Genomic DNA, 225,560 nt, shown 5'->3' with positions numbered 1-225,560 from the left:
TCGTGGTGGCGGTCGGCGATGACGTACACGGGGATGTCGGCCTTCGCGTAGCTGTCGACCTTGACGCCGATGTCGTCCGACCAGTTCGACGAGGTGACCTCGACGACCAGCCGGAAGACGTCCGGCGGGTAGCAGTTCTTCTGGACCTTGTGATCCCGGAAATCCGCCTCGACGAGGGCGAAATCAGGGATGGCGTAGTCGTCGGAGCCGGTCGGCAGCCAGAGGCCGATGCCCTGGACGTACCTCAGGCCCGCCTTTCTGGCGCCGGCGTCGTAGAACTTCTCGATGAGCCAGCTCAGCGAGAGCGCGTGCGACCCGTCCGCGGGTGGTGTCACGGTGAGCCTCCCCTGGAGAATCTCCACTCGGTGCCCGGGAAGCTCCCTGGAGAGCCGATCGGCGGCCTCCGCGATCGTGGTCTCGTGCTGTATCACGGCCATAGCTTCCTCCTTTTCGTGACTCACGCTTTCGGAGCGTAGCCGTGCCCGCCGACATTCCGTGCGCATTCACCCATACGGGCCCGGAGGGTGTGCGGAGCCAACTCCGGCTCGAGGTAAGAGGGTTGACGCTGGGAGTTGGTCTAGACCAAGGTGTGCGGCATGTGGAGATCTCGCGTGCTTGTCGCCGCGCTCGCTTCGTTGTCGCTCGCCCTCGGGGCGGCCGGGTCCGCTCAGGCCGGGGTGGGGCTGCCGCCCGTCGTGTCGCACGTGCCGACACAGGAGAAGGTCGTGTTCATCACGATCGACGACGGGTGGGGGCACGACCCCGAGGCCGCCCGGATCCTGTTGGAGAAGCGGGTGCCGGTGTCGATGTTCCTGCTGCCCGGGGCGACCTCGTACGACACCTCGTACTTCACCGATCTCGTCGAACAGGGCCGGGCGACGGTGGAGAACCACACCGTCAACCACCCCGACCTGACCACCCTCGACGCCGCCGGGAAGGACGCCGAGGTGTGCGGGGCCGGGGAGCAGCTGGGGGCGGTGTTCGGGAAGACGCCGAAGCTGCTGCGGCCGCCGTACGGGGCGGTCGACGACGACGTGCGGCTCGCGGCGAAGGCGTGCGGGGTGAAGGCGCTGGTGACGTGGACGTACGACTTCACCACCTGGGGCCAGACGCCGCCGACCCCGCAGCTGAAGTCGGGGGACATCGTGCTGCTGCACTTCACGCCGACGCTGGCGGCGGACCTCCAGCGGGCCCTGGACGCGGCGAAGGCCGCCGGGTTGAAGCCGGCGGCCCTCATGCCGTACCTGAGGACGGCGGGGATGGTCTAGGGCTCGAGGGGCTCGAGGGGCTCGAGGGGCCTAGAGCTCGCGGTGGACCTTCGTGTTCGAGGCCTGGGCGCGGGGGCGGACCACCAGGAGGTCGATGTTGACGTGGCTGGGGCGGGTCACCGCCCAGGTGATGGTGTCGGCCACGTCGTCGGCGGAGAGGGGTTCGGCGACGCCCTCGTAGACCTTCTCCGCCCTGGCCGCGTCGCCGCGGAAGCGGGTCGTGGCGAACTCGTCGGTCTTGACCATGCCGGGGGCGATCTCGATGACGCGGACGGGCTGGCCGACGATCTCCAGGCGGAGGGTCTCGGCGAGGACGCGGGCGCCGTTCTTGGCGGCGACGTAGCCGGCGCCGCCCTCGTAGGTGGAGTGGCCGGCGGTGGAGGAGAGCACGACCACGGTGCCGTCGCCGCTGGCGGTGAGGGCGGGCAGGAGCGCCTGGGTGACGTGGAGGGTGCCGATGACGTTGACCTCGTACATCGTGCGCCAGTCGGCCGGGTCGCCGGTGGCGACGGGTTCGGCGCCGATGGCGCCGCCGGCGTTGTTGACCAGGACGTCGCACCGGTCGAGGGAGGCCGCGAAGGCGTCGACGGCGGTGCGGTCGGTGACGTCGAGGGCGTACGCGGTCGCGTCGTAGCCGGCCTCGGTCAGGTCGGCGGCGAGGGTCTCGATGCGGTCCTTGCGGCGGGCGGTGAGGACGACGTGGTAGCCGGCCGCCGCCAGCTGGCGGGCGGTGGCCGCGCCGATTCCGCTGCTCGCGCCGGTGACTACGGCGGTTCGGGTGGCCGGGCGCGTGCTCATGGGCGGGGCTCCTCGTGCGTTCGCGGTGTGTTCGTTCGTTCGTACGGGCGATTGCTCGCCAGCATAGGCATACGCACGGTCAGCGGCGCGGCGCGTACATGATCAAGGCCATGCCGGTGAGGCAGACGAGGGCGCCGAGGACGTCCCAGCGGTCGGGCCGGTAGCCGTCGGCGGCCATCCCCCACAGGAGGGATCCGGCGACGAAGACTCCGCCGTAGGCCGCCAGGACGCGGGCGAAATCGCCTTGCGGCTGGAGGGTGGCGACGAATCCGTAGAGGCCGAGGGCGATGACCCCGGCGCCGATCCAGGCCCAGCCCTTGTGCTCGCGCACGCCCTGCCAGACCAGCCAGGCGCCGCCGATCTCCAGGAGGGCGGCGAGGGCGAAGAGGGCGGCGGAGCGGGCGACGGACATGGCTCGAAGCCTACGCACGCGAATGGGGGTGGGCGCGCCCTCGTTCGTGTGATGGTCCGACCGGTGGTGGGGTGGGGTGGCTAGCCTCCGCGCGAGACGCGAGGAGGTGGTGGCGGTGCGCCGTGGTGCCGTACGGAGTGTGGTGGTGGCGGGGTCGCTGGTGCTGGGCGGGCTGGCGCAGGGCGCCGGAGCGGCGGTGGCGGCGGCCGGGCCGGAGGCGGATGTGGGGTACCACGGCCGGGTGGCCCTGGGGCGGGGGCTGTTGAGGGTGTGGATGGTCCCGGAGAACGAGGGGCCGTCGGCGCTGGCGAACGCGACCGTACGGGTGCGGCTGTCGGCGGACCTCGCGGACCGGCAGGAGCTGGCCGGGGGGTGCGCGCGGGCGGGGCTGCGGGAGGTGGTGTGCGAGACGGGTGCGATGCCGCTGCACGGGCGGGGCCGGCACATCGGGCTGGCGCTGGCGCTGAAGGAGGCGCCGACGGAGGTGGTGGTGCGGATCGACACGTGGTGGAACGGCGGCGCGACCGACCGCAACCTCACCAACAACGAGCACGTGGTGCTGGCGTTGGACACCGGGGACGCTTACGCCTTCTGAGGGTCCCCGGGGTCTGGATCCTTGCCGTGAGGGTCCTTGCCGTGCGGGAGGAGCCAGGTGGCCACGGCCGCGGCGGTCTCGGCGTCGGTGGCGCGGGGGGCGCTCCAGGCGACGTAGCCGTCGGGCCGTACGAGGACACGGGCCGTACGGGGCCGCGTGGCCCAGTGGTGGTGGGTGAGCGGGGCTCCGGGCGGGGTGGCGGCGCCGGGAGGGGTGATGAGGACGAAGCCGCCGGTGCGCAGGGCCGCGTAGAGGCGCTGTCCGCCGGCGAGGGGGACGTCGGGGGCGCGCCGTCCGGCGGGGGTGGGGCGGCGGGTGCCGGGCGGGGGCGGGTAGGAGATCCCGATGCCGGAGATCATGCCGAGGGCGCGGTCCTGGGCGGGGCCGACGCGGGCGATGAACGCGGCGCCGAGGGTGCGGGCGGTGCGGCGGGCGGGGCTGTCGGCCATGACGGCGCGGACGAGGGCGCCGCTGGCGCGCAGGACGAAGCGGCCGACGGGGTGGCGTTCGCGGTGGTAGCTGTCGAGGAGGGTCTCGGGGTCGGGGGCCTGGCCGTGGAGGACGGCGGCGAGTTTCCAGGAGAGGTTCGCGGCGTCCTGGAGGCCGGTGTTCATGCCGAGGCCGCCGGCGGGGGAGTGGACGTGGGCGGCGTCGCCGGCGAGGAAGACGCGGCCGACGCGGTAGCGGGGGACCTGGCGCTCGTCGCTGTGGAAGCGGGACATCCAGCGGGGGTCGTGCATGCCGTGGTCGGTGCCGAGGGCGGTGCGGGCGAGGGCGCGGAGTTCTTCGAGGTCGACGGGGTCGGTGTCGGCGGTGCGGGCGTCGCGGTGCCAGGCGATGGCGCGGTACCAGCCGTCGCCGAAGGGGACGAGGAAGGCGAAGGCGTCGGCGGTGCCGTTGACGGCGAGGAGGTCCTCGGGCGGGTCGGTGAGGCGGACGTCGGCGAGGACCATCGAGCGGACGACGGCCTGGCCGGGGAAGGGGAGGCCGAGGGAGCGGCGGACGGTGGAGCGGACGCCGTCGGCGCCGACGACGTGGCGGGCGTGGAGGCGGCGGGTGGTGGCTCCGCTCGCGGCGTCGGTGCCGGTGTCGGTGCCGGTGCCTGCGTCGGCGTCGGTGCGGCGGTCGGCGTCGTCGGTGCGGCGAAGGTCGAGGGTGACGAGGTCGTGGTCCTGGTGGAGGCCCGTGACCTGCCAGTCGTATTGGATGTCCGCCCCTGTGGACAGCGCGCGGCGCTCCAGCAGTTTCTCTGTCTCATATTGGGGGGTGATGAGGACGAAGGGGTAGCGGGAGCGCAGGCGTTGGAGGGTGAGGGGCATGCCGTTGAAGGGGCGCAGCCGGTCGATCCGGCTGCCGGTGGAGACGAGTTCGTCGGCGAGTCCGCGCGCGTCGAGGAGTTCGAGCGTGCGGGCGTGCACGGCGAAGGCGCGGGTGAGGTTGGCGGCGGTGCGGGGGCGCCGTTCGACGAGGGTGACGGAGAGTCCGGCGGCGGCGAGATCGCCTGCGAGCAGGAGTCCGGTGGGTCCCGCGCCGACGACCACGACGTCGACGATGTCGGCGAGGTCGATACCGGCGGCGTCCGGGGTGTGCGCGCTGTCCTCGGCGGCAGTCATGTCCGGAGAGTCTGCCAGCCGAGGACCTCCCGGGGGATGTGTCAGGCGGCCGGGCCGTCGCCGAATTCGGCCAGTGCTTCGGTGACGATCCGTTCCAGGCGGGCGTGGTGGGCGCCGCGCCAGTAGACGCGCTCGCAGTCGGCGCACTGCGCGAAGACGTCGTACGAGCGCTGCGTGCCGTGTTCCAGGCGGTCGCCCACGCTGTCCTTGTCGGCCGCGTGGAGGGGGCCGTTGCAGGCGGTGCAGCGGGTCCAGGGTGCGAGGGCGGGCGCGAAGCGGCCGAGGACGTCGCGGAGTTGTTCGTCGGGGTTGTCGCTGTAGACGTACGCGCCGGCGAAGATCTCGCGGCGCCGCAGCAGGCCGCGGTCGCGGGAGAGCAGTACGCGGCGTTCGGCGGCGGAGCGGGTGGCGAGGGCGGGGTCGCCGATGTCCTCGTTCTCGTAGGCGGCGTCGACGCCGAGGAGGCGCAGGCGGCGGGCGAGGGTGCCGAGGTGGACGTCGAGGAGGAAGCGCAGCGGGGCGTCGGTGATCCGCTGGGGGCGGTCGACGGCGAACACCTCGACGGATTCTCCGGCCCGGGGCACGTAGGAGGCGGGTACCTCGTGGCCGTCGACGAGCAGTCGGCCGACCTCGGTGAGCGGCACGCCGGCCGATTCGACGACGTGGCCGATGCTGGAGGCGCCGTCGGTGCTGGTCGGTACGCGTTCCGCGCGCCGGCTGGGCGGGGCGAAGAGGCGCAGTTCGGGGGCGAGGGTGAGCTGAATGCCGGGACCGTTCACGGCCCCAGCATGCCATTGGACACCCGGGCGGTGCGGTGGATTTACGGGGTCGCGGCGGCTTCGTCGTAGGCGTCGCGGTGGGCGTTGACCTCGTCGAAGTGGTTCTCGGCCCAGCGCTTGACGGAGGAGAGGAGGCATCCGAGGCTGCCGCCGAGTTCGGTGAGCCGGTAGTCGACGCGTACGGGGACGGTGGGGGTGATGGTGCGGGTGACGAGGCCGTCGCGTTCGAGGGAGCGGAGGGTCTGGGTGAGCATCTTCTGGCTGACGCCGGGGATCTTGCGGCCGAGGTCGCTGTAGCGCATGGAGCCGGTCTCGGACTGGCCGAGGGCGCTGAGGATCAGGCCGACCCACTTGTCGCTGATGCGGGCGAGGAGCTGGCTGGTGGGGCAGGCCTTGACGAAGGCGTCGTAGGCGGCGCGGGTCTCGTCACGGCGGGCGGCGGCGGTGCGGGTGGCCATGGTTGCCCACTTCCGGGTCGGGTACGCACTCCGGAGTGCGTACTTACGAAAAGAGAGTACCTCTCCCTAGGTTAGTGCTCATCGGGAACACCGGACGAGCCGGACCGAACGAACGGGGAGAGACCATGAGCGAGCAGACGAAGACCATGCGGGCAGCTGTCGTGAACGCCTTCGGCGGCCCGGAGCGGGTGGAGATCGCCGAGGTGGCGGTGCCGGTTCCGGCGGCCGGGCAGGTCCGCGTCCGGGTCCGCGCGGCCGGGGTGAACCCGGTCGACGGGGCCGTCCGCGTCGGTGTGTTCGGCGGGGCCGGGCAGCGGATCGGCCTCGGCTGGGACGTGGCGGGCGAGATCGACGAGGTCGGCCCGGAGGTGGAGGGCTGGACGGCCGGCCGGCGCGTGATCGGCCTGCACTACGGCCCGGTGAAGCCGCTCGGCACGCACGCGGAGTACGTGGTCCTCGACGCCTCGGCGGTGGCCGCCGCCCCCGAGGCCGTGGACGACACGGCCGCGGCCGGGCTCCCGCTGAGCGGTCTGACCGCCGCCCGCGCCGTGGACCTGCTGGGGCTGGCGCCCGGGTCGTCGGTGCTGGTCACCGGCGCGGCGGGAGTGGTCGGCGGCCTCGCCGTCCAGCTGGCCGTGCGGGCCGGGCTGGTCGTGACGGCCCTGGCGGGCGCGCAGGACGAGGAGTTCGTACGGTCGCTGGGCGCGGCGGAGTTCGTGGCGCGCGGCGGGGTTCCGGCGGCGCCGGTCGACGGGGTGCTGGACGCGGCGGTGCTGGGGGAGGCCGCGCTGTCCTTCGTCCGTGACGGCGGGGTCTACGTGGGCCTGCGGCCGCACGGTGCGCCGACTGCGGAGCGGGGGATCCGGGTGGAGGAGCAGGAGGTCGCCGCCGACGGGGCGCACCTGGGGCGGCTGGTGGCGCTGGTCGACGCCGGGGCGCTGACGCTGCGGGTGGCGGACACCCTCGAACTTGCCGACGCCGCCAAGGCGCACGCGCTGCTCGCCGCCCCGGGCACGCGAGGCCGCCTGATCCTCACGATCGCCTGACGTCCCTGACGTCCCTGACCGCCCGGTCGGCGTTGGCGGTTCGGTGGCCCCGGTGGCCCCGGTGGCCCTGGTGGCCCCGGTGGGCGGCTGGGGCCGGCCGGTTGGGGGCGTGGGCGGCGTGGTCGGTGGGGGCCTGCGGCGCTGGTCCCCGACCCGCCCTTCCAGCGTTCCCCGGGGCTCCGCCCCGGACCCCGCGCCTCAAACGCCGGCGGGGCTTGGTCAGTCAGGGGTGGAGGGGGAGGTGCCAGTTGTTGCTGGGGTGGGTGGTGCCTCGGTAGGTGAAGGCCACCTCGCCTCGGCAGGTGAAGCCCGCGCGGTGGCAGACGGCGTTGGAGGCCGGGTGGTCGGTGCCGGGGAAGGCGTGCAGGGAGCGGCGCGTGCCGTGGGTGCGGGCGTGGCGGACGAGTTCCGCCACGGCGGCCACCGCCAGGCCGCGGCCCTGGAACTCGGGGAGCACGCCCCAGCCGGTCTCGTAGACCGCTTCGCCCTCCCAGTCGCGTTCCCAGAAGCCGACCGATCCGACGGACTCGCCGGAGGGGGCTGCGACCACACGGAACATCCGGCCGGCCGCCGGCTCCCGGGCGCTCAGGGCCTCGTACCGCCGCTGCCGGTCGGCGAGCTGCTCCGGGGTCTCCGGGCCGCCGAGGAAACGGGTCATCGCCGGTTCGTTCTTCCGCTCCAGCAGCCAGAAGTCTTCGGCGGACCAGGGTTCCAGTCGTACACGAGGTTCCATGTTCATGCCCTCACTCTGCCCGCTGGGGGCCAAGGGCGGAAAGGGGTGAACTAGGGGCGTGCGGGGCGCGTGGGCGGATGACGGGGGGAGGGGCGGGGTAGCGGGACGTCCAGAGCGAATGAAAGGGACTTTCATGGACACCGGCACCATCAGCGCCAAGCGTCACATCTTCACCATGCTGGACGTGGACGGCGACGGGGTGATCTCCCGTCTCGAGTACCTGACCCGCCCCGAGCGTGCGGCCCAAGCGCTCGGCCGCCGTGGCGACGACCCGCTCGTCGCTGCCGCCCGTACGGCCCACCAGCGGGTCTTCGCCTCGATGGACGCGAACGGCGACGGCGAGGTGACCTTCGAGGAGTACGCGGTGTGGGCGGGCGGCGAGGCCTTCGACGCGGTCTGCCGACGGGCGCTGGGCTCGCTGTTCGACCTCGCCGACGCCGACGCGGACGGGGCGCTGGACCGGGAGGAGTTCACGCGGCTCCGCGCGGCGCTGGGGAACCCGGCCGACCGGGCCGGCTCGGCGTTCGAGGCGCTGGACGCCGACGGCGCCGGGTACGTCGGCCGGGACGCTTACCTGGACTCGATCCGTACCTATGTCACCGAGGGTGCGTCGCCCATGGCCGACGCGCTGCACACGCCCGCGGCGCCCGCGCCCGCGCGGCGGCCGTGACGGCCGGGGCCGTCACGGCCAGACGAGGCAGTAGGGCTGGTGGCCGGCCTCGTGGAGGCGGTGGGAGAAGTCCTGCCACTCGTGCAGGAGCTGGTAGACGTTGAACGCGTCGCGCGGCCCGCCGCGGTCGGGGACCGTGGACCAGATGAAGGCGGCCGCGCCGACGGATTCCTCGCCCACCCCGCGCAGCGGGTCGACCACCGTCATCGGGAGCTTGACCACCGCGTAGTCGGGGTGCAGGACGACCAGCTCCAGCGGGGGCACCTTGTGCAGGGGTATGCCCTCGATGCCGGTCAGGACCATCGCGGCCACCGTCTCCGGCTTGATCTTGGTGAACAGGCCGCCCATGCCGAGCTCGTCGCCGCCCAGCTCCTCCGGGCGCATGGTCTGCGGCACGCGCGCGGCCGTCGCCCCGTCGGGGGCGCCGAAGTACTTGTACGTCACTCCCATTCCGCGGCCCTTGGGGAGGCCGGTCTCGGCGTCGGACGCGTCGACGGGTCCCGGTACGGGATCGGCGGCTTCGGCGGCCCGGCGGCGGTGCTTGCCGCGGCGGGCTCGGGCATCACGGGCGCGCTGCGGGTCCAGCCCGTCCGTACCCTCGCCCGGTCCACCACCGCGTTGCATATCTCCACCCGACACGTTTTGCCTGCCCCGGCCCCGCGGCCCCCGCCACGCAGCCTGATCATCATGGCAGTGACCTCCCCCGCGGCGGCGCGGTGAAACGCCCGTCCGCAAGTCTGTCGCGGCCTCTGAGACCATGGCTGGTGTGAGCTACCCGTACCCGTATGAAGCCCCAGTTTCGCAGACGCTCTTCGAGCGCGCGTCCCTCGTGACCCCCGGCGGCGTGAACTCCCCCGTGCGCGCCTTCCGTGCCGTGGGCGGTACGCCCCGGTTCATGGTGTCCGGTACCGGTCCGTATCTGACCGATGCCGACGGGCGCGAGTACGTCGACCTCGTCTGCTCGTGGGGGCCGATGATCCTCGGCCACTCCCACCCCGCCGTGATCGAGGCCGTCCAGGCCGCCGTCGCCCGAGGAACCTCCTTCGGCACGCCCGGTGAGGGCGAGGTCGCGCTCGCCGAGGAGATCGTCGCCCGTATCGAGCCCGTCGAGCAGGTGCGCCTGGTGTCGTCCGGCACCGAGGCGACCATGTCGGCGATCCGGCTGGCGCGCGGTTTCACCGGCCGCGCCAAGGTCGTCAAGTTCGCCGGCTGCTACCACGGTCACGTCGACGCGCTGCTGGCCGCCGCCGGTTCCGGCCTGGCGACCTTCGCGCTGCCCGACACCCCCGGGGTGACGGGCGCGACGGCCGCGGACACGATCGTGCTCCCCTACAACGACCTCGAAGCGGTGCGTGCGGCCTTCGCCTCGCACCCCGGTGAGATCGCCTGCGTCATCACCGAGGCCGCGCCCGGCAACATGGGCGTGGTCACCCCGGCGGAGGGCTTCAACCAGGGCCTCGCCGACCTGTGCCGTGAGAACGGCGCGCTGTACATCTCCGACGAGGTGATGACCGGATTCCGCACCTCGCGGGCCGGCTGGTACGGCGTGGACGGGGTCAAGCCCGACCTGATGACCTTCGGCAAGGTCATGGGCGGCGGCTTCCCGGCGGCGGCGTTCGGCGGCCGCGCGGACGTCATGGGCCACCTGGCCCCGGCGGGCCCGGTCTACCAGGCGGGCACGCTGTCCGGTAACCCGATCGCGACGGCCGCCGGCCTGGCGCAGCTGCGGCTGCTGGACGAGGCGGCGTACGTGAAGGTCGACGCGGTCTCGAAGGAGATCCAGGGCCTGGTGACGGCGGCGCTGAGCAAGGAGGGCGTGGCGCACCGGCTGCAGACCGCGTCCAACATGTTCTCCGTGTTCTTCACCGCGGACGAGGTCAGGAACTACGACGACGCGAAGAAGCAGGAGAGCTTCCGCTTCAACGGGTTCTTCCACTCGATGCTGGCGCAGGGCGTCTACCTGCCGCCGTCGGCCTTCGAGTCGTGGTTCGTGTCCACGGCCCACGACGAGCGCGCGATCGAGCGGATCGCCGCCGCGCTGCCCGCCGCCGCGCGTGCCGCCGCGGAGGCGACGGCATGAGCGACATCACCGTCGTCCACGTGGTGCGGCACGGGGAGGTCCACAACCCGGAGGGTGTCCTGTACGGGCGCCGGGCGGGCTACCACCTCTCCGAGCTGGGCCGGCAGATGGCCGACCGGGTCGCGGAGCACCTCCAGGACCGGGACGTCACGCACGTCGTCGCCTCGCCGCTGGAGCGGGCCCAGGAGACGGCCGCGCCGATCGCGAAGGTGCACGGGCTGGAGCTGGCGACGGACGGCCGGCTGATCGAGGCCGGCAACGTCTTCGAGGGCAAGACCTTCGGCGTCGGCGACGGTGCGCTGCGCAAGCCCGGCAACTGGAAGCACCTGACGAACCCGTTCCGGCCGTCGTGGGGCGAGCCGTACGTGGACCAGGTCGTGCGGATGATGAGCGCGATCGAGGCGGCGCGGGACGCGGCGCGCGGGCACGAGGCGGTCGCGGTCAGCCACCAGCTGCCGATCTGGATCGTGCGGAGCTTCGCGGAGAAGCGGCGGCTGTGGCACGACCCGCGGCGGCGGCAGTGCACGCTGGCCTCGCTGACGTCGTTCACCTACCAGGGCGACGCGCTGGTGTCGGTGGGGTACAGCGAGCCGGCGCGGGACCTCGTTCCCGTGCATCTCCTCGCGGGGGCGAAGCCGGTGAAGGGGAAGTCCAAGGCGTTCGGGGCGTAGTCCCCGGGCGGGGGTGTTCCGGGGGATCCGCCCCCGGACCCCCGCGCCTCAATCGCCGGCGGGGCTGGATTCCGCGTCGTGTCGGCCCCTCAATCCATGGAATGTCCGTTTATATGACATTTCATGAGTCATGTGCGTGACTTCAGTCGAAGGGGAGCGCTCGGCCTCGGACTCGCCGCCGCGGTCGGGGTCGCCGGGTGTGCGGTCGGGGGCGGGAAGCCCGGGCCGACGGTCAGTGGGGGTGGGGGCGGGCCCGATGCTCCCGAAGTCGTCAAGGCGATCGGGGACGGGTCCACCGCCGATACCGGGCCGCAGCCGCACCAGCCGCCCCGCCCCGTGCCCCTCCAGCCCGGCGAGACCCCGCCGCAGTTCGTCGTCTTCAGCTGGGACGGCGCCGGGGAGGTCGGCAACGGTCTCTTCCCGCGCTTCCTCAAGCTCGCCAAGGACCACGGCGCGGCCATGACCTTCTTCCTCTCCGGGCTCTACCTGCTGCCCGAGTCGAAGAAGGACCTCTACAAACCGCCGAACAACCCCGTCGGCGCCTCCGACATCGGCTACCTCAAGGACGAGAACGTCCGGGCCACCCTCACCCACGTCCGCCAGGCCTGGCTCGACGGGCACGAGATCGGCACCCACTTCAACGGCCACTTCTGCTCCGGCTCCGGCTCCGTCGCCCGCTGGACCCCCGAGGACTGGCGCAGCGAGATCGACCAGGCCGTGTCGTTCGTCACCAACTGGCGCACCCACACCGGCTTCGCCGACCTCGAACCGCTCCCCTTCGACTACCGCAAGGAGCTGACCGGGGCCCGCACCCCCTGCCTCCTCGGCCAGGACAGCCTGCTGACGGCCGCCCGCGCGCTCGGCTGGCGCTACGACTCCAGCTCCCCCGGGGGCCTGCAGCAGTGGCCGCTGAAGAAGGGCGGGATCTGGGACCTGCCGCTGCAGTCGCTGCCGTTCCCCGGGCACTCCTTCGAGGTGCTGTCCATGGACTACAACATCCTCGCCAACCAGTCCAAGAACACCACCAGGGGCGTGCCCGCCCACTACCCGGCGTGGCGCGCCCAGGCCACCGCCACCTACCTCGGCGGCTTCCGCCGCGCCTACGAGACCAACCGCGCGCCCCTCTTCGTCGGCAACCACTTCGAGGAGTGGAACGGCGGCATCTACATGGACGCCGTCGAGGAGGCACTCAAGGGCATGGCGGACAAAAAGGACGTACGGCTCGTGTCCTTCCGGCAGTTCGCCGACTGGCTGGACGTCCAGGAGCCCCGGCTCATGGACCGGCTGCGCGCCCTCGCCCCGGGCCAGGCGCCGGTCGGTGGCTGGCGCAGCTACCTGTCCAGCATCTGAGCATCATCTGACCAGCGGCCTTGTCGCCCCGTCGGGGGGTGCGGAAGATCCGCAAATCGCTCATGCGAAACTTTTCACATGAGCCTTAGCCGCGCGCGTGCCCGCCGAAGTAGCCGCCGCTCGACCAGCAGCCGCGCCGTCCTGCTGACCGCGGTGACCCTCACCGGCGCCCTGACCCTTTCGGCGTGCGGGGATTCGGGCAGCGGCGGCAAGCCTTCCGGCTCGGCCGGCGGCAACTACGTGACGGGCCCCAGCGGCATCTCCACCGTCGCCAAGGCCGACCGCGTCGACGCGCCCAAGCTGGACGGCGAGACCGTCGACGGCAAGACCCTCGACACCACCACCCTCAAGGGCAAGGTCGTCGTCCTCAACGTGTGGGGCTCCTGGTGCCCGCCGTGCCGCGCCGAGGCCCCGTACTTCGCGAAGGTCTCCAAGGACCTGGCCGACGGCGGCAAGGACGTCGCCTTCGTCGGGCTCAACACCCGCGACAACAGCAAGCAGAACGCCGCCGCCTTCGAGGAGAACTTCGGGATCACCTACCCGAGCCTCTACGACCCCGACGGCAAGCTGATGCTCCGCTTCCCCAAGGGGACGCTCAACGCGCAGTCCATCCCCTCCACGATCGTCCTCGACAAGGAGGGCAAGATCGCCGCCCGCACCCTGGTCGCGGTCAACGAGGAGCAGCTGCGTTCGATGATCGACCCGCTCCTCACGGAGCAGTGACCTCGTGAGCGCCCTCGTGGTCGAGCACCTCCTCGCCGCCGAAGCCACCGGCGTGAACGGCACCGTCCTGAGCGGGGGACTGCTGCTGGCCCTGCCGATCGCGCTGCTCGCTGGCCTGGTCTCTTTCTTCTCCCCCTGCGTGCTGCCGCTGGTCCCCGGCTACCTGTCGTACGTGACCGGCATCAGCGGGGCCGACCTCGCCGAGGCCCGGCGCGGCCGGATGGCGGCGGGCGCGGGCCTGTTCATCCTCGGCTTCACCGCCGTCTTCGTCTCGACGGGCGCGCTGTTCGGCCAGTTCGGCGACGTCTTCCAGGGTGAGAACAAGGACGTCATCACGCGGGTCATGGGCGGCCTGGTGATCCTGCTCGGCCTGTTCTTCATGGGGCTGATCCCGGGCCTGACGATGCGGGAGTTCCGCTTCCACAAGAAGCCGACGGCGGGCCTGCTCGGCGCGCCCGTGCTCGGCGTGCTCTTCGGCATCGGCTGGACGCCCTGCATGGGGCCGACCCTCGCCGCCGTGAACACCCTTGCCATCTCCCTCGACGACGCCACCGCCGCGCGCGGCGCCCTGCTGATGGTCGTCTACTGCCTGGGACTGGGCCTGCCCTTCATCCTCGCCGCGGTCGCCTTCCGCAAGGCGCTCGGTGCTTTCGGCTGGGTGAAGAAGCACTATGCGTGGGTGATGAGGATCGGCGGCGGCATGCTGATCCTGACCGGCCTGCTGCTCGTCACAGGAATGTGGGACAGCATCGTCGGCGACATGCGGAGCTGGACCAGCGGTTTCACGGTGGGGATCTGAGGACTACACGCACATGAGTACGACCGACAAGGCGTCCACCGAGGCGCCGCACGAGCCCGACCCCACCGACGCCACCGATTCCACCGACCCCACCGACGCGGCGGCCGGCGCGCAGCTGTCCACGGCGCCCGTCGAGGACAGCCCCTCGGCCCCCGTCGGGATCGGCGTGCTCGGCTGGGCCCGTTGGTTCTGGCGGCAGCTCACCTCGATGCGGGTGGCGCTGATCCTGCTCTTCCTGCTCTCCCTCGGGTCCATCCCCGGATCGCTCGTCCCGCAGACGCAGGTCGACGCGATGAAGGTCGCGGAGTGGAAGAAGACCCACGAGTTCTGGGTCCCGGTCGCCGAGAAGCTCCAGCTCTTCGACGTCTACAGCTCGGTGTGGTTCTCCGCGATCTACATCCTGCTGTTCGTGTCGCTGATCGGCTGCATCGTGCCCCGCACCTGGCAGTTCGTCGGGCAGCTCACCGGCCGGCCGCCGGGCGCGCCCCGCCGCCTGGACCGGCTGCCGGCCTACACGACCTGGCGTACGGAGAAGTCCCCGGAGGAGGTCCTCGCCTCGGCGAAGGGCGTCCTGGGCGGGCGCCGCTTCCGGACCGAGTCGCGCGCCGACGCCGTCGCCGCCGAGAAGGGCTATCTGCGCGAGGCCGGGAACCTGGCCTTCCACATCGCCCTGATCGTGATGCTCGTGGCCTTCGCCGCCGGGCAGCTCTTCAAGTCCGAGGGCGGCAAGCTCGTCCTGCGCGGCAAGGGCTTCTCCAACACGCTCACCCAGTACGACGACTTCAAGTCCGGCAGCCTCTTCTCCTCCGACGACCTGCCGCCCTTCTCGTTCACCCTGGACAAGTTCGACGCGACGTACGAGAAGACGGGCCCGCAGAAGGGCACCCCGCGCGACTTCAAGGCGTACGTCACCTTCAGCGAGGGCGCCCACGGGGAGCCGCGCAAGGCCGAGATCGAGGTCAACAAGCCGCTGGAGGTCGACGGCTCGAAGATCTTCCTGCTGGGCCACGGCTACGCGCCGGTCATCTCGGTGACCGACCCCACCGGCAAGGTGATCTACAAGGACGCCGTGCCGATGCTGCCCTTCGACGCGAACCTCAGCTCCTCGGGCGCCGTGAAGGTCCCGGACGGCTACCGCAACAAGGGCGGCGACAAGGAGCAGCTCGGCTTCAACGCCATGTTCGTGCCGACCTTCGCGGGCGAGGGCAAGGGCACGATGCTGTCGCAGTTCCCGGCCCTGGACTTCCCCGTCCTCGCGCTCAGCGCCTACCACGGCAGCCTCGGCGTGGACGCGGGTCTGCCGCAGAACGTGTACCAGCTGAACACCTCCAAGATGCAGGAGTTCAAGAACCCCGAGGGTCAGCTCTTCAAGCAGCGGCTGCTGCCCGGCGAGACGATGACCCTGCCCGACGGCGCCGGCACGGTGAAGTTCGAGGGCATCGAGCGCTGGGCCACCTTCTCGGTCACCCAGCAGCCCGCGAACGGTCTCGCCCTCGCGGGCGCGATCGCCGCCATCGGCGGTCTGGCCGCGTCCCTGTTCATCCAGCGCCGCCGGATCTGGGTCCGCGCGGTGACCGGGGCGGACGGGGTGACCGTCGTCGAGATGGCGGGCCTGGGCCGCAGCGAGTCCGCGAAGCTGCCGGAGGAGCTGTCGGCGCTCGCCGGAGCCCTGTACGAGCGGGCGCCCGCCGCGCCCGCAGCCGTAGAAGCAGAAGCAGACGCAGAAGATTCCGCAGAAGCAGAAGAAGGAGAGCGCGCATGACGCTGCTCGCAGCCGCTGCCAACGAGAGCCTGGCTGAGCTCAGCAACAAGCTGGTCTACGCGTCGATGGCGGTCTACACGCTCGCCTTCCTCGCGCACATCACCGAGTGGGTCTTCGGCAGCCGGAGCAAGGTGGGCCGTACGGCCGCCGCGCTGACGGCCGAGCGGGCCGGGGCTTCCGCGCCCGCCGTGCAGGTGCGGACGAAGGGCGGCGGCACCGCCGTCCTCGACAAGCCGAAGGTCGTCACCCGTTCCGCCTCCGGCACCCGCGACGTCCCCGACGGTCCGGGCGCGGCCGGCGGCACCGAGCAGGGCGACCTCTACGGGCGGATCGCGGTCTCGCTGACCGTCCTCGCCTTCTTCATCGAGGCGGCCGGTGTCGTCTCCCGCGCGATGTCCGTGCAGCGGGCCCCCTGGGGCAACATGTACGAGTTCTCGGTGACCTTCTCCACGGTCGCCGTCGGCGCGTACCTGCTGCTGCTCGTGCTGAAGAAGAGCGTCCGCTGGCTCGGCCTGATCCTGGTCACGACCGTCCTGCTGGACCTCGGCATCGCCACCACCTGGCTGTACACCGACAGCGACCAGCTGGTCCCGGCCCTGCACTCGTACTGGCTGTGGATCCACGTCTCCACCGCCATCTTCTGCGGCGCCGTCTTCTACATCGGCGCGGCCGGCGCGGTGCTCTACCTCTTCCGCGACGGCTACGAGAGCCACTTGGAGCAGGGCCGCACGCCGGGCCGTTTCCGTACCTCGGTGATGGAGCGGCTGCCCTCGGCGGCCTCGCTCGACAAGTTCTCGTACCGGATCAACGCGGCCGTCTTCCCGCTGTGGACCTTCACCATCGTCGCGGGCGCGATCTGGGCGGGCGACGCCTGGGGCCGCTACTGGGGCTGGGACCCCAAGGAGGTCTGGTCCTTCGTGACGTGGGTGGCGTACGCCTGCTACCTGCACGCCCGGGCCACCGCCGGCTGGAAGGGCCGCAAGGCCGCCTACCTGGCGCTCTTCGCCTTCGCCTGCTGGATCTGGAACTACTACGGCGTGAACATCCTGCTCAGCGGCAAGCACTCCTACGCGGGCGTCTGACCCGGGGGAGTGGGACGCTGGTGGTATGTCTCCTGTGAGCCATGCCACCAGCACCCCGCACGGCCCCGGCCGCTGGGACATCCGCTTCGAGGTGCACCTGCCCCAGGGCTACGCCGGCCTGTGGCCCGTCCTGACCACGCCGGAGGGGCTGCGCGGCTGGCTGGCCGAGGCCGAGGTGCTCGAACGCCGGCTCGGCGGGGCCGTCACCCTGCGCTGGCCGGACACCGCCGCCGTGGTGTCGGGGCAGGTCACGGCCTGGGACGTCGAGCGGGTCGTCGAGTACACGGTCACCGACCACGGGCGGATCCGCTTCCACCTGGAGGCGGTGGGCACCGACTCGACGGTGATCCGCTTCCTGAACGAGCGGGGCGGCTCCGAGGAGGAGCGCCTCGACTGCCTGGCCGGCTGGCACGAGCACTTCGAGCGGCTGGAAGCCGCACTGGCCGGGCATCCGTCCGACTGGGCGGCCTGGGACGGCGCCCGCCGGGCGCAGCTGCGCGCCTCCTACGCGTCCTTCTCCAGGACGTAGGACCCGCGCCGCCCGGGGCCGGAGCCGGTGCCGTTGGCGAGGAAGAAGTACAGCTCCAGGGTCTTGCGGGCGTCGCGGCGCAGCTCGAAGGTCCACGTGTAGCGGCCGGGGGCCTTCGTGACGGTGCCCGCGCGGGAGGCGGTGCCGGTGGCGGCGGGCAGGTCGAGGCGCAGGTGCTGGCCCCGTCCCAGGCCCTGGCCGGGGCCGTCGGTGAGCCGCCACCTGGCCGGGCCGGACAGCCGCCAGCCGGCGGCGTAGTCGCGCTCCTGGCCGTCGAGGAGGGTGACGGAGGCGCTGCCGTCGGCGCGGAAGACGACCTCGGTGCCGTCGACGCAGCGCCAGGTGCCGATGATCTCGGTGATGTCGGCGTCGTGGACGGCGGGGACGGGGCCCGCCTCGTAGTGGTGCGGCTTGCCGCCGGCCATGGCGAGGAGCGCGGCGACGAGTACCCCGTAGGCGAGCAGGTTGCGCAGGACCGTGTCGACGATCCGCGGGCCGCCGGGCGCGGGGGCCGGTGGCCGTGACCGCGGGAGGGGCCGTAGCAGTGGCATGGGGCCATTCTGACAGCGGTCTTGAACGCGTTCAATCACCTTTCAGGTCACATCGCCGAGCAGGCGGCGTCACCATACGGGGCGCAGCGGCGGAAGGCCTCCGTCCCCGCTCATCGTGCGGACCAGGTGCGTGAGTTCGCCGCGCAGGGCGGCGAGGTCGGTGTGTGCGGACAGCTCCGCCTCCAGGGCGTGCAGGGTCCGGCCCGCGACGGCGAGGTGGGCGTGGGCCGCCCCGGTCAGTACGACCAGCTTGCGCCGTCCGCCGCCGGGGTGCGGCTCGCGGCGGACGTAGCCGCGCTTCTCCAGGTCGTCGACGATCTGCCCGGCGGCCTGCTTCGTCACCCCGAGCCGCTCGGCGAGCTCGGTGGCGGTGGCGCCGGGGCCCTTGAGGGCCTGGAAGGCCATGCCGTGGACGGGGCGCAGGTCGCCGTGGCCGGCCTCGGCGAGGCGGTGGGTGAACTCGCCGAGCATCAGCTGGAAGCCGATCCCGAGCAGGAAGATCAGCTCGATGTCGGTGTCGCCGGTGTCGCCGGTGCCGCCGGTGCCGTCGGTGTCGTCGTGGGAGGAAGTCACGTGAACATGGTGACACGGGCGGGTCAAGCTGCTTTACTCATGCGAGTAAAGCAGCTTGACTTACCTGTCCCGCGAGGAAGAGGACCACCCGCCGTGCACGTGATCAGCGTTTCCCCCGACAGCGTCACCGCCACCCCCAACGCCACCATGACCGGCCACGCCGCCCCCAGCCGGGGCAGCTCCGAACTCAGCACCTGGCACGTCGACATGGCTGCCGGGATCACCGGCCCCGAGCACTCCGTCAGCCGTGAGCAGGTCTGGCTGCTCACCGCCGGCTCCCTGGAGGTCACCTGCGACGGCCGCACCGAGAAGGTCGCCGCCGGCCAGACGCTGGTGCTGCCGCCGGACGTGCTCCGGCAGATCCACGCCACCGAGCGCTTCGAGGCGTACGTCGCCATGCGCGCGGACGGGGTGGCCTCGGTGCCCGGCACCGAGGGCACCCGCGTCCTGCCCTGGGCCCAGTGACCCGGGACGCCCGGGCCGCCGCCCGGGCCGCCGGGCCCCGTGGCTCAGGCCCGGGCCGGCTCCGGCGCGGACCCCGCCGCCTCCGCCCCGGCGGGCCCCGCCGGGGCGGGACGAGCTGCCCGGCCCCGGCGCAGCCCCGGCAGGGCGACGGCCGCCGCCGCCAGCACCGCGGCGAACGGCACCAGCAGCGCGGTGCGATAGCCCTCCAGCGGCGCCGCCGACGCCGAGGCCACCCCCGTCACGGCGGCCAGCCCGAGCGCCGCGCCGAACTGGAAGGAGGTGTACAGCAGCCCGCCCGCGAGCCCCTGCTCCGACTCCCCGACCCCCTCGGTGGCGACGATGGTCAGCGGCCCGTACACCAGGGCGAAGGCCAGCCCCAGCAGGACCAGCCCCGGCAGCATCACCAGGTAGCTCCAGTCCGCGCCGAGCGGCAGGAACAGCCCGTACGCCAGGGCCGCCAGCAGCAGCCCGGCGACGATCAGCCGGCCGTTGCCGTACCGGGCCACCAGCTTCGGCACCACCGTCGGCGACAGCACGGCGTCGATCCCGATGACCAGCATCGCGAAGCTGGTCTGCAGCGTGGACCAGCCGCGCACCTCCTGGAGGTAGAGCACCACCAGGAACTGGAAGCCGAAGAACGCCCCCGAGAACAGCAGCGCGGCGGCATTGGCCCGCAGCAGCGCACCGCTCCGCAGGATCCCGAGCCGCACCAGCGGCTCCGGCGCCCGCCGCTCGACGGCCGCGAACAGCCCCAGCAGCACCAGCCCGCCCAGCACGGTCCCCGCGGTCCATCCGGCGCCCGCGTGCGCGGCCCGCTCCACGCCGAACACCAGCAGCACCACCGCCGAGGTGACGAGGACACCGCCCGGCAGGTCCAGGCGCCCCGCGGCCGGGGGCCGCACCTGCTTCGGCACCAGCGCCAGCGCACCGGCCAGGATCAGCGCGGCCAGCGCCACCGGGGCGAAGAACACCCACCGCCAGTCGGCCGCGGCCAGCAGCCCGCCCGCCACCAGCCCGACGGAGAAGCCCCCGGCCGCGGTGCCGGAGTACACGAGCAGCGCCCTGTCCCGCTCGGGCCCCTCCGCGAAGCCGGTGGTGATGACGGAGAGCCCGGCCGGGGTCATGAACGCCGCCGCGACCCCCGTCACGAAGCGGGCCGCGATCAGCATCCAGCCCTCGGTGGCGAGACCGCCGAGGCCGGAGAACAGCAGGAAGACGGTCAGCCAGCCGACGAACATCCGGCGCCGCCCGAACAGGTCGGCGGCCCGGCCGCCCAGCAGCATGAAACCGCCGTACCCGAGCACGTAGGCGCTCATCACCCACTGGAGCTCACCCGTCGCGAGCCCGAGGTCGGCCCGGATGGCGGGCAGGGCCACGTTGAGCATCGCGACGTCGATGCCCTCCAGGAAGATGGCCCCGCACAGCACGAGCAGCACACCCCACCGGCGGCGCCCGCTGATGGTCTCTTCGGTCATGACAGTGCCTCGCAGAAGCAGAAGGGGAAGGGTCGTTGCCGGCTCCACCACCCTCGCCCGTGCCCGGAACGGGAACAACGCCGAAGAACGCGACGTTCGTTAAGCCGTGCTTACCGATCGCGACGAACTGGACTGCTTCCTGATCCTGGCCGGGGAACTGCACTTCGGCCGCACCGCCGAGCGGATGCTGCTCTCGCGCGCCCGCGTCAGCCAGCTGATCCAGCGCCTGGAGCGGCGCGTCGGCGCCCCGCTGTTCCTGCGCACCAGCCGCAGCGTCGCCCTCACCGCGCTCGGCCGGCAGCTGCGCGAGGACCTCGAACCCCACCACCGGGCCATCACCGCCGCCCTGGAGCGGGCCGCGGCCACCGCCCGCGCCGCGGGCCCGATGTCGGGGGTGCTGCACGTCGGGTTCACCACCCCGCCGTCGGGCGAGCTCGCCCTCAAGGCCGCCGAGGCCCTGCGCACCACGCACCCCGGGCTGGCCGTCGAGGTGTGCGAGGTGCCGCTGCACGACCCGTACGGACAGCTGCGCAGCGGTGACTTCGACGTGCAGTTCGCGGAGTTCCCCGTCCGCGAGGCCGACCTCGGCGAGGGCCCGGCCCTGCTGACGGAGGCCCGGGTCCTGGCGGTCGCCGCAGGGCACCCCCTCGCGGGGCGCGCGGCCGTGTCCCTGGAGGACCTGGCCGGGGTCCCGCTGCTGGCGGTGGCCGGGGACCAGCCCCCGTACCGCCGCGAGCACCAGAGCCCGGCCAGCACCCCGTCCGGGCGGCCGATCCCGCGCGGTCCCGAGGTGACGAACATGCAGGAGGCCCTCGTCCTCGTCGCCGCGGGCCAGGGCGCCCTGCTGACCTCGGCGCACACCCCGGCCTACCACTCCCGCCCCGGCGTCGCCTACGTCCCCTTCACCGACGCCGCCCCGGTCGGCTACGGCCTGGTCTGGCGCGCCACCGACCACACGGGCCCCGTCCGCGCCTTCGCCCGCGCGGCCCTGGAGGCGGCGGGGGGCCGCGAACACCCGTAGGGCACCCTTGGATTTCATGACCACTGAAGAGGAGCCGTCCGGGAGACCGGACGGCCGGGTGCGCTGGAAGCAGACCGTGCTGCCGATCGGCCTCGGCGGCATCGCGATGCTGATCGGTGTCTTCCTGCTGCTGGTGCCCGTACGCAGCGCCGACGCGGCCGCCAGGGCGTTCGCCGCGGCGCAGCCCTGCGCCCCGGGCCTGACACCGAGGCAGCAGGCGCAGTGTCTGAGCTCGGTCCCGGCGACCGTGGAGCGGGTCCGGACGACCGGGAGGCGGGCGCAGGTCACGCACATCGACGCCGCGCGCGGGGACGGAACGAAGCAGCACCTCGACATGCAGTGGACCGGGATCGAGCAGCTGGTCGCGCAGGGCGAACAGGTGCGGCTGGTCAGCTGGCGCGGCGAGGTCCGGAGCATCGCCCACGGCGCCCGCTTCTCACGCAGCACCTTCACCGACCGGAACCCGTACACCGCCTACGCGGTGCCGTTCGCCTGGGGGGCCGGGCTGCTGCTCGGCGGGCCGGTGATGGTGTGGATCGGCTGCTGGCAGAGGTGGCTGTCCGGCCGCTACCGACGGGCTGCCCCCTGGCAGTTCATGGTGCCCGCCGTCGCAGGGGCCCTGGTGGCCGTCCATGTGCCGGTCACGGCCGTGGCACTGAACCTCCGCATCGAGGAGGCCCTGCGGTGGAGCGGGATCGGGGCCGCGCTCATCGTCCTCGTCGCAGGCGCCGTCAGCCTGTACAAGGCCCTGCGGGGTGAACCGGACACGATCGAGGTGGCTCCGCGCCGGGACGATAAGCAGCGCGTCTTCGGTGCCCTGCTGCTCGGTGACCGCAGCGGCCCCGGCGGCACGCACGCCCACAGCCGCCTCGTGGTGGGCCCCGGCGTCCTCGCCTTCACCGACGACCCGGCGGGGGCCTTCCGCCGGAAGCCGCTGCCGGCCGCTCTGGTCCTGGAGCGGGTCCGGCCCCTGTTCGCGTCGGACCCCGACCAGACGGCGGCGAGCGAACTCGGCATCGGCTGCCTGGTGGCCCAGTGCCGGGACGGGGAGCGTGAGCTGCTCATCGCCGTCCGGCGCAAGGACATGCCGTGGCTGGTCGGCGCGCTGGCTCCGGCGGAGCCCGTCGACGCCGTCTAGTGCTGTGGGAGCGGGGCTACTCCTTGTCCTTCTCCCCGTCCTTCTTGTCCTCCTGCTCGTCGCGCAGGGACTTCAGGAACTCCGGGTTGTCGTCGGGCGCCACCCACTGCGTCCGGCGGCTCCGGCCGCCGCCCCCGCCGTAACCGCCGCCGGCCGCCGTCCGCTGCTTGCCCGCGAAGAGCCAGACCACCGGGCCGACGATCGTGAAGAGCAGGATGATGAACACCCAGACCGCCTTGGGGAGGTGCTTGACCTCTTCCTCCGGGGTGTTCAGGCAGTCGATGAAGGCGTAGATGGTCAGCGCGATGATCAGCAGGAACGGCAGATAGCGCAGCACGGTGTGGGACCGACTCCCGGGCAGTGGCGGCGGGCCCACGCGGGGCCCGGTGACATCTCCAGGGTAGTTGGTGACGGATACTTGGCCCCATGGCTTACGACGATCTCCGCTCGCTGCTCCGGGCTCTGGAGCGGGAGGGCGACCTCAAGCGCATCAAGGCCGAAGTCGACCCGTACCTGGAGGTCGGGGAGATCGTCGACAGAGTGAACAAGGCGGGCGGCCCGGCCCTGCTGTTCGAGAACGTCCGGGGCTCGGCGATGCCGCTGGCCATGAACGTCTTCGGGACCGACCGGCGCCTGCTGAAGGCCCTGGGCCTCAAGTCGTACGCCGAGATCAGCGAGAAGATCGGCGGGCTGCTCAAGCCCGAGCTGCCGCAGGGCTTCATCGGGGTCCGCGAGGCCTTCGGGAAGCTCGGCTCGATGGTGCACGTCCCGCCGAAGAAGGTGAAGGGCGAGTCCGCGCCCGTCCAGGAGGTCGTCCTCACCGGGGACGACGTCGACCTGGACCAGCTGCCGGCGCTCTTCACCTGGCCCAAGGACGGCGGCGACTTCTTCAACCTGGGCCTCACCCACACCAAGCACCCCGAGACGGGCGTGCGCAACCTGGGCCTCTACCGCCTCCAGCGCCACGACAAGCGCACCATCGGCATGCACTGGCAGATCCACAAGGACAGCCGCAACCACTACGCGGTCGCCGCCGCGCGCGGCGAGCGGCTGCCGGTCGCCATCGCCTTCGGCTGCCCGCCCGCCGTGACCTACGCCTCCACCGCGCCGCTGCCGGGCGACATCGACGAGTACCTCTTCGCCGGGTTCGTCGCGGGCAAGCGCATCGAGATGGTCGACTGCAAGACGGTCCCGCTCCAGGTCCCGGCCAACGCCGAGGTCGTCATCGAAGGCTGGCTGGAGCCCGGCGAGATGCTCCCCGAGGGCCCCTTCGGCGACCACACCGGCTTCTACACCCCGCAGGAACCCTTCCCCGCGCTGAAGATCGACTGCGTGACGATGCGCAAGCGCCCGCTGCTCCAGTCGATCGTCGTCGGCCGGCCGCCGACCGAGGACGGCCCGCTGGGCCGCGCGACGGAACGCTTCTTCCTGCCCCTGCTCAAGATCATCGTCCCGGACATCGTGGACTACCACCTGCCGGAGTCGGGCGGCTTCCACAACTGCGCGATCGTCTCGATCGACAAGAAGTACCCCAAGCACGCGCAGAAGGTCATGCACGCCATCTGGGGCGCCCACATGATGTCGCTGACCAAGCTGATCATCGTGGTGGACAAGGACTGCGACGTCCACGACCTGCACGAGGTGTCCTGGCGGGCGCTGGGCAACACCGACTACTCCCGCGACCTCACCGTCGTCGAGGGACCGGTCGACCATCTGGACCACGCCTCGTACCAGCAGTTCTGGGGCGGCAAGGCCGGCATCGACGCCACGAAGAAACTGCCGGAGGAGGGCTACACGCGCGACGGGGGCTGGCCCGACATGGTGGAGTCCGACCCCGCGACGGCGGCCCTCGTGGACCGCCGCTGGAAGGAGTACGGACTGTGAGCCCCATCGCCGTGGGCGGCCCCGCCCTCTTCATCGGCAGCGACACCCCCTGCGTCGCTCTCGTACGCCCGACGATCGACCCGGCCCAGCCGGAGGTGAAGGAGGCCGCCGAGCGCGCCGGGGTCACCCCCGAGGAGTTCGCCGGACCGTCCGACCTGTGGCAGCTGATCGCCGACCGCACGGACGGCGAGGGCCGCGAGATCGCCCTCAACGACCTGACCGACGCCGAGGCCGGCGCCTTCGCCGAGCGGCTGCTCGCCGCGACCGCCGACCCGGACGCCGAGTTCTCGCTGGTGCTGACGGTGTCCGCGCACGACGTGCTGCGCCTGGACGGCCGCCCCGCGGGCGAGGGCTTCGCCTTCCTGGCCTCCGTCGTCCCCCCGCCGTCCGAGGGCACGCCCGCCCTCGAGGTGGAGATCGGGCCGCAGGCCCTCACGGACCTGCGCGCCGAGCTCGAACAGTTCCGGAGGTCCCTCGGATGACATCGGCCGCCGAGGGAGTCCTCGGGTCCGGGCCCGCGCCGCAGGCCGGCGGCAGGGTGAAGGCGTTCCTGCGGCTCGTGATGATCGAGCACTCGGTCTTCGCTCTGCCCTTCGCCTACATCGCCGCGCTCACCGCCATGTTCCAGCTCGACCGGCGCATGCACTGGGGCGAGCTGCTGCTCGTCACCGTCTGCATGGTCGGCCTGCGGACCTTCGCGATGGCCGCGAACCGGATCATCGACCGGGAGATCGACTCCCGCAACCCCCGCACCGCCGGGCGCGAGCTCGTCACCGGCGCGGTGTCGGTGCGCTCCGCCTGGACCGGGGCCGGGATCGCGCTCGTGGTCTTCCTCGGCTCGGCCGCCCTGCTGAACCCGCTGTGCCTGATGCTGGCGCCGATCGCCGTCGTCCCGATGGTGGTCTACCCGTACGGCAAGCGGTTCACGGACTTCCCGCACGCCATCCTGGGCCTCGCCCAGGCGATGGGCCCGGTCGGGGCCTGGCTGGCGATCACCGGTGAGTGGTCCTGGGACGCGGTGATCCTGGGCCTCGCGGTGGGCGTGTGGATCGGCGGCTTCGACCTGATCTTCGGCTGCCAGGACGTGGCGGCCGACCGCGCGGAGGGCGTCCGCTCGGTCCCGGCCCGCTTCGGCATCCCCGCCGCCCTGTGGGGGGCGCGCGGCGCGCACGTCGTGACGACGGCCCTGCTGGCCTGGTACGCCGTCGCGACGGACGCGGGGATCTTCTTCTGGGCGGGCCTGCTGATCGTGGTCTGCGCCTTCCTCTACGAGCACAGCATCGTGACCCCGCACGACCTGTCCCGCCTGAACCGCGCGTTCTTCACGGTCAACGGCGTGATCGGCATCTGCCTCTTCCTCGCCACCCTCATGGACCTGTTCGTACGGGGGTTCAGCCTGTAACCCGGCGGGACGGGAGCGGGACGGACATGCCTCCGGCGCCCGGCTGCAGGCTCTTAGAGACGGGCATCGGCAAGCTGACGCTCGACACCCGCACCCTGCCCGTGGACCCCTCCGCCGCCAGCTGACCGGAGGGCCGGTCCGCGGTCGGGAGGGCCCTGTCCCAGCCCCTGGGACGGGCGGTCCCCTCACCGAGTGCCTCCGTGCCGTGGCCGGATAGTCTCGGAGGTATGACTGAGCGCAAGCGCACCCCGTGGGTGGTCGGGGTTTCCGGGGCGTCCGGGACGCCGTACGCGGCTTCGGTGATCCGGGGTCTGCTGGCGGCGGGCGAGAGCGTGGACCTGGTGGTCAGTCGGGCCTCGCGGCTCACTCTGCTGGACGAGACCGGGATCGCCTTCCGCGACGCGCACTGGCGGGCCGATCTGACGGAGTGGCTGGGCCGGGGCGCCGACGGCAAGCCGGGGACCTTCGAGGTGCCCGGGCTGGACGACGTGCGGTACTGGGGCGCGGGGGACCTGGCGGCCGGGCCGAGTTCGGGCTCGTACGCGGTGAAGGGGATGCTGATCGTCCCGGCGTCCACGGCGTGCGTGGCCGGGGTGGCGCTCGGACTGTCGAAGGACCTGCTCCAGCGCGTCGCGAGCGTGACGCTCAAGGAGCGGCGCCGGCTGGTGGTCGCGGTGCGGGAGACCCCGCTGAACGGGCAGACGCTCAAGCATCTGGTGGCGCTGGACGAGGCGGGCGCCGTGGTGCTGCCCGCCTCTCCGGCGTTCTACGCGGGTGCGACGCACATCCAGGACCTCGTGGACTTCGTCGCGGGGCGGGTGCTCGACGCGGCAGGGGTGCCGCACGGGCTGTACCGCCGTTGGGAGGGGGAGCTTGGCAGCGCCCGCCCCCGTGGCTGAGCCGGGGCCCGGGCCTAGCGCTTCTTGCCGATGCGCGGCTTGCGGGTCTTGTCGACGCGGTGGGCGGCGGCGGGCTGGTCGGTGCGGGATCGGTTGGCCAGCTCCTGGAGCTGTCGCATGTGCGCGTAGGCCATCTCGATCGTGTACACGGTGAACCACTCCTGAAGATCGTCATTGATCTGTTGAAAGATTCACAGGGTGTTGACCCTGTGTGCCTTAGATTCTATACCTAGACTTGCAGGAACGCCGAATAATGGAAGGCTCCACGTAATGGACACGGTGGACAGGCAGCTCATCCAGGCACTTCGTGAGAACGGTCGTGCCTCGTACGCGGAGCTGGGCCGTCTCGTGGGCCTCTCCGGCCCCAGCGTCACCGACCGCATCAACCGCCTGGAGACGGCGGGTGTGATCACCGGCTACCGCGCGACCGTGGACTCGGCCTCGCTCGGCATGGGCGTCACGGCGCTGATCGGCATCTCCCTCTCCGACGCCGCGGACCACGAGGACGTGGCGCGCAGGCTGCGCGACCTCACCGAGATCGAGGACTGCTGGTTCATCGCGGGCGACGACTCCTACATGCTCAAGGTCCGCGCCGGCGACGTGGACGGCCTGGAGCGGATCATCCGCAAGCTGTCCAGCACCAAGGGCGTCTCCCGGACCCGCACCACGATCGTGCTCTCCACCAAGTGGGAGAACCGGGTCGGGGCGCTGCCCGAAGAGGGCTGAGAGTACGGTTGGGTGGCGGTTGCACACTGCACGCAGGTCGGGACACAGAGGCGACAGAGGAGAATCCGGCATGGACGCTGGGCTCAAGCGTGAGCTGGAGGAGAAGGTCCGCTCCGGCGAGCGGCTGACCCGGGAGGACGGCATCGCCCTCTACGAGTCGGACGACCTGGCGTGGCTGGGCGGCCTCGCCCACGAGGTGCGCACGCGCAAGAACGGCGACGTCGTCCACTTCAACGTCAACCGTCACCTCAACATGACCAACGTGTGCACCGCCTCCTGTGCGTACTGCTCCTTCCAGCGCAAGCCGGGCGAGAAGGACGCGTACACGATGCGCATCGAGGAAGCCGTCCGCCTGGCCAAGGCCATGGAGAACGAGAACCTCACCGAGCTGCACATCGTCAACGGCCTGCACCCCACCCTGCCGTGGCGGTACTACCCGCGCTCGCTCTCCGCCCTGAAGGAGGCGCTGCCGAGCGTCTCGCTGAAGGCGTTCACCGCCACCGAGATCCACCACTTCGAGACGATCTCCGGTCTCTCGGCGTCCGAGATCCTGGACGAGCTGATCGAGGCCGGCCTCGAGTCGCTCACCGGCGGCGGCGCGGAGATCTTCGACTGGGAGGTCCGCCAGCACATCGTCGACCACCGCACCCACTGGGAAGACTGGTCGCGCATCCACCGTCTGGCGCACGAGAAGGGTCTCAAGACCCCGGCGACGATGCTCTACGGGCACATCGAGGAGCCGCGCCACCGCGTGGACCACGTGCTGCGGCTGCGCGAGCTCCAGGACGAGACCGGCGGTTTCCAGGTCTTCATCCCGCTGCGCTACCAGCACGACTTCGTGGACATGAAGGACGGCAAGGTCCGCAACAAGCTCCAGGCGCGGACGACGATGGCCACCGGCGCCGAGGCGCTGAAGACCTTCGCGGTCTCGCGCCTCCTGTTCGACAACGTGCCGCACGTCAAGGTCTTCTGGGTGATGCACGGCGTGCAGACCGCCCAGCTCGCGCTGCAGCACGGCGCGGACGACATGGACGGCTCGGTGGTCGAGTACAAGATCACGCACGACGCCGACAACTACGGCACCCCGAACAAGCTGGGCCGCGAGGACCTGCTCGAGCTGATCCGCGAGGCGGGCTTCCGCCCGGTCGAGCGCAACACGCGCTACGAGATCATCCGCGAGTACCCCGGCCCGGACGCGGACCTGCGCGAGACCCCGCAGGCGATGCGCCTCTGACGCGCCGCGGCATCTGACGTACGCACGCCCCGGTCCGCAGCGCGGACCGGGGCGTTCTCGTGCTGGCGCCACCGGGCAGGTAATAGATACTCTTCGGCTATGACCCTTACTTTCGTGATGGACCCGAAGGTCGGCCCGGCCCTGTACGAGGAGATCCTCGACCTGTGGACGGAGGTCACCAACGCCGGCGGCGCCGTGGGCTTCGTCCCGCCGGTCGTCCCGGACGACATCCGCCCGCAGCTCCTCACACAGGTCGGCATGGTCTCCGACGGCCGGATGCGGCTCCTCATGGGCCGCGACGAGGAGGGCGCCCTCGCCGCCGTCTCCTTCCTCGGGCTCAACCAGCACCGCCTGATGACCCACTGGATCTGGCTGTACACCGTGATGGTCCACCCCCGCCACCAGGGCCGCGGCTACGGCCGCGAGCTGCTGGCCGCCTCCGCCGAACACGCGCGCACGATCGGCGGCGTCGAGGCGATCCGGCTCTCCTGCCGGGGCGGCATGGGCCTGGAGGACTTCTACGCCTCCTGCGGCTACAAGGAGGTCGGCCGGGTCCCCGACGGCGTCCGCGTGGCCCCCGGCGACGACCGCGACGACATCACGATGCTGCTGCCGCTGCACTGACCCCGCTGGGCCGCCGCCGGGGTCCGGCGTGCTTCACTGGAGGGGCACGTGCCGCCGTAGACGACGAGAGAGAAGGGGTCACCGTGTCCCTCAAGCCGAGCGCGACGATCCGCTACACCGCGATGCGCCTGGGCATCTTCGTCGGATGCCTGGTCCTCGTCGCCGGGCTCGTCCGGCTGCGCTGGGTGCCCGCCGGGATCGGTGACGCCAACGGCGCCTGGGTCGTGCTGCTGGCGCTCGTGCTGTCCGCCCCGCTGTCCTTCATCCTGCTGCGCAAGCAGCGCGACCAGATGTCCGAGCAGATCTCCGGACGCGTCGCGGGTGCGAAGCAGAAGCTCGCCGCGAACCGCTCCCAGGAGGACGCGGCCGACGACTCCGCCCGCGTGGCCTGACCACCGCCTGGTTAGCTTCCTCACACACCGAACCGCCCCGGCGCCGGGAATACCCCCGGTCACGCTGGGGCTTCGGCGTTTTCGGAGGCAGGTCGCCGGGGTCGCGCATGCTTCTGGATCAAAGAATGCCTTTGAGATTCTCAAAGGAGAAGTGTTAGCGTGTTCAACATGTTGACCACAGTTGCGCACCCGATGACCGCGAGCCTCCCGCTCGTGGAGCGCCTGCACGTCGACCTCTGCCGCCGCGTGTCCGCGGCCTGTTGCTGTTGCGCCTGATCACCTCACCGCGTTGAGCTGAACCGAAACAGCAGCGGTCCCCGGCCGGCCCGGCCCCTTTCCGGCTGCTGCCGCACCGCACCTTTGCAGAACGCCCTTTGCAGAAACCTTCCGCCGTACACCCGTGCGTCACCCCCGGAGAGTGTCCGTGTCCGCGACCCCCCAGGCCCAGGCCCCCGCCAAGGCCTCCCTCAAGTTCCCGTTCTGGGCCCAGATCGTCACCGGTCTCGTGCTCGGCGTCCTGTTCGGCTGGCTCGCCCGCAGCCAGGACATCAGCTGGCTCAAGACCACCCTCGAACAGGTCGGCGACATCTTCATCCAGCTCCTCAAGCTGGCCGTCGCCCCGCTCGTGTTCTTCGCGATCCTGGTGTCCATCACCAACCTCCGGAAGGTGAACAACGCCGCCCGGCTGGCCTCGCGCACGCTGCTCTGGTTCATGATCACCTCGCTGATCGCGGTCGGCATCGGCCTCGCCCTCGGCCTGCTCACCGACCCGGGCTCCGGCACCGGCCTCACCCCGGCCGACGGCAAGGAGCCCAAGCGGCACGGCTCCTGGATCGACTTCCTGACCGGCATCGTGCCGAAGGACATCATCACGCCGTTCACCGAGCTGAACGTGCTCCAGATCGTCTTCCTCGCCGCCGTCGCGGGCATCGCCGCCCTCCAGCTCGGCAGCAAGGCCCAGCCCGTCCTGAACCTCGCCGAATCCGTCCTGGAGCTCCTCCAGAAGGCCCTGTGGTGGGTCATCCGCCTCGCCCCGATCGGCACCGTCGGCCTCATCGGCACCGCCATCGCCAGCTACGGCTGGGACCTCATCGGCAAGTACGCCACCTTCACCGCCGACATCTACATCGGCTGCGCCCTGGTGATGTTCGGCGTGTACCCGCTGCTGCTCGCCACCGTCGCCAAGGTCAACCCCGTCCAGTTCTTCAAGGGCGCCTGGCCCGCGATCCAGCTGGCCTTCGTCTCCCGCTCCTCCGTCGGCACCATGCCGGTCACCCAGAAGGTCACCGAGCGCCTCGGCGTCCCGAAGGAGTACGCCTCCTTCGCCGTCCCGTTCGGCGCCACGACCAAGATGGACGGCTGCGCCGCGATCTACCCGGCCCTCGCCGCGATCTTCATCGCGAACATCTTCGACGTGCAGCTGGGCATCAAGGAGTACCTGCTCATCGCGTTCGTCTCGGTGGTCGGCTCCGCCGCCACGGCCGGTCTGACCGGCGCGACCGTCATGCTGACCCTGACCCTCTCCACGCTGGGCCTGCCGCTGGCCGGCGTCGGCCTGCTGATGGCGATCGACCCGATCCTGGACATGATGCGCACCGCCACCAACGTGGCCGGCCAGGCCGTCGTCCCGGTCATCGTCGCCGCCCGGGAAGGGATCCTGGACAAGGAGGCCTACGCCACCGCCTCGTCCTCCCCGCTGGACGACCTGGCCGCCGCCGACCGCACCCCGGTCGCCGTCGCCGCCTGACGCCCGTCTCCGCACTCCGCAGCCCCCGCCCCCGTCCGGGCGGGGGCTGCGGTGCGTCCCGGGCCGTCGCGGTTCAGGCCGTCTGCGCGCGGACGTACGCGATGGCCGCGAGGAGGAAGGGGCCCGCGTACCACCAGCGGCCCATGGTGCGATGGAAGACGGGCACGGCGGTGAGCAACAGCCCTACGAGGCACAGGCCGATGCTCATCCCGGCCGTGAGCCGGATGGTGTCGCGCTCCGGGTCGTAGGGGGAGGGCGGCCCGTCCGGGGTCATGGCGAGGGCGATGTAGCAGAGGTACGCGGCGGGCAGGTAGAGCAGGACGAGCGGCACCCCGAGCACCCACCGCAGACAGCCCCGGTCCTGGGGCAGGTCGATGTCCTCGCGCAGATGCCTCGTCATGCCGTGTTCGTCCTCACCTCGGTGTGCCGCAGGTCAGGACGCCTTCCACAAGCGGACGGTTCCGTCGCCGCTCGCGCTGGCCAGGAGCGTGCCGTCGGGGCTGAACGCCACCGACCACACGGGGCTGGTGTGTCCGGTGAGGCGGGTGGTGCCGAAGCCGCCGGAGGTGTTGCGCAGCAGCACGGTGTTGTCCCAGCAGCCGACCGCGAGCAGCTTCCCGTCGGGCCTGAAGGCGACCGAGGCGACGTTGGCCTCCAGCGCGGTGATGGCGCCCGTGACGGTTCCCGTCGCCAGGTCGCACAGGCTGACCTGGCCGCCGCCGGGCCCGCCCTGGGCGCTGGTGTCGGCGCCCCCGGCCGCGTAGTGGGTACCGGTACCGACGCCCATGCCGGTGCCGAGGCTGCCGCCGGCGAGGGTCTTGCCGTCGGGGGCGAAGGCCACCGAGGTGACGTCGCCGGGCAGGCGCATCACGATGTGCTTGCTGGCGGGGGAGCGGGTGGCGATGTCCCAGACGCGGACGGTCCGGTCGCTGCCCCCGCTGACGAGGGTCCCGCCGTCGCGGCTGAACGCCATCGACGACACCCCGCTGGGGTGCCCGTCCAGGCTGGCCGAGTAGACGTGGGAGGCGGCGTTCCACAGGACGATGCCCTTGCCCTCCCCGGCGGTGGCGAGGGTGGCGCCGTCGGGGCTGAAGGCCACTGACCGGATCTGCCCCCCGCGCTCCGTGAGGGTCTTGGTGATCGAGCCCTTCGGGACGTCCCAGAGCAGGACGGGCGCGTTCGGGCCGCAGCTCGCGAGTGTCTTCCCGTCCCTGCGGAACGCTATCGCCCGGATGGGGTCCTCGGCCGTGAGGGCGGCGGTGGGGGTTCCGTCGGCGACGTTCCAGAGGCGGATCGTGCGGTCTCCGCCGGCGCTGGCGAGGGTCTTGCCGTCGGGGCTGAAGGCGACGGACTCCACCGAGGCGGTGTGCCCCTTCAGGACGGACAGCAGTCGGAACGGCGGGCGTTCCCCGCCCCCGCCGCTGAACCGCTGGACGGCGTACGCGCCCCCGGACGCGGCGGCCACGACGCCGAGCCCGCCGAGCAGGACCGTACGACGGCTCGGGCCGGGGCGGCGTACGGGGGTGGGTACGGCCGTCAGCGTCGCGGGCTGCACGGGCGGCGGGGGCGCGGGCGCCGGGGCCGGGGCGAGCAGCGCACGGAGGCGATCGGCGGTGGCCGGGGCGTCGGGGCGGGCGGCGGGGTCCTTGGCCAGCAGCGAAGCCACCAGCTCCGCGAGGGCGGGCGGTACGCCGTCCAGCACCGGGGGAGTCTCGTCCAGGTGCCGCCGCATCAGCACCCACACCGCCTGCTCGGCACCGGGGAACGGCGGCTCCCCCGTCAGCAGGGCGAACAGCACGCACCCCAGGGCGTACAGGTCGCACCGCGCGTCGACGTGTTCGCCGCGCCACTGCTCGGGCGCCATGTAGGACGGGGTCCCGAACACCCTGCCCGTGACGGTCAGTCCGCCGGTGGAGTCGGCGGTGCGGGCTATGCCGAAGTCGCAGATCTTCAGGCGGCCGCCGTCGGTGAGGAGGAAGAGGTTCGCGGGCTTGAGGTCCCGGTGCACCACCTTCTGCGCGTGCGCGGCCGTCAGCGCCTCCGCCGCCTGGAGGGCGAGCCCGAGCGCGGTGCCCTGCGGGAGGCCGTGCGGGGAGCGGGCGAGGAGATGCGCGAGGTCTTCGCCCTCCAGCAGCTCCATGACGATGAACAGCCGGTTGTCGTGCTGCCCGATGTCGTGGACGACGGTGATCCCGGGGTGCTGGAGCCGTGCGCCGATCGCCGCCTCACGGCGGAACCGGCGCAGCAGCTCCTCCGACGCGTCGAACTCCAGCAGCACCTTCACGGCCACGGCCCGGCCGAGCTCGACGTCGAACCCCCGCCAGACCTCGCCGATCCCGCCCTGCCCGAGCCGCACGTCGAGCCGGTACCGCCCTGCGAGCTGCTCCCCCGCCTGCATCCGTCCGCCCCCTGCTGCACGTCAACGCCTGCTTGCGCAGGGGTCATTGTGCAGCAAGGAACCCCGTCCAGGCGTGGGGGGCGAAGGTGAGGTGGGGGAGGGCGGTGTCCTTGGAGTCCCGGACGTGGACCGTGGCGGGAGTGTTCGCCACCTCGACGCAGTCGTTTCCGTCGCTGCTGTCGCTGTAGCTGCTCTTGAACCAGGAGTGGGCCACTTCGACGCAGTCGTTGATGTCGCCGCTGTCGCTGTAGCTGCTCTTGAACCACTCCAGTTCGGAGTTCTGGATCATGTCTCTCCCAGCACTTGCTCGATGAATGCTACGGACTCCCGGGGCGTGAGCGCCTGGGACCGGATCATGGCATGGCAATGCTCCAGTATCCGGAGTCGCCTGGGATCGGAGACGGGTCGACCGTTGAACGCCCCCTCGGAGCGCCCGACAGCCGATCCGTCCGCGAACTTCAGGACTTGGATCAACCCGCCCATCCCGGCGTGCTCTTCGAGATCGGTAGGCATGACCTGGATCGTGACGTGTCGCAACTCGGCGACCTCAAGCAAGCGTTCGAGCTGGCCACGCATCACCATTGTCCCCCCGATGCGGCGTCGAAGAGTTACCTCTTCCTGGACGAAGCAGAGGGCGGGTGCGGGCTCGCGGTCGAAGATCGACTGGCGGGACATCCGGCCGGCCAGTCCACGTTCGACCTCCGCATTTGTCTGCGGCGGCTGCCACATCTGGAACAGAGCCCGTGCGTAGTCGTCCGTCTGCAACAGGCCGTGGATGTTGTGACTGCGGTAGGCGGACAGCTCGACCGCTTTGGACTCCAGCTTCGCCAGGTCGCGGACCTTCTTCGGGTAGCGGACCTGTTCCATGTCCTCCTTCATCGCGGCGATCCTGCCGCCCGCGTGCAGGACCTCGTCCGCCTTGTCCAGGTACTCCGGGCGGGGGATGCGCTTCCCCGCCTCGACCTTGCGGATCAGGGCCTCCCCGTACCCGAGGGTCGTGCCGAAGTCGGCGGCCCGCATGCCCGCCTCCTCGCGCCACGCCTTGAGCTGGCGGCCGAGCGCGGCCAGGACCGCCGCTCCCTGCTCGTCCTCGGGATCGATCTCCCAGCCGGCGTCTTCCGTACCGTCACTGTCCACGCCCATGCGCGCCCACCTCCGACGTACCGAATGTCTCAACACGCCCTGCCCGTACGACTTCCAGGACAGCCGGGACAGCACCAGACAAGCGCGGGACAAACCCCGGACGCGAGGGCGTTGGCACTTCCCACGGTACGCATGACGGTCCACGCTGAGTGACGTGAACAGTCAAATCGGTTACTCCGCTGCCCAGTTCGCCGTCCGGCTGCCCGCCACGCCCCGCGGGGCCCGGCAGGCCCGGTTGCTCGCCGTTGAGCAGGTGCTCGCCTGGGGGTTGTCCGGCGAGGCGCCCGGGCTGATCGTCGGGGAGCTCGCCGCCAATGCCGTCACGCACGGGAGGGTGGCGGGGCGCGGCTTCCAGGTCGGGCTGGGGCTGGACGGGAAGGTGCTCCGGATCGAGGTGGTGGACACCTGCCGGGACCGGGTCCCGTGTCTCCGCGACGCGGATGGGGACGCGGAGGCCGGGCGGGGGCTGGTACTGGTGGACGCGCTCGCCGACCGGTGGGGGGTGGAGACGGGGCCGCCGCCGTGGAAGGTGGTGTGGGCGGAGCTGGACGGGCCCGGTGAACCGCTCGGACCGTGACGTGGTGGGCCGGGACCCGGTCCGCCGCGATATGTACTTCTCTCCAGTACGGGAGCTAAATCCACCCCACCGAACCCCTCCGGCTCCCCGCTCACTCACACGGGTGAACTGTGCCAACTGGGCTGGATTTGGGAGCGGTTGCCGGGCATATGCTCGGCCCACAACAACAGACCTGAGACGGCCCCCGCCGGGACTGGCATCCCGGACGAGGGCCTGACCAACGAGGAAGACAACGACTTCCCAATGGCTTTCAAGAACCCTAGCGTGCGCTCGCGCGCGTCGTCCCGTCTTCGCGGCGGGACAATCCCTTCCGGTGTCGTCCACGTCAACGTGCGGCACGTCGATCACTACGTCGTGGTCGGCAACCACCTCGCCCAGCACCGGACGTTGTCGCTGGTGGCGATCGGGCTCGCGCTGTACATCCAGTCGCTGCCGACCGGCGCCAAGATCGGCATCAAGCGGCTCGCCGAACGGTTCCCCGAGGGGGAGGTCCGCATCGCGGCGGCCCTGCGGGAGTTGGAGGCGGCCGGGTACCTGGAGCGGGTCCGTGTACGGACCGCCGAGGGGCACCTCGTGACGCGGACGGTGTCCTACAACCGGCCGCCCAAGGGTGGCCCCTCGTCGCCGCCCTCTCCGAGGGGCCGCAAGCCCGCCCCGGAGCCGGTCTCGTCCCCGGAACTCCCGCCGCTGTGGCACCCGGACCCCGAGCCCGACCCGGAGCCGGAGCCCGATCCGGACCCGGAGCCCGACCCGGAGCCCGACCCGGAGCCCGACCCGGACCCCGGGCCCGCGCCCGCGCCCGCACTGGAGTCCGTACCGCAGCCGGTGTCCGTGCCCGTGCAGGGCTCGGAGCCCGCGCCTGAGCCCGTGCAGGACCCTCAGCCCGCGGCTGAGTCAGGCCCGGACCATCCAGCCCCGCCGGCGTTTGAGGCGCGGGGGCTGGGGCGGAGCTCCAGGGAACCCGGCTCCGCCGGGCACCGGGCTCCGCCCGGACCCGCGCCTCAAACGCCGGCGGGGCTGGATTTGGCGGGGCCGGATGTGTCGGCGGGGCAGGATGTGCCGGCCAGGCAAGAGGCCTTCGATCTGCTCGCCCGGCTGCGTGGGGACGATCCCCGGCTGCTGCTCTCCGAGCGGGACGTGCACCAGCTCGCGCCCGGGGTGAGCGCCTGGCTGGACCGGGGCGCCGATCCGGACTCGGTACGGCACGTGCTGGCCACCGGGCTGCCCCCGGACATGCGCAGCCCGGCCGCCGTCATCGGCTACCGGCTGCGCGCCGGGATCCCGCCGCACATGCCCGTCGCGGCGCCCGCCCCGCAGAACCGGCGCCCGGATCCGCTCATCAACTGCGACGGCTGCGAACGGGCCTTCCGGTCCCCCGAACCCGGCCGCCGCTGCCGCGACTGCCCGCCCGAAGCGGACGCGGCCTAGGGCCCGTCGTCACACTCCCGTCGTCGCCCGGAGGGCGGCCCCGCGGCGTCTGGTGCGTGCTCTCGGCGTGCCGGGCGGAAGTCCGCGTACTGGACGTACTGGGCTTTCGCCCGGTGCGGCGAGAGCGCGTGCCAGGCGTCGCGGGGCAGACGGGAGTTTGACGACAGGACCTAGGCTCACCGGCATGATCATCTGGTTGAACGGGACCTTCGGCGCGGGCAAGACGACCACCTCGAAGGAGCTCGTCCCGCGGCTTCCACAGGCGAGGATCTTCGACTCCGAGTACGTCGGCTTCATGCTGCGGCACGTCCTGGAGTCCGTACCGGTCAAGGACTTCCAGGAGTGGGACCCTTGGCGGTCCCTGGTCGTGGAGACCGCCTCCCAGGTCCTCGACTACGTCGGCGGCGTGCTCGTCGTCCCCCAGTCGGTGCTGGTCGAGCGGTACTGGGCCGAGATGCGCGCGGGGCTGGAGAAGGCGGGCGTCCCGGTCCGGCACTTCGTTCTGCACGCGGACCGGGACACCCTGGCCCGGCGGATCGAGACGGACACCGTGGAGACCGGCGCCCGGCAGTGGCGCCTGGACCACCTCGACGCCTACGAAGAGGCCCGCCCCTGGCTGAGCCGGGAAGCCGAGGTGATCGACACGACGGGTGTCGCTCCGGCGCAGGTCGCCGAGCTCATCGCCGCCCGCGTGGCCTGAACCCCCCGTCCCACCGCAGCGCGCCCCGCCGGGAACGCGCCTACGCTGGACGGATGAAGGGCATGGTGGCCGTCGCCGTGGTGTGCCTGCTGTCCGGGTCCGCCCTCGCGCCGTCCCCCGTCCGGGCCCCGGGCGGCGGATCCTGCCCGACCGCACCGTCGGACAGCTTCTGGCACGCACCCGTGGACGGGCTCCCCGTGCACCCCGCCTCCGCCCGGTACGTCGCCTCGATCGGTGCCGCCGAGCCCCTGCACCCGGACTTCGGGTCCGGGCTCATCGACGGGAAACCCTTCGGGATCCCCATCACCGTCCCCGCCGCGCAGGTCCCGGAGTCGAAGGTCTCCCTCGACTACGCCGAGGAGAGCGACAAGTCCGGATACCGGATCCCGCAGGACGCGAAGATCGAGAACGGCCCTGCGAGCAGCGAGGACCGACACGTCGTCGTCTGGGACAAGGCCCTGTGCCGGTCCTACGAGCTCTGGAACGCGAAGCCGCAGGGCGGCAACGCCTGGCACGCGGGCGGCGGCGCGGTCTTCGACCTGCGGAGCAACCGGCTGCGGCCCGACGGATGGACCTCGGCCGATGCCGCCGGCCTTGCCATCCTCCCCGGTCTGGTGCGCTACGACGAGGCGGCGGCCGGGCGGATCGACCACGCGATCCGCATGACCGTCCCCCGCTCCGACCAGAGCTACGTCTGGCCCGCCCGGCACCAGGCGGGCGCCGCCGCCGACCCGTCCCTGCCGCCCATGGGGCTGCGGCTGCGGCTCAAGGGCTCGGTGGACACCTCGCGGCTCGCCCCGCAGGCCAAGGCCGTCGCCGAGGCGCTCAAGACGTACGGCGCGATCGTCGCGGACAACGGCTCGGCCTGGTACCTCACCGGCGAGGAGAACCCCGGCTGGGACAACGCCCAGCTCGACGCCCTCAAGGGCTTCAAGGGGTCGGACTTCGAGGCGGTCGACGCGTCCGGACTCATGCAGTCGCCGGACTCGGGGGCCGTCGCCCCGAAGTGACCCCCGCCCAGGCGGCCGAGCGAGACACCGGAGCGGCCCGGAGCCTCGGCCGGATCGAGATCCGACGGTGCTCCGGGCCGCGCTGGTCTACCTGAAGGGACTACGTCACGAACGGCGCAGGGCCGGCGGGACGCTGTTCGGCGCGGTGGCCAGGTTCATGTCGCCCTTGAACTTCCCGCGGATGGCGGTGACCGGGGTGGGCGTCGACTGCTGGACCCAGCCTTCGCTCCAGACGAACGTGTTGCCCGTGGTGGTGCCGTGCGTCTGCCACACGGTCCCGTCCGTCGTCACCACCTTGACGTACGCGTTGTTGTTCTGGGCCTCGATCGCGATGCCGCAGACCCCGCTCGGGTAGTCGGGGTTCACGGGGTCGCTGGTGCCCGGACCCGCGACGGTGTTGGTGAGGTCCTGCCAGACGATGGTCCCGCCCAGCGAGGGCGCCTTGCCCACGAAGGCCCGGCCGTTGACGAGGGCCGCTTGGAAGTCCTCGGTGGCGGAGGGGGCAAAGGTGTCGATGTCGTAGCACGCGCCGTCCGCGCCTGCGGGGCCGGTGGGGCCCTGGGGTCCGGTGACGCCGTCTGTGCCGTTTGTGCCGTCCGTGCCTGCGGGGCCGGTGGGGCCCTGGGGTCCGGTGACGCCGTCTGTGCCGTTTGTGCCGTCCGTGCCTGCGGGGCCGGTGGGGCCCTGGGGTCCGGTCAGGCCGTCTGTGCCGTTCGTGCCGTTCGTGCCGTCCGTGCCGTCCGTGCCTGCGGGGCCGGTGGGGCCCTGGGGTCCGGTTAGGCCGTCTGTGCCGTCCGCGCCGTCTGCGCCTGCGGGGCCGGTGGGGCCCTGGGGTCCGGTTAGGCCGTCTGTGCCGTCCGCGCCGTCTGCGCCTGCGGGGCCGGTGGGGCCCTGGGGTCCGGTTAGGCCGTCTGTGCCGTCCGCGCCGTCTGCGCCGGCGGGGCCGGTGGGGCCCTGGGGTCCGGTTAGGCCGTCTGTGCCGTCCGCGCCGTCTGCGCCGGCGGGGCCGGTCGGACCCTGGGTGCCCGTGTCACCCTTCGGGCCGGTCGGGCCGGTCGGTCCGGCCGGGCCCGTGGGACCCGTAACGTCGGACGGCGGGCAGAAGTCGCCCTTGTCGCCGTGCGGGGGCCCGTCGGGGCCGTCGTGCCCGTCGCCGCCGCCCGCCTTCGGGTGCCTCTCCAGCATTCCGTGGTGCAGCGGCTCCTCGTACTCGTCGTGCTCTTCCCACGGCGGCCCGTCCTGTGGCTCGCAGTCGTCATGACCGCCGTCGGTCGGGGTGGCCGGGCGCACGACCGCGACGGTCGGGGTGACCGATGCCACGACCGGGCTGGCCGCGCCTACGAGCACCAGGGAGAGCGAGGCCAAGGCGCCTCCGACCATCCACGACCGGTTGCGGGGGATGGGGCCGAACGGCGATCTGGACCCTTGCTCACGACTCATGCTGCGCTCCTTCGGTACGGAATGCGGCCGGCGCGGGTGGTGCTCCGGCCGCGAGTTCGAAGTTCCTCCGGGAGCTACGGACGGCAGTCCCGGCATCTTGAGCGCTTCGGAGCCGAGATCAACAGATCGGCCTATAAGACCCCTACCAACGGAGGCATCCCCCCGACGGCTCAGCCGAACATGCCGGGCTGGTAGTCGCCGGCGGGCTGCCGGACGAGGACGTTGACCCGGTTGAAGGCGTTGATGAGGGCGATCAGCGACACCAGTGCGCCGAGCTGGTCCTCGTCGTAGTGCTCGGCGGCCCGCGCCCAGGCCTCGTCCGTGACGCCGCCGGCGGCGTCGGCGATGCGGGTGCCCTGCTCCGCCAGTTCCAGCGCGGCGCGCTCGGCCTCGGTGAACACCGTGGCCTCCCGCCAGGCCGCGACCAGGTTGAGGCGCAGCGGGGTCTCCCCGGCGTGCGCCGCGTCCTTGCTGTGCATGTCGGTGCAGAAGCCGCAGCCGTTGATCTGGCTGGCGCGGAGCTTCACCAGCTCCTGCGTCGCGGCGGGCAGCGTCGAGTCCCCGATGATCTTCCCCGCCGAGATGAAGTGACGCAGGGCCTTGGTGGCGACCGCGTTGTCGAAGAGGTTCAGGCGAGCGTCCATGACGTGCACTCCTTGGGTGGTTCCTGTGGTGCGTACACCCGTGTGACACCCGGGCGGGGCCGGATGTGACACGGGTGCGATGTGATCCAGGTCACAAGGAGTGGGAGGGGTGGGCTGAGTAGGCGTACTCAGGTGGGCGTGACCGGCCGTTCCGATACTGGCTGTCGGACGAACGGGGGGTGCTGTGCGAGGACGTCGGTCACGGCTCGAAGTGTGGATTCCGGGCGGCTACCTGGCCGTGGTGGTGGGGCTGCTGGTGTGGGTGGACGTGCTGGTCAGGACGGGGGACGCCGGGTTCGCGGGCGTCTGGCCGATCCTGGCCTCCGCGCCGGTCAGCCTGCTGGCGGCGGGGCTCTTCCTGCCCGGGCCCGGGAAGGCGCTCGAAGAGCCGGAGACCGAGCCCCCGTACACCGGACCGGAGCCGCCGCCCGTCGGCCCGGGCCCGGACGGGGCGGTCCCGCTGCCGGTGGGGCCGCCGCCGTCCCCGGGCGAGTGGAGCGCGGGCGCGGACCTGCCGCCCGTCGGGGAGCAGGCCGACCTGTGGCTGGGGTTCGGCTTCTACGGTGCGGTCCTGGCCGGGGCCCTGGTCAACGCCGCGCTGCTGTGGCTGCTGGTCCGCGGCGTGGTGAGCCTGCGCAGTCGTTAGCTCACGGGTGCATGCGCGCACCCTTGAGGATCTTGTCGACCGCGTTGCGGGGGCCGTGCACCGCCAGGCCCACCAGGTCGAGGTGGTCCCGGCCGACCGCGCGGACCGCCGCCCGGTTGTCGCGGTCGTTGCCCGTCGCGAAGAGGTCCGAGGTGAACACGGCGATCGGCAGCGCACGGGACAGGGCGCGCCCGTGGGCCGTGCTCAGGGTCTCCTTCGCCGCCTCGAAGACCAGCACCGGCTGGCGGAACATCGGCAGGTAGGCGGTGCCGTCGCCGTCCTCGTACGGCTCGCCGATCACCTCGGGCACGGCCGTGCCGAGGCCGCTGACCAGGAACGCGGTCACGTTCAGCCGCTGCCAGGGCTCCAGGTCCTCCCGGAGCAGGACGGCGATCTTGGTGTCGAGGCGGACCGGGGTGTTCTCGTGCGTGTTCGCGTTCTCGTGCTCGGATGTCATGGGTCGAGACTGCCGGGCGGGCCGGCGGGTGGTCTTGTGCGTTCCTTGCATGACGGCGGCCCGGCAGCAGCCCTCGGCCTGGCGCCCGGCGGTCGCGGGTGTCGTGGAGGTCTTCCACGCCCACTTCACCGAGCACGCCTACCCCATGCACGTCCACGACACCTGGACCCTGCTGATCGTCGACGACGGCGCCGTCCGCTACGACCTGGAGCGCCACGAGCGGGCCACCCCCGGCGACACCGTGACCCTGCTCCCGCCGCACGTCCCGCACAACGGCTCGCCCGCCACCGCCGGAGGCTTCCGCAAGCGGGTGCTCCACCTCGACACGACCCTCCTCGACGAGAGCCTCATCGGCGCGGCGGTGGACGGCCCGGACCTCGCCGACCCGCTCGTGCGCAGGCGCGTAGGGCAGCTGCACACCGCCCTCGCGCGGCCGGGCGACGAGTTCGAGGCGGAGAGCCGGCTCGCGCTCATCGGCGAACGGCTGCGCGCCCACCTGCACCCCCGGCCCGCCGCCCAAAGCCCGCCCGGCCACGCGGTCGCCCGGAGCCTGCGTGCCCCCGGGCCGCTTCCTCAGGCCGCCGGACCTCAGGCCGCCGGACCGAGATCGCCCTCGATGACGGTCCGCACGATCGGGGGCCGGTCCCACAGGGCGAGGATCTCGTTGGCGAGGTCCACCACCGGCAGGGGGTCGGCGTCGTGGCGGACCTCGATGGACGCGGCCAGCAGACCGCGCGGGACGGCCCCGGCGTCGAGGAGGACGCGCCAGTCCTGCGGGGCGAGTTCCAGGAACTCCAGGCGGGTCAGCCCGGAGATCTCCGACACGTCGGCGAGCGTGCCGGGGTAGGCGCTGAGCGTCCGCAGGAACGGCAGTTCCGTCAGGGCCTCGAGGCGCAGCGGCGGGCCGTCCCACACGCCGACGGACAGGACCTCCAGCCCGGGGTGGGCCGCTTCCTCGATGCTGCGCAGGCTGGACGAGTTGACCCAGGCGGCGGCCGGGCGCCGTACCCACCCCTGGGAAGGGGGCTCCTCGGACGGCCGGTCCAGCACCATGTCGGTGACGGAGTCGGCGACGAGCCCGGCGCCGACGCTCTCCTCGTGCGAGAGGATGACGACCTGCCCGATGTGACCGAGGGGGCCCGGCGTCAGGTCGACGGCCAGCCGGTCACCGCCGCCGTTGTCCCCGAAGACGAGCCAGCCGGGCGAGCCGACCAGGCCCTGCACGGCGGCGTCGGGCCGCACCTCGACCACGTCCATCGCGGCGAACTGCCAGGGGCATTCGCGGGTCGCGGGCTCGGCGACGTACAGGCCTTCCAGGTCGAACAGTTCGCAGCGGACCGCCTCGGAGTGGCGGCGCGCCGCCTCGTAGTCCCCGGCCCAGTCCGCCCACCGGGCCCGCGTCACCCGGTAGAGCGCCTTGAGTTCCTCGGGCAGGGCGAGCCCGAGGCGGGCCTCGGCGGCGGCGATCTCGGCCTCCGTGGCGCCGATGGCCTCGGGGAGCCGCTCGCGCAGCGTCCGCTCCAGCAGGGCCGGATCCGCCGACGGCGCGGCCGTCACCCCGGGGAAGGCCGGATCGGGGAGGCGGTGCCAGGGCGCGGGGAGCGCGCCCTCGACCAGCAGGAGCGACCCCGGGTGCGGGCCGATCCCGGGGTCCACGGCGGGACCCGGCTCCATCACGTGGAGCGTGGTCCGGCCGGCCGGGTCGATCTCCATCGCGAACGACACGCTGTCGATGTCGTCCTTGATCAGGGCGTTGCGGAGCTGCTCCACGGCGTCGTACTCGGCCCGGTGGTCGTCCACCGTGGCGGCCCGGCCGAGGGGCGGCAGCTGCCGGATCATGGGCACGCTCCAGCCGCCCCGGCCGATGAAACCCGCGATGCGGGCGCCGGGGACGGCGAGGTCTTCCTTGCGGTTCTCCCGCAGGAGTCGCAGGAGGGGCTCCCAGATCGTGAAGTCCCGTATGGAGGGGGCAGGGCGTCGCTGATCATCCATGCGACGACCGTAAGGGAGGCCACCGACAACGGGCCTGCCGGGAGGTGTCCGTCAGGCCGACTTGCGCTCCGCGGCGCTGCGTTCGACGCAGAACTCGTTGCCCTCCGGGTCGGCCATGGTCACCCAGCCGGCGCCGTCCGGCTTGCGGTGGTCGCCGACGACGGTGGCGCCCAGGGCGAGGAGGCGCTCCACTTCCTCGTCGCGGGTGCGGTCCTGGGGCTGGAGGTCCAGGTGGACGCGGTTCTTCACCGTCTTGGTGTCGGGCACCGTGACGAAGAGCAGGTCCGCGCCCTTCGTCGTGAGCAGGGCCTCGGGGTCACCGGGGAAGTCGTCCTCGGCGAGGGTCCCCTCGAGGACGCCCGCCCAGAAGAGGCCGAGGGCGTAGGCGTCGGAACAGTCGATGGTGATGTGCCGTACGAGAGAAGTCATGCGGGGCACTCTCCGCCGCAACGCCGGTCGCTGTCCAACGGGTTAGGGCCGGGGCGTCAGCTCCCGGCCATGCCCGGGCCGGAGCTCGCGGATCGTGCCGGTCGGCGACCGCACCTCGCCGGACCCCACCTCGCCGCCGTCCTCATCCGGTCAGCGAGGTGGTCCGAAGGAAACGGCCTGGCCGGGTGAAGGTAATGGTGCTAGCTTCATTGGCACCATGTTGCTGAGGCTGAACACCGACGACCACCGCCCCCTGCACGAACAGGTGGCCGGAGCGATCCGGCGGGCCATCGCCGAGGGGGAGTGCGCCCCCGGCGACCGGCTGCCCCCGGCCCGTGACCTCGCGCAGGCGCTGGACGTCAACGCGAACACCGTCCTGCGCGGGCTGCGCGCCCTGCGCGACGAAGGACTGCTGGAGTTCCGGCGCGGGCGCGGGGTGACCGTGGCCGACGGGGCCGGGCAGCGCTCCGTCCTGCTGGAGCGGGTGCGCGCACTGGTCGAGGACGGGGCCCGCCTCGGATACAGCCGGGCCGACCTCATAGGGATGATCGGGGAGTTGCCGTGAAGGACCGCAGGATGTGGGGGGCCGCCGGCTGGGCGGCCGGGATCACGGGGTTACTGGTGGCCATGCCGTTCGCCGCGCGCGGGCGGCTGCCCGAACGGCTGGCGACCCACTGGGGCGGGGGCTCCGGGGCGCCGGACGGCTCGATGCCGCTGTGGGCCGCGGCGGTGTTCCCGGCGGCGGTGTGGGCCGCACTGGTCCTGGGCGTGGCCCTCACCCGGCGCTGGTCCGGGCCCGGCGCGGGAGCGGCGCTCGCCTCGGGCGGGGTGCTGCTGGCGGGGGCGCAGGCCGCGGTCGTACGCGCGAACCTGGACCGCGACGACTGGCGGCAGGCCGGCCCGGTGACGGTGTGGGTCGTCGCGGTGGTCGCCGTGGCCGCCCTGGCCGGAGCCGCCGGGGTGCTGCTGGCGCGCCGGGGCGCGGACCCGGCCCCCGCGCCGGTGCCGGGGGCTCCCGGGCTGGAGGTCCCGGGCGGGCAGCGGCTCGTCTGGCTCGCCCGGACGACCAACCCCTGGCTGCAGCTGCTCTCCGCCGTCCTGGGCGTGGCCGCCCTCGGCGGGGTGCTCGCCGGGCTGGGCGGGCTGATCGGGGCGCAGTGGCCGGCGGCCGCGGTCCTCGGCCTCACCTCCCTGGTCGTGCTGGGTTGCTCCTCCGTCCAGGCGCGGGTGTCGGGGAAGGGGCTGGAGGTGGCCTTCGGGCCGCTCGGCCGCCCGGTGCGGCGGTGGGCCGCCGCCGACATCGAGGCGGCCTGGACGGAGGACCGTACGCCGGCCCGCGCGGGCGGCTGGGGCTACCGGATCAACGGGCTCGGCACCACGGTGATGCTGCGCGGCGGCCCCTGCCTGGTGATCCGGGCGAAGGGCCGCGACTTCGCGGTGAGCGTGGACGACGCGGAACGCGGGGCGGCCCTGCTGAACTCGCTTCTGTCAAAAGCGGGTTAGGCGTCAGCGGGCGTACGAGCCGAGGCCGACCAGGCAGTACACGTACTGCCGGGTGACGGTGGAGCCGTAGGTGTACTTGGCGGAGAAGGAGTACTCCGTCCTCGGGTTGTCCTTGCACTTCTCCATGTCGATGGTCCCGGGGAAGGTCTCGATCACCTTGTAGTGGGCGTCGGAGGCCGAGCAGGGCACCTCGTCGATGTTGCTGACGCGCTGGGCCGTCTCTGAGTCCGGGAGCTGCCCGTTGAGGCAGGTGCCCCGGTCGTACGGGCTGGGCTCGACGAAGGTCGGGGCGGCGGCGGGCGCCGAGGTGTCCGGGGTGCGGGCCGGCTGGGTCGGCTTCGAGTAGGTCGGCGGGACGTAGGTGGGCGGCGCGTAGGTGGGCGGCGCGTAGGTGTAGGCCGTCGCGGTGGGCGTCGGGGTGGTGGACTTCGACGCGGAGCCGGTCGTGTCCTCGCTGTCGTCGTTGTCCATCGCGACGAAGGCGATGACCACCGCGGCGAGGATCCCGACGGCCACCAGGCAGCCCAGCGGGCTCGACTTCGAGGGCGTGCCCGGTGCGCCCGGTGCGGGCGACGCGGCCGGCATCGGCGAGGTGGGCGGGGGCGTGGGTCCGGCGGCGCCGCCGGACACCCGTATCCGCAGCAGCACCTCCTCACCGCCGACGCGGGCCCGCACCAGGTCGCCGTCCCGCGCGGGCGGGATCCGCAGGCGCGTCGAGCCCGTCGAGAGGGGCACGGTGATGGTCACACCGGTGGCCGCCTCCTGCGGGGTCAGCGACAAGGAGATTTCCTGCGAGGACACCGGCTGCTCCAAAGGGGTGGGGGTGGAGGCTGGTTGACGAACCTGGTTGACGGACCTTCACGGATTCTGCCCCGCGGGGCCGGGGTGACGCAGCCGTTCCGCCGGACATCCTCCGGGGCGCGTGGGGGGCGCGCAGAGGGCGCACGGGGGTTCGTGGGGGGTTCGCGGGAGGTTCGCGGGGGCCGTGAAGAGCGGGCCGGTGGTGTGGAGGGAGTGGAGAGGGGCCGTGCAGAGGGGTGGTCCCTACGGGTTACCCGTGCGTAGATTACCGGCGGTAACTCCCGAACGACCTAGGAGAACGCGTCGTGGATGCTGCCGAGCACGAGCCGGTCGGACCGAAGCTGGTCGAGCCCCTCAAGACGATCGTCGGCGGAGTGGTCCGCGAAGTGTCCGTACCCGCCCTCGCGGGCCCGCCGACCACCGGATCGCTCGGGGACATCCCCTTCACCAACGCCCGGGAAGCCCCCGCCGAGGCCGTCCTCGCCCGCAAGGAACAGGACGGCACCTGGCGGGACGTGAGCGCCGCCGAGTTCGCCGCCGAAGTGCTCGCCGTCGCCAAGGGGCTGATCGCCGAAGGCCTCCAGGAAGGCGACCGGCTCGCCGTCATGGCCCGGACCACCTACGAATGGACCCTGCTCGACTTCGCAGGATGGGCCGCCGGGCTGGTCACCGTACCGATCTACCCCACCTCCTCCGCGCTCCAGGCCCGCTGGATCATCCAGGACTCCGGGGCCGTGGCCTGCGCCGTCGAGGACACCACGCAGGCCCGCCTGATCAGCGCCGAACGCGCCAACCTGCCCTGGCTGGCACACCTGTGGGAATTCGACACCGGCGCGGTCGCCCGGCTGGTCAAGGCCGGGGAGCACCTGCCCGACGAGGTCGTGCACGCGCGCAGGGCCGCCCGTACGCCCGACGCCATCGCCACGCTCGTCTACACCTCCGGCACCACCGGACAGCCCAAGGGCTGCGCCCTCACCCACGCGAACTTCTTCGCCGAGGTCGACAACGCCGTACAGCTGCTGCACCCCGTCTTCACCTCGGTCAGCACCGAACCGGCCTCCACCCTCCTCTTCCTGCCGCTCTCGCACGTCTTCGGACGGATGGTCGCCGTCGGCTGCCTGCGCGCCCGCGTCAAACTCGGACACGCGCCCAGCATCAGCACCGAGGACCTCCTCGGCGACCTCGCAGGCTTCAGACCGACCTTCCTCCTCGCCATCCCCTACGTCCTGGAGAAGGTCTACAACACCGCCCGCGCCACCGCCGAGAAGATGGGCCGCGCCGCCTCCTTCGACCGGGCCGCCCGCATCGCGCAAGCCTTCGGCGAGACCGTCGAGGGCAAGACCCCCGGCCTCGGACTGCGGGCCGCCCGCGCCCTGTACGACCCGCTCGTCTACCGGCGGATCCGCGCCGCGCTCGGCGGCCACGTCCGCTACATCCTGAGTGGCGGATCCCCCCTCGGACGGCGCCTCGCCGCCTTCTACACCGGCGCCGGCATCGAGGTCTTCGAGGGCTACGGGCTCACCGAGACCACCGCCGCCTCGACCGTCACCCCACCGCTGCGCCCCCGCCTCGGCACCGTCGGCTGGCCGCTGCCCGGCACGGCGGTACGCATCGCCGACGACGGGGAGGTACTGCTGCGCGGGGCACACGTCTTCGCCGGCTACTGGAACGTCGCCGCGCACCCCGGCGGGGACTGGCTGGCCACCGGGGACATCGGCGAACTCGACGCCGACGGCTACCTCACCATCACCGGACGCAAGAAGGACCTCATCATCACCTCCGGCGGCAAGAACGTCGCCCCCGCACCCCTGGAGGACTGGCTGCGCGCACATCCGCTCGTCGGCCAGTGCATGGTGATCGGCGACAACCGGCCCTACATCGCCGCGCTCGTCACCCTGGAACCGGAGGGGCTCGCGCACTGGCGGCAGATGCACAAGAAGCAGGACGTGCCCACGCGGGAACTGGTCACCGACCCGGAACTGCTGGCCGAGCTCCAGCGGGCCGTCGACGAGGCGAACAAGCTGGTCTCGCGGGCCGAGTCCATCCGGCGCTTCGTCGTCCTGCCCGGGGAGTTCACCGAGGCCAAGGGGCACCTGACCCCGTCCCTCAAACTGAAGCGGGGCGCCGTCGCCCGGGACTACGAAACCCAGATCGAGGACCTGTACCGCCGCCCCCGCTGACGCCCGGGCGGCGGCCGGGGCGGCGCCCGTTTATGGTGGGCTGACTGGTCCGGGGGGCCGTTCGAGGAGGGTGCCGTGCACCGGTCCCGCGCCCGACCCCGACCCCGCTCCAGTGCCCGTGCCCGTGCTCTGGCCGGCTGCGCGCTGGTGCTGGCCGTCCTCGGGACCGCCCCCGCGCCGCCCGTACCGGCGCCCGCGCCCCGGGGGTCCCCGGATCCCCTCGCGGCGTTCCACAGCCAGCGCCCGACCTGGGGGGAGTGTCCCGGCAGCCGGGTTCCCGAGGGGATGCGGTGCGCGACCCTGACCGTCCCCCTCGACCACGCCGACCCGGCCAAGGGCACCACCCGCATAGCCCTCTCCCGGATCCCCGCCACCGCCCCCGCCCGGGGGCGCCTCGGGCCCCTGCTGCTGAACTTCGGCGGACCCGGAGCCCCCGGCATCGCCTCCCTCGCCGAAGACCCCGCGACCTTCGCGAAGCTCGGCGAGCGCTACGACCTCGTCGCCTTCGACCCGCGCGGCGTCGGCCTCAGCGACCCCGTCTCCTGCGGCGGCTCCGACCGCCCCGCCGACGTCGGCGGCGCGCGGGACGCCGTCGCCGAGCTGGCGGCCCTGCGCGCCACGGCCGCCCGCTGCACGCGGTACTCCGGGCCCGTGCTCGCGTACATCGGCACCGTCCAGGCCTCCCGGGACATGGACGTCATACGCCGGGTGCTCGGCGCCGACAAGCTCGACTACCTCGGCTTCTCCTACGGGACCCGGCTCGGCGCCGCGTACGCCGCGCAGTTCCCGAAGAGCACCGGCCGGATGGTCCTCGACGGGGTCGACACCCTCACCGAACCCCTCGTCGAGCAGGCCCTCGCCTCGGCGCGCGGACAGCAGCGGGCCCTGGACCACTTCCTCGCCTGGTGCGCCCGCCGGACCGGCTGCGTGTACGGCACGAACACCCGTACCGCCAAGGAGGACGTCGCCGCCCTCGTGGAACGGCTCGACCGGGAGCCCGTCACCGGAGAGGACGGCTCCGCCTTCACCGGGCAGGACGCCGTCGCCGCCGTCGGCGCCGCCCTGTACTCCAAGGACAGCTGGCCCGACCTCGCGGACGCCCTCACACGGCTCGAGGAGCACGACGACCCCGTCGGCCTGATGCAGCTCGGCGGCCCCACCGGCTCCCCGCCCGGCGACGACGGGACCGACTCCGGTATCCCCGCCGACAACGCGGAGGCCGCGCTCACCGCCGTGAACTGCGCGGACGACCCGGACCGCGGCGCCCCCACGGCCTCCCCGGCGCAACTGCTGCGCGAGCTGACGGGCCTGGAGGCGGAGTTCCGGCAGGCCTCGCGGATCTTCGGGCCGCAGCAGCTGGGCACCGTACTGGCCTGCTACGGCCGCCCCGCCGGCAGCGACTTCATCCGCCGCATCGACCACCCCGGCGCCCCGCGCATGCTGCTCGTCGGCACCCGGGGCGACCCGGCGACCCCGTACGAGTGGACGGAGGAGACGGCGGCCCGCCTCGGCTCGGCGGTGGTCCTGGACCACAAGGGCGACGGCCACACCGGCTACGGGACCTCCGCCTGCGTACGGGAGTACGTCGACGGCTTCCTCGTCGACGGACGGCTGCCCCACGGGACACGGTCCTGCCCCGCCGGGGAGTGAACCCCCGCCGACGGGGCGACCAACCGCGTATGGCTAGCAGTTCGGGTGCGGGGCGCGGCCCGCGAAGCGGTCCGCCATCCAGTTCCCGACCTCCAGGGAGTGCGTGATCACCCCGCTGACGTGCTCACCGAGCCAGATCGTGTCGAACTGCACGTCCGCGCCCTTCGCGCACCACTCGGAGCGCAGCTGACGGCCCACCGCGTACGGGATCAGCTCGTCGGCGAGGGCGTGGTACTGGTACACCGGCGCGGCGGGGGCCGTACGGCCCAGCCGGCTCTGGTTCAGCCGGGCCTGCCAGTCCGGCTGCGCGAGCGGGTCGCGTGTCGTCAGGTCGGAGATCCGCTTGAAGGACCCGGCGATCGCGTCGATCGCGACGCAGCTCTCCTTCATCCCGGCGACCAGGGCCTTGCCCGCCGGATTGAGGTAGGAGTCGAGCTTCAGCTCGGGGAAGGCCGCGTCCTGCCCGGCGGCCGCCATGAAGATCAGGCCCGAGCCGTAGGAGCCGTTGTTGAAATCGGCCACCTTCATGAGGTCCGCCGGGACCCCGCCGGTCGCGGTGCCCTTCACCTTCAGCTCCGGCGCGTACGAACCCTGGAGCTCGGCCGCCCAGCTGCTGGCCTGGCCGCCCTGCGAGTACCCCATGATCCCGACCGGGGTGTCCGCCCCGAGCCCGGCCTCGGGCAGACGGGTCGCGGCCCGGGCGGCGTCCAGGACGGCGTGGCCCGCCGAGGGGCCGACCGTGTACGTGTGGACGCCCGGCGTGCCGAGGCCCTCGTAGTCGGTGACCACCACGGCCCAGCCGCGCAGGGTGAACTGCTGGATGAGGTTGGCCTCCATGGCGGTGCCGTACGGGAGGTTGTTGCTCGGCGCGCAGGAGTCGCCCATGCCGACCGTGCCGACGGCGTACGTGATCAGGGGGCGCGGGCCGGTGCGGCCGTCCTGCGGGACGATCACGGTGCCCGAGACCACGTTCGGGGCTCCGTCGGCGGTCGTCGAGCGGTAATGGACCTTCCAGGCCTTGGTGTTCGTGGGCTGCCCCGGCAGCGGGTGGAAGGCGGACGGGGCACTGGAGACGACATCGCCGGGCCGGCCGACGGCGGAGCCCGCCTCGGCGTGGGCGGTAGCGGTGGCGGCGGGGATCCCGGCCGACAGGGCCAGGGCGGCCACGGCGGCGGCGGTGGCTCGTCGATGCCTGGGGTGACGCAGGTGCATGGCGGCTCTCCCAACGGGCGTGTTCCGTGCGGGGGGTTGGTCAGGCGAAGGTAGTGACCGACCAGTCGGAATGTCGCTGACCGGACAGCTCACCTTTCCTGACCCCTCCACCCACCCACCCGCAGGCGCGCCGCGCGGACCCTGCCGGGCCGTGCCGGTCAGGTCGGGGGTGGGGTGCGGAAGGAGTGGCGGTAGGTGGTGGGGGAGACGCCTACCGTGCGGCCGAACTGGCGGCGCAGGGTCGTCGCGGTGCCCATGCCGGTGGCGCGGGCGATCGCCTCGACGCTCTCGTCGGTGGCCTCCAGGAGCTCCTGCGCGCGGCGCACGCGCTGGGTCAGCAGCCACTGGAGCGGTGTCTGCCCGACCGTCGCCCGGAACTGCCGGCCGAGGTGGCGGGGGCTGGTGTTCGCCCGGCGGGCCAGGTCGGTGACCGTCAGCGGCCGGTCCAGGCGCTGCTGGGCCCAGGCGAGGAGATGGGCGAGTCCGTGGTCGCCCGTGGCCTGCACGGGGGTGGACACGAACTGCGCCTGCCCGCCCGGCCGGTGCAGCGGCATCACCAGGCGGCGGGCGACGGCGTTGGCGACGGCCGCGCCGTGGTCCAGGTGGATCAGGTGCAGGCACAGGTCCACGGCGGCGGCCTTGCCCGCGGCCGTGAGCACGCTGCCGTTGTCGGTGTACAGCACGTCCGGGTCGACCTCGGCCCGCGGATGGCGTGCGCTCAGCTCCGCGGCGTGCGCCCAGTGGGTGGTGGCCCGCCGGCCGTCGAGCAGGCCCGCGGCGCCGAGGACGAACGCCCCCGTGCACAGCGAGGCGATCCGCGCCCCCGCCTCGTGGGCCGCGCGTACGGCCTCGACCAGCTCCGGCGGCAGCGGGGCGTCGACGTCGGCGCAGGCCGGGACGATCACGGTGTCGGCCCCGGCCAGGGCCTCCAGCCCGTACTCCGGCTCCACCGTGAACGGCCCGACCTTCACCGGACCGGGCCCGCAGAGGCGTACGTCGTACCAGCCGTCCGTGGCCTCGCGCGGGGGGTTCCCGAAGATCTCGTAGGCCACGCCCAGTTCGAAGTGCAGCAGGTGACCGACGGCGGGCAGGGCGACGATGGGCATGTCCGAAAGTGTACGGGTGATGTCGTTCCGGACCATCGCGCGCGGGGGCGGGCCGGGAGAGAGTGGAGTCAAGACGCAGACGAGAGCACGGCCAGACGGGGGAACGATGAGCGAGCAGACGGCAGTTGTGGTGTACGGGGCGACGGGCCACACGGGCCGCTTCGTGGTGGCCGAGCTGCTCAGGCGCGGCTTCGCCGCCGTCGCCTCGGGCCGTGACGCGGCCCGGCTGGAGGCGCTGGCGGCCGAGTGGCCGACGGTGACCGTACGGCCGGCCGGCGTGGACGACCCGGCGGCCCTGGACCGGGCCCTCGCCGGAGCCGTGGCCGTCATCAACTGCGCGGGACCCTTCGCGGTGACGGGCGGCCCGGTCGTCGAGGCGGCCCTGCGCGCGGGGATCCCGTACCTGGACGTCGCGGCGGAGATCGAGGCGAACGCCGCCGTGTTCGCCGACCACGCGGAGGCCGCCCGCAAGGCGGACGTCCCGGTGGTGCCCGCGATGGCCTTCTTCGGCGGGCTGGGCGACCTGCTGGTCACCGCCGCGCTGGACGGGGCGACGGCGGCGGACTCCGTGGACGTCGCGTACGGCCTGAGCAGCTGGCGCCCCACGGAGGGCACCCGCACCGCGGGCGTGGTCTCCCACGAGCGGCGCGCGGGCCGCCGGGTGCGGTTCGCGGACGGGGCGCTCCAGTACCACGACGACGCGGCGCGCGAGGCGCAGTGGGACTTCCCGGAGCCGCTGGGGCGGCGAGCGGTGGTCGCGGAGTTCACGATGGCCGACGTGGTCACCGTACCCAGCCACCTGGACGTGCCCGCGGTCCGCACCCACATGGCCGTCGAGGCCGCGCGGGACCTGGCCGGGGCGGACACCCCGGCGCCGGAGGCGGTCGACGACCTCGGCCGCTCGGACCAGACCTTCGTCGTCGACGTCGTCGTCAGTGTGGACGGTGTGGAGCGGCGGGCCACGGCGCGGGGGCAGGACATCTACGCCGTCACCGCGCCGCTGGTGGTGGAGGCCGCGCAGCGGGTCCTCTCCGGGCGGACCCGTACGACGGGTGTCGCCTCGGCCGGGGCGATGTTCGACGCGGCGGACTTCCTGCGGGCCCTGTCGCCGTACCTGACGGTCGAGCTCCCGCGCTGAAGGCCGGGGCCGTGTCCTCGGGGTCGGGGGTGGGCCGGGGTCGGGGACGGGGTGGGGTGCCGTCCGGGATGGGCATGATTTATGGCGCCCCCTCCGGAGCCGCCGTCGGGTGACGGGGTACCGCGCGCCAACACATCACGTTTTACATCCCGGACGACACCCCACCCCGTCCCCGCCCCCGGCCCGGCAGCGGCTTACAGGTGGGGCAGGACGAAGTCGTAGCCGGCGACGCTGTGCGCGTTGCCCGCCGGGCAGCGGCCGTTGGTGGGGTAGCCGTAGAAGTAGAGCCCGTAGCACTTGGGGCAGAAACGCCAGTTGCGCTGCGAGTTCGCCGTCTCGGGGATGTCGTGCGGCAGGACGAAGTCGTACCCGGCGGCCGCGTGGGCGTTCCCGGCGGGACAGCGGCCGTTGTCGGGGTATCCCCAGAAGAACATGCCGTAGCACTTCGTGCAGAAGCGCCAGTTGTGCTGGGCGGTGGGCGTCTCGGGGATGTCGTGCGGGATGTTGAAGTTGTAGCCCGCCGAGTCGTGGCCGCCGCCCGCAGGGCAGGCGCCGTCGCTGGGGTAGCCGCGGAAGAACAGGCCGTAGCACTTGGTGCAGAACCGCCAGTCGGCCTGGCTCGCACGCACCGCCGCCTGCGCGGCGGGAGTCGCGGCCGCGGTGGCCAGGCCTGCGGCGGCCGCCAGTCCGAGCGCCCGGGTCAGTACGGCCCGCCGCCCCGGCTCCGGATTCTCGGCCTGCCCTGTCAGGAAGCGCATGTGTTCCCCCTACTCCGCCGGCGGGGAGGCCGACGCACACGAAGATTCGCCACGCCGAGTATTGGGGTCGTCGCTTTACGTGGTCAACGGAGTGCGGGTGCACAGCCGACGACCCTCACGCGCCCCGGCACGCCCCACCCGCCGCCCCACCCGCCCGGCTTCCGGACGCTGCCGGGCCGGGGGCGGGGACGGGGTGGGGTGTCGTCCGGGATGTAAAACGTGATGTGTTGGCGCGCGGTACCCCGTCACCAACGGCAGCTCCGGAGCAGGCGCCATAAATCATGCCTATCCCGGACGGCACCCCACCCCGTCCCCGACCCCGGCCCACCCCCGACCCCGTCCCGGCCCGCCCGGCCCCCCGCTACCCGCCCGACGCGATGCGGTACGCCGCCGGGGTCGTTCCCGTCCAGCGGCGGAACGCGCGGTGGAAGGCGGTGTCCTCCGAGAAGCCCAGGCGGGCGGCCAGTTCCGCGATCGGTTCGCCGCTCTCCGCCAGCCCCGCTATCGCCGCGTCCCGCCGTACGTGGTCCTTCAGCTGCTGGAAGGAGGTCCCCTCCTGCTGGAGCCGGCGCCGCAGCGTCGCGGGGGAGACCGCGAGGCGGCCCGCCACCTCCCCGAGCTCCGGCAGCCGCGGCGACTCGCGCAGCCGCCGGTTCAGGGTGCGGCGTACCTGCTCCGCGACCGTCGTCCCGTACTCGGGGCGCGAGAGCAGGTCGAAGGGGGCGCGGCGGAGCATCGCGTCGAGTGCGGCCTCGTCGCGCACCAGCGGCGCCGTCAGCCAGCGCGCGTCGAACGCGGCGCCCGTCCGGTCGGCGCCGAAGCGCACCGGGCAGGCGAACAGGGTGGCGTACTCGTCCGCGTGCCGCGGCGGCGGATAGGCGAAGGCGGTGTGCGCGAGCGGGATGCGGCGGCCGATCAGCCAGCTGCTGAGCCGGTGCCAGATCGCGAGCACGCACTCCGAGAGGAAACGTTCCTCGTCCCCGTCGAAGGTGTTCCGGACGGTGAACCGGGCCTGCTCCCCTTCGACTTCGAGCGCCAGTTCCGGCCCGCCCGGGAACAGCCCGTAGAACACCGCGGCCCGCTCCACGGCCGCCCCCAGGTCCCGGCACCCGATCGACGCGTGGCACATCATCGCGAAGGTCCCCGGACGGCTGGGCACGCACGACAGCCCGAGGAACTCGTCCCGCGTGGTCCGGTACAGGGCCCGGAAGAGCCGCGCGAACTGCGCGGGCGTGATCCGTGCCCGGTCGTCGCCCAGCAGCAGCGGCGGGATCTGCGCCTCCTGGAGCAGCGGCACCAGGTCGAGGCCGGCGCGCCGCGCCCCCGCCAGGACGGCACGCACGTGGTGCACGGTGACGGTCCGCCGCCCCACGGGACCCACAGCGCTCGTCGCGGCCCTCTGCATGGCTTCGAAGGTAACCCCAACGAGCTCTGGGGTCAGCAGGGCTGACGCCTCCGGTCATGCCGCGCACGCCCCGGCGGTGCCTAGCGTCGGGGGTCACCTATCCCGGGAGGGCAAGAGATGGACGGTCGGCCGAGCACGCTGGCGGAGTTCACCCAGTGGACCGAGGAGAGGTACGGCCCGCAGAGCGCCCTGCGGTTCCGCGCGCCCGGCGGCGGCTGGCAGACCCGGACCTACGCCGAACTCGGCGCGGCCGTCCGCCGGGCCGGCCGGGAGCTGCTGGATCTGGAGGTCGCCGCCGGGGAGCGGGTCGCGGTGCTCGCGGAGACCCGGCCCGAGTGGACGTACACGCACTTCGGGGTGCTGGCGGCGGGCGCCGTCCTCGTCCCGGTGTACCCGACGGCGGGGGAGGAGGAGCTGGCCTGGGTGCTCTCCGACTCCGGCGCGGTGGTGGCCGTCTGCGAGGACGCCGCCCAGGCGGCCCGGGTGGAGGCCCTGCGCCCGAAACTGCCGGCGCTGCGCGCGGTCGTACGGATGGACGCGCGCCCGGCGCCGGCCGTGGCGCCGGACGCCGAACTCGCCGCGCGGGCCGCCTCGGTGACCCCGGCGGCGGACGCCGCGATCGTCTACACCTCCGGCACCACGGGCCTGCCCAAGGGCTGCCGGCTCACCCACGGCAACCTGGGCGCCGTCCAGGACGCCACCCTCCCGCTGATCAGGGGCGGGCCGGGCGACTCCACGTACCTGTACCTGCCGCTGGCGCACCTGCTGGCGCAGCTCATCCAGTTCACGACCCTGCTGGAGGGCGGGGAGCTCTGCTACTTCGGGGGCCGGGTCGAGGACGTGGTGGCCGAGCTGGCGCAGGCCCGGCCCACCCACCTGCCGTCCGTGCCGCGGCTGTTCGAGAAGGTCCACGCGGTGGTGCAGGCCCTGGCCGAAGCGGAGGAGGGCGGGCGGGAGCGGTTCGAGGAGGCCGTACGGCTCGGCGTACTGGCCGCCGACGGACGCCTCCCGGAGCAGGACCGCCCGGCCTGGGAGCGGGCGGAGGCGTCCCTGTACTCCCTGGTCAGGGGCGCCTTCGGGGGCCGGCTGAAGTGGGCGCTGACCGGCGGCGCCCCGATCGCCCCCGCCACCTTGGACTTCCTGCGCGCCTGCGGGATACGCGTCTTCGAGGGCTACGGGATGACCGAGTCCGGCGGGGTGATCAGCCTCAACCACCCGGACGCCGTCCGGTACGGCACGGTGGGCCGCCCGGTCGCCGGCTGCGAGGTCCGCGTCGCGGCCGACGGGGAGGTGCTGGCGCGCGGGCCGATGGTCTTCCCCGGCTACCACGCCGACCCCGCCGCCACGGCCGAGGCCCTCGATCCCGACGGCTGGCTGCACACCGGGGACCTGGGCGAGCTCGACGGCGACGGCTTCCTGCGCATCACCGGCCGCAAGAAGGAGCTGATCATCACCTCCGCCGGGAAGAACATCACCCCGACCGAGGTGGAGTTCGCCGTCCAGGCGGCTTGCCCGCTCGTATCCCGCGTGGTCCTCGTCGGGGACCGCCGCCCGCACCCGGTGGCCCTGATCACCCTGGACGCCGGGGAGCTCGCCGCCTGGGCGGCCCGGGAACCCCTCGACCCGGGCGCCTCCCCGGCCGCCCACCCGGCGGTGCGCGCCCAGGTCGCCGAAGCCGTGGCCGCCGCCAACGCCACCGTCTCCCGCCCGGCCCGGATCCGCGCCTTCCACGTCCTGGACGAGGAGTTCACCGTCGAGGCGGGCACCCTCACCCCGACCCTGAAGCTCCGCAGGGCCGAGGTGGCGCGCCGCTACGCGGCCGAGATCGAGGCCCTGTACGAGCAGGCCTAGGCGAACGCCCGGCGCAGGCGGCCGAGGCCCTCCGCGATCTCGTCCGGGGTGTGGGTGGTGAAGGACAGCCGCAGTGTGCGCCGGTCCGGGTTGCCCGTGTAGAAGGGCGCCCCGGGGACGAAGGCCACCCCGTGGGCGACGGCGGACTTCAGCAGCTCTCCCGCGTCGTACCCCTCGGGGAGCCGGGCCCAGACGAACATGCCGCCCTCGGGGCGGTTCCACTCCGAGCCCGCCGGGAGCGCCCCGCCCAGTCCCGCGAGGAGGGCGTCGCGGCGGGCCCGGTAGGCGTCCTTGACCCGGGCTATGTGGGCGTCGAGGTCGTTGGCGCCGAGGTAGTGGGCGGCGGCCAGCTGGTCCACCGTCGAGGTGTGCAGGTCCGCCGCCTGCTTGGCGACCACCGCCGCGCGGCGCAGGGCGGCGGGGGCGCGCAGCCAGCCCAGGCGCAGGCCGGGGGCCATCACCTTGGAGAAGCTGCCGAGCAGCGCGGTGCGGTCCTCGGCGCCCGGGTGGGCGGCGATCCAGGGCTCGTGGGCGCCTTCGTAGCGGAGGTCCCCGTACGGGTCGTCCTCCACCAGCCACAGCCCGAGGCGGGCCGCGGTGCGGGCCACTTCGGCGCGGCGGGCTCCGGGCAGGGTGCGGCCGGTCGGGTTCTGGAAGGTGGGGATCGTGTACAGCAGCTTGGGCCGCTCCCGGGCGGTGATCTCCGCGAGGGCGTCCGGGAGGATCCCCTCCCCGTCGCAGGGGACGGGTATGACGCGGGCCCCGGCCAGGCCGAAGCACTGGAGGGCGGCCAGGTAGGTGGGGTTCTCCACGAGGACGGTGTCGCCGGGTTCGATCAGGGTCGCGGCGACGAGGGTCAGGCCCTGCTGGGAGCCGGTGGTGACGAGGACGTCCCCGGCGGTGGTGGCCAGGCCGCGGGCGCGGGCCCGGGCGGCGACGGCCTCGCGCAGTTCCGGGGCGCCCTCGGTGGTGGAGTACTGGAGCGCGCGGGCGGAGGAGGCCCCGCTCAGGGCGGCGGCGTAGGCCTCGCGCAGTCCGGCGGTGTCGAAGAGTTCGGGGGCGGGCAGGCCCCCGGCGAAGGAGATCACCCCGGGGCGTTCGGTGAGCGCCAGGATCTCCCGTACGGGCGAGCCGCCCACCGAGACGGCGCGGGCGGCGAAGGCGGGCGGCGCGGTGGCCGGGGCCTCGGTCGTGGCGGCGGTGTCGAGGGGCATGGGGGCTCCTTCAGGTGGCGGGTGCGCGCAGCCTAGCGGGGAAACATGCAGACGGCACCTAACAATCCGCGGACCGAACGGCCGCCCACCCCTCCCCAACTGACGCAGCATCAGATACACCGGTGGCATGACGACAGACGAGGGACGGCCCGACACCCGGGCCGAGGACTACGCCGCGCTCGCGGCCGTCGGCCCCTACGGGGTACGCCCCGGCCACGCCCTGATCACCATGGTGGAACCGCACCCGGGCCACGAGTACGCGTACAACCGCTGGTACGAGGACGACCACTACTACGCCGGCGCCATGGCCATGCCCTGGATGTACGCCGGCCGCCGCTGGGTGGCCACCCGAGACCTCCAGGAGCTGCGCTACCCGGAGAAGTCGGCGGTCGCCCAGCCGGTCGGCGCCGGCTGCTACCTCTCCACGTACTGGGTGACCGAGGGCCGCTACGACGAGCACATGAAGTGGACGGTCGGCATCAACAAGCGGCTGAACCGCGACGCCCGCGTCTACCAGGACCGCACGCACGTCTTCACGGCCTTCCAGGACCACGAGGCGACGGTCTACCGCGACGGGGCCGCCGGCCCCCGGGACTTCCACGCCCTCGACCACCCCTACGCGGGACTCGTCCTCCAGGTCGTCGACGCCGACGGGCCCGGGCGGCGGGCGGAACTGCTGGAGTGGCTGCGCTCCCGCGCCCTGCCGCGGCGGCTCTCCGGCTCACCGGCGGCGATGGTCACGCTCTTCCGGCCGACGCCACTGCCCGGCGACCGGATGACCTACGTCAAGCAGGTCGAGGGGGTCGACACCCGCCTCACGCTGCTGTGGTTCCTGGAGGCCGACCCTCGCACCTGCTGGGACCGCTTCCAGGGGCTGGACGCGGAGGTCGCGGAATCGGGGCTGGGGCGGGTGGAACTGGTGGCGCCGTTCATCCCCACGGTCCCGGGCACCGACCGGTACGTGGCCGAGCTGCGGTAGCCGCCCGGGGCGGCCCGGGCCGGCCCGGGCATGGCCGAGCCCCCTCGGCCAGGACGGCGTGCCGGTCGAGAGGGCTCCACAACGGCTGGGGTGCGTGGGGTGGTGTTCAGACGAGGCGCCCCAGCCGGCCCTCGGTGACCTCGGTGACGAAGGAGGACCAGGAGCCCGGCGCGAAGGTGAGGGACGGGCCGTCCTGCACCTTCGAGTCGCGGACCGCGATGGCCTCCATGACGGGGGACTTGACCTCGACGCAGGCGCCGTTTCCGCCGGAGTAGGAGGACTTGGTCCAGTTTTCCGTGGCGCCCTGACGAATAGCCATGTTTCTCTCCGGTTCAGCGAGTAGTTCCGGTTGCGTGCCAGCCATTTCCCCGGCTGACGTGATCGACGCTACCGGCACCTCCCGATGGGCGAAGGAGGCATTCACTCGACCGAGTGGCATATTCCATTCAGGTCTTATGCGGCCGGGGAGGGACGGTGTACCGTACCGGCCCCCCGCACGACCCACTGGTCACAGGGGGCCACTCCGGCCCCTCCGGTTAACGCTGCGTACGGCTACTTGCCCGCGTAGTGACCGATGATCTCGGAGATGAACTGCCGGGTCTGGTCGACGTTGAGCGCCTGGGCGCGCAGGTGCTCGTACATCACGCTGTATTTCTGAACGTCGTTGGCCTTCTCCAGGTACAAATCGCTCGTGACGCCTTCGATGTAGACGACGGTCGAGTCCGAGGCGTCCGGGAATTCCAGAATGGCGTACTGGCCGTTGACCCCCGGATGCGCGCCCATCGAGAACGGCATCACCTGCACCGTGATGTACGGCTGCTCCGACTGCTCTATCAAGTACTCCAGCTGCCGGATCATCAACTGCGGGTCGCCCACGTGCCGGCGCAGCGCCGCCTCGTCGATCACCGCCCACAGGCGCAGCGGCCCGACCTCGGGATTGTTGTTGTCCGTCTCGGACAGACGTTTCTGCCGGTGCATCCGCACCTGGACGCGCTTCTCCACATCGGCGGGCGCCGTCTCGGGCAGCGCGCCGCGGATCAGGGCCTGCGCGTACTCGGGGGTCTGGAGCAGCCCGGGGACCATCTGGGGCTCGTAGGTGCGCAGGCTGGCGGCGTCCGTCTCCAGGCCGATGTAGACGCTGTACGGGATGTCGCCGAAGGCGTGCCACCAGCCCTGCTGGCGGGAGTCCTTCGCCATCTGCATGAGCGAGTCCACGAGGCGGGGGTCCTCGACCTCGTACACCTCGCACAGGTCGCGGACGTCGCGCTGGCTGATGGACCGGCGGCCGTTCTCCAGGCGGCTGATCTTCGACTGGGACACGAGGAGGCGCTCGGCGACCTGCTCGGCCGTCATGCCCTTGTCCTCACGGAGCTTGCGCAGCTCCATGCCCAGTCGGCGGCGTCGGACGGTGGGATTGACATTGGACGCCACGGGGACGGCACCTCCGCCTTCTTCTGTCGCTGTCTCGCTGCGTGTCTGATGTTCAGCAGACTGCCACCGAAGGGTGCGACGGCGCTGGGGAACGGGAAATGCGGACGCGCGGGGCGGCGGGACCGGCGGACCGGCCCCACCGCCCCGCGCGGCGGCGGGTCCCGAACCGGGTCCTGGGGACGTCCGGTTGCGGCGGTGACGTGCGGTGGATCTGGAACGGCGCCCGCGGGTGGATCAAGGGGTGTCGCGGACCCCGCGTGCGCGTACTGCTCGTGCGTGTACTGCTAGTGCGCGGCCGCCCGGGCCATCGCACCGGTCCGGCGCGGCTGCATCGGTACGCCGGCACTCGCCGTCGCCCGCGCCGCCGGCTGGGCCGGAGCACGGTCGCGGCGGGGCTGTGCGGCCACACCGTTCTGGACGTCCATCACGGCGTGCGCCACGAGTCCGCCCATGGGGTCGTGCCGGATCAGGTCCCGCAGCCGGGACCTGGACGACCGCCCCTCGTTGCCGGGGTACAGGTGCTTGCCGAGTCCGACCGCGTGGGCCAGAGCGGCGAGCGCCGCGGTCCGCGGGTCCGGCGGTACACCGGTGCGGATCGCAGTGTCGAGCCGGGCACGGATCTCCCGGCTGATCGCCGTGTCCGTCGCCTGGTAGCGAGTTGTCGGCAGCACCCCGCACATCTGTCCGGCCACGGCATGGACCATGCCGCAGCGTTCCAGGTGCGCGAGGTAGATCTGACGGAGCCCCAGCCGGGGTCCGCCGATCCAGTGGACCGCCCGAACCGGGCTGCCGCGCCTGCGCAGCAGTTCCAGTGCGGAGTCCAGAGTCGGATCTCCTGTCGGCCGTGGCATCACCACGGCGATACGATCCCCGTCAGGGGCTATCCGTCCTGCCAGAGCCAGCTCCACTAGCTGTGCCCCGGCCAGGCCGAGGTCGAGCGACTGCGGCTGCGCCGTGGTACCCGTGGCCGGGTCCAAGGCGAGCAGCAGGAGCTCCTCCGGAATCGTTCTGCGGCTCTTGCCCATCCATGCCTCCCCGCGTGGATGAGTGACAGGGTGACGCCTCTCACATTCATCTGTCGAGAGCGCCTGGCCGCTTTGTGGGGGAACCATCAGCTATGTCGTTCTCGTCTAGCACGTGGGCGATGCCCCCTAGACGGGACACTGTTAGACGGTTCGGACAGTGACCGGACGGCGATCGAGGAGGAACGGTGGCGGGCGAGTCCCCCGACAAGTCGGTAGATGAAGGAGCGTCGGGGGCGGCGGAGTCCTCCGGCGAACAGGACCCGAGGTTCTCGGTCTTCCAGCCGCTGCGCCGCCGCGATCCGCTGAAGGAGGCGGTGGCCGCGTGGGTGGCCACGGCCGAGCCGGCGGACGAAGCCGAAGCCGGTTCCGCTTCTGGCTCCGCTTCCGCTGCGGAGACCCAGGCGATCAAGGCCGTCACGGCCCCGGAGCCGTCCCCCGGTCGGGTGGAGCCCCCGCCAGTGGTCCGCCAGGGCCCGCCCCCGGCGGACCCCCGCTCGGCCCCCGCGAAGCCGGCCTCCCGGGCGACGCGTCCGGACGACGACTCCCCGTCGACCGACAACACCGAACGGACGGCCGTCTTCCGGGCGCTGAAGCCCCCGACCCCGGATTCCGCTTCTCCGCCCGCCGCCGCCGAGCCCGCCTCCGGCGGCAGCGAGCGCACGGCGGTCTTCCGCGCGGTGAAGCCCGAGACGCCCCCGGCGTCCGCAGGCAAGCCCGGTTCGGATCCGGCGTCCGCCGACAACCCCGACTCCGCTTCGCCGCCGGACGAGTCGGCGTCCGGCACCCCGCGTGCCGCTGCCGAGCCGACCTCCGGCCGTGAGGGCACCGACAAGCCCTCTTCCGCTTCGTCCCCGACGCCCGCCGACAAGCCCGCCTCCACTTCGTCCCGGGCGGACGAGTCGGCCTCCGGTGATCCGCGTGCCGCTGCCAAGCCGGCCTCCGGCCGCGAGGGCGACGCCAAGCCGGCCTCGGGTGGCAGTGAGCGCACGGCGGTCTTCCGCGCCGTGAAGCCCGAGACGCCCCCGGCGTCCGGCACCCCGCGTGCCGCTGCCGAGCCGACCTCCGGCCGCGAGGGCACCGACAAGCCCGCTTCCGCTTCGGCCCCGACGCCCGCCGACAAGCCGGGCACGGGTCCGGCGGCTGACAAGCCTGCCTCCGCTTCGTCGCCGGAGGCGGCCGACAAGCCCGCCTCGGGCCCGGAGGGCGGCGGCAAGCCCGCCCCGGCCGACAGCGAGCGCACGGCGGTCTTCCGCTCGGTGAAGCCCGGTGCGGCCCCGGCGTCCGCCGACAAGCCCGGTTCGGGTCCGGCGGCGGCGGACAAGCCCGCCTCCGGCGACCCGCGTGCCGCCGGCAAGCCCGCCCCCGGCCGCGAGGGCGACGGCAAGCCCGCCTCGGGCGACAGTGAGCGCACGGCCGTGTTCCGCGCGGTGAAGCCGGGCTCGGCTCCCGCTGCCGACAAGCCCGGTTCCGCCCCGGCCGACAAGCCCGCCTCCGGCGATCCGCGTGCCGCTGCCAAGCCGGCCGACAAGGACGCCTCGGGCGACAGCGAGCGCACGGCGGTCTTCCGCGCCGTGAAGCCCGGTGCGGCCCCGGCGTCCGCCGACAAGCCCGGTTCGGGTCCGGCGAAGGCGGACAAGCCCGCCGCCGGCCCGCAGGGTGACCGGCCCGCCCCCGGCCCGCAGGGCAACAAGCCGGCCGACGGCGACAGTGAGAGTACGGCCGTCTTCCGGGCCGTGAAGCCCGGTGCGGCTCCCGCTAAGGCCGGCGCCAGTACCTTCGTGCCGCTGCGCGGTGAGGAGAAGCCGGCCCCGCCGAAGGCCGCGGCCGCGCCCGCGCCCGCGGCCCCGGCTCCGCCCCGCTTCGACTCCAGCGAGCGCACCACGCAGCAGCCGCTGCCGCCGCGCCCGCCGCTGGACATGCTCGCGGACCTCACGAACAACCCGCCCCCGCCGCCGAGCCCCCTGCGCACCACGGTCCGGCGGTTCAAGATCTACGCCCCGGTCGTGCTGCTCCTGGCCGTCGTGCTGGCCGTCGTGCAGCTGGTACGCCCGCTGCCCGCGCCGCAGCTCGTGATGACCGCGAAGTCCTCGTACGCCTTCCCCGGCGGCAAGCCGGAGCTGCCCTGGCCCACCGAGGGGCAGGCCTCCATGGCCGCCGCGGGCCTCGGCACGATCGGCAGTTCCGGCGAGCAGAAGCCGGTGCCGATCGCCAGTGTCACGAAGTCGATGACGGCGTACATCATCATGCGCGACCACCCCTTCAAGAAGGGGGAGAAGGGCAAGATGATCGACATCGACAAGACCGCCGAGACCGAGGGCCAGAAGGACAAGTCGGACAACGAGTCCACCCTCAACACGGTCAAGGAGGGCGACAAGCTCTCGGAGTACGACGCGATCGCCGCCCTCATGATCCCCTCGGCCAACAACATCGCCCGGCTGCTGGCGCGCTGGGACGCCGGTTCCCAGGAGGAGTTCGTCAAGAAGATGAACGCCACCGCCAAGGAACTCGGCATGACGAACACCACCTACACCGACCCCTCCGGCCTGGACGCGACCACGGTCAGCACCGCCGAGGACCAGGTGAAGCTGGGTCTGAAGATCGTCGAGATCCCGGCCCTGGTGGACATCACCCGCATGCCCAGCTGGACCGACCCGTACGGCAAGGCCTGGCCGAACTGGAACCGTCTGGTTCCCATGTACGACTCCCTCGGCATCAAGACCGGTACGACGACCAAGGCCGGCGGAAACCTCCTCTTCGCCGCGCAGAAGAAGGTCGGCGACACCAACCAGCTGATCGTCGGAGCCGTCCTCGGCCAGCACAAGCCGCCGATCATCGACAGCGTCATCGCCGCGAGCAAGTCGCTGCTCATCGCCACCCAGAAGGCCATCGAGGGCGCGACGGTCGTCAAGAAGGGCGCGGTCGTCGGCTACGTCGACGACGGCCTCGGCGGCCGGACGCCGGTCGTCGCCACCGCCGACGTCCAGGCGGTCGGCTGGTCCTCGCTGACGGTCGACCTCAAGCTGGGCGACGGCGGCACCCCGATCCCGTCGGAGGCCAAGGCCGGCACCCCGGTCGGCGTGCTGACGGTCGGCGAGGGCGCCAGTCAGGTGAAGGTGCCCGTGGCGCTGAAGGGCGAGCTGACCACGCCGGGCATCGGCAGCAAGCTGACCCGCATCGGCTGACCGCGCACGCGCCCGGACCGGCGCCCCGGGCAACCCCGGGGCGCCGCGGCGCGTCTAGGGTGCCGGGACGGATGTCGGGGAGAGAGCGTCGGTCGTGACCACAGCTGAGCAGCAGGGCCGGCAGGGCCAGCAGGAGCAGCAGGGCGAGGGGCCCGCCGGAGCCGACGAGGGCATAGGCGGCGCCCGTCCGGCTGCCCGTACCCGTACCCGCGTCCTGGCGGCCGCCCACCGCCACCCGGTGGCCGTCGCCACCGCCGTGGCCGCCCTGCTGCACGTCGTCTGGTTCTTCAGCTTCGCCAACAGCGGCGGGGACCTCGCCGCGCAGGACGCGTGGGCGGAGTTCGTCGGCCGCCACCCCGACACGGCGTACAACCTGGCCTGGTACGGGGGCATGCACCCCGTGTCGTACAGCGTGATCTCCCCGTACGTCATGCACATGATCGGTGTGCGGACCACGATGATGCTCGCCGGGACCGCCTCGGCCGCGCTCCTCGCCCTGATCCTCACCCGCTGCCGCGGCGCCGTCCGGCGCCCCCTGTGGCCCGCCCTGGCCGGGGTCTACGGCCTGCTGTGCAACGCGCTCTCCGGCCGGGTCACCTTCGGGCTCGGCGTCCTGTTCGCCCTCGGCGCCGTCGCCGCCGTCTTCTGCTGGCCGCGCAAGTGGGCCCGGCGCCGCTGGGCCAAGGCCGCCGTCGCCGCGCCGCTGGCCGGGCTGGCCACCGCCGCGAGCCCGGTCGCCGGGCTGTTCCTCGGGGTGATCGCCGCCGCGCTGTTCCTGAGCCGGCGGCGGCCGGGGGCGTACGCGCTGGGGCTGGCCCCGGTGGCCGTCGTCGGGCTCTCCGCCTGGCTGTTCCCCTTCTCGGGGACCCAGCCGATGAAGCTGGGCTCGGCCTGGCTGCCGTTCGTCTTCGGCCTGGCCGTGGTCCTCCTCGCGCCCAAGGGGTGGCGGACGGTCCGGACCGCCTCGGCCGTCTACACCCTCGGCGTGTTCCTGACCTGGGCGATCGACTCCCAGGTCGGCTCGAACGTCACCCGCCTGGTGATGCTCTTCGGCGGCGCCGTGCTCCTCGCGGCACTGCCCCACGCGGTCCCGCGCTCGCGGCACTGGTACGCGGTGCTGCTCGCCTTCGTCGGGCTGACCGCCTGGATCACCACCAACAGCGTCACCGACGTCGTCCGCACCACCCCGCTGGCCGCCTGGAGCCGCGAGCTGGCCCCGCTGGTCGACCAGCTCCAGCGGGCCGGCGCCGACCGGGGCCGCGTCGAGGTGGTCCCGGCCAGCAGTCACCGCGAGTCCTCGGCCTTCCCGGCGTACGTGAACCTCGCGCGCGGCTGGAACCGGCAGGCCGACCTGGAGCGCAACCCGCTCTTCTACGACGACACCCTCACCGCCGACAGCTACCGGGCCTGGCTGGAGCGCTGGGCCGTGCACTACGTGGTGCTGCCCGCCGACAAACCCGACTCGGGCGGGGAGGCGGAGGCGAAGCTCGTGGGCGCGGGGCTCCCGTACCTCGAGCAGGTGTGGGGGGACCAGAACTGGCGGCTGTTCAAGGTGGCCGAGCCGACGGACCTGGTGTCCGGGCCGGCGAGCGTGGTGCGGGCGGGCGCCGACCAGCTCGTCGTCGACGTACGGGAGCGGGGCCGGGTGCTCGTGCGGATCCCGCACTCGCCGTGGCTGGGGCTGGTGGACGGCGCGGGCAAGGCCGTACCGCCCCCGCAGGAGACGTTCGCCTCGAAGGCGCGGGGCGCGGCCGCCGTACCGAAGGAGTACGCGAACACGTCCGGCTGCCTCTTCAAGGCCGCTCCCGACGACACCGGGGACGTGTGGACGGAGCTGCTGGCCCCGGCGCCCGGCCAGTACCGGATCGCGGCGAAGTACCAGCTCCCGCGGGGGACGCCCTGCCCGGAGGAACTGATCCGTGCGGCCGTGGGCGCACCGGAACGGCCTTGATCCAGGATTCTTTACGTTCTGCCCGGGTGCGATGCCCCATATATCTGCATACGATCCCAGTAGTCCGATTGGGTGCTTCCCGAGGGAGTTGACGACGGGATGAGCAAAGAGCAGAAGCAGGACGTCCAGGCAGCGATCGCGAAGGCGGCGGAACACCTCGCCGTACCGCGCACGGGTCACGGCTTCGACGGTCCGATCCGGAGCAAGGTCAAGGGCGGGGCCCACACCAAGGCGGCCCTCAAGCGGGCCGGAACCCCGCAGGGCGACCGGATCGGCGAACGCAGCAGAGGTCTGAGCTGACGGGCGCGCCTGCCCCTCCCCGTCATGACGTACGCAGCCCTCCCGGCGCCGCCGGGAGGGCTTTCGTCATCCCTTCACACCTTCGAGAGGAACCATCCGGACAACCGTTACATTGCCGACGTACGGCCAGAACATGACCCTCGTAGCGTGAGGGCATGCCCCGCACCGCCACCCGCCCCGTCCGCCGCACCCGTCCCGTCCGCCGCGTGCTCACCGCCACCGCCCTCGCGCTCACCGTCACCGGCAGCCTCGCGGCCTGCGGAGGCGGCCCCGGCGGCGCTGCGAAGCTGCCCCCGGACCCCGAGGTCGGCAGCACCGCCGCCGCCTCCCCGGTGGCGCGGACCACCCCGGCGCTGGAGCCCTCGAAGCCGACCGGCATGAAGATCGACGCGGCGGGCGTGGACGCGAAGAAGATGGTCGGCCTCACGGTCGACCCCGCCACCGGCGAACTCGGCGTCCCCGACGCCGACACCGACGCGGACAGCCCGGGCTGGTGGACCGGGGGCGTCACCCCGGGCGAGAAGGGCGTCTCCGTCCTGGTCGCCCACTTCGACACCAGGCACGGCCCGGCCCTCATGAAGGACGTCAAGAAGATCCGGCTCGGCGACCTCGTCGAGGTCTCCCGCGAGGACGGCAGGACGGCAAAGTTCCGGATCCGCGAGATCGAGGACGTCGACAAGAAGGACTTCCCGACCGACAAGGTCTACGGCCCCACCGACCGCCCGGAACTCCGCCTCCTGACCTGCGGTGGCCCCCTGAAGGACGGCCACCGCACCAACAACGTCATCTTCTACGCCGACCTAGTCGCCGCCTGACCCGGCGGCTCAGGCGTCGACGAGGTCCTCCTCCTCACCGAATCCGGATCCGGCGCCGTCGGCGTCGCCGTGGACGACCCGGCGCAGGTTCTCCACGTCGGTCAGCAGCGCCAGCAGCGACTCGCGCAGGCTCTCCAGGTCCTCGGCGCCGATCACCGCGGTGTGGCCCCCGACCTTCTGGTCGAGTTCCCGGAGCTGGTCCAGGGAGTCCCGGGCGGTGGACAGGTCCAGGCGCAGGGCGCGGCGGTGGTCGGCGGCGCGCTGGCTCGCGGGCCGGTTGTCCTCGGCCGGAGCCGGAGCCGGGGCCGGGGCGGGGGCGGGCATCGCGGTGTCCAGCGTCGCCTGGGCGGGTTCCTGCCCGGTCGGCTGCGGCGGGACCACCGTCCCCGTCTGGGTGCTGACGGCCTTGCGCGCCCGCGCCTCGTCGGAGGCCCAGACCACGTCCCACTGGTACAGGGGGACGGGCACGCCGTTGGCGTCCCGGGCGACCTTGTCCTCCTGGTCGAGGTCCGCCCTGTGGTGGACGTACGCGGGGGTCTCGGCCGCGCCCTCCTCCTTCGACTTTCGGATCAACTGCCGGTAGGTGACGGCGTTCTCGGGCAGCTCGTCGGTCCGGAAGCGGTTCGCGGCCAGCGCGAGGAGCCAGAGGCCCTCCTCGTTGCCGGGCCGGGCGAGGTCCTGGACGACCAGGTTCACATCGGCCCGGAAGGGGACGCCGCCCTTCTCGGGGGAGGCCAGCAGCGCGGAGCCGACGTTGCGGGTGAGGAGCTTGTCCGCGATCAGCGCCATCCCGCCGGCGACGGCCAGGGTGCACCGCGCGTTCGTGTCCCCGTCCAGGGCGCGCGGCACGAGCGAGGTGAAGTCATCGGTGGGGACCGGCTCCCACGACTTCATGACGTCCTCGGTCAGCACGCCGCCGTTCTTCCAGGCGTTCCGGGCCTGCGTCGCGACGGCCTTCTTGTAGCTGCGCCACGGCAGGTCCACGAGGGGGCCGAGGAGCTCGGCGAACCCCTTGAGGCCCATCCGCTTGCCACCCTTGATCGCCTTGGCCTGGTCCTTCAGCTGCTCGATCAGCTCGGGCCGGGTCAGGCCGTGGACGAGGTAGACGCCGCGCCACAGGGCGGTGGCGGGGATCTCCTCGTTGCCGAAGGCGCGCGGGAAGTCGGCCGGGCTGATCCGCCCCATGGCCAGCCCGTAGACGGCCTGGAGGCTGTCGGTGTCGACGAGGGAGTTGCCCTGCTGGATCACGCGCTTCAGGGCGCGGGTCGCGACCTCGACGTTCTGCGCGGAGTCGTCCCACTGCTTGAACTCGACGTGCACCGACGCCAGGATCGAGCGCATCGCGTCGTCGAAGACGTCCTCGGGGGCGAGCATGTGGCCCGGGTGGGCCTGCACACCGACGGCGATCTGCGCGGGCACGACGTACGTCTGCGCGATCTGGATCGCCCGCAGCCCGGGCTCCGTACCCTCCGCCTCGCGGGCGAACTCGGCGGCCAGGGAGGCCCGTACGGCTCCCCGCGCGGCTGCCAGCCGCTCGGCGAGGGACCCGCCGGCGCCCTTCGCGGGCACCGACCCGAACAGGGAGTCCCGCGCCAGGTCGGCCGCCTCGGCGGCGTCCGCGGCGGGACCGGCCAGCACCTTCCACGCACTGGCGAGACGGGTGATCCCGTCGCGCACCACCAGCGCGTGGAAGGGCTCGGTGCCGTCCTCGAAGGTGAACTCGACGGGGTGCGCGATGAGGTTGCGGGTGACCTTCCGGGCGAGGATGGAGGTGGCGTAGTTGTTGATCGAGAGCGTGCCGTGGATCGTCTGCCAGACGTGGTCCTTCAGGTGCTGCAGGCTCTTGAAGCGGTACTGGACGACGGCGCAGGGCCGCCCCCCGTCGGTCAGGCCGGAGACCTGCGGGTCGTGGATCTCCATGACCTCCATCCCGGTCCGGGGCTGGATGCCGGGGAACAGCTCGGTCGTCCAGACACGGGTGACCGCCGACCGCAGGGTCGCGCCCTCGACGTTCTCCTCCATCAGCAGCCCGCCCGGCTGCTGATCGGCCGGTCGCAGCTGCACGGCCGTACTCCCGGGCGAGACCACACCGCGCCCGACGGCCCGCAGGGCCTCTTCGGGCAGCGGCATCAGCGGGTTGGCGGCCCCCGCTGCCAGGACCTCGGCGCGGTCCTCGGCGGAGGACGGGCTGGGCAGGCTCTGCTCGACGTTCGAGATGGGGACCTTCTCGGACCCCCACTCGACGGTGACGCTCTGCGGTACGGGATGGGACATGGAACCTCCGTCAGATGGTCGGTAAAGATCAGTTGGCGTGCGGGGTCACAGCAGCTCCGGCCCTTCGGCCTGCGGGAGGAGGGTCGGGAACAGGTCCCACAGGTCCTCGCGCCCGGGCTTGCGGGCCAGGAAGTGGTAGGCCGCGTGGACGACGAAATCGGCCGCCTGGAGCAGCGGCATGTCATGGTCCGGCCGAAGGTTCGGGCCGTCGATGTGACGGACCTTCAGGGCCTGGTGGGGGGCCCACAGCCGCTTCTCCGACCCGTTTCCGTCGAAGTAGACGATCCCTTTCGAACCGTCTTCCTCGTGCCGGGAGTTGATGGTCGGGACGAGCGCCGCGTACAGCGCCTCGCGGGTCGCGCCGGGGCGGTAGTAGGCGACGGGCGTGACCTCGCGCAGCGCGCGCACGACTCTCAGTCCAGCCGGGATCAGCCCCCGGCGTGCTGCGAGCTGGTCGGGGGGAAGGTCCGCGCCGCGGCCCAGCTCGACGGCGTGCAGGGGCTCACCCATCCGCAGGCCCAGGAGGGGGTCGGCGTAACACGCGAGGCAGAACTCCTGCCATCCCTGCTGCGCCGCGTTCCACGCGTGGAACGGGAAGCGGAGGCCGCCGATCACCATGCCCCGCTGTGCGTCCCCCGATTCGTCGAGGACGTAGACGAAGAGCTTTTCGCGGGGCCCGACCAGGTCGGCGGGCACCACGGGGAGCCAGGGCATCCGGGAAGTGGCGATCGCGTGGGCGAAGCTAAGGAATTTACGATCCAGCGGAAAACCGTCCGGGGTGGGAGGTAAGCCTGACTGCGGATCGGAGTTGGTCATCGCCCTGCAACTCTCTGTTACGCCGGGGACCGCTCAAGAGCCTCCGGAGTAACCCGAGCTCTGCTTGGGCACGAAAGTAGCACGCGTCGCAGGCTGACTGTCCGACAATTCCAAAGATGCGAAGGAAGTTGACTCCCCGGCCGCTACAGGTAATGCGTCTTCGCTGCGGGGAAATTGTCTCTAAAATGTGGAATCAGAGGCAGGCCCGCCTTGTCGAGTTGTGCACCGATTGTGGCGAATTTGACTGCCTGCCCCAGTGGGCTGTCCTTCTCGATGACGAAGATGAACTCGTTCTCGGACGTCGGCAGCGTCCTGGGCACGGTGATGAGCCCTTGGGTGTCGAGGGCTGCTGTGATCTTCTCGCAGAGTTCAGGGCTGAGCCGGGCGCGGCCGGGCGCGGCGTACTTCTTGATGAAGCGCATGGAGACGCGCTTGACGCCGTCATCCACCTCGACCGCGTTCGCGATAACAGTGAAATCCATAACTAAGTACATTACTCAGTTAGCTTGATCGTCGCAGCCCTGTACGACGAAGACCCCCAGCCGAGATCGGCTGAGGGTCTTCCGTCCGTGTGCCCCCGGCAGGATTCGAACCTGCGACACCCGCTTTAGGAGAGCGGTGCTCTATCCCCTGAGCTACGAAGGCACGGGCCGCCGGTGAGGGCGGCCCAGTGGACAGGGTAGCGGATCAGGGCGGGCCTTCGCGGCCCGGTTTCGGGGTGCGTACCGGGAGGTCGGTGCGGGCGTGGAACCCCGTCCGGCCCGTCGGGTGCGACGGGGCGCTCACACCCCCATCGGGGTGTGCAGTTCCACGGTGAGCTCCACCTCCACCGGGGAGTCCAGGGGCAGGACCGCCACGCCGACGGCGCTGCGGGCGTGGATGCCCGCGTCGCCGAAGGCGGTGCCCAGCAGTTCGCTCGCGCCGTTCAGCACGCCCGGCTGGCCGGTGAATCCGGGGGCGCTCGCGACGAAGCCGACCACCTTGACCACCCGCTTCACGGCGGACAGGTCCCCGGCGACCGAGGCGACGGCGGCCAGAGCGTTCAGCGCGCACAGCCGTGCCAGTTCGTGGCCCTGCTCCGGTGTGACCTCGGCGCCCACCTTGCCGGTCAGGGGGAGCGCCCCGTCGACCATGGGCAGCTGGCCGGAGGTGTGGACGTAGTGCCCGCTCAGCACCGCGGGCACGTACACGGCGACGGGCGCCGGGGCGGGCGGCAGCTTCAGGCCGGCCTCGGCGAGGCGCTCTTCGGGGGTGACGGGGGTCGCGGTCACGACGGGCTCCTCCGGGGGAAGTGGACCAGTCGTCCGACCATGCCCGGCTCCCGCCCGCAATGCCGCCGAAAGGCCTCCCGCATCCGGGTGAAAGGGGCGCGCGTCCGCGGGGCCGGGTGTCCACCGGCCCCGCGGACGCCGCCCGTGCGCGGCCTCAGGGCCGGGTCACGCGCACCTGGAAGCTGCCGTTGCGCAGCTCGCCGACCACCGAGACGCTGATGCCCGACTTCTCGTCGGTGAAGGTCTCGCCCGGCCGGAACGGCGCGTCCGACAGCTCGGCGTGCACATTGGGCCGCCGCGTACAGCCGCCGCTGGAGCCGGCGCTGTCCGACACCGTGACCGGCCCGCGGCCGGTGTCCACGTCCGAGTCGACCTTGTAGACGAGGACCCCGGGCTTGCAGACGGCCTCGTCGTTCCCGGCCCGGGTGCGGACCTCCACCGCGTACCCGGTGCTCTCCGAGACGGGTACGAAGGCCAGCTTCGTACCGCCCTCCACGGCGAGCGGCGACAGGACGTGGTCGCTGATGCCCGGCTTGGAGGCGCAGCTGATCTGGTTGCCGTCGAGCCAGCCCAGCTTCCACTTGTGCCAGCCGAGGAGGTCGTTGTTGGCGCCCCAGTCCTCGCTCATGATGTCCCAGTGCCCGACGGTGCCGCCCCCGTCGGGGGTGTACAGATCGGGCAGTCCGAAGACGTGCCCGTTCTCGTGCGGCAGCACCCGGTAGCCGGTCTCCCGGTAGGAGCCCGAGCCGTCGTCCTGCCGGCTGAAGACGAAGGACGTGTTGGCGAGCGGCACGCCGTCCGCCATCGGGGCCTCGCCGTTGCCGGAGAAGGTCACCGACAGGACGGTGTCCAGGGCGGAGGGCCCGGCGTTCGGCGTGACCAGGATGTTGATCAGGTCGTACCGGCTGAAGTCCACCTCGGGGTCGGCGGCCTTCGCCATGTGCTCGACGAGCTGGCGGTAGCCGGGGTCGTAGGGGGACCCGCGCTCTATCCCGTACGCCGCGAAGGGCATCGGCATCCGCAGCCAGTTCCTTATCGGGGCCTCGGCCCGGTAGCTGAGCCGCCCGTAGGAGCTGGTGCGGAACCAGTCGGAGGTCTGGGGGAAGAACTCCGCGAGGCGGTCCAGGGCCGTGCCCTCGCCCTTGGCGTCGGGGAAGTCGATCATCAGGTTCAGGGCGCGCACCTCGCCGGTCGAGCGCGAGTACCCGGGCGGGGTCGGCAGTCCCTCGGACATCTGGACGCCCATGGTCCCGGTGATCCGGCAGGGCGCGAGCGCAGATTCGGCGGTGGCGGCCACGGGGCCGGCCGCCGAGTGACCGCGCCCGGATATCCCCGCGCTGGCGGTGGCGGTGACTCCGAGGGCCAGCGCCGTGAGACCGATGTACGCGCTGGTGCGGCAGGGTCTGCGTATCCGGTGGCGGGTCTGCGGCATGGAGATCGCCTTCGGGTCCGCGGCAGCCGGCCGGGTCCGGTCTGCGCTCTGTTCGCTCACCCTCCAACGGCTGCGACACGCCCGCGCGCCGAAAGAGGCCAAACGGGACAAAAACCCCATGTCTTCATGTGACCCAGGTCACGCGCGAGAGTGAAATAACCGGGGACGCAATCCCCGTTTGCATGGGAGTCCCCACGAAGCGGGGACCGACTCCCCGGTTCGGTCCGGTCCGGGTGGTCGTACGAGTCCCAGCCCCAGGGAGGCCCCGCCATGATGAGCACCAGCCGCACGACGGCGGCCGCCCCCGGGGCGGTCGTGGACCTGGCCGGCGGCGCCGGCGCCCCCGGCCGGGTGCCGAAGCCGCGCGCCGACGCCGTCCGCAACCGCGAGCGGATCCTGGTGGCGGCCCGCGAGATGTTCGTGGAGTTCGGCTCGCAGGCCCCGCTCGACGAGATCGCGCGCCGGGCCGGCATCGGCAACGCCACCCTCTACCGGCACTTCCCCGACCGGGCCGCCCTCGTCCACCACGTGGTGCTCTACGTGATGGACCGGGTCACCGTCCACGCCGAGGACTCCCTCGCCGAGGAGCCGGACGCCTTCGCCGCGCTCTGCCGGTTCACCCACGCCGCGGCCGACGAGCGGATCGGTGCCCTGTGTCCGATGCTCTCCGACGGCTTCGACGGGGACCACCCCGAACTCCACGCGGCCCGCGACGCGTTGGAGGCCGCCGTGGACACCCTGCTCACCGCCGGGCAGGGCTCCGGCCTGGTGCGCGCCGACATCGGCGTCGGTGACCTGATGGTGGCCCTGTCCCAGCTGAGCCGCCCCCTGCCGGGGACCGGCTGCCTGGACGCGGACCGCTTCGCCCACCGCCACCTCCAGCTCTTCCTGGACGGGCTGCGGGCGCCCGCACGCTCCGAACTGCCCGGCGCGGCAGCTACGTTGGAAGACCTGCGCCGTAAAACCATGTGACGCCGCAAAGCATCGTTAACTAGCCTTTTCCTCGCGCTTCCGGACTTTCAGTCCCTTCCATCCCTTCCGGTCGTTTTCAGTCATTCCGCACAGTGAGTGGGTACCCCCATGTCAAAAACAGCCGCGACGCCGCCGGCTGCCGCCGACCCCAATCGGTGGAAGGCACTCGTCTTCATAGCCTTGGCACAGCTGATGGTCGTCCTCGACGCGACCATCGTGAACATCGCCCTCCCCTCCGCCCAGACCGATCTCGGCATCTCGGACGGCAACCGCCAGTGGGTCATCACCGCGTACGCGCTGGCCTTCGGCGGACTGCTCCTCTTCGGCGGCCGCATCGCCGACAAGTGGGGCCGTAAGAACGCCTTCGTCACCGGCCTCATCGGCTTCGCCCTGGCCTCCGCGCTGGGCGGCGCCGCCACCGGCGAGGCCATGATGCTGGGCGCCCGCGCCCTCCAGGGCGCCTTCGGAGCCCTGCTCGCCCCGGCCGCGCTCTCCCTGCTCGCCGTCAGCTTCACCGACGCCAAGGAGCGGGCCAAGGCCTTCGGCATCTACGGCGCGATCGCGGGCGGCGGCGGCGCCGTCGGCCTGATCCTCGGCGGCTTCCTCACCGAGTACCTCAACTGGCGCTGGACCTTCTTCGTCAACATCCCCTTCGCCATCGTCGCCGCCGTGGGCGCCTGGATGATCATCCGCGAGCCGGCGGGCAGCCGTAACCGCGCCCCGCTCGACATCCCCGGCGTGGTCCTCTCGACCCTCGGTCTCGTCTCGCTCGTGTACGGCTTCACCCGCGCCGAGTCCGCGGGCTGGTCGGACACCACGACCGTGGCCCTGTTCGTCGCCTCCGTCGTGCTGCTCGCCGCCTTCGTCTACGTCGAGTCCCGCGTGAAGTCCCCGCTGCTGCCCCTGCGCGTCCTGATGGAGCGCAACCGCGGCGGCGTCTACCTCTCCCTCGGTCTGGCCGTCATCTCCATGTTCGGCCTGTTCCTCTTCCTCACCTACTACCTCCAGGTCGTGAAGGGCTTCTCGCCCGTCAAGACCGGCTTCGCCTTCCTGCCGATGATCGCGGGCATGATCACGGGCTCCACCCAGATCGGCGCCCGCCTGATGACCCGCGTCGCACCGCGCCTGCTGATGGGCCCGGGCTTCCTGCTCGCCGCCACCGGCATGCTGCTGCTGACGCAGCTCGAGGTCGGCTCCTCCTACCCGGCGCTGATCCTCCCGGCGCAGCTGCTGCTGGGCCTGGGCATGGGTACGGCGTTCATGCCCGCGATGTCCCTGGCCACGTACGGGGTGAACCCGGCCGACGCCGGCGTGGCCTCGGCCATGGTCAACACCTCGCAGCAGGTCGGCGGCGCGATCGGCACCGCCCTGCTGAACACCATCGCCGCCTCGGCGACGACCGCGTACCTGACCGACCACGCGGCCGAGGCCGCGGCGGGCGGCCCGGCGGCGCAGCTGGTGCAGGCCCGCGCCATGGTCGAGGGCTACTCGTCCGCGATCTGGTGGGCCGTCGGCATCCTCGTGGTCAGCGCGACCCTCGCCTTCACCCTGATCACCACCGGCCGTCCCGGCTCCGGCGGCCCCGTGGCCTCCGGCTCGGGCTCCGAGGACGACGCCGAGCTCAAGGTCCCGGTGATCGCCCACTGACGGGGCCGCCACCGGCAGGGGAATGACTGAGAACCCCGCTTCGTTCAAATTTGAACGAAGCGGGGTTAGTCTTTTCACGGCAGCCCCGAACGGAGCAACGAGGAGCGCCCTGATGACCCCCGCACCCACCCCCGGCCCCACCGGCCCCACCGGCGCCCCCGCCCCGAGCCCCGCCCGCATGCCCGCGCTCTACCTCAGCCACGGCGCCCCGCCGCTCGCCGACGACCCCCACTGGCCGGCCGAGCTCGCCGCCTGGTCCGCCGGGCTGCCCCGGCCGCGCGCGATCCTGATGGTCTCCGCCCACTGGGAGGAGGCCCCGCTCGCCCTCGGCGCCACCGCACCCGTCCCGCTCGTGTACGACTTCTGGGGCTTCCCCGAGCACTACTACCAGGTGCGCTACGGAGCCCCTGGCGCCCCGGAGCTCGCCGCCTCGGTCCGCGCCCTCCTGCGCGCCCCCGGCACCCCGGTCCAGGACATACCGGACCGCGGGCTGGACCACGGCGCCTACGTCCCCCTCGTCGAGATGTACCCGGAGGCCGACATACCGGTGCTCCAGATCTCCATGCCCACCCTGGACCCGGCCCGGCTGATGGACATCGGGCGCAAGCTCGCCCCGCTGCGCGACGAAGGGGTCCTGATCGTCGGCAGCGGCTTCTTCACCCACAACCTGGCCGCGCTGCGCCACCCCGGCCCCGGCGTGCCCGGCTGGTCGGCGGAGTTCGATGCCTGGGGCCGCGAAGCCCTGGCCGGCGCCGACGTCGACGCCCTGCTCGACTTCGAGACCAAGTCCCCGGCGGGCCGCCTCGCCCACCCCCGTACGGAGCACTTCGCCCCGCTCTTCGTCACCCTCGGCGCGGCCGAAGCCGACCTCACCGCCCAGCGCACCCCGGTCGACGGCTTCTGGATGGGCCTCTCGAAGCGCTCCCTGCAGTTCGGCTAGGCCGTCCGGAGGGGCCCGGTGACGTCCTCGCCGATGGCGAACCCCTTGGCGGGGCCGGAGGGGATGACGGCCGCGCTGCCGTAGGGCGTCCGCACCTCGTCGTCGTAGACGCCCTTCTTCGGATCGGGTGAGCTGAGCACCGTGACGGTGCCGCCCGCGTCGTAGTCGTCGACGAGGACGTAGACGGCAATCCCGGCCCGCGCGTACGCGCGCCGCTTGCGGGTACGGTCGCGCGTGATGCTGTCACTGCCGGGGGAGACGACTTCGACGATCAGCTGGACCGCGGAGGCGTCGATCCCGAGGCCGTCCTCGGTGACGTGTTCCTCGGCATCCCTCAGGGCGATGAACACGTCGGGGATCCACACCTTGCGGTGGTGAAGGACGTTCATGTCCTGGTGGGCGGCGAACTCGCTACGAGCGAGCAGGACGACCAACGCGTCCCTCAGCCGGTTCGCGACCCGTCCGTGTGAGTAGCGGCCAGTGGGTGACACCTCGATGAACCCCTCGACGATCTCGGCGCGGTAGCCCTCGGGGAGTTCCATGGCCTTCCATGCCTGCCACAGGACGTCGTCCAGGTCCGACGGGGGGGTCGTGACCTTCGACATCGTGGCCTCCAGCGTCTCGTGGGCGAGAGCGGTCATGGTGCAGCACCTCCTTCAGTGTGGGCGCCGCCGGCCGGGCGGCACAAGCGACCCTCCGATGCTGGAGCAGGTCTGTCCCGTGCCGCCGGAATATGCCGCCGCCTCACCCGGACGGGCGGTGGCCCAGGCGCTTCTCGTACCAGCGGACGTCCCAGTAGCGGCCGAACTTCCAGCCCGCCTCCGTGAACTCCCCGACGCGGCGGAAGCCGAAGCGCTCGTGGAGGCGGACCGAGGCCTCGTTCGGCAGGGCGATGCCGGCGAAGGCCCGGTGGACCGGCTCGTCGGCCAGCGCCGCGAACAGGGACTCGTAGAGGAGCGTGCCCACGCCCCGGCCGACCGCGTGCGGCGCGAGGTAGACGCTGACCTCCACCGACGTCGCGTACGCCGGTTTGGGACGGAACGGGCTACTTGTGGCGTATCCGGCCATTCGATCGCCAGTCCAGGCAACCAGAAGCCGGTACGGCCCGTCTTCAGGGTGGGAGCGCAGCCACGAGCGGCGCTCCACCGGGGTGATAGGCGCCGTGTCGAATGTGACGGCGGTCTCACGGACGTAGTGGTTGTACAGCTCCGTGAGGGACTCCAGATCGGCCTCCACGCCAGGCCTGACCTGCACCTCTTCGCGTTCCTGCGGCACGCCGCCTCCTACGTCGTCGGGGGTGGCGGGGCAGGATACTGCAAGATCTCGAAAAACAGGGAGCGACGTGGGAATTCTGTCCCGATTCCGGTCGTTGTTTCCTTCGGAAGCGGGCACTCGGGAGAGTGTCCGTGGACGCACCGCGAACGACTCACGCATCGCAAGGGAGCACGCATGGCAACCCGCGCCGTCGCCCGTCGTCAGTCCACGAGCCGCGCTGTGGGCGGGGAGATCGCAGACCGCGACCTCGTCGGCATGTACCTGGACGAGATCGCGCGCACCCCGCTGCTCGACGCCGCGCGGGAAGTGGAGCTCTCGCAGATCATCGAGGCGGGCGTGTACGCCCAGCAGATCCTCGACGGAGCCGCCGAGCCCATCGGGAAGACCCCGTCGCGCGAGGAGCTGGAGCTCCTGGCCTCCGAGGGCGAGCGCGCCAAGGAAGTCTTCATCCGCTCCAACCTCCGCCTCGTCGTGGCCGTCGCCCGCCGCTACCCCCGCAGCGGGCTGCCCCTCCTCGACCTGATCCAGGAGGGCAACGCCGGCCTGGTCCGCGCCGTCGAGAAGTTCGACTACGCCAAGGGCTTCAAGTTCTCCACGTACGCCACGTGGTGGATCCGCCAGGCCATCACCCGCTCCATCGCCGACCAGTCCCGCACCATTCGCCTCCCCGTCCACCTGGTCGAGGAGCTCGGCCGGATCCGCCGGGTGCAGCGCGAGTTCAACCGGGAGAACGGCCGCGACCCGGAGCACGCCGAGATCGCCGCCGAGCTCGACTCCACGGAGAAGCGCGTCGGTGACGTGCTGGACTGGGCGCGCGACCCGGTCAGCCTCAACATGGCGGTGGACGACGAGGGCGACACCCAGTTCGGCGACCTGCTGGAGGACACCTCCGCGATCTCCCCCGAGCAGTCCGTGCTCTCGCTGCTGCGCAGCGAGGAGCTGGAGGACCTGCTCGGCAAGCTGGACCAGCGCACGGCGTCCATCATCAAGATGCGGTACGGCATCGAGGACGGCCGTGAGCGGACCCTGACGGAGGTCGGCAAGCAGCACGGCCTGACCCGCGAGCGGATCCGCCAGATCGAGAAGCACGCGCTGCTCGAACTGAAGCGCATGGCCCGCGACACCGGGTTCGACGCCGTGGCCTGACCGGCCCGCGCCGCACCCCCCTGACGAGCCCCGGCACCCACCCCCCCCGGTGCCGGGGCTCCCTCGCGCCCGGCTCCGCCGCTACGCGCCCGGCCCCGCCGGGGCCTGCGCCGCCGCAGTCCCCGCAGTCCCCGCCGCCCCCGACAGCCGCTCCGCCAGCGCCCGCGCGCCGTGCGCCAGGAACTCCGGCCCGTGCACCGTGAACGGCACCCCGACCAGCGCCATCCGCGCCACCAGCCACTGCGGGTCGTCCGTGCTCTCGAAGCGCACCCGGACACCCCCCGGCTCCGCCGCCCCCCGCTCGCGCAGCCACTGCGGCAGCTCCTCCGCGGCCGCGGCGAAGGAGGCGTCGACCGTGTACGTGTGCCCGCCCCGCAGCCCGCGCCGGACGAACTCCGCCGCGTCCATCGGCAGCTCGCGCGGCACGAACCGGGCTCCGGTGGCGAACGGATCGCTCACCCGGTCCACCCGGAAGGTCCGCCAGTCCTCCCGCTCCAGGTCATAGGCCACCAGGTACCACCGGCTCCCGGTGCTCACCAGCCGGTACGGCTCCACCAGCCGCCGGGACTCCGCCCCGTCCCCCGCCCGGTAGGCGAACCTCAGCCGCTCCGGCCCGGCCACCGCCCCCGCCATCGCCGTCAGGGTGCGCGGGTCCACGGTCGCCCCGTCCCCCCGGGTCACCGCGACGGTGGCCGACTGCAGCGCGCCCACCCGGTGCCGCAGCCGGGCAGGCAGCACCTGCTCCAGCTTCGCCAGGGCCCGTACGGAGGCCTCCTCGACCCCCTCGATGGCATGCCCGGCCCCCGCCCGCAGCCCCACCGCGATCGCCACGGCCTCCTCGTCGTCGAGCAGCAGCGGCGGCATGGCGGCCCCCGCGACCAGCCGGTACCCTCCCTCCGCGCCCATCGTGGCCTCCACCGGGTACCCCAGCTCCCGGAGCCGGTCGATGTCCCGCCGGATCGTCCGCGCGCTCACCCGCAGCCGCTCCGCCAGTTCGCTGCCCGGCCACTCGCGCGGGGTCTGGAGCAGGGAAAGCAGGGTGAGCAGCCGGGCCGGGGTGTCGTTCATGGTTCAAGATTGCCAGGGAAATAGGACACCGTTTGACCTACATCCCGTCTAGGTTTCTCTCCATGAGCACCGAGACGTCCCAGACATCGCCCGAAAGAAAGAACGGGCCCGTACAAGAAGAGCGGAACACAGCCGCAGAAGCAGCAACCGCCCCCGCCGACCGCCGCCGCTGGCTGGCGCTCGCCATCGTGATGACCGCGGCCTTCATGGACCTGGTCGACGTCACGATCGTCAACATCGCGATACCCAGCATGCGCCAGGACTTCGGCGCCTCCACCAGCGCGATCCAGTGGATCACCGCCGGCTACGCCCTCGCCTTCGCCGCCGGTCTGATCACCGGCGGGCGTCTCGGTGACATCTACGGCCGCAAGCGCCTCTTCCTCGTCGGCATCGCCGGCTTCACCGCCGCCTCGCTGCTCTGCGGCATCGCCGCGAACCCGTCCATGCTCGTCGCCTCCCGCATCCTCCAGGGCGGCATGGCGGCCATGATGGTCCCGCAGGTCCTCGCGATCATCCACGTCACCTTCCCGCCGCACGAGCGCGGCAAGGTCTTCGGCATGTTCGGCGCGATCGTCGGCCTCGGCGCCGTCTCCGGCCCGATGCTCGGCGCCCTGCTCACCGAGTGGAACCTCTTCGGTCTCGAGTGGCGCCCGATCTTCCTGATCAACCTGCCCGTCGGCATCGCCGGCGTGCTCCTGGGCCGCAAGTTCATCACCGAGTCCAAGGCCCCCAAGGCCCTGCGCCTCGACCTGGTCGGCGTGGTCCTGGCCACCCTCGCCCTGGTCATGCTGATCTTCCCGCTGACCCACGGCCGGGAGAACGACTGGCCGGTGTGGGGCTTCGTCTGCATGATCGCGTCGCCGTTCGTCTTCGCCGCCTTCATCGCCTACGAGCGCCACAAGATCCGCAAGGACGGCTCGCCGCTCGTCGAGCTCTCCCTCTTCAAGGTCAAGAGCTTCGCCGGCGGCATCGCCGTCCAGCTCACCTTCGGCATCGCGACCGGCATCTTCTTCCTGGTCTGGACGCTGTACATGCAGATGGGCCTCGGCTGGAGCGCCCTGCGCGCCGGCACCACCGGCATCCCCTTCTCGATCGCCGTCTCGGCGGCCGCGGGCCTGTCGGTCCAGAAGCTCGTCCCGCGCTTCGGCCGCAAGGTGCTCCAGGCCGGCGCGCTGACCATGGCCGCGGGCCTGCTGCTCTACATCTGGGAGTCCGACCACTACGGCATGACCATCGCCTCCTGGCAGATGGCCGCCCCGCTGATCGTCATGGGCCTGGGCATGGGCCTGATCGTGGCCCCGCTGACGGACACCGTGCTCTCCCAGGTCCCGCGCGAGCACGCCGGTTCCGCCTCCGGCCTGATCAACACCACCGGCCAGATGGGCAACGCCCTGGGCCTCGGCCTGACCTCGGTGGTCTTCTTCGGGACGATCGACGACGACCTGGTCTTCGGACCGCCCTACGTCGAGGCCTTCCGCAGCGCGCTGTGGTGGGTCGTGGCGGTGCTCGTCGTGATCTTCGCGGTGATGTTCATGCTGCCGCGCAAGCAGGTCCCGATGTCCGAGCGCGAGGGTGCCGAGGGCATCACGGACGCCGCTGACGCCGCGGACGCCCCGGAGAAGGTCCCGGCCGGCTAGCCCGACGGTCCTCAGGTTCACGGACATGCCCGCCTCCAATGGCAGGCATGTCCGTTTTCCTTTGTTTTTGTCCGGAATCGGGCGTACGGTAGGGGGAAGCCACGGAAGCGGGCATCGAACGGACGTAAACCCACATGTACGCACCCGAGCGCCAGCAGGAGATCCTCCGCCTCGCCCGGGAGGCCGGCCGGGTCGAGGTCGTCCTCCTCGCCGAGCGCTTCCAGGTCACCGCCGAGACCGTACGCCGCGACCTCACGGCCCTCGACCGCGCCGGGCTGCTCCGCCGGGTCCACGGCGGGGCCGTCCCCGCCGGCCGGCTCGGCTTCGAGCCCGACCTCACCGCCCGCGAGAGCACCGCCGCCGACGAGAAGGACCGCATCGCGGCCGCCGCCCTCGCCGAACTCCCCGCGGGCGGCAGCGTCATCCTCGACGCGGGCAGCACCGTCGCCCGCCTCGCGGCCGGCATCCCCGTCGAGACCGCGCTCACCGTGGTCACCCACGCCCTGCCCGTCGCCGCCCGCCTCGCCGACCACACCGGCATCGACCTCCACCTGGTCGGCGGCCGGGTCCGCCACCGCACCCGCGCCGCCGTCGACGCCTGGGCGCTGCGCGCGTACGCCGAGATCCACGCCGACGTGCTCTTCCTCGCGACCAACGGCTTCACCGCCGAAGGCGGTCTGAGCACCCCCGACCTCGCCGAGGCCGCCGTCAAACGCGCGGCCATCGCCGCCGCCCGCCGGGTGGTGCTGCTGGCCGACTCGGCGAAGGCCGGCCAGGAACGCTTCGCCCGCTTCGGGGCCTTCGCGGACGTGGACCTGCTCATCACCGACACCGGGCTCGCCCCGGCCCACAAGGCGGCGATCGAGGCCGCCGGTACGGAAGTTGCGCTCGTATGATCCTCACCGTCACCCCCAACCCCTCCCTCGACCGGACCTACGAGGTCCCCTCGCTTGACCGCGGCGAGGTGCACCGGGCCACCGCCGACCGGGTCGACCCCGGCGGCAAGGGGGTCAACGTCTCACGGGCCGTCGCCGCCGCAGGCGTCCGCACCACGGCGGTCCTCCCGCTCGGCGGCGCCCCCGGCGCCCTGCTCGCCGAACTCCTGGGCGCCCAGGGCGTGGACGTCACCGCCGTCTCGATCGCCGGGCAGACCCGTACGAACATCTCCCTCGCCGAACCGGACGGCACCCTCACGAAGATCAACGCGGCGGGCCCGGAGCTCTCGCCCGGGGAGGCGGCCCTCCTCCTCGACACCGTCCGCACCTGCGCGGGCCACCCCGCCTGGATAGCCTGCTGCGGCAGCCTGCCGCCCGGCCTGCGGCCCGACTGGTACGCCGCACTCGTCGCCCGCGCCCGCGAGGCCGGCGCCCGCGTCGCCGTGGACACCTCGGGCCCGGCCCTGCTCGCCGCCCTGGCGGCCCGCCCCGACCTGGTCAAGCCGAACGCGTCGGAGCTGGCCGAAGCGGTCGGCCGCCCCCTGGCCACCCTGGGCGACGCCGTCAAGGCCGCCGGGGAACTGCTCGGCCGCGGCGCCGGCGCGGTCCTGGCCTCCCTCGGCCCGCAGGGCCAGCTCCTCGTCACGGACGGGGGCACCTTCCACGGCACGGCCCAGGTCACCACCGTCCGCAGCGACGTCGGCGCGGGCGACGCCTCCCTGGCCGGCTTCCTGACCGCGGGCGGGACCGGCCCGGCGGCCCTGGCCGCCGCGCTGGCCCACGGCGCCGCCGCCGTACAGCTGCCCGGCAGCGCCGTGCCGACCCCCGCGGACCTCCGCCCCGGCCTGGTCCGCGTCACCCAGGACCTGCCGCTGGACCTCCCGCTGTCCACGAGCAGGTCCTGACGGGGTCGGCGGGGCCGGGCGGGGTCAGGCGGCGGTCATCTCACCCGGGCGCGGAGCTCCATGGCCCCCCGCGCGGCCGTCTCGCTGTCGTAGACCTCGCACATGTGACGGCCGTCCGGGGTCGCCGTGTGCTCGACCTCCCACAGGCTGAACTCGCTCCCGTCCCGCAGGACGAAGGCGTGCTCGTACAGGCTGAACCCGGCGTCCCGGCCGTCGGCCAGGCACTGCCGGCCGCCGAACGCCTGGGTGATCTGGTGGGCGTACGCCGACCGCAGCCGGTCCGCCACGCCCTCACCGGGCCGGTCGGCGTTCTCCGCGCGGCGCAGCACCCGGCGGGCGTGGTCGGCGGACTGCTCCACCGTGTACTCGCGGTGGCGCTGCTGCGGCGCCGAGGCCGAGAACAGGGCGCTCAGGGCGGCCAGGTCCTCGTCGGGACCGCCCTCCCCGTCCCCCGCGGCCGGAGCCGGCTCCAGCGCCCCGCCGGTGGGCGGCTCGCCGAACAGCCGGGCCACCGCCAGGCGGAGTTCGCTCTTGCTCGCGAAGACCTCGTAGCGGGTGCTCCGGTCGCCCTTCAGCCGGTAGGCGAGCTCCCACAGGGAGGCCGCCGCGCCGTCGGCGAGCAGGTAGGCGTGCCGGTGGGTCTCCCGCCACACGCCCGCCGAGGGGCTGTGGTGGGTGGTGTACAGCGAAGAGCTGTGGGCGAGCGCCGTACCGATGCGCTCGACCAACCGGTCAGGCAGGTCGAAGGAGTTGAGGGCGCGGCCCAGGAGTCGCTCGAGGTGCGCCTCGGTTGTCTCGTACGGATCGCTCAAGGTGGGTCTCCAGGCCGTCGCAGCTTGTCACTTCGCGGAAGCTCAACGTAGCCCCTGGCTCTGACATCACGTCCGGGGTTCGGTAAAACGTCCGGGAAGTATCAGGGGTTCCCGCCACACCTTCAGGTCAACTTCCCTATGGATAGGCACGATTAGCGCCGTTCTGTGCCCTTGCGCGGGACTATGGGCGGCATGGCAACGAATACAGTGGGCGTCCCCCGTCAACAGGGCCGGCCCCGCACCCGTACCGGGGCCGAACCGGCCTCCAGAGGGCTGGCCTGGCTGCTGGCGGTCACCGGGGCCGCCGGGCTGCTGGCCTCCTGGGTGATCACCCTCGACAAGTTCCTCCTGCTGGAGGACCCGGACTTCAAGCCCGCGTGCAGCCTCAACCCCGTGGTCTCCTGCGGCAGCGTCATGCAGAGCGAGCAGGCGTCCGCCTTCGGCTTCCCCAACCCGATGCTCGGTCTGGCCGGGTACGCGGTCGTCGTCTGCGTGGGCGCGGGCGTGCTCGCCGGCGCCCGCTACCGCGGCTGGTTCTGGCTGGGACTGAACGCCGGGACCCTCTTCGGCACCGGCTTCTGCGGCTGGCTCATGGTCCAGTCGCTCTACGAGATCAACGCCCTGTGCCTGTGGTGCTGCCTGGCCTGGCTGGCGACGCTGCTGATGTTCTGGGCGGTCACGGCGCACAACGTCCGCACCGGGAACCTCCCCGCGCCGGGCCCGCTGCGGACCTTCTTCACCGACTTCGGCTGGGCCCCGCCCCTGCTGCACACCGGGGTGATCGGGATGCTGGTCCTGACCCGCTGGTGGGAGTTCTGGACGAGCTGAGACGCGCGAGGGCCCCGGCAGCTGGAAGCTGCCGGGGCCCTGTCGAGCGCTCCACGGGCACCGAGGCCCTGACCGACCGGGGGGAGCGGAAATCAGCTGCCGACGGAGCCGTTGCCGGAGAGGACGGGGATGTTGTCCAGGATGTGCGAGAGCGGCTCGTCGCCCTTGGCCTGGGTGGAGTTCTCGGTGCACTGCTGGTTCTGCGGGTTCGACAGGACGTTGATGTCCTGGACGCCGACGTTGGCGATCAGGGCCAGCAGAGACTGGGCGTTGACCTTGACCGGGAGGCCGATGCAGGGCTTGTTGAGCGTGCCCTGGACGAGGCCGAGCTGCGGGCTCTGGTCGCCGGCGGTCTTCTGGTTGCCGTAGGCCTGGACGGCACCGTTGCCGTTGACGGTGTTGATCCCGTTGTCGTTGCCGATGGCCATGGCCGGGGTGGCAACAGCCGCGCCCGCGCCGACGGCAACGGCGGAGACCGCGGCGGCGGTCATGATCTTCTTGAGCATCATTGGTCCTTTTGTCGCACGAGTGCCCGCTAGTGGAGCGCCCTGGTCAACTGCCCTTCAGGAGGGTTGGTTCCGCTGCTTCACTCAAACGGCCCGTTCGGGCCGCGCTTTTCCCCAGGGCGGGTGAGACGGCCCCGGACGCGTGCGCGAAGCCCGTACGCAGCCCCAGGGCGCGGCCGGGCCGGTGCCCGTCCGGTTGCGCTCCGTACGAGGTGTTCGCACGGTGGGTAAGGAAGCGGATCGCTCGGGTCCGCTCCTGTGCGACCACCCGAAGGAACTTCCATGCACCGCACGAAGCCGTCCCGCCTCCGCGTCCTCGTCCCGTCGGCCCTCGCGGTCGTCATATTCTCCGGCGCGGCCGCCCCCGCGGGCGCCGCGGACGGTGAGGGCTCCGCCTCCCTCGTACGGAAGGCGGAGGTGGTGCAACAGCAGATCGAAGGGATCGAGAGCCGCGTCGCGGCCGGCCCGATCGACGACCTCCTGAGCAGCCTGACCAAGACGCTGGCGGACCTCCTCAAGTCCGTGACCGGCCTGCTGCCCCCCGGGGTGGCGCTGCCGCCGATCACGCTGCCGACGCTCCCCAAGCTGCCGGACATCCCCGGTCTTCCGGACCTCAAGCTGCCATCGGTGACGATCCCCCAACTCCCCGCCGCCCCGGCCCTGTCGCCGACGGACGGGCTCGTCCCGGCGGTACCGGCCGTCCCCGGCACCCCCACCGTCCCCGACCTCCTGATCCCCGAGATCCCGGAGGTCCCCGTCCCGTGAACGGCGGCGCTCGGCATGGTTACGACTAATGGGCTGAACAGGTCAGATTCTCTGCCCGGCCGTGTCGTTCGGGACGCTGGACCGTTTCGCTCGGTGTGAGCCCCGGGACCGGGGCAGGACATCGAAGAGAAGGTGCACTTCCCATGAACTCTGCTGCCAAGAAGGCCGCCGTGGCCCTGGCCTCCGCTGGTTTCGCCGTCGCCGGTGCCGCCGGTGCCGCCTCCGCCGACTCCGTGGCCGAGGGTGCGGCCGTGGGTTCCCCCGGTGTCCTCTCGGGCAACCTGGTCCAGGTTCCGGTTCACATCCCGGTCAACGTCTGCGGCAACTCCGTCGACGTCATCGGCCTGCTGAACCCCGCCTTCGGCAACATCTGCGTCAACGACTGACGTTCGTCTCAGTCGGCACACATGACTGTGGGCGCCCCGGCCTCGCCGGTGGCGCCCACAGTCATGTCGGGGGACCTTCTCACCGGCCGCCGTTGAGCTGCACACCCCCGAGCAGCGGGGAGGCCTGGGTGGCACCGTTCGCCAGGCCCAGCAGCTCGCCGGGAATGTTGTTGCGGAACTCGTTGACGTGCTGGACGGTGCCGAGGACCTTGTCGACCGACTCGTTCTGCTCGGCAAGGCCGTTGCCCACGGTCTGGGGGAGGGCCTCGCTCACGGGGCCGGTGGCGTTGAGCACCTCGGTCAGCCCGCCGGTCGCGCTCATGGGGGGCATCGAGGCCGGAGCGTCGGCGGCGAAGGCGGGGGCCGCGGCACCGAGGGCGGCGACGGAGCCGACGACGACAGCGGCGACCTTGGAGAGCTTCATTTTCGAAATCCTCTTCTTTTCGTGGGTAGGGGCAACAGCGGCGACCGTCGCGCCGCTTTCGACCTGGCTAACGATTACCGGCCGCTGCGGAAACGCCGGCCGGGCGCACGGCAGCGGCCGGAGAATCCGACAGAGGATTCTCCGGCCGATATTTCTTCTGATTACCGGTATTGCCGCTCAGGCGATGCGGGACCGCCGGTAGAGAATGGCGCCGCCCAGGACCAGGGCCGAGGCGAGGGCCGCCATGGCTCCGGCCTGGCCCGCTCCGGTGGCGGCCAGCTCCGGCGCCGTCACGTGCGCGGGTGCCGGCGCGGGGACGGAGCTCACCGGCGGGGCCACGGCCGGCACGGGTGCCGGTGCGGGAGCCGGGGCCGGGGTCACGGGCGCCGGGGGCAGGTGTACGGGGACGTCACCGGCGGGGGCCGCCGGGGGCTGGTCCGCTGCCGGGCGCTCCACCGGCTGGCTGCCGTGCGGGGGACGCGGCGCGGGGGCCTCCTCCGCGACGGGCGGCGCGGGCGCCGGGGTCACCGGAGCCGGGGCGGGGAGCGGGTGGGGCTGCTCCTCCGGCTGCTGCGGCACCTCCTGGACGGGACCCGGCGCGGGCACCGGGGCCGGGAGGGGCTGGGGCAGCTCCTCGGGCAGCGGCGCGGGAGCGGGCGGCTGCGCCGGCGGGACCTGCGCCTCGGGGGCCGGTGCCTGCGGGATCTGGGGCGCGGGCGCCGGCTGCGGGGCGGGCTGCTCCGCCACGGGCTCGGGCTTCGGCTCCGGCATCGGCTCGGGCATCGGCTGCGGGGCCGGGCCCGGGGCGGGGGGCGCCGGGTGGGGGGCCGGGTGCTCGGCGTGGGGCGCGGGCTGCGGGGGGTGGTCGTCGCATTCCTCCTCGCCCTGCTGCTCCTCGCCCTCGCCGGGGCCGCCGTAGGCGTCCTCCTCCTGCCGGGGCGCCGCGTGCCGGGGGGCGTGGGTGCGGGGCGCCGCGTACCGCGGTTCCTCCTCGTGGCGCTGCTCGGGCAGCGCGTGCCGGCCGCCCTGGCGCTCGTCGAGGTAGCGCTGGAAGGCCTCCGCGTGCTCGGGGCTCAGGTAGCGCTCGTAGTCGTGGTCGACGACGTCGGAGCCGGTGGTGGTGACGCACTTGTTGCCCATCGAGGGGTTGAGCGCCGCGCCCGCGTCCACGGTGTTGCCGCACACGTTCGGCGAGAACGTGATCGGTGCCGAGACGCTGTTGCCGGACAGCACGCCCGGCGAGTGCGAGGCCTCCGCCGTCGCCCCGGGCTGCGCGCAGGCCGCGCCGGCCGCGATCGACAGCAGACTCGACGCGGCAGCCGCCGTGAGCACCCCCTTGCCCAGTACCTGTCGGCTGAGTACCTGTCGCATGGGTCCTTCCCTGTCTACCGGCGCGTGGGCCGGTGCTGGATCGAAGGTGGCCCCGGAGTGCACCGCCGTGCACTCCGAGGCCACCCCGAGGAGGTCTGCCGCCCTTGCGGGCGCAGGTGCTTCGTCAGGCGTTGACGCAGGTGTTGCCGAACGCGGGGTTCAGCAGCGCGATCACGTTGACGGTGTTGCCGCAGACGTTCACCGGGACGTGGACCGGGACCTGGACCAGGTTCCCGGACAGGACGCCGGGGGAGCCCACGGCGTGGCCCACGGCCTCGGAGTCGGCCATGGCGGGGGCGGCGGCACCGGCGGCCATCAGAACGCCGGCGGCCAGCACCACTGCCTTCTTGTACTTCATTTGTTTTCGTTCCTTCCCGCAGAGGTCTATCCGCTGCATCAATGACAACGAGCAGTCCCGCGAAAAGAAACCACGGATTCCAGGGGGGTGTCCGGCAATTCACTCAGATGTCCCCGACGGTCCGTACCGTGAATTCTGGAGAGGATTCCCGGTCCTTTTTCGAATTCAACGGGCCCGGCATGCGGCGAGGCCGCCGCGACCCGAAGGTGCGGCGGCCTCGCGGGCGTGGGGTGCGATCAGCTGCCGGCGGAGACGTTGCCGGAGAGGATCGGGATGTTGCTGAGGATGTGCGAGAGAGCCTCGTCGCCCTTGGCCTGGGTGGAGTTCTCGGTGCACTGCTGGTTCTGCGGGCTGGACAGGACCGGGATGTCCTGGACGCCGATGTTGACGAGCGCCAGCACCGACTGCACGTTGGCCTTGGCGGGCAGGGCGATGCAGGGCTTGTTGAACGAGCCCTGGATCAGCGCCATCTGCGGGCTCATGTTGCCGTAGGTGGCCTGGTTGCCGTAGATCTGCGCCGAGTTGTTGCCGTTGACCGTGTTGATGCCGTTGTCGTTCCCGACGGCCATCGCCTGCGGGGCCATGGTGGCACCGAGGCCAACGACAGATGCGGCAACCGCTGCGCCGGCCGCAAACTTCTTGATCATTATCGTCCCTTTTTTGCAGGATTGCCCGGTACTGAAGCACCCGGATCAACGGCCCGACCCTGGTTCGGGTTGCGTGGATTCACCCGGATGCCGACGTTTCGACGACGCGGTTGACGCTCAGGCGTTCACGCAGGTGTTGCCGAAGGAGGGGTTGAGCAGGGCGATCAGGTTGACGGTGTTGCCGCAGACGTTCACCGGGACGTCGACGGGGACCTGGAGCAGGTTGCCGCTCAGGACGCCGGGGGACTCGCCCGCGAAGCCGTTCGCCGTCGCGCCGTCCCCGCCGTGGGCGGAGGCGAGGCCCGCGCCGCCCATCAGCATCGCGGCGCTCGCGACGGCCAGGGTGGTGCCGCGCACCAGCCTCTTCTTCATCTCCGTCTTTCCTTTCGGGTCGAACAATGGTGCAAGTCATAACGACCCGCCCGCTCCGAGGGTGTGTGTTATCGCCCAAAAGGCCGTACGAGCGAGTCCGACGTGATTTCCAGCCCGATTTCTGACAAAGTGCACTCCTGTTTTGTCCCCTTGATCGAAAATGGAGACAGGGTCATGGGTTCCTCCCGCAGAATCCTCGGCACACTCGGCCTGCTGTCCTGCCTCGCACTTTCCGCGTACGTCCCCCCGGCGGGCGCCGCGGTGCCCGCCGGAACGCGTGAACTGCCCCGCGTCCCGTTCACCCAGCGCTACCAGGCCGTCCAGCACGGCGGGCTGGTCAGGGCCTCGAACGCGGGCATCAGCTGCCGCAAGGAGGAGTCCCCGCAGGCCGAGCCGTGCGCCGAGGTGAAGCGGGGCGCCGCTGGGGTCAACAGCGACTTCGAGATGTTCTACAGCGAGGTCGACAAGGACCCCGACACCTACAACTCCACCCGCGCCGAGCTCAAGGTCCCGCAGGGCGCGAAGGTCTCGTACGCCCGGCTGTACTGGGGCGGGAACCTGCGCGTGGGCGAGCAGAAGCCGCCGGAGGACAACGGCCGGGTGCTGGTGGCCGAGCCCGGCGGCGCGTACCGGGAGGTGCTCGCCGACACGGTGATCGGGCACCGCAGCGACGCGGGCAGCGACGCCTACCAGGCCTCCGCCGACATCACCCCGCAGGTGCGCAAGGGTGGCGCGGGGATGTGGACGGTCGCCCAGCTCAACATCGCCATGGGGCACTCGGAGGTGGGTGCCTGGGGCGGGTGGACCCTCGTCGTCGCCTACGAGCACCCGCAGGAGCCGCTGCGCCGGATCTCGGTGTGGGACGGCTTCGAGTCGCTGGCCGCCGGGGCCGGCGAGGCCGCCGGGGAGACGGTGGAGATCGCCGGTCTGGGGGCCCCGGCCGGGGCCTCGGGGCGGGCCGGGGTGGTCGCGTACGACGGGGACCGCGGGACCCTCGGGGACTCACTCACGGTGACGGCCGACAGTGGCCGCCGGGTCAGTCTCAGCGACGCGGAAAATCCTTTCAACGATGTTATGAATTCCACGATCACGGAATTCGGCAACCCCTCCTCATCGGTACGACAGCCTGAAAATATTAATAATCTCGGATATGACGCGGACGTGTTCGACCTGAGTCCCGCCCTGTCCGGGGGTGCCCACAGCCTGAGCTTCAGGTTCACCGGCGAAAGCCAGGGTCAATTCCTCGGTGTGCTCTTCGTTCAGACAGACGCGCGCCGCTGAACGTAGGAGACCACTCCACGTGCCGACACAGTCCTCACCACCCCCCTCCCCGTCACCACAGGCTCGGCCCCTCACCGTCCTCCACCTCGTCCAGCCCGTCGACGGCGGCGTCGCCCGCGTGGTCACCGACCTCGTACGGGCGCAGACCGCCGCCGGACTGCGCGTCCTCGTCGGCTGCCCGCCCGGCGGACAGCTCGCCGACGGCGCCCGCGCCGCCGGCGCCGAGGTGCACACCTGGCGCGCCGGGCGCTCGCCCGGGCCCGCGCTGCCCGCCGAGGTGATCGGCGCCGCGCGGCTGATCCGCCGCGTGCGCCCCGACCTGCTGCACGCCCACAGCGCCAAGGCCGGGCTGGCCGGGCGGATCGCCGTACGGGGCTCCGTGCCCACGGTGTTCCAGCCGCACGCCTGGTCCTTCGACGCCGTCGGCGGGGCCACCGCCGCCCTCGCGCTGCGCTGGGAGCGGTTCGGCGCCCGCTGGGCCGCCCGGGTGCTCTGCGTCAGCGAGTCCGAACGCCGGGCGGGCGCGACCGAGGGCATCACCGCCCGCTGGTCGGTGATCCGCAACGGCGTCGACCTCGGCCACTTCCGCCCCGCCCACCCCGACCGCGAGCAGGACCGGGACCGGGCGCGCGCCGGGCTCCCGCTGCCCGCCGCCCTTCGGGGCGACGGGCCGCTGGCCGTCTGCGTGGGCCGGCTCTGCCCGCAGAAGGGGCAGGACATCCTGCTGCGTGCCTGGCCGGAGGTGCTGGGTACCGTCCCCGGCGCCCGTCTCGCCCTCGTCGGCGACGGCCCCGACGCCGAGCGGCTGCGCCGCGCGGCGCCCCCCGGGGTGTTCCTCGCGGGGGCGGCCGCCGACATCCGACCGTGGCTTCGGGCCGCCGATCTCGTTGTACTGCCGTCGCGGTGGGAAGGCATGGCGCTCGCCCCGCTCGAAGCCATGGCCTGTGGCCGCGCGGTCCTGGTCTCCGACGTCAGCGGTGCCCGGGAGAGCCTGCCGTCCGGCCAGGGACGGCTCTGCCTGGTGCCGCCGGAGGACCCGACGGCGCTGGCCAAGGCCCTGGGACGGCTGCTCGCCGAACCGCGGCTGCTCGCCGAACTCGGGGAGCAGGCCCAGCAGCACGCCAGGACGGAGTTCGACGTGCGGCGGACCACGGACGCGGTCACCGGCCTGTACCACGAACTGCTGGGCAGGCCCCGGCCCTTGAACCAGGAGCGCATCAGCCGATGACGATGGACAGCGCACCCGCCCGGCACACCGGGCAGGGCGGCACGGGGCCCTCCGGCGGCAGCGCCTACGCACCCGCGCCACCCGCCGCGTCCCGCCGTTCCGGGGCGGCCATCCACCCCCCGCGCGGGCCCAGGGCCGCCGGCCAGGCCCGGCCCGCGGTCCGGCCGCGGCGTGCCCGCCGCCGCGACGGGGTCGCCCCGCTGCTGACCACCGACGCGCTGGCCACCGCCGCCACCGCGGCGGCCCTGCCCGCGCTGGGCCCCGTACCCCAGGCCGCCGCACCCGCGGTGCTCCTGCTCGCGGCCGCCCAGGCCGCCCTGCACGCGCAGGCCGGGCTCTACCGGCCCCGGCTCGCACCCTCCGCGCTGCTCGAACTGCCCGCGCTGGCCGGGCGGGCCGCCGTCCTGTGGTGCGCGGCCGCCGCCGTGCTCGCCGCCGCCGGGCCCGGGCAGGCCCTGCGCTGGAGCCTGCTGCTCGGCGCCGTCTGCCTGCAGGCCGTACTGACCTGTGCGGGACGCGGCGCCGTCCACATGCTGCGCCGCCGCGCCGCCCTGCGCAGGCCCCTGTCCACCCTGGTCGTCGGCCCCGCCGAGGGCGCCGGCGCGGTCTCCGCCGCACTGCACGGACGCCCCGAGTACGGGCTGCGGCCCGTAGGGATCGCCGACACCGGCGCCCCCGCCGACGGGGAGGGCGGCCCGCTGCCGGTGCTCGCCACCCACGAGGACGTCCGCCGCGCCGTCATCCAGAACTCGGTGCGCCACGCCGTGTTCACCCGCCCGCCCGAGGCCGACGAGCGCACCGCCTCGCTGGTCCGGCTCTTCCACGACCACGGCTGCCGGCTCTGGCTCGCCGACCCCGCCGGGACCGCCAAGGTCACCGGCATGCGCGTGGCGCAGCCCGCCGACCAGCTGTGGGGGTACGCCGTACAGCCGCTGCTGCCGCGTCCCGCCCGGCCGGTGGAGCGGTTCGCGAAGCGGGGCATCGACTCCCTGCTCGCCGCGCTCGCGCTGCTCGCCGCCGCCCCCGTGATGGGCGCCTGCGCCCTCGCCGTACGGATCTCCGACGGCCCCGGGGTGATCTTCCGGCAGGAGCGGGTCGGCCTGTACGGGCGGCCCTTCACCCTGCTGAAGTTCCGCACCCTGCGCGCCGACGAGCACGAGTCCGCCACCCGCTGGACCGTCGCCGGGGACCGCCGGATGAGCCCGATCGGCTCCTTCCTGCGCAAGTCCTCGCTGGACGAGCTGCCGCAGCTGTGGAACGTCGTCCGGGGTGACATGAGCCTGGTCGGTCCCCGCCCCGAACGGCCCTTCTTCGTCGCCAAGTTCAGCAGCGTCCACCCCGGCTACGAGGCCCGCCACCGGATGCCCGTCGGGATCACCGGGCTCGCCCAGATCAACGGGCTGCGCGGGGACACCTCCATCGAGGACCGGGCCCGCTTCGACAACCACTACATCGACACCTGGTCGCTGTGGCAGGACCTGTGGATCCTCGCCCGCACCGCGGCCTCCTTCTTCCGCTTCCGGCTGGGAGGGAGCTGAGCATGAGCCTCGCCGTACCCGCCGCCACCGTCCGCCTTCCCGGCCTGCCGGGCATGCTGCGCCGGCACTGGCCGCTGCTGCCGCTCGCCGCGACCGTCCTGTTCCTCCTCGCCCCGCTCCCGGCCGGCGACGCGACCGCCTCCGGGAAGGTCGGCCCCGCCGACGCGGCCTCGCTGCTGCTCGCGCTCGTCTGCGCGGTGCAGGCCCTACGGGGCCGGGTGCGGGCGCTGAGCCCGCTCGGCGTGCTCGTGCTCGGGGCCCCCGGGGTGGGGCTCGCGGTGGCGACGATGACCGCCGGGGACCCGTACGCCGCCCTGCCGGGCTTCGTGCGCTACCTCCAGGTCTTCGTGCTGGTCCCGGCCGCCGTGGTGCTGCTGGTGCGCGACGCGCGGGAGTTCCGGCTCGCCGCCGGGTGCTTCGTGGTGCTCGCGCTGGTGCAGGGCGCGGTCGGGGTCCTCCAGTACGCGACCCACACCGGGGCCTCGTACCAGGGCGAGACCGTCCGCGCCGTGGGCACCTTCGGCCCCGGTGACGTCATGGGCATGGCCACCGTGGTCGCGTACGGGCTGGTCGTCGCGACCGCCGCCGCGCTCGCGCCGGGGCTCGCGCGGCGCACCCGGCGGATCGCCGGGGCCTGCGCGCTGGTGCTGGTGGTGCCGCTGGTGCTGTCCTTCAGCCGGGGTGCCTGGATCGCCACCTTCGGCGCGGCCCTGCTGGTCATGGCCATGGCGGGGATCCGGCGGGCGCTGAAGGTGCTCGTCGCGCTGGCCGCCGTAGGAGTGGTCCTCGTCGGCGGGCTCGGCGTCGGCTCCGAGATGGTCGCCGAACGCCTCACCTCCATCACCCAGGTCTCCAGCGCCCCCGACCAGTCGGTCACCGACCGCTACACCATGTGGGCGGCCGCCGAGTCGATGTGGCGCGAGCGGCCGGCGGTGGGGGTGGGCCTCAAGGGCTTCCCCGCCCACCGCGACGGGCACTCCTCGATCGGCCTGTCCTCCGGCAGCGACACGGCCGGCGCCGGCCAGGCCTTCATCAAGCAGCCGCTGCTGTCCCCGCACAACATGTACCTCCTGATCCTCAGCGAGCAGGGGCTGATCGGACTGACCGCGCTGGCGGGCGGCTGGCTCGCCCTGCTGGTCGCGGGCCTGCGCCGGTACGCGTCCGGCGGGGGCATCCGGGACTGCGGACTGATCGCGACCGGCCTGTTCGTGTGGCAGCTCACCGACTTCCTCTACGCGGACATCGGCGGGCCGTCCACCGTGCTGACCGGAGTGATCATCGGTCTGGCCGCCTGGTGGGCGCTGCCCTCGGGCACCGCGGGTGCCTCCGGCTTCGACGCGGCCGGCCTGCGCGCCGTGCCGGGTACGGACGGCCCGTGACGGACACGACGCCCTGGCGGCGGCCCGCAGCCGCAGCGACCGAGGTCGCCGCGGCTGCGGGCCGTCCGCCGCACCCGGCCGACGGCCGGAGCGCCACCGGCCCCGCCGAAGGCCCGCCGGCCCAGGACCCCGGACCCGCAGCGCCCGGCCGCGCGCCGGTGCTGAACCGCTCCGGCGGGCCGGGCACGGCAGGACTCCGCCGCACCGCGGCCTCCGGCGGGGCCGGTACGGCCGGACCGCGCCGGGCCACGGGCACGCCCGGACCCGACCGGCCGAGCGGCGGCGGCGCGCCCCCGCTCGGGCGGTTCCTCGCCAAGGCCGCCGCCGTCACCGCCGGACTGACCGCCGCCGGGGCGGTGTTCGGACTCGTACGGGACCAGACCATCGCGCACCTCTTCGGAGCCGGGCACGACAGCGACGCCTTCCTGATCGCCTGGACCGTGCCCGAGATGGCCTCGACCCTGCTGATCGAGGACGCCATGGCCCTGCTGATGGTGCCCGCCTTCAGCCACGCCCTGGCCCGGCGGGCCGCCGGCCGCGCCGGACTCACCCGCAAGGAAGCCCGCCTCCAGGACCCCGTACGGCTGCTCGTCGGGGCGACCCTGCCCCGGCTCGCCGTGCTCCTCGCCGCCGTCGCCTCCGTGCTCGTCGTGGCCGCGCCGCTCGTCGTCGCCGTCCTCGCACCCGGCCTGCCCGACCCCGGACTGGCCGTCCAGTGCACCCGGATGACCGCCCTGACCGTGCTCTCCTTCGGCATCGCCGGATACTTCAGCGCCGCCCTGCGCGCCCACCGGTCCTTCCTGCCGCCCGCCGCGATCTACGTCTCCTACAACATCGGGATCATCGGCACCATGGTCGCCCTGCACACCCTGTGGGGCGTGCGGGCCGCCGCCGCCGGGGTCGCCGTCGGCGGGCTGCTGATGGTCCTCGTCCAACTCCCCGCCTTCATCCGCAACGTGGGCTTCGGACCGCCCCGCGCCAAGGGCGCCCCCCGCAGCCAGCGCGACCGCGACCGGCCCACCCTCATCGCCTTCGGACTCATCGCGCCGGTCATCTTCTTCGCCGTCTTCCGCCAGTCCCAGGTCCTCGTCGAACGCTTCCTCGCCGCCTCGCTGCCCCCCGGCGCCATCTCGCACCTGAACTACGCGCAGAAGGTCGCGCAGATGCCGATGGTGCTCTCCCTGATGATCTGCACCGTCACCTTCCCCGTCGTCGCCCAGGCCATGGCCGGCGGCGAACGGGAGAAGGCCCGGCGCCGGGTCGAACAGGACCTCGCGCTCGCCTCCCTCGCCGTCCTCATGGGCAGCGCACTCGTCATCGGCTACGCCCCGCAGATCATCCAGGTCCTCTTCGAACGCGGCGCCTTCACCCACGCCGACACCCGGGCCACCGCCTCCGTCATGCGGGTCTACGGACTCGGCCTCCTCGGCCACTGCCTCGTCGGAGCACTCTCCCGGCCCTTCTTCTCGACCGCCCGGCCCACCTGGTTCCCGGCGCTCGCGATGGGCGCCGGGCTGCTCGTCAACATCGGGGCCGGAGCCCTCGCCGTCGGCTGGTGGGGCACCTACGGGATCGCCGCCGCCAACGCCCTCGCCATCACCACCACCGCCGTCCTGCTGCTCACCGGCCTCGGCTCCCGGATCATCGCCATCCACGTGCGCCGGGTCACCGTCAGCATCGGACGGCTCGCCGTCGCCGCCGTCGCCGCCTGCGGCACCGGCTGGCTCGCCGGGCCGATGATCCCCGACCCGCTGCTCAGCGCGGCACTCGGCTGCCTCCTCGTCCCCGCCATGTTCGGGGCCACCGGCATGGCCATACGGGCACTGGAAGTCACCGCCCTGCCCGCCCAGATCGCCCAGCTCGGCTCGCAGACCGCCGGCCGGATCACCCAGCTCACCCAGAGGTTCCGCAATGTCCGCTGACACCGACACGGCACCCGCCGCCGTGGCGGGCCCCGCCCGCCGGACCGCATCGCCGTGGGTCCTGATGTACCACTCGGTCGCCGAGTTCACCGACCCCGCCGAAGACCCGTACGGGATCACCGTCACCCCGTGCGCCCTCGAGGCGCAGCTGCTGTGGCTGCGCTCCCGCAAGCTGCGCGCCGTGTCCGTCGGCGAGCTCCTGCGGGCCCGCGCCGCCGGGCGCGCCCGCGGACTCGTCGGCCTCACCTTCGACGACGGCTACACCGACTTCCTCACCCGGGCCCTGCCCCTGCTGCGCCGCTACGACTGCACCGCCACCCTCTTCGTCCTGCCCGGCCGGCTCGGCGTGGACAACGTCTGGGACCCGCTCGGCCCGCGCAAGCCCCTCCTCACCGCCGAAGGCATCCGTGAGGTGGCCGCCGCCGGACAGGAGATCGGCTCCCACGGCCTCCTCCACCAGGACCTCACCGCCGCCCCCGACGACGTCCTCCAGCAGGAACTGCGCGGCAGCCGGGAGCTGCTGCGCGAGATCACCGGAACCCTGCCCGAAGGGTTCTGTCACCCCTACGGGTACGTCGACGCCCGCGTCGCCCGGGCCACCCGGGACGCCGGCTACGGCTACGCCTGCGCCATCACCCCCGGCCGCCTCACCGGCCCGCACGCCCTGCCCCGCACCCACGTCAGCCAGGCCGACGGCGCCGGCCGGCTGCGCGTCAAGCAACTCCGCCACCAGCTGCGCGAACTGCGGCGGGTGGTGCTCCCGTGAAGGCCCTGCACATCATCACCGGACTCGGCGTCGGCGGCGCCGAACAGCAACTGCGGCTCCTGCTGCGGCACATGCCGATGCGCTGCGACGTCCTGACGCTGACCAACCCCGGGCCGGTGGCCGAGGGGCTGCGCGCCGACGGGGTCCGGGTCGTGCACCTGGGCATGCGCGGCAACCGGGACCTGGGGGCGCTGCCGAAGCTGGTGCGGTTCATCCGGCGCGGTCAGTACGACCTCGTCCACACCCACCTCTACCGGGCCTGCCTCTACGGGCGCCTCGCCGCCCGGCTCGCGGGCGTCGGGACCACCGTCGCCACCGAACACTCCCTCGGCGACCACGAGATCGAAGGCCGGCCGCTGACCGGCGGGGTCCGCGCCCTGTACCTGGCCAGCGAACGGCTCGGCGCGGCGACCGTCGCCGTCTCCGACACCGTCGCCTCCCGGCTGGAGGCCTGGGGAGTGCCCGCCGCCCGGGTACACGTCGTCCCGAACGGCATCGAGGCCGTCCGCTTCCGCTTCGACGAAGGCGTACGCCGCGCCACGCGGGCCCGGACCGGGCTGCCGGAACGGGCCTTCGTGGTGGGCGGGGTGGGGCGGCTCGTCCCCGGCAAGCGGTTCGACGTACTCGTCCGGGCCGTCGCCGCGCTGCCCGGCGCCCACCTGCTGCTCGCCGGGGACGGGCCCGAACGCGCCGCGCTGCGGCTGCTCGCCGCCGAACTGGGCGCGCAGTCCCGCATCCACCTGCTGGGGGAGCGCGACCCGCTCGGCGACAGCGCCGACGGGCGCACCCCCGGGATCCCCGCGCTGCTCGCCGCCATGGACGTCTTCGTGTCCCCGTCGAAGGAGGAGGCGTTCGGGCTCGCGGTCGTCGAGGCGCTCGCCGCCGGGCTGCCCGTACTCCACGTCACCTGCCCCGCCGTCGACGACCTCCCCGCCGCGCAGGCGCCGGGCGCGCGGCGCATCGGGCCGGACACCGGGGAACTCGTCGCGGCCCTGCGCGGGCAGATGGAGGCGGGGGCGCGGAGGCTGCCGGCGCCGCCCGTGGTCCGGCGGTACGACATCGCGCGGAGTGCGGGGCGGCTGCTGGACGTCTACGCCCTTGCGCTGGCCGCGCCCGTACCGGGGGGCGGGGCCGGGCCCCGCCCGGGCCCCGGGGCCGTGGCCCCGGACCCGGACCTGGACCCGGACCCGGAGCCCGAACCCGGCTCGCGGTCGGACGGCGTGCCCTGCCCCGGCGGGACCGGCCGGGGCTCCGCCCCGGACCCCGCGCCTCAAACTCCCCCAGCTACCGCTGGGAGGTGCCCCCTGGCAGGGCTGGATTCGGCGCCGGCCGGGAACGGCTGATTTCACTCATCCGCACTCCCCGGCCAGGGCATCGGCGGGGGTGGACGAACACCTTCACGCAGGAAGTGAGCACCGCACATGGCCGACACCGCCGACCAGAAGAAGTCCGACCACCGCTCCGGGAGGAAGCGCCGTCTGCTGCCGCCGCCCGCGTGGTGGCCGCTGCCCGTCTGCGCCCTGCTCGGGCTGGCCGCGGGCGGGGCGTACGGGGTGCTCAAGGCGCCCGAGTACGCCGCCACCAGCTACGTGGTCGCCGTCCCCGACGACACCACCGAACCGGCCACCGCCCTCGGCTTCGCCCAGGCCTACGGCCGGATCGCCACCAGCAGCTCCACCCTCGCCTACGCCCAGCCCCGCGCGGGCGTCACCGCGAAGGAGCTGCGCACCCAGGTGCGCGCCGAGACCTCCCCCGACTCCCCGATGATCGCGATCACGGGCACGTCGAGGAGCGCCTCCGAGGCCGCCGACATCGCCAACGCCGTCGCCGACGCCCTCTCCCTGAGCAGCAACCAGGCCGCCAAGAACACCGGTGTGCAGCTGCTGCTGTTCAACCAGGCCGTCGCGCCCACCGACCCCGCCTCCCCGTCCGCCCCGGTCAGCGGCGCCGTCGGGCTCTGCGCGGGCGGGCTGCTCGGCGGGCTGTGGCTGCTCGCCCGGCCCGGCCGCCGCAAGGAGGAGGGCCAGGAGCCTTCCGTCGTAGGGGAGTACGCCTCGCTGCCCGCGCAGGGCGAGCACTCCGAGACCAAGGAGAAGGAGTCCGTTCGATGAACGAGGGCTCCGCCGGGGCCCTGTCGGTGACGCTGTGCCGCGACCCCCGGCAGTTCGCCGCGCTGGAGGGGCCGTGGAACCGGCTCGTCCGCGGCTGTCCCACCGCCACCCCCTTCCAGAGCCACGCCTGGCTGCACTCGTGGTGGCTGTCGTACGGCAAGGAGGGCCGGCTGCGGCTCCTGCTCGTGCGGCGCGGCCAGGAGCTGGTCGGCGCGGCCGCGCTGATGCTCGTACACCGGCCGCTGCCGCGGCTGGTGCCGCTCGGCGGGCCGATCACCGACTACTTCGACGTGCTCGTGGCCGCCGGGCAGGCCGCCCAGGTCGTGCCCGCCCTGGCCCGCGGACTGCACCGGGCCGCCCGGGCCGCGATCGTGGACCTGCGCGAGGTACGGCCCGGGGCGGCTGCCGAAGCCCTGTACGAGGCATGGCCCGGGGCACGCGCCAAGCTGGCCGACTCCACCTGCATGGAGCTGCCCGCACTGCCCTTCGACGAGCTCGTCAAGCGCATGCCGGCCTCCGGCGCGCAGCGGGTCCGGGCCAAGCTGCGCAAGACCGACGCCGTCGGGATCGAGGAGCACGAGGTCACCGAGCAGGAGGTCCCGCAGGGCGTACGGACCCTGCTCCGGCTCCACGAGAAGCAGTGGCGCGGCCGCGGGGTGACCCCCGAACACCTGCGGCCCCGCTTCGCCGAGCACCTGACCCGGGCCACCCGGCGCATGGTGCGGGCGGGGGAGGGCCGGCTGACGGAGTTCCGGCTGGACGGGAAGGTGGTCGCGGCCAACGTCACCCTGCTGTCGGCCGGGCTGAGCGGCGGCTACCTGTACGGGGCCGACCCGGACCTGCGGGGCCGCAAGGTGGACATCGCCACCCTGCTGCTGCGCTACGAGGCCGGCCGGGCCCTCGCGGAGGGCCGTCCGGTGGTGAGCTTCCTGCGCGGCAGCGAGCCGTACAAGAACCACTGGCGGCCCGAGACGGTGGTCAACCAGCGCCTCCTGCTGGCCACGCACGCGCTCGCGCCCCTGCTGCGACTGCACGAGTCGCAGCTCACGGGGCGCGAGCGGGCGGTGGGCGCGCTGCGCGAGGCGCTGCCGGCCGCCAGGGACTGGCGGGCCCGGCTCAACGAACTGCGGGTGCGATGACCCGTCTAGAAGGGCCAGAAGCCGGAGTCCTTGCCCCAGTCGAACTTGAGGCACACCGACTGGTTGCCGACCAGCTTGGCGAGCCACTCGCCGAAGTTGATGGGCACGCACCACTCGGTGCTGTTGGTGGGCTGCTCCGGCCGGGGCGGGGTCGGCTTCGGCACCAGCGGGCTGGGGCTGGGGCGGGCGGGCAGGGGTGCCGGCTCGGGCGGGAGCACGGGCGGGACGGAGACCTCCGGGGCCGGCGCGGAGGCCTCCGGCGTGGGCTCGACGGGCGGGGTGGGCACGGCCGGGTCGGGCACGGAGGGCTCTACGGAGACGTCCGGGGTCGGCGTCGGGACTGCGGGCGGCTCGACCGGCGGGACCGTGGGGGTCTCGGGGCTGGGGAGGGGTGCCGGTACGTCGGGGGTGGGCGCGACGGGTGTCGGGACGTCCGGGGTCGGGATCTGGGGCGTCGGCACGTCCGGGGTCGGGACCACGGGCGGGGTCGGGATCACCGGCGGCGTCGGGATGACCGGCGGGGTCGGGTCGACCGGGCGGGGGGCCTGCGGGGTCAGGGCCTCGCGGAAGACCTTCGCCGACTCCGGGTTCGCCTTGCACTGCCAGACGCCGTGCGGGCAGTAGTCGGTGATGGTGTGGTAGAGCGGCTTGTGCTGCTCGATCCACTTGAGCATGCGCCGTACGTACTCCGGGTTGTCGCCGTTGCGGAACAGCCCCCACTCCGGGTACGAGATCTCCTTGCCGTGTGCTTTCGCGAAGTCGACGTGCTGCTGGAGCCCGTACGGCTGGCTGATCTGTTCGTCGAACGTCCGGCCGGGGGCCTGGTCGTACGAATCCATGCCGATGATGTCGACCACGTCGTCGCCGGGGTAGCAGCGGGTCCAGCCGATCGCGTCCGTCCCCCGGTTGGGGGCGAAATCGAACTTGAACTCCTGACCGGGTACGGAGCGCATCGTGTTGACGATGCGCTTCCAGTAGGCCTTCCAGTTCTCCGGGTCGGGCCCGCAGCGGTGGGTGTAGGTGGTGCCGTTCATCTCCCAGCCGAGCACGATCACCGTGTCCGGCACGCCCAGCGCCACCAGCCGCTGCGCCAGCTTCTTGAAGTGCCGGTCGTAGTAGCCCTCGGCGCCCGCCCGGATCAGCTGGGCCACCTGGTAGTCGGGCACCCGGGCCTCGTTGTGGGCCTGCATGGGCACGTTGAGGACGAACATCCGGTCGTCCTCGGCCTGCCGCCAGGCGGCCCAGGAGGCGAGGAAGTTCACGTTGCCCTCGATGGCGGGCCACACGTCGCCGGGCAGATAGGTGTGCCCGACCCGGATCTCCCGGCCGCCCAGCCAGTTCGACAGGTGCGGGATCCGGGCGACGCCGTTCGGCCCGTAGTCGAGATAGGCGCCCATGGCGGAGTCGGAGCCCTTCGGGGCTTCCTCCTCCGGGGCGGCGAGCGCGGCGCCGGTGGCCAGCAGCCCGGCCGTCACCGCACCGATGCAGGTGCTCGCCAGTCGGCGGCGTGGTCTGGGCATGGCGTCTCCCGAGCTTTCCTGAACCGGTGTGCTTACCAAAGACGTTAGGCATCACATCTGACGAATGGCCTGTCAGGTGGCCGTCGCATAGGCCATTAGCAGGTGCGCATCCATCCCGCTTGGTCCGACTAGGTGAAAGACACCGTTCCCATGCACGCGTTCGACGGCCATGTGCCCGCTGTTCTGCTCAGACTCGACCGGAATCCGTTCCACCACGGAACCCTCGGCGCCGTCAGATCCCTGGGACGCGGGGGTGTGGAGGTCCATGCCGTCGTCGAAGCCGGGGGAGGTCCCGTGGGGCGTTCGCGCTACCTGCGCGCCGTGCATCCCGGCCCGGCCGGGGGGCTGGACCCCGAGGCTCCGGAAGCGCTGCTGGAATGCCTCACCGGGGTGTCCGAGCGGATCGGGCGGCCCGCCGTGCTCGTGGCCATGGACGATCTGAGCGCCATCGCGGTGTCCCGCGTCGCACCGATGCTGACGGACCGTTTCCGGATCCCCCATCAGCCCGACGACCTGCCAGCCCGGGTGGCGGACAAGGCCGAGCTGTCGCGGCTCTGCGCCCGCTGGGGCGTCCCGCATCCGGAGACCGTGATCCCGGCCGGCGGGGCCGAGGCGGCGGAGGCCGCCTGGCGGCTCGGCCTGCCGGTGGTCGCGAAGTGGAGCCGGCCCTGGCTGCTGCCCGCCGGGACGGGACTGCGCAGCACCACCCTGGTCCACACCGCCGCCGAGGCGCGCCGGCTCCACGAACGCTCCGCCGAGGCGGGCAGCCGGCTGCTGCTCCAGCGCTTCCTGCCCGCCGGGCCGGACACCGACTGGTTCTTCCACGGGGCCTTCGCCCGGGGCGGCCGGCCGCTGCTCGCCGGATCGGGCCGCAAGGAGCTGTCCTGGCCGGTGCGCACGGGGCTGACGGCGGTGGGGCGCTGGCTGGCGGACCCGGCGGTGGAGGAGGCGGGGCTGCGGCTCGCCGAACGCCTCGGCTACCAGGGGATCCTGGACCTCGACTTCCGCCGCGACGAGCGCGGCACCTTCCGGCTGGTGGACTTCAACCCGCGCCCGGGAGCGCAGTTCCGGCTGTTCACCGACGACTTCGGGCTGGACGTGGTCCAGGCGATGTACCTGGACCTGACGGGGCAACGGGTCCCGCAGCCCTCGGGCGGCCCGGGCCGGGTCTTCGTCGCCGAGAACTACGCGCTGCTCGCGGCCGTACGGGGGCGCTCGCTCCCGGGGCGCGGGGCGGTACGGCCCCCCGTGCCCCCCGTGCCGCCCGCTGCGTCCCACGAGACGGGCGCCGGGCGGGCCCCGGTGCTCCCGGCGGGGCGGCGCCCGCAGCCCGGTCCCGGGGTCCCGGCCCCCACCGGACCCGGGCCGGTGCGGGTGCCGGTGCCCGTGGAGCGGGGGCGGACGGAGACGGCCTGGTTCGCCTCCGACGACCTCGGGCCCTTCCTCGCGATGCTCGGGGCCTTCCTCGGGCGCGGCCTGGGCAAGGGGGCCCGCGCCCTGCGGGGCACCCCCGAGCAGGGGCGGCGCACGGCCCGCGCGGTGCGGGCCCCCCGCCAGCGCGAGGGCGGGCAGACGGACGCCCCGCCGCAGGGGCCGGGGCTGCCGAAGCCGGCGGGGCCTTCCCGCGCGGCCCCGCCGGAGGCCCCGGCGGAGCCGGACGAACTGGTGGCCCGGTGACCGGACCCGGGATGGCGAGCATCGAACCGGAGGAGGACCCGTGACGCGGCTGGACGATCTCGTGGTGGTCGGCGCGGGCCCGTACGGGCTGTCGATCGCCGCGCACGCGGCGGCGGCCGGGCTCGGGGTGCGGCTGCTGGGGCGGCCCATGGCGTCCTGGCGGGACCACATGCCCGAGGGCATGTACCTGAAGTCGGAGCCCTGGTCCTCCAACCTCTCCGCGCCCGGCGGCCGGTACACCCTCGCCGAGTACTGCGCCGGGCAGGGCGTGGCGGCCGAGCACGGCAACCCGCTGCCGATCGGCACCTTCAGCGCGTACGGGCTCTGGTTCGCCCGGCAGGCCGCCCCCGAGGCGGAGGAGGTGACCGTCACCGAGGTCGCCCCGCACGGCGGGGGCTTCCTCGTGCGCACCGCCGAGGGGCCGCCGCTGCTGGCCCGCACCGTCGCCCTGGCCGTCGGGGTGATGCCCTTCACGCACAGCCCCGAGGTGCTGCGCGAGCTGCCCCCCGGGCACTGGTCGCACAGCACCGGCCACCGGGACCTGGCCCGTTTCGCCGGGACCGAGGTGGCCGTCCTCGGCGCCGGGCAGGCGGCCCTGGAGACCGCCGCGCTGCTCGCCGAGGCGGGGGCCCGGCCGAGTCTGGTGGCCCGGCGGTCCCGGCTGAACTGGAACGCCGTCCCGCAGCCCCTGCGGCGGCCGCCGCTGCGCTCCCTGCGCGACCCGCACAGCGGGCTGGGCACCGGATGGCGGAGCTGGGTGTGGTCGGAGCTGCCCTGGGCGGTGCGGCGGCTGCCCGCGTCGACGCGGGAGCGGATCGCCGCGACGGCCCTGGGGCCGGCCGGGGCGTGGTGGCTGCGGGACCGCTTCGAGCGGCGGGTGCCGGCGCTGCTCGGACACCGGCTGCACCGGGCCACGGCGGTGGGCGGCCGGACCCGGCTCGGGCTGACCACGGCGGCCGGGGAGTCCCTCGTACTGGACACCGCGCACGTCGTCGCGGCGACGGGCTTCGCCCCGGACCTGCGGCGCCTGGAGCTGCTCGACGCCCGGTTGCGGGCCGCGCTGGAGACGGTGGGGGGCGGCGGGAGCCCGGAGCTGAGCCCCGGTTTCGAGTCGTCCTGGCCGGGACTGTTCTTCGCGGGGCTGCTGACGGCTCCCTCATTCGGCCCTTCCATGCGATTCGTGCACGGCGCGGGCTTCACGGCGGGGAGACTGGTGAAGGGGGTCCGCAGGCGCCTCGGCGCCCGGGGTCCCCTGCCGGGCTCCACCGGCGCGGCCCGGTACGACCGGGCCGCCGCCGGGCGACCGAACACGTATCTACGCTGACATCACCCGTGAGAGGGGTCCGCGATGGGCGCGGAGCGAGCACAGGGCGGCCGTGGCTGGGTGCGCATCCCCGCCAGCCGTGCGGAGCAGTCCCCGGCGAGGCCGCCCACGGCCCCGGGGCACGGGGCGGGACCGTTCGCCCCTTTCGGGTCCGGCGATCCGGCCGCGATCTACCTCTCGCTGCTCAAGCGGTGGCGGGAGGCCGGACGCACCCTTCCGGGGCATCCTGACGAGGAGTGGGAGCGGCTGATCTCCCAGCCGTGCTGGCCCGGCCGTTAGGTGGTGTGTCTCGTGGCAGCGGCGGAGCGCGACAGACCCGGGCAGGACGCCGGAGGGCAGGACGGTACCGGGCACAGCGGTATCGGGCACAGCGGTACCGGGTCCGCCGACGGGCCGCACCGGCCCGACCCGGTGACCGGGCCCGGGGAGCGGCTGGCGCTCAACGGCATGGGCAGCTTCGAGTGGGACCTGGACAGCGGGACCCTCAACCTGGACGAGGCCGGGCTGGCCGTCTTCGACCTGGAGGCGGGCTCCTTCGACCGCACCCCGGAGGGCGTCGGGCTGCGGATCCCGTCCGACGACGCGGCCCGGCTGGGCGACACCGTCGCCGGGGTGCTGGAGGGCGGCGGGGAGACGTACGGCTCGTACTTCACGGTGAGCCGGCGCGACGGCCGCGAACAGTGGACGCACACCCAGGGCCGGGTGCTGCGCGATCCCGACGGCCGCCCCCGGCGGATCGTCGGCATCGTCCGGGACGCCACCGCCGAACTCGCCCACGCCACCGTGCTGCGGAAGCTGGAGTCGGCGCGGGCACAGCAGGCCACCATCGTGCAGCGCACCACGGAGGCCCTGTCGCGGGCGGTGACCGTCGACGACGTGACGGCCGCCCTGACGGGCGCGGGCGCGCTGGAGCGGCTCGGCGCCGACGGGCTGGCCCTCGGGCTGGTCGAGAACGGCGCCATCAAGATCATCGCGCTGAGCGGGGAGACCCTGGAGATCCTCAGCGAGCGGAAGTTCACCCGGCTGGACGGGTCGCTGCCGCTGTCCCAGGCGGTGATCACCCGCAAGGCGCGTTTCGCCACCTCGCTCACCGCGCTCGCCGCCGAGTTCCCGCCGCTCGCCGACTACCTCAGCCGGATCCGCTTCGACGCGGCCGCCTACCTGCCGCTGATCGCCCAGGCCAAGGCCATCGGCGGGCTCGTGCTCTTCTACCGGCGGCGCACCGAGTTCAGCCCCGAGGAGCAGAACCTGTGCCTCGGCCTGGCCGGCATCGTCGCCCAGTCCCTCCAGCGGGCCCTGCTCTTCGACCAGGAACGGGAGTTCGCGACCGGGCTGCAGGCCGCCATGCTGCCGCGCCGGATCCCGGAGATCAGCGGCGGGGAGATCGCGGTGCGCTACCACTCCGCCTGGAGCGGGCGGGAGGTCGGCGGCGACTGGTACGACGTGATCGCCCTGCCCCGCGACCGGGTCGGGATCGTCGTCGGCGACGTCCAGGGCCACGACACGCACGCGGCGGCCATCATGGGCCAGCTGCGCATCGCGCTGCGCGCCTACGCGGGCGAGGGCCATCCGCCGTCCACCGTCCTGGCACGGGCCTCGCGCTTCCTCGCCGAACTCGACACCGAACGCTTCGCCACCTGCATGTACGCGCAGGTGGACCTGGAGACCGGAGGCGTACGGGCGGTCCGCGCGGGCCACCTCGGGCCGCTGATCCGGCACACGGACGGGCGTACCGGCTGGCCCAACGTGCGCGGCGGACTGCCGCTCGGCCTGGCGTCGGTGTTCGAGCAGGAGGAGTTCCCCGAGACCCGCCTCGACCTGGTCCCCGGCGAGACCCTCGTGCTGTGCACCGACGGGCTCGTGGAGGAGCCCGGCACCGCCATCACCCAGGGCATGGAGGCCCTGGCCCACGCGGTCAGGAGCGGGCCCCAGGAGGCCGGGGCGCTCGCCGACCACCTCTCCGACCGGCTGTGGGAGCGCTGGGGCTCCGGCGACGACGTGGCCCTGCTGGTGCTGCGGCGGGCCCCCGACCCGGGCACCCACCGGGCCCCGCGCATCCACCAGTACGTCCACCAGGCCGACCCCGAGGGCCTCTCGGAGGCCCGCTACGCCCTGCGGCAGGCCCTGCGCGACTGGGGCATGGCCGAACTCGCCGACGACGTCGAGCTGGCGGCGGGGGAGCTGCTGGTCAACGCCCTGCTGCACACCGACGGCGGGGCGGTGCTGACGATGGAGGTGCTGCCGGAGCCGGTGCGGCGGATCCGGCTGTGGGTCAAGGACCGCTCCAGCGTGTGGCCGCGCCGGCGCACCCCGGGCGAGGCGGCCACCACGGGGCGCGGGCTGCTGCTGGTGGACGCCCTGGCCACGCACTGGGGGGTGGAGTCCCGGGGCGACGGGAAGGCCGTGTGGTGCGAGTTCGACGCGGGGGGCGGGCCGCGCGGCAGGGGGTGAGCGTACGGTCACTCCCGGTTGTGGGGTGCCGGGCGGGGGGTGATGATGCGGCCATGGAACGGACGCTTTTGCCGCGGAGCACGCCGTGCGCCGCCTGAACAGGGGTGCGGTGACGGGCCTGCTGGCGGCGCTGCTGCTGGTGGCCGGGGTGCCGAAGGTGGTCGACTGGACGACGGGCCGCCCGCACGCGGACCCGGGGTGCCAGGCGGTGGCGTTCATGTCGATGACGGGCGTCGCCCCCGAATGCCGCTGAACCCCCGAATGCCACCGAACCTCCGCGGCCGGGCGCGCCGGGGCCGGTAGCGGCGGCTACCGGCCGGCAGGCGCGGCACGGGCTCAGCTCCGCTCGTGGATCTCGATGTCCTGGGTGTCCACGGCGAGGGTGCTGACGCCGCTCGGCATCAGGCCGTGGAGGTGGACCTCCTGGAGCTCCGCGGTGGCGACCGCGTGGCCCGGGTGCAGGCCGGCGCCGAACTGCGGTGCCCGCACGGTCCACTCGTTGTCCGCGCCGTCGCAGACGAGGCTGCCGGTCCCGACGCTGAGGTTGCCCGCGTCCTCCTGCTGGACGGTCACCTTGATCTGCAGCGCCCCGGGGCCCTCGCAGTGGTAGGTCCCGCGCAGGGTGAGCGCGCCGTCCTCGGCGATCTCGGCGTGCTCCTGGACGGAGACGGCCTGGTTGTACACGGTGGCCGCGGCGGGGGCCGTGAACAGGGCGGTCGCGGCCAGCGCGGAGAAGACGGTGAAGGCCGTTCGGCGTGCGGACGTACGCATTTCTTCCTCCAAGTGGGTGTGTACGACGGGATTCCGCCGGAACGCATTGTGGTGGCAGATGGCGGGTACATCACGCAACCGCTCCCCGCGCGACTCGTGTCGGTGTGTGCAATTCCCCGCTCGGGCGCGTGAGACTGGCCGGAATACCTCCCCGCCCCGAAGATCCCCGAAGGGGTTCCGTATGCGTCAGCCCGTTTCCGTCCTCGCCGCCGCGACCCTCCTGCCTTTCCTGCTGCTGGGCGCCACCGCCTGCCAGAGCGCGTCCGAGGGGGCCGCCGTGGCCCCCGCCGCCGTGCCCGCCGTCCCCGTCGACGACGCGGCGCCCGGCGCCGAGGATGAGCCGCCGGCCCCGGCCCCGGGGGCGGCGCCCGCCACCGCGAAGGATGCCCATGTGGGTGACTCCGTACGGGTGCGGGGCCGCCAGGTGGGGCGGCACCTGCAGGCGGTGCTCGCCGCGTACGTGGACCCGGCGGTCAGCGTCGAGCCGAACTACGGGCCGCCCCCCGGGAAGCGCTGGGTGGCCGCCTCGATGTCGTTCGTCAACGTCGGCGGAGCCTCGTACGGGGCGCTCGGGCGCATGTGGGCGTACGACGGCGCGGGCAAGCGCCACCCGGCGGTGCGCACCGGTGAGCTGACGACCGGCAAACCGCTCGTCTTCGATTCCCTCGCCGTCGGTGAGCGGGCCGAGGGATGGGTCGTGTTCGAAATCCCGGAAAACGCGCGCATTACCCGCCTCCAGTACCAGGACGCGAACATGCAGGCGAATTCCGGAGGGGGATTCTGGGCGGTCTAGCCCGCCCGGGTGAAAGGCCGTGAAAGGGCCCCGTCGCGGAGCACTAAGGTGCGGCGCATGACTTCAACGCAAGCCGAAATCGACCGGTCCCAGCTCGGCACCCTTTCCATGCTCGCGTGGATCGGCGACCCCGCCGAGGGCCACGACATCCCGTACCTCCTCGCCTACACCCTCGGCGACGGACCGCAGGGCCGGGAGGCGGGGGAGAAGGCCGCCTGCGGGCTGCTGGAGGAGATCGGCCTGCCCATCAACGTCGTCATGGACAGCAAGCTCGCTCCGGGGAAGTTCGCCGTGGAGATCGTGCTGATGCCCGGCAACCAGGTCACCCTGACCCTGCCCGGGATGAACGCGACCTGCGTCGCCCCGGAGGAGTGGGTGGCCGCGGCGAAGGACGGCGGGCAGGCCTACTTCCTCTTCGCGACGCGCGCCTGGCCCGAGGCCGCCCCCGGCCGGCCGGTGACCGACGAGGTTCTGCGGGCCTTCGCGGGCGACGAGAGCGTGCTCACCAGCAGCGCCCACTGCGTCGTCGAGGTGAAGATCCTCCAGGCGTAGCGGCGCCCCCGGACGCCACCGCCGCCACCGCATCTCCGGCCGCCGGGCTCCCAGCCTGCCCGGTGGCCGGTCGCGTTCCCGGCCGCGGGTCAGGGGCGTTCGAAGGCGAACCGCAGCGAGCGGACCCGGTTGTCGAAGTTGGACCCCGCCAGATCGGGCAGGCCCACCGCGCGCAGGCCCACCGGCCGGGTCAGCAGCTCGTGGAACAGGGCCCGCATCTCCACCCGCGCCAGGTGCGCGCCCAGGCAGAAGTGCGGGCCGCCGCCGCCGAAGCCCAGGTGGGGGTTGGGCGAGCGGGTGATGTCGAAGGCGTCCGGGTCGGGGAAGACCGCCTCGTCGCGGTTGGCGGAGGCGTAGTAGAGCACCACCTTCTCGCCCGGCCGCAGCAGGTGCCCGCCCAGGGTGTGTTCGGCGGTCACCGTGCGGCGGAACTGGATGATCGGCGTCGAGTGCCGGATCATCTCGTCGACCGCGCCGTCGGCGTACTTCTCGAAGTCCGACAGCAGCAGGTCCCGCTGGTCGGGGAAGTCCGTCAGCAGGGTCAGCCCGTGGGTGATGGCGTTGCGGGTGGTCTCCACCCCCGCCACCATCAGCAGGCTGAAGAAGGCCCCGAGCTGGCGGGCGCCGAGCGCCTGGCCGTCCACGTTCGCGCACACCAGCGCCGAGATCAGGTCGTCGGTGGGGTTCCTGCGCCGGTCCCGGCCGATGCCCGCGACCATCCGCTGCATCCGGGCCAGCGCCCGCAGGCCGCGCCCCGGCATCCGCAGCCGGGAGGCGAGGCCGCGCTCCACGCCGATGTTCTCCGAGGCGTGGTTGACGCGGTCGGCGATCTCCGCCCGGTAGTGCTCCGGGATGCCCATCATGTTGCAGATGACCTCCAGCGGCAGCCGGGAGGCCACCGCCGAGACGAACTCCCCGGGCCGCTCGGCCAGTACGTCGTCGACGATCCGGGCCGCGACCGCGTGGATGTCCGCCTCGGCCGCCGCCAGCAGCCGGGGCGTGAACGCCCGCTGCACGATCTTCCGCAGCTGCGCGTGGTCCGGCCCGTCCAGGTTGACCATCGAGTCCCCGAACAGCGCCCGCACCCAGCGGGCCGGCTCCGGCGTCGTCACCCCGGGCGCGCTCGCGAACACCTTGGGCAGCCGGCTCGCCTCCTGCACGTCCGCGTGCCGTACGAGGGCCCAGTGCCCGGCGCCGCCACCGCCCTCGGGGACGAACACCGGGGCGTCCAGGGCGCGCAGGCGGGCGAAGGCGGCCAGCCGGTCGGCGGGGGGCCGCTGCCAGAAACCCGGCTCGGCCAGTTCCCCGCCGGGGCCGGATACGTGTCGCTGGGCCGGGAGTGTCGGGGGTGTCATCGGGGTTGCCTCTTCCTGTCGCCGTGGCGTCCTGCCGCGCTGGAGAACGGTGGGGGCGGGGCGGGGGTGACGGCCTGCGGTCTGCCGGGCCGCACCGCTCAGCCCACGGAGAGGGCCGGCGGGCGGCCGCGTACGGACAGGGTCATGCCGACCACCACCGTCGCCGTCGCCACCAGACCCGCGTACAGCACCGCGTACGGGCCCGCCCAGGTGCAGGCCAGCAGCGCGACGGCGGCCAGCGGCAGTACCAGCTGCTGGGCCAAGCCGCGCTTGAAGTGCCGGGAGTGCAGCAGCCACACCATCAGCAGGAACAGCGCGGACGGGACGGTCACGGCGGCGTTCGCGGCGAGCTGCGAGATGTGCGCCTTGCCGACCGCGTGCTCGACGGCCACCTCGATGCCCGCGCCGATCGCCGCACCCGAGGCGAAGATCAGCAGGTGGCCGTAGCCCCACGGGATCGCCTCGCGGTTGCTGTTCAGGTGCTCGTGCATCGGTACCGCGAAGTAGATCCACCAGGCGGCGAAGACGATCAGCAGCCCGCCCGCGGCCAGCGGCAGCAGCTCGCCCAGCGCCTCGTGCTCGTCGAGCGCCGACTTCACGGCCACCGTGCTCGCCGCGATGGTCTCACCGAGCACGATGATGGTGAACAGGCCGTACCGCTCCACGATGTGGTGCGCGTGCCAGGGCGTCTGGTGGTTCCGCTCGGCCACCACGGGGACCATCAGCTCGGCCACCACCAGTACCAGGAACAGCCAGCGCTTGAGGTCGTCCGGGGCGAACAGCAGCCCCACCCAGCCCGCCTGACAGACCACCAGCCCGGCCGCGTACGTCAGCGCCGCGGTGCGGCCCCCGGGGCTCTCCTCCCCGGCCGCCGCGCGCAGCCACTGGGCGGTGAGCGCCACCCGCATGATCAGGTAGCCGATGACGGCGACCGTCCAGTCGTTCTGGTCGAAGGCCCGGCTGACGCCCGCCGCGTAGACGAGGACGCCGGTGATCTGCACGAGCGTCGCGATCCGGTACGGGACGTCGTCGCAGTCGTAGGCCGAGGCGAACCAGGTGAAGTTCATCCAAGCCCACCACACCCCAAAAAATACGAAAAAGTATCCGATGATGCCGCTTCCCGGATGCCCCTCCGCCAACGCGTGCACCAGACGCTGACCGGCCTGGGCGACGGCCACGACGAAGCAGAGGTCGAAGAACAGCTCCAGCGGGGTCGCCGCCCGGTGGCCCTCGTCACGGCTGCGGGCGGTCATAGGTACGTACGTCATACCGCCCAGCACAGCAGGGCCCCGGCGGCTACGAGGCGAGGCGCGCGGCCCGTGGCGCCCGGGTACCCCGGGCGGACTCCTGCCGCTGGTACCGGTCCAGCACCAGACGGGCGATCCGGGGGTGGTCGGCCAGCGGGTCGGACACCGTCCACGCCCCGCAGCCGGCCAGGACGCGGGTGAAACGGCCCGGGGCCAGCAGGTGCGCCGCCACCGCGACCCGGCGGTACCCCGCCTCCCGGAGGGTAGCCAGCGCCTCGGGGACCGTGGGGCCCGCCGAGGTCAGGAACGCGGGGACCACCGGGACGGGAGGGCCGGGCGAGCGGTCGTACGCGAGCAGGGCGCCCAGGGCCGCCGCGCAGTCCCGCGTACCGGCGTCGCCGCCCGGCCGGGAGGAGCCCGCGCCGGCCACCACCACGGCGTCGGCCCGGGCCCGGGCCCCGCGGCGGCGCTCGGCCTCCCGCAGCCGCTCCTGGACGGCGAGGGCCACCTCCCGCTCCCCGCCCAGGCCCGGCGTCAGCACGCAGCCGGTGCCCTCCAGCACCGCCGGGACGTCCACGCGCAGGTGGTAGCCGTCGCCGAGCAGCAGCGGGACGACCACCGCGCGCGGGTGCTCCCGTACGACCTCGGGGAGGGAGGGGCGCTGCACGTCGAGGTGACCCACGACCGGGCGGATCCCGCTCAGCGCCTCGACGCAGGTGGTCGGTCTTCGACCTGCGCACCGGCGTCTGCCTCGACGACCCCGAGGTCGGACTGCCGCTGGTCGACCTCCCCTGACCGGTCCTCCGGTCCCGGACCGGACGCACTGTGGGCGACGGGACCTTGTCCTGTCGCCCACACGACGTTCGCCCCTGCCGCCGGGCCGCCCGTGAGCAGAGTCTGGATATGTCAGGACTCTTCTCAACGTTCAGGACCACGCCATGAGTTCCACCACGCAGCAGACGCCGGGGGTGCTCGCCGATCCGGCCCAGTACCGCCCGGGCGGCACCATCACGCAGTGGACGCCCGAGGACCCCGCCTTCTGGCGCACCACCGGCAAGAAGGTCGCGACCCGCAACCTGTGGATCGCCGTCCCGGCCCTGCTCGTGGCCTTCGTGGTCTGGCAGGTCTGGAGCATCACCGCGACCAACCTCAAGGACGTCGGCTTCGGCTTCTCCCAGTCGCAGCTGTTCTGGCTGACCGCCGTCCCGGGCATCACCGGCGGAACGGCCCGGATCTTCTACACCTTCCTCGGCCCGATGATCGGGCAGCGCCGCTTCACGGCGCTCTCGACGGTGGTGCTGATCGTCCCGCTGCTGTGGCTCGGTTTCGCGGTGCAGGACCCGGCCACCTCCTACGGCACGATGGTCGCCATCGCCGCGCTCTGCGGCATCGGCGGCGCGAACTTCTCCTCCTCGCTGGCCAACATCGGCTTCTTCTACCCGAAGCAGGAGAAGGGCAACGCGACCGGCATCAACGGGGGCCTGGGCAACCTGGGCGTCTCGGTGGTCCAGCTGCTCACCCCGATCCTGATCACCTCCTCGGTGCTGGCGATCGGCGCGGGCCAGAAGAAGGCGAACGGCTCGGAGATCTACCTCCAGAACGCCGCCTTCGTATGGGTCCCGGTGCTGATCGTGCTCGCCGCGACCGCCTGGTTCGGGCAGAACGACCTCAAGGTCGCCTCCACCCCCTTCAGCCAGCAGAAGATCATCTTCAAGCGCAAGCACAACTGGCTGATGACCTGGCTCTACGTCGGCACCTTCGGGTCCTTCATCGGCTTCGCCGCCGCCCTGCCCCTGCTCATCAAGACCACCTTCCCCGCCTACTCCGTCGCCACCTTCGCCTGGATGGGCCCGGCACTGGGCGCCCTGGCCCGCTGGGCCGGCGGCTGTATCGCCGACAAGCTGGGCGGCGCGCGGGTGACGATCCTGTCCTTCGTGGGCATGGGCGCGGCCCTCGTCGGCGTCATCAACTTCCTCCCGGCCGGCTCCGGCAGCGGCTCCTTCCAGGGGTTCTTCCTCTGCTTCCTGGCGGCGTTCTTCTTCTCGGGCATCGGCAACGGCTCGACCTTCCGCCAGATCCCGGCCATCTTCCGCGGCCAGCACCTGAAGGGCCTCACCGAAGGCACCCCCGCCCATGCGGCCGCCCTCAAGCAGGCCGAGATCGAGTCGGGCGCGGTGACGGGCTTCACCGCCGCCATCGCCGCCTACGGCTTCTTCTTCATCCCGGCGATGTTCGCCAACTTCGCGGTGACCAGCGCCATGTGGGGCTTCGTGGCCTTCTACGCCAGCTGTGTGGCCGTGGCCTGGTGGTTCTACGCCCGCCCCGGCGCCGAGGCCCCGAGCTAGGAGCTCCGGTCCCGGGCACCCCGCGAAGATTCTTGTGAAAGTTTTCACAAGTGCACGACGGACCTTCGGCCCGCAAGAACCTGCAGGTCAACTGGGGTGTCGAGGTACGACCGCCGGAAGCCGGGGGACCTTCGGGCATCGGGTCAGGACCAACGCGGCCGCAAATGATCGATCAAAAGACGTGCAATGGATACAAGCAATGAGGCGACTCGGAAGGTGCCGGCCATGACTGCCACCCCTGCGGAAACCACGAAGAACGGCGAGGCCTGGGCAGGCTTCAAGGGCGGTCTGTGGCGCGACGCCATCGACGTCCGCGACTTCATCCAGCAGAACTACACGCCGTACGAGGGCGACGACTCCTTCCTCGCCGGCCCCACCGAGCGCACCACCGCCGTGTGGAAGGCGATCACGGACAAGTTCCCCGAGGAGCGCGAGAAGGGCGTGTACGACGTCGCGCACGACGTCCCCTCGACCATCACCGCCCACGCCCCCGGCTGGATCGACCGCGACAAGGACCTGATCGTCGGCCTCCAGACGGACACCCCCCTCAAGCGCGCGATCATGCCGTACGGCGGCTGGCGCATGGTCGCCGGAGCCCTGGAGACCTACGGCTACCCGGTCTCCGAGGAGCTGGAGAAGGTCTTCACGCAGTACCGCAAGACCCACAACGCCGGTGTCTTCGACGCCTACACGCCCGAGATCCGCGCCGCCCGCAAGGCCGGCGTCGTCACCGGCCTGCCCGACGCGTACGGTCGCGGCCGCATCATCGGCGACTACCGCCGCGTCGCCCTCTACGGCGTCGACCGCCTCATCGCCTTCAAGAAGCAGGAGAAGGAGGAACTGAACGCCCTCCCGGCCGCCGGCGCGCCCCGCTCGCTGGAGGAGACGATCCGCCTGCGCGAGGAGCTGTCCGAGCAGATCAGGGCGCTCGCCGAACTCAAGGCGATGGCCGCCTCCTACGGCCACGACATCTGCGGCCCCGCCACCACCGGCCGCGAGGCCGTCCAGTGGCTCTACTTCGCCTACCTCGCCGCCGTGAAGGAGCAGAACGGCGCGGCCATGTCACTGGGCCGCACCTCCACCTTCGTCGACGTCTACCTCCAGCGCGACATCGAGGCCGGGATCCTCACCGAGGAGCAGGCCCAGGAACTCGTCGACGACTTCATCATCAAGCTCCGCATCGTCCGCTTCCTGCGCACCCCGGAGTACGACGAGCTGTTCTCCGGCGACCCCACCTGGGTCACCGAGTCGATCGCCGGCATGGGCGAGGACGGCCGGCCGCTGGTCACCCGTACCTCCTTCCGCTACCTCCAGACCCTCTACAACCTCGGCCCGGCCCCCGAGCCGAACATGACGGTCTTCTGGTCGCCCCGGCTGCCGCAGGGCTTCAAGGAGTTCTGCGCCCGCGTCTCGATCGACACCTCCTCGGTGCAGTACGAGTCGGACGAGCTGATGCGCCCGCGCTTCGGCGACGACACCGCCATCGCCTGCTGCGTCTCGGCGATGCCCGTCGGCAAGCAGATGCAGTTCTTCGGCGCCCGCGTGAACCTCGCCAAGACCCTCCTCTACGCGATCAACGGCGGCCGCGACGAGAAGTCCGGCGCCCAGGTCGGCCCGGAGACCGGCGCGCTCACCGCCGAGGTCCTCGACTACGACGAGGTCATGGCCCGGTTCGACGAGCAGATGGAATGGCTCGCCGAGACCTACGTCCACGCCCTGAACGTCATCCACTACATGCACGACCGGTACGCCTACGAGCGGATCGAGATGGCCCTGCACGACCGCGACGTGCGCCGCACCATGGCCTGCGGCATCGCCGGCCTCTCCGTCGCCGCCGACTCCCTCTCCGCCATCAAGTACGCCCGGGTCAGCCCCGTGCGCGACGGGAGCGGCCTCGCCACCGACTACACCGTCGAGGGCGACTACCCGGCCTACGGCAACAACGACGACCGCGTCGACGACATCGCGGTCCGGCTCGTCGAGGAGTTCATGAGGAAGATCCGCAAGCACGAGACGTACCGGGGCGCCGAACACACCCAGTCCGTTCTCACGATCACCTCGAACGTGGTCTACGGCAAGAAGACCGGCAACACCCCCGACGGCCGCCGCGCCGGCGAACCCTTCTCCCCGGGCGCCAACCCGATGAACGGCCGCGACACCCACGGCTACGTCACCTCGGCGCTGTCCGTCGCCAAGCTCCCCTACGAGGACGCCGAGGACGGCATCTCGCTGACCAACACCGTCACCCCCGACGGCCTGGGCCGCACCCCCGAGGAGCGGATCAAGAACCTGGCGGGCGTCCTCGACGGCTACATGGCGGTCGACGGCTTCCACATGAACGTCAACGTCCTGGGCCGGGACACCCTCATGGACGCCATGGAGCACCCGGAGAACTACCCGCAGCTGACCGTCCGCGTCAGCGGCTACGCGGTCAACTTCGTCCGCCTCACCCGCGACCAGCAGCTCGACGTGCTGAACCGCACCTTCCACGGCTCCCTCTGACGAGGACGAGCCCCCCGACCGCGCGGCCCGGGGCCGGGCCCTCACCCCCGGCCCCGGGACCGCGCGCACCATCGGACACCGGATCAGTCTGGAGCACCCGCCATGACCGTCCTCCTCGGTACGAGCATCCCCGTCGGCCCCGCCGCGGCCGTCGCCGTCAGCGCCGGCCGGACCCCCGCCGCCGCCGCCGCGACGCAGCGGCCCAGCGAGGGATCGGTCCACTCCTGGGACCTCTCCACCGGGGTCGACGGCCCCGGCACCCGCTTCGTCACCTTCCTGGCCGGCTGCCCCCTGACCTGCCTGTACTGCCACAACCCCGACACCCTGCGGATGCGGGCCGGCAAACGCACCTCAGCCGACGACGTGATCGCCGAGGCCCGCAAGTACACCCGCTTCATCTCCGCCTCGGGCGGCGGCGCCACCATCTCCGGCGGCGAACCCCTCCTCCAGCCCGTCTTCGCGGGCGAGCTGCTGCACCGGATGAGGAACGACCTCGGCCTGCACACCGCCCTCGACACCTCCGGGTTCCTCGGCGCCCGCGCCACCGACGCACTGCTGCGCGACGTGGACCTGGTGCTCCTCGACATCAAGTCCTGGGACAGGGAGACGTACCGGCGCGTCACCGGGCGGCCGCTGGAGCCCACCCTCGACTTCGCCCGCCGCCTCGCCGACCTCGGCAAGGAGGTCCACCTGCGGTTCGTGCTGGTGCCCGGGCTGACCGGCGCGCGCGAGAACGTCGAGGGCGTCGCCGCCTTCGCCGCCTCCCTCGGCAACGTCTCACGGGTCGACGTGCTGCCCTTCCACAAGCTCGGCGAGAGCAAGTGGGAGGCCCTGGACATGGCGTTCACCCTCCACGACACCCCTTCGCCCACCGCCGCGCAGGTGGCCGCGGCCAAGGCGCTCTTCGCGGCCGAGGGGCTGAACGCCGTCTGACCCGATCCGGCTTCCGGACCGACCCGTTCGGAGTAACCACAAACACCGCATAACGGGCTGAAACGGCATGTGACGCCTAGCGTGGTGCTGTGTCCGAGCCCGTAGAAGTCCTCGCCGCAGACCCGCCCCCGCCACCCCCACCGGGGGCGCCCGGGACCCCGCCGCCGGCCACCCGGTCCGTCACCGCACGGGCCACCCTGGCCGGCGCCGTCGTCTCGCTCCTGCTCGTCGCCGCCATCGTGCTCGGCAGCCGCCTGCTCCGGGACTTCGACTCCGCGCTGCTGCCGTACGCCGTCGCCACCGTCTTCCTGGCCTTCGGCGTGGCCTACCGGTACACGGTCTGGGTCTCCGCGCCCGGCGCCCGCCGCCTCTTCAAGAAGGGCTTCGGCAGCTTCTTCTCCGCCGCCAACTTCAGGAAGGCCCCCGCCGCCCTGCCGCGGATGATCGCCACCTACCTCGGCTTCCAGAAGTTCCTCGGCGCCCGCTCCCGCGCCCGCTGGGCCGCGCACCAGCTGATCTTCTGGGGCTGCCTGCTCGCCGCCGCGATCACCTTCCCGCTCACCTGGGGCTGGTTCACCTTCACCTCCGCCAGCGGCTCGGGCCCCGGCTACGAGATGCGGATCTGGGGCTTCAAGGTCCTCGGCTTCGACTCCCTGAACCTCCTCGGCTGGCTCATGTTCCACGGCCTGGACATCGCGGCCGTCCTCGTCATCCCCGGCGCCTGCTACTTCCTGTGGCGGCGCATGAAGGACCGGGGAGCCATCACCGGCCAGCGGTTCGCCTACGACCTCCTCCCGCTGATCTGCCTCGTCGTGATCTCGGTGACCGGGCTCCTGCTCACCTTCTCCTCGGTCTTCCTGCACGGCGGCGGCTACGAGTTCCTCGCGATCCTGCACATGGTGTCGGTGGTGTTCACCCTCATCTACATCCCGTTCGGGAAGTTCTTCCACATCGTCCAGCGCCCGGCCGCCGTCGGCATGCAGCTGTTCAAGTACACCGCCCGCCAGGACGAGCAGGTCTTCGCCTGCAAGCGCTGCGGGGAGCCCATCGACACCACCCCGTACGTGGAGAACCTGCGCGGCACCATGCGGGACCTGAAGCTCGACTTCAACGCCTTCGTCGAATACTGCCCCCGCTGCAAGCGGGTCCTGCGCGGCACCGCCTACCTGGGCCAAGTCAAGAAGGGCTTCAAGTGACCGCGACGGACCCCGCCAGGACGGCGCCCCTGCCGCTCGACCCGTCCATCGCCCCGCCCGGCACCCGCGACTTCCGCGACGCCGGCGGCATCCCCGCCGACCAGTGGCACGCCGACCAGAACGGCGAGACCCTCGTCCCCACCCACTGCTGCTTCTGCGGAGTGCAGTGCGGGATGTACCTGCGCGTCGACAAGGGCGGCAAGGTCTTCGGCGTGGAGCCCCGCAACCACGACATCAACCGGATGCGGCTGTGCCCCAAGGGCATCAACGCCTACCAGCAGGTCAACCACCCCGACCGGCTGACAAGTCCACTGCTCCGCCGCTCCCGCGACGAGGAGCTGCGCGAGTGCTCCTGGGACGAGGCCCTCGACTTCACCGTCTCCGAGATCCGCCGCATCCAGGCCGCACACGGCAACGACGCCTTCGGGCTCCTCGGCGGAGCCAGCCTCTTCTCCGAGAAGACCTACCTGGTCGGCAAGTTCGCCCGGGTCGCCCTCAAGACCAAGCACGTCGACTACAACGGCCGCCTGTGCATGGTCAGCGCCGCCGGCGCCAACAAACTCGCCTTCGGCATCGACCGGGCCGGCAACCCGTTCTCCGACATCCTCCTCACCGACTGCCTGCTCATCGCCGGGTCCAACGTGGGGGAGTGCTTCCCCGTGATGACCCAGTACCTGTGGGGCGCCCGGGACCGGGGAGCCTCCCTGATCGTCGTCGACCCGCGCGAGACGGCCATCGCCCGCACCGCCGACATCCACGTCGCCCTGCGGCCCGGCACCGACTCCGCCTTCTTCAACGCCGTCCTGCACGTGATCGTCGCCGAAGGACTGACCGACGAGACCTACCTCGCCGCACACACCACCGGCTGGGAAGAGGTCAAGGAGACCGTCGCCGCCTACCCGCCCGCCCGCGCCGCCGAGATCTGCGGGGTCCCCGCCGCCCAGATCGTCCAGGTCGCCCGGGTCTTCGCCGCCGCGGACAAGGCCATGGCCTGGCACGCCCGCGGCATCGAGCACCACTCCCAGGGCGTCGAGAACTGCCTCTCCGTCATCAACCTCTGCACGGCCACCGGCAACATCGGCAGGCCCGGGGCCGGCTACGGCACCATCACCGGCCAGGGCAACGGCCAGGGCGGACGCGAACACGGCCAGAAGTCCGACCTCCTGCCCGGCGGCCGCTCCATCACCAACCCCGAGCACCGCGCCCAGATCTGCCGGATCTGGGGCATCGAGGAGTCCGAACTCCCCGGCGCCGGAACCTCCATGATGGAGATGGTCTGGCAGATGCAGCGCCGGGAGATCCGCGGCCTCATCGGCATCTGCAACAACCCCTTCGTCTCCCTCCCCAACTACGCCGTCGTCAAGAACGGCTACGACACCGCCGAGTTCCACGCACAGTTCGACTTCTTCCTCTCCGAGACCGCCGCCAACGCCCACGTGGTCTTCCCCGTCACCACCTGGGCCGAGGACGAGGGCGTCATGGCCAACGCCGAGGCCCGCGTGGTCAAGCACAACAAGGCCCAGGAGCCCCCCGCCGGGGTGCGCACCGACACCTGGGTGATCTGCGAGCTCGCCCGTCGGCTCGGCGCCGGGCAGCACTTCGACTTCCCCGGCTCCCGCGAGGTGTTCGAAGAACTGCGGATCGCCTCCGCCGGCACGGTCAACGACTACTACGGCATCACCTACGAGCGCCTCGACGAGACCGGCGGCATCGCCTGGCCCTGCCCCTCCACCGAACACCCCGGCACCCCCCGGCTGTTCGAGGACGGCCGGACCTACCACCCCGACGGAAAGATCCACATGCAGGTCGTGGAATGGCATCCGCCCATGGACGCCTACACCGAGGAGTACCCCCTCTCCCTCACCACCGGCCGCACCGTCGCGCACTTCCTCTCCGGCAACCAGACCCGGCGCCTCGGCGCCCTCGTCGAGCAGACCCCGCGCCCCTGGGTGGAGGTCCACCCCTCGCACGGGTTCCGCAGCGGCGACCCCGTCCGGGTCGTGACCCGCCGGGGCAGCGAGGTCTTCCCGGCCCTGGTCACCGAGGCCATCCGCCCCGACACGGTCTTCATCCCCTACCACTGGCCCGTCCCGACGGCCGCGAACGCCCTGACCATCGACGCCCTCGACCCCCGTTCCAAGATCCCCGAGTACAAGGTGTGCGCCGCCCGCATCGAGGCGGCGGAGGCGGTCGACGAGGTCCCCGCACCGCCCACGGCCCCCGGCCACGAGGCCTACCCGCAGACCCAGGTCTCCCGCACCGACCCCCTGCCGCCCACGTCCCCCCAGGGCCGTGGCACGGCGGAGAGGAGCTGACGCCGCCATGATGGGCCGCACGATCTTCATCGACCCGGGCCGCTGCATCGGCTGCCAGGCCTGTGTCTCGGCCTGCCGCGAATGCGACTCGCACCGCGGCAAGTCGATGATCCACCTGGACTACACCGAACCCGGCGTGTCCGTCGCCTCCCTCCCCACCGTCTGCATGCACTGCGAGGACCCCGTCGCGCCCTGCGCCGAGGTCTGCCCCGCCGACGCGATCCTGGTGACCGCCGACGGAGTCGTCCAGCAGGCCGACACCAGCCGCTGCATCGGCTGCGCCAACTGCGTCAACGCCTGCCCCTTCGGAGTCCCGAAGATCGACCTCCAGGCGAAGCTCCAGATGAAGTGCAACCTCTGCTACGACCGCACCTCCTACGGACTGGCCCCCATGTGCGCCACCGTCTGCCCGACCGGAGCCCTCTTCTACGGAACCCTCGAAGAGCTCCGTGCCGAGCGCCCCGGCGTCCAGGTCGCAGACTCCTTCACCTTCGGCGACGTGGTCGTCAGTACCGGCGTGGCGATGGTCGTGCCCGCCGACAAGGTCCAGTGGCCGGTCCCCGGCGGACTGCCCGTCGTCGAGATCAACGGGGTGGACGTCCGATGAGCCTCACCGAACAGCCCGCCCCCGCCCCCGGCCCCGAGGGCGACGCCGCCGCCGAGCAGCTGCGCGACCGGATCAGCGCCGACTCCCTCACCACCCGCCGCGACTACCTGCGCATCGTCGCCACCGTCTCCGGCGGCCTCGCGATCGGCGGGGTCGGCGTCGCCTCCGGCATCCTGCACCGGCACGGCGACAGTGAGACCGCGCCCCGGCCCAAGAAGGTCGCCGACAGCCTGGAACCGGGCGCTTCCGTGGCCTTCCGCTTCCCCGGCGACGAGGACCGGGCCCTCGCCGTACGCCTCGCGGACGGCAGCCTCGTCGGGTACTCCGCCGTCTGCACCCACCTGGCCTGCGCCGTGCTCTGGCGCGAGGACCGGGGCGCGGACGGGGAGCTGTACTGCCCCTGCCACGAGGGCGTCTTCGACGCCCGCACCGGTGAGGTCACCGCGGGCCCCCCGCCGCGCGCCCTCCCGAGGATCTTCCTGACCGAGCAGGCCGACGGCAGCGTCTGGGCCCTCGCCGCCGCCCGGTCGGGGGAGCCGGCCAGGGAAGCCCTGTGCCGGCAGTTCGGCGAGACCCGCCCCGAGGCCACCCAGGGCCTGGGCTGCCCCGGAGCGGACCGCGCCGCCGCGACCGAGAGGAGGCGGACATGAGCGACGCCCGGCTCCCTCCCCGCCCCGAGGACCGCCCCGACCACCGCCCCGAGTACCACCCCGGGAGCGCCGAGCCCCGCCTCAACCGGCCGGTGCGCGAGCGGTATCCGCAGATCCGCGCCACCAGCGGCTACGGAGACCCGCGGATCCGGCACACCGGCCCCGGCCCGGGCGCCGGCACCGAACAGGAACCGGAGCGCTCCTCGAAGCTGAACGCCCGGCTGGTCCTGGCCCTGACCGTCGTCGTCGGACAGCTCTGGGCCCTGACCGTGACCGTCAACGAGTGGATGAAGGGCAACACCGGCACGGCCTGGTGGGGGGCGGGATTCCTGGTCCTGTCCTTCCTCGTCGTGATCGCCCTGTGGCTCCTCGACCCGAAGGACCGATGACCATGTCGATACCCACGTCCACCCCGTCCGCGGTGCGCTCGCACCGGGCGGAGACCTACAAGCCGGGCGCCACCATCGGGGACTGGCGGCCCGAGGACGACGGCTTCTGGCAGATCACCGGCCACCGGGTCGCGCAGCGCAACCTGTGGGTGTCCATCCCCGCGCTGATGCTCGGCTTCGTGGTCTGGCAGGTCTGGTCGGTCACCGTGGTCAAGCTGAACGACGTCGGCTTCGGCTTCTCCAAGTCGCAGCTGTTCTGGCTGACCGCGATCCCCGGCATCACCGGCGGCACCTTCCGGATCCTGTACACCTTCATCGGGCCGATCTTCGGCGAGCGGAAGTTCACCGCCTTCAGCACGATCATCCTGGTCGCCCCCATGCTGTGGCTGGGCTTCGCCCTCCAGGACACCGGCACCCCGTACTGGGAGCTGGCGCTGATCGCCGCCGTCTGCGGGATCGGCGGCGCGAACTTCGCCTCCTCCATGGCCAACATCGGCTTCTTCTTCCCCAAGCGGGAGAAGGGCAGCGCCAACGGCCTCAACGGCGGCCTCGGCAACCTCGGCGTGAGCGTGGTCCAGCTCGTCGCGCCGCTGGTGGTCACCGCCGCCGTACTGGGCGCCCCGGCGGGCGGCCCGCAGCACGACGCGAAGGAGGACACGGACATCTGGCTCCAGAACGGAGCCTTCCTCTGGGTGCCGCTCCTGGTGATCATGGCGCTGCTGGCCTGGTTCCTGATGAACGACCTCAAGGTGGCCTCGGCCCCCTTCAGCCAGCAGAAGATCATCTTCAAGCGCAAGCACAACTGGCTGATGACCTGGCTCTACGTCGGCACCTTCGGGTCCTTCATCGGCTTCGCCGCCGGCCTGCCCCTGCTGATCAAGAACAACTTCGAGGCGCAGGGCTACCAGGCGACCACCTACGCCTGGATCGGGCCGTTCGTCGGCGCGCTCATGCGCTGGGCCGGCGGCTGGCTCTCCGACCGGATGGGCGGCGCCAGGGTGACCATGCTGTCCTTCGTCGGGATGGCGGCGGCCCTGGTGGTCGTGATCTTCGCGCTCCCGTCCGGCGGGGACCAGGGCAGCTTCTGGGCCTTCTTCACCGGCTTCCTGGTGGCCTTCGCCTTCTCCGGGCTGGGCAACGGCTCGACCTTCCGGCAGATCCCGGTGATCTTCCGGGACCAGCACATGCGCGAGGCGCAGGGCCAGGGCCCCGAGGCGCAGGCGGCCGCCCTGAAGCAGTCGGAGATGGAGGCGGGCGCCGTCACCGGCTTCTCCTCCGCCATCGCCGCCTACGGCTTCTTCTTCATCCCCGCGATGTTCGCGGCCATGGCGGTCACCAACGCCCTGTGGCTGTTCATCGGCTTCTACGCCACCTGCCTCGCGGTGTGCTGGTGGTTCTACGCCCGCAAGGGCGCGGAAGCCCCCAGCTGACCAGGACCGGGGCCGGGGCCAGGACCGGGGGCCGCCGTACCCTTGAGGCATGAGCGACGCCCCCGCCCCCGACCCGCAGCAGCCCCCGAAGCCGAGGCCCAAGCCCCGGCTGGTCTTCGACGACCCGCTGGACCAGCAGTCCGCGGACGACACCGACCGCGGCTGGGGCGAGCGGCCGCCCGCCGGCGGAAGCACGGCCGACCTGGCCCGCTTCCTCGACGAGAAGCCCCCGCACCACATCTGAGCCGCCGGGGCGGTCAGAAGGCGTCGCGCGCCCCCGGTGCCCGGCTGCCGTCGGGTGCCCGGTTGCCGTCGATCGGGCCGCGCTGCGCGACCAGGCTGTCCCGGATCTCCTTGAGGACCTCCAGCTCGGTGATCTCCATGGTCTCCTGGACGCCTTCCTTCGCCTTGCGGCGCTGCTCCTGCTTGGCCAGGTACTTGGCCATCGGCAGGACCATCAGGAAGTAGACGACCGCGGCGGTGATCAGGAAGGTCAGCGTGGCGTTGAGCACGGAGCCCCAGAGGATCTCCACGCCCGTCGGCTGACCGTTCGCGCCGACGGTGCAGGGGGCCTTGATGCAGGACTTGTAGGCGTCCAGGTTCTGGGTGCCGATGGCGCCGATCACCGGGCTGATGATGCCCTTCACGACGGAGTTCACGATGTTCGTGAACGCGGCGCCGATGACGACGGCGACCGCGAGGTCGACCACGTTGCCACGCATCAGGAAGGCCTTGAAGCCCGCCAGGACGCTCTCCTTCTTCTTCTCGCTCACCACTGAGCCTTTCTTCGCATCTACGGAACACGGAGCCAACCGTTCCGAAAGCTACGGCAGTCCAGGCCCGGCGTGTCCAATCGACGCCCACCCCAAGGTGACTTGCCCGGCCGTCCGTACGAATCAGCACAGCGTCACCGCCAGTCGCGCGACGGCCCCGGCCCCCACGAGGGCCCTGGCCGTGTCCCGCGGGACGGACAGCACCACCAGCGCGCCGGAATCCGCAACGCCCTTCTCCAGGGGCGGCACTTCGGCGACCCGGGCCCCCGCCGCCACCACCCGGGGCGGCCCCGCGCGCTCCGCCGCGACCACGTCCACCCGGTCCCCGGGCCGCAGCAGCCGCACCGTCGCCGCGTCCGCGATGCGCACCGGGGCCGACACCGTACGCACCACCGGGGGCGGCGGCTCCGGCGCGGGCGGCGGCGCCGCACCCCGCGAGGCCTGAGCCTGCGCCCCGCCCACCGCGAGGGCCGCGGCGGCCACGGCCAGCGCGGCCGACGTCACGCGCCGCCGGCGCCGTACGGCACGCCGCAGCCGGCCCGCGCCCCGGCCCACGCGCAGCGGCGGGAAGAGGGGGACGGGCCGCGCCGGGGGACACGGGGAAGGGGCGGAAGGAGAGGGAGTGAGCGCGGGAGGGGTCCTGGACATGGTGGGCACCGCCGAACTGGTCGCGGATCGGGATCGGGATCCGTGTCCGGACCCGACGCCCGGACACCCCTCACGATCCGCCGTCCCGCCCGATCGCGTCGGAGCCTGTGGACGATCCCCAGCTTGTGGAAAACCCCGTCACCCTCACGTGCCGGGTGCCCTGCCCACGGCAACGCCTACGGCAGCTCGATGCCGAGGTCCCAGCCGTCGTGGGCGTGGGTGCACAGGCAGGCGCGGGACTCCGTCGGCGGGAGCGCCGCCACCGCGTCGAAGAGCACCTCGCGCAGCCGGCCGACGTTCTCGCCGAACACCTTCAGGACCTCCGTGTGGGAGACCCCCTCACCCGTCTCGGCGCCCGCGTCCAGGTCGGTGACCAGGGCCATCGAGGTGTAGCAGAGCCCCAGCTCGCGCGCGAGGACCGCCTCCGGGTGCCCGGTCATGCCGACCACCGACCAGCCCGCCGCCGCGTGCCAGCGGGACTCGGCGCGGGTCGAGAAGCGGGGCCCCTCGATGACGACCATGGTGCCGCCGTCCACGGGCTCCCAGTCCCGCCCCCGGGCCGCCGCGAGCGCGACCGAGCGGCCGACGGGGCAGTACGGGTCGGCGAAGGTGGTGTGCACGACGTTGGGGACGGTGCCGTCCGGCAGCGGCTCCCCGTCGAAGTAGGTCTGCGCCCGGGACTTCGTGCGGTCGACCAGCTGGTCCGGGACCAGCAGCGTGCCCGGTCCGTACTCCGCCCGCAGGCCGCCGACCGCGCACGGGCCCAGCACCTGGCGGACGCCGACGGAGCGCAGCGCCCACAGGTTGGCCCGGTAGTTGATCTTGTGGGGCGGGACGGTGTGGCTGCGCCCGTGCCGCGGCAGGAAGGCCACCTGGCGCCCGGCCAGCTCGCCGACGTAGAGGGAGTCGCTCGGGGGCCCGTACGGGGTCTCGACCTGGATCTCGGAGACGTCCTCCAGGAAGGAGTAGAAGCCCGAGCCGCCGATGACACCGATCTCTGCGTTCACCATGCCGCCACCCTAACCGGGCACGCGCAAGGCCCCGCCGCCCGGGAGGGCGTACGGGGCCTTGCGGAAGACGAACGGGTCCGCGGGGTCAGGCAGCCGAGGTGGAGCTGCTGCCCGTGCTGGACGACGTCGAGGAGGACGAAGCGGCAGGAGCGGCGGTCGACGTCGTGGAAGACGACGAAGACGACGACGAGGTCGACGACGGCTTCGAGGCCGGCGTGCTGCTCGACGAGGAGCCACGGCTGTCGTTCCGGTAGAAACCGGAACCCTTGAAGACGATGCCGACCGCGGAGAACACCTTCTTCAGGCGTCCGTCGCAGCTCGGGCACACGGTCAGTGCGTCATCGGTGAACTTCTGCACGGCCTCAAGGCCCTCACCGCACTCGGTGCACTGGTACTGGTAGGTCGGCACGAATTTCCTCCTGGCACTCTGACTCAATGAGTGCTAACGACGCTCCATGGTGACGTATTCCGGCGGATCAGTCCACCGTCACCGGCGTGCGGTGACCGATCCCACGCTCGTTCACCCGGTTCGGGGCGCTCTTGACAGCGCTGGAGACCGGGGCCGAGACCGGGGCCGAAGCCGGGGCCGAGGAGTTCACGATCCGGCTCGGGGCCTTCGGCGCGAGCTTCGCCCGCAGCGCCAGCAGCGTGGCCAGCGCGAGCGCGGTCGCCACGAGCGGCACGAGGAAGCCGTACGAGGATCCGTGCGCGTCCGTCAGGCGGCCGGCCAGGGTCACGGCGACGGCCTGCCCGAAGGCGACCGCTCCGGTCAGCCAGGTGAAGGCCTCGGTGCGCGAGGCGGCCGGGATCAGCTGCTCGACCATCGTGTAGCCGGTGATCAGCGCGGGGGCGATGCACAGGCCGACGACCAGGCCGAGCGCGCCCAGCAGGATCACCGAGTTCGCGGCCCACAGGACCGAGGCGGCGGCGGTCAGGCCGACGTAGCCCATCAGCAGGCGGCGGCGCGGGCCGATCTTCCAGGCGACGGCGCCCATGGTGATGCCGGCGATCATGTTGCCGGCGGCGAAGATGCCGTAGAGCAGGCCGTTGGCGCCCGGGTTGCCGATCTCGGAGGAGAAGGCGGCGAGCGAGATCTGCATGCCGCCGAAGACGGCGCCGATCCCGAGGAAGGCCACGATCAGGACGCGCAGGCCCGGGAAGGACAGGGCGGAGGCGTGCTTCTCGCCGTCGGCCGGGCGGGCGGCCGGCTGGGGCTCGGTGGCGCGCTGGGCGGCGAAGAACAGGCCGCCGAGCAGGGTCAGGGCCGCTTCGGTGGCCAGACCGGCCGCCGGGTGGATGCCGGTGCACAGCGCGGTGGCGAGCACCGGGCCGACGACGAAGGTGAACTCGTCGGTGACGGACTCGAACGCGGCGGCCGTCGGCAGCAGCGGGGAGCCCTCCAGCTTCGCGGCCCAGCGGGACCGGACCATGGGTCCGACCTGCGGGACGGAGGCGCCGGCCGGGACGGCGGCCAGCGCGAGCGCCCACAGCGGGGCGCCGAGGAGGGCCAGCGCGGTCAGGGCGGAGACCGCGGTGGCGTGCACGAGGACGACCGGTACGAGGACGGCGCTCTGGCCGCGGCGGTCGGTGAACTTGCCCATGACCGGCGCGAACAGGGCCATGGAGACGCCGGTGACGGCGGAGACGATGCCCGCGTCGCCGTAGGAGCCGGTGGCGTGCTGGACGAGCAGCAGGATGCTGATGGTCAGCATGCCGAAGGGCAGACGGGCGGCGAAGCCGGGGAGGACGAAGCCGAGGGCTCCGGGAGTGCGCAGCAGCTGTCCGTAGCCGGGGCGGGTGGTCGTGGCGGACTTGTCGGTCGTGACCGCGGATGTCACGGCCTGGCCTTTCCGCTGCCTGGTAGAGCGTCCCCGTCTGCGGACGATGGGCCGCCTTGTGAGCGACCGCACCCGTACATGTGGGAGCCCCGAGAGCTGTCCTCTTGCGCAGAACCGAGTGATACCTGGGCGCCCACTGCGGGAGGGAGCCACGGCCGCTTTGCGGTCGCGCCAGCTCTGCGTCAGGCAGAGTTGGTTCGATCTGGTGTGCCTTCATCGTACAGGGAGATTCACTACCACGCCCTGTGATTACGCTGACAACTCGTGTCTTCACCTGCGATTAACTGGAACTTCGCATTCCTGCGCCCAGGAAATGGGGGCATTCCCTGCCACACGCCACTGAAATCGGCCGAATTGGAACGCTGCTCTAACGGAAAACGTTCATCCGGGCGCCACCGCGCACCGCCCCCGGACCCCCTCCGCCACCTAGAGTGACGATCCGCCACCCGTCCCCAGCCACCCCGCGAGCTTGCCGCCCCGGGCCACCGCGCGCAGCCGCGCCTCGGCCGCGTCCCGCACCGGGTCCGTGGCCACCACCAGCAGCTCGTCCCCGTGCCGCAGCACCGTCGACGGCGCCGGTACGAAGCTCTTCGCGTCCCGGACCACCAGCGTCACCGACGCCCCCGCGGGCAGCCGCAGCTCGCTCACCTCCACGCCGTGCATCCGCGAGGCGGGCGGTATCGCGAAGGACAGCAGGTGCCCGCGCAGCTTCTCCAGCGGCGCCGACTCGATCCCGAGGTCCGCGGCGGCCTCGTCGGTGTCGCCGAGCTCCAGCTTGCGCGCCAGCCACGGCAGCGTCGGCCCCTGCACCAGCGTGTACACGACGACCAGCACGAAGACGATGTTGAAGACCCGGTCGCTGCCCTCGATCCCGGTCACCATCGGGATGGTCGCCAAGATGATGGGCACCGCGCCGCGCAGCCCGGCCCACGACATCAGGGCCTGCTCCTGCCACGGGATCCGGAAGGGCAGCAGGCTGACGAAGACCTCCAGCGGCCGCGCCACCATGGTCAGCACCAGGCCGATGATCACGGCGGGCCAGAAGTCGTGCACCAGCTCGTGCGGGGTCACCAGCAGGCCCAGCAGCACGAACATGCCGATCTGCGCGATCCAGCCGAGCCCGTCCGCGAACCCCCGCGTCGCCGGCCAGTGCGGAAGCTTCGCGTTGCCCAGCACCATCGCCGCCAGGTACACGGCGAGGAAGCCCGAACCGTGCGCCATCGCGCCGGCCGCGTACGCCGCCACGGCGATCGCCATCACCGCGATCGGGTACAGGCCCGAGGCGGGCAGTGCCACGTGCCTCAGTCCGTACGCCCCCAGGAAGCCCACCGCCAGGCCGATCGCGGCGCCGATGGACAGCTCCAGCGCGATCTTGCCGAGCAGCACGTACCACTCGTCCACCGGTCCGACCGTCGCGAAGGCCACGACCAGGATGACCACCGGGGCGTCGTTGAAGCCCGACTCGGCCTCCAGTACGCCCGTCACCCGCGAGGGGAGCGGGACCTTGCGCAGGACGGAGAAGACGGCCGCCGCGTCGGTCGAGGAGACGACCGCGCCGATCAGCAGCGCCTGGCGCCACTCCAGGCCGACGAGGTAGTGGGCGCCCGCCGCCGTCACGCCCACACTGACCGCGACGCCGACCAGCGACAGCACGATCGCGGCCGGCAGCGCCGGCTTGATCTCTTTCCACTTGGTGCCCAGACCGCCCTCGGCAAGGATCACGACGAGCGCGGCGTAGCCGATGACCTGGGTCAGCTCGGCGTTGTCGAAGACGACGTTGCCTATGCCGTCCTGGCCTATCGCTATGCCTATGCCGAGATAGATGAGCAGGCTGGGGAGGCCGCTGCGTGAAGAGATGCGCACCGCCGCGACGGCGACGAGCAGCACGAGCGAGCAGACCAGCAGGAGCTCATTGAGCGTGTGGACAGTCAGCGGGCGGCCCTTTCCTCGGAGCGCCGCGGTGGATCGTTCCTCGCGGGGCGCGGTGGGTCGGCAAGTACTTCGTTACCTTACCTAATATTTGACGATTTCTTGACGCGCTCCTCACATTGTGAAACGCCCGCAGCCCCCTGTCCTCGGCAGCTGTACCCCTGGCGGATCAACGAGCGCGGTCCTGCGCCTATGGTTGCTCCCAGCACTGCCAGGACCACCCTGCCCCTCTAAGGACAGCGATGCCCGCCAAAGAATCCGGACCTTCCGTCAAGAAGAAGGGACGACGCGCACGCCTGCTCGTGCTCGTCATGGTCCTGGCGCTCTTGGCGGGCCTCGGCTACGGCGCGTACTGGAGCGCGGACACCGTGCGCTCCTCCTTCCCCCAGGCCACCGGCTCCCTCAAGGTCCCCGGCCTGACCGGGACCGTCGACGTCAAGCGCGACGAGCGCGGGATTCCGCAGCTCTACGCCGACAACGACGAGGACCTCTTCCGCGCGCAGGGCTTCGTCCACGCGCAGGACCGGTTCTGGGAGATGGACGTACGCCGCCACATGACCTCCGGCCGCCTGTCGGAGATGTTCGGCTCCGGCCAGGTGGAGACCGACGCCTTCCTGCGCACGCTGGGCTGGCGGCAGGTCGCGCAGGCCGAGTTCGACACCAAGCTCTCACCCGAGACGAAGAAGTACCTCCAGGCCTACGCCGACGGGGTCAACGCGTACCTGAAGGGGAAGTCCGGCAAGGACCTCTCCGTCGAGCACGCCGCGCTCAAGCTGTCCGACGGCTACGCCCCGGAGAAGTGGACGCCGGTGGACTCGGTGGCCTGGCTCAAGGCCATGGCCTGGGACCTGCGCGGAAACATGCAGGACGAGATCGACCGCTCCCTGATGGCGAGCAGCCTCTCGCAGCAGCAGATCGACGAGCTGTACCCGCCGTACCCCTTCGACCGGAACAAGCCGATCGTCGAGGGCGGCACCGTCGCGGGCGGCAAGTACGCCCCCCAGGGCACCCCGGGCACCGGCTCCACGGGTACCGGTACGGGCTCCACCGGTACGGGCACGGGCTCGACGGGAACGGGCACCGGCACCGGCTCGACCGGCACCGGCTCCACGGGAACGGGCACGGGCACCGGCACCGGTAACGGCGCCACCGGCACCGGCACCGGCCTCGCCGGAAACGCCACCGCCCAGGGCGCGGGCGTCGGCCTGCGCACGCAGCTCAGCGCCCTCGCCAAGACCCTGGACGAGATCCCGGCGATCCTCGGCCCCAACGGCAGCGGCATCGGCTCGAACTCCTGGGTCGTCTCCGGCAAGTACACGACGACCGGCAAGCCGCTCCTCGCGAACGACCCGCACCTCTCCCCGCAGCTGCCCTCGGTCTGGTACCAGATGGGCCTGCACTGCCGCGCGGTCTCGGCCCAGTGCCAGTACGACGTCGCCGGTTTCACCTTCTCCGGCATGCCCGGCGTGGTCATCGGCCACAACGCCGACATCGCCTGGGGCATGACGAACCTCGGCGCCGACGTCACCGACCTGTACCTGGAGCAGATCAAGCCCGACGGCTACGTCTACGACAACAAGACGCTCCCCTTCACCACGCGTGAGGAGGAGATCAAGGTCGCCGGCGGCAAGAGCAAGAAGATCACCGTCCGCAGCACCAACAACGGACCGCTGATCTCCGACCGCAGCGACGAGCTGGGCACGGTCGGCACCCGCGCCCCCGTCCCCAGCTCCGCCCCCGACCGCGGCAACGGCTACGCCGTCGCCCTGCGCTGGACCGCCCTGGACCCCGGCAAGTCGATGGACGCGGTGTTCAAGATCGACAAGGCCAAGGACTTCAACAGCTTCCGGGCCGCGGCCGCGGACTTCGAGGTCCCGTCACAGAATCTGATCTACGCCGACAACAAGGGTCAGTACGGCAACATCGGCTACCAGGCCCCGGGCCGCATCCCGATGCGCACCCAGGGCGACGGCCGCATGCCCGCCCCCGGCTGGGACCCGAAGTACGCCTGGAAGGGCGGCAAGGACGGCAACGCGGGCTACATCCCGCAGAACGAGATGCCCTGGGAGCTCAACCCGGCCCGCGGCTACGTCGTCACCGCCAACCAGGCCGTCGCCGAGACCGGCACCGGCGCGGGCAAGTACCCGTACGTCCTGACGACCGACTGGGGCTACGGCGCCCGCAGCCAGCGGATCAACGACCTCATCGAGGCGAAGATCAAGGACAGCGGCAAGATCTCCACCGACGACATGCGCACCATGCAGATGGACAACAGCAGCGAGATCGCCGCGCTGCTGACCCCGATGCTGGCCAAGATCCAGGTCACCGACCCGGACGTGCGCTCGGCGCAGAAGCTCCTCGACGGCTGGAACTACACGCAGGAGTCCGACTCGGCGGCCGCCGCGTACTTCAACGCGGTCTGGCGCAACATCCTCAAGCTGTCCTTCGGCGACAAGATGCCCAAGGAACTGCGGATCGAGGGCGACTGCGTCAACGTCAAGGAGGCCACCGGCCCCAACGACGACCTGGCCGAGGTGGTCCGCGAATGCGGCACCCGCGGCCCGGACTCGGCGCAGCCCGACGGCGGTGACCGCTGGTTCGAGGTGGTCCGCCGGCTGGTCAAGGACGAGAAGTCGGCGTGGTGGAAGTCCCCCGCCCGCAAGCTCGGCGAGAAGGAGACCACCACCCGCGACGAGCTGTTCGCGCGGGCCATGGAGGACGCCCGCTGGGAGCTGACCGCCAAGCTCGGCAAGGACCAGTCGACCTGGAGCTGGGGCCGCCTGCACCAGCTCAGCCTGAAGAACCAGACCATCGGCACCGAGGGCCCCGGCTTCATGCAGTGGCTCCTCAACCGCGGCCCGTGGAACCTGGGCGGCGGCGAGGCCACCGTCAACGCCACCGGCTGGAACGCCTCCAGCGGGTACGGGGTCACCTGGGTCCCGTCGATGCGGATGGTCGTGAACCTCAACGACCTGGACAAGTCCCGCTGGATCAACCTGACCGGCGCCTCGGGCCACGCGTACCACTCCAACTACACGGACCAGACAACCCTGTGGGCCAAGGGCGAGCTGCTGGAGTGGGCCTTCGGCAAGGAGGCCGTCGACAAGGCGACGGTCGAGACCCTGACGCTGAAGCCCTAGCGGCGGGGCTCAGAAACGGACCACCCCCGACGGGGTGGCCACCGCCTGGACGGGGTGGTCGTGCGGTTCCTCCGGGACCCGCGCGACCACCTCTTCGTCGTAGAGGAGCACCACCAGCGCCGGATGCGCCCCGGCGCGCTCCAGCCGGGCCAGCACCCGGTCGTACGAGCCCCCGCCGCGGCCCAGCCGCATCCCGCGCCGGTCCACCGCCAGCCCGGGCAGCAGCACGGCGTCGGCCGCGGTCACGGCGTCGGGGCCGAGCGGGGCGCCGGCGGGCTCCAGCAGCCGCATCTTCCCCGGGTGCGCGGCCTCCCGCAGACTGCCCGGACCTTCATACGCCGCCCAGTCGAGGTCGTTGTCGGGCAGCAGCAGGGGCAGCAGCACCCGCTTCCCGGCCGCCCGCAGCGCGTCGAGCAGCGCGTGGGTGCCCGGCTCGCCGCCGACGGAGACGTACGCCGCCACCGTGCGCGCGCCGGCCAGCTCGGGCAGGGCGAGGGCGGAGCGGGCGAGGGCGTCGGCCGCCGCGCCGCGGGACTCGGGGGACAGGGCGCGGCGGGCGGCGAGGAGTTCACGCCGCAAGGCCGCCTTTTCGGGAGGAACCGGAGGATTACCGGATGAATTCTCCACGACCATCGAGTCACATACCCTTTCCTATTGGTGCATACCTGGACCTATTCACCGGAACCTGGACGGGGGTTCGGCAAGGTCCACTATCGTGCTGTCCATGACTCAGTCGCACCCAGTGATCAAGAAAGCCGTCATCCCGGCCGCGGGCCTCGGCACTCGGTTCCTCCCGGCGACCAAGGCAACCCCCAAGGAAATGCTCCCGGTCGTGGACAAACCGGCCATTCAGTACGTGGTCGAGGAAGCCGTCTCGGCCGGACTGGACGACGTCCTCATGATCACAGGACGTAACAAGCGGCCCCTGGAAGACCACTTCGACCGGAACTACGAACTGGAGTCGGCCCTCATCGCCAAGGGCGACGACGACCGGCTGAAGAAGGTCCAGGAGTCCAGCGACCTCGCCACCATGCACTACGTCCGCCAGGGCGACCCGCGCGGCCTCGGCCACGCCGTGCTCTGCGCCGAACCGCACGTCGGCACCGAGCCCTTCGCCGTCCTCCTCGGCGACGACCTCATCGACCCCCGCGACCCCCTCCTGCGGCGGATGGTCGACATCCACGCGCGCACCGGCGGAACCGTCATCGCGCTCATGGAGGTCGACCCGTCCAGCGTGCACCTCTACGGCTGCGCCGCCGTCGAGCCGACCGAGGACCCGGACGTCGTCCGGGTCACCGGGCTCGTCGAGAAGCCGGACGCCTCCGAGGCGCCCAGCAACTTCGCGGTTATTGGACGCTACGTCCTCAACCCGGCGATCTTCGGCATACTGCGGGAGACCGAGCCGGGCCGCGGCGGGGAGATCCAGCTCACCGACGCCCTGCAGAAGCTGGCCGCCGACGAGAGCGTGGGCGGCCCGGTGCACGGCGTGGTCTTCCGGGGCCGCCGCTACGACACCGGGGACCGCGGGGACTACCTGCGGGCCATCGTCCGACTCGCGTGCGAACGTGAGGACCTGGGCCCGGAGTTCCGCACCTGGCTTCACCGTTACGTCACGGAGGAGATGTAGCACCTTGAGCAGTTCCGCCCCGCAGCATCCTCAGCCGGCAGGCGGCCACCACCGCCTGTGGTCGGTGGACGAGCACCTCGCGGACGTCCTCGCCACCGTCCGGCCGCTGGAGCCCATCGAGCTCCAGCTGCTCGACGCCCAGGGCTGCGTCCTGGTCGAGGACGTCACCGTGCCCGTCGCCCTCCCGCCCTTCGACAACAGCTCCATGGACGGGTACGCGGTCCGCACGGCCGACGTCCAGGGTGCGAGCGAGGAGTTCCCCGCGGTGCTCGCCGTCATCGGCGACGTCGCCGCGGGCAGCGGCGAACTGCCCACCGTCGGCCCCGGCCAGGCCGCCCGCATCATGACCGGCGCCCCCCTGCCGCCCGGCGCGGAGGCCGTCGTACCGGTCGAGTGGACCGACGGCGGCACCGGCGCGGGCGCCGCCTCCGGGATGACCCCCGCCAGCGCCGCACCCGAGGGCGCGGCCGGCGAGGTACGGGTCCACCGGCCCGCCGAGGCCCGGGCGCACGTCCGCTCGCGCGGCAGCGACGTCCAGGCCGGCGACCTGGCCCTGGCCGCCGGTACGGTGCTCGGCCCGCCGCAGATCGCGCTGCTCGCCGCCATCGGCCGCGGCACCGTCCGGGTCCGCCCGCGCCCCCGCGTCGTCGTCCTGTCCACCGGCAGCGAGCTGGTCCAGCCCGGCGAACCGCTGACCGAGGGGACGATCTACGACTCCAACAGCTTCGCCCTGGCCGCCGCCGCCCGCGACGCCGGAGCCATCGCCTACCGCGTCGGCGCCGTCGAGGACGACGCCGACAGCCTGCGCGCCGCCATCGAGGACCAGCTCATCCGCGCCGACCTGCTGGTCACCACCGGCGGCGTCAGCGTCGGCGCGTACGACGTGGTCAAGGAGGCCCTCACCGCCGCCGCCTCCGGCGACGGCGACGCGGAGGGCGGCGGCGTCGACTTCCGCAAGCTCGCCATGCAGCCCGGCAAGCCGCAGGGCTTCGGCACCATCGGCCCCGACCACACCCCCCTGCTGGCCCTGCCCGGCAACCCGGTGTCCTCCTACGTCTCCTTCGAGCTGTTCGTGCGCCCCGCGATCCGCGCGCTCATGGGCCTGCCGCACTCCGAGGTCACCCGCCCGTCCCTGCGCGCCGTGCTCAAGGCCGACAAGGCGCTCGGCTCCCCGGCCGGCCGCCGCCAGTTCCTGCGCGGGAAGTACGACGCCGGGAGCGGCACGGTCAGCCCGGTCGGCGGATCGGGCTCGCACCTGATCGCCGCGCTGGCGCACGCCGACTCCCTGATGGTCGTACCGGAGGACGTCACCTCGGTGGAGCCGGGGACCGAGCTGGAAGTGATCCTGCTCGGCTGAGTACCCGCCGGTGGCGGTAGCGTGTTGCTCCTAAGGCCCCAGGGCTCCAGGGGCCCGGAGCGGGAGCGGCACGACAGACATGAGTACGCAGAACAGGCTGACCCACATCGACGAGGCCGGCGCGGCCCGGATGGTCGACGTCTCCGAGAAGGACGTCACCACCCGCACGGCCCGCGCCAGCGGGCGCGTACTCGTCTCCCCCCGGGTGATCGAGCTGCTGCGCGGCGAGGGCGTGCCGAAGGGCGACGCCCTCGCCACCGCGCGGATCGCCGGGATCATGGGGGCCAAGAAGACCCCCGACCTGATCCCGCTGTGCCACCCGCTCGCCGTGTCCGGGGTGAAGGTGGAGCTGTCGGTCGCCGACGACTGCGTCGAGATCCTCGCCACCGTGAAGACCACCGACCGCACGGGCGTCGAGATGGAGGCCCTGACGGCCGTCGCCGTCGCCGGGCTCACCGTGATCGACATGGTCAAGGCCGTCGACAAGGGCGCGGTCATCACCGACGTCCGGGTGGAGGAGAAGACCGGCGGAAAGTCCGGCGACTGGAGCCGTTCGTGACCCCGCGCGGCGGCGAGGCCCACAGCCACAGCCACCGCGAGGGCCCGGCGGCCCCCGAGGCGCCCCGGCCCGCAGCCCCGGCCCCGCGCGGCCTGGTCGTCACCGCCTCGAACCGCGCCTCGCAGGGCGTGTACGCCGACAAGGGCGGCCCCCTGCTGGCCGAGGCGCTCCAGAAGCTCGGCTTCACCGTGGACGGCCCGCGCGTGGTCCCGGACGGCGACCCCGTCGAGCAGGCCCTGCGCGAGGGCGTCGCCGCCGGGTACGACGTCATCCTGACCACCGGCGGCACCGGCATCTCCCCGACCGACCGGACCCCGGACGCCACCTCCCGCGTCCTGGACTACGAGATCCCCGGCATCCCGCAGGCCATCCGCGCCGAGGGCCTGGCGAAGGTGCCCACCGCGGCCCTGTCGCGGGGCCTGGCCGGCGTGGCCGGACGCACCCTGATCGTGAACCTGCCCGGCTCCACGGGCGGGGTCCGCGACGGCCTCGCCGTGCTGGCCCGGATCCTGCCGCACGCCGTCGACCAGATCCGCGGCGGCGACCACCCCAGACCGGACGCGGCGCCCGGGAGCCCGAGCTGAACGGCCCCTCCTGGCCGGTGGTGCTGGCGGACGGCGATGTCACGCTCCGGCCGATAAAACTGCGGGACCAGCGGGCCTGGCGCGAGGTCAACCGGCGCAACCGCGACTGGCTGCGGCCGTGGGAGGCCACCATCCCGCCGCCCGCGCCCTGGGGGCCGGTGATCCACCGGCCGACGTACCGGCAGATGGTCCGCCATCTGCGGGCCGAGGCGAACGCGGGCCGGATGCTGCCCTTCGTCATCGAGTACCAGGGGCGCCTGGTCGGCCAGCTGACGGTCGCCGGGATCACCTGGGGATCGATGTGCGCCGCCCATGTGGGCTACTGGGTGGACCGGGACGTGGCGGGCCGCGGGGTGATGCCGACCGCGGTCGCGCTCGCCGTGGACCACTGCTTCGCGAAGGTCGGGCTGCACCGGATCGAGGTGTGCATCCGCCCGGAGAACCTGCCCAGCCGCCGGGTGGTGGAGAAGCTCGGGTTCCGCGAGGAGGGGCTGCGTCCGCGCTACCTCCACATCGACGGCGCCTGGCGGGACCACCTGGTCTTCGCGCTCACGGCGGAGGAGGTCCCGGAGGGACTGCTGCGCCGCTGGTACCGGCGGCGCGGGCAGACGGGCCCGCCGCAGGCTCCGCCGTCGCCGAAGAGCCCGGAATCCCCATAATCGTAAATCCGTTCGAATTAATCCGTGGATTCACCCATCACCTGATCCCCTGATCCGAAGAATCACAAAAAAAGTCCGTGATATCAGCCGGATCGTGCGACACACCGGCCCAATTGGCTGATCCTCCCGGCCGCGTCCCTCTACGGTGTGGGGTGTGAGCAGCAGCGGCCTCATCTACGCAGTCATTGTCGGGGCCTGGGCCGCCTACTTGGTGCCCATGTGGCTCCGGAGGCAGGACGAGCTGAACGAAGCGCGTCCGACGGAACGCTTCTCCACCGCCATCCGGCTGCTTTCGGGCCGGGCGGGAATGGAGCGCCGTTACGCCAAGGGGCTCCGTGAGCGCGGTGAGGAACAGGCGGAGTCCCAGCCCCCCGCGGACCCGGACGCGACGACGGAAACGGTGAATTCCGTGGACGCCGACGCCCGGGCCCTCGGCGTGTCTCCGACCAGGGCCGAGCCGCGGGCCGCCGAGGCCGAACGGGTCCGGCGCCAGCAGCGGCTCCAGGTGCTCGCCCGCCGCCGCCGCACCACCGCGCTGCTCTTCCTCGCCTTCAGCGGCGGCGCGATCGTCGCCGCCGTCGGCGGACTCCAGTACCTGTGGGCGCCGGCCGTACCGGCCCTGCTGCTGAGCACGTACATCGTGCACCTGCGGGTCCAGGAGCGGCGCCGCTACGAGTTCACGATGGACCGGCGCCGCGCCGAGGCCGCCGCCCGCAGCCTGCGCGAGAACCGCACCCGCCGCCGGACGTCCGAGGACGCCCCCGCCGCGGGCGCCGAACCGGACCCCGCGCCACCGGTCTCCCCCCAGGAAGCCGGGCGGCGCGCGCTCGTCGAGCAGACCGACCACGCCGAGTGGGTGGACCAGCAGCGCGAACGTGAGCGCGGACCCGCGCGCGGCGACAGCTGGGAGCCCGTCCCCGTCCCGCTGCCGACCTATGTGACGGCCCCCGTCGCCCCGCGCGCCACCGGGCCCGCGGCACCCGACGGCTGGAGCGCGACCCGCTCCAGCACCGCCGAGCCGACCGAGCCCCGCCTGCGCGCCCAGCCGTCGCCGCCGCCCGCGAAGCCCGACCCCAAGCCGCAGACCACCCCCCGCCCCCGGGGCCAGGGCCGGGGCCGCACTCCGCTCTTCGACCAGTACGAGGGCGAGGACCGCCCGCGCGCCGCGAACGAGTGACGCGGGAGGGGTGACCTGCGCGGAACCCGTTTTGGAGCACCGGCGCGGGGATGCTAATGTTTCACACGTCGCAAGGGCCTGTGGCGCAGTCTGGTAGCGCACCTCGTTCGCATCGAGGGGGTCTGGGGTTCAAATCCCCACAGGTCCACAAACGACAGTTCGCGAGTAGCTCTCGGGAACGTCATGAAATCCCGTCCGGTCGAAAGACCGGGCGGGATTTCGGCGTTTCCGGGGTGAAGGGCGTCCGGTGCGCCGGGCGCGGTGGAGCGGTCGGCGGGTGTATGTGGATTGGCCCCGAATAGACGCTATTTGATGGACCGTGAGATTTTTGAGACGACCATCCCTCAAGTGGACAGGGGCCGTTGCGGTGCATCACTATGGGTCGCTCTGCACAGGTCCGAGTGACTGCAGATGCCGGGGGCGGGCACGGGGGCTCGAATCGCTTCTCTTCCAAACTTTCGCATGTGCGGTGCTCTTGAGGCCCTGACACACATGGCCCGTCGCGCACCACCGCGACGCGGACCTGAAGGGAAGCCCGGTGAGTCACCCGACCGATCCGTACGGCGCGCAGCCGCAGCAGCCGCCGCAGAAGCCGCCGCAGACCGCCCCGGATCAGCAAGGCCACGGACAGCAGCCCGGGACGCCTCCGCCGCAGCCGCCGGCGTACGGCGGGCAGCCGGTACCCCCGCAGCAGCCCCCGGCGTACGGCCAGCCCCCGGCCTACGGGCAGCACCCCGGCCAGCCGGGCGTGCCGCCGCAGCAGCCGGGCGTGCCGCAGCAACCGCCGGCCTACGGGCAGCCCCCGGCGTACGGCCAGCCGCCGGCGTACGGGCAGTACCCGGGCCAGCCGGGCGTGCCCCCGGGCCAGCCGGGCGTGCCGCCGCAGCAGCCGCCCGCCTACCCGCCGCAGCAGGCCCCCGCCTACCCTCCGCAGCAGCCGCCCGGGTACCCCGCGCAGCAGCAGCCCGGGGCGTACCCGCCTGCGGCGCCCGGGTTCGCGCCGTCGCAGGCGCCGTACGGTGCGCCGCCCACCGCTCCCCACCAGCAGCCCGACATCCTCGCGCAGGGGCAGGTCGGGCCCGGTCCCGCCCCGGCTCCCGCCTTCCCGCCGCACGGGCAGGCGTACAGCCCGGAGCCGGTCCGGGTCGGACGGCGGGCCGACGCGACCGCCGTGACGACGCTGCTCCTGATGCTGCCGAACTTCCTCGGCAGCCTCCTCGTGATCCTCATGGTGTCGACGCTGCTGCCCAGCGGCCTCAACGCGGTCTTCGTCATCGCCTGGCTGGCGTCCGGAGCGCTCGTCTTCTACCCGCCGGCCGAGCGGATGCTCGCGAAGGTCCTGCTCAAGTGGCGTGAGCCGAACAACGCCGAGCGCGCCGCGATGGGCCCGCTGTGGGCGAGCGTCACCCAGCGCGCCGGGATCCAGAACCCGAAGTACGAACTGTGGGTGGAGGACAGCGAGGAGATCAACGCCGCCGCCGCCGCGGGCCACATGGTCGGGGTGACCCGATGGGCGCTCCGGCTGCCGCCCGAGCAGCTGGAGGCGATCCTCGCCCACGAGCTGGGCCACCACCTCGGCGGCCACGCCTGGGCGGGCCTGCTCGGCCAGTGGTACGCGCTGCCCGGCCGGTTCGTGGCGATGCTCGCGCGCTGGGTGCTCGTCATCGTCGCCGCCGTCTCCGAGGCCGTGCCGCTGCTCGGCTGCGTGGTCGGCCTGGTGTTCGTCTCCTTCGTCCTGGCCGTCGCGTTCACCTTCCCGCCGGTCCTGGTCGTGTTCGTGACGCCGTACCTGCTGGCCTGGGCGGGCCGCGCCGCGGAGCTGCGCGCCGACCGGATCGCGGCACAACTCGGGTACGGGCCCGCGCTGCACGCCGTGTTCACCGGATGGCAGGAGGAGGGCGCCGACGACGGCCTGCGCCAGCAGAAGGCCCTCAAGCGCGCCATGGCCACCCACCCGCCGCTGCACGTGCGCATCCGTGAGCTGGAGAAGTTCGCCGGCGCGATCGGCTGAGCGGCCCACCCCGCACCGTCCCCGCCCGCCCGCTCGCACGCACGTACGCGCACCGCACACCACCAGGAGTCACCCACATGTCCGTCCAACCGTCCGAGGCGAACCCGGAGGCCGCGCCCCTGGTCCGGCTGTTCGATCCGGGCCAGCGGCTGGGCTGGGTCTACCGTGACGCGGAGACCTGCCGCCGTTTCTTCGTCGAACAGCCGCCGGGCCAGGGACTCGTACCCGAGATGCTCCAGAACCGGGCGCGGGCCGAGACGCTGAACGCGGCCGACCGCAAGGGCATGGCGCTGAAGGTCGGCGGCGGGGCCGCCGCGTTCTTCGTGCTGATCGCCCTGCTCACGGGCAGCGTGGCGGGCTGGGCGCTCGCGCTGCTCGCCGCGGCGGGCGCGGCCGTCGTGCACAGCACGTCCGGCGGCTCGGCGACCAGCGCCGTGCAGCAGGTGCAGAAGGCGCAGTTCGACCTGGAGCAGCGCTACCAGCACGAGTCGTCGGCGTGGGCGCAGCGCAAGGCGTACTTCGAGTACACCGAGGACCAGCGCATCCGGGCCATGGACCTGTGGGGCACCCTGCCGATGGACCAGGGCACCCGCCGGCTCGACGTGTTCGGCGGCAGCCAGCGCAGCCGGGAGGGCTTCCTCACCGTCTTCGGCGCGTCCACGCTGCGCGAGCGTCCGCTGATCGTCCTGGACCTCACGCAGGCGCAGATCTGCCGGGAACTGTCCGTCCTCAGCGCGCAGATGGGCGCCCCCGTCGACGTACAGCTGCTGCCCAGCCAGCAGGAGCAGAGCAGCATCTTCGACGGCCTGGCGAAGCAGGAGCTGGTCGACGCGCTCGTCGAGGCGGTGTACGGCGACAGCGGGGAAGCCACGCGGGCCGCGCGCAGCATGGACACCCGCATCCTCGGCCGGCTGTGCGACGCCCTCGGGGAGCGCGTCACCCCGGCCAGGATCGCCGCGGGCCTGCGCGCCCTCCTGGGCGAGTCGACGGACGCCGACACCGGCCCGGACGGTCTGACGCGGGCCGAACGCAACCACATAGCCGACGACCTGCTCACCGACAAGAACAAGGACCAGACCCGCGAGAACCTGATGCGGCTGGAGGCGTTCATCCAGCCGCTCGCGACCCTCGGCACCGCACGGGCGGGCCGCGGCCCCGGCTACCTGACCTGCCTGAGCCTGGACCGTGCGACGGGCAGCGCGAGCACCGAACTGCTCGTCGACCTGGCCATCCTCAGCGTGTCGCGCCGCCTGTCCACGCTCCAGGAGGACGCTCCGGCCGTGGTCGTCGCGCTCGGCGAGCACGAGGTGCAGCGGCGGCACCTGGAGCGGCTCGCGAGCGTCTGCGAGTGGCGGGGCTCCCAGCTGACGATCATGCACGCCCACCTGCGGGAGACCGCGCGCGACATGATCGGCGGCGGCGCCGTCGCCTTCATGCGGCTCGGGAACCACCAGGAGGCGGGCATCGCGGCCGACTTCCTCGGCCGGGGGTACAGCTTCAAGCTGCACTCGCTGACCGACACCAAGGGCGAGAGCGTCAACACGTCGGTGGCGCACACCAAGGGGACGTCCACGTCGGTGGCCCACACGGAGGGCTTCTCCCGCTCGTGGGGGAAGAACTGGGGCACCAGCTCGTCGAGCACCTACTCCGACGGCGGGATCTTCCCCACCAGCTCGACCAGCGGCAGCAGCAGCGGCGGCAGTTACACGGAGACGGAGAACTCCAGCACCACCCGTACGCGCGGGACCAGCGAGTCCACGACGCACACCGAGGGCACGTCCGTCAGCACCAGCGACGGCACCACCACGCAGCGGGTGTACGAGTACGCGCTGGAGCCGACGCAGCTCCAGGGGCTGCAGGAGTTCAGCCTGGTCTTCGTGGAGCGCGCCCCGGACGGCTCCGTCCGGACGCACACGGCGATGTGCAACCCGAACATCGTCAAGCTGGAGCGGGTCGGCAGCGTCCCGCTGGACGACCAGCCGCCCGTCGAGGCGCAGCCGCAGCACACGGGCGTCCCCGCCCAGCCCGCGCCGACGCTCCCGCCGTACGTGCCCGGGCAGCCGGTCGCGCAGCCGCAGCAGCCGGCCGCGGGCCCGTACGCGGGCGCCGGGTACGGTGCGCCGGGCTTCCAGCCGGGCCAGAACCCGCCGCAGCCGGGCCACCAGAACTGGGGCTGGCCGACCGGCCAGACCCCGCCGCCGCCGTCCCAGGGCGGCTGGCCCCAGCAGTGACGGGGCGGCTGTGACGACACCGTGGGGCCGCCGTGCGAACGGCGGCCCCACGGGCGTGTCCGGCCCTGCTCAGCCTGTCTATCCCTGCTCGGCCTCCAGCGCGGCCAGGTCCGCGGCCTGCGCCTCCGCGTCCGCGGGGACGTGCCCGGCCTTCGGGTCGTCCGGCCGGCCGGTCCAGTGCCGCAGGGCCTCCAGCGCGGTGAGCCCCTGCGCCTTCGACTCCCGCAGCCGGTCGGTCCAGGCGAACGCCGCCGCGCGCGAGGCGGTGCCGGCGGCGGGCAGCGCGAGGAAGCCGGCGGCGGACTCGGTGGCCGACGCCCACAGGTGGCCCACGGTCACTCCGCCCCGGACCACCGGGGCGTAGACGACAGCGGTGTCCGTCCGGTAGGCGTAGTCGTCCGGCATGCTCACCGTGGTGAATTGCGGGTCCTCGGACATGGGGCCGCGTCGCATTCCGTCTCCTTCTCCGTGTGGCGCACTCATCAGCGAATGATCTCACCGTAGACGTGGTACCGGTCGTCGTCGTCCTCACCGAAGGTGGCGTCGGTGACGAGGTAGCTCAGGCCGCGGCCGAGGAGCAGTTCCCGTTCCGAGTCGTACTGGGACAGCCCCTCCATATAGATGGCCGGAGTGCCCTCCGGGACCTTCAGGTGGAGCACGACCTCCTTGTCGGGGGCGAAATCGGGATCGGAACCGAGAGCCGTGGACAGGTATCCCTGGTCGGTCTGGACACTGCCCTTGATCTTCTCGATCGGGCAGTTGAAGGAATTCAGCCCGGTCTCCCGCATGACGGTGAGGTCCTCGGGGACGGTCTGGAGCTCGAGCCCCTCGTCGATCCGCTGGATGCTGTCGTCGACCTCAGGGGAACCGGGCTCGTAGCCGCGCAAGTAGCCGTTGATCTCCTTGTAGTCGGGCGACCCCTCCTCGCCGGGTCCCTTCTCCCCGCTGTAGCCGTAGAGGGCGTCCCGCTGCTCGTCGGTCAGCAGGGCCTGTGCCTCGGCCCACTCCGTCCGGCCGTACTCGGCGCCCTCCTCGTTGCTGGAGAACTCCCGGACGGGGGAGGCGGCTTCGGTCTCGTCCGCGGCGTCGTCCGGCTCGGGTTCCTCCTCCTTCTCGAGTGCCTCGGGCTCGGGCTCGGGCTCGGGCTGGTCCGGGGTGTCCTCTTCCCCGGTGGGGAGTTCCGTCGTGTCGTCGAGGGGGTCGGGGTCGTCGGGGGTCTCGGAGTCGGGGTCCTCGTCGGGGCGTTCGGCGGGCTCGGGCTCGTCCGGGAACGCTTCGGTGTCCTCCGCCTCCGCGGCTTCCGCCTCGGCGGACTCGGGTTCCCGGGGCCGGTCCGGGGTGGGTTCGGCGAGGGCTTCGGGCTCGGCGGGGAGGTCGGAGTCGGGGTCCTCGTCCGGGAGTTCCGAGGCGGGCTCGACGGGTTCGGGTTCGTCGGGGAAGGCTTCGGTGTCGTCCGCTTCCAGGGCTTCGGGCTCGGCGGGCTCGGGTTCGTCGGGGAAGGCTTCGGTGTCGTCCGACTCCAGGGCTTCGGGCTCGGCGGGCTCGGGTTCCTCCGGGAAGGCCTCGGTGTCGTCTGACTCCAGGGCTTCCGGTTCGGTGGGTTCCGGTTGTTCGGGTTCGCCGATGGTGTCGGCTTCGGGGAAGTCCGGGGTGGGTGGAGGTTCCGGGAGGTCGGTGGTCTCCGGTGTGTACAGCTCGCTCATTCGGTGTTCCCCCGGTCTTCCGTGTTACGGCTTGCGGATGGTGCGTTCGAAGCAGGACAGGGCCTTCGTGAACCGCTTGCTCCAGTGCTCCGACGGATCCGCGCAGCCGACGATGCGCTCGACCGTGGAAGGCGTGCGGCGGCCGTGGTAGTACTGGCGCGCCTTCGTGCCGGGCAGTGCCGCCCACCGCGGCTCGCCGACCGGACAGGGGTCGCCGCCGTCGAGCTGCGCGGACATCATGCGGGCGACGTGCTCGGACAGGCCGGCCGGGTCCGCCACGACGGTGGGGCGGTCCGCGACCGCCCGGTCGACGGCCTGGGCGACGGCGCACTCCACCAGGTGCCGGTCGCCTTCCCATTGCGGTGCGAGGGAGGCCCGCATCGCGGGGCCGGGGAGCGGGGTGCGCCAGCCCAGCAGGTGGGCCGCGACGGCCATCTCGGCCCACAGGGTGATCCGTGACCCGTCGGCGTCCAGGAGCCGCCCCGCACCGCGCAGGCGCCGCAGGGTGCACGGCGCGTCCGCGCAGGTGGCCGGGCAGGCGTGGCTGCGTGGGCCGACCAGGGGCGCGGCGGAGGCCGTACGGACGGGGCCCGTGTTCTCCCGGGCCGTGCCGTCGGCCATGCGGACGAGCACCGGATGGTCCATCCCGTCGGTGAAGACGGCCGCCTCACCGGGGCTGAGGGTGACGAGGAACTCCGACTGCGCCTCGGTGATGTTCATGGTGGCGCCGACGGCCTCGCGGTCGTCCCGCGCCGGCAGCCGGTGCACGACCTTGGCGGCGGTGTTCTTGATGACGTCCGGGACGAGCTTGGCGGGGATCTGCTCGGCGATCACCAGCCCCTCCCCGTACGCGCGGATCTCGGCGAGCAGCCCGGCGAACATCTCGACGGCGTGCGCACTCGCCCCGCCCTCCTCGCTGCGCCGCAGCAGCCGGTGGGCTTCTTCGAAGACGCTGAGGTGGCGCAGGGGGAAGGAGAGCTTGCCGGTGTGCCGCTGTTCCAGGCGCAGGTACTCGACGAGGCGGATCAGGACCGTGCCCATCAGGAAGGCCTTGTCCTTGTCGTCCCCGACGTCCTCGATCTCGAAGACGACGTTCCGCTTGAGGAGTTCGCCGAAGTCGATCGGGTGCCCGCCCTCGAAGAACCGGCCCGTGGTGCCGAGACGGAGGCTGGAGATGCGGATCCTGATGAAGCCGCGGACGTTGTCGGTGATCTCCTTGCTGTAGCCGATGTCCGCGACGACCTGCTCCGCGGTCTCCTGGAGGTCCTCCAGCGTCGGATAGCGGGGGTTCGTGCCGGGGACGGCGGGCTCGTTCAGGGTGAGGTCCCAGCCCAGGTCCTCGTAGCAGCGCGTCAGGGCGGCGCTGAGGACCTGCGGGAAGGGTTCCTGCGGGTCGAAGGACGCCAGGAACAGCGCCCGCACCATGTCCAGATGGGTCTGCAGGGGGAAGCGCAGGCCGTCCCCGTACGTGGACGGCTCCAGCGGATTGAGACCGGCGGGCAGGGACTCCGGGTCGCCCGGGCGGATGACGACGACCTCCTCGTCGGGCAGCCGGGCCGCCATGAAGCGGTACTCCGCCTTCGCCGGCTCGACCACCAGCCACGGGAGCCCCGAACCCGTCGCCGCCTCCAGCAGGCCGCGTACCGTCTGGGACTTGCCGCCGCCGGTCGCCCCGCACACGAAGGTGTGCCGGTTGAGGCTGGAGCGCGACAGGTTCAGGTCCCCGACCGGCATCCGGTTGCGGTCCAGCACGGCGCCGAGCCGGACGGAGTCGGGGCCGGCGGCCGTCCCGTTCTCCGGGGTCACGTCGAACTCCGGGCGGACGGAGAACCGTACGCCCGGGATCTCCTGGGCCGGCGGCCGGAACAGCGCCGACAGCATCCCGGCACCCGCCACGAACGGATCCGCCGCGGCCCCCTGCTCCCCGGACCCGGCGGTCCCGCCGCCGAGCACCTCCTCCAGGGACCCGCAGCGCTCCGCCCGCGGCGCGAGCGCGTACGGCAGGCCCCGCAGGTCGGCCGACGCGCACAGCAGCGCCCCGACCCGCGCCGCCCGCTCCGGCGTGTCCGAACCGGCCAGCAGCCGCACCCGCCACAGCCCGCTCGACGGCGCCAGCGCCAGCTCCCGGTGCCGCCGCTCCAGACGGGCCGCCTCCAGCGCGTACTCCGGGGAACCCTCCGTCTTCGCCTGCACCCGGCGCCGCCGGTCGGACACCTCCCCGGCGAGCTCCTCGGCCTCCGCCGGCGGGATCGGCTCGGCGACCACCAGCCACGCGAACGCGTCCTGCCACACGCTCAGCAGGGCGTCCTCCAGCGAGGGCCGCAGCGCGGCGGCCTGCTCGCGCGCGTCCTCGTCCACCAGCAGGCCGTCGGTGATCGCCCCGACCGGGATCCAGTACGGCACGGCCGCCATGCCCTGCGCGGCCGCCCCGGCCGCCAGGCGCTGCGCCCGGGCGCCGGCGGGCAGGCTCAGGAGGGTCGCGGCGCCGGGCCCCGTACCGTCCTGCCCGCCGAACAGGGCGGCGCCGCCGACGAGGACCTCGACCGGGCGCTGGGCGCCGACGCGGCGCCAGCCGAGCAGGACGGCGCCGTGAGCCGCCTGGCCGGGCTGGTCCGACCGGCCCGACTGGCCCGCCTGGTACGCGGAGACGAGCGCGGCGAAGCGCTGGTCGCGCAACTCGTCGCCCTCCGGGCCCCGTTCGGTGTCGGGGCGCCGGCTCCGGGGCACCTCCGTCAGCAGACACGACTCGATCCCGTCGAGGATCCCCCACCCCGTCGCCACCATCGCCGCCGCTTCTCCGCTCACCGGTGCCCACCCCCGGCCGCCTCCGTGACGGCGGGCCGGAGCCGCTTACTCGATCACATGATGGCAAGACCCGTAAAGCGGTTCGTGGGCCGGTTCCGCGACAATGGGCGCCATGGCGATCTTGGACGGTGGGACGGCGCAGGCGTGGGAAGCCCTGGGCGGAGCGGGCGAGTTGGCGGAGCGGGTGAGCTACCGGGGGCCGGCCGGGCTGGAAGGGCCGCTTCCGGTACGGGAGCTGGCGCGGGCCACCGTCGGGGCGTGCGCGCTCGCCGCCGCCGAGCTGGCCGCCGTACGGGCCGGGGGGAAGGCCGAGGACGCGGCCCCCGTGGTGGTCGACGAGGGCGCCGTGGCCACGGCGTTCGTCAGCGAACGGCACCTGCGGGTCGGGGGCCGTGAACCGGTGTCCTTCGCGCCGCTCTCGGGATTCTGGCGGGCCGCCGACGGCTGGGTACGCACCCACGCCAACTACCCCCACCACGAGACGGCCCTCGTACGGGCGCTCGGCGTGCCCGGGACGCCGGAGGCCGTCCGGGAGGCCCTCGGGCGGCTGGGCGCGGCCGAGGCGCAGGAACGCGTGTACGCCGAGGGCGGGCTCGCCGTCGCCGTGGCGCCCGGGTACGGGGAGCCGCAGCCGCTGGTGGAGACCGTACGGGGACCCGGGCGCGGCCGGCCGCTCGGCCCGGCGGCGCTGCCCGCCGCCGGGGTACGGGTCCTGGACCTGACCCGCGTCATCGCCGGACCCGTCGCCACGCGGACGCTCGGCGCGCTCGGAGCGGACGTGCTCCGCATCGACACGCCCGGACTGCCGGAGTCCGACGACGCGTACGCCGACACCGGCTTCGGGAAGCGCTCGGCGCTGCTGGACCTCGCCGACGCGGAGGACCGGGCGGTACTGGAGAGGCTCCTCGACGGGGCCGACGTGGTGGTCTCGGGATACCGGCCGGGGGCGCTGGAACGCTTCGGGCTGGGCGCGGAGGAACTGCTCGCACGGTGGCCCGGACTGGTGGTCGCGGAACTGTGCGCGTGGGGGTGGCGCGGGCCGTGGGCGGGGCGGCGGGGGTTCGACTCCCTCGTACAGGCGGGGTACGGGATCGCTGCGGCGTGCGGCTCCCCGGACGGGCGGCCCGGGGTGCTGCCCGCGCAGGCGCTGGACCACGGGACGGGGTACCTGGTGGCGGCGGGGGTGCTGAGGGCGCTCGCGGAGGGGGGTGGGCGGAGCCTGCGGTTCTCCCTGGCCGGGACGGCGTCGTGGCTGGTCCGGGAAGTCCCCGCGGCGGGGGCCGCGGAGCCCGGGTACACGGCGGAGCCGTGGCTGCGGGAGGTCACGTCCTCGGGGTACGGGGCCCTGCGGTACGCGGCCGGGCCGCTGGGCGACTGGGACCGGACCCCGTCCCGCTGGGGCACCGACACCCCGACCTGGCTGCCGACCGCCTGACCCCGCCGCAGCGCTGCCGCTCGGGTGCGGGTGCGTCGCCGGGGGCCGGCCCCCGGACCCCTGCGCCTCAATCGCCGGCGGGGCTGGATGTGGCGGCGTGGTTGTTCGGGTGCGGGTGGGTTGCCGGGGGCCGGCCCCTGGACCCCTGCGCCTCAATCGCCGGCGGGGCTGGATGTGGCGGCGTGGTTGTTCGGGTGCGGGTGCGCTGCCGGGGGCCGGCCCCCGGACCCCCGCGCCTCAATCGCCGGCGGGGCTGGATTTTGGCCGGCGTCGCCGTTCGTGTGCGGGTGGGTTGCCGGGGGCCAGCCCCCGGGCCCCCGCGCCTCAATCGCCGGCGGGGCTGGATCGGGCGGGGTCGCCGTTCGTGTGCAGCTTTGCTGCCCAGGCCCAGGCCCAGGCCCAGGCCCAGGCCCAGGCCCAGGCCCGTGGTCAGGTGGTGTCTGGGGTGCCCGGAGGGCACCTCCAGCCCCGCCGGCGTTTGAGGCGGGAACGGTGGAAGGGCGGGTAGGGGACCCCGCCCCGCGCAGCGGCAACGGTCCGCAGACGACAGACGGGCAGCGGCCACCAGAACCGGTCCCGCCCCGCCACCGACGGCCGGAGGCCGGCGCAGCGGCGCGAAGCCGGTAAGGCCGCTCGCGGCCGAGCCGTGCGAGCGGCGCGTCAAGGAGCGGCAGCGCGCCAGCGCTGAGCGGCGCGAGGGTCGCGTCAAAAAGGAAGCGGCTTGGTCATGCAGCGGCTGGAGTCGTGGAAGCGGTAGTGGCCGAATTTTTCGGACAGGGTGTAGCCCGAGGAGAGGTAGAGGGCGATCGCCTCCGGCTGCTGGTCGCCCGTTTCGAGGACCATCCGGGTGCGACCGGCCGCGCGGGCGTCGGCTTCCAGTTCGGCCAGGATGCGGCGGGCCAGGCCCAGGCCGCGCGCCTCGGGGACGACGTACATGCGCTTCAGTTCGGCGTCGCCGTCCGAGTAGCCCTCGTCGTTGCGGTCCTGGCGGCGCCAGCCGCCGCTGGCGACGGCCGAGCCCGTGGCGTCGTACGCCAGGAGGTAGAGCCCGTGCGGCGGGACGAACATCGCCGGGTCGAGGTAGGTGGCGTCGCCCTCGCCGTCGTAGCGCTGCTGGTACTCGACCTGGACCTGGTCCTCCAGCTTGACCGCGTCCGGATGGTCGTACGGCACGGCGCTGAGGTTTATACCGTGAGACATTTGAATATCGTACGGAACCCTCCCGCTATGGTGCTGGGATGCTGACCGTGACCTCCGTGAACGTGAATGGGATCCGCGCCGCCGCGAAGAAGGGCTTCGTGGAGTGGCTGGCGGGATCCGACGCCGACGTCGTGTGCCTCCAGGAGGTGCGGGCCGAGGAAGTGCAGATTCCGGCGGAGGCCCGGGAGCCCGAGGGCTGGCACACCGTGTTCGCGCCGGCCGCCGCCAAGGGGCGGGCCGGGGTCGCGCTGTACTCGCGCCGGGCGCCCGAGCGGGTGCAGGTCGGCTTCGGGAGTGACGAGTTCGACACGTCCGGGCGGTACGTGGAGATCGATCTGCCCGGTGTGACCGTGGCGAGCCTGTACCTGCCGTCCGGCGAGGCGGGCACCGAGAAGCAGGACGAGAAGTACCGGTTCATGGGGGAGTTCCTCGGCTACCTGAAGGAGCTGAAGGCGCGGGCCGCCGCCGACGGGCGGGAGGTCGTGGTGTGCGGTGACTGGAACATCTGCCACCGGGAAGCCGACCTGAAGAACTGGAAGACCAACCGGAAGAACGCCGGCTTCCTCCCCGAGGAGCGGGAGTGGCTGGGTGACGTGTACGACGGCGCCGGTTACGTGGACGTGGTGCGGGCCCTGCACCCGGACACCGAGGGGCCGTACTCCTGGTGGTCCTACCGGGGCCGGGCCTTCGACAACGACGCCGGCTGGCGCATCGACCTCCAGGTCGCGACCCCGGGGCTGGCCGCGAAGGCCGTCAAGGCGTTCGTGGAGCGGGCCGAGACGCACCCCGAGCGGTGGTCGGACCACGCGCCCGTGACCGTCGCCTACGAGTTCGGGGTCTGAGACGGCTCCTGGGGCCGCTGGTGGAGGCGGTCCATCGCCATGGTGAGCTCCGCCTCGACCACGCTCTTCGCCAACGGCCGCAGCCGTGCGAGGGCGTCCTCGGAGCCGGGCAGGTGGGTGGAGAGAAGCTCGGAGAACAGGGCTGCCAGCGCGTCCGCGTGCTCGCGGACCCGGCGGCCCGTCTCCAGCACCGCCGCGAGCGGTACGCCCTCGCGGACCAGCGCCGAGGAGACCTCCAGCAGGCGGCGGCTGACGTGCACGATCGCGTCGCCGTCGGTGGCTATGTAGCCGAGGTCCAGGGAGGCCGCCAGGTTCTCCGGGGTGACCTCCCCCTCGAAGAAGTCGGCGAGGGCCTCGGGGGTCAGGCGTACGGGGGTCTCCTCGGACCAGCCGATGCCGAGCAGCTCCCCGAGCTGGCCCACGTCGCGGCCGTTCTCGAAGGCGGCGGTCAGTTCGGCGATGCCGCCGAGGGTGTGGCCGCGTTCCAGGAGGGCGGCGATGGTGCGCAGCCGGGCGAGGTGGTGTTCGTCGTACCAGGCGATGCGGCCCTCGCGGCGCGGCGGCGGGAGGAGCTTGCGCTCGCGGTAGAAGCGCAGGGTGCGTACGGGGATGCCGGCCGCCTCGGCCAGTTCCTCCGTCCGGTACTCGCGCACTGTGTCCCCCGCCTCGGTCGTCCGGATCTCCACCACACCGGCAGCCTAGGGCGTACCCGCAGTAACTTTCCGGGCGCGACCCCTACCCATGGGTACGGTGCTGCTCTACTCTCCCGATTGTGCCAGTGATTGCTGGCAGGGTTGTGTTGCGGTGTATGTGTGGCTGGGACTGACTGCGGGAGCGGAAGGCGGCGGGCATGGGCGGCATGGACGAGCGCGAGCGAGGGCGCGAGCACGTGCGGGTGGCGGTGATCGGGTCCGGGTTCGGCGGGCTCGGGGCGGCCGTACGGCTGCGGCGCGAGGGGATCACCGACTTCGTCGTACTGGAACGGGCCGACTCGGTCGGCGGCACCTGGCGCGACAACAGCTACCCCGGGTGCGCCTGCGACGTGCCCTCCCACCTGTACTCCTTCTCCTTCGCACCGAACCCGGACTGGCCCCGCACCTTCTCCGGGCAGCCGGCCATCCGGGAGTATTTGGAGCACGTCGCCGACACCTTCGGGCTGCGCCGCCACATCCGGCTGAACCACGAGGTCCGGATGATGCGCTGGGACGCGGACGAGCTGCGCTGGGAGATCGAGACCTCTGCCGGAGACCTCACCGCCGACGTGGTCGTCTCCGCCACCGGGCCGCTGTCCGACCCGAAGATGCCCGAGATCCCGGGACTCACCGAGTTCCCCGGCAAGGTCTTCCACTCCGCGCGCTGGGACCACGACTACGACCTGCGCGGCAAGCGCGTCGCGATGATCGGTACGGGCGCCTCCGCCATCCAGATCGTGCCCGCCATCGCCCCCGAGGTGGAGCGCCTCACCCTCTTCCAGCGCACCCCGCCGTGGGTCATGCCCCGCACCGACCGCGCCATCAGCGCCGTCGAGCGCTGGCTGCACCGCCAGCTCCCCTTCACCCGGGCGGCCCGGCGCGGGCTGCTGTGGGGGATCCGCGAGCTCCAGGTCAGCGCCTTCACCAAGCGGCCGAACCAGCTCGGGCTGATCGAGTCGCTGGCCAAGGCCAACATGGCGCGCTCGATCAAGGACCCGCAGCTGCGGGCGAAGCTGACGCCCTCGTACCGGATCGGCTGCAAGCGGATCCTGCTGTCGAGCGAGTACTACCCGGCGCTGGCCCGGCCCGACGTGGACCTGGTGGCCTCCGGGCTGAAGGAGGTCCGGGGCTCGGTGCTGGTCGCAGCCGACGGGACCGAGACCGAGGTCGACGCGATCGTCTTCGGCACCGGCTTCCACGTCACGGACATGCCGATCGCCGACCGGGTGGTCGGCGCGGACGGCCAGACCCTCGCGGACGCCTGGAAGGGCGGGATGCAGGCGCTGCGCGGGGCCACCGCGGCGGGCTTCCCGAACTGGATGACGATCATCGGCCCGAACACCGGGCTCGGGAACAGCTCGATGATCCTGATGATCGAGTCCCAGCTGAACTACATGGCCGACTACATGCGCCAGCTGGGCGTCTTGGGCGGGCGGACCGCGCTCGCCGCCCGGCCCTCCGCCGTGAACCAGTGGAACCGGCGCGTCCAGGCCCGCATGGAGCGGACCGTGTGGAACACCGGCGGCTGCACCAGCTGGTACCTGGACTCCTCGGGCCGCAACACCACCGTCTGGCCGGGCACGACGGGCGAGTTCCGCAAGGAGACGCGGACCGTCGACCTGTCCGAGTACGAGGTGGTACGCGTCCGGGACCGGGTCCGTACGGCGGTCGCAGCCGCCCCGGCCCCCGCCGCCGCGAAGGCCCGCCGGGCCGCGGCCGTCGCCGAGGAGGGCGCCGCGTGACGCGGCCCGCGCACGTCACCGCCGGACGCTGGGCACCCCCGGCCGCCGACCGCGAACTGACCGCCGTCTCCGCCGACGGGTCCCGGCTGCACGTCGAGGTGCACGGACCCGAAGGGGCCCCGGCCGTGGTCCTCTCCCACGGCTGGACCTGCTCCACCGCCTTCTGGGCCGCGCAGATACGGGACCTGGCCGCCGACCACCGGGTCGTCGCCTACGACCAGCGCGGCCACGGCCGCAGCCCCGCGGCCACCGCCTACAGCACCACCGCCCTCGCCGACGACCTCGTCGCGGTACTGAAGGCCACCCTCGCCCCCGGCGAGCGGGCCGTCGTCGCCGGGCACTCCATGGGCGGCATGACGGTGATGGCCGCCGCCGGACGCCCCGAGTTCGCCGAGCACGCCGCGGCCGCCCTGCTGTGCAGCACCGGCAGCTCGCGCCTCGTCGAGGAGGCGACCGTGCTGCCGCTGCCCGCCGGGCGCGCGCGGACCCGTACGACCAGGGTGGTGCTCGGCGCCCGCGGCCCGCTCGGGCCCGTCACGCCCGCCGCCCGGGCGGTGCTCAAGTACGCCACCATGGCCGCCGGCTCCGCGCCGGACCGGGTGGAGGCCTGCGCCCGCATCGTGCACGCCTGCCCGGCCGGGGTGCGCCACGCCTGGTCCCAGGTACTGGCCGGGCTCGACCTGGACGCCGAACTGGCCGGGCTGACGGTGCCCACCGCCGTCATCGGCGGCCGCGCCGACCGGCTCACCCCGATCACGCACGCCCGCCGGATCGCCGCCGCCCTGCCGCACTGCGTCGGGCTGACCGAGCTCACCGGCGCGGGACACATGACCCCCGTCGAGGCCCCGGAGGCCGTCACCGGCGCCGTCCGGGAACTGGTGGAACGATTCGCCGGCCCGCACCGCCTCCCCGCCCCCGAGAAGGAGAAGACGCCGTGAGCGCTCGCAGGAGTCTGGAAGGCCAGGTCGCCGTCGTCACCGGAGCCGCCCGCGGGGTGGGCGAGCTGCTCGCCCGCAAGCTCTCGGCGCGCGGTGCCCGGGTGGCCCTCGTCGGCCTGGAACCCGACGCCCTCAAGGAGGTCTCCGAGCGGCTGCACACCGACAGCGCCCACTGGCACGCCGACGTCACCGACCACGAGGCGATGGCCAAGGTGGCGCAGGAGGTCAAGCAGCGCTTCGGCAAGGTGGACATCGTCGTCGCCAACGCGGGCGTCGCCGCCGGCGGACCCTTCGAGGACTCCGACCCCGAGGCCTGGCGCCGGGTGATCGAGGTCAACCTCATCGGCGGGGCCGTCACCGCCCGCGCCTTCCTGCCCGTCCTGGCGGAGAGCCGCGGCTACTTCCTCCAGATCGCCTCGCTCGCCGCGATCACCCCGGCGCCGATGATGAGCGCCTACTGCGCCTCCAAGTCCGGGGTCGAGGCCTTCGCGCACTGCCTGCGCGCCGAGGTCGGCCACAAGGGCGTGCGGGTGGGCGTCGGCTACCTCTCCTGGACCGACACCGACATGGTGCGCGGCGCCGACCAGAACGACGTCATGCGCGAGCTGCGCGGGCGCCTGCCGTGGCCCGCGAACCGCACCTACCCGCTGGGCCCGGCCGTCGACCGGATCGTCGCCGGCATCGAGCGGCGCTCCCCGCACGTGTACGCGCAGTGGTGGCTGCGCGGCATGCAGGGCGTACGGGGCTACCTGCCCGGGATCATCGCGACGGTCGGACAGCGCGAGATGCGGCGGTTCGAGCCGCGACTGGCCGGTGTCTCCAAGGGACTTGTGGGCGCGGGCGGGGTCGCGGACGAGCAGGAACGGTCCCGGCACGCTTAGGCCGTCTCTCCGAAATGCGTGGAATGTCCTTGCGTGCCAGGCTGAGCGGGCCACGCCCGACACCCTTTCAGGAGGAACAGCATGGGTCTCAAGGATCAGTTCCAGGACAAGGCGAAGCAGCTGGCGGAGAAGGCCAGGGAATCGGCCCGGGCCGAGGCCTCGGAGCGCTCCTCGCAGGTCGAGCGGGAGGCGCAGTCGCAGCCGCAGTCGCAGCCGCAGAAGGCCAGTGAGGTCTTCGACGACAATTTCGACAAGTGATGTCTGCCTTGTGAACCGTTGAACGGCCGAAGGGCCCGGTCCCCGCCGTCCTGGGGGCCGGGCCCTTCCGCGTACCCGCGCTACGGCCTCGGCGGCAGCTTCGGGCGGCGCCGGTCCGGTACGTCCGTGTAGCCGGGCGGGACCGCCGGCGGGTCCTGCTCCAGCAGCTCCAGCGCCAGGTGCACGGCGTCGTCCAGCTGCGCGTGCCGCCCCTCCGCCCAGTCGAGCGGGGTGCGCAGGATCGCCAGGTCCGGCTCCACGCCGTGGTTCTCCACCGACCAGCCGTACTCGGGGAACCACGCCGCGTTCATCGGCACCGTGATCACCGTGCCGTCGCCCAGGGTGTGCCGGCCGGTCATCCCGACCACCCCGCCCCAGGTGCGCTGTCCGACCACCGGGCCGAGCCCGAGCAGCTTGAACGCGGCGGTGATCATGTCCCCGTCGGAGGAGGTCGCCTCGTCGGCCAGTGCCACGATCGGGCCGCGGGGCGCGTTGGAGGCGTAGGAGACGGGCTGGGCGTTGCGCGTCAGGTCCCAGCCGAGGATCGAGCGGGTGAGCTTCTCCACCACGAGCTCGCTGATGTGCCCGCCCGCGTTGCCGCGCACGTCCACGATCAGGGCGGGCCGGGACACCTCCAGGCGCAGGTCCCGGTTGAACTGCGCCCAGCCGGAGCCGCCCATGTCGGGGATGTGCAGGTAGCCGCAGCGGCCGCCGCTGAGCTCGCGGACCACCGCGCGCCGCTTGGACACCCAGTCCTGGTAGCGCAGCGGCCGTTCGTCGATCAGCGGGACGACCGCGACGCGGCGGGAGCGGCCCTCGCCCTCGGCGGGCTGGAAGGTCAGCTCGACGGTGGTGCCGCCGGCCGCCGACAGCAGCGGGTAGGGGCCGGCCACCGGGTCCACGGGCCGGCCGTCGACGTGGGTGAGGACGGCGCCCTCACGGATGCCGGTGCCGGCGAGCGGGGAGCGGGCCTTGGAGTCGGAGGACTCGCCGGGCAGGATCCGCTTGAGCACCCATCCGCCGTCCCGGGGCACCAGGTTGGCGCCGAGCAGGCCGATGGCCCGCTGGTAGTGGGGCGGGCCCTCGTTGCGGCGGGCGGGGGAGACGTAGGCGTGGGAGGTGCCGAGTTCGCCGAGGACCTCGCGCAGCAGGTCGGCGAACTCGTCGGGGGAGGCGACCCGTTCGACGAGGGAGCGGTACTGGCGCAGCACCCCGTCCCAGTCGATCCCGCACATCTTCGGCTCCCAGAAGTAGGCGCGGATGATCCGTCCGGCCTCCTCGTAGGCCTGGCGCCATTCGGCGGCGGGGTCCACCTCGTGCAGGATGCGCCGCAGGTCGAGGTAGACGGTGGAGTCCCCGTCGCCGGACTCGGTCGCGGGGACCGCGCGCAGGTCCCCGTCGTCGTTGAGGACGAGGCGGGTGCCGTCGCCGCTGGGGGCGAACCAGTCCAGTCCGGAGGCCAGCTCGGTCTTGCGGGCCTTGGTGATGTCGAAGTGTTCCAGCGTCGGCTTGCCGCTGGTGTCGGTCGGGTTGGCGAAGGTCTCGCCCAGCGCGCCGGAGATGGGCCAGCGCAGCCACACCAGTCCGCCGCCGCTGACGGGGTGCAGGGCCGAGTACTTCGACGCCGTCACCGGGAAGGGCGTGACCCGGCTCTCCAGGCCCTCGACCTCCACGGTCACCGCGCCCTCGCCCTCGCCGGACTCGCCCTCGACGGGGTCGAGCCCGCCCGCCGCCGGCCGGCCGTCGGGGGTGAAGGCGAAGGGGGAGGGGGTGGCCGAGGAGAGCGGCACCAGGTAGGGGCGGCAGCCCAGCGGGAAGGACAGGTCGCCGGTGTGGACGTCGTAGACGGGGTCGAAGCCGCGCCAGGACAGGAAGGCGAGGTAGCGGCCGTCGCGGGTGAAGACGGGGCTCTCGTCGTCGAAGCGGCCGTTGGTGACGTCGACGATGGTGCGGGCGCCGGGGCCGGAGATCCGGGCCATCTTGATCTGCCGCAGGGAGCGCCCGACCCCCGGGTGGGACCAGGTCAGCCAGCAGCCGTCGGGGGAGAAGGCGAGGTCGGTGACGGGCCCGTTGATGGACCGGATCAGCTCGGTGACCTCGCCGTTGGACTCCTCCGTCGCGTCGAGGAGCAGCAGCCGTCCGTCGTCGGAGGCGACGGCGAGGCGTTCCCCGTCCGGGTCGGACAGCAGTTCCAGTACGCGGCCCAGCTCGCCGGAGGCCAGCCGGCGCGGCTCCCGGTCGCCGGAGGCGCGGGGGAGGTAGGCGATCTCGATCGCGTCCTCGCCCTCGGCGTCGGTGACGTAGGCGACCTGCCCGCCGCTGCCGAGCATCTCGGGCAGCCGGACCCGTACGCCCGGGGTGTCGGCGATGGTGCGGGCCGGGCCGTCGCGGTGGGTGAGCCAGTACAGGCTGCCGCGTACGACGACCGCGCTGGCCCGGCCGGTGGCGTCGACGGAGAGGGAGTCGACGTGGCTGGCGGCCGGCACCTGGTAGGTACGCCGCCCCGCGCGCGGGCCGCCGAGGCGGACCGGGAGCTTGCGGGGGACGGCGTCGGGGGCGAGGGAGTCCACCAGCCAGATGTCGCCCGCGCACTGGTAGACGACGCGGGAGCCGTCGCTGGAGGCGTGCCGGGCGTAGAACTCCTCGTGGTCGGTGTGCCGGCGCAGGCCGGTGCCGTCGGGCAGGCAGGAGTAGAGGTTGCCGATGCCCTCGTGGTCGGAGAGGAAGGCGATCCGGCCGCCCACGAACATCGGGGCGTCGAGGTGTCCGTCGATGTGTTCCAGCAGCCGTTCGCCGTGCAGCCACAGCCGGCCGGTGGCGCCGCCCCGGTAGCGCTTCCAGGCGGCGGGCTCGTGCGGGGGCTTGCCGGTGAGCAGCAGGGTGCGGCGTTCGCCGGTGGGTTCGTCGTGGACGGCGATGTCGGAGACGGGGCCCCAGGGCAGTCTGCCGCCGGGGCTGCCGTCGGTGGGCAGGCTGTAGGCCCAGGCGAAGTAGGAGAAGGGCTGGTCGTGCGAGGAGACGGCCAGGATGTCGCTGCGGCCCTCCTCGTCGGGCGGGGTCCAGCCGCAGACGCGGGTGTCGGTGGCGCCCCAGTAGGTCAGCCGGCGGGCGGGGCCGCCGTCGACGGGGGCGAGGTGGATCTCGGGGTCGAGGCTGCGCCAGGTGGTGAAGGCGATGTGCCGTCCGTCGGGGGAGAAGCGCGGGTGGCCGACGCGGGTCCGGTCGACGGTGATCCGCCAGGCCCGGCCCGGGATCTGGCCCTCGGGGACCAGCGGGGCGACCCAGAGATCGTCCTCGGTGGCGAAACACAGCAGGTCGTCGTGCAGGTGCGGGAAGCGGAGGTACGCGACGTCGTGACTCACCCCCCAATGCTTTCCGTGCCAGGGGGGCCCGGCAACTCGTACAGCCGAACTCGTACAGGTGAGCCCCGGGTGGCCCCGTGCGGGCCGGGGGGTTTCCAGGGGGTCTCCGGGGGCGTGACGCATGCCACTCCCCTAGCGAAACGGAACGGTTTCGTTTCGTTAGGCGGCCGGGTATCGTCTGTGGAGTACGGAACGGTTTTCGTTCGGACGGTCCGATCGATGCGAAGGGGAGGTGCGGCGGATGACCGAGGCGCTGTCGGCCCGGCGCAGCCGGATCACCCCCGAGCGCGAGGCCGAACTCCACGGGGCGGTCCTCGACCTCCTGCGCGAGGTCGGCTACGAGGCGCTGACCATGGACGCCGTCGCCGCCCGTACGAAGTCCAGCAAGGCCACCCTCTACCGCCAGTGGGGGAGCAAGCCGGAGCTGGTCGCCCGAGCACTGCGATGTACCCAGCCGGTCTCCCTCCGGGAGATCGACACGGGCAGCCTGCGCGGGGACTTCTCGCGCATGGTCGAGTGCTCCGACGACGCGCAGATGGCCAAGGACACCGCGCTGATGCGGGGTCTGGCCCATGCCGTCCACGAGAGCCCGGAACTCCACAGGGCGCTGCGCGACCTGCTGGTGGACCCGGAGATCAACGGTCTCCAGGTCATGCTCCAGCGCGCGGTGGAGCGGGGCGAGATCAGTCCGGACTGTCCGGCGCTGGGATTCGTACCGCACATGCTCATCGGTGCCTTCATCGCTCTTCCGCTGATCGAGGACCGGTCCGTCGACCGGGACTTCCTCGGTCAGTTCATCGACGCCGTGGTCTTCCCCGCCCTCGGCCTCTGACTCCCCGGACCGGTTCCCCACCGGACCTGCCAGCTGCTCCTGACACGCCGCTCTCGTCGTCGGGCCGGCCTTTCACGCCCTGATCCGTCCCGGATCCATCCCACGACCTGAAACGGGAGAACCACGACGTGGCCACCTTCCTCTACCGGCTCGGCCGCGGTGCCTTCCGGCGCCGCGGTCTCGTCGCCCTGCTCTGGGTGGCGCTGCTGTTCGCCGCGGGCTTCGGCGCCGCGACGGCCTCCGCGCCCACCTCCGGCTCGTTCTCGATACCCGGCACGGAGGCCCAGAAGGCCTTCGACCTGCTGGACAAGAAGTTCCCCGGCATGTCCGCCGACGGCGCGACCGCCCGCATCGTGGTCAAGGCCCCGGCGGGCGCCAAGGTCACCGACCCGGCGCCCAAGGCCGAGGTCGAGAAGATCATCTCGGACCTGAAGAACGGCCCCGGCGCCGCCCAGGTCGCCTCCGTCGAAGACCCGTACCAGACGCAGGCGGTGAGCCAGGACGGCTCCACCACCTTCGTCAGCGTGAAGTACAAGGTCAGCGGGATGGAGCTGAAGGACGAGGCCCGCGACGCGCTCAAGGAGTCGGGCCAGGACGCGCAGAAGGCCGGACTCCAGGTGGAGATCGGCGGAGACGCGCTGATGGAGGCCCCCGAGACGGGCTCCGGCGAGGTCATCGGCATCCTGATCGCCGCGATCGTCCTCATCATCACCTTCGGTTCGCTCATCGCGGCCGGGCTGCCGCTGCTGACCGCGATCATCGGCGTGGGCATCGGCGTCTCCTCGATCACCGCGCTCGCCAACGTGCTGGACCTCGGCAACACCACCTCCACGCTCGCGATGATGATCGGCCTCGCGGTCGGCATCGACTACGCGCTCTTCATCGTCTCCCGCTACCGCGTGGAGCTCGCCGAGGGCCGTGAGCGCGACGAGGCCGCCGGCCGGGCCGCCGGAACCGCTGGTTCCGCCGTGGTCTTCGCCGGTCTGACCGTGGTCATCGCCCTGGTGGGCCTGGCCGTCGTCAACATCCCGATGCTGACCAAGATGGGTGTCGCGGCCGCCGGAACGGTGGTCATCGCGGTGCTCGTCGCCCTGACCCTGGTCCCGGCCATCCTGGGCTTCGCGGGCAAGAAGGTGCTGCCCGCCGGCCAGAAGAGCAAGCTCTTCGGCAAGGGCAAGCCGGCCGGGGCCGAGCCCAAGGCCAACGGCGGCACCCGCTGGGCCCGCTTCGTGCTCCGCCGCCCCGTCATGGTGCTGCTGGCCGGTGTGATCGGCCTCGGCGTCATCGCGATCCCGGCGAGCAAGCTGGAGATGGGCCTGCCGGACGACGGCGCCAAGCCGACCTCCACCAGCCAGCGCAAGGCGTACGACCTGCTGTCCGAGGGCTTCGGCCCCGGCTTCAACGGCCCGCTGATGGTCGTCGTCGACGGGGACAAGGCCCTCGCCGACAAGACCGCCGACCGGATCAAGGGTCTCGAAGGGGTGGCGGCGGTCATGCCGCCGATGCAGAACGAGGCCAAGGACGCCGCGATCATCAGCGTCATCCCGAAGGACCGCCCGTCCTCCGCGGAGACCGAGGACCTGGTCCACTCGATCCGCGAGGGCAACGGCAAGGACGTGTTCGTCAGCGGCCAGACCGCCATGAACATCGACTTCTCGCAGAAGATGAACGACGCGCTGCTGCCCTACCTGGCGCTCGTGGTCGGCCTCGCCTTCCTGCTGCTGATGCTGGTCTTCCGCTCGGTCCTGGTCCCGCTCAAGGCGGCCCTCGGCTTCCTGCTGTCGGTCGTCGCCGCCCTCGGCGCCGTCGTCGCGGTCTTCCAGTGGGGCTGGCTCGGCTCGCTCTTCGGGGTGGAGCAGACCGGTCCGATCATGTCGATGATGCCGATCTTCATGGTGGGCGTGGTCTTCGGCCTGGCCATGGACTACGAGGTCTTCCTGGTCACCCGCATGCGGGAGGCGTACGTCCACGGCGAGCGCCCGGGCCAGGCCGTCGTGACCGGCTTCCAGTACAGCGCCCGGGTGGTCGTGGCCGCGGCCGTCATCATGATCGCCGTCTTCTCCGGCTTCATGGGCGCCAGCGACTCGATGGTCAAGATGATCGGCTTCGGCCTGGCCGTCGCCGTCCTCTTCGACGCCTTCGTGGTCCGCATGGCCATCGTCCCGGCGGTACTGGCCCTGCTCGGCCACAAGGCCTGGTGGCTGCCGAAGTGGCTGGACAAGATCCTGCCCAACGTGGACGTGGAGGGCGAGAGCCTGCGCAAGCACCTCGGCGAGTCCGGCGCCCCGGAGGGCCCGGACAAGGACCGCGAGCTGGTCAACGCCTGACCTCCGCGCTCCCGCGCACGACGAAGCCCGGCCCCGCACCCGATCACGGGTGCGGGGCCGGGTCCGTTGCGCCTAACGGGTGGCGGCGGCCGCCGGCGCGGCGCTCGCTGGGCTCGTGGCGTTCGTACGGCGCAGGAAGCGGCGCAGTGCGGCGATGTCGAATTGGACGACGGCGACGCCCTCGGGGGAGTGGAACTCGACGACCGCCTGGACGCGGCCGCAGGGCCAGACGCGTACGTCCCCGGTCCCGGTCGGGGCGCTCAGGCCCGCCTCCAGGAGGGCGCGGGGGAACACCCACTCGTTGTCGGTGTCCTCCGGCGACAGCTCGGCGGGGAAGACGATCCGTACGGCCAGGGGCTCGGCGGGGGTGAACCGCAGGGCGACCGGGATGGCCCGGTAGAGCGGGTCGTCGCTGATGACACGGGCCCGTACCCGCATCTCGACGGCGGCCGGGTGTGCGGTCCCCGGTGGATTCTCGGCGGTCGCTGACATCGGAACGACTCCTCGAAATCGGAACATTTGAGTCCGTTTGTTCGTCCAGCCTCGCACATTCCGACGAAAGTGCGAGCCCCCTTTTGTGACCGACCCGCTCTTGCCAACCGTTTGCAACAGGGCACTATCCTTGAACGGTTAAAGACGGTGTGAGAAGCGGAGCCCCTCCATGCATGTGCCCGACGGATTCATCAACGCACCCGTCTCGGTGGCCGCGGCAGTGGTGGCCGCCGGTGCCGTCGCCGTCAGCCTGCGCGGCGCCCGCCGCGAGCTCGACGAACGCACCGCCCCGCTGGCCGGGCTCGTCGCCGCCTTCATCTTCGCCGTGCAGATGCTGAACTTCCCCGTCGCCGCCGGCACCAGCGGACACCTCCTCGGAGGGGCCCTCGCCGCGATACTCGTCGGTCCGTACACGGGCGTGCTCTGCGTCTCCGTCGTCCTGCTCATGCAGGGGATCCTCTTCGCCGACGGCGGCCTGACCGCCCTCGGCGTCAACGTCACCGTCATGGGCGTCGTCACCGTCGTCGTCGCCTACGCGCTCTTCCGCGGCCTCCTCAAGGTGCTGCCGCCCACCCGACGCTCGGTCACCGCCGCCGCCTTCGCCGGAGCCCTGCTCTCCGTGCCCGCCGCCGCGGCCGCCTTCACCGCGATCTACACCGTCGGCGGCACCACCGACGTACCCGTCGCCAAGGTCCTCACCGCCATGGTCGGCGTCCACGTCCTCATCGGCATCGGCGAGGCCCTCATCACCGCCGCGACCGTCGGCGCCGTGATCGCCGTACGCCCCGACCTGGTGCACGGCGCACGCGGACTCACCGCCCCGCTCAAGCTGCGCGTCGGCGGCGAACTCGTCGACGCCCCCGCCGCCGCCGCGCCCGCCTCCGCCGCCGCCCGCTCCACCAAGCCCGTCTGGATCACCGGCCTGGTCACCGCCCTGGTCCTGGCCGGGTTCGTCTCCTTCTACGCCTCCGCCAGCCCCGACGGCCTGGAGAAGGTCGCCGCCGACAAGGGCATCGACGCCAAGGCCGAGGAGCACGCCGCCGCCGGCTCCCCGCTCGCCGACTACAGCGTCAAGGACGTCCCCGACGCCCGCCTCTCCGGCGGCCTCGCCGGGGTCATCGGCGTCGGCGCCACCGTCCTCGTCGGCACCGGGATCTTCTGGACCGTGCGCCGCCGCCGCGCCCAGGACCTGACCGCCACCTCCACGGCCGTCCCCTCGGCCCGCTGACATGGGAGCCGGCCACGCGCACAAGCTCTACCGGCACGGCCACTCGCCGGTCCACGAGCTGCCGCCGCACTGCAAGATCGCCGCGGCCCTCGCCTTCGTCGTGGTCGTCGTGTCCACCCCGCGCGAGGCGATGTGGGCCTTCGGCCTCTACGCCCTCCTGATCGCCGCCGTCGCGGCCGCCGCCCGCATACCGGCCGGGTTCCTGCTGCGACGGCTGCTGATCGAGATCCCGTTCGTGGCCTTCGCCGTCCTCATGCCCTTCGTCGCCGAGGGCGAGCGGGTGGAGTTCCTCGGCATGTCCCTGAGCGTCTCCGGCCTGTGGGGCGCCTGGAACGTCCTCGCCAAGGGCACCCTCGGCGTGGCCGCCTCCGTCCTCCTCGCCTCCACCACCGAACTGCGCGCCCTGCTCCTCGGACTCCAGCGGCTCAAGCTCCCGCCGCTGCTGGTGCAGATCGCCTCCTTCATGATCCGCTACGGCGACGTGATCACCGGCGAGCTGCGCCGGATGTCCATCGCCCGCCGCTCCCGCGGCTTCGAGGCGCGCGGCATCCGGCACTGGGGAGTCCTCGCCAAGACGGCCGGCGCCCTGTTCATCCGCTCCTACGAACGCGGCGAGCGGGTCTACCTCGCCATGGTCAGCCGCGGCTACACCGGATCCATGCCGGTGATCGACGAAGCGGTGGCCACCCGCGCCCAATGGGCGTACGCGGCCGTGCTCCCGGTGACGGCCCTTGCCGTCTGTCTGATGGGATGGACCCTGTGACCGCTCCCACCCCCTCCGCTTCCCCCTCCGCCCCCTCGCTGGAGGTCTCCGGCGTCGCCTACGCCTACCCCGACGGGCACCAGGCCCTCTTCGGCGTCGACCTCACCGTCGGACACGGCGAGCGGGTCGCCCTCCTCGGCCCCAACGGCGCCGGCAAGACCACCCTCGTCCTGCACCTCAACGGCATCCTCAGCGGCGGCGTCGGCACCGTGACCGTCGCCGGCCTGCCCGTGGAGAAGCGCAACCTCGCCGAGATCCGCCGCCGCGTCGGGATCGTCTTCCAGGACCCCGACGACCAGCTGTTCATGCCCACCGTCCGCGAGGACGTCGCCTTCGGCCCCGCCGCCGCCGGCATGCGCGGCGCCGAGCTGGAGACCCGCGTCCACGAGGCCCTCGAACAGGTCGGCATGGCCGCCTTCGCCGACCGGCCCCCGCACCACCTCTCCTTCGGGCAGCGCCGCCGCGTCGCCGTCGCGACCGTACTGGCGATGCGCCCGGAGATCCTCGTCCTCGACGAACCCTCCTCCAACCTGGACCCCGCCTCGCGCCGGGAGCTCGCCGACATCCTGCGCTCCCTCGACGTGACCGTCCTGATGGTCACGCACGACCTCCCCTACGCGCTGGAGCTGTGCCCGCGCTCGGTGATCCTCTCCGAGGGGGTCATCGCCGCCGACGGCCCCACGCGGGAGCTGCTGTGCGACGAGGCCCTCATGGGCGCGCACCGCCTGGAGCTGCCCTTCGGCTTCGACCCGCGCTCCGTGGCGGGCACCCCCGCGGCATAAGCGCAGGCCGGAGGTTGTTGGTGTGCTTGTGAACATCCAGGGAGTGGTGACCGAGGGCTACGAGCCCGTCAGGGACGCGTTCGAACGCAACTTCGAGGTGCTCGGCGACCGGGGCGCGGCCGTCGCCGTCTACCGCGACGGCCACAAGGTCGTCGACCTGTGGGCCGGCACGAAGGACGCCAACGGCACCGAGCCCTGGACCGAGGACACCGCGCAGATCGTCCGCTCCGCCACCAAGGGCGTCGCCGCCGCCGTCCCGCTGCTGCTGCACCAGCGCGGACTGCTGGACCTGGACGCGCCCGTGGGCACGTACTGGCCCGAGTTCAAGGCGGGCGGCAAGGAGCGGACGCTCGTACGCCACCTGCTCGCCCACCAGGCCGGGGTCCCGGCCCTCGACCGGGGCCTGACCACGGCGCAGGCCGCCGACGGGGTCTCCGGGGCGCGCGCCGTCGCCGCCCAGCAGGCCTTCTGGGAGCCCGGCACCGCGCACGGCTACCACGCGCAGACCTTCAGCTGGCTGCTGTCCGAACTGGTCCTGCGCGCCACCGGCCGCACCGTCGGCGGCATCCTCGCCGAGGAGATCGCCGAACCGCTGGGGCTGGACTTCTGGATCGGCCTGCCCGAGCGCGAGGCGCACCGGGTGGGGCGGGTGGCACCGGTCGAGCCGCCGGAGAGCGCGGGCCTGCTGAAGACACGGCCGCGGAGAAACGTTTCGGAGGCGTACGCCGACCCGGACTCCCTCACCCGCCGCGCCTTCGCCGCCATCGACCCCCTGCCCGACGAGAACGACCCCGCCTACCAGGCCGCCGAACTCCCCGGCTCCGCCGGCATCGGCACCGCCCGCGCCCTCGCCCGCTTCTACGCCGCCACCATCGGGGTCGTCGAGGACGGCGCCCGCATCTTCACCCCCGCGACGACCGCCCTGGCGGGCACCGAGCTCACGGCCGGCCCGGACCGGGTCCTGGTCGTCAACACCCGCTTCGGCCCGGGCTACATGCTGCACGGCGCGGCCTCCCCGCTGCTGTCCCCGGCCTCCTTCGGACACCCGGGACGGGGCGGCTCACTCGCCTTCGCGGACCCGGAGGCGGGCATCGGCTTCGGCTACGTCACCAACGCCCACGCCAAGTCCGTCACCGCCGACCCCCGGGCACAGGCGCTGGTCCGGGCCCTGCGGAGCAGCCTCTCCTAGCCGTTCGCCTCGCGCACGTCGGCCTGGGTGGCGCCCGCCTGGGCGATCAGCTCCGCCGGAGGCATCGGGAACACCGTGTGCGGGGTGCCGGCTGCCGCCCAGACGACCTGGTGCGCCAGCAGGGACCGGTCCGCCAGCACCCGGGTGCGGGTGCGGTGCCCGAAGGGCGGGACACCGCCGATGGCATAGCCGGTCGTCTCCCGGACCAGCGCGGCGTCGGCGCGGGTCACCTTCCCGGCACCGAGCTCGCGGCGCACCGCGTCCACGTCGACGCGGGACGCGCCGTCCATGAGCACCAGCACCGGGACGCCGTCGGCGGCGAACACCAGCGACTTCACGATCTGGCTCAACTCGCAGCCGATCGCGGCCGCGGCGTCGGCCGCCGTACGGGTCCCTTCGGGGAAGGTGCGGATGTCGAGGTCGAGGCCGCGGGTGGCGAGGGCCTCGGCGAAGAGGGGGTGGGCAGTAGTCATACGCCGACGCTATCGCCGCCACCGCTTCCCCATCGACCCCTTTCCGCCCGGATGTGGTCGGGCTGCCCGTTCGCGCGCGGGTCCGCTGCCGGGGGCCAGCCCCCGGACCCCCGCGCCTCAAACGCCGGCGGGGCTGGATCTATCCAGCCTCGCCGGCGTTTTGAGGCAGGGGGTCCCCCCGGACGGAGTCCGGGGGAGGGTCTGGGCGGAGCCCAGGGAACGGTGGAAGGGCGGGTAGGGGACCCCGCCCCGCGCAGCGGCAACGGTCCGCAGACGAAGCACGGGCAGCAGCCACCCGAACCGGCCCCGCCCCGCCACCGACAGCCGGAGGCTGTCGCAGCGGCGCGAAGCCGGGGAGGCCGCTCGCGGCCGAGCCGCGCGAGCGGCGCGTCAAGAAGAAGAGGAACTCAGCACGCGGGCCACGACACGGCCCGCCGTGTCCCCGCCGTGGCCGCCGCCTTCGACGATCGCGGCGGCCGCCACGTCACCGCTGAAGCCGGTGAACCAGCTGTCGGGCGCCGCCGCGTTGTCGACCTCCGCCGAGCCGGTCTTCGCCCCCTTGTCGGAGCCGCCGACCGACGCCATCGCCTCCGCCGCGGTGCCGCTGCTCGCGGTCAGCCGCATCATCGACACCAGCTGCGCCGACACCCCGGGCCGCAGGGACCGGGTGGCCTGGGCCAGCGGGCGGCCGTCGAGGGAGGCCTTGACCAGGACCGGCTGGCGGAAGACCCCGGTCCTGGCGGTCGCGGTGATGGAGGCCATGTTCAGCGGGTTCATCTGGATCGCACCCTGGCCGATGTACTCGGCCGCCGCGGCGGGGCCGGAGGTTTCCGGGACGGACCCGTCCTCGGAGGGGATGCCCGTCTTCCAGTCCAGCCCGATGCCGAAGACCTCCTTGGCCTCCTTGGGCAGGGCGCTGTTGTCCCCGACCTCGTCGATCAGGCCGATGAAGGCGGTGTTGCAGGACTTGGCGAAGCTCGTGGAGAAAGGCTTGCCCTCCAGCGCGAAGCCCCCCTGGTTGCGGAAGGGCTTGCCTTCCCAGGAGACGCTGGGCGGGCAGGCCGCCGGACGGTCGGCCGCGACGAGGCCCTTGTCGAGCAGCATCGCCGCCGTCACGATCTTCATCGTCGAGCCGGGTGCGCGTCCGCCCCGCATGGCGGCGTTGAAGTTGTCCCGACGGTGGTTGGCGACGGCCAGGATGTCGCCGGTGCTGGGCTGGACGGCGACGACCGAGGCCTCCGCGTACGTGGCCACGGCCTTCTCCGCCGCCGCCTGTACGTCGGCGTCGAGCCGGGTCTCGATCTGTCCGGGCTTGCCCTCCACCAGCGTCAGCAGGCTGCGCTTGGGGGCGTCGGGGGCGGTCGGTTCGATCCACAGTTCGACGCCGGGGGTGCCGCCCGTCTTCTGTCCGTACGTCTTGCGCAGGGTGTCGAGCACCGGCCGCAGCGACGGGTACTGCTCGGGCGTCAGTTCCTTGCCGTTGCGGTCGACGGCCTTGACCGGCGCGGTCCCCGGGTTGCCGGCGCGCAGCTGTTCGTCGCGCTGGAGCTGCGGGTGGATCACGGAGGGCTGCCAGTCGACGAGGGCCTTGCCGGTGGTGTCGCCGCGGACGACGGTCAGCCGGGAGTCGTAGACGAGGGGCTTGGTCGTGCCCTCGTACGTGACCTCGGCCTCGACCTTGAAGGGCACGGTGGTGCCGTCCGGGGTGCCGGGGGTGATGACCGCCTTGGCCACGTACGCCTTGGTGCGGTAGTCGGCGACGGCCGTCTGCGCGGCCTGCGTGTTGTTCGTCAGCGTGGCCGCGGCCTGGCTGTCGCCCTCCGCCCAGGCGGCCAGGAACTGCCGCGCGGTCTCGGCGGCCTCCTTCTCGGTGACGGGCCCGGTCGACTTCGGCGCGGGCGCCGCGTTCGCGCCGACCGCGCCGTCACCGTTCTTGCCGGTCTCGCTGCCGACCAGGCTGTAGACCCCGTACCCCGCGCCGCCGACCATCGCGAGGAACACCCCGCCGACGATGGCACCCTTCGCCGCCCCGTTCATCTGCGTCCCTCCCCAGGAACCCCCGGTCCTCTGAACATGTTCAAAGAACTCCTGAGGGGGACCTTACGCTGTGCGAGCGCGCCGGCACCTGGATGTTCGCCGGACCGGTGATGTCGGACGCGTCACACCCGCAGGCCGCCGCACACGCCGCTAAGAGCTGTTCCTCATTCAGGGGTAGTCGATCTTGAGGTTGTGGAGCACCGCGACGGCGCGGCTGGTGTCGTTGATCGTCTCACCGCGTCAGCGGTGTCGTCGGGGGACTTCGAAGTCCTTGAAGCGGGCGATGCCGTGTTCGGCCCATGCCCGGCGCTTGGCGAACGGCTTGCTCTTGGTCTTGCTGGTGATGACGCCGGGGTGGCTGCGGTATGCGCCGTCACCGATCAACAGCCGGTGTCCGGCAAGCTGATCGGCCATGGTTTCGCGGAAGACGACGATGTCGTTGCGGTTGCCGGTCCAGGCGTCGCCGACCGCGACCACGCGCCGGTCACGGGCGTGGAAGGTGAACTGCAGGTTCACCGAACGCCGGTAGTTCTTGGAGCAGTCTGCTTCTGGTCCTCGACGGGGATGAGCGTTCCGTCCACGACCCACAAGTCCGAGCGGGAGCCGGCGGGGGTTCCAGGAGTCCGGCGATCAGCGGGGTGAGCCGGTCAAGGATGCGGTGCACCGTCGCGACGCCGACGCCGAAGAGGTCGACGAGTCGGCGGTGGGTCAGGTTGGTGCGCCATGCGATGGCGGCCAGCAGGACGCGGTTGTCCAGCAGGAGCGTCCACGGCCGCCCGCGCCGGGTCTCGGAGGGGAGGAGGGCTGCGACGCGGGCGACCAAGACGAGGAATGCCCCGACGGGAAGTCCGGTCCAGTGCGGCAGCGAACGGGGCCGCAGGCTGGTGATGTTGGTCTCCGGCGCGGACGGACACAACAACCCATGAGGTCACTTACTCCTCCTTCGGGAAAAGGTCAGTTAATCTCCCCGCTTCGGGTGCGCCGCCCTCCAGGCATCCAGCCGGTCCACAGGCCACAGCGGGGTGCGGCCGACGTAGACGGGCTTGGGGAAGTCGTCGCGGCTGGAGTTGAGGTTGTAGACGTGCTGGAGGGTGACCTTGAGTCGCTGTGCCGCCTGTCGGGCGTCTTCATATCCAGGAATTGTGATGGCCATGAACCCCATTCTACCTCGCTTGTCATAGCTGAACTACTCACAGTAATGTGTCTTAAGTCAGCTAATTTTGGAGGGAGGTGACGGCTATGCAGCATGTCCAGAAGCCAAGGAAGTTCCGGGGAAAGAACAAGGCCCCGAAGTGGACCAAGCCTGACAACGGGATCGTGTCCGTTATGGTGCTGCCGCTGGCCGTCACCAACGCCGCCGACCTCCACCGGCTTGAGGGCCTGTTCGGCGCGATGGGGTCGCTCAAGCGGGCCGTGCAGCGTGACGCACGCGCCAAGGTCGACGCGTACTGGTCCGCGTTCCATGAGCGGAACGAGCAAGGAGCGAAGGCCGTACGGCAGCGCCTCGGCCTGTCCCGCGGAGCCCTGGAACGCTGCGCGTACAAGCACCTCGAAGACGCCGGGCATCTCAAGCACCACGCTTCCAAAGCCCTGGCCATGCACGTGGCCGATGAGGTGTGGAACAGCGTGCAGCGCCACCTGTTCCCCGACGCCACCGGCAAGCGGTTCGGATGCCCGAAGGTCGGGCGGGGGCACGACTTCACCCGCATTCCGGGCCGTGCCCGCTCCCACACCACGGCGAACAAGTGGGAGACCTTCCGCCTCGTCGGCACCTACCACGGCCACGCCATGGCCTACACCGACGGCAGCCGGCACACCCTGATGCAGCCGCACCGGATGCCCACACCAGCCAAGCCGGACTGCAAGATCCCCACCGGCACGGGAACGCGCAAAGCCAACTGGTGGGACCACGCCGGCCCCCTCGCGGTCGTCTTCGCAGGAGGTCCGGACAGCAAGCGCGGCGACCTCGTACTCCCCGTCCGCATCCCCCAAGGGCCGGGCCAGGAGGAGCGCGTACGGCACTTCCTTGAGGCAGATGCCCGCTGGCACAAGGTGGACCTCGTGCGCCGCCGCAAGACGTCCGCGCCGGGCGGCTGGACCTACGAGGCACACCTGATGGCGCTCGGCCCCGGCTACGCCTCCCCGGCCGTACGCGCCATGCGCGACCGCGCTTCCCAGCTCGACCGCATCGGCGGGGTGGACGGCAACGTATCCAACCTGTCGATCGTCTCCTTCCCGTCCGACCTCGCTCCCGAGGGCAAGCCGGTTTCCACCGAGATCACGCTGTCCGAGGACGAGAAGCGGCTGATCGAGAAGCAGGCGAAGAAGCGTCGGGGACGGGCACGAGCCCTTGAGCGGTCCCGCCGCGCCACCAACACGGCACAGTACGGGATGTCGAAGAGGCAGACCGCCCGGGCGGAGCGCCGGGCCGCCAAGGGCCTCACGCCCAAGGCCGTCACGGTGCCGGGGGGTGCTCGCGCCGCACGCACGGACGGGGTGCCGAAGCAGGCGTTCCGCTGTGACCGGCTGTCGTACGCCTACCGGGAGCTGCGCGCCCGACAGGCCGAAGCCGCCGCGTCCGCCGCCGAGTGCCGACGTCACCGCGCCCGCACCGTGGCGCGGGAGATCATCGCGGCCCACGGCCCGAACCTCACGGTCGAGGACTGCGACATCCGCACCTGGTACCGGTTGTGGGGCAAGCGCCTCTCGCAGACCACGCCCGGCCTGCTCATCGCTGCCCTTGAGCGTGAGTGCCAGGTCGCCGGGGGGCGGCTTGTACGGGCCTCCACCTGGTCCACCGCCCTGTCACAGCACTGCATGTGCGGCGAGCGTGTACGGAAGACGCTGCGGGATCGTGAGCACAAGTGCATCGCGTGCGGGCTCATCGGCAAGCGCGACCTCGTGTCCGCTGCCCTGGCGGCCTTCGTGAGCATCACCGACCCGGACAACCCCAAGACCGCGACCCTGGACTCCGCCCGGTCGCGGCACGCACAGATCACCTACGGAGAAGGGCTGGAAGAGGCCCTGAGTGAGTCAACCGCACCGTGCCAGAACACCCCTCGGGGTGCTGGTCATGCGGCAGTCCCGCGCCAACGCGGGGCCTCTGCTCACCGAACCGCCGGACGGCGGGACCAAGCGACCCCGGATGAGCCGCACCCCGTGCGCGACCAAGCCGGAAAGCCCGGACCCCGCCCCGCGTGCAGTCCACAGCTCACCCTTTGGTGAATTGCGGATCAAGTCTTAGATCCAGGTGTCCAGCCACATCCGCCCGCGCCAGGAGTCCATCGGGAGGGTCTGGCCCGTGTAGACGGGCCAGAAGTAGATGAAGTTCCAGATGATCAGCAGGACCAGGACGCCCGCCGCGATCGCGCCGAAGGCCCGGCGGCGTTCCGTCGAGCCCGACGGGCCCAGGAGGGCGCCGGTCATCATCGCCACCGCCAGGCACAGGTACGGGACGAAGACCACCGCGTAGAAGTAGAAGATGGTCCGCTCCTGGTAGTTGAACCAGGGCAGCAGGCCGGCGGCCAGGGCGCAGGCGATGGCGCCCGCCCGCCAGTCGCGGCGGAAGAACCACCGCCACAGCACGTACAGCAGGGCGAAGCAGCCCGCCCACCACAGCAGCGGGGTGCCCAGGGCCAGGACCTCGCGGGCGCACTTGCCCGCCGCGGTCGCCGGGCAGCCGTCGGTGCCGGGCGCGGGGGACTCGTAGAAGTAGGAGACGGGCCGGCCCAGGACCAGCCAGCTCCACGGGTTCGACTCGTAGGTGTGGCCCGAGGTCAGGCCGACGTGGAACTTGTAGACCTCGGTCTCGTAGTGCCACAGGCTGCGCAGCCACTCGGGCAGGAAGGACAGCGAGCTGTTCTTGTCGTACTTGGCGGCCCAGTCGCGGAAGTAGCCGCCCTTGCCGTTGTCCGGGCTCAGGATCCAGCCCGTCCAGGAGGCCAGGTACACGGCGATCGCGACCGGCACCGTCGACAGGAAGCCGGGCAGCGCGTCCCGGCGGAGCATCGCCGCGTACGGGGATCCGGCGCCGGCGGTGCGGCGCGCGGCGGCGTCCCACACCACGGTGAGGATCCCGAAGAAGGCCAGGACCACCAGGCCGTTCCACTTGGTGCCGAAGGCCAGGCCCAGGCAGACGCCGGCCAGGATCCGGTACGGGCGCCACCCGAACCGCAGCCTCTCCGCGACCTCGGCGTCGGGCCGGGCCCGGCCGTCCTCGCCGACGGGCAGTGCCGCCGCGAGCCGGGCCCGCGTCCGGTCCCGGTCGACGACCAGCGCCCCGAAGGCCGCCAGGACGAAGAACATCAGCACCAGGTCGAGCAGCGCGGTGCGGCTCATCACCAGGTGCAGCCCGTCCACCGCGAGCAGGGCGCCCGCCAGGCAGCCCAGGAAGGTGGAGCGGAAGAGCCGGCGCCCGATCCGGCACAGCATCAGGACGGAGAGGGTGCCGAGCACCGCCGTCATGAACCGCCAGCCGAAGGGCGTGAGGCCGAACATCCACTCGCCGAGCCCGATCACCCATTTGCCGACCGGCGGGTGCACGACGTAGCCGGGGTCCAGGGGGAGGGGGACCGTGTTCGGATCGGCGAGGATCGACTTGTCGACATCCTTGGGCCAACTGGCCTCGTAGCCCTGCCGGATCGTGGCCCACGCGTCCTTGGCGTAGTACGTCTCGTCGAATATCACCGCCTTCGGACTGCCCAGGTGCGTGAACCGCAGCACCCCGGCGACCAGCGTCACCAGCAGCGGCCCCGCCCACGCCATGACCCGCTCCCAGGTCCGCCGGCTCGCCCCCGGCACGCCCAGCGCCGTCCACAGCGCGACGGACGGCCGCGTGTACGGGGGCACGAGCCGGGTCCGCACGTCCGGCGCGGGCACCGGCGGCGCGTAGCCGAAGCCGCGCAGCCGGCGCAGCCACACGGACGTGGTCGTCTCGGGATCGAGGTCGCGTCCGCCCGGCGGGACGGGCGGGGCCCCCGCGGGGCTGGGCGGCGGCGTCGCGGTACTGGTCACCGGCACATCGTAGGGAACGGGGCTGTGGAATTGGGGCCCGGTCCGCCGGTGAACTCGCGGCGGGCGGGGGCGCCCCGAGGCCCCGGGGCGGGCCGGGCCCCAATGAGACAATGCGCGGGTGACAGCTGAAGCCTCTTCCTCCACCGGTGTCCTCGTCCTCGCCGGGACCCCCATCGGGGACCTCGCCGACGCCCCTCCCCGGCTCGGCGCCGAGCTGGAGCGGGCCGACGTGATCGCCGCCGAGGACACCCGGCGGCTGCGCCGGCTGACGCAGGGGCTCGGCGTGCACACCACCGGGCGCGTCCTGTCGTACTTCGAGGGCAACGAGTCCGCCCGCACCCCCGAACTGGTCGAGGCCCTGGAGGCCGGCAAGCGGGTCCTGCTCGTGACCGACGCCGGGATGCCCTCCGTCTCCGACCCCGGCTACCGGCTGGTCGCCGCCGCCGTCGAGAAGGACATCAAGGTCACGGCCGTCCCCGGCCCCTCCGCCGTCCTCACCGCGCTCGCCCTGTCCGGGCTGCCCGTGGACCGCTTCTGCTTCGAGGGGTTCCTGCCGCGCAAGGCGGGCGAGCGCCTCGGCAAGCTCCGCGAGGTCGAGGGCGAGCGGCGCACGCTCGTCTACTTCGAGGCCCCGCACCGGCTCGACGACACCCTCGCCGCCATGGCCGAGGTCTTCGGCACCGACCGGCGCGCCGCCGTGTGCCGGGAGCTGACCAAGACCTACGAGGAGGTCAAGCGCGGCGGACTCGGCGCGCTCGCGCTGTGGGCGGCCGACGGGGTGCGCGGGGAGATCACCATCGTCGTCGAGGGCGCCCCGGCCGCCGCCCCCGGGGACGTGGACGACGAGGAGCTCGTGCGCCGCGTACGGGTCCGCGAGGAGGCCGGGGAGCGCCGAAAAGAAGCCATCGCGGCGGTCGCGGCGGAGGCCGGAGTACCCAAGCGCGACGTCTTCGACGCGGTGGTCGCGGCAAAGAATGCGGCACAAAAGGTGCCGTAGGTCGGTAAAGAGCTAACCTGAAAGGCAAAGCTCAGACCGCGCACCGGGCGCTTTGGGCATGAGTGGCCCAAAGACCGTCCAACACTAGACAGGGCCTGATGCGCTCCCGCCCGAAGAGGCGTCCACTGGCAATGGCACCAGTGGAACAAGAGGAGCTGGCATGAGTGAGATCGCAGAAACCCCGGTACCCGTTCCCGCACCCGCCGCCGGCTCCGCCGCGCGCCCCGTCCCGCCCGCACAGTCCGTCCCGACGGCCCCTTCCGTCCCGACGGTGCACGAGGCCTACTCCTTCGCCTGCATGAAGTGCGGTTTCGGATGGGAGCAGGGGTACGAGATCGAGCACCACGTCGACGGCCGGGGCGAGGCGTTCATCCTGTACACCGTCGGCGGGGAGAAGGTCCCGTCCCCGCTGTCCAACCCGACCTGCCTGAACTGCGGCGGACACGTCGTACGGATCATGCGGGAGGGCCAGGTCTCCTCCGTGCTCGGCACCCTCGACCGCCTCTACCACCACCGGGTCGCCCCCGGCATCGCCGGTCCGGTACCGGCCGGCGCCTCCGAACCCCGGACCCCGAAATCCCACGTGAAGCGGCCGGAGCACGACTCCCCGGGACCGGTGGCGGTCGGCGCCGTCCAGGAACGGCGCGGACTCCTCGCCCGCCTGCGGGGACTCTTCCGCAGGACCTGACCGCGGGCGGCCACGGGCCGTGGCCCCGGGTGACCGTTATCCCGGGTGACCGGGGCCGTGACGGCGGGCCGTGACCGTCCGTACGGGCTCAAGCGGCCGGTCATAAGATCGGCCGTATGAGCCCTAGCCCCTCCTCCGCCTCCTCCAAGGACGCGCCGCCCCCGCTGCCCGAACCGCTGCGGGTGGCGGTCGCCGACTCGCACACCCACCTCGACATGCAGTCGGGCACCGTCGAGGAAGGGCTCGCCAAGGCCGCCTCCGTCGGGGTGACCACCGTGGTCCAGGTGGGCTGCGACGTGAAGGGCTCGCGCTGGGCCGCCGAGACCGCCGCCGCGTACGCCAACGTCCACGCGGCGGTGGCCCTGCACCCGAACGAAGCCCCCCGGATCGTCCACGGCGACCCGGACGGCTGGTCGCGCCAGGGCGCCCGGGCCGGAGGCGGGGACGCGGCGCTCGACGAGGCCCTCGCCGAGATCGAGGCGCTCGCCGCACTCGAACACGTCAAGGCGGTCGGCGAGACCGGCCTCGACTTCTTCCGTACCGGCCCCGAGGGCATGGCCGCGCAGGAGCGTTCCTTCCGCGCCCACATCGAGATCGCCAAGCGGCAGGGCAAGACCCTGGTCATCCACGACCGCGACGCCCACGCCGACGTACTGCGCGTGCTCCGCGAGGAGGGCGCGCCCGAACGCACCGTCTTCCACTGCTACTCCGGGGACGCCGAGATGGCGAAGGAGTGCGCCGCCGCCGGCTACTACATGTCCTTCGCCGGGACCGTCACCTTCAAGAACGCCGGCGCGCTGCGCGAGGCCCTCGCGGTGGCCCCGCTGGAGCTGGTGCTGGTGGAGACCGACGCCCCCTACCTCACCCCCGCGCCGTACCGCGGACGGCCCAACGCCCCGTACCTCATTCCGCTGACGGTACGGGCCATGGCGGCGGTCCGGGGCATCGGCGAGGACGCCATGGCGACGGCCCTCGCCGCCAACACGGCGCGCGCCTTCGACTACCGGCTCGGCGGCTGACGCCCGCTGACGTGCGCCGCCGCCCGCTGACGCGTGTCGCCGCCCGCTGACGCGTGTCGCCGCCCGCTGACGCGTGTCGCCGCGCCCGCCACCACTCCCGCCGTCCTGTCACTCGCACACCCGCCGGTACATCCGTTCGGTCGACACGCTGGGTAGTCGAACGGCTTTGGTGCGTGACGGTCACTGCCGCTAGGGTGCCGTGCCCGAACCAGCCGGGGCCGGACCAGTGGAGCGAGCGACGTGAGCGATACGCAGGGCAGTCACCGCCGTGTGTCCTGGCCGGAGGCCGAACCGGACCCCGCTCCGGACCCGGGCCGGGACCCCGGCGGGGCCCCAGGCCACGACCCCGCCCCCGAGTCGGGCGTGCCCGCCCCCCGCGGCGAGGGCCGGGCCGCCCGCCGCCGCAAGGGCGCCGACCAGGGGCCGGGCCGCCGCCGGGCCGCGCAGGCGCCCGCGCAAGCCCCCTCCGCCCCGGTCCCGGCCCCCGCCCCCGCCCCCGCCCCCGACGCCGAACCGGACGGCCCCCACCGCCCCACCGGCCGCCGCCGCGCCCCCGCCGCAGCCGCCCCGGCCCCGCCCGCGCCCCCCGCCCCGGAAGCCGTCCCCGGCCGCCCCGGAGGCCGCCGCCGCGCCCCCGCCCCGCCCGCCCCGGCGGAGTTCCCCGCGGAACCGGCCGCCGCGCCCCCCGCCCCCGGCCCCCGCCGCCGGCGGGCCACCCGCACCCGGACCACCCGCGCCCCCGGCGCGAACCCCCGCGACCACTGGCGCCGCATCGTTCCGCAGGCCCTCGTCGTCGCCTTCCTCGCCGGCGGCACCACCGCCTTCGTCGCCGCCGACAAGGCCGTCCGCCTCACCGTCGACGGAGTACCCCGCACCCTGCACACCTTCGCCGGGAGCGTCGACGAACTCCTCGCCTCCGAAGGCCTCGGCGTCGGCCCCCACGACCTCGTCGCCCCCGCCCGCGGCTCCGCCCTCGACGACGGCGAACAGATCGTCGTCCGCTACGGCCGCCCCCTGCGGCTGACCCTCGACGGCTCCACCCGCCAGATGTGGACCACCTCCGGCACCGTCGAAGGCGCCCTGCGCCAGCTCGGCGTCCGCGTCGAAGGCGCGTACCTCTCCGCCCCCCGCACCGCCCCCGTCCCCCGCTCCGGCCTCACCCTGGGCGTGCGCACCGAACGCGGCGTCACCTTCATGGCGGACGGCCGCGAACGCACCATCCGCACCAACGCCGCCACCGTCCAGGAAGCCCTGGACCAGGCCGGCATCACCCTGCGCGGCGAGGACACCACCTCCGTCCCCCCGGACTCCTTCCCCCGCGACGGCCAGACCGTCACGGTGCTCCGCATCACCGGCGCCCGCGAGGTCCGCGAGGAACGCATCCCCTACACGACCGAGCGCGTCGAGGACGACGACCTGTTCACCGGCACCGAGGTCGTCGAGCGCTCCGGCCGGCCCGGGGCGCGCCGGGTCACGTACAGCCTCCGCACCGTCAACGGGGTCCGCCAGCAGCCCCGCAAGGTCGCCGAGGAGGTCGTGCGCGAGCCCGTCGGCCAGCTGATCAGGGTCGGGACGAAGCCGATGCCCACCTCCGTCGCCGGCGCCGACAGCCTGAACTGGGGCGCCCTCGCCCAGTGCGAGTCCGGCGGCCGCCCCACCGCCACCGACGCCTCCGGCACCTACGGCGGCCTCTACCAGTTCGACGCGGGCACCTGGCAGGCCCTCGGCGGCAGCGGCCGCCCCCAGGACGCCCCGGCCGGCGAGCAGACGTACCGGGCGAAGAAGCTCTACGTGCAGCGGGGGGCGAGTCCGTGGCCCCACTGCGGCCGTAGGCTCCTGTAGTCCATCGGTGTCGAGACCGCCCGTGTCCCCGATGCGGATTCGTGGATCGAACGGGTGACCTTTCAGGCCGGGGCCTCGTTGATCGGATGACAGCACCGGTCGTACGGGAGTGGGTGGAGCGGTGGAGCGGAAGGCGACGCTCGCGAGAGGCGAGACCACCCGCACCGCTTGTGCCGGTGGTCTGTTGCGGGCGGGCGTGGACGAGGCGAGCGGTGAGGTGCTGGCCGTTTCCGTTCTGGCCGAGAGGGTTGGCTGGGCGGCCGACCTGGTAGCCGCCATGGCCGCCGACGTGCTGGCCACGCACTGGAACGCGGTCGACGTAGATGCTCTTGCAGCGGGGGTGGACGACGAGGGCAGGAGGCTGCCGTCGCATGCCTGGATGGCACTGCGCCGTCTCGGCTGGACCGTACGGCCTCGCGGAGGAGTTCGGGCCAACGACCGGGTCGTCCGCATGGCTCAGGAGCAGGCCGGGCGCGTCCTGCGGTCGGTGAAGTGGCGCGCGGACGTCACTACCGCAGTGATCGCTACCTGGCCTCAGCATCCAGCCCGGCGGAATCCACAGGAGTGGGAAGCTGTGCGTGAGCAGCTCCCGGGCGGGCAACACCTGCCGTCCACGGTCATCAAGGCCCGCACCCGACAGATCCTCGCCTTCGTCAGGCAGCACGGCAGACCACCCGTAAGCGTGTTCGAGATGGAGCGTGCGCCCAGGCAGGCTCGGATGCTGTTGCTGTCCGCATGCGACCTGCAACAGGCCGCCATCGAACGGGCGGATATGCCGGGTCGTGCCCTGCTGCGGTTGCAGCTGCCCACCCGGCCCGATCCGCAGTCCTATCGGGATTGGACATGGGTGGCCTGCCCCATTCGCCTGCCTCCGACGATTCCGGCAGGCGCGCTGCTGCACCTGCCGACGTTGCGGCTGCACCAGGGCCGGGTGCGTGTCGATCTCGCGTTCACCCACGCCGTACCGAAAGCGGCCCGCACCGGGCACACCGTCGCTCTTGGTGTGGACTGGGGCCTGAACACCCTGCTGTCCTGCGGGGCTGCGCGCCTTCACGACGACGGCCGGATCACCGCCCTCGGGGCTGGAGCCATGTTCCGGGCGGCCGGGGTCCTCGCCAAGCAGCACCGCCTGCGTCGGCTGACCGAGCGGTTGCAGGCCAAGGTCAGCCACTATGAGCGGCTGATCGCCGGAGACGAACACCACGCCCTGGCCGCCAGACACAGCCACCTGCGCGGGGAGGTCAGCCGGGTCTGCGCACGCCGGTCGAACCTGAACGACGCACTGGCCTGGGCGGCCGCCCGGTGGGTGGTCGATCAGGCCATCGCCGCCACGGCGAGCGTCATCTACGTCGAAGACCTCCGTTCGATGGAAGCCGGTGGCATGGGCCGCACCCTCAACACGCGCCTCTCCCAGCAGGTGCGTGGACAGATCGTCGACCACACACGGCACCTGGCCGCCGAGTCGGGCATAGCCGTCGTCACCGTCCCAGCGCGGAACACCTCCAGGCACTGCCCTCACTGCCTCACACTCTTGCGTCACCGCAAGGCCCCCGACCGGCCCACCACACCGGGCTGGAAATGGGCGTCATGCCCGAGCCCCGACTGCCGCTGGCAGGGCGACCGTGATCAGGGCGCGTGGCGGCGCATCGCTTCACGGGGCTTGGTCCACCAGGCGAAGACCGTGACCGACCGCGCGACCAGCGCCATGGCGATCCGTGCCGTCGTGGACACCCTCGAAGCAGGCGCGGTCATCACACCGACCGCCCATCAGGCCACCCGGTGGGACCGTTCCAAGACCGGCCCCACCCGGCACGAGACGACACGTCCGACGCCCAGGCGACGCCGGACACCCTCCCCTGCCACGCCTTCGGCTCCGGCAGGCCAGCGTCCGGAGGGACACGCTCACACGGACCGCAGACGGCTGCCCCGCGCAGCCCGCCGGCTCCAGGGCGTGACGACGATCAGCACACCCGCCACCGGCCGACACAGGCCACGAGGAACGGAACTGGGGGCGGGATTCCACTTCCACGCCCACGCCGCACCTCCACGGTGGGAACATGCCCTCGAACCAGACGACAGGTCCGGCTCGGGATTGCTCTGCTGATCTGAGACGCTTTGACGGTGAGCACCGCAGAGCAGCAGCCCAACGAGAAGCCCGACGAGACACCCGTGGAGAGCACGTCCGACGCGCTCCTCGGGCCGGCCGACATCCGAGAACTGGCCGAGGTCCTCGGCGTACGCCCGACGAAGCAGAAGGGCCAGAACTTCGTCATCGACGCCAACACGGTCCGCCGGATCGTCCGCACCGCCGAGGTGCGGCCGGACGACGTGGTCGTCGAGGTCGGGCCGGGTCTGGGCTCGCTGACGCTCGCCCTGCTGGAGGCCGCCGACCGGGTGGTCGCCGTCGAGATCGACGACATCCTGGCCGCCGCCCTGCCCGCCACCATCGAGGCGCGGCTGCCGCGGAAGAAGGACCACTTCGCGCTGGTCCACTCCGACGCCATGCTCGTGACGGAACTGCCCGGCCCGGCGCCGACCGCGCTCGTCGCCAACCTCCCGTACAACGTGGCCGTACCCGTCCTGCTGACCATGCTCGACCGGTTCCCGTCCATCGAACGCACCCTCGTCATGGTGCAGGCCGAGGTCGCCGACCGGCTCGCCGCCGAACCGGGCAACAAGGTCTACGGAGTGCCCTCCGTCAAGGCCAACTGGTATGCACACGTCAAGCGCGCCGGATCCATCGGCCGCAAGGTGTTCTGGCCCGCCCCCAACGTCGACTCCGGCCTCGTCTCCCTGGTCCGCCGCACCGAACCGATCAAGACCACCGCCTCCAAGGCCGAGGTCTTCGCCGTCGTCGACGCCGCCTTCGCACAGCGCCGCAAGACCCTGCGCGCCGCGCTCGCCGGCTGGGCCGGATCGGCGGCGGGCGCCGAAGCCGCGCTGGTCGCCGCCGGGATCTCCCCGCAGGCCCGCGGGGAATCCCTCACCGTCGAGGAGTTCGCGGCCATCGCCGAGCACAAGCCCGCCCCCGAAAGGCCCGCGCTGTGAGCGCCCGGCAGAGCGTGACCGTACGGGTCCCCGCGAAGGTCAACGTCCAGCTGGCGGTGGGCGCCGCCCGCCCCGACGGCTTCCACGACCTCGCCAACGTCTTCCTCGCCGTGTCCCTCTTCGACGAGGTCACCGCGACCGCCTCCGACACCCTCACCGTCACCTGCGAAGGCCCCGACAGCGACCAGGTGCCGCTCGACCGCACGAACCTGGCCGCGCGGGCCGCCGAACTCCTCGCCGCCCGGGCCGGCCTCACCCCGGACGTCCACCTCCACATCGCGAAGAACATCCCCGTCGCCGGCGGCATGGCCGGCGGCAGCGCGGACGGCGCCGCCGCCCTGCTCGCCTGCGACGCCCTGTGGGGGCTCGACACCCCGCGCGCCGAACTCCTCGACATCTGCGCGGAACTCGGCAGCGACGTCCCCTTCAGCCTCATCGGCGGCGCCGCGCTCGGCACCGGGCGGGGCGAAGTACTGACCCCGGTCGAGGCGGGCACCTTCCACTGGGTGTTCGCCGTCGCCGACGGCGGCCTGTCCACCCCGGCGGTGTTCCGCGAGTTCGACCGGCTCACCGCCGGCTCGGCCGTCCCGGCGCCGCACGCCTCCCCGGCGCTGCTCGCCGCCCTCGCCTCCGGCGACCCCGACGCGCTCGCCGCGACCCTCGCCAACGACCTCCAGCCGGCCGCCCTCTCCCTGCGGCCGCAGCTGGCGGACACCCTCGACGCGGGCACCGCCGCCGGGGCGCTGGCCGCGCTGGTCTCCGGCTCCGGGCCGACGACGGCGTTCCTCGTCCGCGACGAGGAGGCCGCCGCCAAGGTGGCAGCCGCCCTAGAAGCCTCCACCACCTGCCGCACCACCCGCACCACGACGTCCCCGGCGCCGGGAGCCACCATCCTTTGACGCGCCGCTCGCGCGGTGCGGCCGCGAGCGGCCTCCCCGGCTTCGCGCCGCTGCGTCGGGCTCGTACCTAGGCGGGAGTTGAGTATCCGGGCCCTGTCGGGCCGACGGCAGGACCCGGCACCGTGGGGTCATGACAGTCAGCGCACGCGACATGGCCGGGGCCACCCCCGCCACCCGGGACCGCTACGTCGACCTGCTGCGGGTCGCGTCCCTCGGGACCGTCCTGCTCGGCCACTGGCTGATGGCCGCCGTCAGTGGCGACGGGATAGGGAACCTGCTCGCCCTCGTGCCCCCGCTCCAGGCCCTCACCTGGGGGCTCCAGATCATGCCGGTGTTCTTCTTCGTCGGCGGGTTCTCGCACGCCCTCTCGTACCGTTCCCTGGAGCGCCGCGCCGGCGACGGCCGGCCCGTCTACGCCGCCTTCCTGCGCGCCCGCCTCCAGCGGCTGCTGCGGCCCACCCTGGTGTTCGTGCTGCTCTGGACGGCCGGCGCCGTCCTCGTGCAGCTCGCCGGGGCGGGCGACGGCCCGCTGGCCGGGGCCGCGCTGCGGATGATCACGCAGCCGTTGTGGTTCATCGGGATCTACCTGGCGATGGTGGCCTTCACCCCGCCCCTGCTGAGGCTGCACCAGCGCCACGGCTGGGCGGTCTTCGCCGCGCTCGCCGCGGCCGCGGCCCTGGTCGACGTCCTGCGCTTCGCGCTCGGGGTGCCGTACGTGGAGTTCCTGAACTTCGCCTTCGTGTGGCTGGCCGTGCACCAGCTCGGCTTCCTGCGCGCCGACGGCCGCATCACCCGGCCGGCCGTGCCGGCCGCCGCCGGGCTCGGCGGGGCCGTGCTGCTCGTCGCGGCCGGGCCGTACCCGCTGTCCATGGTCGGGATGCCCGGCGAGAAGGTCTCCAACATGGCCCCGCCGACCCTCGCCCTGCTCTGCCACGGCCTGTGGCTCGTCGGCGCCGTGCAACTGCTGGCCCGGCCCGCCGGTGCCTGGCTGGAGCGGCCCCGCGTCTGGCGCGGTGTCGTCGCCGCGAACGGCATCGCCATGACGGCCTTCCTGTGGCACCTCACCGCGATGCTGGCCGTGTACGCCGCCCAGCTCGCCCTCGGCCTGGCCCTCCCCGAGCCCGCCACCGGCGCCTGGTGGGCGCAGGTACCGGTGCGGATCCTGCTGGCCGCCGCCCTGACCGCCCTGCTGGTGGCAGCCTTCCGCCGCTTCGAGGCCCCCGTGCGGAGCGCCGGGGGCACCGGCAGCGGGCCCGTCGCCGCCCTCGGGATCACCCTCTGCCTGCTGGGGATCCTCGGCCTGTCGATGACGGGTCTCGGCGGGATCCTGGAGGGGCACAGCGCCACCCTGGTGGCCCTCCCGGTCACCGCTCCGGCCGCCCTGGTGATGGCGTGCGGCGGCTGGCTGCTGGTGGAACGGTCCGCCTCACCTCGAACGGTTAGGCTGAGGGGCTGATCCACACCCCTTCCCTGGAGCGCGTCTGATGGCCGTCAATCTGGTCAATGTCGAGGCAGTCAGCAAGGTGTACGGCACCCGTACCCTGCTCGACGGCATCTCCCTCGGCGTGTCCGAGGGGGACCGGATCGGTGTCGTCGGCCGCAACGGCGACGGCAAGACCACCCTCATCCGGATGCTCGCGAAGCTGGAGGAGCCCGACACCGGCCGGGTCACCCAGAACAGCGGCCTGCGCATGGGCGTGCTCACCCAGCACGACTCCCTCGACCCGGCCGCCACGATCCGGCACGAGATCATCCGGGACATGGCCGACCACGAGTGGGCCGGCAACGCCAAGATCCGTGACGTGCTGACGGGTCTCTTCGGCGGCCTGGACCTGCCCGGCTTCGGCCAGGGCCTGGACACCGTCATCGGTCCGCTCTCCGGTGGTGAGCGCCGCCGGATCGCCCTCGCGAAGCTGCTCATCGCCGACCAGGACCTCCTGGTCCTCGACGAGCCCACCAACCACCTCGACGTCGAGGGCATCTCCTGGCTGGCCCGCCACCTCCAGGAGCGCCGCTCGGCGCTCGTCTGCGTCACCCACGACCGCTGGTTCCTCGACCAGGTCTGCACCCGTATGTGGGACGTGCAGCGCGGTGAGGTCCACGAGTACGAGGGCGGCTACAGCGACTACGTCTTCGCCCGCGCCGAGCGCGACAGGATCGCCGCCACCGAGGAGCAGAAGCGGCAGAACCTGATGCGCAAGGAGCTGGCCTGGCTGCGCCGCGGTGCGCCCGCCCGGACCTCCAAGCCGCGCTACCGCATCGAGGCGGCCAACGAGCTGATCGCCGACGTGCCGCCGCCGCGCGACAAGAGCGAGCTGATGAAGTTCGCCAACGCGCGCCTGGGCAAGACGGTGTTCGACCTGGAGGACGTGACCGTCCAGGCCGGCCCCAAGACCCTGCTCAAGCACCTCACCTGGCACCTGGGCCCCGGCGACCGCGTCGGCCTCGTCGGTGTCAACGGCGCCGGCAAGACCTCCCTGCTGAAGGCCCTCGCGGAGGCCGCCCGCACCCAGGGCGAGACGCAGCCCGCGGCCGGCAGCGTCAGCGTCGGCAAGACCGTCCGCCTCGCGTACCTCTCCCAGGAGGTCGGCGAGCTCGACCCCTCGCTGCGCGTCCTGGAGGCCGTCCAGCGGGTCCGCGACCGCGTCGACCTGGGCCAGGGCCGCGAGATGACGGCGGGCCAGCTGTGCGAGCAGTTCGGCTTCACCAAGGAGAAGCAGTGGACCCCGGTCGGCGACCTCTCCGGTGGTGAGCGGCGCCGGCTGCAGATCCTGCGGCTGCTGATGGACGAGCCCAACGTCCTGTTCCTCGACGAGCCCACCAACGACCTGGACATCGAGACCCTCACCCAGCTGGAGGACCTCCTCGACGGCTGGCCCGGCTCGATGATCGTGATCTCCCACGACCGGTTCTTCATCGAGCGCACCACCGACACGGTGATGGCGCTGCTCGGCGACGCCAGCCTGCGGATGCTGCCGCGCGGTCTCGACGAGTACCTGGAGCGCCGCCAGAAGATGATCGACGCGGCCGCCCCGGCGGCTCCGGCCCCGGCCGCGAAGTCGAGCGCTTCCGGAGACTCGCGCGCCGCGAAGAAGGAACTCCAGAAGATCGAGCGCCAGCTCAACAAGATGTCGGACCGCGAGACGAACCTGCACGCGCAGATCGCCGAGCACTCCACCGACTACGACAAGGTCGCCAAGCTCGACACCGAGCTGCGCGAACTGATCGCGGAACGGGACGATTTGGAGATGCGCTGGCTGGAACTGGCCGAGGACGCCTGAGTTCCCGGTCCGTTCAGGGTCCGAGCGACCCGATAACGGCCGAGTCACGGGCCGGTCCGACCTTGGGAACAGGGGTCCGACCGGCCCGTCGCATGTCGGCCACCAGTGATAGAAAGGGTCGGTTCTTCATGACCTCTTTGCCCTTTCCGACCGCCTGAAGCCGAAGGTATGCGCTGATGACCGAGCCGCCCCAGCCGCCGAACCAGCCGCCGACACCTTCCGGTTACGGCCACTTGCCAGGCCCGCCGCAGCCCGGCTACGGGTACCCGCCGCAGGGCGCCAACCCGTACGCCCAGCAGCCGCCGGCCGGCCAGCAGCCCCCACCGCCGCCGCAGCCGCCGACGGCCCCGATGCAGCCGGCCGTCCCGCACCCGCCGACGTCGCCGCAGGGCTACGCCTTCCCGCAGACCGCCCCGATGCCCGTCACCGGAGGCCCCGCCGGCCCCGGCGCGGGCCGGCGCAAGGCCGCGATCCTGATCGCGGCCGCCGTCGCGGGTGTGCTCGTCCTCGGCACCGGCGGGTACTTCGTCCTGGCCGGGGACGAGCGCGAGACGCCGAAGCCGCCCGTCGCGCAGGGTTCCGCGCCCGCCGACGCCAAGCCCTCCGCCTCCCCGTCCGTGGACCAGGGCGACGGCACCGGCGGCGGCCGCACCGAGCAGACCGACCTCAACGCGGAGCGCAAGCCCGGCGAGGACAAGGTCCTGTGGCTCAAGACCGCCAAGCTCCAGGGCCCCGGCGCCGGCATCCCCACCAAGGGCCAGTGGGTGGTCGGCGACACCGTCGTCAAGACCATCGACAAGGCCCTCTACGGGTACGCGGTGACCGACGGCAAGGAGAAGTGGAAGCTCGACGTCAAGACGGAGATCTGCGGGCTCACCGACCAGATGACCGGTGACGGCAAGACCGTCCTCGTCGTCAGGGACGGCGAGGGCTCCAGCGCCGACTGCAACCAGATGAAGCTGATCGACCTGAAGGCCGGCAAGGAGGGCTGGACGAAGCCGATCATCAAGGAGAACGTCTTCGACGGCGGCGGCGGCTCCGTCGCGCCGACCCTCACCGGCGACACCGTCGCCATCAACCGCATGGCCGGCAGCAGCGCCTACCGGATCAGCACCGGCGACAAGCTCTTCTCCAACAGCGGCCCCACGGGCTGCCAGCCCACCTCCTACGCGGCCGGCAACGGCAAGATGCTCGGCTTCGCCACCTGCATGGACGCCGACAAGACCCAGGAGGTCCAGGACGCCGACCCGGTCACCGGCAAGACCACCTGGTCCTACAAGCTCCCCAAGGGCTACATCGTCAAGGGCGTCTACTCCGTCTCCCCCATCGTCCTCGACGTCGGCGTCCTGGAATTCGGGGGGAAGGGGCGGGGGATCCTCTCCCTCACCGCAGACGGCAAGAAGCGCGCCAGCATGCAGGCCGAGGGCTCCTTCGAGATGAACTGCGGCAACAGCAGCTCCGACGACCTCCAGGGCTGCGGCAACTCCACCGTCGACGGCGACACCCTCTACCTGAGGACGACGACCGAGGCCGGCTACAACAACGAGATCGTCGCCTTCGACCTCGGCACCGGCAAGGCCAAGTGGCGCACCCCGGCGGGCGAGAACAAGAACTTCTTCCCGATCAAGGCCGCCAACGGGCAGCTCGTCGTCTACCGCACCGGCGGCAAGCGCGACGAACCCGGCGAGGTCCTGGCGCTCGCGGCCGCCGGCGGCGCCCCCAAGACCCTCCTGAAGATGCCGTCGGGCCCCGCCGCCAAGGTCGAGGGCACCTTCATCTCGTTCTCGCCCGCGCTGCGCGCCTTCGAGGACGGCCGGTACTTCACCTCCGTCACCAACCTCACCGCCGAGGGCAAGAAGGACGAGAGGCTCCTGATGGTCTTCGGCAAGTGAACGAGCTGACCGAGCCCCCCACCGCGCCGCCCACCGAGAGGCAGTAGAGCCCGATGAGCACCCCGAACACCCCGCCGCCGCCCCACCAGCCGCCCTCCGGCGGCTTCGGCGCGCCCACGCCGCCGCCCCCGCAGGGCCCGCCCCCCATGCCGCCGGCCCCGCCCGCCATGCCGCCGACCGTCCCGCAGCCCACGGCCCAGCCGGCCTACGGCTACCCGCCGCAGCAGCCCCCCGGCTACGGCTACCCGCAGCCGGCCACCGTCGCGGCTCCGGCCGCGCAGCAGCAGCCCCCGGCGGGCGGCGGCGGTGACAAGCGCACCCAGCTGATGATCGTCGGCGCGGCCCTGCTGGCCATGGTCCTGATCATCGGCGGCGGCTTCTGGTACGTCTCCGGCGACGACGACGGCGGCACCGACCAGCCCACCGCCTCCGACGGCCCCAGCGGCTCGCCCGACGCGAACAAGGGCCCGGCCGGGACGGGCAGCGAGAAGGTCCCGACCAACCCCAAGTCGAAGACCCTGGTCAACGTCCCGCTGCCGCAGACGCCCGAGCTGATCGCCGTCGACGGCTCCTGGCTCACCGACACCACCTACATCAAGTCCGACATTGCGAAGGTCGTCGGCTACAACCTCGTCGACGGCGGCAAGAAGTGGGAGACCGCGCTCCCCGCCAACGTCTGCGGCGCGACCAAGCACGTCAGCGACAACAAGTCGGCCATCCTCTTCGAGGAGGCCATGCCGTCCGCGGAGAAGAAGTACCCGCAGTGCACCCAGGTCGGCGTCATCGACCTGAACACCGGCAAGCTCCTGTGGTCCGCCACCGCCAAGTCCGCCACCGGCGGCGACAAGCCCGTCTCCTTCGACGAGGTCACCATCAGCGGCCAGACCGTCGCCGCGGGCGGCCTCGGCGGCGGCGCGGCCTGGAACCTCACCGACGGCAAGTCCCTGTGGGCCCCCAAGATCGACGGCGAGGGCTGCCACGACGTCGGCTACGCGGGCGGCGAGGCCCTGGCCGTCATGCGCTCCTGCGGCCGCGCCTCCGAGCCCACCCTGCACGCGCAGCTCCTCGACCCGGCCACCGGCGCACCCAAGTACTCGTACAAGCTCACCGGCGGCATCCCCTACGCGGGCATCATCTCCACCAAGCCGCTGATCATCGCCGCCAACGTGGCCAACACCGCCAAGAACGCCACCAACGTCAGCGACCTCTTCGTCCTCGACGACGCGGGCCAGCTCAAGAGCCGCCTCAGCCTCGCCTCCGGCAGCTACGGGCCCCACTGCCCGGCCAACGACGTCGAGAAGTGCACGGGCATGGTCGTCGGCAACGGCAAGCTCTACCTGCCCACCTACGAACACCAGGGCGCGACCTCCTCCGTCGGCCGGACCAACGAGATCGTCTCCTTCGACCTGGAGACCGGCAAGCCCACCAGCGACCGCGCCGACGCCGGCGAGCGGTTCACCGTGTACCCGCTGCGCATGGACGGGCCGAACATCATCGCCTACAAGGAGCCCCCGTACGACGCGGGCGGCCAGGTCGTCAGCATCGACGGCAAGACGATGAAGGAGACCGTGCTGATGAAGAACCCCGCCGAGAAGGCCAGCCAGCGGGCCGAGTCCGGCTTCCTGATCGACCACTCGGAGCTCCGCTACCACAACGGCCGTTTCTTCATGGCCCGCACGACCGCCCGCAAGTCCACGATCGACACGGGCGACCCGGAGTACCTGTTCATCTCCTTCACCGCGAGCTGACCCGGCCCGCAGCGACACCGAAGCCCCCGGAAGGTCCGTCCTTCCGGGGGCTTTCGCGCGGTATCGGACCCGCTCCGTCGAACAAGCGTGTAGCTTGCCGGGTCAGAAGGATCTGGGGTGGGAGCCTTGATGGGCGTACGGGTCATGGTGGTCGACGAGCACCGGCTGCTGGCCGAGGCGCTCGCCTCGGCCCTGAAGCTGCGCGGGCACCGGGTGCTGGCCGCGGCCGCACCGGCCGCGGGCGCGGCCGAACTGGTCGTCAGCCGCGCCCCGGAGGTCTGCCTCTTCGGCACGGCGACCCCCGCGGAACCAGGGGTCTTCGAGCCCGTGGCGCGCATCAAGCGGGAGCGCCCGCAGATCGCCGTCGTGGTCCTCGGACCGGTGCCGAGCCCGCGCGGGATCGCCGCCGCCTTCGCCGCGGGCGCCTCGGGCTACGTACGGCAGGACGAGCGCATCGAGGGCGTCGAGCGGGCCCTGGCCAAGGCGCGGGCCGGGGAGGCCGCGATCTCCCCGCAGCTCCTCCAGGCCGCCTTCGCCGAGCTGCTCAACCCCTCCGCCCAGCCCGACGACGAGGGCAGCCGGCTGCTGCGGCTGCTCACCCCGCGCGAGGTGGAGGTGCTCGTGCGGGTCGCGGAGGGTGAGGACACCCGGCTCATCGCCGCCGGGATGGAGATCGCGCCGAGCACAGCCCGCACACATGTCCAGCGGGTACTGATGAAGCTGGGCGTCGGCTCACGGCTGGAGGCCGCCGCGCTGGCCGCCCGTACGGGGCTGCTGGACCGGGCGGTGCCGCCCGGTCCGGAGCAGGCGCGGCCGTCCGCGCAGTGAGCTCCACGCCCCGGCGATTTCCCCGGAAGCACGGAATCCGGTAAGCCAGTTCCTGCACGCGCGTACGCGTGCGTCCGCGAGAGGTAGGAGTGCGAGTGAGCAAGTACCTGGTCACAGGCGGTGCCGGATACGTGGGCAGTGTCGTCACGGCCCACCTGCTGGAGGCCGGCCACGAGGTCACCGTCCTCGACAACCTCTCCACCGGCTTCGGCGAGGGCGTCCCGCCCGGCGCCACCCTGGTCAACGGCCGCATCCAGGACGCCGCCGACCACCTGGACCCCTCCTACGACGCGGTCCTGCACTTCGCGGCCTCCTCGCAGGTCGGCGAGTCCGTCGCCAACCCCGGCAAGTACTGGGACAACAACGTCGGCGGCACCCTCGCCCTGCTCACCGCGATGCGGGAGGCCGGGGTGAAGCGGCTCGTGTTCTCCTCCACCGCCGCCACCTACGGCGAGCCCGCCGACGGGGTGCTGACCGAGGACTCGGTGACGGCGCCGACCAACCCGTACGGCGCCTCGAAGCTGGCCGTCGACCACATGATCGCGGGGGAGTGCGCGGCGCACGGCCTCTCGGCGGTCTCGCTGCGCTACTTCAACGTCGCCGGCGCCTACGGGCCGTTCGGCGAGCGCCACGACCCCGAGACCCACCTGATCCCGCTGGTGCTCCAGGTGGCCCTGGGCGAGCGGGAGTCCATCTCGGTGTTCGGCGAGGACTACCCGACGCCCGACGGCACCTGCGTCCGCGACTACATCCACGTCGCCGACCTCGCCGAGGCCCACCTCTCCGCGCTGCGGGTGGCCGCCGGAGGCGAGCACCTGGTCTGCAACCTCGGCAACGGCAGCGGCTTCTCGGTCCGCGAGGTCATCGAGACCGTCCGCAAGGTCACCGGCCGGGAGATCCCCGAGGTCGTCGCCCCGCGCCGGCCCGGCGACCCGGCGGTCCTGGTCGCCTCCGCGCGCACCGCGCAGGAGCGCCTCGGCTGGGTCCCGACCCGCTCGGACCTCACGAACATCGTCACCGACGCCTGGGAGTTCGCCCGCCGGCAGCGCTGAGACCGCCGCACGGCCCCTTCGCCTTTCGTCCGCGCGCCCCTCGTACTCCGGTACGGGGGGCGCGCGTACGTGCGGCGGGCGCGGTGGCCGGGCGCTGTGCGCGGGCGCCCGGCGTGCGTACGCCGGGTGAAATGCCCCCCGTGCAACTGCCCGTGGCACGCGCCGGTCCGTGGAAGACCTCCCGGGCCTTCAGGACAGTCGAAAACCAGCCACCGCAAAGGCCGTTGCGGACCGTCCCGCTGGAAAATCGCTCGGAAAACTTCTGCTATTCGGCCAACCGCGGGACGCCGCCGGCCCTACGCTGATGCGTGACACCGGTGGGGGCCGGTGTTGATTCAGGGGTCGAGACGCGCCGGGTACGGCGTCCGGTCCGGGGTAGTGCACAGATGTCGCGGCGGCGGCCGCGGCGGCTGTGACCACCTGGTCCGGGCGCCGTACCCGCAGTCGTCCGTTCCCCGACCCTTGGGGGTTTTGTGGTTCGTATCCGGGTCCTGGTGGTCGACGACCACCGCATCTTCGCCGAATCTCTGGCGGCCGCACTCGCGGCCGAGCCCGACGTGGACGTGTCCGCGGCGGGCAGCGGCCCCGCCGCCTCGCGCTGCCTCGACCGCGCGGCGGCGGAAGGCCGCCGCTTCGACGTGCTGCTCGTCGACGCCGACCTCGGCGCCGCCGTGCCCGCGACCGGGGCCGTACCCGCCCAGCGGGAGTCGGGCTCCGGCCCGCCGCCGCCCCCGTCGGACGGGATCGCCCTGGTCGCAGGCGTACGCCTGGCCCACCCGACGGTCCGTACGGTGGTCCTCGCCGAGCGGGACGACCCGCGCCGGGCCGCGCTCGCCCTCCAGGCGGGAGCCTCCGGGTGGGTGGCCAAGGACTGCTCGCTGTCGCGGCTGCTCGCCGTGGTCCGGGGGGTGCTGCGCGAGGAGACCCACCTGCCGCCCGCGCTGCTCACCGGGGTGCTGCGGGAGCTGACGGCCGCGCGCAAGCACCGCAGCGACAGCGAACGGCTCGTGGAGTCCCTCACCCCGCGCGAACACGAGGTGCTGCGCTGCATGGTGGCCGGGCTGGGCCGCAAGGACGTGGCCGCGCGGCTGTTCCTGTCCCCGCACACGGTCCGCACCCACATGCAGAACGTGCTGGGCAAGCTCGGCGTGCACTCCACCCTGGCCGCCGTCGCACTGGCCCGCCGGGCCGGGGTGCGGCCGGCGGAGCTAGCCGGGGATGTTGTCGAACGGAGCGGTCAACTGGCGTAGCAGCCCGGCGAGATCGCCGCGCTGGGCCGTGGAGAGCTGGGCCAGGATCGCCCGTTCCTGGGCCAGCAGCCCGGCGAGCGACTGGTCTGCGCGGTCGCGCCCCTCGGGCGTGAGCCGCACCAGGACGCCCCGGCGGTCGCTGGGGTCGGGCAGCCGCTCGACGAGGCCCTTCTTGGCGAGCCGGTCGATGCGGTTGGTCATGGTGCCGGAGGTGACGAGCGTCTGCGTCAGCAGCTGGCCGGGGGAGAGCTGGTAGGGCGCTCCCGCGCGCCGCAGCGAGGTCAGGACGTCGAACTCCCACGGCTCCAGGCCGTGCTCGGAGAAGGCCAGCCTGCGGGCGCGGTCGAGGTGGCGCGCGAGCCGGCTGACCCGGCTGAGCACCTCGAGTGGTTCCACGTCGAGGTCAGGGCGCTCTCGCCGCCATGCCGCGACCAGTCGGTCGACCTCGTCCTCCATGCCGATCAGTGTAAGGGGTCTGTCGACATGAAGTCTCTTCAAATCAAGAATCTTGACATCGAGATATATTTTGGCCACCATGGGGCATGGAGGGGGCCGGAACGGCTTCCGCTTCCGACCGCCCCGCCAGTAGGGAGGCTCGAACATGCATTCCGATACCGCACCGGCCGTGCGCCCCACCGCAATGGACGGCACCACCCCCTCCGCGCCCACCTGGGACCCCCAGCAGTACCTCCGGCACGCCGGCCACCGGACCCGGCCCTTCCTCGACCTGCTGACCCGCATACCCGAACTCCCCACCACCCCCGCCCGCATCGCCGATCTCGGCTGCGGCCCCGGCAACGTCACCGCGCTCCTCGCCGACCGCTGGCCCGGCGCCCGCATCACCGGCTTCGACCTCTCCCCCGAGATGCTCCACCGCGCCACCGCCGAGTACGCCGGACCCACCCCCGGCGGCGGCAGCCTCGACTTCCGCCACGGCGACCTGGGGAGCTGGCTCCCCGAGGAGACCTACGACCTGATCGTCTCCAACGCCGCCCTCCAGTGGGTCCCCAGCCACCCCGGCTCCTTCGCCGCCTGGATCAACGGACTGCGCCCCGGCGGCACCTTCGCCTTCCAGATCCCCGGCAACTTCGGCGCCCCCAGCCACCGGCTCCTCGCCGAACTCTGCGACACCCCCAGGTGGCGGTCCCGGCTCGCCGGCCACGGCGCCCGCTACATCCACCTCCTCGAACCCGCCGAATACCTCGCCCGGTTCACCGAGCTCGGCTGCGCCGTCGACGTCTGGGAAACCACCTACCACCAGCTGCTCGAAGGAACCGACCCCGTCCTCGACTGGGTCAAGGGCACCGCCCTGCGCCCCGTCCTCACCGCCCTCGGCGAGGACCGCGAAGCCGTCGAGGCCTTCCTTGCCGAATACCGCGAACAGCTGCGCACGGCCTACCCGCCCGGCCCGCGCGGCACCGTCTTCCCCTTCCGCCGCATCTTCACCGTCGCCCGCAAGGAGGCCTGACCTTGCTGACCGCCGTCGACCACGTGCAACTCGCCGCGCCCCCCGGCTCGGAGGACGAGCTGCGCGCCTACTACAGGGACGTCCTGGGCATGACGGAGCTCTCCAAACCCCCCGTCCTCGCCGCCCGCGGCGGCTGCTGGTTCGCCGCCGGACCCGTGCAGCTGCACCTGGGGGTGGAAGAGGACTTCCGGCCGGCCCGCAAGGCACACCCCGGCCTGCGGGTGACCGGCATCGAGGCGTACGCGAGCAGACTCCGGGAACGGGGCGCCGAGGTCGTCTGGGACGACAACCTCCCGGGCCACCGCCGCTTCTACTCCCAGGACCCCGTCGGCAACCGGCTGGAGTTCCTCGAACCCCACGACCCCCAGGCCTGACGCGGCAACCCGCGGCACCACGGCACGACGCGACGGCGCCCCGCCACCGGATCACCGGTGACGGGGCGCCGTCGCGTGCGGACCCGCCCGGGCAAGGGGGCGGCGGCCCGCTCAGTTCTTGCGGTGGCCCACCAGCCTGGGCTTGGCTTCCAGGTTCTCCAGCCCGTGCCAGGACAGGTTCACCAGGTGCGCGGCCACCTCGGCCTTCTTCGGCTGCCGCGTCTCCAGCCACCACTGACCCGTCAGCGCCACCATCCCGACCAGCGCCTGCGCGTACAGCGGCGCCAGCTTCGGGTCGAAGCCCCGGGCCTTGAACTCCAGGCCGAGGATGTCCTCCACCTGCGTGGCGATGTCACTGATCAGCGAGGCGAACGTACCCGTCGACTGCGCCACCGGAGAATCCCGGACCAGGATCCGGAAACCGTCCGTGTAGTTCTCGATGTAGTCCAGCAGCGCGAACGCCGCCTGCTCCAGCAGCTCCCGCGGATGCCCCGCCGTCAACGCACCGGTCACCCCGTCCAGCAGCTGGCGCATCTCCCGGTCCACGACGACCGCGTACAGGCCCTCCTTGCCCCCGAAGTGCTCGTACACCACCGGCTTGGACACCCCGGCCTTCGCCGCGATCTCCTCCACCGACGTGCCCTCGAAGCCCTTCTCGGCGAACAGGGCGCGGCCGATGTCCAGCAGTTGCTGACGCCGCTCGGCGCCCGTCATCCGGACCCGGCGACCTCGCCTGGGCTTGTCGCTGCTGGAACTGCTGCCGTCGTTTCCCACGTCCCCCATCATGCCGCGTTCGAGGTCTTTTCCTTGCGCCGGGCGTCGATGCGCTCCTGCGACGGCCACCGCACGTCCGAGGCCCACCCCAGCCGCTCGAACCAGCGGATCAGCCGCGCACTCGAATCGACCTGGCCGCGCAGCACACCGTGCCGCGCCGACGTCGGGTCCGCGTGGTGCAGGTTGTGCCAGGACTCCCCGCACGACAGCACCGCCAGCCACCACACGTTGCCACTGCGGTCCCGGGACTTGAACGGACGCTTGCCCACCGCGTGACAGATCGAGTTGATCGACCACGTCACGTGGTGCAGCAGCGCCACCCGCACCAGCGAGCCCCAGAAGAAGGCCGTGAACGCCCCCCACCACGACATCGTCACCAGACCGCCGACCAGCGGCGGGATCGCCAGCGAGAACATCGTCCAGAACACGAAGTCACGCGAGATCCGGCGGATCGCCGGGTCCTTGATCAGGTCCGGCGCGTACTTCTGCTGATCGGTCTGCTCCTCGTCGAAGAGCCAGCCGATGTGCGCCCACCACAGGCCCTTCATCAGCGCCGGCACCGTCTCGCCGAACCGCCACGGCGAATGCGGGTCGCCCTCGTGGTCCGAGTACTTGTGGTGCTTGCGGTGGTCCGCCACCCAGCGCACCAGGGGACCCTCCACCGCCATCGACCCCATGATCGCCAGCGCGATCCGCAGCGGCCGCTTCGCCTTGAACGAACCGTGCGTGAAGTAACGGTGGAAGCCGATGGTGATGCCGTGGCAGGCCAGGAAGTACATGAACACCATCAGGCCCACATCGAGCCAGCTCACCCCCCAGCCCCAGGCCAGCGGGATCGCCGCCAGCAAGGCCAGGAACGGCGCGGTGATGAAGAGCAGCAGCGCGATCTGCTCGACGGACCGCTTCTGCTCGCCGCCGCGCGTCGCGGACGGCTCGGACGCTGAATCACCGGAAGAGGGCGCCGAAGCGTCCTCGATCAGATCGGGACTGATGGTCATGGGGATTCCCCTGGGGGTGAGAAGCCGGCAGGTGCCCAGGCACACGGACCCTACGGATCCGTAACCTACGGCATCGTAAGTATGGCAAAGCTGCCGCACGCGGCAAGAGGAGCACGCCCGCACCCCCGCCGCGCCACCCGCGCCGGGCCCACGAGGGGGCGCTCTGCCAGGGCACTGGCACACGACACCTATCCTGGTGTCGTCGGACAGCGCGGTCCGCACGGGCAGCCCGGGCTGCGCACACAGGAGCGGCACCGCCGCGCGTAGCCGGGAGCCCACCGCCCAGTAGCGCTCGAACACTGCAAGGAGCCGCACCTGTGAGCAGTGCTGACCAGGCCCCCGCCACCACCGCCGCCAACGCCGCGACGGCCTCCGCCGACGCCGCGAACGCGGAACTGCGCGCGGACATCCGCCGCCTCGGCGACCTCCTCGGGGAGACCCTCGTACGCCAGGAGGGACAGGACCTCCTCGACCTCGTCGAACAAGTGCGTGCCCTGACCCGCACCGACGGCGAAGCCGCCGCGGCGCTGCTCGGCGACACCGACCTGGAGACCGCCGCCAAGCTGGTGCGTGCCTTCTCCACCTACTTCCACCTCGCCAACGTCACCGAGCAGGTGCACCGCGGCAAGGAACTGCGCGCCCACCGCGCCGCCGAGGGCGGGCTCCTCGCCCGCACCGCCGACATGCTCAAGGACGCCGACCCCGAGCACCTGCGCGAGACGGTCAAGAACCTCAACGTCCGCCCCGTCTTCACCGCGCACCCCACCGAGGCCGCCCGCCGCAGCGTCCTGAACAAGCTGCGCCGCATCGCCGCCCTCCTGGAGGAGCCCGTCTCCGGGGCCGGCGAACGCCGCCGCCACGACCTGCGCCTCGCCGAGAACATCGACCTCGTCTGGCAGACCGACGAGCTGCGCGTGGTCCGCCCCGAGCCCGCCGACGAGGCCCGCAACGCCATCTACTACCTCGACGAGCTGCACGCCGGCGCCGTCGGCGACGTCCTGGAGGACCTCGCCGCCGAGCTCCAGCGCGTCGGCGTCGAGATCCCCGCCGGCACCCGCCCGCTCACCTTCGGCACCTGGATCGGCGGCGACCGCGACGGCAACCCCAACGTCACCCCCGAGGTCACCCGCGACGTGCTGATCCTCCAGCACGAGCACGGCATCACCGACGCCCTCGAACTGATCGACTTCCTGCGCGGGCTGCTGTCCAACTCCATCCGCTACACCGGCGCCACCGAGGAACTCCTCACCTCCCTCCAGGCCGACCTGGAACGCCTCCCCGAGATCAGCCCCCGCTACAAGCGGCTGAACGCCGAGGAGCCCTACCGCCTCAAGGCCACCTGCATCCGGCAGAAGCTCCTCAACACCCGCGAGCGCCTCGCCAAGGGCATCCCCCACGAGGAAGGCCGCGACTACCTCGGCACCGCCGAGCTGCTCACCGACCTCACCCTCATCCAGACCTCCCTGCGCGAGCACCGCGGCGCCCTCTTCGCCGACGGCCGCATGGACCGCACCATCCGCACCCTCGCCGCCTTCGGCCTCCAGCTCGCCACCATGGACGTACGCGAACACGCCGACGCCCACCACCACGCGCTGGGCCAGCTCTTCGACCGGCTCGGCGAGGAATCCTGGCGCTACGCCGACATGCCGCGCGACTACCGCGGCAAGCTCCTCGCCAAGGAGCTCCGCTCGCGCCGCCCCCTCGCCCCCACCCCGGCCCCCCTCGACGCCGCCGGCCAGAAGACCCTCGGCGTCTTCGGCGCCATCAAGGACGCCTTCGAGAAGTTCGGCCCCGAGGTCATCGAGTCCTACATCATCTCGATGTGCCAGGGCGCCGACGACGTCTTCGCCGCCGCCGTCCTCGCCCGCGAGGCCGGCCTCGTCGACCTCCACGCCGGCTGGGCCAAGATCGGCATCGTCCCGCTCCTGGAGACCACCGACGAGCTGCGCGCCGCCGACGTCATCCTCGACGAAATGCTCGCCGACCCCTCCTACCGGCGCCTCGTCTCCCTGCGCGGCGACGTCCAGGAGGTCATGCTCGGCTACTCCGACTCCAGCAAGTTCGGCGGCATCACCACCTCCCAGTGGGAGATCCACCGCGCCCAGCGCCGACTGCGCGACGTCGCCCACCGCTACGGGGTGCGCCTGCGCCTCTTCCACGGCCGCGGCGGCACCGTCGGCCGCGGCGGCGGCCCCTCGCACGACGCGATCCTCGCCCAGCCCTGGGGCACCCTGGAAGGCGAGATCAAGGTCACCGAACAGGGCGAGGTCATCTCCGACAAGTACCTCGTCCCCTCGCTGGCCCGCGAGAACCTGGAGCTGACCGTAGCGGCCACCCTCCAGGCCTCCGCCCTGCACACCGCCCCCCGCCAGTCCGACGAGTCCCTCGCCCGCTGGGACGCGGCCATGGACATCGTCTCCGACGCCGCGCACGGCGCCTACCGGGAACTCGTCGAGGACCCGGACCTGCCCTCGTACTTCTTCGCCGCGACCCCCGTCGACCAGCTCGCCGACCTGCACCTGGGCTCCCGGCCCTCCCGCCGCCCCGACTCCGGCGCCGGCCTCGACGGCCTGCGCGCCATCCCGTGGGTGTTCGGCTGGACCCAGTCCCGGCAGATCGTCCCCGGCTGGTACGGCGTCGGCTCCGGCCTCAAGGCCCTGCGCGAGGCCGGCCAGGACGCCGCCCTCACCGAGATGGGCGAGCGCTGGCACTTCTTCCGCAACTTCCTGTCCAACGTCGAGATGACCCTCGCCAAGACGGACCTGCGGATCGCCCGCCACTACGTCGACACCCTCGTCCCCGAGAACCTCAAGCACGTCTTCGCCCGCATCGAGGCCGAACACGAGCTCACCGTCCGCGAGGTCCTGCGGATCACCGGCGGCAAGCGCCTCCTGGACTCGCAGCCGATCCTCCAGCAGACCTTCGCCGTCCGCGACGCCTACCTGGACCCGATCTCCTACCTCCAGGTCTCCCTGCTGGCCCGCCAGCGCGCCGCCGCCGCCCGCGGCGAGGCCGCGGACCCGCTCCTGGCCCGCGCCCTGCTGCTCACCGTCAACGGCGTCGCCGCCGGCCTGCGCAACACCGGCTGACCGGCCCCGTACCCCGTACGCGACGAAGCCCCCCGCACCGGCCGGTGCGGGGGGCTTCGCCGTCGATCAGGAGTTGTACGTGGACTGGGCGCGCTCCAGGCCCTCCTGGACCAGACACTCCACCGCGTCCGCCGACCGGTCCACGAACCAGTCCAGCTCCTTGCGCTCCGTGGAGGAGAAGTCCTTCAGGACGAAGTCCGCGACCTGCATCCGGCCCGGCGGACGGCCGATCCCGCACCGCACCCGGTGGTAGTCGGGGCCCATCGCCTTGGTCATCGACTTCAGGCCGTTGTGCCCGTTGTCCCCGCCGCCCAGCTTCAGCCGCAGCGTCGGGTAGTCGATGTCCAGCTCGTCGTGGACCGCGACGATCCGCTCCAGCGGAACCTTGTAGAAGTCGCGCAGCGCCGTCACCGGCCCGCCCGACAGGTTCATGAACGACATCGGCTTCGCCAGCACCACCCGCCGGTTCGCCGGCCCCGGCGGGCCCATGCGGCCCTCCAGCACCTGCGCCCGCGCCTTGTGCGCCTTGAACTTGCCGCCGATCCGCTCGGCCAGCAGGTCGGCCACCATGAAGCCGATGTTGTGGCGGTTGCCCGCGTACTCCGCTCCCGGGTTCCCCAGGCCCACGATCAGCCAGGGCGCCGCGTCGTCCGACATCAAAAGCTCCTTATACGAAGACGACCGCCGTCCCGCTCCAGTGGAGCCGGACGGCGGTCGTTCAGCAAGTGCTGAAGGTGAGGGGTGAGGCTCAGGCCTCGGTGCCCTCGGCGGCCGGCTCCTCGGCCTGCGCGCCGATGACCTGCAGGACGGCGATGTCACCGTCGACGGCCAGCGTGGTGCCGGCCGGCAGGACCAGGTCCTTGGCGTGGATGGTGGCGCCGGCCTCGAGGCCCGCGATGGAGACGGTGACCTCGGTCGGGATGTGGGTGGCCTCGGCCTCGACGGAGATGGTGTTCTGGAGGGTCTCCAGCATGTTGCCGCCGGCGGCCAGGTCGCCCTCGGTGACGATCGCGACGTCGACGGTGACCTTCTCGCCCTTCTTGACGATCAGGAAGTCGACGTGGGAGATCGTGCGCTTCAGCGGGTGCTTCTGCACGGCCTTCGGGATGACCAGCTCGGTGCCGCCGTCCTTGATGTCCAGGGAGATCAGGACGTTCGGGGTGCGGAGCGCCAGCTGCAGGGCGTGGGCGTCGACGTTGACGTGCTTCGGGTCCGTGCCGTGGCCGTAGATGACCGCGGGGGTCAGGGCGTCACGACGGGCCTGACGGGCGGAGCCCTTGCCGAAGTCCGTGCGGGTCTGGGCGGCAAGCTTGATCTCGGACATGCTCACTCCTCGTGGGGTGACGGAAATGGACGACAGTCACCCGGCCGGAACGGCCTGCTACGAAGAGCGCGTCGATAACGGAGCATCCGTACCGGAAAACAGGTACGGCCTCCCTCGCCGAGCAACTCATGGAGTGTACCCGGCGGGGGAGGCCGAACCAAAAAGATCTACAGCGGGACCACCAGGGCCCTTACTGCTGCTCCTCGAACAGGCTGGTCACCGAGCCGTCCTCGAAGACCTCACGCACCGCGCGCGCCACCATCGGGGCGATCGACAGGACCGTGATCTTGTCGAGCTCCAGGTCGGAGGGGTCCGGGAGGGTGTTCGTGAAGATGAACTCGCTGACCTTCGAGTTCTTCAGGCGGTCGGCGGCCGGGCCCGACAGGATGCCGTGCGTGGCCGTCACGATGACGTCCTCGGCACCGTGCGCGAACAGCGCGTCGGCCGCGGCGCAGATGGTGCCGCCGGTGTCGATCATGTCGTCGACCAGGACGCAGACGCGGCCCTTGACCTCGCCGACGACCTCGTGGACGGTCACCTGGTTGGCGACGTCCTTGTCACGGCGCTTGTGCACGATGGCCAGCGGCGCGTCCAGACGGTCGCACCAGCGGTCGGCCACGCGCACGCGGCCGGCGTCCGGGGAGACGATCGTCAGCTTGCTGCGGTCCACCTTGGCGCCGACGTAGTCCGCGAGGACCGGCAGGGCCGAGAGGTGGTCCACGGGGCCGTCGAAGAAGCCCTGGATCTGGTCGGTGTGCAGGTCGACCGTGAGGATGCGGTCCGCACCCGCGGTCTTCAGCAGGTCCGCGACCAGACGGGCCGAGATCGGCTCGCGGCCCTTGTGCTTCTTGTCCTGACGGGCGTACCCGTAGGACGGGACGATCACGGTGATGGAGCGTGCCGACGCGCGCTTCAGCGCGTCGATCATGATCAGCTGCTCCATGATCCACTTGTTGATCGGAGCCGTGTGGCTCTGGATCAGGAAGCAGTCCGCGCCACGAGCCGACTCCTGGAAACGGACGTAGATCTCGCCGTTCGCGAAGTCGAAAGCCTTGGTCGGCACGAGGCCGACACCGAGCTGGTGCGCGACCTCCTCGGCCAGCTCGGGGTGGGCGCGGCCGGAGAAGAGCATCAGCTTCTTCTCGCCGGTCGTCTTGATCCCGGTCACAGCACTGTCTCCTCAGACGTGTGGAAAGCTGCTCGCCCCCGTGTGCGTCCGTCCCGCACACGGTGAGCCAGCCGAATTGCGTGCACCTATCACGGTACGCCGTCCCGGGCGTACCTGTTTCCGGTCAGTTCACCTCAACGGCGGCCGGAGTCCTCTTCCGCCGACGACTGGGCGGCGTTCGCGGCCGCGCTGCCGGGGCGCTTGCGGGCCACCCAGCCCTCGATATTCCGCTGCTGGCCACGGGCCACGGCCAGGGCGCCGGGCGGCACGTCCTTGGTGATCACGGAGCCGGCGGCCGTGTAGGCGCCGTCCCCGATGGTGACGGGCGCCACAAACATGTTGTCGGAGCCCGTCTTGCAGTGTGAGCCGACCGTGGTGTGGTGCTTGTGCTCGCCGTCGTAGTTCACGAACACGCTGGCCGCGCCGATGTTCGTGTACTCGCCGATCGTCGCGTCGCCCACGTACGACAGGTGGGGGACCTTGGTGCCCTCGCCGATCGTCGCGTTCTTCATCTCCACGTACGTGCCGGCCTTGGCCTTCAGGCCCAGGTTCGTGCCCGGACGCAGGTACGCGAAGGGACCCACCGACGCCTGCTCGCCGATCACGGCGCTGTCGGCGACCGTGTTGTCCACGCGGGCCCGTGCGCCCACCCGGGTGTCCTTGAGGCGGGTGTTCGGGCCGACCTCGGCGCCCTCGCCGATGTGGGTGGCGCCGAGCAGCTGCGTGCCCGGGTGCACCACGGCGTCCTGGCCGAAGGTCACCGTCACGTCCACGAAGGTGCCGGCCGGGTCCACGACCGTCACGCCCGCGAGCATCGCCCGCTCCAGCAGGCGCGCGTTCAGCAGGGCGCGGGCCTCCGCGAGCTGCACGCGGTTGTTGATGCCGAGGATCTGGCGGTGGTCCGCGCCGACGGCCGCGCCGACGCGGTGGCCCGCCTCGCGCAGGATGCCGAGCACGTCCGTGAGGTACTCCTCGCCCTGGCTGTTGTCCGTACGCACCTTGCCGAGCGCGTCGCTCAGCAGGGCCCCGTCGAAGGCGAAGACACCGGAGTTGATCTCCCGGATGGCGCGCTGGGCGTCGGTGGCGTCCTTGTGTTCGACGATCGCGGTCACGGCGCCGGTGGCCGCGTCGCGGACGATGCGGCCGTAGCCGGTCGAGTCCGGGACCTCGGCGGTCAGCACGGTGACGGCGTTGCCGTCGGCCTCGTGCGTCGCGGTGAGCTGCGCGAGGGTCTCGCCCGTCAGCAGCGGGGTGTCGCCGCAGACGACGACCACGGTGCCGGAGATCTGCCCGCCGAGCTCCTCGAGGGCCATGCGGACGGCGTGCCCGGTGCCGTTCTGCTCGTACTGGACGGCGGTGCGGACGCCGGCGTCGATCCCGGCGAGGTGCGCGGTCACCAGCTCGCGGGCGTGGCCCACGACGACCACGAGGTCGGCCGGGTCCAGCTCACGGGAGGCCGCGACCACGTGACCGACGAGCGAACGCCCGCAGATCTCGTGCAGAACCTTGGGAGTGGCCGACTTCATGCGGGTGCCTTCACCCGCTGCGAGTACGACGACGGCTGCCGGGCGGGTTGCGCTCACGGGTGTGCCCTTCGGCTTCGGGGGTGGACCCGTGAAGGATAGCGGGGGGCCGGTACCCCCCAACGAACGCGGGTCCCGACCGTGAAGGTCAGGACCCGGATGTGGTGAGCTCCCCTGTCAGGACTCGAACCCGAACATAAGGCACCAAAAGCCTCAGTGCTGCCAATTACACCACAGGGGATGGCAATTCCCGCCTGATCGGACATTCTGGCTGGTCGATCAAGCAGGCCATCCCTAACTATGCCGTACCACCTGCCCTCCTCGCGACGGTACTCGCGGCCGGGTATTCCCGGGGACCGGACGGGACCCGCCCGTACGCTGGGCGGCATGACCAGTACGGGGGAAGAGCGCGGCGGGGTGGGGCGGGACGGGCCCTGGTGGTGGGAGCGGCGGCGGGGGGCCGTCCTGGACGTGGGGCTCGGCGTGGTGTCCGCCGCCGAGTGCGGGCTGGAAGGGGTGCCCTTCGCCCGGGAGGCCGGGATCCCGGCCGGGCTCGGAGTGCTGTTCGGGGTCGTGGTGGGGTCCGTGCTCGTGCTGCGGCGGCGCTCGCCCGTCGCGGTCGTGCTCGTCGGGATCGCCGTCACCCCGGCCATGATGGGCTTCCTGCTCGGGGTGATCGGGCTGTACACCCTCGCTTCCTGCGAGGTGCCGCGCCGGGTGACCGTGACGCTGGGCTCGATGTCCCTCGCCGGGACCTTCGTCGTGACGTACCTGCGCACCCGGGGCGACGTCGAGGCCGACGGCGCGCTCGTGGTGGTGCTGTCCGTCTTCATGGCGGTGGCGCTGACCGTGCCGCCCGTCCTGCTCGGCCTGTACGTGGGGGCGCGGCGGCGGCTGATGGAGAGCCTCCAGGAGCGGGCGGACTCGCTGGAGCGGGAGCTGTCGCTGCTCGCGGACCGGGCCGAGGAGCGGGCCGAGTGGGCCCGTACGGAGGAGCGGACGCGGATCGCGCGCGAGATGCACGACGTCGTGGCGCACCGGGTGTCGCTGATGGTGGTGCACGCGGCGGCCCTGGAGGCGGTGGCGGTGAAGGATCCCGCGAAGGCGGCGAGGAACGCGGCGCTGGTCGGGGACATGGGTCGGCAGGCGCTGACGGAGCTGCGGGAGATGCTCGGGGTGTTGCGGGCCGGTTCCCCGAAGCCGGCGGCGGTGGCCGTGCCGGTGGCGCCGGCGGGGGCCGGGGCCCTGGAGGAGGGGCCCTGTCTCGATGAGCTGGAGGCGCTGGTGGGGCAGTCCCGGGCGGCCGGGATGTCCGTGGAGATGGTGGTGCAGGGGGAGGGGGGCGCGTACGCCCCCGACGTGGAGCAGACGGCGTACCGGGTGGTGCAGGAGGCGCTCACCAACTGTCACAAGCACGCTCCCGGCGCGCGGGTCGTCGTACGGCTGGCGCACCGGGACGGGGAGGTGGCCATGCAGGTGCAGAACGGTCCCTGCGGGGCGGACGTCGACCGGCCCGGGCTGCCGAGCGGGGGCAACGGGCTCGTCGGGATGCGGGAGCGGGTGCTCGGGCTCGGCGGGGTGTTCGTGTCGGGGCCGACGGACGAGGGTGGGTTCAAGGTGTCGGCGGTGCTGCCGTCCCGTTAGGCGGTGGGCTCCGTGGCGAGGCGGGCCGGCTGGAGGCCCGTGAGGAGGCGGACGAGGGCTTCGTCGAGGCTCGCGCCGAGGTACCAGTCGCCGGTGTGGTCGATGCCGTAGACCCGGCCTTCGCGGTCGATGGCCAGGTGGGAGCCCGCGTCGGAGTCCGTGCCCAGGGGGCAGAGCTCCGTGGACAGGGCGCGGCCGAGGTCGGCGAAGGTGCGGGCCAGGTGCAGGCCGGACAGCGGGTCCAGGCGGATGGTGGCGGGGGCTATCTGGCGGCCCGGGCCGGGGGCGGTGACGGTGAGCCCGCCGAACTCGGCCCAGGCCTCGACGGCCGCCGGGAAGACGGCGTGCCGGTGTCCGGCGGGGGTGGTGTGGTCGCGCAGCGCGTCGGCCCAGTACTCGGCCTGCTTGATGTCCCAGCGGCCGGGCTCCCAGCCGGCGGTGCGCAGCGCGGAGTCCACGGGCCCGGGGAAGCGGGTCGCCGAGGAGCGGTCGTAGGAGGCTGAGGAGGCGGTCATGGTGGCTACTCGGGGTGGGTGAGGTCGACGGGGCGTACGCCGAAGTGGTTGAGGAGCGCGTCGCAGGAGCGGCAGGGCGGTGCGTAGGTGCCGTGGAGCGGGTCGCCGTCCTCGCGGATGCGGCGGGCGGTGATGCGGGCGTGCTTCAGGGAGCGGCGGGCCTCGCTGGCGGTGAGGGGCTTGCGGGAGGCGCGTCGGCTGCGGGCGCCCTCGACGGCGGCGAGGTGGCGGGAGAGCAGGATCGCTTCGGGACACCGTCCGGTGAAGCGTTCGCGCTGGCCGCTGGTGAGGGTGTCGAGGAAGTCCTGGACGAGTGGGTGCAGGGTCGGCGGCTGGTCGGCCTTGCCGGCGGTGCCGGTGAGGGTCTCGCCGCGTACGGAGAGGGCGGCGGCGACGGTGGGCAGGATGCCGTCGCGGCGGAAGCGGAGCACGGGTGGGGTGTGCGGGCCGCCGGTGCTGCTCCAGCGCAGGCGGGGGTCGCCGGTGGCGCCGGCTTCCGTGTCCTGCGCGTGGTCCGTGCGGTCCGTGCGAGGTGCCAGGTTGTGCGTAGTCGCCGTGTGCATGGTCGCTCCTTCCCTCCCGTGGCGGCGGTGTCGCCCACTGTCGCGCACGCCCCCGTGCTGCGGGGACAGCCTGTCAAATGTCCCCTGTGGTGTGGAAGCGGGGTCGAATATTCGTATCAATTCGGATGTTCCCGTCCCGCCGGTCCGTGGCCGGCCGGCGGGCGGGTGAGGGTCTTGCCGGAGCACATAGGCTGTGGTGAACCAGCCAGATCCAGCAGGGGGCTACCGCCATGACGACAGGTCGGCTCGGGCAGCAGGCCGCGCCACCCAACGCCGCTTACTCGGGGCAGGTCGTGCATTTCCCGGACCCGGTCCGGGCTGCTCGGCATCCCCACGGAGTGCGGATCGACGGGAACGGCCATCCCGACTTCTCGCGGTACGCGCGCGCGGCCGTGGAGATCGCGGAGCCCCCGGAGGGCTTCGGCGTGGACGAGCTGCGGCTGACGGACTGCGTGTCCGCGAACGCCGCGATGCGGGCCGCGCGCCACGAGCTGTGGGACACGGTCGGAGCGGTGGCGACCCCGCACGGCTGGACCTGGCACCACGTGGCCGGCTCGCGCCGGATGGAGCTGGTGCCGGTCGAGGTGAAGGCGCTGCTGCGGCATCACGCGGGTCTGGCGACGGCTCCGGTGGACCACGACAAGCGTGGTACGCGGGCCCTCCAGGAGGTGCGCCCGGTGCACATGGGGCTGCCGAAGTCGGTGGTGTCGGTGACGGAGCAGCAGGTGCAGGGCGTCGAGGAGGACCTCGGGTACCGGCTGCCGGAGGCGTACCGGGCGTTCCTGAAGGCGGCGGGCGGTTGCGCGCCGGTGGGCGCGGGGCTCTTCGTCGAGCTGGGCCTGCTCGTCGACCAGCCGTTCTTCACGGTGCGCGAGGAGGCGGCGGTCAACGACCTCGTCTACGTCAACAAGTGCCTGCGGGACCACCTGACGAAGGACTACCTGTGCGTGGCCTTCGCGCAGGGCGGGCTGCTCGCGGTGAAGGTGAAGGGCGAGGGCGTCGGTTCGGTCTGGTTCTCCCCGTACGACGACGCGCGGGACCGGGACGGCTGGACGGTGCAGGAGCGGGTGGAGCGGCTGTTGCTGCCGTGCGGTGCCGATTTCGATGCCTTCCTGGAGCGGTTGGCGGGGAACCCGCCGGAGCTGGAGACGGTGGCCGGTCTGATGGTGGACGGCGGATTCGCGCGTTCGGTTCCGGTCGTGCTTTCCGGTTCGGGTGAGGGGTGATCGCGCGGTGGTGACTTTCGCGCAGGCGCAGGAACGCGCCGAGGAATGGATCAACGGGGACGTGCCCGGGTACCAGCACCGCGAGGTGCGGGTGCGGGAGTTCGGGCTGGGCTTCGTGGTGTGGGCCGAGGACCGGGCGGCCGGGCCGGTGTCCGGCGGTGGCCGGCAGCGGCTGGTCATCGCGCGGGACAGCGGTGAGGTGACGCTGTGGCCGGGGCTGCCGGTGGGTGAGGTGATCCGGCGGTACGAGGAGGAGTACGGGGCCGCCGCGACGGCCGCCGCCGCGGAGGCCTCGGTGCCGCCGCCGCGGATCGACTCGGAGCAGACCTCGTTCATGCTGAGCCCGCCGGAGTGGCTGCAGGAGGCGGCGGACCGGGCGGGGATTCCGGGCGGGCCGTCGTCGTCGCCGGCCGCTCCGTCCCCGGCTCCGTCTCCCGCTCCGTCGGCTGTGGATCCGGGGCCCGTGCCGTTGCGGCGCGGGGGCGAGGTTGCGTACGAGCCGACCGCGAACGACGGGGTCCCGGCCGGGTCCACGCCGTGGGCCGGGACCGATGTGAACTCCAGCGCCGACGAGGGCTCCGTACCGCTGCCCGCGACCGTGTTCGCGCCGCCGCTGTCCGGCTCCGACCTGGAGGACCGGCCCGCGACGCCCGCGGTGGCGCCGGAGGCCAAGACGACGCTGATGGCGGGCGGCAGCCAGCTGCCGAAGACCGCGATCGTGCCGGGGCTGGGGATGGGGGCGGAGGTGTCGGCGGAGGCTGCCGACATCGCTGACGCGCCGACCAGCCGGGCCTATGCGCCGCGGGCGGGGGGTTCGGGGGGCCGGGGGATGCCGGGGGCGCCTGGGGCGCCGGGTGTGCCGGGGGGTTCCGGAGGTCCGGGGATGGCTGGTGGCCCGGGTGCGCCTGGCGCTCCGGGTGTCCCGGGTGTCCCGGGTGCTCCGGGTGCTCCGGGTGCTCCGGGTGCTCCTGGTGTGCCGGGTGCTGCCGGGGGTCCGGGTGCGCCGGGGATGCCGGGTGCGCCGGGTGGTCCTGGGGGGTTGGGGGCTTCTGGTGGGGGCGGGGTGCAGCCGCCTGCGCCGCCCGCGCCGCCCGGTGGGGGGCTCGATCATGCCGCGACGATGCTGGCCGGTCCTGCTGTGGTGCAGCCGCCTGGTCCGCCCGGTCCGCCCGGCCCGCCTGGGGCTCCCGGGGCGCCTGGCGCTCCTGGTGGTGGGGCGCAGCATGCCGCGACGATGCTCGCCGGTCCTGGTGTGGTGCAGGCTCCCGGTGCTCCGCCCGCGCCGCCTGGTCCGCCTGGTCCGCCCACGCCGCCGCCTGGTGGGGGGCTCGATCATGCCGCGACGATGCTGGCGGGTCCTGCTGTGGTGCAGCCGCCCGGTCCGCCCGGTCCGCCCGGCCCGCCTGGTGCTCCTGGGGCGCCTGGTGCGCCTGGGGCTCCTGGTGGTGCGGCGCAGCATGCCGCCACGATGCTGGCCGGTCCCGGTGTGGTGCCGCCGCCCGCGCCGCCGCGCGGTCCCGCTCCGTCCGGGGTGCCCACCGTCGGTCCCGGCTACCAGGCCGTCCTGCGCTACCGCGCGCCCGACGGTTCCGAGCAGCAGCTGATCCGCCGCTCGGCGCCCGGTACCCCGCACCCCGAGTGGCAGATCCTGTACGAGCTGCGCGCCATGAACGTGCCGCCGCAGCAGGTGCTGGAGCTGCACACGGAGCTGGCGTCCTGTGAGCTGCCGGGCGGGTACTGCGCCCGGATGATCCGGGAGACCTGGCCGCAGGTGCGGATCACGAGCGTGGCTCCGTACGGGACCGATCACGCGGGCCGTCAGCAGGGCATGCGCCACCTGATCACCCATCAGGGTGAGCTGCACCAGGTGGCGGACGGTCCGGCGCGTCCGGCTCCGGTGCGGGCTCCGCTGCCGCAGGTTCCGCTCCAGCCGGCGATCCCGATGGACGCGATCGCGCAGGAACTGGCGGGGGCGTTCGGGCCGCAGGGCGTGTTCCGTTTCGACCAGCGGGCGGTGTCCCGTCAGGGCGTGCCGGAGATCGTGGCGCAGACCCTGATGTGGGCGGGTCTGCCGGTCGACTTCGGGCCGTTCTTCTGGGCGCAGGCCGTGCCCGGCCAGCCGGTGCCGACGCTGGCCGAGATGGCGGCGCAGCGGCAGGTGCAGCCGGCGTCCGACGCGGGTTCGTACCTGGTGGTCGGCAGCGACTTCGGCAAGGCGCTGTGCGTTCAGTACGGAACCGCGCACATAGTGGCGGTGCCGGTGGAGGGCGGTCCCGGCGGGGCGCCCGTGCCGCCGCAGTTCGTGAACTCGAGCCTGCCGCAGTTCGCGCGCTCGCTGGCGATGCTGGGTCACATGTGGCGGCTGAGGCAGCATCTGACGCCGGAGCAGGCGGGCCGGTGGACCGTCGATTTCCAGGCGAATCTGGCGGGCCTCGACAGTGCGGCGCTGGCCTCTCCGGAGAACTGGTGGTCGGTCCTGCTGGAGCAGATGTGGGACGGACTCCTCTGATCGGGTGATCGGATGAATGGCCGGGCCGGGACCCCCGAACGGGGTCCCGGCCCGGCCATTCCGGCTTCTGCCCTCAAATGACGCATCCTTGACAGCAATCCCCGCGAGAGAGGCGCTTCCAGGATGAGTGCACCCATGTTCTCGACCGTGCGTGGTCGTGGCTACCGGACGGAGGACGTCGACCGGTACCTCACCCGGCTGGCCGGCAGCCGGGACGAGGCCTGGGAACGGGTGGCGCGGCTGACCGTCCTGGCCAAGCAGATGGAGGCGGAGGCGGACCGGCTGCGGGGCGCCGTGGCTGGGCTGGCCCCACAGACGTACGACGAACTGAGCGAGCGCGCCCGGCGGATCCTGCTGCTCGCGCAGGAGGAGGCGGAGGTCCTGCGGAGCGACGCGCGGGCCGACGCCGCCGAGGCGCGGGGCGCGGCGGAGGCGCACGCGGAGCGGGTGGCGGAACTGGCGCGGCACGACGCGGAGGCGGTGCGCGAGCAGACTGAAGTGCGGGCGCGGCAGGGGCTGCTGAGGGCGCAGCGGGAGGCGGACGCGGAGCGGGCGGAGGCGCGGGACGACGCCGCGGGGTGGCGGGCGGAGGCGCAGGCGGGGCTCGTGGAGACGCGGCGCCGGTCGGAGGCGTTGCTCGCGGAGCGGGAGCAGGAGCAGGGGGAGCGGCGGGACGCGGCCGAGCGGGAGCTGGCGGCGCGGGAGGCCGAGCTGGAGGCGCGGAACGCGGAGCTGGAGCGGTACGCGGACGCGCGGCTGGCGGAGGCGCGGCGGGGGTTCGCGGAGGCGGAGGAGTCGGCGCGGCACGGGCAGGAGGACGCGGAGGCGCGGGCGGCGGAGGTGCTGGCGCAGGCGCGGGTGCGGGAGGAGCGGGTCGGGCGGGAGACGGACCGGATCCTGCGGGAGCACGCGGAGTCCCAGGAGGAGATGCGGGCCCACATGAACCACGTCCGCTCCAGCCTGGCAGCCCTGACGGGCCGGGCTCCGGCGGAGGGCTGAACCTCTGCCCTGGCCGGGCGGGGGTGGGGGTAGCCGTTGCCCTGGCCGGGCGGTGCCGGGGGTAACCGTTGCCCGGGCCGGGCGGTGCCGGGGGTGGCCGTTGCCCTGTCCGGGCAGGGGCCAAAGTAGCCGTTGCGCCAGCCGGGTCGGGGTGCCGTTACCGGGCCGGGCAGGGCCGGGAGGGGTGGCCGTTGCCCGGGCGGGGGCGGGCGGGGTCGGGGACGGGGTGGGGTGCCGTCCGGGATAGGCATGATTTATGGCGCCCCCTCCGCAGCTTCGTCCAGTGACGGGGTACCGCGCGCCAACAAATCACGTTTTACATCCCGGACGGCACCCCACCCCGTCCCCGACCCCTCACGTCTCCGATCCGGTCCAGCCCCAAGCCAGATCCCTGATCCCGCCCAGCCCCCATTCCCAGCTACGCCGGCCCCGATCCAGCCCCTCCGGCGTTTGAGGAGCGGGGGTCCGGGGGCTGGCCCCCGGGAGCGGACCCGCACGCGAACGGCTACGCCCAATCCAGCCCCGCCGGCACATCCAGCCTCGCCGGCGTTTGAGGCGTGGGGGCCCGGGGCGGAGCCCCAGGGGTTTTGAGCCGCGCCGGCGTTTGAGGCGGGAACGGTGGAAGGGTGGGTAGGGGACCAGCCCCGCGCAGCGGGACATCCGGTACCGGCCGGCCAGGGCCAAGGCTCCGCGCAGCGGGACGGCCGGTATCTGCCGGGTGGGGCTACGGGTCCGCGCAGCGGGGCGGATCGGTACCGCCCCGGCCAGGGGTCAGGCCGGGAGGTGGGGGAGGAAGGCTGCGATCAGGGGGGTGATCCGGGAGAGGTGGGTTTCCAGGGCGAAGTGGCCCGCGCCGTCGAAGACGTGGACCTCCGCGTCCGGCACGTCCCGCAGGTACGCCTTGGCCCCCGCCGGGGTGAAGAAGGGATCCCCCGCGCCCCAGACGACGAGCACCGGCGGCCGCGCCTCGCGGAGCCACGCCTGCCAGGCCGGGTAGTGCGCGAAGTTCGAGGCGTAGTCGAAGGCCAGGTCGGCCTGCGCGTCGGCGCGTCCCGGCAGGCCGAGGTAGTGGGCGTCCAGGGTCCAGCTGTCGGGGGAGACGAGGGAGGGGTCCGCGACCCCGGCCTCGTACTGGAAGCGGGTGCCCTCCAGGGTGAAGAGGCCCCGGACCTGCTCCTCGTTGCCGGGGACCTCGCGGGAGAGCCCGGAGAACTCCCGGGCCATGTCCGAGAGGCCCTCGTCGTAGGCGTTGCCGTTCTGGACGATCAGGCCGGTGATCCGCTCCGGGCGGCGGGTGGCGAGCCGCAGTCCGACGGGGGCGCCGAAGTCGAAGACGTACAGGGCGAAGCGGTCCAGGTGGAGGGCGTCGGTGAAGCCCTCCACGATGTCCGCGAGCCGGTCGAAGGTGTAGGTGAAGCCGTCGGGGGCTTCGGTGCGGCCGAAGCCGGGGTAGTCGGGGGCGATGAGCCGGTACGGGGTGTCGCCGAGCGCGTCCATCAGGCGGGTGAACTGGTGGGAGGCGGTGGGGAAGCCGTGCAGGAGCAGCAGGACCGGGGCGTCGGCGGGGCCGCTCTCGCGGTAGGCGACGGATACGCCGTCCACGTCGACGGTGCGGTGCGCGATCACGGTCATCACATGCCTCCAGGTGGTGGTGTGGCATTAGTCTGACGGGAGATCGTTAATGGGTCAAGAGGGATTGGTAGCATTAGGGGCATGGTTTCCTTCCCGCTGGTCGGCGAGCCCCTCGCCCTGGACCTGCTGAACACCCGGCCCGCCGCCGCCGATCTCCTCGACGACCCCGGAGCCCTGGCCGCCTGGCTGGCCGAGGAGGCCGGGCGGCTGGAGCCGGCCGGCGAGGTGGGGGAGGCCGAGCTCGCCGCCGTGCGCGCCGTACGGGAGGCCGCCGGGCCGCTGCTGGACGCCGCGCGGCGCGGGGAGCGGCCGCCCGCGCGGGAGCTGCGCGCGCTCAACGGGATCCTGGCCGCCGCCCCCGCCCGCCGGGAGGTGGTGTGGGGGGAGCAGGGGGGCCCGGGGGTGGTGTCCCGGCGGGGCGCCGATGCCGCGCGGCGGCTGGCGGGCGAGCTGGCGGAGGCGGTGGCCGAGCTGCTGACGGACCCCCGGGTCGGGCAGGTCAGGGAGTGCGAGGGGGAGGGGTGCGTGCTGTTGTTCCTTCCCGCGAACCCCCGTCGGCGCTGGTGTGTCGCCTCGGTCTGCGGCAATCGTGCCCGGGTGGCCCGTTATTACGTCCGCCACAAGGGTGGGGCTCAGGAGGGTGAGTAGCGGTACGGGTCGCTGCGCAGCCCTCGGGAGGTGACCACCACGGTGAACGGGGCCCGGGCCGTGGCCGGCAGAGGGGCCGTCAGGGCGCCCGTCAGGGCGTCGGCCTCGGCGGGCAGGGCGGTGTCGTCCACCGTGAGGCGGGGCTCGGTGAAGCCGCCGCCCTCGACCGTGAGCCGTCCCTCGGCGACCGAGACGTGGGTGATCACCGGGTTCGCGCGGGTGGCCATCTTGTTGACCAGGTACGCCCCGGCCGGCGCGCCCGTCAGGGCCCAGATCTCGGACGGCAGGTGGGGGAGGCCGCCGCCCACGTCGGAGAGGAAGAACAGGACGACGTAGAGCATGGTGACGGCGCTCAGGACCACGTACTGGAGGTCCACGAGGTCGGTGCGGCCGCTGTCGTTCGCGATCAGCTCGCGCAGCGGGCGGCGGCCGCCGGCGGTGGGCTTCGGGGCCGGTTTGGCCATGCTGCCGCTCTCCACCCGGATCCCCACGACGGTCTTCGCCCCGATCATGGCGACGTACGGGCCGCCCAGCAGCGGCAGGTAGACCGTGGTCAGGGTGGACAGGGGGCCGTCGGCGCCCCGGAAGTACGCGACCCCGCCGCCCGCCGTCAGGCCGTAGGTGAGGATCGCGAGCAGCAGCCAGACCAGGATCACGGTCCAGGCGAGCGCGAGGGTGGTGGAGGTGGAGAGGCGGCCGTCGCGGCCGGTGGCGAACTGCGGGTGGTGGTACAGGCGCAGGGCCACGGGCACGGTCAGCGCCGCGAGTAACGCCAGTGCGAGGAGTGCGGATGCCATGCGTACGAGGGTCACCCACTGGCCGGGTGCATGACAAGGTTCACTGTTGCTCGGGAAGCACCGGGAACCTGCGCGGGGCCACCAGCAGCAGGATCAGCAGGGCCGCCACGGCGGCGGCCGTCGCGCCGAGGAAGATGTGGTCCACCGCCGCGGCGACGGCGGCGCGCAGGTGCTCGGTGGCGGCGGGGGAGAGCGCGCCCGGCTCGGCCAGGGCCCGCGAGACGTCCTCCAGCCGCGACGGGAGCCCGGGCAGCGGGGCGTCGGCCAGCCGGGCGGCGACGGTCGTGTTGGCCACCGCCCCCAGCAGCGCGGCCCCCACGCTCTGCCCGACGGTCCGGCAGAACAGCACCGAGGCGGTGGTGGTGCCCCGCTCCGCCCAGCCCACCGTGGACTGCACCCCGACGATCAGCGGCAGCTGGAACAGGCCGAGGGCGGCGCCCAGCAGCAGCATGACCAGCGCGGGCTGCCACGGCCGCGCGGGATGGGGGAGCAGGGTGAAGGAGAACAGGATCACGGCGGCCATGGACACGCCCAGCGCGGCGGTGTCGCGGAAGCCGATCCGCCGGTAGACGTGCTGGCAGAAGGCGGCCGACACGGGCCAGCTCAGGGTCATCAGGGACATCACGAGGCCGGCCCCGACGGGCCCGAGACCGAGCACGGTCTGCGCGTAGGTCGGCATGAACACCATGGGGGCGACCATCAGCAGCCCCAGCGCCCCCAGCGCCAGGTTGACGGCGGCGATCGTGCGCCGGCGCCACACCCACCCGGGCAGGATCGGTTCCTCGGCGCGTCGTTCCACCCGCACCACGACGGCCGCCAGCACCGCGCTCGCGCCCAGCAGCGACAGCGAGGGCGCCGACAGCCAGGGCCAGGCGACCCCGCCCTGCACCAGCGCGAACAGCAGCAGCCCGCCGCAGGCGAAGACGCCGAGCGCCCCGGCCCAGTCGACGGGGCCCCGCCGCCCGGGGGACCGTACGGGCTCCACGAGGTGGCGGGCGGTCAGCCACAGGGCGAGCCCGGCGAGCGGCACGTTGACGAGGAAGGTCCACCGCCAGCCCGCGTACGCGGCGAGCAGTCCGCCGAGGGCCGGGCCCAGGAGGGCGGAGGACGCCCAGACCGTGGTCATCCGGGCCTGGATCCGCGGCCGGTCCTTGAGCGGGTAGAGGTCGGCGGCCAGGGTCTGCACGGTGCTCTGGAGGGCGCCGCCGCCCAGCCCCTGGACGATCCGGAACGCGATCAGCGCGGCCATGTTCCAGGCGGAGGCGCACAGGACCGAGCCGACGAGGAAGAGGGATGTTCCGAAGAGGAGGACGGGCTTGCGGCCGAGGGTGTCGTTCAGCTTGCCGTAGACGGGGAGGGTGACGGTGACGGCGAGGAGGTAGCCGGAGAACACCCAGGAGAAGGCCGAGAACCCACCGAGGTCCCCGACGATCTGCGGCACGGCGGTGGAGACGATCGTGCTGTCCAGTGCCACCAGGGCCATGCTCAGCATCAGGGAGACGACGACGGGCCTGGGCGGCCGCCCGGGGACCCTGGCGGAAACCTTTCCTCCCGCGGGCCCGGCCGTCGCCCCGCCCGCGGCCCGCGCGCTCTTGTCGGCTGCCGCCACCCTGTCCCCCTCACGATCGAGAAAACACCATCTCACCGGGGGTGCGCCGGACGGTATCCCCTACACCGGATAGCCCGAAGGGTGGACATCCCCTAGGGGTCCCTCAGCATTGCGGCCCATGGGTCTTTCGTCCCGTCGGATGAGGACGAAGGTCCTTCCACGTCCTTAACTGATTCATATGAGCGGGACCGGGGGGTGGGGTTAACCCCCCGGTGGATACGGAGATGGGCACCAGCGCGCCCGGAGCCCCCGCCCAGCAGACTTCGAGCGCGAACGCACGAACCAACAGGGGAGAAGACCGTGACATCGGCGATGACCGAAACCAGGCACGGGGGCACCGGCGCGCACGACGCCGTGGCCGCCCGGGCGCGCAAGGTCGTCAAGGCCTACGGATCCGGCGAGACCCGCGTCGTCGCCCTCGACGAGGTGGACGTGGACATCCGCCGGGGGCAGTTCACCGCGATCATGGGCCCCTCCGGCTCCGGAAAGTCCACGCTGATGCACTGCCTCGCCGGCCTGGACACCGTGACGAGCGGCCAGATCCACCTGGAGGACACCGAGATCACGGGCCTCAAGGACAAGAAGCTGACGCAGCTGCGCCGCGACAAGATCGGCTTCATCTTCCAGGCCTTCAACCTGCTGCCGACGCTGAACGCCCTGGAGAACATCACGCTCCCCATGGACATAGCCGGCCGCAAGCCCGACCCGCAGTGGCTGGACCGGGTGGTGGACACCGTCGGCCTCGCGGGCCGCCTCAAGCACCGCCCCACCGAACTCTCCGGCGGCCAGCAGCAGCGCGTGGCCGTGGCCCGCGCCCTCGCCGCCCGCCCGGCGATCATCTTCGGCGACGAGCCCACCGGAAACCTCGACTCCCGCGCCGGCGCCGAGGTCCTCGGCTTCCTGCGCCAGTCGGTGGACGAGCTGGGCCAGACCATCGTCATGGTCACCCACGACCCGGTCGCCGCCTCCTACGCGGACCGCGTCATCTTCCTCGCCGACGGCCGCATCGTCGACGAGATGTACGCGCCCACCGCCGACCAGGTCCTGGACCGGATGAAGGACTTCGACGCGCGCGGGCGGACCTCGTGACCGTCATGAAGACCGCGCGGCGCAACTTCGTCGCGCACAAGGGCCGCATGGCGCTCTCCGCCATCGCCGTCCTGCTGTCCGTCGCCTTCGTCTGCGGCACCCTCGTGTTCACGGACACGATGAACACCACCTTCGACAAGCTCTTCGCGGTGACCAGCTCCGACGTCACCGTCACCCCGAAGAAGGCCGAGTCCGGGGAGGACACCCCCGACACCGGCCGGCCCGAGACCCTCGACGGCGCGCTCGTCGCCAAGGTCGCCGCAGCCGAGGGCGTCAAGGGCGCCGAGGGCGGGGTCCTGTCCACCGCCGTCACCGTCGTCAACGCCAAGAACGAGAACCTGGGCTCGACCACCGGCGCCCCCACCATCGCGGGCAACTGGAACGACAACGAGCTCAAGTCCATGAAGATCACCTCCGGCCACGCCCCGCGCGGCCCCACCGAGGTGATGATCGACAACGACACGGCCAAGAAGCACCACCTGGCCCTCGGCGACGAACTGCGCACCATCACCATCACCGGTGACGTCCGCGCGAAGATCGCCGGCATCGCCACCTTCCAGGTGACCAACCCGGGCGCGACCCTCGTCTACTTCGACACCGCCACCGCCCAGCAGCAGCTGCTCGGCACCGCCGGAGCGTTCACGCACGTCAGCGTCACCGCGAAGGACGGGGTGAGCGACGAGCAGCTCAAGCAGAACGTCTCCAAGGCCGTCGGCGCCGACGCGTACAAGCTCCAGACCTCCAAGGAAGCCGCGGACGCCAACCGCAAGGACGTCGGCTCCTTCCTCGACGTCATGAAGTACGTGATGCTCGGCTTCGCCGGGATCGCCTTCCTCGTCGGCATCTTCCTGATCTTCAACACCTTCTCGATGCTGGTCGCCCAGCGCACCCGTGAGATCGGTCTGATGCGCGCCATCGGCGCCGACCGCGAGCAGATCAACCGCTCCGTCCTCGTCGAGGCCTTCCTCCTCGGCCTCGTCGGCTCCGTCCTCGGCGTCGCGGCCGGCATCGGCCTGGCCGTCGGACTGATGAAGCTCATGGGGCAGATGGGCATGGAGCTGTCCACGGACGACCTCACGGTCGCCTGGACCACCCCGGTCGTCGGCCTCGTCCTCGGCATCGTCGTCACCGTCGTCGCCGCCTACGTCCCCGGCCGCCGCGCCGGGAAGGTCTCCCCGATGGCCGCCCTGCGCGACGCCGGCACCCCCGGCGACCGCAAGGCCGGAGTGGTCCGCGCCGTCCTCGGCCTGGTCGTCACCGGCATCGGCGGCGCGGCACTGCTCCTCGCCGCCTCCGCCGACAAGGCCGCCGCAGGCTCCCTGTGGCTGGGCCTCGGCGTGGTGCTCACCCTCATCGGCCTCATCGTGATCGGCCCGCTGCTCGCCGGCGGAGTGGTCCGGGTGCTGTCCGGGGTGGTCCTGCGGCCCTTCGGCTCCGTCGGACGGCTCGCGGAGCGCAACGCGCTGCGCAACCCGCGCCGCACGGGCGCCACCGCCGCCGCCCTGATGATCGGACTGGCGCTGGTCGCCTGCCTGTCGGTGGTCGGCTCCTCGATGGTGGCCTCCGCGACCGACGAGCTCGACAAGTCGGTCGGCGCGGACTACATCGTCAGCTCCGAGACCGGACAGCCGGTCATGCCGCAGGCCGAGCAGGCCATGCGGGCCAACACCCGCCTCGACCACGTCACCGCCTACCGCGAACTCCCCACGAAGATCACCGCCCCCGACGGGACCAGCGTCCTCGAAGGCGTCGGCGCGACCGACCCCACCTACGCCAAGGACATCCGGCGCAAGATGAGGGCCGGCGAGCACGAGGCGGCGTACGGCAAGAACACCATCTCGGTCGGCTCGATCTACGCCGACGAGCACCACGTCAAGCTCGGCGACGAGCTGACGGTCGCCTTCACCGGCGGCAGCACCGTCAAGCTCAAGGTCGCGGCGATCACCCTCGACGAGGGCAACATCGACAAGGGCATGAAGTACGTCAGCACGGCGCTCGCCGAAGCCAGCGTCCCCGCCGACAAGCTGCCCCGCCCCTTCATGCTGCTGGCCACCGCCAAGGACGGCCAGGCCGCGACCGCCTACGAGGAGGTCAAGAAGGGCCTGGCGGAGTACCCGCAGTACAAGGTGCGCAACCAGGCCGACTACAAGCAGGCCCTGAAGGACCAGGTCGGCCAGCTCCTGAACATGGTCTACGGGCTCCTCGGCCTCGCGATCGTCGTCGCGGTCCTGGGCGTCGTGAACACCCTGGCCCTCTCGGTGGTCGAGCGGACCCGCGAGATCGGCCTGATGCGCGCCATCGGCCTCTCCCGCCGCCAGCTGCGCCGCATGATCCGCCTGGAGTCGGTGGTCATCGCCCTCTTCGGCGCCCTGCTGGGCCTGGGCCTGGGCATGGGCTGGGGCGCGACCGCGCAGCAGCTGCTGGCCCTCGAAGGCCTGAAGGTGCTGGAGATCCCGTGGCCGACGATCCTCGGGGTGTTCGCCGGCTCGGCCCTGGTGGGCCTGTTCGCCGCACTGGTCCCGGCCTTCCGGGCGGGGCGGATGAACGTACTGAACGCGATCGCCAGCGACTAGCCGGCCGGTCGTACGGGGGAAGCACGGGGGAACGTACGGGGGAACCCACGGGGGGAACGTACGGGGGAACCCACGGGGGAAAGGCGCCGGCCCCGGGCCGTCCGAGAGGACGGTCCGGGGCCGGCGTCGTCGTGCCCGGCGTCAGACCCGCTGGAGCAGGACCACCCCGCCCGCCTCGCCCACCAGCACGAACCGCGCCCCCGGATGCAGCTGCCCGGCGTACCCGACGGGGTCGTCCCCGGCCCAGCCGGAGGAGTTGTCGTAGGTCAGGAAGGCCGGGAGCACCCCCTCGGCGTCGCCGATCCAGTACACCTGGCAGCGCGAGGTCAGCCGGGTCAGGGCGGCGTTGTCGGCCTCCACGCGCACCCCGTCCGGGATCTTCGCGAGGAGCCGCTCGGCGGCCTCGACCCGGGCCGGCTTCGCGTACAGGGACCGCTCCCCGAGCCGGGACAGCGGCAGGCTGGTGGCGCTCAGGGCGAGCGCGGCGGCGAGCACGGCGGCGGGCAGCTGGAGGGAGTAGGCGCGCAGCCACGGCCGGTCGTCGCGGCGGGCGGAGTCGAGGGCGTCGGTCAGGGCGAGCGCGACGACGGGCATCAGGACGGCGCTGTAGTGCCAGTCGGTGGACCAGTAGTGGGCGTCCCCCGACAGGAACCGCCAGCCCAGCGTCGGCGCGGCCACCAGCAGCAGCGGGGAGCGCAGCGCGAGGAGCCCGGTGGTGGGGACGAGCACCCAGGCGAGGGTGGTGAGTTTCGTGCCGAGCCCGCGCAGCGGCCCGCCGGGCCGGTCCATCTTCTCCCAGTAGGCGTAGCCGTCGGCGGCGAAGGAGGGGATCACCACCAGGAACACCAGTGCGGCGGCCGCCACGCCCACGACGGCCACGGCGACCGCGATCCGGGCGGCCCGCCGGTCGGCGGCCCGGGCCCGCCAGGCCACGACCAGCGCCAGCGCGGCCAGGGTGACCCCGAGGTCCTCCTTGACCAGCAGCAGTGGCAGTCCCCAGGCGAGGGCGGTCGTCCAGCGCCGGGCGAGCAGCGCCTCCAGGGCGAAGGCCAGCAGCGGCACCGCGAAGCAGATCTCGTGGAAGTCGAAGTCGACGGCCCGCTGGATCCCCCAGGACAGCCCGTACGCCGCCCCGAGCGCGAGCCCCCGCGCCTGCCCGAGGAGCCGTACCGAGGCCCGTGCGACGGGCAGCGCGGACAGCGCGAGCAGCGCCGCCTGGACGACGAGGAGGGTGACGGGGCCGGGGAAGACCCGGTAGAGCGGGGCGATCAGCGCGACGACGGGGCTGAAGTGGTCGCCGAGGATGTTGAAGCCGGGCCCCTTCAGGTCGGCGACGGGGGGCTGCAGCCAGGCGTACGCCCGGACCACCTGCTCGTATATCCCCAGGTCCCAGGAGCTCGCCTCCATCCGCCGGTGCCGGCCGACGGAGAGCGCCGAGTACGCCAGGAAGAGCAGTACGGCGAGTCCGTACGGGGCCCCGCGCGCGGCCCGGCGCCCGCCCGGGGCCGGGCGTGCCACGAGGGAGCCCGCGACCGGATCGGCCGCGGGCTCCGAAGCGGTCGGCAGGCCCCCTGATATGGACATACGGACAGATTGGCATCCCGGCTCCGGAGCCCGGATGCCGCCCCCCGACCGCGTGGCGGAGACACATCGTGGGGGGCGACGGGCGGGCGTAGGGTGGGAATCACCCCGGCCCGTTCACGTGTCGGGTCCTTCGCGTTGCCCCTCCACGCCCACCACCGGACGGAAAGCCTCCTTCATGAGCCTGCACGGACTGCTCGACGCCGTCACCCGGGATCCGGCCCTCGCCGAGGCGGTCACCGCGGCCGGGGACGGCAACCGCATGCACGTGGACCTCGTCGGCCCGCCCGCCGCGCGGCCCTTCGTGATCGCCGCGCTGGCCGCCCGTACCGAGCGGACGGTGCTCGCGGTCACCGCCACCGGGCGGGAGGCCGAGGACCTGGCGGCGGCGCTGCGCTCGATGATGCCGGCGGGCCTCCAGGACACGGTGGTGGACTACCCGTCCTGGGAGACGCTGCCGCACGAGCGCCTGAGCCCGCGCAGCGACACCGTGGGCCGCCGGATCGCGGTGCTGCGCCGGCTGACGCACCCGAGCAAGGACGATCCGGCGGCCGGGCCGGTGTCGGTGGTGGTCGCGCCGATCCGTTCGGTGCTCCAGCCGCAGGTCAAGGGGCTCGGGGACCTGGTGCCGGTGAGCCTGCGGCAGGGGCAGAGCGTGGATCTGGGCGAGGTGACGGCGGCGCTGGCGGCGGCCGCGTACTCCCGGGTCGAGCTGGTCGAGAAGCGCGGGGAGTTCGCCGTGCGCGGCGGCATCCTCGACGTGTTCCCGCCGACCGAGGAGCACCCGCTGCGCGTGGAGTTCTGGGGCGACGAGGTCGAGGAGATCCGTTACTTCAAGGTCGCCGACCAGCGCTCGCTGGAGATCGCCGAGCACGGCCTGTGGGCCCCGCCCTGCCGTGAGCTGCTGCTGACCGACGAGGTGCGGGAGCGGGCGGCGGCGCTGGCCGAGGCCCATCCGGAGCTCGGCGAACTGCTCAACAAGATCGCCGAGGGGATCGCGGTCGAGGGCATGGAGTCCCTGGCCCCGGTCCTGGTCGACGACATGGAGCTGCTGATCGACGTGCTGCCCGCCGGGGCGATGGCCGTGGTCTGCGACCCGGAGCGGGTCCGTACCCGGGCCGCCGACCTGGTGGCGACCTCGCAGGAGTTCCTGATGGCCTCCTGGGCGGCCACGGCCGGCGGCGGCGAGGCCCCCATCGACGTGGGCGCGGCCTCGCTGCGCGGGATCGCCGACGTCCGGGACCGGGCCCGCGAGCTGGGCATGATGTGGTGGTCGGTCTCCCCGTTCGCCGCGGACGAGAGCG

Annotated in this window: 207 protein-coding genes, 3 tRNA genes and 1 pseudogene (2 of these 211 running past the window's edge); 125 read left to right on the top strand and 86 right to left on the bottom strand. The window is 72.6% G+C overall.

Annotated elements, in window-relative coordinates; all coding sequences use genetic code 11:
• Nucleotides 1-437, bottom strand: the 5' portion of a protein-coding gene (locus tag OOK31_RS35405; RefSeq protein WP_267091505.1) for a Uma2 family endonuclease. The gene continues 148 nt to the left of window position 1, outside the view; the window shows 437 of its 585 coding nt (coding positions 1-437); its start codon is at nt 435-437; its stop codon lies off the left edge, out of view.
• Nucleotides 438-596: 159 nt separating this feature from the next.
• Here OOK31_RS35405 and OOK31_RS35400 point away from each other — a divergent pair, with 159 nt between their 5' ends.
• Nucleotides 597-1,268 carry a polysaccharide deacetylase family protein gene (locus OOK31_RS35400; protein ID WP_267091504.1) on the top strand — a complete coding sequence of 224 codons (672 nt, stop codon included), beginning with the start codon at nt 597-599 and terminating at the stop codon, nt 1,266-1,268.
• Between the two features lie 30 nt (nt 1,269-1,298).
• Here the strand turns inward: OOK31_RS35400 and OOK31_RS35395 are convergent, their stop codons facing one another.
• Complete coding sequence (locus OOK31_RS35395) at nt 1,299-2,066, bottom strand: SDR family NAD(P)-dependent oxidoreductase (protein WP_267091503.1); 768 nt, start codon at nt 2,064-2,066, stop codon at nt 1,299-1,301.
• Between the two features lie 79 nt (nt 2,067-2,145).
• A complete protein-coding gene (locus OOK31_RS35390; RefSeq protein ID WP_267091502.1) occupies nt 2,146-2,478 on the bottom strand; it encodes a YnfA family protein in 333 nt (110 codons plus the stop codon).
• Between the two features lie 76 nt (nt 2,479-2,554).
• Between OOK31_RS35390 and OOK31_RS35385 the strand changes: the two genes are divergently transcribed.
• On the top strand, nt 2,555-3,073 hold the full coding sequence (locus OOK31_RS35385) for a hypothetical protein (protein WP_267091501.1): 519 nt from the start codon (nt 2,555-2,557) through the stop codon (nt 3,071-3,073).
• Here OOK31_RS35385 and OOK31_RS35380 read toward each other — a convergent pair.
• From OOK31_RS35380 to OOK31_RS35370, 3 genes are read right to left on the bottom strand one after another with little or no spacing between them, the layout of a single operon-like run.
• Nucleotides 3,061-4,686, bottom strand: a complete 1,626-nt coding sequence (locus OOK31_RS35380) for an FAD-dependent monooxygenase (protein ID WP_267091500.1) — start codon at nt 4,684-4,686, stop codon at nt 3,061-3,063. The two genes, OOK31_RS35385 and OOK31_RS35380, sit on opposite strands and share 13 nt — an antisense overlap.
• 41 nt (nt 4,687-4,727) lie before the next feature.
• Nucleotides 4,728-5,465, bottom strand: a complete 738-nt coding sequence (locus OOK31_RS35375) for a Mut7-C RNAse domain-containing protein (protein ID WP_267091499.1) — start codon at nt 5,463-5,465, stop codon at nt 4,728-4,730.
• 41 nt (nt 5,466-5,506) lie between these two features.
• Nucleotides 5,507-5,923, bottom strand: coding sequence for a helix-turn-helix domain-containing protein (locus OOK31_RS35370; RefSeq protein ID WP_267091498.1), 417 nt, complete (start codon nt 5,921-5,923; stop codon nt 5,507-5,509).
• A 146-nt stretch (nt 5,924-6,069) separates the two neighbouring features.
• On the opposite strand from OOK31_RS35370, the gene OOK31_RS35365 reads away from it, so the two are divergent.
• Nucleotides 6,070-6,969 carry an NADP-dependent oxidoreductase gene (locus tag OOK31_RS35365; protein WP_267091572.1) on the top strand — a complete coding sequence of 300 codons (900 nt, stop codon included), beginning with the start codon at nt 6,070-6,072 and terminating at the stop codon, nt 6,967-6,969.
• A 223-nt stretch (nt 6,970-7,192) separates the two neighbouring features.
• Here the strand turns inward: OOK31_RS35365 and OOK31_RS35360 are convergent, their stop codons facing one another.
• Entirely contained in the window at nt 7,193-7,708 is a 516-nt protein-coding gene (locus tag OOK31_RS35360) for a GNAT family N-acetyltransferase (RefSeq protein WP_267091497.1), read from the bottom strand.
• 127 nt (nt 7,709-7,835) lie between these two features.
• On the opposite strand from OOK31_RS35360, the gene OOK31_RS35355 reads away from it, so the two are divergent.
• The gene (locus tag OOK31_RS35355) at nt 7,836-8,372 is read left to right on the top strand and encodes an EF-hand domain-containing protein (protein WP_267091496.1); all 537 of its coding nucleotides are present in this window, start codon (nt 7,836-7,838) and stop codon (nt 8,370-8,372) included.
• Nucleotides 8,373-8,384: 12 nt separating this feature from the next.
• On the opposite strand, the gene OOK31_RS35350 is transcribed toward OOK31_RS35355, so the two are convergent.
• Nucleotides 8,385-8,996 (bottom strand): hypothetical protein, encoded by a 612-nt coding sequence (locus tag OOK31_RS35350; protein WP_267091495.1) that lies wholly within the window; start codon nt 8,994-8,996, stop codon nt 8,385-8,387.
• A 133-nt stretch (nt 8,997-9,129) separates the two neighbouring features.
• Here OOK31_RS35350 and hemL point away from each other — a divergent pair, with 133 nt between their 5' ends.
• From hemL to OOK31_RS35310, 8 genes are all read left to right on the top strand, one after another.
• Nucleotides 9,130-10,452, top strand: coding sequence for a glutamate-1-semialdehyde 2,1-aminomutase (gene hemL / locus OOK31_RS35345; RefSeq protein ID WP_267091494.1), 1,323 nt, complete (start codon nt 9,130-9,132; stop codon nt 10,450-10,452).
• Nucleotides 10,449-11,123: a histidine phosphatase family protein gene (locus tag OOK31_RS35340; RefSeq protein ID WP_267091493.1), complete on the top strand. Its 675-nt coding sequence runs from the start codon at nt 10,449-10,451 to the stop codon at nt 11,121-11,123. The genes hemL and OOK31_RS35340 overlap by 4 nt, the downstream gene beginning before the upstream one ends.
• A 132-nt stretch (nt 11,124-11,255) precedes the next feature.
• A complete protein-coding gene (locus tag OOK31_RS35335) occupies nt 11,256-12,473 on the top strand; it encodes a hypothetical protein (RefSeq protein WP_267091571.1) in 1,218 nt (405 codons plus the stop codon).
• Between the two features lie 78 nt (nt 12,474-12,551).
• Nucleotides 12,552-13,196 (top strand): TlpA disulfide reductase family protein, encoded by a 645-nt coding sequence (locus tag OOK31_RS35330; RefSeq protein WP_267091492.1) that lies wholly within the window; start codon nt 12,552-12,554, stop codon nt 13,194-13,196.
• Nucleotides 13,197-13,200: 4 nt separating this feature from the next.
• On the top strand, nt 13,201-13,995 hold the full coding sequence (locus tag OOK31_RS35325; RefSeq protein ID WP_267091491.1) for a cytochrome c biogenesis CcdA family protein: 795 nt from the start codon (nt 13,201-13,203) through the stop codon (nt 13,993-13,995).
• Nucleotides 13,996-14,008: 13 nt separating this feature from the next.
• Nucleotides 14,009-15,757: a cytochrome c biogenesis protein ResB gene (locus tag OOK31_RS35320; protein ID WP_267091490.1), complete on the top strand. Its 1,749-nt coding sequence runs from the start codon at nt 14,009-14,011 to the stop codon at nt 15,755-15,757.
• Complete coding sequence (gene ccsB / locus OOK31_RS35315) at nt 15,754-16,839, top strand: c-type cytochrome biogenesis protein CcsB (protein WP_267091489.1); 1,086 nt, start codon at nt 15,754-15,756, stop codon at nt 16,837-16,839. The genes OOK31_RS35320 and ccsB overlap by 4 nt, the downstream gene beginning before the upstream one ends.
• Before the next feature lie 25 nt (nt 16,840-16,864).
• Nucleotides 16,865-17,368, top strand: a complete 504-nt coding sequence (locus OOK31_RS35310; RefSeq protein WP_267091488.1) for an SRPBCC domain-containing protein — start codon at nt 16,865-16,867, stop codon at nt 17,366-17,368.
• On the opposite strand, the gene OOK31_RS35305 is transcribed toward OOK31_RS35310, so the two are convergent.
• The gene (locus tag OOK31_RS35305) at nt 17,344-17,919 is read right to left on the bottom strand and encodes a hypothetical protein (protein WP_267091487.1); all 576 of its coding nucleotides are present in this window, start codon (nt 17,917-17,919) and stop codon (nt 17,344-17,346) included. The two genes, OOK31_RS35310 and OOK31_RS35305, sit on opposite strands and share 25 nt — an antisense overlap.
• A 69-nt stretch (nt 17,920-17,988) precedes the next feature.
• Nucleotides 17,989-18,390, bottom strand: a complete 402-nt coding sequence (locus OOK31_RS35300; RefSeq protein WP_267091570.1) for a MarR family winged helix-turn-helix transcriptional regulator — start codon at nt 18,388-18,390, stop codon at nt 17,989-17,991.
• 195 nt (nt 18,391-18,585) lie between these two features.
• Here OOK31_RS35300 and OOK31_RS35295 point away from each other — a divergent pair, with 195 nt between their 5' ends.
• Nucleotides 18,586-18,957, top strand: coding sequence for a cupin domain-containing protein (locus tag OOK31_RS35295; RefSeq protein ID WP_267091486.1), 372 nt, complete (start codon nt 18,586-18,588; stop codon nt 18,955-18,957).
• 44 nt (nt 18,958-19,001) lie between these two features.
• Here the strand turns inward: OOK31_RS35295 and OOK31_RS35290 are convergent, their stop codons facing one another.
• Nucleotides 19,002-20,432 carry an MFS transporter gene (locus tag OOK31_RS35290; protein ID WP_267091485.1) on the bottom strand — a complete coding sequence of 477 codons (1,431 nt, stop codon included), beginning with the start codon at nt 20,430-20,432 and terminating at the stop codon, nt 19,002-19,004.
• Nucleotides 20,433-20,538: 106 nt separating this feature from the next.
• Between OOK31_RS35290 and OOK31_RS35285 the strand changes: the two genes are divergently transcribed.
• On the top strand, nt 20,539-21,453 hold the full coding sequence (locus OOK31_RS35285) for a LysR family transcriptional regulator (RefSeq protein WP_267091484.1): 915 nt from the start codon (nt 20,539-20,541) through the stop codon (nt 21,451-21,453).
• A gap of 16 nt (nt 21,454-21,469) precedes the next feature.
• Entirely contained in the window at nt 21,470-22,591 is a 1,122-nt protein-coding gene (locus tag OOK31_RS35280; RefSeq protein WP_267091483.1) for a hypothetical protein, read from the top strand.
• A 16-nt stretch (nt 22,592-22,607) separates the two neighbouring features.
• Here OOK31_RS35280 and OOK31_RS35275 read toward each other — a convergent pair whose 3' ends face one another.
• Nucleotides 22,608-22,928 (bottom strand): PLD nuclease N-terminal domain-containing protein, encoded by a 321-nt coding sequence (locus OOK31_RS35275; protein WP_267091482.1) that lies wholly within the window; start codon nt 22,926-22,928, stop codon nt 22,608-22,610.
• Between the two features lie 89 nt (nt 22,929-23,017).
• Between OOK31_RS35275 and OOK31_RS35270 the strand changes: the two genes are divergently transcribed.
• The 4 genes from OOK31_RS35270 (at nt 23,018) to OOK31_RS35255 (ending at nt 26,776) form a co-directional block, all read left to right on the top strand.
• On the top strand, nt 23,018-24,475 hold the full coding sequence (locus OOK31_RS35270; RefSeq protein ID WP_267091481.1) for a menaquinone biosynthesis decarboxylase: 1,458 nt from the start codon (nt 23,018-23,020) through the stop codon (nt 24,473-24,475).
• Nucleotides 24,472-24,957, top strand: coding sequence for a hypothetical protein (locus tag OOK31_RS35265; protein ID WP_267091480.1), 486 nt, complete (start codon nt 24,472-24,474; stop codon nt 24,955-24,957). The genes OOK31_RS35270 and OOK31_RS35265 overlap by 4 nt, the downstream gene beginning before the upstream one ends.
• Complete coding sequence (gene mqnP, locus OOK31_RS35260; RefSeq protein ID WP_267091479.1) at nt 24,954-25,877, top strand: menaquinone biosynthesis prenyltransferase MqnP; 924 nt, start codon at nt 24,954-24,956, stop codon at nt 25,875-25,877. The genes OOK31_RS35265 and mqnP overlap by 4 nt, the downstream gene beginning before the upstream one ends.
• Nucleotides 25,878-26,104: 227 nt before the next feature.
• Nucleotides 26,105-26,776 carry a UbiX family flavin prenyltransferase gene (locus OOK31_RS35255; RefSeq protein ID WP_267091478.1) on the top strand — a complete coding sequence of 224 codons (672 nt, stop codon included), beginning with the start codon at nt 26,105-26,107 and terminating at the stop codon, nt 26,774-26,776.
• A gap of 14 nt (nt 26,777-26,790) precedes the next feature.
• Here the strand turns inward: OOK31_RS35255 and OOK31_RS35250 are convergent, their stop codons facing one another.
• The gene (locus OOK31_RS35250; protein WP_267091477.1) at nt 26,791-26,925 is read right to left on the bottom strand and encodes a hypothetical protein; all 135 of its coding nucleotides are present in this window, start codon (nt 26,923-26,925) and stop codon (nt 26,791-26,793) included.
• Nucleotides 26,926-27,046: 121 nt separating this feature from the next.
• On the opposite strand from OOK31_RS35250, the gene OOK31_RS35245 reads away from it, so the two are divergent.
• The 5 genes from OOK31_RS35245 to OOK31_RS35225 all read left to right on the top strand — a co-directional run bounded on the left by OOK31_RS35245 (nt 27,047) and on the right by OOK31_RS35225 (nt 31,499).
• Complete coding sequence (locus tag OOK31_RS35245) at nt 27,047-27,502, top strand: Lrp/AsnC family transcriptional regulator (RefSeq protein WP_267091476.1); 456 nt, start codon at nt 27,047-27,049, stop codon at nt 27,500-27,502.
• A 70-nt stretch (nt 27,503-27,572) separates the two neighbouring features.
• Nucleotides 27,573-28,736 carry an aminofutalosine synthase MqnE gene (gene mqnE, locus OOK31_RS35240; RefSeq protein WP_267091475.1) on the top strand — a complete coding sequence of 388 codons (1,164 nt, stop codon included), beginning with the start codon at nt 27,573-27,575 and terminating at the stop codon, nt 28,734-28,736.
• A gap of 99 nt (nt 28,737-28,835) precedes the next feature.
• Nucleotides 28,836-29,360 carry a GNAT family N-acetyltransferase gene (locus tag OOK31_RS35235; protein WP_267091474.1) on the top strand — a complete coding sequence of 175 codons (525 nt, stop codon included), beginning with the start codon at nt 28,836-28,838 and terminating at the stop codon, nt 29,358-29,360.
• Between the two features lie 83 nt (nt 29,361-29,443).
• On the top strand, nt 29,444-29,752 hold the full coding sequence (locus tag OOK31_RS35230; RefSeq protein WP_267091473.1) for a DUF4229 domain-containing protein: 309 nt from the start codon (nt 29,444-29,446) through the stop codon (nt 29,750-29,752).
• Nucleotides 29,753-30,176: 424 nt separating this feature from the next.
• Nucleotides 30,177-31,499, top strand: coding sequence for a dicarboxylate/amino acid:cation symporter (locus tag OOK31_RS35225; RefSeq protein WP_267091472.1), 1,323 nt, complete (start codon nt 30,177-30,179; stop codon nt 31,497-31,499).
• 73 nt (nt 31,500-31,572) lie between these two features.
• On the opposite strand, the gene OOK31_RS35220 is transcribed toward OOK31_RS35225, so the two are convergent.
• The 4 genes from OOK31_RS35220 to OOK31_RS35205 are packed head-to-tail and all read right to left on the bottom strand — an operon-like array spanning nt 31,573 to nt 35,040.
• On the bottom strand, nt 31,573-31,899 hold the full coding sequence (locus tag OOK31_RS35220) for a hypothetical protein (protein WP_267091471.1): 327 nt from the start codon (nt 31,897-31,899) through the stop codon (nt 31,573-31,575).
• Between the two features lie 33 nt (nt 31,900-31,932).
• Complete coding sequence (locus OOK31_RS35215) at nt 31,933-33,897, bottom strand: WD40 repeat domain-containing serine/threonine protein kinase (protein WP_267091470.1); 1,965 nt, start codon at nt 33,895-33,897, stop codon at nt 31,933-31,935.
• A 43-nt stretch (nt 33,898-33,940) separates the two neighbouring features.
• Nucleotides 33,941-34,186, bottom strand: a complete 246-nt coding sequence (locus OOK31_RS35210) for a DUF397 domain-containing protein (RefSeq protein WP_267091469.1) — start codon at nt 34,184-34,186, stop codon at nt 33,941-33,943.
• Nucleotides 34,183-35,040, bottom strand: a complete 858-nt coding sequence (locus OOK31_RS35205) for a helix-turn-helix transcriptional regulator (RefSeq protein ID WP_267091468.1) — start codon at nt 35,038-35,040, stop codon at nt 34,183-34,185. The genes OOK31_RS35210 and OOK31_RS35205 overlap by 4 nt, the downstream gene beginning before the upstream one ends.
• Before the next feature lie 154 nt (nt 35,041-35,194).
• Here OOK31_RS35205 and OOK31_RS35200 point away from each other — a divergent pair, with 154 nt between their 5' ends.
• The 4 genes from OOK31_RS35200 to OOK31_RS35185 all read left to right on the top strand — a co-directional run bounded on the left by OOK31_RS35200 (nt 35,195) and on the right by OOK31_RS35185 (nt 38,755).
• Nucleotides 35,195-35,617 carry an ATP-binding protein gene (locus OOK31_RS35200; protein ID WP_323188291.1) on the top strand — a complete coding sequence of 141 codons (423 nt, stop codon included), beginning with the start codon at nt 35,195-35,197 and terminating at the stop codon, nt 35,615-35,617.
• 330 nt (nt 35,618-35,947) lie between these two features.
• A complete protein-coding gene (locus OOK31_RS35195; protein ID WP_323188290.1) occupies nt 35,948-37,045 on the top strand; it encodes a helix-turn-helix domain-containing protein in 1,098 nt (365 codons plus the stop codon).
• A 184-nt stretch (nt 37,046-37,229) separates the two neighbouring features.
• Nucleotides 37,230-37,745: an AAA family ATPase gene (locus OOK31_RS35190; protein ID WP_267091466.1), complete on the top strand. Its 516-nt coding sequence runs from the start codon at nt 37,230-37,232 to the stop codon at nt 37,743-37,745.
• 53 nt (nt 37,746-37,798) lie between these two features.
• A complete protein-coding gene (locus OOK31_RS35185) occupies nt 37,799-38,755 on the top strand; it encodes a hypothetical protein (protein ID WP_267091465.1) in 957 nt (318 codons plus the stop codon).
• Between the two features lie 105 nt (nt 38,756-38,860).
• On the opposite strand, the gene OOK31_RS39485 is transcribed toward OOK31_RS35185, so the two are convergent.
• Both OOK31_RS39485 and OOK31_RS35175 read right to left on the bottom strand, forming a co-directional pair.
• Entirely contained in the window at nt 38,861-40,195 is a 1,335-nt protein-coding gene (locus tag OOK31_RS39485; protein WP_323188289.1) for a hypothetical protein, read from the bottom strand.
• A gap of 170 nt (nt 40,196-40,365) precedes the next feature.
• Nucleotides 40,366-40,839, bottom strand: a complete 474-nt coding sequence (locus OOK31_RS35175; protein ID WP_267091464.1) for a carboxymuconolactone decarboxylase family protein — start codon at nt 40,837-40,839, stop codon at nt 40,366-40,368.
• 184 nt (nt 40,840-41,023) lie between these two features.
• Between OOK31_RS35175 and OOK31_RS35170 the strand changes: the two genes are divergently transcribed.
• Entirely contained in the window at nt 41,024-41,485 is a 462-nt protein-coding gene (locus OOK31_RS35170) for an SCO4225 family membrane protein (protein WP_267091463.1), read from the top strand.
• A 1-nt stretch (nt 41,486) separates the two neighbouring features.
• Here OOK31_RS35170 and OOK31_RS35165 read toward each other — a convergent pair whose 3' ends face one another.
• A complete protein-coding gene (locus OOK31_RS35165; RefSeq protein WP_267091462.1) occupies nt 41,487-41,942 on the bottom strand; it encodes a DUF2000 domain-containing protein in 456 nt (151 codons plus the stop codon).
• A gap of 49 nt (nt 41,943-41,991) precedes the next feature.
• On the opposite strand from OOK31_RS35165, the pseudogene OOK31_RS35160 reads away from it, so the two are divergent.
• Nucleotides 41,992-42,450, top strand: a pseudogene (locus OOK31_RS35160) (AraC family ligand binding domain-containing protein); the annotation flags it as partial.
• 80 nt (nt 42,451-42,530) lie between these two features.
• Here the strand turns inward: OOK31_RS35160 and OOK31_RS35155 are convergent.
• A complete protein-coding gene (locus OOK31_RS35155) occupies nt 42,531-43,934 on the bottom strand; it encodes an SMI1/KNR4 family protein (RefSeq protein ID WP_267091461.1) in 1,404 nt (467 codons plus the stop codon).
• Nucleotides 43,935-43,985: 51 nt separating this feature from the next.
• Nucleotides 43,986-44,363 (bottom strand): VOC family protein, encoded by a 378-nt coding sequence (locus tag OOK31_RS35150; protein ID WP_267091460.1) that lies wholly within the window; start codon nt 44,361-44,363, stop codon nt 43,986-43,988.
• Between the two features lie 217 nt (nt 44,364-44,580).
• Between OOK31_RS35150 and OOK31_RS35145 the strand changes: the two genes are divergently transcribed.
• On the top strand, nt 44,581-44,928 hold the full coding sequence (locus OOK31_RS35145; protein WP_267091459.1) for a GntR family transcriptional regulator: 348 nt from the start codon (nt 44,581-44,583) through the stop codon (nt 44,926-44,928).
• Nucleotides 44,925-45,866: a DUF1648 domain-containing protein gene (locus tag OOK31_RS35140; protein ID WP_323188288.1), complete on the top strand. Its 942-nt coding sequence runs from the start codon at nt 44,925-44,927 to the stop codon at nt 45,864-45,866. Before OOK31_RS35145 ends, OOK31_RS35140 begins: the two co-directional genes overlap by 4 nt.
• A 3-nt stretch (nt 45,867-45,869) precedes the next feature.
• Here OOK31_RS35140 and OOK31_RS35135 read toward each other — a convergent pair whose 3' ends face one another.
• A complete protein-coding gene (locus tag OOK31_RS35135; RefSeq protein WP_267091458.1) occupies nt 45,870-46,667 on the bottom strand; it encodes a hypothetical protein in 798 nt (265 codons plus the stop codon).
• 305 nt (nt 46,668-46,972) lie between these two features.
• Here OOK31_RS35135 and OOK31_RS35130 point away from each other — a divergent pair, with 305 nt between their 5' ends.
• Together OOK31_RS35130 and OOK31_RS35125 are read left to right on the top strand one after the other, a co-directional pair.
• Nucleotides 46,973-48,847, top strand: coding sequence for a long-chain fatty acid--CoA ligase (locus tag OOK31_RS35130; protein WP_267091457.1), 1,875 nt, complete (start codon nt 46,973-46,975; stop codon nt 48,845-48,847).
• Nucleotides 48,848-48,922: 75 nt separating this feature from the next.
• The gene (locus OOK31_RS35125) at nt 48,923-50,497 is read left to right on the top strand and encodes an alpha/beta hydrolase (protein ID WP_267091456.1); all 1,575 of its coding nucleotides are present in this window, start codon (nt 48,923-48,925) and stop codon (nt 50,495-50,497) included.
• 33 nt (nt 50,498-50,530) lie between these two features.
• Here the strand turns inward: OOK31_RS35125 and OOK31_RS35120 are convergent, their stop codons facing one another.
• Nucleotides 50,531-51,709: a lipase family protein gene (locus tag OOK31_RS35120; protein ID WP_267091455.1), complete on the bottom strand. Its 1,179-nt coding sequence runs from the start codon at nt 51,707-51,709 to the stop codon at nt 50,531-50,533.
• Between the two features lie 158 nt (nt 51,710-51,867).
• Complete coding sequence (locus tag OOK31_RS35115; protein WP_267091454.1) at nt 51,868-52,815, bottom strand: GlxA family transcriptional regulator; 948 nt, start codon at nt 52,813-52,815, stop codon at nt 51,868-51,870.
• A gap of 106 nt (nt 52,816-52,921) precedes the next feature.
• On the opposite strand from OOK31_RS35115, the gene OOK31_RS35110 reads away from it, so the two are divergent.
• On the top strand, nt 52,922-53,953 hold the full coding sequence (locus tag OOK31_RS35110) for a saccharopine dehydrogenase NADP-binding domain-containing protein (protein ID WP_267091453.1): 1,032 nt from the start codon (nt 52,922-52,924) through the stop codon (nt 53,951-53,953).
• 194 nt (nt 53,954-54,147) lie between these two features.
• Here OOK31_RS35110 and OOK31_RS35105 read toward each other — a convergent pair whose 3' ends face one another.
• Together OOK31_RS35105 and OOK31_RS35100 are read right to left on the bottom strand one after the other, a co-directional pair.
• Nucleotides 54,148-54,711 carry a hypothetical protein gene (locus OOK31_RS35105; RefSeq protein ID WP_267091452.1) on the bottom strand — a complete coding sequence of 188 codons (564 nt, stop codon included), beginning with the start codon at nt 54,709-54,711 and terminating at the stop codon, nt 54,148-54,150.
• Between the two features lie 361 nt (nt 54,712-55,072).
• Nucleotides 55,073-56,116, bottom strand: a complete 1,044-nt coding sequence (locus OOK31_RS35100; protein WP_267091451.1) for an AraC family transcriptional regulator — start codon at nt 56,114-56,116, stop codon at nt 55,073-55,075.
• A gap of 117 nt (nt 56,117-56,233) precedes the next feature.
• On the opposite strand from OOK31_RS35100, the gene OOK31_RS35095 reads away from it, so the two are divergent.
• Entirely contained in the window at nt 56,234-57,967 is a 1,734-nt protein-coding gene (locus OOK31_RS35095; RefSeq protein ID WP_267091450.1) for a long-chain fatty acid--CoA ligase, read from the top strand.
• On the opposite strand, the gene OOK31_RS35090 is transcribed toward OOK31_RS35095, so the two are convergent.
• The gene (locus tag OOK31_RS35090) at nt 57,964-59,181 is read right to left on the bottom strand and encodes a PLP-dependent aminotransferase family protein (RefSeq protein ID WP_267091449.1); all 1,218 of its coding nucleotides are present in this window, start codon (nt 59,179-59,181) and stop codon (nt 57,964-57,966) included. The genes OOK31_RS35095 and OOK31_RS35090 overlap by 4 nt on opposite strands.
• Before the next feature lie 127 nt (nt 59,182-59,308).
• On the opposite strand from OOK31_RS35090, the gene OOK31_RS35085 reads away from it, so the two are divergent.
• Complete coding sequence (locus OOK31_RS35085) at nt 59,309-60,160, top strand: hypothetical protein (protein ID WP_267091448.1); 852 nt, start codon at nt 59,309-59,311, stop codon at nt 60,158-60,160.
• A gap of 106 nt (nt 60,161-60,266) precedes the next feature.
• Here OOK31_RS35085 and OOK31_RS35080 read toward each other — a convergent pair whose 3' ends face one another.
• From OOK31_RS35080 to OOK31_RS35070, 3 genes are all read right to left on the bottom strand, one after another.
• Nucleotides 60,267-60,479, bottom strand: coding sequence for a DUF397 domain-containing protein (locus OOK31_RS35080; RefSeq protein WP_267091447.1), 213 nt, complete (start codon nt 60,477-60,479; stop codon nt 60,267-60,269).
• Between the two features lie 233 nt (nt 60,480-60,712).
• Nucleotides 60,713-61,591 (bottom strand): helix-turn-helix transcriptional regulator, encoded by an 879-nt coding sequence (locus tag OOK31_RS35075; protein WP_267091446.1) that lies wholly within the window; start codon nt 61,589-61,591, stop codon nt 60,713-60,715.
• A 284-nt stretch (nt 61,592-61,875) separates the two neighbouring features.
• Complete coding sequence (locus tag OOK31_RS35070; RefSeq protein ID WP_267091445.1) at nt 61,876-62,616, bottom strand: GPP34 family phosphoprotein; 741 nt, start codon at nt 62,614-62,616, stop codon at nt 61,876-61,878.
• A gap of 185 nt (nt 62,617-62,801) precedes the next feature.
• On the opposite strand from OOK31_RS35070, the gene OOK31_RS35065 reads away from it, so the two are divergent.
• The 4 genes from OOK31_RS35065 (at nt 62,802) to OOK31_RS35050 (ending at nt 68,864) form a co-directional block, all read left to right on the top strand.
• Nucleotides 62,802-65,798, top strand: a complete 2,997-nt coding sequence (locus OOK31_RS35065) for a D-alanyl-D-alanine carboxypeptidase (protein WP_267091444.1) — start codon at nt 62,802-62,804, stop codon at nt 65,796-65,798.
• Nucleotides 65,799-66,012: 214 nt separating this feature from the next.
• Nucleotides 66,013-67,749: an MFS transporter gene (locus OOK31_RS35060; RefSeq protein ID WP_267091567.1), complete on the top strand. Its 1,737-nt coding sequence runs from the start codon at nt 66,013-66,015 to the stop codon at nt 67,747-67,749.
• 99 nt (nt 67,750-67,848) lie between these two features.
• On the top strand, nt 67,849-68,049 hold the full coding sequence (locus OOK31_RS35055) for a hypothetical protein (RefSeq protein ID WP_267091443.1): 201 nt from the start codon (nt 67,849-67,851) through the stop codon (nt 68,047-68,049).
• A 155-nt stretch (nt 68,050-68,204) separates the two neighbouring features.
• The gene (locus OOK31_RS35050) at nt 68,205-68,864 is read left to right on the top strand and encodes a sortase (protein ID WP_267091442.1); all 660 of its coding nucleotides are present in this window, start codon (nt 68,205-68,207) and stop codon (nt 68,862-68,864) included.
• Between the two features lie 9 nt (nt 68,865-68,873).
• On the opposite strand, the gene OOK31_RS35045 is transcribed toward OOK31_RS35050, so the two are convergent.
• From OOK31_RS35045 to OOK31_RS35020, 6 genes are all read right to left on the bottom strand, one after another.
• A complete protein-coding gene (locus OOK31_RS35045; protein ID WP_267091441.1) occupies nt 68,874-71,138 on the bottom strand; it encodes a hypothetical protein in 2,265 nt (754 codons plus the stop codon).
• 45 nt (nt 71,139-71,183) lie between these two features.
• Nucleotides 71,184-71,852, bottom strand: a complete 669-nt coding sequence (locus tag OOK31_RS35040; RefSeq protein WP_267091440.1) for a DUF3800 domain-containing protein — start codon at nt 71,850-71,852, stop codon at nt 71,184-71,186.
• A 245-nt stretch (nt 71,853-72,097) separates the two neighbouring features.
• A complete protein-coding gene (locus tag OOK31_RS35035; protein ID WP_267091439.1) occupies nt 72,098-72,436 on the bottom strand; it encodes a hypothetical protein in 339 nt (112 codons plus the stop codon).
• Nucleotides 72,437-72,526: 90 nt separating this feature from the next.
• Nucleotides 72,527-72,599: transfer RNA gene (locus OOK31_RS35030), tRNA-Arg, on the bottom strand.
• A 137-nt stretch (nt 72,600-72,736) separates the two neighbouring features.
• Nucleotides 72,737-73,225 (bottom strand): RidA family protein, encoded by a 489-nt coding sequence (locus OOK31_RS35025; protein ID WP_267091438.1) that lies wholly within the window; start codon nt 73,223-73,225, stop codon nt 72,737-72,739.
• Between the two features lie 154 nt (nt 73,226-73,379).
• The gene (locus OOK31_RS35020; protein ID WP_267091437.1) at nt 73,380-74,657 is read right to left on the bottom strand and encodes a M6 family metalloprotease domain-containing protein; all 1,278 of its coding nucleotides are present in this window, start codon (nt 74,655-74,657) and stop codon (nt 73,380-73,382) included.
• Between the two features lie 273 nt (nt 74,658-74,930).
• On the opposite strand from OOK31_RS35020, the gene OOK31_RS35015 reads away from it, so the two are divergent.
• The 3 genes from OOK31_RS35015 (at nt 74,931) to OOK31_RS35005 (ending at nt 78,216) form a co-directional block, all read left to right on the top strand.
• Nucleotides 74,931-75,629 carry a TetR/AcrR family transcriptional regulator gene (locus OOK31_RS35015; protein WP_267091566.1) on the top strand — a complete coding sequence of 233 codons (699 nt, stop codon included), beginning with the start codon at nt 74,931-74,933 and terminating at the stop codon, nt 75,627-75,629.
• A gap of 108 nt (nt 75,630-75,737) precedes the next feature.
• Nucleotides 75,738-77,276 carry an MFS transporter gene (locus OOK31_RS35010; RefSeq protein WP_267091436.1) on the top strand — a complete coding sequence of 513 codons (1,539 nt, stop codon included), beginning with the start codon at nt 75,738-75,740 and terminating at the stop codon, nt 77,274-77,276.
• Between the two features lie 178 nt (nt 77,277-77,454).
• Nucleotides 77,455-78,216, top strand: a complete 762-nt coding sequence (locus OOK31_RS35005; protein WP_267091565.1) for a dioxygenase — start codon at nt 77,455-77,457, stop codon at nt 78,214-78,216.
• Here the strand turns inward: OOK31_RS35005 and OOK31_RS35000 are convergent.
• Together OOK31_RS35000 and OOK31_RS34995 are read right to left on the bottom strand one after the other, a co-directional pair.
• Nucleotides 78,213-78,857 carry a Uma2 family endonuclease gene (locus tag OOK31_RS35000; protein ID WP_267091435.1) on the bottom strand — a complete coding sequence of 215 codons (645 nt, stop codon included), beginning with the start codon at nt 78,855-78,857 and terminating at the stop codon, nt 78,213-78,215. The genes OOK31_RS35005 and OOK31_RS35000 overlap by 4 nt on opposite strands.
• Nucleotides 78,858-78,960: 103 nt before the next feature.
• Nucleotides 78,961-79,491 (bottom strand): GNAT family N-acetyltransferase, encoded by a 531-nt coding sequence (locus tag OOK31_RS34995; RefSeq protein ID WP_267091434.1) that lies wholly within the window; start codon nt 79,489-79,491, stop codon nt 78,961-78,963.
• A gap of 174 nt (nt 79,492-79,665) precedes the next feature.
• Between OOK31_RS34995 and OOK31_RS34990 the strand changes: the two genes are divergently transcribed.
• Nucleotides 79,666-80,637 carry an RNA polymerase sigma factor RpoD/SigA gene (locus tag OOK31_RS34990; RefSeq protein WP_267091433.1) on the top strand — a complete coding sequence of 324 codons (972 nt, stop codon included), beginning with the start codon at nt 79,666-79,668 and terminating at the stop codon, nt 80,635-80,637.
• A gap of 81 nt (nt 80,638-80,718) precedes the next feature.
• Here OOK31_RS34990 and OOK31_RS34985 read toward each other — a convergent pair whose 3' ends face one another.
• Entirely contained in the window at nt 80,719-81,705 is a 987-nt protein-coding gene (locus OOK31_RS34985) for a YafY family protein (RefSeq protein ID WP_267091432.1), read from the bottom strand.
• 62 nt (nt 81,706-81,767) lie between these two features.
• On the opposite strand from OOK31_RS34985, the gene OOK31_RS34980 reads away from it, so the two are divergent.
• The 3 genes from OOK31_RS34980 to pfkB all read left to right on the top strand — a co-directional run bounded on the left by OOK31_RS34980 (nt 81,768) and on the right by pfkB (nt 85,182).
• Entirely contained in the window at nt 81,768-83,342 is a 1,575-nt protein-coding gene (locus OOK31_RS34980; protein ID WP_267091431.1) for an MFS transporter, read from the top strand.
• A gap of 134 nt (nt 83,343-83,476) precedes the next feature.
• Complete coding sequence (locus tag OOK31_RS34975) at nt 83,477-84,238, top strand: DeoR/GlpR family DNA-binding transcription regulator (protein ID WP_267091430.1); 762 nt, start codon at nt 83,477-83,479, stop codon at nt 84,236-84,238.
• Nucleotides 84,235-85,182 (top strand): 1-phosphofructokinase, encoded by a 948-nt coding sequence (gene pfkB / locus OOK31_RS34970; protein WP_267091429.1) that lies wholly within the window; start codon nt 84,235-84,237, stop codon nt 85,180-85,182. Before OOK31_RS34975 ends, pfkB begins: the two co-directional genes overlap by 4 nt.
• Before the next feature lie 35 nt (nt 85,183-85,217).
• Here pfkB and OOK31_RS34965 read toward each other — a convergent pair whose 3' ends face one another.
• Nucleotides 85,218-85,994 (bottom strand): DUF6227 family protein, encoded by a 777-nt coding sequence (locus tag OOK31_RS34965; protein ID WP_267091428.1) that lies wholly within the window; start codon nt 85,992-85,994, stop codon nt 85,218-85,220.
• A 192-nt stretch (nt 85,995-86,186) separates the two neighbouring features.
• On the opposite strand from OOK31_RS34965, the gene OOK31_RS34960 reads away from it, so the two are divergent.
• Nucleotides 86,187-86,822 (top strand): vitamin K epoxide reductase family protein, encoded by a 636-nt coding sequence (locus OOK31_RS34960; RefSeq protein WP_267091427.1) that lies wholly within the window; start codon nt 86,187-86,189, stop codon nt 86,820-86,822.
• Between the two features lie 92 nt (nt 86,823-86,914).
• Here OOK31_RS34960 and OOK31_RS34955 read toward each other — a convergent pair whose 3' ends face one another.
• Nucleotides 86,915-87,328, bottom strand: coding sequence for a rodlin (locus OOK31_RS34955; RefSeq protein ID WP_267091426.1), 414 nt, complete (start codon nt 87,326-87,328; stop codon nt 86,915-86,917).
• A 282-nt stretch (nt 87,329-87,610) separates the two neighbouring features.
• Here OOK31_RS34955 and OOK31_RS34950 point away from each other — a divergent pair, with 282 nt between their 5' ends.
• Complete coding sequence (locus OOK31_RS34950) at nt 87,611-88,093, top strand: hypothetical protein (RefSeq protein WP_267091425.1); 483 nt, start codon at nt 87,611-87,613, stop codon at nt 88,091-88,093.
• A gap of 143 nt (nt 88,094-88,236) precedes the next feature.
• A complete protein-coding gene (locus tag OOK31_RS34945; RefSeq protein WP_267091424.1) occupies nt 88,237-88,479 on the top strand; it encodes a chaplin in 243 nt (80 codons plus the stop codon).
• Nucleotides 88,480-88,558: 79 nt separating this feature from the next.
• On the opposite strand, the gene OOK31_RS34940 is transcribed toward OOK31_RS34945, so the two are convergent.
• From OOK31_RS34940 to OOK31_RS34920, 5 genes are all read right to left on the bottom strand, one after another.
• On the bottom strand, nt 88,559-88,903 hold the full coding sequence (locus tag OOK31_RS34940; RefSeq protein ID WP_267091423.1) for a hypothetical protein: 345 nt from the start codon (nt 88,901-88,903) through the stop codon (nt 88,559-88,561).
• A gap of 177 nt (nt 88,904-89,080) precedes the next feature.
• A complete protein-coding gene (locus OOK31_RS34935) occupies nt 89,081-90,274 on the bottom strand; it encodes a chaplin (RefSeq protein WP_267091422.1) in 1,194 nt (397 codons plus the stop codon).
• A gap of 124 nt (nt 90,275-90,398) precedes the next feature.
• Nucleotides 90,399-90,632: a chaplin gene (locus OOK31_RS34930; RefSeq protein ID WP_323188287.1), complete on the bottom strand. Its 234-nt coding sequence runs from the start codon at nt 90,630-90,632 to the stop codon at nt 90,399-90,401.
• Nucleotides 90,633-90,868: 236 nt separating this feature from the next.
• Nucleotides 90,869-91,279: a rodlin gene (locus OOK31_RS34925; protein WP_267091421.1), complete on the bottom strand. Its 411-nt coding sequence runs from the start codon at nt 91,277-91,279 to the stop codon at nt 90,869-90,871.
• 117 nt (nt 91,280-91,396) lie between these two features.
• The gene (locus OOK31_RS34920) at nt 91,397-91,651 is read right to left on the bottom strand and encodes a chaplin (RefSeq protein WP_267091420.1); all 255 of its coding nucleotides are present in this window, start codon (nt 91,649-91,651) and stop codon (nt 91,397-91,399) included.
• 102 nt (nt 91,652-91,753) lie between these two features.
• Here OOK31_RS34920 and OOK31_RS34915 point away from each other — a divergent pair, with 102 nt between their 5' ends.
• From OOK31_RS34915 to OOK31_RS34875, 9 genes are all read left to right on the top strand, one after another.
• Complete coding sequence (locus OOK31_RS34915; RefSeq protein ID WP_267091419.1) at nt 91,754-92,932, top strand: DUF3344 domain-containing protein; 1,179 nt, start codon at nt 91,754-91,756, stop codon at nt 92,930-92,932.
• 19 nt (nt 92,933-92,951) lie between these two features.
• On the top strand, nt 92,952-94,160 hold the full coding sequence (locus OOK31_RS34910) for a glycosyltransferase (RefSeq protein ID WP_267091418.1): 1,209 nt from the start codon (nt 92,952-92,954) through the stop codon (nt 94,158-94,160).
• Nucleotides 94,161-94,162: 2 nt separating this feature from the next.
• On the top strand, nt 94,163-95,698 hold the full coding sequence (locus OOK31_RS34905) for an exopolysaccharide biosynthesis polyprenyl glycosylphosphotransferase (protein WP_267091563.1): 1,536 nt from the start codon (nt 94,163-94,165) through the stop codon (nt 95,696-95,698).
• Nucleotides 95,699-95,700: 2 nt separating this feature from the next.
• A complete protein-coding gene (locus tag OOK31_RS34900) occupies nt 95,701-97,077 on the top strand; it encodes an O-antigen ligase (protein ID WP_267091417.1) in 1,377 nt (458 codons plus the stop codon).
• Nucleotides 97,074-98,999, top strand: a complete 1,926-nt coding sequence (gene murJ, locus OOK31_RS34895) for a murein biosynthesis integral membrane protein MurJ (protein ID WP_267091416.1) — start codon at nt 97,074-97,076, stop codon at nt 98,997-98,999. Before OOK31_RS34900 ends, murJ begins: the two co-directional genes overlap by 4 nt.
• Nucleotides 98,989-99,765 carry a polysaccharide deacetylase family protein gene (locus OOK31_RS34890; protein ID WP_267091415.1) on the top strand — a complete coding sequence of 259 codons (777 nt, stop codon included), beginning with the start codon at nt 98,989-98,991 and terminating at the stop codon, nt 99,763-99,765. Before murJ ends, OOK31_RS34890 begins: the two co-directional genes overlap by 11 nt.
• Nucleotides 99,762-101,108 carry a glycosyltransferase gene (locus OOK31_RS34885; RefSeq protein ID WP_267091414.1) on the top strand — a complete coding sequence of 449 codons (1,347 nt, stop codon included), beginning with the start codon at nt 99,762-99,764 and terminating at the stop codon, nt 101,106-101,108. The genes OOK31_RS34890 and OOK31_RS34885 overlap by 4 nt, the downstream gene beginning before the upstream one ends.
• 78 nt (nt 101,109-101,186) lie before the next feature.
• Complete coding sequence (locus OOK31_RS34880; RefSeq protein ID WP_267091413.1) at nt 101,187-101,876, top strand: lipopolysaccharide biosynthesis protein; 690 nt, start codon at nt 101,187-101,189, stop codon at nt 101,874-101,876.
• Nucleotides 101,873-103,015, top strand: a complete 1,143-nt coding sequence (locus tag OOK31_RS34875; RefSeq protein WP_267091412.1) for a GNAT family N-acetyltransferase — start codon at nt 101,873-101,875, stop codon at nt 103,013-103,015. The genes OOK31_RS34880 and OOK31_RS34875 overlap by 4 nt, the downstream gene beginning before the upstream one ends.
• A 5-nt stretch (nt 103,016-103,020) precedes the next feature.
• Here OOK31_RS34875 and OOK31_RS34870 read toward each other — a convergent pair whose 3' ends face one another.
• Nucleotides 103,021-104,535: a glycosyl hydrolase gene (locus OOK31_RS34870; RefSeq protein ID WP_323188286.1), complete on the bottom strand. Its 1,515-nt coding sequence runs from the start codon at nt 104,533-104,535 to the stop codon at nt 103,021-103,023.
• Nucleotides 104,536-104,685: 150 nt separating this feature from the next.
• On the opposite strand from OOK31_RS34870, the gene OOK31_RS34865 reads away from it, so the two are divergent.
• From OOK31_RS34865 to OOK31_RS34845, 5 genes are all read left to right on the top strand, one after another.
• The gene (locus OOK31_RS34865; protein WP_267091411.1) at nt 104,686-106,212 is read left to right on the top strand and encodes an ATP-grasp domain-containing protein; all 1,527 of its coding nucleotides are present in this window, start codon (nt 104,686-104,688) and stop codon (nt 106,210-106,212) included.
• A gap of 49 nt (nt 106,213-106,261) precedes the next feature.
• Complete coding sequence (locus OOK31_RS34860; protein WP_267091562.1) at nt 106,262-107,536, top strand: NAD(P)-binding domain-containing protein; 1,275 nt, start codon at nt 106,262-106,264, stop codon at nt 107,534-107,536.
• A 24-nt stretch (nt 107,537-107,560) separates the two neighbouring features.
• On the top strand, nt 107,561-107,815 hold the full coding sequence (locus OOK31_RS34855; RefSeq protein WP_267091410.1) for a hypothetical protein: 255 nt from the start codon (nt 107,561-107,563) through the stop codon (nt 107,813-107,815).
• A 132-nt stretch (nt 107,816-107,947) separates the two neighbouring features.
• Complete coding sequence (locus tag OOK31_RS34850) at nt 107,948-109,987, top strand: SpoIIE family protein phosphatase (protein WP_267091561.1); 2,040 nt, start codon at nt 107,948-107,950, stop codon at nt 109,985-109,987.
• Between the two features lie 85 nt (nt 109,988-110,072).
• A complete protein-coding gene (locus tag OOK31_RS34845; protein ID WP_267091409.1) occupies nt 110,073-110,240 on the top strand; it encodes a hypothetical protein in 168 nt (55 codons plus the stop codon).
• 83 nt (nt 110,241-110,323) lie between these two features.
• Here the strand turns inward: OOK31_RS34845 and OOK31_RS34840 are convergent, their stop codons facing one another.
• Complete coding sequence (locus OOK31_RS34840) at nt 110,324-110,758, bottom strand: DUF6299 family protein (RefSeq protein ID WP_267091408.1); 435 nt, start codon at nt 110,756-110,758, stop codon at nt 110,324-110,326.
• A 181-nt stretch (nt 110,759-110,939) separates the two neighbouring features.
• Between OOK31_RS34840 and OOK31_RS34835 the strand changes: the two genes are divergently transcribed.
• Together OOK31_RS34835 and OOK31_RS34830 are read left to right on the top strand one after the other, a co-directional pair.
• Nucleotides 110,940-111,551 carry a hypothetical protein gene (locus OOK31_RS34835; protein ID WP_267091407.1) on the top strand — a complete coding sequence of 204 codons (612 nt, stop codon included), beginning with the start codon at nt 110,940-110,942 and terminating at the stop codon, nt 111,549-111,551.
• Between the two features lie 57 nt (nt 111,552-111,608).
• A complete protein-coding gene (locus OOK31_RS34830) occupies nt 111,609-112,103 on the top strand; it encodes a DUF5949 family protein (protein ID WP_267091406.1) in 495 nt (164 codons plus the stop codon).
• An 89-nt stretch (nt 112,104-112,192) separates the two neighbouring features.
• On the opposite strand, the gene OOK31_RS34825 is transcribed toward OOK31_RS34830, so the two are convergent.
• The 3 genes from OOK31_RS34825 to OOK31_RS34815 form a co-directional block, all read right to left on the bottom strand.
• Nucleotides 112,193-113,458, bottom strand: a complete 1,266-nt coding sequence (locus OOK31_RS34825) for a cytochrome P450 (RefSeq protein WP_267091405.1) — start codon at nt 113,456-113,458, stop codon at nt 112,193-112,195.
• Between the two features lie 98 nt (nt 113,459-113,556).
• Entirely contained in the window at nt 113,557-114,726 is a 1,170-nt protein-coding gene (locus OOK31_RS34820; RefSeq protein ID WP_267091404.1) for a low temperature requirement protein A, read from the bottom strand.
• Nucleotides 114,727-114,754: 28 nt separating this feature from the next.
• Nucleotides 114,755-115,387: a sirohydrochlorin chelatase gene (locus OOK31_RS34815; protein WP_267091403.1), complete on the bottom strand. Its 633-nt coding sequence runs from the start codon at nt 115,385-115,387 to the stop codon at nt 114,755-114,757.
• A gap of 256 nt (nt 115,388-115,643) precedes the next feature.
• Here OOK31_RS34815 and OOK31_RS34810 point away from each other — a divergent pair, with 256 nt between their 5' ends.
• The 10 genes from OOK31_RS34810 (at nt 115,644) to OOK31_RS34765 (ending at nt 127,316) form a co-directional block, all read left to right on the top strand.
• A complete protein-coding gene (locus OOK31_RS34810; RefSeq protein ID WP_267091402.1) occupies nt 115,644-117,050 on the top strand; it encodes an MFS transporter in 1,407 nt (468 codons plus the stop codon).
• 225 nt (nt 117,051-117,275) lie between these two features.
• Nucleotides 117,276-119,552, top strand: coding sequence for a formate C-acetyltransferase (gene pflB / locus OOK31_RS34805; RefSeq protein ID WP_267091401.1), 2,277 nt, complete (start codon nt 117,276-117,278; stop codon nt 119,550-119,552).
• A gap of 102 nt (nt 119,553-119,654) precedes the next feature.
• Complete coding sequence (gene pflA, locus OOK31_RS34800; RefSeq protein ID WP_267091400.1) at nt 119,655-120,485, top strand: pyruvate formate-lyase-activating protein; 831 nt, start codon at nt 119,655-119,657, stop codon at nt 120,483-120,485.
• A gap of 197 nt (nt 120,486-120,682) precedes the next feature.
• Nucleotides 120,683-121,681, top strand: a complete 999-nt coding sequence (locus tag OOK31_RS34795) for an MFS transporter (protein ID WP_267091560.1) — start codon at nt 120,683-120,685, stop codon at nt 121,679-121,681.
• Nucleotides 121,678-123,996: a molybdopterin oxidoreductase family protein gene (locus tag OOK31_RS34790; RefSeq protein ID WP_267091399.1), complete on the top strand. Its 2,319-nt coding sequence runs from the start codon at nt 121,678-121,680 to the stop codon at nt 123,994-123,996. The genes OOK31_RS34795 and OOK31_RS34790 overlap by 4 nt, the downstream gene beginning before the upstream one ends.
• A 7-nt stretch (nt 123,997-124,003) precedes the next feature.
• Entirely contained in the window at nt 124,004-124,603 is a 600-nt protein-coding gene (locus OOK31_RS34785; protein ID WP_267091398.1) for a 4Fe-4S dicluster domain-containing protein, read from the top strand.
• Nucleotides 124,600-125,253 (top strand): Rieske (2Fe-2S) protein, encoded by a 654-nt coding sequence (locus OOK31_RS34780; RefSeq protein WP_267091397.1) that lies wholly within the window; start codon nt 124,600-124,602, stop codon nt 125,251-125,253. Before OOK31_RS34785 ends, OOK31_RS34780 begins: the two co-directional genes overlap by 4 nt.
• Entirely contained in the window at nt 125,250-125,642 is a 393-nt protein-coding gene (locus OOK31_RS34775) for a hypothetical protein (RefSeq protein ID WP_267091396.1), read from the top strand. Before OOK31_RS34780 ends, OOK31_RS34775 begins: the two co-directional genes overlap by 4 nt.
• A gap of 2 nt (nt 125,643-125,644) precedes the next feature.
• Nucleotides 125,645-127,072 (top strand): NarK family nitrate/nitrite MFS transporter, encoded by a 1,428-nt coding sequence (locus OOK31_RS34770; RefSeq protein WP_267091395.1) that lies wholly within the window; start codon nt 125,645-125,647, stop codon nt 127,070-127,072.
• 49 nt (nt 127,073-127,121) lie between these two features.
• Nucleotides 127,122-127,316, top strand: coding sequence for a hypothetical protein (locus OOK31_RS34765; protein ID WP_267091394.1), 195 nt, complete (start codon nt 127,122-127,124; stop codon nt 127,314-127,316).
• A gap of 13 nt (nt 127,317-127,329) precedes the next feature.
• Here OOK31_RS34765 and mscL read toward each other — a convergent pair whose 3' ends face one another.
• The 6 genes from mscL to OOK31_RS34735 form a co-directional block, all read right to left on the bottom strand.
• The gene (mscL, locus tag OOK31_RS34760) at nt 127,330-127,848 is read right to left on the bottom strand and encodes a large conductance mechanosensitive channel protein MscL (RefSeq protein ID WP_267091393.1); all 519 of its coding nucleotides are present in this window, start codon (nt 127,846-127,848) and stop codon (nt 127,330-127,332) included.
• 120 nt (nt 127,849-127,968) lie between these two features.
• Complete coding sequence (locus tag OOK31_RS34755) at nt 127,969-128,493, bottom strand: hypothetical protein (RefSeq protein ID WP_267091392.1); 525 nt, start codon at nt 128,491-128,493, stop codon at nt 127,969-127,971.
• Nucleotides 128,494-128,669: 176 nt separating this feature from the next.
• Nucleotides 128,670-129,503, bottom strand: a complete 834-nt coding sequence (locus tag OOK31_RS34750) for an S-methyl-5'-thioadenosine phosphorylase (RefSeq protein ID WP_267091391.1) — start codon at nt 129,501-129,503, stop codon at nt 128,670-128,672.
• A gap of 85 nt (nt 129,504-129,588) precedes the next feature.
• Nucleotides 129,589-129,912: an FmdB family zinc ribbon protein gene (locus OOK31_RS34745; RefSeq protein ID WP_267091390.1), complete on the bottom strand. Its 324-nt coding sequence runs from the start codon at nt 129,910-129,912 to the stop codon at nt 129,589-129,591.
• Between the two features lie 67 nt (nt 129,913-129,979).
• Nucleotides 129,980-131,341: an MFS transporter gene (locus OOK31_RS34740; RefSeq protein WP_267091389.1), complete on the bottom strand. Its 1,362-nt coding sequence runs from the start codon at nt 131,339-131,341 to the stop codon at nt 129,980-129,982.
• 426 nt (nt 131,342-131,767) lie between these two features.
• Entirely contained in the window at nt 131,768-133,228 is a 1,461-nt protein-coding gene (locus OOK31_RS34735) for a potassium/proton antiporter (protein ID WP_267091388.1), read from the bottom strand.
• 284 nt (nt 133,229-133,512) lie between these two features.
• Between OOK31_RS34735 and OOK31_RS34730 the strand changes: the two genes are divergently transcribed.
• A complete protein-coding gene (locus OOK31_RS34730; protein WP_267091387.1) occupies nt 133,513-136,410 on the top strand; it encodes a penicillin acylase family protein in 2,898 nt (965 codons plus the stop codon).
• A 9-nt stretch (nt 136,411-136,419) separates the two neighbouring features.
• Here OOK31_RS34730 and OOK31_RS34725 read toward each other — a convergent pair whose 3' ends face one another.
• A complete protein-coding gene (locus OOK31_RS34725; RefSeq protein WP_267091386.1) occupies nt 136,420-137,043 on the bottom strand; it encodes a 5-formyltetrahydrofolate cyclo-ligase in 624 nt (207 codons plus the stop codon).
• 91 nt (nt 137,044-137,134) lie between these two features.
• On the opposite strand from OOK31_RS34725, the gene galU reads away from it, so the two are divergent.
• From galU to OOK31_RS34680, 9 genes are all read left to right on the top strand, one after another.
• On the top strand, nt 137,135-138,037 hold the full coding sequence (galU, locus tag OOK31_RS34720) for a UTP--glucose-1-phosphate uridylyltransferase GalU (protein WP_267091385.1): 903 nt from the start codon (nt 137,135-137,137) through the stop codon (nt 138,035-138,037).
• A gap of 4 nt (nt 138,038-138,041) precedes the next feature.
• Nucleotides 138,042-139,394: a gephyrin-like molybdotransferase Glp gene (gene glp / locus OOK31_RS34715; protein ID WP_267091384.1), complete on the top strand. Its 1,353-nt coding sequence runs from the start codon at nt 138,042-138,044 to the stop codon at nt 139,392-139,394.
• Nucleotides 139,395-139,473: 79 nt separating this feature from the next.
• Nucleotides 139,474-139,953, top strand: a complete 480-nt coding sequence (gene moaC, locus OOK31_RS34710) for a cyclic pyranopterin monophosphate synthase MoaC (protein WP_267091383.1) — start codon at nt 139,474-139,476, stop codon at nt 139,951-139,953.
• Between the two features lie 92 nt (nt 139,954-140,045).
• The gene (locus tag OOK31_RS34705) at nt 140,046-140,537 is read left to right on the top strand and encodes a MogA/MoaB family molybdenum cofactor biosynthesis protein (protein WP_323188294.1); all 492 of its coding nucleotides are present in this window, start codon (nt 140,046-140,048) and stop codon (nt 140,535-140,537) included.
• Between the two features lie 17 nt (nt 140,538-140,554).
• The gene (locus OOK31_RS34700) at nt 140,555-141,196 is read left to right on the top strand and encodes a GNAT family N-acetyltransferase (protein WP_267091381.1); all 642 of its coding nucleotides are present in this window, start codon (nt 140,555-140,557) and stop codon (nt 141,194-141,196) included.
• 154 nt (nt 141,197-141,350) lie between these two features.
• The gene (locus OOK31_RS34695) at nt 141,351-142,373 is read left to right on the top strand and encodes a hypothetical protein (protein WP_267091380.1); all 1,023 of its coding nucleotides are present in this window, start codon (nt 141,351-141,353) and stop codon (nt 142,371-142,373) included.
• A 74-nt stretch (nt 142,374-142,447) separates the two neighbouring features.
• Nucleotides 142,448-142,521: transfer RNA gene (locus OOK31_RS34690), tRNA-Ala, on the top strand.
• 390 nt (nt 142,522-142,911) lie between these two features.
• Complete coding sequence (locus OOK31_RS34685; protein ID WP_267091379.1) at nt 142,912-144,384, top strand: M48 family metalloprotease; 1,473 nt, start codon at nt 142,912-142,914, stop codon at nt 144,382-144,384.
• Nucleotides 144,385-144,461: 77 nt separating this feature from the next.
• Nucleotides 144,462-146,615: a proline-rich domain-containing protein gene (locus OOK31_RS34680; RefSeq protein WP_267091378.1), complete on the top strand. Its 2,154-nt coding sequence runs from the start codon at nt 144,462-144,464 to the stop codon at nt 146,613-146,615.
• Nucleotides 146,616-146,693: 78 nt separating this feature from the next.
• Here OOK31_RS34680 and OOK31_RS34675 read toward each other — a convergent pair whose 3' ends face one another.
• Genes OOK31_RS34675 through OOK31_RS34665 form a run of 3 tightly spaced genes read right to left on the bottom strand, consistent with a single transcriptional unit; the run spans nt 146,694 to nt 151,123 of the window.
• Complete coding sequence (locus OOK31_RS34675; protein WP_267091377.1) at nt 146,694-147,068, bottom strand: hypothetical protein; 375 nt, start codon at nt 147,066-147,068, stop codon at nt 146,694-146,696.
• A 29-nt stretch (nt 147,069-147,097) separates the two neighbouring features.
• Nucleotides 147,098-148,318 (bottom strand): ADP-ribosyltransferase, encoded by a 1,221-nt coding sequence (locus OOK31_RS34670; RefSeq protein WP_267091376.1) that lies wholly within the window; start codon nt 148,316-148,318, stop codon nt 147,098-147,100.
• 24 nt (nt 148,319-148,342) lie between these two features.
• Entirely contained in the window at nt 148,343-151,123 is a 2,781-nt protein-coding gene (locus tag OOK31_RS34665) for an ATP-binding protein (protein ID WP_267091375.1), read from the bottom strand.
• A 103-nt stretch (nt 151,124-151,226) separates the two neighbouring features.
• Between OOK31_RS34665 and OOK31_RS34660 the strand changes: the two genes are divergently transcribed.
• On the top strand, nt 151,227-152,558 hold the full coding sequence (locus tag OOK31_RS34660) for a CoA transferase (protein ID WP_267091374.1): 1,332 nt from the start codon (nt 151,227-151,229) through the stop codon (nt 152,556-152,558).
• A gap of 705 nt (nt 152,559-153,263) precedes the next feature.
• Here OOK31_RS34660 and OOK31_RS34655 read toward each other — a convergent pair.
• Nucleotides 153,264-153,758, bottom strand: coding sequence for a GNAT family N-acetyltransferase (locus OOK31_RS34655; RefSeq protein ID WP_267091373.1), 495 nt, complete (start codon nt 153,756-153,758; stop codon nt 153,264-153,266).
• Nucleotides 153,759-153,796: 38 nt separating this feature from the next.
• Here OOK31_RS34655 and OOK31_RS34650 point away from each other — a divergent pair, with 38 nt between their 5' ends.
• On the top strand, nt 153,797-154,600 hold the full coding sequence (locus OOK31_RS34650) for an exodeoxyribonuclease III (RefSeq protein WP_267091372.1): 804 nt from the start codon (nt 153,797-153,799) through the stop codon (nt 154,598-154,600).
• Here OOK31_RS34650 and OOK31_RS34645 read toward each other — a convergent pair.
• Nucleotides 154,582-155,289, bottom strand: a complete 708-nt coding sequence (locus OOK31_RS34645) for a MerR family transcriptional regulator (protein WP_267091371.1) — start codon at nt 155,287-155,289, stop codon at nt 154,582-154,584. The two genes, OOK31_RS34650 and OOK31_RS34645, sit on opposite strands and share 19 nt — an antisense overlap.
• Before the next feature lie 170 nt (nt 155,290-155,459).
• On the opposite strand from OOK31_RS34645, the gene OOK31_RS34640 reads away from it, so the two are divergent.
• The 4 genes from OOK31_RS34640 (at nt 155,460) to OOK31_RS34625 (ending at nt 159,111) form a co-directional block, all read left to right on the top strand.
• Entirely contained in the window at nt 155,460-157,034 is a 1,575-nt protein-coding gene (locus tag OOK31_RS34640) for an NAD(P)/FAD-dependent oxidoreductase (RefSeq protein ID WP_267091559.1), read from the top strand.
• Nucleotides 157,031-157,972, top strand: a complete 942-nt coding sequence (locus OOK31_RS34635; protein WP_267091370.1) for an alpha/beta fold hydrolase — start codon at nt 157,031-157,033, stop codon at nt 157,970-157,972. The genes OOK31_RS34640 and OOK31_RS34635 overlap by 4 nt, the downstream gene beginning before the upstream one ends.
• A complete protein-coding gene (locus tag OOK31_RS34630; RefSeq protein WP_267091369.1) occupies nt 157,969-158,853 on the top strand; it encodes an SDR family oxidoreductase in 885 nt (294 codons plus the stop codon). The genes OOK31_RS34635 and OOK31_RS34630 overlap by 4 nt, the downstream gene beginning before the upstream one ends.
• A gap of 81 nt (nt 158,854-158,934) precedes the next feature.
• A complete protein-coding gene (locus OOK31_RS34625) occupies nt 158,935-159,111 on the top strand; it encodes a hypothetical protein (RefSeq protein WP_267091368.1) in 177 nt (58 codons plus the stop codon).
• A gap of 80 nt (nt 159,112-159,191) precedes the next feature.
• On the opposite strand, the gene OOK31_RS34620 is transcribed toward OOK31_RS34625, so the two are convergent.
• Entirely contained in the window at nt 159,192-162,473 is a 3,282-nt protein-coding gene (locus OOK31_RS34620; protein ID WP_267091367.1) for a S41 family peptidase, read from the bottom strand.
• Nucleotides 162,474-162,714: 241 nt separating this feature from the next.
• Between OOK31_RS34620 and OOK31_RS34615 the strand changes: the two genes are divergently transcribed.
• Entirely contained in the window at nt 162,715-163,305 is a 591-nt protein-coding gene (locus OOK31_RS34615; protein ID WP_267091366.1) for a TetR/AcrR family transcriptional regulator, read from the top strand.
• Nucleotides 163,306-163,433: 128 nt separating this feature from the next.
• The gene (locus OOK31_RS34610; protein ID WP_267091365.1) at nt 163,434-165,632 is read left to right on the top strand and encodes an MMPL family transporter; all 2,199 of its coding nucleotides are present in this window, start codon (nt 163,434-163,436) and stop codon (nt 165,630-165,632) included.
• 72 nt (nt 165,633-165,704) lie between these two features.
• Here the strand turns inward: OOK31_RS34610 and OOK31_RS34605 are convergent, their stop codons facing one another.
• Nucleotides 165,705-166,124 (bottom strand): SsgA family sporulation/cell division regulator, encoded by a 420-nt coding sequence (locus OOK31_RS34605; RefSeq protein ID WP_267091364.1) that lies wholly within the window; start codon nt 166,122-166,124, stop codon nt 165,705-165,707.
• Nucleotides 166,125-166,293: 169 nt separating this feature from the next.
• On the opposite strand from OOK31_RS34605, the gene OOK31_RS34600 reads away from it, so the two are divergent.
• The 4 genes from OOK31_RS34600 to OOK31_RS34585 are packed head-to-tail and all read left to right on the top strand — an operon-like array spanning nt 166,294 to nt 170,086.
• A complete protein-coding gene (locus OOK31_RS34600) occupies nt 166,294-167,352 on the top strand; it encodes an energy-coupling factor ABC transporter permease (protein WP_267091363.1) in 1,059 nt (352 codons plus the stop codon).
• A 1-nt stretch (nt 167,353) separates the two neighbouring features.
• Complete coding sequence (gene cbiQ, locus OOK31_RS34595; protein WP_267091362.1) at nt 167,354-168,115, top strand: cobalt ECF transporter T component CbiQ; 762 nt, start codon at nt 167,354-167,356, stop codon at nt 168,113-168,115.
• Nucleotides 168,103-168,897 (top strand): energy-coupling factor ABC transporter ATP-binding protein, encoded by a 795-nt coding sequence (locus OOK31_RS34590; RefSeq protein WP_267091361.1) that lies wholly within the window; start codon nt 168,103-168,105, stop codon nt 168,895-168,897. Before cbiQ ends, OOK31_RS34590 begins: the two co-directional genes overlap by 13 nt.
• A gap of 28 nt (nt 168,898-168,925) precedes the next feature.
• Entirely contained in the window at nt 168,926-170,086 is a 1,161-nt protein-coding gene (locus tag OOK31_RS34585) for a serine hydrolase domain-containing protein (RefSeq protein WP_267091558.1), read from the top strand.
• Here the strand turns inward: OOK31_RS34585 and OOK31_RS34580 are convergent.
• From OOK31_RS34580 to OOK31_RS34565, 5 genes are all read right to left on the bottom strand, one after another.
• Complete coding sequence (locus OOK31_RS34580; RefSeq protein WP_267091360.1) at nt 170,083-170,559, bottom strand: YbaK/EbsC family protein; 477 nt, start codon at nt 170,557-170,559, stop codon at nt 170,083-170,085. The two genes, OOK31_RS34585 and OOK31_RS34580, sit on opposite strands and share 4 nt — an antisense overlap.
• Nucleotides 170,560-170,949: 390 nt before the next feature.
• Nucleotides 170,950-172,596 carry a penicillin-binding transpeptidase domain-containing protein gene (locus tag OOK31_RS34575; RefSeq protein ID WP_267091359.1) on the bottom strand — a complete coding sequence of 549 codons (1,647 nt, stop codon included), beginning with the start codon at nt 172,594-172,596 and terminating at the stop codon, nt 170,950-170,952.
• Nucleotides 172,597-172,836: 240 nt separating this feature from the next.
• Nucleotides 172,837-173,112: a hypothetical protein gene (locus OOK31_RS34570; protein ID WP_267091358.1), complete on the bottom strand. Its 276-nt coding sequence runs from the start codon at nt 173,110-173,112 to the stop codon at nt 172,837-172,839.
• Nucleotides 173,081-173,419, bottom strand: coding sequence for a transposase family protein (locus OOK31_RS39590; protein WP_353962698.1), 339 nt, complete (start codon nt 173,417-173,419; stop codon nt 173,081-173,083). The genes OOK31_RS34570 and OOK31_RS39590 overlap by 32 nt, the downstream gene beginning before the upstream one ends.
• Nucleotides 173,420-173,554: 135 nt before the next feature.
• On the bottom strand, nt 173,555-173,749 hold the full coding sequence (locus OOK31_RS34565) for an AlpA family transcriptional regulator (RefSeq protein WP_267091357.1): 195 nt from the start codon (nt 173,747-173,749) through the stop codon (nt 173,555-173,557).
• Nucleotides 173,750-173,922: 173 nt separating this feature from the next.
• On the opposite strand from OOK31_RS34565, the gene OOK31_RS34560 reads away from it, so the two are divergent.
• The gene (locus tag OOK31_RS34560; RefSeq protein WP_267091557.1) at nt 173,923-175,821 is read left to right on the top strand and encodes a transposase; all 1,899 of its coding nucleotides are present in this window, start codon (nt 173,923-173,925) and stop codon (nt 175,819-175,821) included.
• A 15-nt stretch (nt 175,822-175,836) separates the two neighbouring features.
• Here OOK31_RS34560 and OOK31_RS34555 read toward each other — a convergent pair whose 3' ends face one another.
• Nucleotides 175,837-177,516, bottom strand: a complete 1,680-nt coding sequence (locus OOK31_RS34555) for a dolichyl-phosphate-mannose--protein mannosyltransferase (RefSeq protein ID WP_267091556.1) — start codon at nt 177,514-177,516, stop codon at nt 175,837-175,839.
• A 211-nt stretch (nt 177,517-177,727) separates the two neighbouring features.
• Here OOK31_RS34555 and rsmI point away from each other — a divergent pair, with 211 nt between their 5' ends.
• From rsmI to OOK31_RS34485, 14 genes are all read left to right on the top strand, one after another.
• On the top strand, nt 177,728-178,606 hold the full coding sequence (gene rsmI / locus OOK31_RS34550; protein WP_267091356.1) for a 16S rRNA (cytidine(1402)-2'-O)-methyltransferase: 879 nt from the start codon (nt 177,728-177,730) through the stop codon (nt 178,604-178,606).
• A 298-nt stretch (nt 178,607-178,904) separates the two neighbouring features.
• Nucleotides 178,905-179,294: a hypothetical protein gene (locus OOK31_RS34545; protein ID WP_267091555.1), complete on the top strand. Its 390-nt coding sequence runs from the start codon at nt 178,905-178,907 to the stop codon at nt 179,292-179,294.
• A gap of 116 nt (nt 179,295-179,410) precedes the next feature.
• Nucleotides 179,411-180,313 (top strand): TatD family hydrolase, encoded by a 903-nt coding sequence (locus tag OOK31_RS34540; RefSeq protein WP_267091355.1) that lies wholly within the window; start codon nt 179,411-179,413, stop codon nt 180,311-180,313.
• A 240-nt stretch (nt 180,314-180,553) separates the two neighbouring features.
• A complete protein-coding gene (locus OOK31_RS34535) occupies nt 180,554-182,155 on the top strand; it encodes a resuscitation-promoting factor (RefSeq protein ID WP_267091354.1) in 1,602 nt (533 codons plus the stop codon).
• A gap of 121 nt (nt 182,156-182,276) precedes the next feature.
• A complete protein-coding gene (locus tag OOK31_RS34530; RefSeq protein WP_267091353.1) occupies nt 182,277-184,259 on the top strand; it encodes a transposase in 1,983 nt (660 codons plus the stop codon).
• A 65-nt stretch (nt 184,260-184,324) separates the two neighbouring features.
• The gene (gene rsmA / locus OOK31_RS34525; RefSeq protein ID WP_267091554.1) at nt 184,325-185,203 is read left to right on the top strand and encodes a 16S rRNA (adenine(1518)-N(6)/adenine(1519)-N(6))-dimethyltransferase RsmA; all 879 of its coding nucleotides are present in this window, start codon (nt 184,325-184,327) and stop codon (nt 185,201-185,203) included.
• Complete coding sequence (locus OOK31_RS34520; RefSeq protein ID WP_267091352.1) at nt 185,200-186,102, top strand: 4-(cytidine 5'-diphospho)-2-C-methyl-D-erythritol kinase; 903 nt, start codon at nt 185,200-185,202, stop codon at nt 186,100-186,102. Before rsmA ends, OOK31_RS34520 begins: the two co-directional genes overlap by 4 nt.
• 130 nt (nt 186,103-186,232) lie before the next feature.
• Nucleotides 186,233-187,558, top strand: coding sequence for an acyltransferase (locus tag OOK31_RS34515; RefSeq protein WP_267091351.1), 1,326 nt, complete (start codon nt 186,233-186,235; stop codon nt 187,556-187,558).
• A gap of 28 nt (nt 187,559-187,586) precedes the next feature.
• Nucleotides 187,587-189,383, top strand: a complete 1,797-nt coding sequence (locus OOK31_RS34510; protein WP_267091350.1) for an ABC-F family ATP-binding cassette domain-containing protein — start codon at nt 187,587-187,589, stop codon at nt 189,381-189,383.
• A gap of 176 nt (nt 189,384-189,559) precedes the next feature.
• Nucleotides 189,560-191,275: a PQQ-binding-like beta-propeller repeat protein gene (locus OOK31_RS34505; RefSeq protein WP_267091349.1), complete on the top strand. Its 1,716-nt coding sequence runs from the start codon at nt 189,560-189,562 to the stop codon at nt 191,273-191,275.
• A gap of 53 nt (nt 191,276-191,328) precedes the next feature.
• The gene (locus OOK31_RS34500) at nt 191,329-193,023 is read left to right on the top strand and encodes a PQQ-binding-like beta-propeller repeat protein (protein ID WP_267091348.1); all 1,695 of its coding nucleotides are present in this window, start codon (nt 191,329-191,331) and stop codon (nt 193,021-193,023) included.
• A gap of 129 nt (nt 193,024-193,152) precedes the next feature.
• Nucleotides 193,153-193,851 carry a response regulator transcription factor gene (locus OOK31_RS34495; protein WP_267091553.1) on the top strand — a complete coding sequence of 233 codons (699 nt, stop codon included), beginning with the start codon at nt 193,153-193,155 and terminating at the stop codon, nt 193,849-193,851.
• Between the two features lie 95 nt (nt 193,852-193,946).
• Nucleotides 193,947-194,903, top strand: coding sequence for a UDP-glucose 4-epimerase GalE (gene galE, locus OOK31_RS34490; protein WP_267091347.1), 957 nt, complete (start codon nt 193,947-193,949; stop codon nt 194,901-194,903).
• Between the two features lie 473 nt (nt 194,904-195,376).
• Nucleotides 195,377-196,153, top strand: a complete 777-nt coding sequence (locus OOK31_RS34485) for a response regulator transcription factor (protein WP_267091346.1) — start codon at nt 195,377-195,379, stop codon at nt 196,151-196,153.
• On the opposite strand, the gene OOK31_RS34480 is transcribed toward OOK31_RS34485, so the two are convergent.
• Complete coding sequence (locus tag OOK31_RS34480) at nt 196,112-196,609, bottom strand: MarR family winged helix-turn-helix transcriptional regulator (RefSeq protein WP_030231940.1); 498 nt, start codon at nt 196,607-196,609, stop codon at nt 196,112-196,114. The two genes, OOK31_RS34485 and OOK31_RS34480, sit on opposite strands and share 42 nt — an antisense overlap.
• 145 nt (nt 196,610-196,754) lie before the next feature.
• Here OOK31_RS34480 and OOK31_RS34475 point away from each other — a divergent pair, with 145 nt between their 5' ends.
• Nucleotides 196,755-197,621, top strand: coding sequence for a trans-aconitate 2-methyltransferase (locus tag OOK31_RS34475; protein WP_267091345.1), 867 nt, complete (start codon nt 196,755-196,757; stop codon nt 197,619-197,621).
• Nucleotides 197,622-197,623: 2 nt separating this feature from the next.
• The gene (locus OOK31_RS34470) at nt 197,624-197,995 is read left to right on the top strand and encodes a VOC family protein (RefSeq protein WP_267091344.1); all 372 of its coding nucleotides are present in this window, start codon (nt 197,624-197,626) and stop codon (nt 197,993-197,995) included.
• 111 nt (nt 197,996-198,106) lie between these two features.
• Here OOK31_RS34470 and OOK31_RS34465 read toward each other — a convergent pair whose 3' ends face one another.
• On the bottom strand, nt 198,107-198,778 hold the full coding sequence (locus OOK31_RS34465; protein ID WP_267091343.1) for a TetR/AcrR family transcriptional regulator: 672 nt from the start codon (nt 198,776-198,778) through the stop codon (nt 198,107-198,109).
• On the bottom strand, nt 198,778-199,767 hold the full coding sequence (locus tag OOK31_RS34460) for an acyl-CoA desaturase (protein ID WP_267091552.1): 990 nt from the start codon (nt 199,765-199,767) through the stop codon (nt 198,778-198,780). Before OOK31_RS34460 ends, OOK31_RS34465 begins: the two co-directional genes overlap by 1 nt.
• A gap of 395 nt (nt 199,768-200,162) precedes the next feature.
• On the opposite strand from OOK31_RS34460, the gene ppc reads away from it, so the two are divergent.
• A complete protein-coding gene (gene ppc, locus OOK31_RS34455) occupies nt 200,163-202,856 on the top strand; it encodes a phosphoenolpyruvate carboxylase (protein WP_267091551.1) in 2,694 nt (897 codons plus the stop codon).
• A 66-nt stretch (nt 202,857-202,922) separates the two neighbouring features.
• Here ppc and pth read toward each other — a convergent pair whose 3' ends face one another.
• The 5 genes from pth to OOK31_RS34430 all read right to left on the bottom strand — a co-directional run bounded on the left by pth (nt 202,923) and on the right by OOK31_RS34430 (nt 207,112).
• Nucleotides 202,923-203,513, bottom strand: coding sequence for an aminoacyl-tRNA hydrolase (gene pth, locus OOK31_RS34450; protein ID WP_267091342.1), 591 nt, complete (start codon nt 203,511-203,513; stop codon nt 202,923-202,925).
• 91 nt (nt 203,514-203,604) lie between these two features.
• Nucleotides 203,605-204,180, bottom strand: coding sequence for a 50S ribosomal protein L25/general stress protein Ctc (locus OOK31_RS34445; RefSeq protein ID WP_267091341.1), 576 nt, complete (start codon nt 204,178-204,180; stop codon nt 203,605-203,607).
• 190 nt (nt 204,181-204,370) lie between these two features.
• Nucleotides 204,371-205,348, bottom strand: a complete 978-nt coding sequence (locus OOK31_RS34440) for a ribose-phosphate diphosphokinase (RefSeq protein WP_267091340.1) — start codon at nt 205,346-205,348, stop codon at nt 204,371-204,373.
• Between the two features lie 134 nt (nt 205,349-205,482).
• The gene (gene glmU, locus OOK31_RS34435) at nt 205,483-206,931 is read right to left on the bottom strand and encodes a bifunctional UDP-N-acetylglucosamine diphosphorylase/glucosamine-1-phosphate N-acetyltransferase GlmU (RefSeq protein ID WP_267091339.1); all 1,449 of its coding nucleotides are present in this window, start codon (nt 206,929-206,931) and stop codon (nt 205,483-205,485) included.
• Nucleotides 206,932-207,040: 109 nt separating this feature from the next.
• Nucleotides 207,041-207,112, bottom strand: a tRNA-Gln gene (locus OOK31_RS34430).
• Between the two features lie 146 nt (nt 207,113-207,258).
• Here OOK31_RS34430 and OOK31_RS34425 point away from each other — a divergent pair.
• A complete protein-coding gene (locus tag OOK31_RS34425) occupies nt 207,259-208,515 on the top strand; it encodes a sensor histidine kinase (protein ID WP_267091338.1) in 1,257 nt (418 codons plus the stop codon).
• Here the strand turns inward: OOK31_RS34425 and OOK31_RS34420 are convergent.
• Nucleotides 208,512-209,030, bottom strand: coding sequence for an SUKH-3 domain-containing protein (locus OOK31_RS34420; protein ID WP_267091337.1), 519 nt, complete (start codon nt 209,028-209,030; stop codon nt 208,512-208,514). The genes OOK31_RS34425 and OOK31_RS34420 overlap by 4 nt on opposite strands.
• Before the next feature lie 5 nt (nt 209,031-209,035).
• The gene (locus tag OOK31_RS34415) at nt 209,036-209,593 is read right to left on the bottom strand and encodes a YwqJ-related putative deaminase (protein WP_267091336.1); all 558 of its coding nucleotides are present in this window, start codon (nt 209,591-209,593) and stop codon (nt 209,036-209,038) included.
• A gap of 230 nt (nt 209,594-209,823) precedes the next feature.
• On the opposite strand from OOK31_RS34415, the gene OOK31_RS34410 reads away from it, so the two are divergent.
• The 3 genes from OOK31_RS34410 to OOK31_RS34400 all read left to right on the top strand — a co-directional run bounded on the left by OOK31_RS34410 (nt 209,824) and on the right by OOK31_RS34400 (nt 214,327).
• Nucleotides 209,824-210,819, top strand: a complete 996-nt coding sequence (locus OOK31_RS34410) for an SMI1/KNR4 family protein (RefSeq protein ID WP_267091335.1) — start codon at nt 209,824-209,826, stop codon at nt 210,817-210,819.
• A 7-nt stretch (nt 210,820-210,826) separates the two neighbouring features.
• A complete protein-coding gene (locus OOK31_RS34405; protein WP_267091334.1) occupies nt 210,827-213,328 on the top strand; it encodes an SUKH-4 family immunity protein in 2,502 nt (833 codons plus the stop codon).
• Between the two features lie 135 nt (nt 213,329-213,463).
• Nucleotides 213,464-214,327 (top strand): cellulose-binding protein, encoded by an 864-nt coding sequence (locus OOK31_RS34400; RefSeq protein WP_267091333.1) that lies wholly within the window; start codon nt 213,464-213,466, stop codon nt 214,325-214,327.
• 771 nt (nt 214,328-215,098) lie between these two features.
• On the opposite strand, the gene OOK31_RS34395 is transcribed toward OOK31_RS34400, so the two are convergent.
• Nucleotides 215,099-215,959, bottom strand: coding sequence for an alpha/beta fold hydrolase (locus OOK31_RS34395; RefSeq protein ID WP_267091332.1), 861 nt, complete (start codon nt 215,957-215,959; stop codon nt 215,099-215,101).
• An 81-nt stretch (nt 215,960-216,040) separates the two neighbouring features.
• On the opposite strand from OOK31_RS34395, the gene OOK31_RS34390 reads away from it, so the two are divergent.
• Nucleotides 216,041-216,607: an ABATE domain-containing protein gene (locus tag OOK31_RS34390; protein ID WP_267091331.1), complete on the top strand. Its 567-nt coding sequence runs from the start codon at nt 216,041-216,043 to the stop codon at nt 216,605-216,607.
• On the opposite strand, the gene OOK31_RS34385 is transcribed toward OOK31_RS34390, so the two are convergent.
• Together OOK31_RS34385 and OOK31_RS34380 are read right to left on the bottom strand one after the other, a co-directional pair.
• Complete coding sequence (locus tag OOK31_RS34385; RefSeq protein WP_267091330.1) at nt 216,592-217,404, bottom strand: hypothetical protein; 813 nt, start codon at nt 217,402-217,404, stop codon at nt 216,592-216,594. The genes OOK31_RS34390 and OOK31_RS34385 overlap by 16 nt on opposite strands.
• Before the next feature lie 40 nt (nt 217,405-217,444).
• A complete protein-coding gene (locus tag OOK31_RS34380; protein ID WP_267091329.1) occupies nt 217,445-219,013 on the bottom strand; it encodes an MFS transporter in 1,569 nt (522 codons plus the stop codon).
• Nucleotides 219,014-219,313: 300 nt separating this feature from the next.
• Here OOK31_RS34380 and OOK31_RS34375 point away from each other — a divergent pair, with 300 nt between their 5' ends.
• Nucleotides 219,314-220,102: an ABC transporter ATP-binding protein gene (locus tag OOK31_RS34375; RefSeq protein ID WP_267091328.1), complete on the top strand. Its 789-nt coding sequence runs from the start codon at nt 219,314-219,316 to the stop codon at nt 220,100-220,102.
• The gene (locus tag OOK31_RS34370) at nt 220,099-222,675 is read left to right on the top strand and encodes an ABC transporter permease (RefSeq protein WP_267091327.1); all 2,577 of its coding nucleotides are present in this window, start codon (nt 220,099-220,101) and stop codon (nt 222,673-222,675) included. The genes OOK31_RS34375 and OOK31_RS34370 overlap by 4 nt, the downstream gene beginning before the upstream one ends.
• A 141-nt stretch (nt 222,676-222,816) precedes the next feature.
• Here the strand turns inward: OOK31_RS34370 and OOK31_RS34365 are convergent, their stop codons facing one another.
• Entirely contained in the window at nt 222,817-224,259 is a 1,443-nt protein-coding gene (locus tag OOK31_RS34365; RefSeq protein WP_267091326.1) for a DUF2079 domain-containing protein, read from the bottom strand.
• A 175-nt stretch (nt 224,260-224,434) separates the two neighbouring features.
• On the opposite strand from OOK31_RS34365, the gene mfd reads away from it, so the two are divergent.
• A protein-coding gene (gene mfd, locus OOK31_RS34360; RefSeq protein ID WP_267091325.1) for a transcription-repair coupling factor crosses the window boundary here: on the top strand, nt 224,435-225,560 show its 5' portion. The gene runs 2,414 nt beyond the window's last position; only the first 1,126 of its 3,540 coding nucleotides appear in the window; its start codon is at nt 224,435-224,437; its stop codon lies off the right edge, out of view.

This window comes from Streptomyces sp. NBC_00249, from assembly GCF_026342355.1.
GTDB lineage: Bacteria > Actinomycetota > Actinomycetes > Streptomycetales > Streptomycetaceae > Streptomyces.
The sequence above is the reverse complement of the archived record's forward strand: the minus strand, read 5'-3'. Positions and strand labels throughout refer to the sequence as shown.

Bases quoted from the DNA above. Each gene is read 5' to 3' on its own strand.
- OOK31_RS35215 (WP_267091470.1), bottom strand. From the start codon at position 33,897: ATGCAGGCGGGGGAGCAGCTCGCAGGGCGGTACCGGCTCGACGTGCGG.
- OOK31_RS34515 (WP_267091351.1), top strand. From the start codon at position 186,233: ATGACAGTCAGCGCACGCGACATGGCCGGGGCCACCCCCGCCACCCGG.
- hemL (WP_267091494.1), top strand. From the start codon at position 9,130: ATGGCTGGTGTGAGCTACCCGTACCCGTATGAAGCCCCAGTTTCGCAG.
- OOK31_RS34640 (WP_267091559.1), top strand. From the start codon at position 155,460: ATGGACGAGCGCGAGCGAGGGCGCGAGCACGTGCGGGTGGCGGTGATC.
- OOK31_RS35320 (WP_267091490.1), top strand. From the start codon at position 14,009: ATGAGTACGACCGACAAGGCGTCCACCGAGGCGCCGCACGAGCCCGAC.
- OOK31_RS35280 (WP_267091483.1), top strand. From the start codon at position 21,470: ATGACCACTGAAGAGGAGCCGTCCGGGAGACCGGACGGCCGGGTGCGC.
- OOK31_RS35270 (WP_267091481.1), top strand. From the start codon at position 23,018: ATGGCTTACGACGATCTCCGCTCGCTGCTCCGGGCTCTGGAGCGGGAG.
- galU (WP_267091385.1), top strand. From the start codon at position 137,135: ATGACTCAGTCGCACCCAGTGATCAAGAAAGCCGTCATCCCGGCCGCG.
- OOK31_RS34600 (WP_267091363.1), top strand. From the start codon at position 166,294: ATGCATGTGCCCGACGGATTCATCAACGCACCCGTCTCGGTGGCCGCG.
- mqnP (WP_267091479.1), top strand. From the start codon at position 24,954: ATGACATCGGCCGCCGAGGGAGTCCTCGGGTCCGGGCCCGCGCCGCAG.
- OOK31_RS35015 (WP_267091566.1), top strand. From the start codon at position 74,931: ATGAGCACCAGCCGCACGACGGCGGCCGCCCCCGGGGCGGTCGTGGAC.
- OOK31_RS35175 (WP_267091464.1), bottom strand. From the start codon at position 40,839: ATGGACGCTCGCCTGAACCTCTTCGACAACGCGGTCGCCACCAAGGCC.
- OOK31_RS35150 (WP_267091460.1), bottom strand. From the start codon at position 44,363: ATGACTTCTCTCGTACGGCACATCACCATCGACTGTTCCGACGCCTAC.
- OOK31_RS35355 (WP_267091496.1), top strand. From the start codon at position 7,836: ATGGACACCGGCACCATCAGCGCCAAGCGTCACATCTTCACCATGCTG.
- OOK31_RS34975 (WP_267091430.1), top strand. From the start codon at position 83,477: ATGTACGCACCCGAGCGCCAGCAGGAGATCCTCCGCCTCGCCCGGGAG.
- OOK31_RS34420 (WP_267091337.1), bottom strand. From the start codon at position 209,030: ATGACCGCCTCCTCAGCCTCCTACGACCGCTCCTCGGCGACCCGCTTC.
- OOK31_RS34560 (WP_267091557.1), top strand. From the start codon at position 173,923: ATGGTGCTGCCGCTGGCCGTCACCAACGCCGCCGACCTCCACCGGCTT.
- OOK31_RS35235 (WP_267091474.1), top strand. From the start codon at position 28,836: ATGACCCTTACTTTCGTGATGGACCCGAAGGTCGGCCCGGCCCTGTAC.
- OOK31_RS34460 (WP_267091552.1), bottom strand. From the start codon at position 199,767: ATGACCATCAGTCCCGATCTGATCGAGGACGCTTCGGCGCCCTCTTCC.
- OOK31_RS34410 (WP_267091335.1), top strand. From the start codon at position 209,824: ATGACGACAGGTCGGCTCGGGCAGCAGGCCGCGCCACCCAACGCCGCT.
- pfkB (WP_267091429.1), top strand. From the start codon at position 84,235: ATGATCCTCACCGTCACCCCCAACCCCTCCCTCGACCGGACCTACGAG.
- OOK31_RS34480 (WP_030231940.1), bottom strand. From the start codon at position 196,609: ATGGAGGACGAGGTCGACCGACTGGTCGCGGCATGGCGGCGAGAGCGC.
- OOK31_RS34465 (WP_267091343.1), bottom strand. From the start codon at position 198,778: ATGGGGGACGTGGGAAACGACGGCAGCAGTTCCAGCAGCGACAAGCCC.
- OOK31_RS35095 (WP_267091450.1), top strand. From the start codon at position 56,234: ATGGACGGTCGGCCGAGCACGCTGGCGGAGTTCACCCAGTGGACCGAG.
- OOK31_RS34765 (WP_267091394.1), top strand. From the start codon at position 127,122: ATGAGCGACGCCCCCGCCCCCGACCCGCAGCAGCCCCCGAAGCCGAGG.
- pflA (WP_267091400.1), top strand. From the start codon at position 119,655: ATGACCGTCCTCCTCGGTACGAGCATCCCCGTCGGCCCCGCCGCGGCC.
- pth (WP_267091342.1), bottom strand. From the start codon at position 203,513: ATGTCGGACGACGCGGCGCCCTGGCTGATCGTGGGCCTGGGGAACCCG.
- OOK31_RS34540 (WP_267091355.1), top strand. From the start codon at position 179,411: ATGAGCCCTAGCCCCTCCTCCGCCTCCTCCAAGGACGCGCCGCCCCCG.
- OOK31_RS35005 (WP_267091565.1), top strand. From the start codon at position 77,455: ATGCCCGCGCTCTACCTCAGCCACGGCGCCCCGCCGCTCGCCGACGAC.
- OOK31_RS35110 (WP_267091453.1), top strand. From the start codon at position 52,922: ATGAGCGAGCAGACGGCAGTTGTGGTGTACGGGGCGACGGGCCACACG.
- OOK31_RS35100 (WP_267091451.1), bottom strand. From the start codon at position 56,116: ATGCAGAGGGCCGCGACGAGCGCTGTGGGTCCCGTGGGGCGGCGGACC.
- OOK31_RS35050 (WP_267091442.1), top strand. From the start codon at position 68,205: ATGCCCCGCACCGCCACCCGCCCCGTCCGCCGCACCCGTCCCGTCCGC.
- OOK31_RS35155 (WP_267091461.1), bottom strand. From the start codon at position 43,934: ATGGATGATCAGCGACGCCCTGCCCCCTCCATACGGGACTTCACGATC.
- OOK31_RS35040 (WP_267091440.1), bottom strand. From the start codon at position 71,852: ATGCCCTGGCTCCCCGTGGTGCCCGCCGACCTGGTCGGGCCCCGCGAA.
- OOK31_RS35085 (WP_267091448.1), top strand. From the start codon at position 59,309: ATGACGACAGACGAGGGACGGCCCGACACCCGGGCCGAGGACTACGCC.
- OOK31_RS35020 (WP_267091437.1), bottom strand. From the start codon at position 74,657: ATGCCGCAGACCCGCCACCGGATACGCAGACCCTGCCGCACCAGCGCG.
- OOK31_RS34775 (WP_267091396.1), top strand. From the start codon at position 125,250: ATGAGCGACGCCCGGCTCCCTCCCCGCCCCGAGGACCGCCCCGACCAC.
- OOK31_RS34825 (WP_267091405.1), bottom strand. From the start codon at position 113,458: ATGACACCCCCGACACTCCCGGCCCAGCGACACGTATCCGGCCCCGGC.
- OOK31_RS34880 (WP_267091413.1), top strand. From the start codon at position 101,187: ATGGCCGACACCGCCGACCAGAAGAAGTCCGACCACCGCTCCGGGAGG.
- OOK31_RS34505 (WP_267091349.1), top strand. From the start codon at position 189,560: ATGACCGAGCCGCCCCAGCCGCCGAACCAGCCGCCGACACCTTCCGGT.
- OOK31_RS34865 (WP_267091411.1), top strand. From the start codon at position 104,686: ATGCACGCGTTCGACGGCCATGTGCCCGCTGTTCTGCTCAGACTCGAC.
- OOK31_RS35035 (WP_267091439.1), bottom strand. From the start codon at position 72,436: ATGGATTTCACTGTTATCGCGAACGCGGTCGAGGTGGATGACGGCGTC.
- OOK31_RS35205 (WP_267091468.1), bottom strand. From the start codon at position 35,040: ATGGGCGTGGACAGTGACGGTACGGAAGACGCCGGCTGGGAGATCGAT.
- OOK31_RS35340 (WP_267091493.1), top strand. From the start codon at position 10,449: ATGAGCGACATCACCGTCGTCCACGTGGTGCGGCACGGGGAGGTCCAC.
- OOK31_RS35390 (WP_267091502.1), bottom strand. From the start codon at position 2,478: ATGTCCGTCGCCCGCTCCGCCGCCCTCTTCGCCCTCGCCGCCCTCCTG.
- OOK31_RS34655 (WP_267091373.1), bottom strand. From the start codon at position 153,758: ATGTCTCACGGTATAAACCTCAGCGCCGTGCCGTACGACCATCCGGAC.
- OOK31_RS34575 (WP_267091359.1), bottom strand. From the start codon at position 172,596: ATGAACGGGGCGGCGAAGGGTGCCATCGTCGGCGGGGTGTTCCTCGCG.
- mqnE (WP_267091475.1), top strand. From the start codon at position 27,573: ATGGACGCTGGGCTCAAGCGTGAGCTGGAGGAGAAGGTCCGCTCCGGC.
- OOK31_RS35300 (WP_267091570.1), bottom strand. From the start codon at position 18,390: ATGCTCGGCGAGTTCACCCACCGCCTCGCCGAGGCCGGCCACGGCGAC.
- OOK31_RS35245 (WP_267091476.1), top strand. From the start codon at position 27,047: ATGGACACGGTGGACAGGCAGCTCATCCAGGCACTTCGTGAGAACGGT.
- OOK31_RS34475 (WP_267091345.1), top strand. From the start codon at position 196,755: ATGCATTCCGATACCGCACCGGCCGTGCGCCCCACCGCAATGGACGGC.
- OOK31_RS34365 (WP_267091326.1), bottom strand. From the start codon at position 224,259: ATGTCCATATCAGGGGGCCTGCCGACCGCTTCGGAGCCCGCGGCCGAT.
- OOK31_RS35310 (WP_267091488.1), top strand. From the start codon at position 16,865: ATGTCTCCTGTGAGCCATGCCACCAGCACCCCGCACGGCCCCGGCCGC.
- OOK31_RS34590 (WP_267091361.1), top strand. From the start codon at position 168,103: ATGGACCCTGTGACCGCTCCCACCCCCTCCGCTTCCCCCTCCGCCCCC.
- OOK31_RS35380 (WP_267091500.1), bottom strand. From the start codon at position 4,686: ATGACTGCCGCCGAGGACAGCGCGCACACCCCGGACGCCGCCGGTATC.
- OOK31_RS34750 (WP_267091391.1), bottom strand. From the start codon at position 129,503: ATGGTGAACGCAGAGATCGGTGTCATCGGCGGCTCGGGCTTCTACTCC.
- OOK31_RS35365 (WP_267091572.1), top strand. From the start codon at position 6,070: ATGCGGGCAGCTGTCGTGAACGCCTTCGGCGGCCCGGAGCGGGTGGAG.
- OOK31_RS34930 (WP_323188287.1), bottom strand. From the start codon at position 90,632: ATGAAGTACAAGAAGGCAGTGGTGCTGGCCGCCGGCGTTCTGATGGCC.
- OOK31_RS35370 (WP_267091498.1), bottom strand. From the start codon at position 5,923: ATGGCCACCCGCACCGCCGCCGCCCGCCGTGACGAGACCCGCGCCGCC.
- OOK31_RS34605 (WP_267091364.1), bottom strand. From the start codon at position 166,124: ATGTCAGCGACCGCCGAGAATCCACCGGGGACCGCACACCCGGCCGCC.
- OOK31_RS35000 (WP_267091435.1), bottom strand. From the start codon at position 78,857: ATGACCGCTCTCGCCCACGAGACGCTGGAGGCCACGATGTCGAAGGTC.
- OOK31_RS34580 (WP_267091360.1), bottom strand. From the start codon at position 170,559: ATGACTACTGCCCACCCCCTCTTCGCCGAGGCCCTCGCCACCCGCGGC.
- OOK31_RS34855 (WP_267091410.1), top strand. From the start codon at position 107,561: ATGGGCGCGGAGCGAGCACAGGGCGGCCGTGGCTGGGTGCGCATCCCC.
- OOK31_RS35290 (WP_267091485.1), bottom strand. From the start codon at position 20,432: ATGACCGAAGAGACCATCAGCGGGCGCCGCCGGTGGGGTGTGCTGCTC.
- OOK31_RS35305 (WP_267091487.1), bottom strand. From the start codon at position 17,919: ATGCCACTGCTACGGCCCCTCCCGCGGTCACGGCCACCGGCCCCCGCG.
- OOK31_RS35165 (WP_267091462.1), bottom strand. From the start codon at position 41,942: ATGACATCCGAGCACGAGAACGCGAACACGCACGAGAACACCCCGGTC.
- OOK31_RS34900 (WP_267091417.1), top strand. From the start codon at position 95,701: ATGAGCCTCGCCGTACCCGCCGCCACCGTCCGCCTTCCCGGCCTGCCG.
- OOK31_RS34565 (WP_267091357.1), bottom strand. From the start codon at position 173,749: ATGGCCATCACAATTCCTGGATATGAAGACGCCCGACAGGCGGCACAG.
- OOK31_RS35045 (WP_267091441.1), bottom strand. From the start codon at position 71,138: ATGTCCCATCCCGTACCGCAGAGCGTCACCGTCGAGTGGGGGTCCGAG.
- OOK31_RS34400 (WP_267091333.1), top strand. From the start codon at position 213,464: ATGTTCTCGACCGTGCGTGGTCGTGGCTACCGGACGGAGGACGTCGAC.
- cbiQ (WP_267091362.1), top strand. From the start codon at position 167,354: ATGGGAGCCGGCCACGCGCACAAGCTCTACCGGCACGGCCACTCGCCG.
- OOK31_RS34770 (WP_267091395.1), top strand. From the start codon at position 125,645: ATGTCGATACCCACGTCCACCCCGTCCGCGGTGCGCTCGCACCGGGCG.
- OOK31_RS34445 (WP_267091341.1), bottom strand. From the start codon at position 204,180: ATGTCCGAGATCAAGCTTGCCGCCCAGACCCGCACGGACTTCGGCAAG.
- OOK31_RS34730 (WP_267091387.1), top strand. From the start codon at position 133,513: ATGCCCGCCAAAGAATCCGGACCTTCCGTCAAGAAGAAGGGACGACGC.
- OOK31_RS34680 (WP_267091378.1), top strand. From the start codon at position 144,462: ATGTCCGTCCAACCGTCCGAGGCGAACCCGGAGGCCGCGCCCCTGGTC.
- OOK31_RS34835 (WP_267091407.1), top strand. From the start codon at position 110,940: ATGCGTCAGCCCGTTTCCGTCCTCGCCGCCGCGACCCTCCTGCCTTTC.
- OOK31_RS35220 (WP_267091471.1), bottom strand. From the start codon at position 31,899: ATGACGAGGCATCTGCGCGAGGACATCGACCTGCCCCAGGACCGGGGC.
- OOK31_RS34425 (WP_267091338.1), top strand. From the start codon at position 207,259: ATGACCAGTACGGGGGAAGAGCGCGGCGGGGTGGGGCGGGACGGGCCC.
- OOK31_RS35105 (WP_267091452.1), bottom strand. From the start codon at position 54,711: ATGCGCTTCCTGACAGGGCAGGCCGAGAATCCGGAGCCGGGGCGGCGG.
- OOK31_RS35360 (WP_267091497.1), bottom strand. From the start codon at position 7,708: ATGAACATGGAACCTCGTGTACGACTGGAACCCTGGTCCGCCGAAGAC.
- OOK31_RS35070 (WP_267091445.1), bottom strand. From the start codon at position 62,616: ATGGGCAAGAGCCGCAGAACGATTCCGGAGGAGCTCCTGCTGCTCGCC.
- OOK31_RS34660 (WP_267091374.1), top strand. From the start codon at position 151,227: ATGGGCGCCATGGCGATCTTGGACGGTGGGACGGCGCAGGCGTGGGAA.
- OOK31_RS34945 (WP_267091424.1), top strand. From the start codon at position 88,237: ATGAACTCTGCTGCCAAGAAGGCCGCCGTGGCCCTGGCCTCCGCTGGT.
- OOK31_RS35115 (WP_267091454.1), bottom strand. From the start codon at position 52,815: ATGCCCATCGTCGCCCTGCCCGCCGTCGGTCACCTGCTGCACTTCGAA.
- OOK31_RS35350 (WP_267091495.1), bottom strand. From the start codon at position 8,996: ATGCAACGCGGTGGTGGACCGGGCGAGGGTACGGACGGGCTGGACCCG.
- OOK31_RS34615 (WP_267091366.1), top strand. From the start codon at position 162,715: ATGACCGAGGCGCTGTCGGCCCGGCGCAGCCGGATCACCCCCGAGCGC.
- OOK31_RS35145 (WP_267091459.1), top strand. From the start codon at position 44,581: ATGTTGCTGAGGCTGAACACCGACGACCACCGCCCCCTGCACGAACAG.
- OOK31_RS34725 (WP_267091386.1), bottom strand. From the start codon at position 137,043: ATGGTCGTGGAGAATTCATCCGGTAATCCTCCGGTTCCTCCCGAAAAG.
- OOK31_RS34875 (WP_267091412.1), top strand. From the start codon at position 101,873: ATGAACGAGGGCTCCGCCGGGGCCCTGTCGGTGACGCTGTGCCGCGAC.
- pflB (WP_267091401.1), top strand. From the start codon at position 117,276: ATGACTGCCACCCCTGCGGAAACCACGAAGAACGGCGAGGCCTGGGCA.
- OOK31_RS34940 (WP_267091423.1), bottom strand. From the start codon at position 88,903: ATGAAGCTCTCCAAGGTCGCCGCTGTCGTCGTCGGCTCCGTCGCCGCC.
- OOK31_RS34840 (WP_267091408.1), bottom strand. From the start codon at position 110,758: ATGCGTACGTCCGCACGCCGAACGGCCTTCACCGTCTTCTCCGCGCTG.
- OOK31_RS35080 (WP_267091447.1), bottom strand. From the start codon at position 60,479: ATGGCTATTCGTCAGGGCGCCACGGAAAACTGGACCAAGTCCTCCTAC.
- OOK31_RS35185 (WP_267091465.1), top strand. From the start codon at position 37,799: ATGAAGGGCATGGTGGCCGTCGCCGTGGTGTGCCTGCTGTCCGGGTCC.
- OOK31_RS39485 (WP_323188289.1), bottom strand. From the start codon at position 40,195: ATGAGTCGTGAGCAAGGGTCCAGATCGCCGTTCGGCCCCATCCCCCGC.
- OOK31_RS34495 (WP_267091553.1), top strand. From the start codon at position 193,153: ATGGGCGTACGGGTCATGGTGGTCGACGAGCACCGGCTGCTGGCCGAG.
- OOK31_RS34890 (WP_267091415.1), top strand. From the start codon at position 98,989: ATGTCCGCTGACACCGACACGGCACCCGCCGCCGTGGCGGGCCCCGCC.
- OOK31_RS34920 (WP_267091420.1), bottom strand. From the start codon at position 91,651: ATGAAGAAGAGGCTGGTGCGCGGCACCACCCTGGCCGTCGCGAGCGCC.
- OOK31_RS34935 (WP_267091422.1), bottom strand. From the start codon at position 90,274: ATGCGACAGGTACTCAGCCGACAGGTACTGGGCAAGGGGGTGCTCACG.
- OOK31_RS34955 (WP_267091426.1), bottom strand. From the start codon at position 87,328: ATGCTCAAGAAGATCATGACCGCCGCCGCGGTCTCCGCCGTTGCCGTC.
- OOK31_RS35255 (WP_267091478.1), top strand. From the start codon at position 26,105: ATGACTGAGCGCAAGCGCACCCCGTGGGTGGTCGGGGTTTCCGGGGCG.
- OOK31_RS34810 (WP_267091402.1), top strand. From the start codon at position 115,644: ATGAGTTCCACCACGCAGCAGACGCCGGGGGTGCTCGCCGATCCGGCC.
- OOK31_RS34670 (WP_267091376.1), bottom strand. From the start codon at position 148,318: ATGAGCGAGCTGTACACACCGGAGACCACCGACCTCCCGGAACCTCCA.
- OOK31_RS35190 (WP_267091466.1), top strand. From the start codon at position 37,230: ATGATCATCTGGTTGAACGGGACCTTCGGCGCGGGCAAGACGACCACC.
- OOK31_RS35090 (WP_267091449.1), bottom strand. From the start codon at position 59,181: ATGCCCCTCGACACCGCCGCCACGACCGAGGCCCCGGCCACCGCGCCG.
- OOK31_RS34950 (WP_267091425.1), top strand. From the start codon at position 87,611: ATGCACCGCACGAAGCCGTCCCGCCTCCGCGTCCTCGTCCCGTCGGCC.
- OOK31_RS35210 (WP_267091469.1), bottom strand. From the start codon at position 34,186: ATGATCCAGAACTCCGAACTGGAGTGGTTCAAGAGCAGCTACAGCGAC.
- OOK31_RS34500 (WP_267091348.1), top strand. From the start codon at position 191,329: ATGAGCACCCCGAACACCCCGCCGCCGCCCCACCAGCCGCCCTCCGGC.
- OOK31_RS35010 (WP_267091436.1), top strand. From the start codon at position 75,738: ATGTCAAAAACAGCCGCGACGCCGCCGGCTGCCGCCGACCCCAATCGG.
- moaC (WP_267091383.1), top strand. From the start codon at position 139,474: ATGAGTACGCAGAACAGGCTGACCCACATCGACGAGGCCGGCGCGGCC.
- OOK31_RS34985 (WP_267091432.1), bottom strand. From the start codon at position 81,705: ATGAACGACACCCCGGCCCGGCTGCTCACCCTGCTTTCCCTGCTCCAG.
- OOK31_RS34925 (WP_267091421.1), bottom strand. From the start codon at position 91,279: ATGATCAAGAAGTTTGCGGCCGGCGCAGCGGTTGCCGCATCTGTCGTT.
- OOK31_RS34650 (WP_267091372.1), top strand. From the start codon at position 153,797: ATGCTGACCGTGACCTCCGTGAACGTGAATGGGATCCGCGCCGCCGCG.
- OOK31_RS35120 (WP_267091455.1), bottom strand. From the start codon at position 51,709: ATGCACCTGCGTCACCCCAGGCATCGACGAGCCACCGCCGCCGCCGTG.
- OOK31_RS34510 (WP_267091350.1), top strand. From the start codon at position 187,587: ATGGCCGTCAATCTGGTCAATGTCGAGGCAGTCAGCAAGGTGTACGGC.
- OOK31_RS34625 (WP_267091368.1), top strand. From the start codon at position 158,935: ATGGGTCTCAAGGATCAGTTCCAGGACAAGGCGAAGCAGCTGGCGGAG.
- OOK31_RS34830 (WP_267091406.1), top strand. From the start codon at position 111,609: ATGACTTCAACGCAAGCCGAAATCGACCGGTCCCAGCTCGGCACCCTT.
- OOK31_RS34780 (WP_267091397.1), top strand. From the start codon at position 124,600: ATGAGCCTCACCGAACAGCCCGCCCCCGCCCCCGGCCCCGAGGGCGAC.
- ccsB (WP_267091489.1), top strand. From the start codon at position 15,754: ATGACGCTGCTCGCAGCCGCTGCCAACGAGAGCCTGGCTGAGCTCAGC.
- OOK31_RS34395 (WP_267091332.1), bottom strand. From the start codon at position 215,959: ATGACCGTGATCGCGCACCGCACCGTCGACGTGGACGGCGTATCCGTC.
- OOK31_RS35395 (WP_267091503.1), bottom strand. From the start codon at position 2,066: ATGAGCACGCGCCCGGCCACCCGAACCGCCGTAGTCACCGGCGCGAGC.
- OOK31_RS34785 (WP_267091398.1), top strand. From the start codon at position 124,004: ATGATGGGCCGCACGATCTTCATCGACCCGGGCCGCTGCATCGGCTGC.
- OOK31_RS35330 (WP_267091492.1), top strand. From the start codon at position 12,552: ATGAGCCTTAGCCGCGCGCGTGCCCGCCGAAGTAGCCGCCGCTCGACC.
- OOK31_RS35055 (WP_267091443.1), top strand. From the start codon at position 67,849: ATGAGCAAAGAGCAGAAGCAGGACGTCCAGGCAGCGATCGCGAAGGCG.
- OOK31_RS35400 (WP_267091504.1), top strand. From the start codon at position 597: ATGTGGAGATCTCGCGTGCTTGTCGCCGCGCTCGCTTCGTTGTCGCTC.
- OOK31_RS34870 (WP_323188286.1), bottom strand. From the start codon at position 104,535: ATGCCCAGACCACGCCGCCGACTGGCGAGCACCTGCATCGGTGCGGTG.
- OOK31_RS34990 (WP_267091433.1), top strand. From the start codon at position 79,666: ATGGCAACCCGCGCCGTCGCCCGTCGTCAGTCCACGAGCCGCGCTGTG.
- OOK31_RS34820 (WP_267091404.1), bottom strand. From the start codon at position 114,726: ATGACGTACGTACCTATGACCGCCCGCAGCCGTGACGAGGGCCACCGG.
- OOK31_RS34960 (WP_267091427.1), top strand. From the start codon at position 86,187: ATGGCAACGAATACAGTGGGCGTCCCCCGTCAACAGGGCCGGCCCCGC.
- OOK31_RS34545 (WP_267091555.1), top strand. From the start codon at position 178,905: ATGAAGTGCGGTTTCGGATGGGAGCAGGGGTACGAGATCGAGCACCAC.
- OOK31_RS34385 (WP_267091330.1), bottom strand. From the start codon at position 217,404: ATGGCATCCGCACTCCTCGCACTGGCGTTACTCGCGGCGCTGACCGTG.
- OOK31_RS34675 (WP_267091377.1), bottom strand. From the start codon at position 147,068: ATGCGACGCGGCCCCATGTCCGAGGACCCGCAATTCACCACGGTGAGC.
- OOK31_RS34980 (WP_267091431.1), top strand. From the start codon at position 81,768: ATGAGCACCGAGACGTCCCAGACATCGCCCGAAAGAAAGAACGGGCCC.
- OOK31_RS34390 (WP_267091331.1), top strand. From the start codon at position 216,041: ATGGTTTCCTTCCCGCTGGTCGGCGAGCCCCTCGCCCTGGACCTGCTG.
- OOK31_RS34755 (WP_267091392.1), bottom strand. From the start codon at position 128,493: ATGTCCAGGACCCCTCCCGCGCTCACTCCCTCTCCTTCCGCCCCTTCC.
- OOK31_RS34415 (WP_267091336.1), bottom strand. From the start codon at position 209,593: ATGCACACGGCGACTACGCACAACCTGGCACCTCGCACGGACCGCACG.
- OOK31_RS34905 (WP_267091563.1), top strand. From the start codon at position 94,163: ATGGACAGCGCACCCGCCCGGCACACCGGGCAGGGCGGCACGGGGCCC.